Annotated in this window: 190 protein-coding genes (2 of these 190 running past the window's edge); 80 read left to right on the top strand and 110 right to left on the bottom strand. The window is 35.9% G+C overall.

Annotation, left to right across the window (positions count from 1 at the left end):
* From ABEG11_RS00880 to ABEG11_RS00950, 15 genes are all read right to left on the bottom strand, one after another.
* Nucleotides 1-2,210 carry the 5' portion of a glycoside hydrolase family 3 C-terminal domain-containing protein gene (locus ABEG11_RS00880; RefSeq protein WP_348822312.1) on the bottom strand. 100 nt of this gene lie to the left of the window's left edge, so 2,210 of the gene's 2,310 nt are visible here — the first part of the coding sequence; the start codon lies at nucleotides 2,208-2,210; its stop codon lies off the left edge, out of view.
* 50 nt (nucleotides 2,211-2,260) lie between these two features.
* Nucleotides 2,261-3,484 carry a sensor histidine kinase gene (locus tag ABEG11_RS00885; RefSeq protein WP_348822313.1) on the bottom strand — a complete coding sequence of 408 codons (1,224 nt, stop codon included), beginning with the start codon at nucleotides 3,482-3,484 and terminating at the stop codon, nucleotides 2,261-2,263.
* Between the two features lie 31 nt (nucleotides 3,485-3,515).
* Nucleotides 3,516-9,875 (bottom strand): HAMP domain-containing protein, encoded by a 6,360-nt coding sequence (locus ABEG11_RS00890; RefSeq protein ID WP_348822314.1) that lies wholly within the window; start codon nucleotides 9,873-9,875, stop codon nucleotides 3,516-3,518.
* Between the two features lie 83 nt (nucleotides 9,876-9,958).
* The gene (locus ABEG11_RS00895) at nucleotides 9,959-10,390 is read right to left on the bottom strand and encodes a response regulator (protein ID WP_348822315.1); all 432 of its coding nucleotides are present in this window, start codon (nucleotides 10,388-10,390) and stop codon (nucleotides 9,959-9,961) included.
* Between the two features lie 3 nt (nucleotides 10,391-10,393).
* On the bottom strand, nucleotides 10,394-11,836 hold the full coding sequence (locus ABEG11_RS00900; RefSeq protein ID WP_348822316.1) for an ATP-binding protein: 1,443 nt from the start codon (nucleotides 11,834-11,836) through the stop codon (nucleotides 10,394-10,396).
* Nucleotides 11,837-12,063: 227 nt separating this feature from the next.
* Nucleotides 12,064-13,659 carry a RagB/SusD family nutrient uptake outer membrane protein gene (locus tag ABEG11_RS00905; RefSeq protein ID WP_348822317.1) on the bottom strand — a complete coding sequence of 532 codons (1,596 nt, stop codon included), beginning with the start codon at nucleotides 13,657-13,659 and terminating at the stop codon, nucleotides 12,064-12,066.
* A gap of 10 nt (nucleotides 13,660-13,669) precedes the next feature.
* Nucleotides 13,670-16,660 carry a SusC/RagA family TonB-linked outer membrane protein gene (locus tag ABEG11_RS00910; RefSeq protein WP_348822318.1) on the bottom strand — a complete coding sequence of 997 codons (2,991 nt, stop codon included), beginning with the start codon at nucleotides 16,658-16,660 and terminating at the stop codon, nucleotides 13,670-13,672.
* Between the two features lie 688 nt (nucleotides 16,661-17,348).
* Complete coding sequence (locus ABEG11_RS00915; RefSeq protein ID WP_348822319.1) at nucleotides 17,349-18,926, bottom strand: M61 family metallopeptidase; 1,578 nt, start codon at nucleotides 18,924-18,926, stop codon at nucleotides 17,349-17,351.
* A 3-nt stretch (nucleotides 18,927-18,929) separates the two neighbouring features.
* Nucleotides 18,930-20,339, bottom strand: coding sequence for an APC family permease (locus ABEG11_RS00920; protein WP_348822320.1), 1,410 nt, complete (start codon nucleotides 20,337-20,339; stop codon nucleotides 18,930-18,932).
* 192 nt (nucleotides 20,340-20,531) lie between these two features.
* A complete protein-coding gene (locus tag ABEG11_RS00925; protein ID WP_348822321.1) occupies nucleotides 20,532-21,782 on the bottom strand; it encodes an NAD(P)/FAD-dependent oxidoreductase in 1,251 nt (416 codons plus the stop codon).
* Between the two features lie 24 nt (nucleotides 21,783-21,806).
* Nucleotides 21,807-23,597 (bottom strand): DUF885 family protein, encoded by a 1,791-nt coding sequence (locus tag ABEG11_RS00930; RefSeq protein WP_348822322.1) that lies wholly within the window; start codon nucleotides 23,595-23,597, stop codon nucleotides 21,807-21,809.
* Between the two features lie 56 nt (nucleotides 23,598-23,653).
* Nucleotides 23,654-25,945, bottom strand: coding sequence for a S9 family peptidase (locus tag ABEG11_RS00935; RefSeq protein ID WP_348822323.1), 2,292 nt, complete (start codon nucleotides 25,943-25,945; stop codon nucleotides 23,654-23,656).
* A 46-nt stretch (nucleotides 25,946-25,991) separates the two neighbouring features.
* Entirely contained in the window at nucleotides 25,992-27,002 is a 1,011-nt protein-coding gene (locus ABEG11_RS00940) for a 4-hydroxyproline epimerase (RefSeq protein ID WP_348822324.1), read from the bottom strand.
* A gap of 3 nt (nucleotides 27,003-27,005) precedes the next feature.
* The gene (locus ABEG11_RS00945) at nucleotides 27,006-28,589 is read right to left on the bottom strand and encodes an aldehyde dehydrogenase (NADP(+)) (protein WP_348822325.1); all 1,584 of its coding nucleotides are present in this window, start codon (nucleotides 28,587-28,589) and stop codon (nucleotides 27,006-27,008) included.
* 97 nt (nucleotides 28,590-28,686) lie between these two features.
* The gene (locus tag ABEG11_RS00950; RefSeq protein ID WP_348822326.1) at nucleotides 28,687-29,601 is read right to left on the bottom strand and encodes a dihydrodipicolinate synthase family protein; all 915 of its coding nucleotides are present in this window, start codon (nucleotides 29,599-29,601) and stop codon (nucleotides 28,687-28,689) included.
* A 180-nt stretch (nucleotides 29,602-29,781) separates the two neighbouring features.
* Between ABEG11_RS00950 and ABEG11_RS00955 the strand changes: the two genes are divergently transcribed.
* The 5 genes from ABEG11_RS00955 to ABEG11_RS00975 all read left to right on the top strand — a co-directional run bounded on the left by ABEG11_RS00955 (nucleotide 29,782) and on the right by ABEG11_RS00975 (nucleotide 39,262).
* Nucleotides 29,782-30,636 carry an AraC family transcriptional regulator gene (locus ABEG11_RS00955; RefSeq protein WP_348822327.1) on the top strand — a complete coding sequence of 285 codons (855 nt, stop codon included), beginning with the start codon at nucleotides 29,782-29,784 and terminating at the stop codon, nucleotides 30,634-30,636.
* A gap of 195 nt (nucleotides 30,637-30,831) precedes the next feature.
* Entirely contained in the window at nucleotides 30,832-32,505 is a 1,674-nt protein-coding gene (locus tag ABEG11_RS00960; protein ID WP_348822328.1) for a M1 family metallopeptidase, read from the top strand.
* Nucleotides 32,506-32,731: 226 nt separating this feature from the next.
* The gene (locus ABEG11_RS00965) at nucleotides 32,732-34,879 is read left to right on the top strand and encodes a S9 family peptidase (RefSeq protein ID WP_348822329.1); all 2,148 of its coding nucleotides are present in this window, start codon (nucleotides 32,732-32,734) and stop codon (nucleotides 34,877-34,879) included.
* A gap of 31 nt (nucleotides 34,880-34,910) precedes the next feature.
* Complete coding sequence (locus ABEG11_RS00970) at nucleotides 34,911-36,299, top strand: aminopeptidase P family protein (RefSeq protein ID WP_348822330.1); 1,389 nt, start codon at nucleotides 34,911-34,913, stop codon at nucleotides 36,297-36,299.
* 350 nt (nucleotides 36,300-36,649) lie between these two features.
* A complete protein-coding gene (locus ABEG11_RS00975) occupies nucleotides 36,650-39,262 on the top strand; it encodes a T9SS type A sorting domain-containing protein (protein WP_348822331.1) in 2,613 nt (870 codons plus the stop codon).
* A gap of 553 nt (nucleotides 39,263-39,815) precedes the next feature.
* On the opposite strand, the gene ABEG11_RS00980 is transcribed toward ABEG11_RS00975, so the two are convergent.
* The 12 genes from ABEG11_RS00980 to ABEG11_RS01035 form a co-directional block, all read right to left on the bottom strand.
* Nucleotides 39,816-41,126 carry a DUF6055 domain-containing protein gene (locus ABEG11_RS00980; RefSeq protein WP_348822332.1) on the bottom strand — a complete coding sequence of 437 codons (1,311 nt, stop codon included), beginning with the start codon at nucleotides 41,124-41,126 and terminating at the stop codon, nucleotides 39,816-39,818.
* Between the two features lie 3 nt (nucleotides 41,127-41,129).
* Entirely contained in the window at nucleotides 41,130-43,091 is a 1,962-nt protein-coding gene (locus ABEG11_RS00985) for a glycoside hydrolase family 97 protein (protein ID WP_348822333.1), read from the bottom strand.
* Between the two features lie 29 nt (nucleotides 43,092-43,120).
* Entirely contained in the window at nucleotides 43,121-45,280 is a 2,160-nt protein-coding gene (locus tag ABEG11_RS00990) for a family 43 glycosylhydrolase (protein WP_348822334.1), read from the bottom strand.
* 116 nt (nucleotides 45,281-45,396) lie between these two features.
* Nucleotides 45,397-48,090, bottom strand: coding sequence for a DUF5695 domain-containing protein (locus ABEG11_RS00995; protein WP_348822335.1), 2,694 nt, complete (start codon nucleotides 48,088-48,090; stop codon nucleotides 45,397-45,399).
* Between the two features lie 48 nt (nucleotides 48,091-48,138).
* Nucleotides 48,139-51,192, bottom strand: coding sequence for a beta-L-arabinofuranosidase domain-containing protein (locus ABEG11_RS01000; RefSeq protein ID WP_348822336.1), 3,054 nt, complete (start codon nucleotides 51,190-51,192; stop codon nucleotides 48,139-48,141).
* A 424-nt stretch (nucleotides 51,193-51,616) separates the two neighbouring features.
* A complete protein-coding gene (locus tag ABEG11_RS01005) occupies nucleotides 51,617-52,288 on the bottom strand; it encodes an SRPBCC family protein (protein WP_348822337.1) in 672 nt (223 codons plus the stop codon).
* Between the two features lie 58 nt (nucleotides 52,289-52,346).
* Nucleotides 52,347-52,724, bottom strand: a complete 378-nt coding sequence (locus ABEG11_RS01010) for a hypothetical protein (RefSeq protein ID WP_348822338.1) — start codon at nucleotides 52,722-52,724, stop codon at nucleotides 52,347-52,349.
* A 111-nt stretch (nucleotides 52,725-52,835) separates the two neighbouring features.
* Complete coding sequence (locus ABEG11_RS01015) at nucleotides 52,836-53,396, bottom strand: hypothetical protein (protein WP_348822339.1); 561 nt, start codon at nucleotides 53,394-53,396, stop codon at nucleotides 52,836-52,838.
* A gap of 220 nt (nucleotides 53,397-53,616) precedes the next feature.
* Nucleotides 53,617-54,441 carry a M48 family metallopeptidase gene (locus tag ABEG11_RS01020; protein ID WP_348822340.1) on the bottom strand — a complete coding sequence of 275 codons (825 nt, stop codon included), beginning with the start codon at nucleotides 54,439-54,441 and terminating at the stop codon, nucleotides 53,617-53,619.
* A 118-nt stretch (nucleotides 54,442-54,559) separates the two neighbouring features.
* Entirely contained in the window at nucleotides 54,560-56,590 is a 2,031-nt protein-coding gene (locus ABEG11_RS01025) for a DUF2264 domain-containing protein (protein ID WP_348822341.1), read from the bottom strand.
* Nucleotides 56,591-56,791: 201 nt separating this feature from the next.
* Nucleotides 56,792-58,876, bottom strand: coding sequence for a M56 family metallopeptidase (locus ABEG11_RS01030; protein ID WP_348822342.1), 2,085 nt, complete (start codon nucleotides 58,874-58,876; stop codon nucleotides 56,792-56,794).
* Complete coding sequence (locus tag ABEG11_RS01035) at nucleotides 58,873-59,235, bottom strand: BlaI/MecI/CopY family transcriptional regulator (protein WP_348822343.1); 363 nt, start codon at nucleotides 59,233-59,235, stop codon at nucleotides 58,873-58,875. Before ABEG11_RS01035 ends, ABEG11_RS01030 begins: the two co-directional genes overlap by 4 nt.
* Nucleotides 59,236-59,723: 488 nt before the next feature.
* Here ABEG11_RS01035 and ABEG11_RS01040 point away from each other — a divergent pair, with 488 nt between their 5' ends.
* From ABEG11_RS01040 to ABEG11_RS01075, 8 genes are all read left to right on the top strand, one after another.
* Nucleotides 59,724-60,314, top strand: a complete 591-nt coding sequence (locus ABEG11_RS01040; protein WP_348822344.1) for an HD domain-containing protein — start codon at nucleotides 59,724-59,726, stop codon at nucleotides 60,312-60,314.
* 246 nt (nucleotides 60,315-60,560) lie between these two features.
* Nucleotides 60,561-61,139, top strand: a complete 579-nt coding sequence (locus ABEG11_RS01045; RefSeq protein WP_348822345.1) for a TetR/AcrR family transcriptional regulator — start codon at nucleotides 60,561-60,563, stop codon at nucleotides 61,137-61,139.
* A 216-nt stretch (nucleotides 61,140-61,355) separates the two neighbouring features.
* A complete protein-coding gene (locus ABEG11_RS01050; RefSeq protein ID WP_348822346.1) occupies nucleotides 61,356-62,498 on the top strand; it encodes an efflux RND transporter periplasmic adaptor subunit in 1,143 nt (380 codons plus the stop codon).
* Between the two features lie 9 nt (nucleotides 62,499-62,507).
* Nucleotides 62,508-65,738 carry an efflux RND transporter permease subunit gene (locus ABEG11_RS01055; RefSeq protein WP_348822347.1) on the top strand — a complete coding sequence of 1,077 codons (3,231 nt, stop codon included), beginning with the start codon at nucleotides 62,508-62,510 and terminating at the stop codon, nucleotides 65,736-65,738.
* Nucleotides 65,739-65,934: 196 nt separating this feature from the next.
* A complete protein-coding gene (locus tag ABEG11_RS01060; protein WP_348822348.1) occupies nucleotides 65,935-67,353 on the top strand; it encodes a TolC family protein in 1,419 nt (472 codons plus the stop codon).
* A gap of 168 nt (nucleotides 67,354-67,521) precedes the next feature.
* Entirely contained in the window at nucleotides 67,522-68,628 is a 1,107-nt protein-coding gene (locus tag ABEG11_RS01065; RefSeq protein WP_348822349.1) for an NADH:flavin oxidoreductase, read from the top strand.
* 183 nt (nucleotides 68,629-68,811) lie between these two features.
* On the top strand, nucleotides 68,812-68,997 hold the full coding sequence (locus tag ABEG11_RS01070; RefSeq protein WP_348822350.1) for a Thivi_2564 family membrane protein: 186 nt from the start codon (nucleotides 68,812-68,814) through the stop codon (nucleotides 68,995-68,997).
* A gap of 5 nt (nucleotides 68,998-69,002) precedes the next feature.
* Nucleotides 69,003-69,437 carry a DUF6526 family protein gene (locus tag ABEG11_RS01075; protein ID WP_348822351.1) on the top strand — a complete coding sequence of 145 codons (435 nt, stop codon included), beginning with the start codon at nucleotides 69,003-69,005 and terminating at the stop codon, nucleotides 69,435-69,437.
* 8 nt (nucleotides 69,438-69,445) lie between these two features.
* Here the strand turns inward: ABEG11_RS01075 and ABEG11_RS01080 are convergent, their stop codons facing one another.
* Nucleotides 69,446-69,970, bottom strand: a complete 525-nt coding sequence (locus tag ABEG11_RS01080) for a lipocalin family protein (RefSeq protein ID WP_348822352.1) — start codon at nucleotides 69,968-69,970, stop codon at nucleotides 69,446-69,448.
* A 204-nt stretch (nucleotides 69,971-70,174) separates the two neighbouring features.
* On the opposite strand from ABEG11_RS01080, the gene ABEG11_RS01085 reads away from it, so the two are divergent.
* Nucleotides 70,175-70,561: a hypothetical protein gene (locus tag ABEG11_RS01085; RefSeq protein WP_348822353.1), complete on the top strand. Its 387-nt coding sequence runs from the start codon at nucleotides 70,175-70,177 to the stop codon at nucleotides 70,559-70,561.
* Nucleotides 70,562-70,633: 72 nt separating this feature from the next.
* Here the strand turns inward: ABEG11_RS01085 and ABEG11_RS01090 are convergent, their stop codons facing one another.
* Entirely contained in the window at nucleotides 70,634-71,203 is a 570-nt protein-coding gene (locus ABEG11_RS01090; protein ID WP_348822354.1) for a DUF4142 domain-containing protein, read from the bottom strand.
* Between the two features lie 195 nt (nucleotides 71,204-71,398).
* Here ABEG11_RS01090 and ABEG11_RS01095 point away from each other — a divergent pair, with 195 nt between their 5' ends.
* Both ABEG11_RS01095 and ABEG11_RS01100 read left to right on the top strand, forming a co-directional pair.
* Complete coding sequence (locus tag ABEG11_RS01095) at nucleotides 71,399-72,130, top strand: DNA-formamidopyrimidine glycosylase family protein (protein ID WP_348822355.1); 732 nt, start codon at nucleotides 71,399-71,401, stop codon at nucleotides 72,128-72,130.
* Between the two features lie 13 nt (nucleotides 72,131-72,143).
* Nucleotides 72,144-72,860, top strand: a complete 717-nt coding sequence (locus ABEG11_RS01100; protein ID WP_492764709.1) for a DUF72 domain-containing protein — start codon at nucleotides 72,144-72,146, stop codon at nucleotides 72,858-72,860.
* On the opposite strand, the gene ABEG11_RS01105 is transcribed toward ABEG11_RS01100, so the two are convergent.
* The 5 genes from ABEG11_RS01105 to ABEG11_RS01125 all read right to left on the bottom strand — a co-directional run bounded on the left by ABEG11_RS01105 (nucleotide 72,857) and on the right by ABEG11_RS01125 (nucleotide 77,806).
* Entirely contained in the window at nucleotides 72,857-73,711 is an 855-nt protein-coding gene (locus tag ABEG11_RS01105; RefSeq protein WP_348822356.1) for an SDR family oxidoreductase, read from the bottom strand. The genes ABEG11_RS01100 and ABEG11_RS01105 overlap by 4 nt on opposite strands.
* A gap of 119 nt (nucleotides 73,712-73,830) precedes the next feature.
* The gene (locus ABEG11_RS01110) at nucleotides 73,831-74,700 is read right to left on the bottom strand and encodes a hypothetical protein (protein WP_348822357.1); all 870 of its coding nucleotides are present in this window, start codon (nucleotides 74,698-74,700) and stop codon (nucleotides 73,831-73,833) included.
* 356 nt (nucleotides 74,701-75,056) lie between these two features.
* Nucleotides 75,057-75,239 carry a DUF2188 domain-containing protein gene (locus ABEG11_RS01115; RefSeq protein WP_348822358.1) on the bottom strand — a complete coding sequence of 61 codons (183 nt, stop codon included), beginning with the start codon at nucleotides 75,237-75,239 and terminating at the stop codon, nucleotides 75,057-75,059.
* A 35-nt stretch (nucleotides 75,240-75,274) separates the two neighbouring features.
* Nucleotides 75,275-75,697, bottom strand: a complete 423-nt coding sequence (locus tag ABEG11_RS01120; protein ID WP_348822359.1) for a DUF2541 family protein — start codon at nucleotides 75,695-75,697, stop codon at nucleotides 75,275-75,277.
* Nucleotides 75,698-75,880: 183 nt separating this feature from the next.
* Complete coding sequence (locus ABEG11_RS01125; protein ID WP_348822360.1) at nucleotides 75,881-77,806, bottom strand: LTA synthase family protein; 1,926 nt, start codon at nucleotides 77,804-77,806, stop codon at nucleotides 75,881-75,883.
* A gap of 156 nt (nucleotides 77,807-77,962) precedes the next feature.
* Between ABEG11_RS01125 and ABEG11_RS01130 the strand changes: the two genes are divergently transcribed.
* From ABEG11_RS01130 to ABEG11_RS01140, 3 genes are all read left to right on the top strand, one after another.
* Nucleotides 77,963-78,640 carry a response regulator transcription factor gene (locus ABEG11_RS01130; RefSeq protein WP_348822361.1) on the top strand — a complete coding sequence of 226 codons (678 nt, stop codon included), beginning with the start codon at nucleotides 77,963-77,965 and terminating at the stop codon, nucleotides 78,638-78,640.
* Nucleotides 78,633-79,907, top strand: coding sequence for a sensor histidine kinase (locus ABEG11_RS01135; protein ID WP_348822362.1), 1,275 nt, complete (start codon nucleotides 78,633-78,635; stop codon nucleotides 79,905-79,907). The genes ABEG11_RS01130 and ABEG11_RS01135 overlap by 8 nt, the downstream gene beginning before the upstream one ends.
* Nucleotides 79,908-80,161: 254 nt before the next feature.
* Nucleotides 80,162-82,573 carry a TonB-dependent receptor gene (locus ABEG11_RS01140; RefSeq protein ID WP_348822363.1) on the top strand — a complete coding sequence of 804 codons (2,412 nt, stop codon included), beginning with the start codon at nucleotides 80,162-80,164 and terminating at the stop codon, nucleotides 82,571-82,573.
* A gap of 134 nt (nucleotides 82,574-82,707) precedes the next feature.
* Here the strand turns inward: ABEG11_RS01140 and ABEG11_RS01145 are convergent, their stop codons facing one another.
* The 33 genes from ABEG11_RS01145 to flxA all read right to left on the bottom strand — a co-directional run bounded on the left by ABEG11_RS01145 (nucleotide 82,708) and on the right by flxA (nucleotide 114,973).
* Nucleotides 82,708-83,475 carry a phosphatase PAP2 family protein gene (locus ABEG11_RS01145; protein ID WP_348822364.1) on the bottom strand — a complete coding sequence of 256 codons (768 nt, stop codon included), beginning with the start codon at nucleotides 83,473-83,475 and terminating at the stop codon, nucleotides 82,708-82,710.
* 208 nt (nucleotides 83,476-83,683) lie between these two features.
* Nucleotides 83,684-84,982, bottom strand: coding sequence for a flexirubin biosynthesis putative acyl-CoA ligase FlxY (gene flxY, locus ABEG11_RS01150; protein ID WP_348822365.1), 1,299 nt, complete (start codon nucleotides 84,980-84,982; stop codon nucleotides 83,684-83,686).
* Nucleotides 84,982-86,649 carry a C45 family autoproteolytic acyltransferase/hydrolase gene (locus tag ABEG11_RS01155; protein ID WP_348822366.1) on the bottom strand — a complete coding sequence of 556 codons (1,668 nt, stop codon included), beginning with the start codon at nucleotides 86,647-86,649 and terminating at the stop codon, nucleotides 84,982-84,984. The genes flxY and ABEG11_RS01155 overlap by 1 nt, the downstream gene beginning before the upstream one ends.
* A 63-nt stretch (nucleotides 86,650-86,712) precedes the next feature.
* Nucleotides 86,713-88,227, bottom strand: coding sequence for a phytoene desaturase family protein (locus ABEG11_RS01160; protein ID WP_348822367.1), 1,515 nt, complete (start codon nucleotides 88,225-88,227; stop codon nucleotides 86,713-86,715).
* Nucleotides 88,224-91,910 (bottom strand): 1-acyl-sn-glycerol-3-phosphate acyltransferase, encoded by a 3,687-nt coding sequence (locus tag ABEG11_RS01165; protein ID WP_348822368.1) that lies wholly within the window; start codon nucleotides 91,908-91,910, stop codon nucleotides 88,224-88,226. The genes ABEG11_RS01160 and ABEG11_RS01165 overlap by 4 nt, the downstream gene beginning before the upstream one ends.
* On the bottom strand, nucleotides 91,900-93,096 hold the full coding sequence (locus ABEG11_RS01170) for a DUF2062 domain-containing protein (RefSeq protein ID WP_348822369.1): 1,197 nt from the start codon (nucleotides 93,094-93,096) through the stop codon (nucleotides 91,900-91,902). Before ABEG11_RS01170 ends, ABEG11_RS01165 begins: the two co-directional genes overlap by 11 nt.
* Nucleotides 93,097-93,111: 15 nt before the next feature.
* Complete coding sequence (locus tag ABEG11_RS01175; RefSeq protein ID WP_348822370.1) at nucleotides 93,112-93,591, bottom strand: hypothetical protein; 480 nt, start codon at nucleotides 93,589-93,591, stop codon at nucleotides 93,112-93,114.
* Between the two features lie 26 nt (nucleotides 93,592-93,617).
* Nucleotides 93,618-93,989, bottom strand: coding sequence for an ApeI family dehydratase (locus tag ABEG11_RS01180; RefSeq protein ID WP_348822371.1), 372 nt, complete (start codon nucleotides 93,987-93,989; stop codon nucleotides 93,618-93,620).
* A 4-nt stretch (nucleotides 93,990-93,993) separates the two neighbouring features.
* A complete protein-coding gene (locus tag ABEG11_RS01185) occupies nucleotides 93,994-94,644 on the bottom strand; it encodes a porin family protein (protein WP_348822372.1) in 651 nt (216 codons plus the stop codon).
* A 3-nt stretch (nucleotides 94,645-94,647) separates the two neighbouring features.
* Nucleotides 94,648-95,253 (bottom strand): outer membrane beta-barrel protein, encoded by a 606-nt coding sequence (locus ABEG11_RS01190; RefSeq protein WP_348822373.1) that lies wholly within the window; start codon nucleotides 95,251-95,253, stop codon nucleotides 94,648-94,650.
* Nucleotides 95,254-95,261: 8 nt separating this feature from the next.
* On the bottom strand, nucleotides 95,262-95,885 hold the full coding sequence (gene lolB2 / locus ABEG11_RS01195; RefSeq protein WP_348822374.1) for a flexirubin biosynthesis protein LolB2: 624 nt from the start codon (nucleotides 95,883-95,885) through the stop codon (nucleotides 95,262-95,264).
* Entirely contained in the window at nucleotides 95,863-96,498 is a 636-nt protein-coding gene (gene lolA2 / locus ABEG11_RS01200) for a flexirubin biosynthesis/transport protein LolA2 (protein WP_348822375.1), read from the bottom strand. Before lolA2 ends, lolB2 begins: the two co-directional genes overlap by 23 nt.
* A complete protein-coding gene (locus tag ABEG11_RS01205; protein WP_348822376.1) occupies nucleotides 96,488-97,261 on the bottom strand; it encodes a polysaccharide deacetylase family protein in 774 nt (257 codons plus the stop codon). Before ABEG11_RS01205 ends, lolA2 begins: the two co-directional genes overlap by 11 nt.
* Complete coding sequence (locus ABEG11_RS01210) at nucleotides 97,258-98,322, bottom strand: beta-ketoacyl synthase N-terminal-like domain-containing protein (RefSeq protein ID WP_348822377.1); 1,065 nt, start codon at nucleotides 98,320-98,322, stop codon at nucleotides 97,258-97,260. The genes ABEG11_RS01205 and ABEG11_RS01210 overlap by 4 nt, the downstream gene beginning before the upstream one ends.
* A 301-nt stretch (nucleotides 98,323-98,623) precedes the next feature.
* On the bottom strand, nucleotides 98,624-99,826 hold the full coding sequence (locus ABEG11_RS01215; RefSeq protein ID WP_348822378.1) for a beta-ketoacyl-[acyl-carrier-protein] synthase family protein: 1,203 nt from the start codon (nucleotides 99,824-99,826) through the stop codon (nucleotides 98,624-98,626).
* Nucleotides 99,827-99,931: 105 nt separating this feature from the next.
* On the bottom strand, nucleotides 99,932-100,189 hold the full coding sequence (locus tag ABEG11_RS01220) for a phosphopantetheine-binding protein (RefSeq protein WP_348822379.1): 258 nt from the start codon (nucleotides 100,187-100,189) through the stop codon (nucleotides 99,932-99,934).
* Between the two features lie 2 nt (nucleotides 100,190-100,191).
* The gene (locus ABEG11_RS01225; RefSeq protein WP_348822380.1) at nucleotides 100,192-100,809 is read right to left on the bottom strand and encodes a 3-oxoacyl-ACP synthase; all 618 of its coding nucleotides are present in this window, start codon (nucleotides 100,807-100,809) and stop codon (nucleotides 100,192-100,194) included.
* The gene (locus ABEG11_RS01230; protein ID WP_348822381.1) at nucleotides 100,809-101,942 is read right to left on the bottom strand and encodes a beta-ketoacyl-[acyl-carrier-protein] synthase family protein; all 1,134 of its coding nucleotides are present in this window, start codon (nucleotides 101,940-101,942) and stop codon (nucleotides 100,809-100,811) included. Before ABEG11_RS01230 ends, ABEG11_RS01225 begins: the two co-directional genes overlap by 1 nt.
* A 1-nt stretch (nucleotide 101,943) precedes the next feature.
* On the bottom strand, nucleotides 101,944-102,393 hold the full coding sequence (locus tag ABEG11_RS01235) for an acyl-CoA thioesterase (protein ID WP_348822382.1): 450 nt from the start codon (nucleotides 102,391-102,393) through the stop codon (nucleotides 101,944-101,946).
* On the bottom strand, nucleotides 102,368-103,651 hold the full coding sequence (locus ABEG11_RS01240; protein WP_348822383.1) for an ABC transporter permease: 1,284 nt from the start codon (nucleotides 103,649-103,651) through the stop codon (nucleotides 102,368-102,370). Before ABEG11_RS01240 ends, ABEG11_RS01235 begins: the two co-directional genes overlap by 26 nt.
* Complete coding sequence (locus ABEG11_RS01245) at nucleotides 103,641-104,393, bottom strand: ABC transporter ATP-binding protein (RefSeq protein ID WP_348822518.1); 753 nt, start codon at nucleotides 104,391-104,393, stop codon at nucleotides 103,641-103,643. Before ABEG11_RS01245 ends, ABEG11_RS01240 begins: the two co-directional genes overlap by 11 nt.
* Before the next feature lie 161 nt (nucleotides 104,394-104,554).
* The gene (gene darH / locus ABEG11_RS01250; protein WP_348822384.1) at nucleotides 104,555-105,553 is read right to left on the bottom strand and encodes a BtrH-related acyltransferase DarH; all 999 of its coding nucleotides are present in this window, start codon (nucleotides 105,551-105,553) and stop codon (nucleotides 104,555-104,557) included.
* Nucleotides 105,553-105,957, bottom strand: a complete 405-nt coding sequence (gene DarG, locus ABEG11_RS01255; protein WP_348822385.1) for a flexirubin biosynthesis protein DarG — start codon at nucleotides 105,955-105,957, stop codon at nucleotides 105,553-105,555. The genes darH and DarG overlap by 1 nt, the downstream gene beginning before the upstream one ends.
* 9 nt (nucleotides 105,958-105,966) lie before the next feature.
* The gene (locus ABEG11_RS01260) at nucleotides 105,967-106,437 is read right to left on the bottom strand and encodes a hotdog family protein (protein ID WP_348822386.1); all 471 of its coding nucleotides are present in this window, start codon (nucleotides 106,435-106,437) and stop codon (nucleotides 105,967-105,969) included.
* 9 nt (nucleotides 106,438-106,446) lie between these two features.
* Entirely contained in the window at nucleotides 106,447-106,887 is a 441-nt protein-coding gene (locus tag ABEG11_RS01265; protein ID WP_348822387.1) for a hotdog family protein, read from the bottom strand.
* On the bottom strand, nucleotides 106,887-108,020 hold the full coding sequence (darB, locus tag ABEG11_RS01270; RefSeq protein WP_348822388.1) for a dialkylresorcinol biosynthesis protein DarB: 1,134 nt from the start codon (nucleotides 108,018-108,020) through the stop codon (nucleotides 106,887-106,889). The genes ABEG11_RS01265 and darB overlap by 1 nt, the downstream gene beginning before the upstream one ends.
* A 5-nt stretch (nucleotides 108,021-108,025) precedes the next feature.
* The gene (locus tag ABEG11_RS01275) at nucleotides 108,026-108,931 is read right to left on the bottom strand and encodes an NADPH-dependent FMN reductase family protein (protein WP_348822389.1); all 906 of its coding nucleotides are present in this window, start codon (nucleotides 108,929-108,931) and stop codon (nucleotides 108,026-108,028) included.
* A 174-nt stretch (nucleotides 108,932-109,105) separates the two neighbouring features.
* Nucleotides 109,106-109,987, bottom strand: a complete 882-nt coding sequence (locus ABEG11_RS01280) for a lysophospholipid acyltransferase family protein (RefSeq protein ID WP_348822390.1) — start codon at nucleotides 109,985-109,987, stop codon at nucleotides 109,106-109,108.
* Nucleotides 109,988-109,991: 4 nt separating this feature from the next.
* Nucleotides 109,992-110,243 (bottom strand): phosphopantetheine-binding protein, encoded by a 252-nt coding sequence (locus tag ABEG11_RS01285; protein WP_348822391.1) that lies wholly within the window; start codon nucleotides 110,241-110,243, stop codon nucleotides 109,992-109,994.
* On the bottom strand, nucleotides 110,236-111,471 hold the full coding sequence (locus ABEG11_RS01290) for a beta-ketoacyl-[acyl-carrier-protein] synthase family protein (protein ID WP_348822392.1): 1,236 nt from the start codon (nucleotides 111,469-111,471) through the stop codon (nucleotides 110,236-110,238). The genes ABEG11_RS01285 and ABEG11_RS01290 overlap by 8 nt, the downstream gene beginning before the upstream one ends.
* Nucleotides 111,472-111,486: 15 nt before the next feature.
* Nucleotides 111,487-112,218 (bottom strand): flexirubin biosynthesis SDR family reductase FlxB, encoded by a 732-nt coding sequence (flxB, locus tag ABEG11_RS01295; RefSeq protein ID WP_348822393.1) that lies wholly within the window; start codon nucleotides 112,216-112,218, stop codon nucleotides 111,487-111,489.
* 84 nt (nucleotides 112,219-112,302) lie between these two features.
* Nucleotides 112,303-113,415: a WG repeat-containing protein gene (locus ABEG11_RS01300; protein ID WP_348822394.1), complete on the bottom strand. Its 1,113-nt coding sequence runs from the start codon at nucleotides 113,413-113,415 to the stop codon at nucleotides 112,303-112,305.
* Between the two features lie 37 nt (nucleotides 113,416-113,452).
* On the bottom strand, nucleotides 113,453-114,973 hold the full coding sequence (gene flxA / locus ABEG11_RS01305; RefSeq protein ID WP_348822395.1) for a flexirubin biosynthesis tyrosine ammonia-lyase FlxA: 1,521 nt from the start codon (nucleotides 114,971-114,973) through the stop codon (nucleotides 113,453-113,455).
* Nucleotides 114,974-115,174: 201 nt separating this feature from the next.
* Between flxA and ABEG11_RS01310 the strand changes: the two genes are divergently transcribed.
* The gene (locus tag ABEG11_RS01310; protein ID WP_348822396.1) at nucleotides 115,175-116,242 is read left to right on the top strand and encodes a methyltransferase; all 1,068 of its coding nucleotides are present in this window, start codon (nucleotides 115,175-115,177) and stop codon (nucleotides 116,240-116,242) included.
* Nucleotides 116,243-116,334: 92 nt separating this feature from the next.
* Nucleotides 116,335-117,588 carry an NAD(P)/FAD-dependent oxidoreductase gene (locus ABEG11_RS01315; protein WP_348822397.1) on the top strand — a complete coding sequence of 418 codons (1,254 nt, stop codon included), beginning with the start codon at nucleotides 116,335-116,337 and terminating at the stop codon, nucleotides 117,586-117,588.
* Between the two features lie 53 nt (nucleotides 117,589-117,641).
* Here ABEG11_RS01315 and ABEG11_RS01320 read toward each other — a convergent pair whose 3' ends face one another.
* The 10 genes from ABEG11_RS01320 to ABEG11_RS01365 all read right to left on the bottom strand — a co-directional run bounded on the left by ABEG11_RS01320 (nucleotide 117,642) and on the right by ABEG11_RS01365 (nucleotide 131,966).
* Nucleotides 117,642-118,250 carry a hypothetical protein gene (locus tag ABEG11_RS01320; protein WP_348822398.1) on the bottom strand — a complete coding sequence of 203 codons (609 nt, stop codon included), beginning with the start codon at nucleotides 118,248-118,250 and terminating at the stop codon, nucleotides 117,642-117,644.
* 371 nt (nucleotides 118,251-118,621) lie between these two features.
* Nucleotides 118,622-120,052, bottom strand: coding sequence for a TolC family protein (locus ABEG11_RS01325; RefSeq protein WP_348822399.1), 1,431 nt, complete (start codon nucleotides 120,050-120,052; stop codon nucleotides 118,622-118,624).
* Complete coding sequence (locus tag ABEG11_RS01330) at nucleotides 120,042-123,212, bottom strand: efflux RND transporter permease subunit (protein WP_348822400.1); 3,171 nt, start codon at nucleotides 123,210-123,212, stop codon at nucleotides 120,042-120,044. Before ABEG11_RS01330 ends, ABEG11_RS01325 begins: the two co-directional genes overlap by 11 nt.
* Before the next feature lie 242 nt (nucleotides 123,213-123,454).
* Nucleotides 123,455-124,537, bottom strand: a complete 1,083-nt coding sequence (locus ABEG11_RS01335) for an efflux RND transporter periplasmic adaptor subunit (protein ID WP_348822401.1) — start codon at nucleotides 124,535-124,537, stop codon at nucleotides 123,455-123,457.
* Between the two features lie 202 nt (nucleotides 124,538-124,739).
* Nucleotides 124,740-125,138 (bottom strand): hypothetical protein, encoded by a 399-nt coding sequence (locus ABEG11_RS01340; RefSeq protein ID WP_348822402.1) that lies wholly within the window; start codon nucleotides 125,136-125,138, stop codon nucleotides 124,740-124,742.
* 261 nt (nucleotides 125,139-125,399) lie between these two features.
* A complete protein-coding gene (locus ABEG11_RS01345) occupies nucleotides 125,400-125,984 on the bottom strand; it encodes a chemotaxis protein CheB (protein WP_348822403.1) in 585 nt (194 codons plus the stop codon).
* A complete protein-coding gene (locus tag ABEG11_RS01350) occupies nucleotides 125,966-126,775 on the bottom strand; it encodes a CheR family methyltransferase (RefSeq protein ID WP_348822404.1) in 810 nt (269 codons plus the stop codon). The genes ABEG11_RS01345 and ABEG11_RS01350 overlap by 19 nt, the downstream gene beginning before the upstream one ends.
* A 2-nt stretch (nucleotides 126,776-126,777) precedes the next feature.
* Nucleotides 126,778-127,143, bottom strand: a complete 366-nt coding sequence (locus ABEG11_RS01355; protein ID WP_348822405.1) for a response regulator — start codon at nucleotides 127,141-127,143, stop codon at nucleotides 126,778-126,780.
* A 12-nt stretch (nucleotides 127,144-127,155) separates the two neighbouring features.
* The gene (locus tag ABEG11_RS01360; RefSeq protein ID WP_348822406.1) at nucleotides 127,156-130,722 is read right to left on the bottom strand and encodes a response regulator; all 3,567 of its coding nucleotides are present in this window, start codon (nucleotides 130,720-130,722) and stop codon (nucleotides 127,156-127,158) included.
* A gap of 23 nt (nucleotides 130,723-130,745) precedes the next feature.
* The gene (locus tag ABEG11_RS01365; RefSeq protein WP_348822407.1) at nucleotides 130,746-131,966 is read right to left on the bottom strand and encodes a hybrid sensor histidine kinase/response regulator; all 1,221 of its coding nucleotides are present in this window, start codon (nucleotides 131,964-131,966) and stop codon (nucleotides 130,746-130,748) included.
* A gap of 227 nt (nucleotides 131,967-132,193) precedes the next feature.
* Between ABEG11_RS01365 and ABEG11_RS01370 the strand changes: the two genes are divergently transcribed.
* Nucleotides 132,194-132,763, top strand: a complete 570-nt coding sequence (locus ABEG11_RS01370; protein WP_348822408.1) for a pentapeptide repeat-containing protein — start codon at nucleotides 132,194-132,196, stop codon at nucleotides 132,761-132,763.
* A 91-nt stretch (nucleotides 132,764-132,854) separates the two neighbouring features.
* Here ABEG11_RS01370 and ABEG11_RS01375 read toward each other — a convergent pair whose 3' ends face one another.
* From ABEG11_RS01375 to glyA, 9 genes are all read right to left on the bottom strand, one after another.
* Nucleotides 132,855-133,340 carry a hypothetical protein gene (locus ABEG11_RS01375; protein ID WP_348822409.1) on the bottom strand — a complete coding sequence of 162 codons (486 nt, stop codon included), beginning with the start codon at nucleotides 133,338-133,340 and terminating at the stop codon, nucleotides 132,855-132,857.
* Nucleotides 133,341-133,499: 159 nt separating this feature from the next.
* Nucleotides 133,500-133,958, bottom strand: coding sequence for a VOC family protein (locus ABEG11_RS01380; RefSeq protein ID WP_348822410.1), 459 nt, complete (start codon nucleotides 133,956-133,958; stop codon nucleotides 133,500-133,502).
* 441 nt (nucleotides 133,959-134,399) lie between these two features.
* Nucleotides 134,400-135,146: a LytR/AlgR family response regulator transcription factor gene (locus ABEG11_RS01385; protein WP_348822411.1), complete on the bottom strand. Its 747-nt coding sequence runs from the start codon at nucleotides 135,144-135,146 to the stop codon at nucleotides 134,400-134,402.
* Entirely contained in the window at nucleotides 135,139-136,095 is a 957-nt protein-coding gene (locus ABEG11_RS01390; RefSeq protein WP_348822412.1) for a sensor histidine kinase, read from the bottom strand. The genes ABEG11_RS01385 and ABEG11_RS01390 overlap by 8 nt, the downstream gene beginning before the upstream one ends.
* A 305-nt stretch (nucleotides 136,096-136,400) precedes the next feature.
* Nucleotides 136,401-136,838: a hypothetical protein gene (locus ABEG11_RS01395; RefSeq protein WP_348822413.1), complete on the bottom strand. Its 438-nt coding sequence runs from the start codon at nucleotides 136,836-136,838 to the stop codon at nucleotides 136,401-136,403.
* Nucleotides 136,839-136,959: 121 nt separating this feature from the next.
* On the bottom strand, nucleotides 136,960-137,457 hold the full coding sequence (locus tag ABEG11_RS01400) for a GNAT family N-acetyltransferase (protein ID WP_348822414.1): 498 nt from the start codon (nucleotides 137,455-137,457) through the stop codon (nucleotides 136,960-136,962).
* A 70-nt stretch (nucleotides 137,458-137,527) separates the two neighbouring features.
* The gene (locus tag ABEG11_RS01405; protein WP_348822415.1) at nucleotides 137,528-138,568 is read right to left on the bottom strand and encodes a GMP reductase; all 1,041 of its coding nucleotides are present in this window, start codon (nucleotides 138,566-138,568) and stop codon (nucleotides 137,528-137,530) included.
* A 381-nt stretch (nucleotides 138,569-138,949) separates the two neighbouring features.
* Nucleotides 138,950-139,543 (bottom strand): MiaE family protein, encoded by a 594-nt coding sequence (locus tag ABEG11_RS01410; RefSeq protein ID WP_294779495.1) that lies wholly within the window; start codon nucleotides 139,541-139,543, stop codon nucleotides 138,950-138,952.
* 137 nt (nucleotides 139,544-139,680) lie between these two features.
* Nucleotides 139,681-140,955: a serine hydroxymethyltransferase gene (gene glyA, locus ABEG11_RS01415; RefSeq protein ID WP_281637827.1), complete on the bottom strand. Its 1,275-nt coding sequence runs from the start codon at nucleotides 140,953-140,955 to the stop codon at nucleotides 139,681-139,683.
* A 107-nt stretch (nucleotides 140,956-141,062) separates the two neighbouring features.
* Here glyA and fahA point away from each other — a divergent pair, with 107 nt between their 5' ends.
* Nucleotides 141,063-142,346 (top strand): fumarylacetoacetase, encoded by a 1,284-nt coding sequence (fahA, locus tag ABEG11_RS01420; RefSeq protein ID WP_348822416.1) that lies wholly within the window; start codon nucleotides 141,063-141,065, stop codon nucleotides 142,344-142,346.
* 164 nt (nucleotides 142,347-142,510) lie between these two features.
* Nucleotides 142,511-143,695: a hypothetical protein gene (locus ABEG11_RS01425; protein ID WP_348822417.1), complete on the top strand. Its 1,185-nt coding sequence runs from the start codon at nucleotides 142,511-142,513 to the stop codon at nucleotides 143,693-143,695.
* Nucleotides 143,696-143,785: 90 nt separating this feature from the next.
* Here ABEG11_RS01425 and ABEG11_RS01430 read toward each other — a convergent pair whose 3' ends face one another.
* The 4 genes from ABEG11_RS01430 to ABEG11_RS01445 all read right to left on the bottom strand — a co-directional run bounded on the left by ABEG11_RS01430 (nucleotide 143,786) and on the right by ABEG11_RS01445 (nucleotide 146,771).
* The gene (locus ABEG11_RS01430; protein ID WP_348822418.1) at nucleotides 143,786-144,958 is read right to left on the bottom strand and encodes a porin; all 1,173 of its coding nucleotides are present in this window, start codon (nucleotides 144,956-144,958) and stop codon (nucleotides 143,786-143,788) included.
* 15 nt (nucleotides 144,959-144,973) lie between these two features.
* The gene (locus ABEG11_RS01435; protein ID WP_348822419.1) at nucleotides 144,974-145,636 is read right to left on the bottom strand and encodes a carbonic anhydrase; all 663 of its coding nucleotides are present in this window, start codon (nucleotides 145,634-145,636) and stop codon (nucleotides 144,974-144,976) included.
* A gap of 271 nt (nucleotides 145,637-145,907) precedes the next feature.
* Nucleotides 145,908-146,339 carry a DUF8479 domain-containing protein gene (locus ABEG11_RS01440; RefSeq protein ID WP_348822420.1) on the bottom strand — a complete coding sequence of 144 codons (432 nt, stop codon included), beginning with the start codon at nucleotides 146,337-146,339 and terminating at the stop codon, nucleotides 145,908-145,910.
* Between the two features lie 285 nt (nucleotides 146,340-146,624).
* The gene (locus ABEG11_RS01445) at nucleotides 146,625-146,771 is read right to left on the bottom strand and encodes a hypothetical protein (RefSeq protein ID WP_348822421.1); all 147 of its coding nucleotides are present in this window, start codon (nucleotides 146,769-146,771) and stop codon (nucleotides 146,625-146,627) included.
* A 203-nt stretch (nucleotides 146,772-146,974) separates the two neighbouring features.
* Between ABEG11_RS01445 and ABEG11_RS01450 the strand changes: the two genes are divergently transcribed.
* The 12 genes from ABEG11_RS01450 to argH all read left to right on the top strand — a co-directional run bounded on the left by ABEG11_RS01450 (nucleotide 146,975) and on the right by argH (nucleotide 159,332).
* Entirely contained in the window at nucleotides 146,975-147,592 is a 618-nt protein-coding gene (locus ABEG11_RS01450) for a GNAT family N-acetyltransferase (protein ID WP_348822422.1), read from the top strand.
* A 128-nt stretch (nucleotides 147,593-147,720) separates the two neighbouring features.
* Nucleotides 147,721-148,914: an argininosuccinate synthase gene (locus ABEG11_RS01455; protein WP_348822423.1), complete on the top strand. Its 1,194-nt coding sequence runs from the start codon at nucleotides 147,721-147,723 to the stop codon at nucleotides 148,912-148,914.
* A gap of 114 nt (nucleotides 148,915-149,028) precedes the next feature.
* Nucleotides 149,029-150,006 carry an N-acetyl-gamma-glutamyl-phosphate reductase gene (gene argC / locus ABEG11_RS01460; RefSeq protein ID WP_348822424.1) on the top strand — a complete coding sequence of 326 codons (978 nt, stop codon included), beginning with the start codon at nucleotides 149,029-149,031 and terminating at the stop codon, nucleotides 150,004-150,006.
* A 109-nt stretch (nucleotides 150,007-150,115) separates the two neighbouring features.
* On the top strand, nucleotides 150,116-151,264 hold the full coding sequence (locus tag ABEG11_RS01465; protein WP_348822425.1) for an aspartate aminotransferase family protein: 1,149 nt from the start codon (nucleotides 150,116-150,118) through the stop codon (nucleotides 151,262-151,264).
* 104 nt (nucleotides 151,265-151,368) lie between these two features.
* Nucleotides 151,369-152,565 (top strand): glutamate-5-semialdehyde dehydrogenase, encoded by a 1,197-nt coding sequence (locus ABEG11_RS01470; protein WP_348822426.1) that lies wholly within the window; start codon nucleotides 151,369-151,371, stop codon nucleotides 152,563-152,565.
* Nucleotides 152,566-152,677: 112 nt separating this feature from the next.
* Complete coding sequence (gene proB / locus ABEG11_RS01475) at nucleotides 152,678-153,439, top strand: glutamate 5-kinase (protein ID WP_348822427.1); 762 nt, start codon at nucleotides 152,678-152,680, stop codon at nucleotides 153,437-153,439.
* A gap of 137 nt (nucleotides 153,440-153,576) precedes the next feature.
* On the top strand, nucleotides 153,577-154,221 hold the full coding sequence (locus tag ABEG11_RS01480) for a transcriptional regulator (RefSeq protein ID WP_348822428.1): 645 nt from the start codon (nucleotides 153,577-153,579) through the stop codon (nucleotides 154,219-154,221).
* Nucleotides 154,218-154,931 carry a DUF3307 domain-containing protein gene (locus ABEG11_RS01485; RefSeq protein ID WP_348822429.1) on the top strand — a complete coding sequence of 238 codons (714 nt, stop codon included), beginning with the start codon at nucleotides 154,218-154,220 and terminating at the stop codon, nucleotides 154,929-154,931. Before ABEG11_RS01480 ends, ABEG11_RS01485 begins: the two co-directional genes overlap by 4 nt.
* Nucleotides 154,932-155,005: 74 nt before the next feature.
* Entirely contained in the window at nucleotides 155,006-155,956 is a 951-nt protein-coding gene (locus ABEG11_RS01490) for an N-acetylornithine carbamoyltransferase (protein WP_348822430.1), read from the top strand.
* A 79-nt stretch (nucleotides 155,957-156,035) separates the two neighbouring features.
* A complete protein-coding gene (argB, locus tag ABEG11_RS01495; RefSeq protein WP_348822431.1) occupies nucleotides 156,036-156,812 on the top strand; it encodes an acetylglutamate kinase in 777 nt (258 codons plus the stop codon).
* A gap of 67 nt (nucleotides 156,813-156,879) precedes the next feature.
* Entirely contained in the window at nucleotides 156,880-157,956 is a 1,077-nt protein-coding gene (locus ABEG11_RS01500; protein ID WP_348822432.1) for a M20 family metallo-hydrolase, read from the top strand.
* Between the two features lie 95 nt (nucleotides 157,957-158,051).
* Entirely contained in the window at nucleotides 158,052-159,332 is a 1,281-nt protein-coding gene (gene argH / locus ABEG11_RS01505) for an argininosuccinate lyase (RefSeq protein ID WP_348822433.1), read from the top strand.
* A gap of 70 nt (nucleotides 159,333-159,402) precedes the next feature.
* On the opposite strand, the gene ABEG11_RS01510 is transcribed toward argH, so the two are convergent.
* Nucleotides 159,403-160,029 carry a hypothetical protein gene (locus ABEG11_RS01510; RefSeq protein WP_348822434.1) on the bottom strand — a complete coding sequence of 209 codons (627 nt, stop codon included), beginning with the start codon at nucleotides 160,027-160,029 and terminating at the stop codon, nucleotides 159,403-159,405.
* A 225-nt stretch (nucleotides 160,030-160,254) separates the two neighbouring features.
* On the opposite strand from ABEG11_RS01510, the gene ABEG11_RS01515 reads away from it, so the two are divergent.
* Both ABEG11_RS01515 and ABEG11_RS01520 read left to right on the top strand, forming a co-directional pair.
* Nucleotides 160,255-161,253 carry a DUF2157 domain-containing protein gene (locus ABEG11_RS01515; protein WP_348822435.1) on the top strand — a complete coding sequence of 333 codons (999 nt, stop codon included), beginning with the start codon at nucleotides 160,255-160,257 and terminating at the stop codon, nucleotides 161,251-161,253.
* Nucleotides 161,237-162,424 (top strand): hypothetical protein, encoded by a 1,188-nt coding sequence (locus ABEG11_RS01520; protein ID WP_348822436.1) that lies wholly within the window; start codon nucleotides 161,237-161,239, stop codon nucleotides 162,422-162,424. The genes ABEG11_RS01515 and ABEG11_RS01520 overlap by 17 nt, the downstream gene beginning before the upstream one ends.
* 115 nt (nucleotides 162,425-162,539) lie before the next feature.
* Here ABEG11_RS01520 and ytxJ read toward each other — a convergent pair whose 3' ends face one another.
* Nucleotides 162,540-162,929 carry a bacillithiol system redox-active protein YtxJ gene (ytxJ, locus tag ABEG11_RS01525; protein ID WP_348822437.1) on the bottom strand — a complete coding sequence of 130 codons (390 nt, stop codon included), beginning with the start codon at nucleotides 162,927-162,929 and terminating at the stop codon, nucleotides 162,540-162,542.
* A gap of 152 nt (nucleotides 162,930-163,081) precedes the next feature.
* Here ytxJ and clpB point away from each other — a divergent pair, with 152 nt between their 5' ends.
* From clpB to ABEG11_RS01575, 10 genes are all read left to right on the top strand, one after another.
* Nucleotides 163,082-165,688 carry an ATP-dependent chaperone ClpB gene (gene clpB / locus ABEG11_RS01530; protein WP_348822438.1) on the top strand — a complete coding sequence of 869 codons (2,607 nt, stop codon included), beginning with the start codon at nucleotides 163,082-163,084 and terminating at the stop codon, nucleotides 165,686-165,688.
* A gap of 575 nt (nucleotides 165,689-166,263) precedes the next feature.
* Nucleotides 166,264-166,473, top strand: coding sequence for a hypothetical protein (locus tag ABEG11_RS01535; RefSeq protein ID WP_348822439.1), 210 nt, complete (start codon nucleotides 166,264-166,266; stop codon nucleotides 166,471-166,473).
* A gap of 149 nt (nucleotides 166,474-166,622) precedes the next feature.
* Nucleotides 166,623-167,222: a nitroreductase family protein gene (locus ABEG11_RS01540; RefSeq protein ID WP_348822440.1), complete on the top strand. Its 600-nt coding sequence runs from the start codon at nucleotides 166,623-166,625 to the stop codon at nucleotides 167,220-167,222.
* A 68-nt stretch (nucleotides 167,223-167,290) separates the two neighbouring features.
* Nucleotides 167,291-167,851, top strand: a complete 561-nt coding sequence (locus ABEG11_RS01545; protein WP_348822441.1) for a helix-turn-helix domain-containing protein — start codon at nucleotides 167,291-167,293, stop codon at nucleotides 167,849-167,851.
* A gap of 80 nt (nucleotides 167,852-167,931) precedes the next feature.
* On the top strand, nucleotides 167,932-170,193 hold the full coding sequence (locus tag ABEG11_RS01550) for a heavy metal translocating P-type ATPase (protein ID WP_348822442.1): 2,262 nt from the start codon (nucleotides 167,932-167,934) through the stop codon (nucleotides 170,191-170,193).
* Between the two features lie 61 nt (nucleotides 170,194-170,254).
* Nucleotides 170,255-170,479 carry a heavy-metal-associated domain-containing protein gene (locus tag ABEG11_RS01555; protein ID WP_348822443.1) on the top strand — a complete coding sequence of 75 codons (225 nt, stop codon included), beginning with the start codon at nucleotides 170,255-170,257 and terminating at the stop codon, nucleotides 170,477-170,479.
* Between the two features lie 352 nt (nucleotides 170,480-170,831).
* Entirely contained in the window at nucleotides 170,832-171,116 is a 285-nt protein-coding gene (locus ABEG11_RS01560; RefSeq protein ID WP_348822444.1) for a YtxH domain-containing protein, read from the top strand.
* A gap of 16 nt (nucleotides 171,117-171,132) precedes the next feature.
* A complete protein-coding gene (locus tag ABEG11_RS01565) occupies nucleotides 171,133-171,495 on the top strand; it encodes a hypothetical protein (RefSeq protein WP_348822445.1) in 363 nt (120 codons plus the stop codon).
* A 54-nt stretch (nucleotides 171,496-171,549) separates the two neighbouring features.
* Nucleotides 171,550-171,930, top strand: coding sequence for a hypothetical protein (locus ABEG11_RS01570; protein ID WP_348822446.1), 381 nt, complete (start codon nucleotides 171,550-171,552; stop codon nucleotides 171,928-171,930).
* A 246-nt stretch (nucleotides 171,931-172,176) separates the two neighbouring features.
* Nucleotides 172,177-173,049, top strand: coding sequence for a DUF808 domain-containing protein (locus ABEG11_RS01575; RefSeq protein ID WP_348822447.1), 873 nt, complete (start codon nucleotides 172,177-172,179; stop codon nucleotides 173,047-173,049).
* Between the two features lie 100 nt (nucleotides 173,050-173,149).
* Here the strand turns inward: ABEG11_RS01575 and ABEG11_RS01580 are convergent, their stop codons facing one another.
* Entirely contained in the window at nucleotides 173,150-173,701 is a 552-nt protein-coding gene (locus tag ABEG11_RS01580; RefSeq protein ID WP_348822448.1) for a hypothetical protein, read from the bottom strand.
* A gap of 182 nt (nucleotides 173,702-173,883) precedes the next feature.
* Between ABEG11_RS01580 and ABEG11_RS01585 the strand changes: the two genes are divergently transcribed.
* Complete coding sequence (locus tag ABEG11_RS01585; protein ID WP_348822449.1) at nucleotides 173,884-174,564, top strand: HAD family hydrolase; 681 nt, start codon at nucleotides 173,884-173,886, stop codon at nucleotides 174,562-174,564.
* A gap of 136 nt (nucleotides 174,565-174,700) precedes the next feature.
* Nucleotides 174,701-175,354 carry an NADPH-dependent F420 reductase gene (locus tag ABEG11_RS01590; protein ID WP_348822450.1) on the top strand — a complete coding sequence of 218 codons (654 nt, stop codon included), beginning with the start codon at nucleotides 174,701-174,703 and terminating at the stop codon, nucleotides 175,352-175,354.
* 106 nt (nucleotides 175,355-175,460) lie between these two features.
* Here ABEG11_RS01590 and ABEG11_RS01595 read toward each other — a convergent pair whose 3' ends face one another.
* A complete protein-coding gene (locus ABEG11_RS01595; protein ID WP_348822451.1) occupies nucleotides 175,461-176,468 on the bottom strand; it encodes an LLM class flavin-dependent oxidoreductase in 1,008 nt (335 codons plus the stop codon).
* Between the two features lie 160 nt (nucleotides 176,469-176,628).
* Between ABEG11_RS01595 and ABEG11_RS01600 the strand changes: the two genes are divergently transcribed.
* Nucleotides 176,629-177,516, top strand: a complete 888-nt coding sequence (locus ABEG11_RS01600) for a carbon-nitrogen hydrolase (protein WP_348822452.1) — start codon at nucleotides 176,629-176,631, stop codon at nucleotides 177,514-177,516.
* A gap of 73 nt (nucleotides 177,517-177,589) precedes the next feature.
* On the opposite strand, the gene ABEG11_RS01605 is transcribed toward ABEG11_RS01600, so the two are convergent.
* Complete coding sequence (locus tag ABEG11_RS01605; RefSeq protein WP_348822453.1) at nucleotides 177,590-178,849, bottom strand: OmpA family protein; 1,260 nt, start codon at nucleotides 178,847-178,849, stop codon at nucleotides 177,590-177,592.
* A gap of 321 nt (nucleotides 178,850-179,170) precedes the next feature.
* On the opposite strand from ABEG11_RS01605, the gene ABEG11_RS01610 reads away from it, so the two are divergent.
* Complete coding sequence (locus ABEG11_RS01610) at nucleotides 179,171-180,211, top strand: agmatine deiminase family protein (protein ID WP_348822454.1); 1,041 nt, start codon at nucleotides 179,171-179,173, stop codon at nucleotides 180,209-180,211.
* Nucleotides 180,212-180,286: 75 nt separating this feature from the next.
* Here ABEG11_RS01610 and ABEG11_RS01615 read toward each other — a convergent pair whose 3' ends face one another.
* The gene (locus ABEG11_RS01615; protein WP_348822455.1) at nucleotides 180,287-182,557 is read right to left on the bottom strand and encodes a M1 family metallopeptidase; all 2,271 of its coding nucleotides are present in this window, start codon (nucleotides 182,555-182,557) and stop codon (nucleotides 180,287-180,289) included.
* A gap of 260 nt (nucleotides 182,558-182,817) precedes the next feature.
* On the opposite strand from ABEG11_RS01615, the gene ABEG11_RS01620 reads away from it, so the two are divergent.
* On the top strand, nucleotides 182,818-183,666 hold the full coding sequence (locus tag ABEG11_RS01620; protein WP_348822456.1) for an aldose 1-epimerase family protein: 849 nt from the start codon (nucleotides 182,818-182,820) through the stop codon (nucleotides 183,664-183,666).
* Nucleotides 183,667-183,694: 28 nt separating this feature from the next.
* A complete protein-coding gene (locus ABEG11_RS01625; RefSeq protein ID WP_348822457.1) occupies nucleotides 183,695-184,246 on the top strand; it encodes a GNAT family N-acetyltransferase in 552 nt (183 codons plus the stop codon).
* Between the two features lie 111 nt (nucleotides 184,247-184,357).
* Here ABEG11_RS01625 and ABEG11_RS01630 read toward each other — a convergent pair whose 3' ends face one another.
* Nucleotides 184,358-184,591: a VF530 family protein gene (locus tag ABEG11_RS01630; RefSeq protein WP_348822458.1), complete on the bottom strand. Its 234-nt coding sequence runs from the start codon at nucleotides 184,589-184,591 to the stop codon at nucleotides 184,358-184,360.
* 71 nt (nucleotides 184,592-184,662) lie between these two features.
* Here ABEG11_RS01630 and smpB point away from each other — a divergent pair, with 71 nt between their 5' ends.
* Both smpB and ABEG11_RS01640 read left to right on the top strand, forming a co-directional pair.
* The gene (gene smpB / locus ABEG11_RS01635; protein ID WP_315197221.1) at nucleotides 184,663-185,115 is read left to right on the top strand and encodes an SsrA-binding protein SmpB; all 453 of its coding nucleotides are present in this window, start codon (nucleotides 184,663-184,665) and stop codon (nucleotides 185,113-185,115) included.
* Nucleotides 185,116-185,205: 90 nt separating this feature from the next.
* Entirely contained in the window at nucleotides 185,206-185,877 is a 672-nt protein-coding gene (locus ABEG11_RS01640) for a DUF4136 domain-containing protein (RefSeq protein WP_348822459.1), read from the top strand.
* 424 nt (nucleotides 185,878-186,301) lie between these two features.
* Here the strand turns inward: ABEG11_RS01640 and ABEG11_RS01645 are convergent, their stop codons facing one another.
* Together ABEG11_RS01645 and ABEG11_RS01650 are read right to left on the bottom strand one after the other, a co-directional pair.
* Nucleotides 186,302-190,054, bottom strand: a complete 3,753-nt coding sequence (locus tag ABEG11_RS01645) for a transglutaminase domain-containing protein (protein ID WP_348822460.1) — start codon at nucleotides 190,052-190,054, stop codon at nucleotides 186,302-186,304.
* Nucleotides 190,055-190,078: 24 nt separating this feature from the next.
* Nucleotides 190,079-190,720: a protein-L-isoaspartate(D-aspartate) O-methyltransferase gene (locus ABEG11_RS01650; RefSeq protein ID WP_348822461.1), complete on the bottom strand. Its 642-nt coding sequence runs from the start codon at nucleotides 190,718-190,720 to the stop codon at nucleotides 190,079-190,081.
* A 166-nt stretch (nucleotides 190,721-190,886) separates the two neighbouring features.
* On the opposite strand from ABEG11_RS01650, the gene ABEG11_RS01655 reads away from it, so the two are divergent.
* The 8 genes from ABEG11_RS01655 (at nucleotide 190,887) to ABEG11_RS01690 (ending at nucleotide 198,178) form a co-directional block, all read left to right on the top strand.
* Nucleotides 190,887-191,852: a Gfo/Idh/MocA family protein gene (locus tag ABEG11_RS01655; RefSeq protein ID WP_348822462.1), complete on the top strand. Its 966-nt coding sequence runs from the start codon at nucleotides 190,887-190,889 to the stop codon at nucleotides 191,850-191,852.
* An 89-nt stretch (nucleotides 191,853-191,941) separates the two neighbouring features.
* Entirely contained in the window at nucleotides 191,942-192,829 is an 888-nt protein-coding gene (locus ABEG11_RS01660; RefSeq protein WP_348822463.1) for a 3-hydroxyacyl-CoA dehydrogenase family protein, read from the top strand.
* Nucleotides 192,830-192,848: 19 nt separating this feature from the next.
* Complete coding sequence (locus tag ABEG11_RS01665; RefSeq protein ID WP_348822464.1) at nucleotides 192,849-193,508, top strand: YggS family pyridoxal phosphate-dependent enzyme; 660 nt, start codon at nucleotides 192,849-192,851, stop codon at nucleotides 193,506-193,508.
* Between the two features lie 41 nt (nucleotides 193,509-193,549).
* Nucleotides 193,550-193,912, top strand: a complete 363-nt coding sequence (locus ABEG11_RS01670; RefSeq protein WP_348822465.1) for a four helix bundle protein — start codon at nucleotides 193,550-193,552, stop codon at nucleotides 193,910-193,912.
* A 107-nt stretch (nucleotides 193,913-194,019) separates the two neighbouring features.
* A complete protein-coding gene (locus ABEG11_RS01675) occupies nucleotides 194,020-195,381 on the top strand; it encodes an exonuclease domain-containing protein (protein WP_348822466.1) in 1,362 nt (453 codons plus the stop codon).
* Between the two features lie 9 nt (nucleotides 195,382-195,390).
* A complete protein-coding gene (locus tag ABEG11_RS01680) occupies nucleotides 195,391-196,236 on the top strand; it encodes an ion transporter (protein WP_348822467.1) in 846 nt (281 codons plus the stop codon).
* Between the two features lie 224 nt (nucleotides 196,237-196,460).
* The gene (miaA, locus tag ABEG11_RS01685; RefSeq protein WP_348822468.1) at nucleotides 196,461-197,387 is read left to right on the top strand and encodes a tRNA (adenosine(37)-N6)-dimethylallyltransferase MiaA; all 927 of its coding nucleotides are present in this window, start codon (nucleotides 196,461-196,463) and stop codon (nucleotides 197,385-197,387) included.
* A gap of 50 nt (nucleotides 197,388-197,437) precedes the next feature.
* Complete coding sequence (locus ABEG11_RS01690) at nucleotides 197,438-198,178, top strand: acyl-[acyl-carrier-protein] thioesterase (protein WP_348822469.1); 741 nt, start codon at nucleotides 197,438-197,440, stop codon at nucleotides 198,176-198,178.
* A 69-nt stretch (nucleotides 198,179-198,247) separates the two neighbouring features.
* On the opposite strand, the gene ABEG11_RS01695 is transcribed toward ABEG11_RS01690, so the two are convergent.
* The 3 genes from ABEG11_RS01695 to ABEG11_RS01705 all read right to left on the bottom strand — a co-directional run bounded on the left by ABEG11_RS01695 (nucleotide 198,248) and on the right by ABEG11_RS01705 (nucleotide 202,701).
* Nucleotides 198,248-199,195 carry a LamG domain-containing protein gene (locus ABEG11_RS01695; RefSeq protein ID WP_348822470.1) on the bottom strand — a complete coding sequence of 316 codons (948 nt, stop codon included), beginning with the start codon at nucleotides 199,193-199,195 and terminating at the stop codon, nucleotides 198,248-198,250.
* Nucleotides 199,196-199,526: 331 nt separating this feature from the next.
* Nucleotides 199,527-200,567, bottom strand: coding sequence for a cysteate synthase (gene capA, locus ABEG11_RS01700; protein ID WP_348822471.1), 1,041 nt, complete (start codon nucleotides 200,565-200,567; stop codon nucleotides 199,527-199,529).
* Nucleotides 200,568-200,640: 73 nt separating this feature from the next.
* Nucleotides 200,641-202,701 carry a S9 family peptidase gene (locus tag ABEG11_RS01705; protein WP_348822472.1) on the bottom strand — a complete coding sequence of 687 codons (2,061 nt, stop codon included), beginning with the start codon at nucleotides 202,699-202,701 and terminating at the stop codon, nucleotides 200,641-200,643.
* A 141-nt stretch (nucleotides 202,702-202,842) separates the two neighbouring features.
* On the opposite strand from ABEG11_RS01705, the gene ABEG11_RS01710 reads away from it, so the two are divergent.
* Nucleotides 202,843-203,163, top strand: coding sequence for a YbaB/EbfC family nucleoid-associated protein (locus ABEG11_RS01710; protein WP_348822519.1), 321 nt, complete (start codon nucleotides 202,843-202,845; stop codon nucleotides 203,161-203,163).
* 135 nt (nucleotides 203,164-203,298) lie between these two features.
* Here the strand turns inward: ABEG11_RS01710 and ABEG11_RS01715 are convergent, their stop codons facing one another.
* A complete protein-coding gene (locus ABEG11_RS01715; RefSeq protein WP_348822473.1) occupies nucleotides 203,299-204,324 on the bottom strand; it encodes a threonine aldolase family protein in 1,026 nt (341 codons plus the stop codon).
* Nucleotides 204,325-204,568: 244 nt separating this feature from the next.
* Between ABEG11_RS01715 and prfB the strand changes: the two genes are divergently transcribed.
* Nucleotides 204,569-205,667, top strand: a protein-coding gene (gene prfB / locus ABEG11_RS01720) for a peptide chain release factor 2 (RefSeq protein WP_348822474.1) whose coding sequence is annotated in 2 segments (ribosomal slippage) — nucleotides 204,569-204,631 and nucleotides 204,633-205,667 — 1,098 coding nt in all. Because the reading frame shifts where the segments join, the coding sequence is not laid out codon by codon here.
* Nucleotides 205,668-205,727: 60 nt separating this feature from the next.
* Here prfB and ABEG11_RS01725 read toward each other — a convergent pair.
* A complete protein-coding gene (locus ABEG11_RS01725) occupies nucleotides 205,728-206,630 on the bottom strand; it encodes a phospholipase A (RefSeq protein WP_348822475.1) in 903 nt (300 codons plus the stop codon).
* Between the two features lie 312 nt (nucleotides 206,631-206,942).
* On the opposite strand from ABEG11_RS01725, the gene ABEG11_RS01730 reads away from it, so the two are divergent.
* Together ABEG11_RS01730 and ABEG11_RS01735 are read left to right on the top strand one after the other, a co-directional pair.
* A complete protein-coding gene (locus tag ABEG11_RS01730) occupies nucleotides 206,943-208,571 on the top strand; it encodes an acyl-CoA carboxylase subunit beta (RefSeq protein ID WP_348822476.1) in 1,629 nt (542 codons plus the stop codon).
* Nucleotides 208,572-208,772: 201 nt separating this feature from the next.
* Nucleotides 208,773-209,204, top strand: a complete 432-nt coding sequence (locus ABEG11_RS01735) for a DoxX family protein (RefSeq protein ID WP_348822477.1) — start codon at nucleotides 208,773-208,775, stop codon at nucleotides 209,202-209,204.
* Nucleotides 209,205-209,298: 94 nt separating this feature from the next.
* On the opposite strand, the gene ABEG11_RS01740 is transcribed toward ABEG11_RS01735, so the two are convergent.
* Entirely contained in the window at nucleotides 209,299-210,348 is a 1,050-nt protein-coding gene (locus ABEG11_RS01740; RefSeq protein WP_348822478.1) for an AMP-binding protein, read from the bottom strand.
* Nucleotides 210,349-210,376: 28 nt separating this feature from the next.
* Nucleotides 210,377-211,285 (bottom strand): CPBP family intramembrane glutamic endopeptidase, encoded by a 909-nt coding sequence (locus tag ABEG11_RS01745; RefSeq protein ID WP_348822479.1) that lies wholly within the window; start codon nucleotides 211,283-211,285, stop codon nucleotides 210,377-210,379.
* 107 nt (nucleotides 211,286-211,392) lie between these two features.
* Between ABEG11_RS01745 and ABEG11_RS01750 the strand changes: the two genes are divergently transcribed.
* On the top strand, nucleotides 211,393-211,734 hold the full coding sequence (locus tag ABEG11_RS01750; RefSeq protein WP_348822480.1) for an ArsC/Spx/MgsR family protein: 342 nt from the start codon (nucleotides 211,393-211,395) through the stop codon (nucleotides 211,732-211,734).
* 81 nt (nucleotides 211,735-211,815) lie between these two features.
* Nucleotides 211,816-214,290 (top strand): TonB-dependent receptor, encoded by a 2,475-nt coding sequence (locus tag ABEG11_RS01755; RefSeq protein ID WP_348822481.1) that lies wholly within the window; start codon nucleotides 211,816-211,818, stop codon nucleotides 214,288-214,290.
* A gap of 71 nt (nucleotides 214,291-214,361) precedes the next feature.
* On the opposite strand, the gene ABEG11_RS01760 is transcribed toward ABEG11_RS01755, so the two are convergent.
* Nucleotides 214,362-214,529: a hypothetical protein gene (locus ABEG11_RS01760; protein WP_115810362.1), complete on the bottom strand. Its 168-nt coding sequence runs from the start codon at nucleotides 214,527-214,529 to the stop codon at nucleotides 214,362-214,364.
* A gap of 477 nt (nucleotides 214,530-215,006) precedes the next feature.
* Between ABEG11_RS01760 and ABEG11_RS01765 the strand changes: the two genes are divergently transcribed.
* The 8 genes from ABEG11_RS01765 (at nucleotide 215,007) to ypfJ (ending at nucleotide 226,068) form a co-directional block, all read left to right on the top strand.
* A complete protein-coding gene (locus tag ABEG11_RS01765) occupies nucleotides 215,007-216,434 on the top strand; it encodes an L-serine ammonia-lyase (RefSeq protein WP_348822482.1) in 1,428 nt (475 codons plus the stop codon).
* Between the two features lie 136 nt (nucleotides 216,435-216,570).
* Nucleotides 216,571-217,389, top strand: a complete 819-nt coding sequence (gene panB, locus ABEG11_RS01770) for a 3-methyl-2-oxobutanoate hydroxymethyltransferase (RefSeq protein WP_348822483.1) — start codon at nucleotides 216,571-216,573, stop codon at nucleotides 217,387-217,389.
* Nucleotides 217,390-217,570: 181 nt separating this feature from the next.
* Nucleotides 217,571-217,930, top strand: coding sequence for a four helix bundle protein (locus tag ABEG11_RS01775; RefSeq protein WP_348822484.1), 360 nt, complete (start codon nucleotides 217,571-217,573; stop codon nucleotides 217,928-217,930).
* Nucleotides 217,931-217,990: 60 nt separating this feature from the next.
* Nucleotides 217,991-218,686, top strand: a complete 696-nt coding sequence (locus ABEG11_RS01780; RefSeq protein ID WP_348822485.1) for an RluA family pseudouridine synthase — start codon at nucleotides 217,991-217,993, stop codon at nucleotides 218,684-218,686.
* A 72-nt stretch (nucleotides 218,687-218,758) separates the two neighbouring features.
* Nucleotides 218,759-220,087 (top strand): aldehyde dehydrogenase, encoded by a 1,329-nt coding sequence (locus ABEG11_RS01785; protein ID WP_348822486.1) that lies wholly within the window; start codon nucleotides 218,759-218,761, stop codon nucleotides 220,085-220,087.
* Nucleotides 220,088-220,251: 164 nt separating this feature from the next.
* The gene (locus tag ABEG11_RS01790) at nucleotides 220,252-221,040 is read left to right on the top strand and encodes a DUF2189 domain-containing protein (protein WP_348822487.1); all 789 of its coding nucleotides are present in this window, start codon (nucleotides 220,252-220,254) and stop codon (nucleotides 221,038-221,040) included.
* A 155-nt stretch (nucleotides 221,041-221,195) separates the two neighbouring features.
* Nucleotides 221,196-225,143, top strand: a complete 3,948-nt coding sequence (locus ABEG11_RS01795) for a PAS domain S-box protein (RefSeq protein ID WP_348822488.1) — start codon at nucleotides 221,196-221,198, stop codon at nucleotides 225,141-225,143.
* A gap of 64 nt (nucleotides 225,144-225,207) precedes the next feature.
* Nucleotides 225,208-226,068: a KPN_02809 family neutral zinc metallopeptidase gene (gene ypfJ, locus ABEG11_RS01800; RefSeq protein WP_348822489.1), complete on the top strand. Its 861-nt coding sequence runs from the start codon at nucleotides 225,208-225,210 to the stop codon at nucleotides 226,066-226,068.
* 80 nt (nucleotides 226,069-226,148) lie between these two features.
* Here the strand turns inward: ypfJ and ABEG11_RS01805 are convergent, their stop codons facing one another.
* The 3 genes from ABEG11_RS01805 to ABEG11_RS01815 form a co-directional block, all read right to left on the bottom strand.
* A complete protein-coding gene (locus tag ABEG11_RS01805; RefSeq protein ID WP_348822490.1) occupies nucleotides 226,149-226,700 on the bottom strand; it encodes a hypothetical protein in 552 nt (183 codons plus the stop codon).
* A gap of 57 nt (nucleotides 226,701-226,757) precedes the next feature.
* Nucleotides 226,758-228,293, bottom strand: a complete 1,536-nt coding sequence (locus tag ABEG11_RS01810) for a YifB family Mg chelatase-like AAA ATPase (protein WP_348822491.1) — start codon at nucleotides 228,291-228,293, stop codon at nucleotides 226,758-226,760.
* An 85-nt stretch (nucleotides 228,294-228,378) separates the two neighbouring features.
* Complete coding sequence (locus ABEG11_RS01815) at nucleotides 228,379-229,371, bottom strand: Gfo/Idh/MocA family protein (protein ID WP_348822492.1); 993 nt, start codon at nucleotides 229,369-229,371, stop codon at nucleotides 228,379-228,381.
* 445 nt (nucleotides 229,372-229,816) lie between these two features.
* Here ABEG11_RS01815 and ABEG11_RS01820 point away from each other — a divergent pair, with 445 nt between their 5' ends.
* Together ABEG11_RS01820 and ABEG11_RS01825 are read left to right on the top strand one after the other, a co-directional pair.
* The gene (locus tag ABEG11_RS01820; RefSeq protein ID WP_348822493.1) at nucleotides 229,817-230,194 is read left to right on the top strand and encodes a PH domain-containing protein; all 378 of its coding nucleotides are present in this window, start codon (nucleotides 229,817-229,819) and stop codon (nucleotides 230,192-230,194) included.
* Between the two features lie 147 nt (nucleotides 230,195-230,341).
* On the top strand, nucleotides 230,342-230,686 hold the beginning of the coding sequence (locus ABEG11_RS01825; protein WP_348822494.1) for a dipeptide epimerase. It continues 672 nt past the right edge of the window; only the first 345 of its 1,017 coding nucleotides appear in the window; its start codon is at nucleotides 230,342-230,344; the stop codon falls past the right edge of the window.

Consider the following 230,686-nt stretch of genomic DNA (forward strand, 5'->3'; position numbering starts at 1 on the left):
GTATAGATACCTTCATCAGTAACAAATGCCTGCTGGGATTCATCATACGAAGCTAAATCATAATTACTGAATGACATTGTAATTTTCTGGCTCTCTCCTGGCTGCAGTTCTTTTGTCTTTCCAAATGCTTTGAGTTCATAAGCAGGTTTTACCAGTTTGCCTTTAGGAGCTGAAACATACAGCTGAACAGCTTCTCTGCCTGTACGTTTTCCTGTGTTTTTTACAGTTATAGATGCAGTGTAGATTCCATCTTTTAATTTTATCTCTGCGCCACTGTATTCAAATTGTGTATAAGTCATTCCAAAGCCAAAAGGATATGCCGTTTTTTTTCCTTCGGTCTGGAAATAGCGGTAGCCAATGTTTAATCCCTCTTCGTACTTAGTTTCTCCTAAATTTGGCAGTTTATTGATCTGGTCTTTATTTCCAAAAATTTCATCCCTCCATGTAAATCCGTTAGGGAAATTTTTAGTTGAGGGAACATCGGCCAAAGCTTCCGGCCATGTCATGGTAAGCTTACCAGAAGGAGACGCTTTGCCTGTAAGAACGTCAGCAATACTGTTTCCTGCTTCCATACCTGGCTGCCATGCGAGCAGTACAGCATCCGAATATTTCTGAATAGGGCCTGTTTCAATTACACCTCCTACATTTAAAATTACAATAACTTTTTTCCCTTTATTATGAAAAGCTTCGTAAGTCTGTTTTAGCATATCCAGCTCGTCTGGATTAATAGTAAAGTCTTCAAAAGCCCGGTCGCCTCCTTCGCCGGAACTTCTTCCTACTGTAACAATAGCGAATTCATTCCTTTCGGCAGCATAGGTATAGGTAAAAACTCCCATCTGAGGTTCTTTTACCCTTGGACGTGGAAAATAACTCGATGATGTAAAGGGCCCCATTTCAGATTCTGCTTCGTTTAAAGCATAATCATGGTATTTTTTATAAACTGTATTTAGAGTATCATCAATTACGAGCCCGGCTTTTTTAAGACCTTCAACTAAATCCACGACATAAGGTTTATTTACATCCCCAGAACCAGAACCTCCAGCATAAAGACCGTAAGAAGTATGTCCAAAAAGTGCCACCTTTTTCTTTGAACTGTCCAGAGGCAGTACACCTCCTTCATTTTTCAGCAGAACCATTCCTTCTGGAGCCGCTTTGCGGATAATTTCGGCATGAGCTTTTAAATCTGGATTATTAGAAAATTTATATCCATTAAAACGTGGTGTTTTTACAATGTATTCCAGTACCCGCTTTACATTTCGATCAACATCCGCCATAGCTATAGAACCATTTTTTAAACCGTCTGTAATCTGTTTAATCTGTTCGGCATTACCAGGTGCCAGCAGGTCATTTCCTGCATGAACCTGCGCTGCTGTGTTTCGGGTATTGGTCCAGTCTGTAATCACAATATTTTTGAAACCCCACTCATCACGCAGAATAGTAGTCAATAAGTCTTTACTTTCCTGTGTGTAAACTCCATTTATGTAATTATAACTGCTCATAATAGTCCATGGCTGGCTCTTCTTTACCATGATTTCAAAACCTTTTAAATACAGTTCTCTCAGCGCACGCTGGCTCACAACAGCATTATTATATGTACGGTTTCCTTCTTGGTTATTCGCAGCAAAATGTTTTGCAGATACTCCTACTCCATTGCTTTGAATACCATTTATAACAGCTGCAGCAATTAACCCAGACACAAAAGGATCTTCGGAATAATATTCAAAGTTCCTTCCGCATAGCGGATTGCGCATAATATTCATTCCAGGTCCCAGCAGAGCATCGACACCATACTCTTTAGTCTCATTGCCCATTGCAGCTCCTACTTTGTAAACAAGATCCGTATCCCAGGTAGAAGCAAGCAGTGTTCCTATAGGAAATCCGGAACAGTAATATTTTTTTGAGTCATTTGGCCTTTCGGCATTAATATGTACTCCGGCTGGCCCATCGGCAAATACTGTATGAGGTATTCCAAACCGATCAATTTTAGCCGTATTTCCAGCGGCACCTAAAACAATAGCACCCGCATTTGGATCCGGATTGGTGGGCAGACCCCAGTATGATTTTCCAAAGGAATAACCAACGAGTATGTTTGCTTTTTCTTCAATAGTCATTTCCTTAATAACGGCATCAATATTTTTTGATGTAAGCTTTGTTTGTGCCGTAAGAACTGCTGACAATAGCATAACTGCCAGCATAATTGTGTTTTTCATTTTAATGGTTTTTAATTAGTATTTAGATTTTTTTTTACAAGACTGATTTTTCAACAAGGGATATAGATATTAAAAACAGCACCTTTCAGCGGTGCACCAGCTGCATCTATATAGCCATTATGATTTTCAACTATTTTTTTTACAATGGCAAGACCTATACCTGTTCCTTCATAGAGATCCCTGCTATGTAATTTTTGGAAAACTCCAAATATCTTTTCATTATGCTGCTGTTCAAATCCAATTCCATTGTCTGCAAAACTAATGTGGCAATAACTGATTTCCCTTGATAAATTTTCAATCTGCAGTTCCTGACCATTTACCACACGGCTTTTTATTGTAATCTTCAATGGGACATCCGGCTGTGAAAATTTTATCGCATTGTGGATTAAATTTTCCATTAACTGAACAAATTGAAAAGGAATAATCTTAACATTATCATGAAAATCAGTAATGATAACCGCCTGTTTTTCGCCCAGATTTTCATGCAAGGCTTCTTTTACATCATTGATTATCTTTTCGAGACTGGTAGACACAAAATTTTTCTCCGTAAGTGTGGCTCTCGAAAAAGTAAGCAGGCTGTTAATAAGCTCCCGCATTCTATTTGTGGCATACAGAATCCTGTCAAATTTAGTTTTGCCATCTTCTGATAAATTTGGATACTCATTAGAGAGAATCAAATTAGTAAAAGTCTGTATTTTGCGTAACGGTTCCTGAAGATCATGGCTCGATATATAGGTAAAAGCATCAAGTTCAGTATTTTTCTTTTTCAGCTCTTCGGCATGTTTTTCTATAGCAGCATATTGGGAAGCCAGCTCTTTATTGGTTTTTAAAATTATTTCATTAAGCCTGTTTGTTTCTTCTTCTTTAATACGTAATTCCTGATTTTTCCTGAACAAATCGGTAAATACCATTACTTTGGCCTGCAGAATTTCGGGCGATAATGGCTTAATCATATAATCTACTGCTCCAGACTGATAACCTTTGAATATATACTCGGTGGCATCCATATTGGCTGTCAGGAAAATAATTGGAACATTTTTCAGTTTTTCGCTCTGGCGGATTAATTCAGCCGTTTCAAAACCATCCATCAAAGGCATTTGAACATCCATAAGAATAATAGCAAAATCCTGATTCTTCAGGAGAATCCGCAATGCATCCTTACCCGAAACAGCTTCAACAAACTCATATCCACGATTGGCAAGAATAACCTGCAAGGAAAGCAGGTTTTCCTTTTTGTCATCTACAAGCAAGATTTTGATTGCCTTGTCTATCATGATATTTTTTTGAATTGGGATCTACAATTTATTATTTAAGCCAAACTCGCATCAAAGAAGATAATTGCTCTACATTGACAGGTTTTGTAATATAATCTGACGCACCAGATTCTATGCATCGCTGTCTGTCTCCCTTCATCGCTTTTGCAGTGACAGAAATGATAGTGAGTTCTTTATGCCTTGCATCTTTGCGAATACGTTTCATGGTTTCAAAACCATCCATTTCGGGCATCATAATATCCATCAGAACGATATCAATATCTTTGTCTTCATGGAGAATATCAATGGCTTCCTGTCCGCTTTCTGCACTGATTACATTCAGTCCATATCTTTCTAAAGCAGTGGTTAATGCAAAAAGGTTACGTACATCATCATCAACCAATAATACTTTTTTGCCCAGTAATACATCTTCTTTCATATAAAAAGATTCGATACGTTCCCTCATTGCATCGGGCAATTCTTTATGAACACGATGCATAAAAAGAGCCGTCTGATCGATAAGCTCGTCCATAGAATTGGCACTTTTAGTAATGATGCTATGTGCAAATCTATTTAATCTCGCTTTCTGTTTTTTGGTAACATCGCCTGCAGAATGTATAATGATGGCAGTTTCCTGACCAGCTAGATTATTTTCTAAATCTGTAATAATATCAAGCCCGTCAGCATCTGGCAGTTTTAAGTCCAGGATTATGCAGTCAAATGAATGATCTTGTATAAGTGCCACCGCCTCACTAGCCGTTTTTGCATAAAAAACCGTAATATCGTCTCCATCTACAGCATTCAGTATACGCTCCAATTCGGCTTGATTATCATCTACTACAAGAAGGTTTTTTACTTTTTTATTTTTAAAATCATGAATATCATTAAAAAGATATGTCAAGGAATCATTCTTAACCGGTTTAAGAAAAAAGTTTCTCGCACCACGTTTAAGACCTTTATTACGTTCGTCTTCGCCAGAAATAATATATACTGGAATATGCCGCAGATTGAAATCTGTTTTCAGCCTATCCAGAATCTTCCATCCGCTGGTATCCGGCATATTCAAATCCATTGTTATGGCATGCGGATGAAACTGATTGATAAAGTCAATAACATCGTTTCCTTTGGTAGTAACAATAGCTTTGATGCCATTAATATGCGCCTGTTCGAGCATTATTTTTGCAAAAGTCAAATTATCCTCAGCTATCAATAATACTTTGTCTTCGGGCTTTATATCAGTTCTGTCATCCCCTACCTCATCCACAAAAAACAAATCAATATCGGATCTGTTGAATTTTTCAGAAGGTAATGATTTGATACGTCCTTTCACATCAGTTTCCTCATTTACATCAATATTATCTATTTCAGAAACATGTATATATTTGAGCGGAAGAAATAATGTAAACTTGCTTCCAACGTTAGTCTCACTTTCTAATTCGATGCTTCCACCCAATAAATCAGAAAGCCCGCGACTGATGGATAATCCTAAACCGGTTCCTCCATACTTACGGCTGGTAGAACCCTCAGCCTGCTGGAAAGCTTCAAAAATCAAACCCTGCTTTTCTTTGGAGATACCAATCCCTGTATCCGAAATTTCGAAAGCTACTACTGCTTCTGCATTATCCAGGCTTGGATTTGCCGTTTTCCAATTATTATTGGCTTTATAAATTTTGAGCTGTACTTCGCCTTTCTCTGTAAACTTGAAAGAGTTGGATAAAAGATTTTTCAGAATCTGATTCAATCTTTGTGAATCGGTTTCTACAAATTCAGGAAGCTCTTCATCCATTGTAATTTTGAAACGGAGATGTTTGGCTTCTGAAATTGGATTAAAAGTAGATTTTACAAACTGGCTGATTGCTGCAAAACTGATCGGATTGTAATCGACCGAAATATATCCCGATTCAATTTTAGATAAATCGAGAATATCATTAATAAGCTGGATAAGATCATCACCACAGGAATTGATCGTTTTGGCAAACTGAATCTGTTTTTCCGAAAGATTTCCGTCCCTGTTGGCAATTAATTCATTCGCCAAAATCTGCAAACTATTCAGTGGAGTTCGAAGTTCGTGTGACATATTTGCCAAAAACTCCGACTTATATTTTGATGTCAAAGTCAGCTGATCGGCTTTTTCTTCCAAAGCTTTCCTGGCAACCTCAACCTCTTGATTTTTCAGCTCCACTTCTTCTTTTTGATTGGCCAGTAAGAATGCTTTTTCTTCCAGTTCCTCATTGGTATTTTTTAATACTTCCTGCTGGCTTTTTAATTCGCTTGCCAAAGATTGAGATTGTACCAAAAGCTCTTCAGTTCTTGAATTCGATTCAATGGTATTCAATACAATACCAATACTTTCTGTCAAACCTTCGAGAAAATCCAAGTGGGTCTGGCTGAAAGTATCCAGCGAAGCCAGCTCAATAACCGCTTTTAACTGACCTTCAAAAAGAACAGGCAGAATAATCACATCCTGAGGTTTTGCATCTCCCAAACCAGAATTGATTCTGATATAATCTTTAGGAACATTGCTCAGAATAATTCTTTCTTTCTCAATAGCAACCTGCCCTATCAGACCTTCGCCCATAGCATATTGTGTTGGAGAATTTTTTCTTTTGATATAAGCATAAGAAGCAATCAGATTCAATTTGGAATTTTCGAAATTTTCATCTTCCTGCAAAATATAGAAAAGCCCGTGCTGGGCAGTAACAACTGTTGCCAGCTCAGAAAGGATTTTCTTGGTAACCGAATTCAGCTCTTTTTGTCCCTGAAGCATTTGTGTAAACTTAGCCAGATTCGATTTGAGCCAGTCCTGCTCCTGATTTCTCAATGTGGTAGCTTTCAGGTTCGAAATCATCTGGTTGATGGTATCTTTCAAAGCTTCAACCTCACCTTTAGCTTCTACACCGATGGTCCGTGTTAAATCCCCTTGTGTTACCGCCGATGCCACCTCCGAAATCGCACGTACCTGTGTCGTCAGGTTTTCTGCGAGCTGGTTTACGTTTTCGGTTAAGTTTTTCCAGGTTCCCGAAGCACCTGGCACGTTCGCCTGACCTCCCAGTTTTCCTTCGGCACCCACCTCACGCGCCACCGTAGTTACCTGATCGGAGAAGGTTGCCAGCGTATCAATCATCTCATTGATGGTATCCGTTAATTGGGCAACTTCCCCTTTGGCATCAATCGATAGTTTTTGTTTTAGATTTCCTTTCGCAACTGATGTTACTACTTTTGCAATTCCACGAACCTGAGATGTTAAATTCGATGCCATTACGTTAACCGAATCCGTTAAATCCTTCCATGTTCCGGCAACCCCTTTTACTTCCGACTGCCCTCCCAGTTTACCTTCGGTACCTACCTCACGCGCCACACGGGTAACCTCGGAGGCAAAAGAGTTCAGCTGTTCCACCATCGTATTGAAGGTGTTTTTCAAATCCAGAATTTCTCCTTTTACGTCTACCGTAATTGGTTTGGAAAGGTCACCATTTGCAACTGCTTTGGTTACCTCTGCAATATTACGCACCTGATCCGTTAAGTTGGATGCCATCTGATTCACAGAATCAGTTAAATCTTTCCAGGTTCCGGCAACTCCGGGTACGAATGCCTGTCCTCCCAGTTTTCCATCGGTTCCCACCTCACGAGCCACACGCGTTACCTCGGATGCAAAGGCACGAAGCTGATCTACCATCGTGTTTACGGTTTCTTTCAGCTGAAGGATTTCTCCACGAACGTCAGCCGTAATTTTTTTGGACATATCGCCATTTGCCACGGCAATTGTTACCTCGGCAATATTGCGCACCTGAGTCGTTAAGTTCCCTGCCATCTGATTCACCGAATCGGTCAAATCCTTCCAGGTTCCAGCAACCCCTGGTACATTTGCCTGACCTCCCAGTTTTCCTTCGGTACCTACCTCACGTGCCACACGGGTTACCTCGGAAGCAAATTCACGAAGCTGATCCACCATCGTATTTAAGGTTTCTTTTAACTGAAGAATTTCTCCGCGAACGTCCACCGTAATCTTTCGGGACATATCACCATTTGCAACCGCAATCGCCACATCGGCAATGTTACGAACCTGTGCGGTGAGGTTACCTGCCATCTGGTTCACAGAATCGGTTAAATCTTTCCAGGTTCCTGCAACTCCCGGCACATTAGCCTGACCTCCCAGTTTACCTTCGGTTCCTACCTCTCTTGACACCCTTGTTACCTCCGAGGCAAAGCCTCGAAGCTGATCCACCATCGTATTAATGGTGTTTTTAAGTTCCAAAATTTCACCTTTTACGTCTACGGTAATCTGGAGCGATAAATCGCCTTTTGCCACCGCAGTAGTTACTTCGGCAATGTTACGTACCTGACCGGTTAAGTTAGAAGCCATCTGGTTTACCGAATCGGTTAAATCTTTCCATGTTCCGCCAACACCTTCCACCTGTGCCTGACCACCCAGTTTCCCTTCGGTTCCTACCTCACGCGCCACACGGGTTACCTCGGATGCAAACGAGTTCAGCTGTCCCACCATCGTATTAATGGTGTTCTTCAATTCCAGAATTTCTCCTTTGGTATCAACAGTAATCTGGCGTGATAAATCGCCTTTTGCTACCGCTGTGGTTACCTCGGCAATGTTACGCACTTGTCCTGTTAAGTTCGAAGCCATTTGATTCACGGAATCTGTTAAATCTTTCCACGTTCCGCCGACACCTTTTACTTTTGCCTGACCTCCCAGTTTTCCTTCGGTTCCTACCTCAAGTGCCACACGGGTTACCTCAGATGAAAAGGAATTCAGCTGATCCACCATCGTATTAATCGTTTTCTTAAGCTCCAGAATCTCTCCCTCAGCAACAGCTGTAATTTTTTTGGAAAGGTCACCATTTGCTACCGCAGTAGTTACCTCGGCAATGTTACGTACCTGACCAGTAAGGTTAGATGCCATCTGGTTTACCGAATCGGTTAAATCTTTCCAGGTACCGCCAACCCCTTTTACTTTGGCCTGTCCTCCCAGTTTTCCTTCTGAACCGACCTCTCGTGCCACACGGGTTACCTCGGCACCAAAAGAGTTCAGCTGATCCACCATCGTATTGATAGTATTTTTAAGTTCCAGAATTTCTCCGGCAACGTTTACTGTAATTTTTTTAGATAAATCCCCTTTTGCTACCGCCGTTGTTACCTCGGCAATATTACGTACCTGACCTGTTAAGTTCGATGCCATCTGGTTAACAGAATCAGTCAAATCTTTCCAAACCCCTCCAACTCCTCGCACTTTTGCCTGACCTCCCAATTTCCCTTCAGAACCTACTTCAACCGCCACACGGGTAACCTCAGAAGAGAAGGAATTCAGCTGATCCACCATCGTGTTAATGGTATTTTTAAGTTCCAGAATTTCTCCTTTTACGTCAACGGTGATTTTCTTCGAAAGATCCCCTTTTGCTACCGCTGTTGTTACATCGGCAATGTTACGTACCTGACCAGTTAAGTTACTTGCCATCTGGTTTACTGAGTCAGTCAAATCTTTCCAGGTTCCTCCAACACCTTTTACCTGCGCCTGGCCTCCCAGTTTTCCTTCGGTTCCTACCTCACGTGCCACACGGGTAACCTCAGATGAAAAAGAGTTCAGCTGATCCACCATCGTATTGATGGTATTTTTAAGTTCTAATATCTCTCCTTTAACGTCTACGGTAATCTTTTTAGATAAATCTCCCTTTGCTACCGCCGTGGTTACATCCGCAATATTACGTACCTGACCGGTTAAGTTACTCGCCATTTTGTTTACCGAATCGGTCAAATCTTTCCAAACACCACCAACTCCTCGCACCTTAGCCTGACCTCCCAATTTACCTTCTGTACCTACCTCACGCGCTACACGGGTAACCTCCATCGAGAAGAGATTCAGCTGTTTTACCATTCCGTTTACCTCTTTTGCAATTCTGAGGAATTCACCCTGAAGCGGGTTTCCTTCAATAGAAAGAGGCATTTCCTGTGACAGATTTCCTTTTGCCACCGAGGTAATTACGTGTGCAATTTCGATAGTTGGATGTACCAGATCTGAAATCAGCGTATTAACGGAATCCACACAGGAGCTCCAGGAACCTCTTGCGCCGTCAAGAACCACACGATTTGTTAGTTTTCCCTGTTTACCAATGCTTTTCCCTACCTTTTGAAATTCAAAAACCATACGTTCATTCAGGTCTATAATTTCGTTTAAGGTTTCACAGATCGATCTTTTGGTTCCATTTTGATCCGTTGGGAAACGCTGTGTAAAGTCACCGTTCTTAACTTTCATCAAAATTTTTAGAAACTCAGCATCTGTCAAAACAGATTCTTCAAAATCTTTTTTTGTTTTTGACCGATTAGGCTTTTCGGATGCAACGACGGGAAGTATGATAACAGCATCTGGAGATATTTCAATGTTATTCTCTTTTATTTTTTTCATATTCTCAATTCTTTTATAGAATAATTACAAAAACCTGATACAATGACAAACAGAACTAAACTCAAATTTACCTTAAAATATCTTTACATGCTTTCATCAAGCAAAATTTTCCTTAAATGAAATTGCACAAAAGCATCCATTGAATCTGATCTTTTGGTATTATCAGTATAATTGAGCGGTTTTATAATATAACCGGATATCCCTAATTTTTCAGCCTCTGATCGATCATTTGATTCTGATGAGGTTGTCATGATAAAAACTTTCAGATCGCTCAGGTTTTCATCTTCCCGAATAACTTTTAAAAATTCGATTCCGTTCATCCTGGGCATATTTATATCCAAAAGAATAACATCGGGGACAAGTTTTATGCTGGAATCTCTAAGAATTCTTAAGGCTTCTATTCCGTTAAAGGCAGTATAAAGCTCGAATTCGCTGTCTAATTTTTTGAGAGAACGCTCGACACTTATAATATCCAGCGCATCATCTTCGACGAGTAAAATTGTTGGTTTTTTCATAACTTAATTATTTCTCCAGCTAAATATAAATTCAGTTCCTTTTCCTAGCTCCGATTTTACAATAATATGTTCTTGACGGTCATCAATTATTTTTTTTACAATTGCCAGTCCCACTCCAGTGCTCTCCTCCTCATTCTGTTCACGAAGTGTCTGAAATATTTCAAATATTTTCTGATGATATTCCGGAGCAATTCCAATACCGTTATCTTTTACCGAAAACTCATAAAAATTTGTAAACGTTTCGCAGTTTATCATGATCGATCCATTTTCGTGCGGTGTATATTTAACAGCGTTGCTGATAAGATTTGTAAATACCTGTTCAAGCTTGATTCTTTCTGAAAATAAATTGGGCAAATTCCCTATCTGCAGCCTGAAATTTCGGGGAACAATCGAAGTGGCTATTTCATGAACCACTGCATTGGTATCAATGTTTTCTAATGGCACATTTACATTGAGACGGGCATAATCCAAAAGCCCGTTGATGAGTGCTTCCATACGCTTTGTCTTTTGCGGAATTATTCGCAAATATCTTTTTAGATCTGGCGATAATTCATTTTCCAAATCTTCTTCAATCCAGCTTACCACATTGTGAATACCGCGAATGGGAGCTTTCAGATCATGTGAAACAACATACGCAAACTTATTCAGCTCAGCATTCCTGTTTTTTAGTTCATGTATGTTTTTATCGAGTTTACTGGACATACTGTTTAATGACGTTGCCAAGGCAGTCAGCTCATCATTGCGTGTATCATTGACACTGGTAAATTCTCCCTTTGAAATATTTTCAGCCAGACTTACCATCGAAGTGATTCTTTGCCTAGTAATTAACATAATATAAAGCGTAGTAAATAGGCCCACGGTGATGGTCAGCATCAGGAAAACAATAGAAAAGTTACGTGCTTTCTTTAACGAATTAAGCAGCATTGCGGTATGATGCTTCCTTATTTTGTACTCGACTTTATCGAATTTTGCAAATTTTCCGGCAATATCATCGTTTATTTTTTTTCCAATCTGTTTTTTTATTGCAGTATTAAAAAGAGTGAGATATGATTGTGAAATTTTATTGCGGGATTGAATTAATTGAGAGGAATACTTTACCCAATTGCTGTGAAGGGTTGCAATAGAGTCCAGAATAGATCGCTGTTCATTGTTTATGCCTATATAACTTTGCTGTTTCTTGAGCAGGATTGGCACTGATTTTAACCCTTTGAAATATGAATCCAGAAACATTGGCTCATTGGTAAGCAGATACCCTCTAAATGAACTCTGCATTTCGATAATTACTTTGTGGGTCTTGTTGGAATTTCGGATAATTTCTTCAGATCTTGCCAGAAACTGCGAATTGCGCTGTACCTTTTTGGATAGCATGTAATTAGTATATGAGTCTGCCACGGATAGCAGAATCACCAAAGTGAATGCCAGAAGAATTTGATTTGATAATTTCATTCTATTCTATGATCTAGTCACTGTCAGCTTTATATTTCTACTAAAATAGGAAAAAAATCAGACTATTATCCTAAAAGTTTTATAACTAAACAATTATACCAGCGATTAGAGACATGAGCAAGTAAAATTTTATACAGATTATTTTTTTTAAAATACAAAAGGAGGCAGATACTGCCTCCTTTAAAAAACTAAAACTAACTCAAAACAATTTTATTTTCAAATATTAATTAATATCCAGGGTTTTGCTTCAAATTACTATTTTTATCCATTTCTGATTGTGGAATTGGTAATAAAGCTCTAAAATCACCATTTGGCTTATGTGAAAACCAAGATTTTTTAGTAAAGACTCCAAATCGAATTAAATCCTGTTTTCTATGAGCTTCACCAACAAATTCCCATGCCAGCTCATCCAAGAAACCGCCATATTGAATATCAGCTCCACCTTCGTAATTTGTAATTACTCCTGCCTCATAGGTTCCATATTTATAAACACTGCCTCCTAATAGTTTTGCCCCCGTAACAGTAGCTTTAGCAGGATTTGTGTTTTTAAAATCTCTTTGTCTTACTTGCGATACAATTACAGCAGCTTCGTCTGCTTTTCCAGTTCTCAATAAGCATTCTGCTTTAATCATCAATGCATCAGTATACCTATAAAATGGAACATCATTGCTGGTTTGTGCAATATCACCAGAACCAATTTCATATTTAACCATTCTAAATCCTTCATTAGGATCACAGCCATTAACATTGGTCAAAAAATTAATATATTCGAACTGTACACCATCTACCATAATTGGTTCACCTTTGCTTGTAAACTGCTTTCCACCCAACCAGGAATCTTTTAATCGCTGATCATCTGGATCATAAGTATCTATAAATTGAGGAATCCCTCCCGAACCGTTCCAAGGCCCTCCGCTCAATTCATAAGTTGCCTGGCTTTGAGCTGCCAAAGTTTTATATGGCCAATAACTTCCGCCCGTTTTAATCTGATCAAAAGGAATAGATAAAATCTCTTCCGAAGAGCCTTCATTTTTAATTTTGAAGTTGTCTAAATAGTTACTGGTCATACTAAACTTACCGCTGTTTATAATATCATTAACCTCAGCCAAAGCTTCATTCCATTTTGGTGTTCCTAAATAGACTCCAGCGTTCAGGTATAATTTTGCCAAAGTCATTTTGACTGCCCATTTAGTTACCTTACCGTAAGTTTCAGTATTATTCTCATCACTTAAGTAAGGTAAAGCTGTTTTTAATTCGGTTTCAACAAAATCATATACTTCTTTTCCGGAATTCTGAACTGGCAAATATCCTGGAGGATTTACATATGAAGTTACAATAGGAACATTTCTAAAATTATCCAAAAGCAAATAATAATAAATTGCTCTTAGAGCCCTTAATTCCTGAATTACGCTCTCTTTGTTTTCAATCCCTTGTATTTGTTCAATCTGATAAATAGCTCTGTTTACACTATTTACACCAGTATACAGATAATACCAATTCCCCTCAGCATGTGGCAGAGTAGATCCCCAAGTATGCTGATGCATTGTTATATAATAATCTCCCCAGCCAATACCATTTCTTTGAGGTGTCACAATCAAGTCAGAAGATTCTTCGTACAAGCAAAAAGCAGCGTCCCAGCCCCAAAAAATATCCCTGAATGAAGTATATGCAGGAGCTACAATACTTGTTAAATCTTCAGCAGTGAGTTCTGTACCTTCGGCAGTTATAGTATCATAAACTGTCTCATCTAAATTTGTACACCCTGTTCCTAAAAGAAGTAAGCCCGAAACAAGGATTTTATATACTATATTATGATTTTTCATCTTTATTTTTTTAAAAAGTTACATTTAGTCCTAAAGTAAGAGATGTCGTAGATGGATATTTATCTCTATTATCCATTCCTTGTGATAATGGATCCCCTCTTTGAATTTCCGGATCTAAACCTTTGTATTTTGTAAATGTGGCTAAATTATTTCCAGACATATACAATCGCATAGCGTTGATAATTTTAAACGGTTTAACATCGAAATTATAAGACAGTGTAATGTTATCAACCTTTACATAATCTCCTTTTTCAAGATAATAGCTTACATAAGTCTGATTATAGTTTAATACCGCTTTATCATATAACTTATCGAAAGCAGAAGACAGCATATTGTAATTAATTGTAGGATTTTCATAAAACATACGCTGTGAATTCAGTATTTGAAAATCAAAAGCACCTGTCAATACCACACTCAAATCAAACTTTTTGTATGTAAAAGTATTGGTCCAGCCAGCATAATATTTTGGAATTCCATTACCTAAATATTGTTTATTATCATCATTATACATAGCGGTAGTAAGTGTTTTTCTTGTACCGTCTGCAGTTTCAATGATCCATTTCCCATCATCAGTAATATCAACTGATTTTAATCCCCAGAAATTCCCTATTGACTGCCCAACTTCTAATCGGTGTGTAGAAAATGAAATTGGATCCCCTGTATTTCCAGTGTTAATATAGTTTTTATCAATAGTGTATAAATCATTAGAAAGGCTTGTCAGTTCATTCTCATTATGAGAAAAAGTCATTGATGAATTCCAGATAAAATTTTCACTTTTTACTGGGATTGCATTAAGAAGAATTTCAAATCCTTTGTTTTCCATTTTTCCGACATTGGCAGTAATGTTTGGATATAAATATGGAGGCGTTGGCACTGCATAATCCCAAAGCATATCACTTGTTTTTTTACTATACACATCAACACTACCGCTGATTCTGTTTTCTAAAAATCCAAAATCAATACCAATATTTATCTCAGCTGTTTTTTCCCAGCGCAGATCAGGATTAGGATTACTTGCTGGAACTAGTCCTTTCACCCATTTTCCATCATTGAAAAAATAGCCGTTATAATTGTAAAGTGTCTGAGACATATATGAATCATTAGGAATTACTCCTGTTACACCATAACCTGCTCTTAATTTTAAATTATCTACATAGGAAACATCTTTAAGAAATGACTCTTTGTGAATACTCCACCCTGCAGAAACTGCCGGAAAATTACCCCATTTATGATTTTCTCCAAACTTAGATGAACCCTCTCTTCTAATACTGAACAATACATCATATTTACTGTCAAAATTATAGTTGGCTCTGCCAAAGAAACCAATCAGCTTGTCATCATTTTTATAACTGCCCATCGAAGCTTTTCCGTCAGATAAGGCATTACCAGCCCCTAAGTTATTATAAGAAAAAGCATCTGTAGGAAAATCAAAATTATAAGCTGAAAATCCTTGATTAACGGTATACTGATAACTATAACCTCCTAATACTGTAAATTCATGTTTATCCAGTTTTTTATTGTATTTAGATGTGAATTCTAGAAAATCCCTATCGGTATCTCCCGTGTTTCTAGAAGCAACACCATTCCTGCCGTTTAAAGTATTTGAATAGTGCTTTTTGGTTTCAGAATATCCATTCAAACCTGAATTTTTATTTTTAGCAAGCATCAAACTTGTATCCCATCCAGGCAGTAAATCAACAGTTAAATTAGCCGTAAATCTTTGCCAGGTATTATCTCTATCCTCTATTGTTTCATTCATTATTGCAACAGGGTTATAATATTGAAACTTATTTATATCTTCATTATAAGTTCCGTCTGCATTATACACTGGCGCAGTAGGATTACGTATCATAGCCTGTCTGTAAGCATAGCCAGCTGTACCTTCAGAAAGTCCCATCTTTTGCGTCCCATTAAGTAAGTTCAGATTGATTTTTAATTTATCATTGAACATTTTATGATTCACATCAAATGAAAAACGGTACTCTTTATTAAATGTATTATTAAAAACCCCTGTTTGATCCATATAATTAAGATTCACTGAATAATTTGTTCTTCCAGTACCTCCTTTAATATCAAGGTTATGGCTTTGAGTGAATCCGCTTCCCGATATTTCATCCAGCCAATCAGTGCTGGCACTTCCATCGGTAAAAGGCATTTTTGTCCCTTGAGAAATTTGATTTCTAAATTCACCAGCATTCAAAAAGTCCGCTTTATTATAAAAATTAGATATTGAAGCAAAAGTCGCATAAGTAAGTGTTGGAGCCATTTCTTTATTAACCGTTTTTGTGGTAATAAGAATTACCCCGTTTGCTCCTCTAGTTCCGTAAATTGCAGCAGCCGATGCATCTTTTAACACATCTATAGAAGCAATTTCATTAGGAGAAACAGTATTTATACCTCCAGGAACTCCATTAATTAAAACCAATGGCGCATTTGATCCTTTTAAAGAAGATATACCGCGCAGTAGAATGGTAGGCTCTGCTGAAGGGTCCCCTGAACCATTATTAATGGTTAGACCTGCCACTTTACCTCTAATAAGATCTGAAGCATCGCGAATAGCCCCCTTTGTAAAATTTACCTCCTTAATACTGGCAATAGCACTGGTAACTCTAGCTTTTTTCTGAGTTCCATAACCTACAACAACTACCTCATTTAATTGTTCATTATTTTCTTTGAGAACTACATTTATCTGATCGCGGTTTGAAACATCTATCTCCTGTGTTAAAAATCCTAAATAACTAAAAACCAGTTTATCATCTGGGTTTTTAACTGTAATCTCATATTTACCATCAAAATCAGACAATACAGCATTAGATGCATTTTTTTCTGATACGGTCACTCCTGTTAGAGGGATTCCATTACTATCTTTAATGGAACCTTGGATCTTTTTTTGAGCAAAAGAGGTGAAAAAAGTCAAAAACAGAAAAAAGGTAAAGACCATTTTTCTCTTCCAAAATTTACCCTCAAAAATTTGCATTACTGAAAGGTTAATAAAATTCATAGCTTAAGTTTTTGGTTTAGTTAAAAATTAATACTCGTAGTTAAGTCATCATTATCTTAAATGTGTGATTTCAACACTTGTAAAATTAAACCATAATCAAAAGACCAATAGCCAACAATTTATCCTAATCCAATATTATATTATCCATTTATTGAGTTTTTTAGTGTAAAACTGATTAAATTTAACGCTAACTAAAAAAATAATGTTAATTATGTAGAAATACATTACCATAATCATCATTTACCTTAATATAATATACTTGAAAAACATTAAACAGGTATGCACAACAGCCAGACACATTAAGCACTAAACAACTGATTATAAAACCAATAATGATTAATAATATATTTCAATCTTATGGGAGTTCAGATAATGTTTCCTTTGTTTTTCTATAAAATAGTATGTTTTTCTGAAGCTTGAATCTTGTTATAACAAGACTGAATTAAACCACAGAGTGGCAGATTATTAAAAATTAATAAATATAAAATGTCACGCAGCTCTATAGGAGCGAAATATTTTGAGACAATTAATAATCGGGTTCTGGTTATAAGTTAGTTACATTAAAAAATAAAAAAAACCGTCTATCACATATTTACTTTGAAAAAGCTGTGATAGACAGTAGCTTATTTGTATTAATGCAGCAAAAAAGTATTGAATTTCAAGCTCAATAGTTTTTGTAAATTTTTAATCATTTACCCATCCAAGACTGCACCATCTTTTGCTGTGCATTATTAACTGGATCCAAAACCTGCAAAGAATATTTTTTAACTTTGGATTGTGGATCTAATTGTACTTTCATTTTTAAGCCTGCATAAAATAAATACTTATCGTAATCCATTTCTTTTGTAGTATAGACATATTCAAACACATCTGCCAACGAAATACCAGCAATGGTTTCGCAGGCATTCTGGAATTCTGCATCAGTAAAGCCACGATCTGATTTTTTATAATATTCCCAATACAAAAAGCGCATTACATCATCTAAAGATTTTTTGTTCTGTGTTGCCTGGCGAATAGCAAAATCCAGGAGAAGTCCAACAACAGGTCCTTTTTCATAATACGAAATAGCTTTATTGGCATCCTCGCCCTGTTTCCCAAAAGGACCATCGCTCCAAGTCTCATAACTCGCCTGAGTTAATGACTGATGAAATCTGCCTGGGCTGTTTTCAAAAGCATTGATACTGTTCTCAAAAAAACTAAATAAAGTCTGCTGATCAACAAGTCCCGCTCTTTTCACAATCAGGTATTCGTAATATACGGATAAGCCTTCGCTAACCCATAAAAGATTTGTTTTACTGCCTTTATCATAATCAAAAGGTCCTAATTCAAAAGGCCTGATTCTTTTCACATTATAATGATGAAAATATTCGTGAGCCAAAAAATTCATCATAGTATTCATAGCATCAGGATTGTCTAATCCGTTACCATCAAAACTTATAGTTGTATTATTCAAATGTTCAATACCGCCCTGACCAGGACCAATGCCTATAAACGTATATTGCTTATATGGAATATCGCCGATAATCGCTGCAGCAGATTCTACTACTTTCTTTAAATTATTCATGAAAGTAATTTTATCAAAACTGCCCAATTTATACCCAATAAAACGATGCTCAATTCCATTCACCTTGAATGAAGGCAATTCTTCTAAATCACCGATTAGTAAAGGACAATCATACAAAATATCAAAATCAGGCGCTGTAAATTCATTCTCTTTTCCTGCAGCCGGATCTAAACCTGTTGCTATTTTGAATCCTTTTTTAACTCCTGAAATTTTTACAGCAACAGGAATATTTATATGCTCATTTATATATAAAAACAAACTATTCGGAATGATATAAGCATGTGTTTCATCCAGATAGCTATTGGCTACAAACTGCTTATCGGCTTTTACATCATAACTCAATGTGAATGGTTTGCCTTTTTCAGTTTTAATCTGCCAAGTATTTTCATTTATGTTTTTTACATCCAGATTTTTATTATTGCTTATGGCTGCAAAATTCTCCACCATTTTACTGTAATTCATTATTTGATAATAACCTGGCATCCAATTTGGCATTTTGAAATCGGCAGTATCTTCTTTCCAGCCCGAACATCGCAGTTCTACATGAAAATAATGATTTTCAGGATTAGGCATTGAAACGGTATAACTCATCACTGGATTTACAGATTGTGCATATACAGCATGATGCATTATTGCATTCAATATCAGAATAAAAAGAAATATAATTTTACTTTTTTTATATGAATCCGATAAATTTCTCATAAATTATTTGTCTTTGTTTACAAAATAGTAATAGATTGGAATCCCAAGCAGAACAATTGCTAGACCTGGCAAAGAAGAACTGTATTTGTAAATTAACAGCATAATGCAGATACTGGAAGCTGCAGCAATATAAATTGATGGCAATACAGGATATCCAATTGCCTTGTAAGGTCTCTCCATATCTGGCCTTGTTTTTCGCAGCCTAAAAATTCCGGCAATAGTTAAGATGTAAAAGATTAAAACAACAAAAATTACATAATCCAGCAGTTCATTATATTTTCCGCTTAAACAAAGTACCGATGCCCAGATACATTGCATCCACAAGGCTTTTTCCGGAACACCATTCTTATTTAATTTTGCCAGTTTTTTAAAAAACAGACCGTCTTTTGCCATGCGATGGTACACTCTAGCACCCGAAAGTATCAATCCATTATTACAGCCAAAAGTAGAAATCATCAATAATACCGCAATAATATAAGTTCCTGAGCTTCCAAAAATATGCTGCGAAGCTGCAACACCAACACGATCATTTTCGGCATGAGCAATTTCATCTAAAGTAAGTACCGATAAATACATCATATTAGTTGCAACATAAATAATAGTCACGATGAGAGTGCCAAGAAAAAGGCTTCTGCCAATATTTTTGGAGGGATTTTTAATTTCTCGGGCAATAAAAGTTACATTATTCCATGAATCACTGCTAAACAAACTGCCTACAAGGCTTGCAGCAACAGCACCCATTATAGCAAATCCCGAATACCGAATAAGTGTATTTCCTTCCAGCTTATTTATCGAAAAACCTGAACTCCAATTGGCTTTCCAGATGTCTGCTTTTGCTGCCAGTATAAAACCGAAAATGATTAAACCAAACAAGGAAATCAGTTTTACAAGTGTAAAAACAGTCTGGATAATTTTCCCTTCTTTAACCCCTCTGGTATTAACATACGTAAGGAAAACAACAAGAATGATAGATGTTAACTGCGCTGCTGATATCTGTAAGAATCCTAAATTTAAAATTATATTATTTTCACTCAATGAAGGAAAAACATAAGCAGCAAATTTGCTGAAAGCCACTCCAACTGCAGCAATAGAACCGGTTTGAATGACTGCGAAAAAACTCCAGCCGTATAAAAATCCCGTAAGTGAATTAAACGATTCTCTTAAATAGACATATTGCCCGCCAGCTTTGGGAAACATACTGCTTAATTCTCCATAACTCAAAGCCGCTGCTATTGTAAGGAATCCTGTAAGCAGCCAAACCAGCAATAAAGCGCCAGCCGATCCTACATTGCGGACAATATCGGCACTTACTATAAAGATTCCTGACCCGATCATTGATCCGGCAACTATCATAGTTGCATCTAATAAGCCTAGTAACCGCTTAAAATTATTTTTCTTTGTTGATGATTTCATTTATTATGTTGGTTGGTTTTGTGGTTAATTGTTTTATTATCTTTTTTTCATATTACTGCTTAATAGATTGAAATTGTTTAAAAACAGATGTTAGGGTCTCTAAATCTTTTATTATGGAACAACGATGATGGTTAATAAATTAGCTATTAATTTAAACCAGAAAGGAAATCAGTATGAAAGGAACCACCCTTTTTAATTAAATCTTTCTACATCAAATGCTTTTGCATCAATACTGGCAGGTTCTCCATTAGTTAATTGAGATACTAATTTTCCCGTACCAGGACCAAGACTAAGCCCCATCATTGAATGTCCCGTAGCGATAACAACATTATTGTATTTTTTTATTTTGCCAATGTAAGGAAGTCCATCTGCAGAGCAAGGCCGGTAACCGTACCAGATATCTTCTTGCAATGGTTTCTCGATATCAAATTCCGGCAGAAAATCTTTTACTGCTTTCAGTATGCCTTCAATCCTGTGATACTGAGGCTTGGCTGTAGTGGGAACAACTTCCATTGTGCCGCCAAACCTTATTTTGTTGCCATCCATAGGCGTAATGGCTACTCTTCCTTCGGCAAGAATCATTGGATGATTAACTTTGTAAATAGAGTTTTCTAATGTTAAAGAATAGCCTCGTCCTGGCATCAGCGATATTTTGGCACCAACTAATGCTGCTATTTCTTTACTCCACGCTCCTGTCGCAATAACTACATCATCAACTATGTATGCTTCTTTATTTGTGATTACTTTAGTTACCGCTCCATTCTCTTTTTCGAATGAAACAACAGTTTCTCCATATTGAAAAGCAACGCCATTAGCCAGTAAATGCTCTTTTAAAACCTTCATCAGTTTGTCTGGATACACATGAGCATCACATTTAAACTGTAAAGCTCCTATTGCATTGATTTTTGCCTGTGGCTCTAATGCCTGCAATTCGCTGTAATCCAATAAACTTACATCCAATCCCAGCTGCTGTGCTTTTTCAACTGTATGATGAGCATGTTTTGCCACGGCTTCTGTCTGAAAAACCTCGAGCATACCTTTGTGTTCATAACCAAATTCAAAACCTGGAATTTTATTCCATTCTTCAAATTCGTGCTGGCTCAATAAGGAAATATCACGCAGCGGTATGGCTGATTTAATTACATTTGCCTGAGTAGCACTTTTGGCAAAATTCAATCCCCAATCTATCAAAGCTTTATTGAATGCCGGCTTTACATAAAAAGGGCTTTTTGGATTAAACATCCATTTGAAACCCTGCCATATAATTCCTGGGGCCGCCAGCGGTATAAAATGACTGGGGCACACGTATCCTGCATTTCCATACGAACAGTTATTTTCAAAATTATCTTTATCGATAACGGTGACTTTACAGCCACTCTGCTGCAAATAAAATGCTGAACTAAGTCCTATAATTCCTCCGCCAATAACTATAACATTTTTCATAACTAAATTCTTTATCTGGTTTTATTAAAATTTGTAAAATTTCCAATTGGTTTTAAAATCCCTCTGCAAAGGCTGATTGGTCAGCAATGCTCTCAATAACTCAATTGGCATTGCATTTTCGTGCAAAATAGCATCGTGATATTCCTTGTAACTCATTTTTCCGCTTACGACCAATTCATTTTTTAATGCCATAAACTGCAATCCGCCGATCATATAAGCAATCTGGTATAGAGGACTGTATCCGCCAACAAATGAACGGCGCACTTCACCTTCGGCATTGGCGCGTTCATGGCCTACTCTATCTACTAAAAAGTCAATACACTGCTGTGGTGTCCATTTTCCTAAATGATAATTCAGCGAAAAAATAATTCGGGCGCAGCGGTGCATACGCCAAAACAGCATGCCGATTTTGTCTTGTGGAGTTTGCGGAAATTTTAAATCCCATAACAGCATTTCCCAATATAATGAGTTTCCTTCGACCCAAAATGGTGTGTCAAAATGACGATACGCTTTGTATCTGTCTCTCATAAACTGTTGCAGATGATGACCTGCAATTAACTCATGATGAATGGTTGCTCTCGAAAAATTGGGATTATTGCCGCGCATGCTCATCATTTTTTCGCCATACGACATACTGCTAGTTGGATAAGAAACAATAAGAGATTCTCCTCCCAGAAAAAACGGATTTACTTTTTGCGCCTCAGGAGACATCATATACATTCTCCAGGTTTCTTCGGCAATTGGCGGAATCGTTAAGAGATTGTTTTTCTTTAAAAAATCTACAGACTGATTGTATAAATCCAGCATGGCCTGTGGCTGATCGCCAGGTGCTGCAAATGAATTTTTTACTTTTTCCTGAGCGGCTCTCCAGTTATCTCCAAAACCCATTTCGCGGGAAGCTTTTAGCAATTCTGCATTGCACCAGGCAAATTCTTTATTAGCGATAGCAACCAACTCTTCTGGCGAATACGGAATAAATTCTGTCTGTAATTGACGGATTATTTCTTCTCTCCCAATTGGATTCCCAATAATACCGCTGCCATCATCTTTTTGTGAACTGGTTTCTTTTCTTTTTGATTTTAATAAAACTGCATATTCTCCCAATACAGCATCAAGTTCCGTATATGTTTTGGGCACCCACCAGGAAAATAAAGGATCATAGCCGTTGTAGAAATCGTAATAATTTTTTAAAATATTCTGTAATCCTTTTGTGTGTGATACTGCAAAATCCGAAGCCGTTTTATCAAGTCTCTCAGCTTTACTTACAATTTTTATCTGCTCGGCAACTGCCTTGCGTAAATCTTCCATTTCTTTGGCAACTGCCTCGCCATCTGCTTTAATTCCTCTGCGGCGCGGTTTTTCTAAAGCGTATATTTTTTCTTCAAAAGGGAAATAAATTTTTATTCTTTCATATACTTTTTGCTGCTGCTGTAATTCATACTGCTCACTGTTTAAATTTCTGTTGAATAAAATATAATCAACTTTGCCATTGATGCTCATGGCATCAAAATTTAAACTCTCTAATTGTTTTTTATAATCTGCTATCAGCTGCTGCAGGCGTGCTCTTCGCTCTGGAGTATTGTAATTACCTGGATCATATTGAACTCCATAAGTATCAGCAGTACTATTTGTCGAATAAAAGCGCATGATACTTCCTTTGTCAGCATCATAATGAACCATCGTATTATTTACTTCACTGGTCTGCAGGTATAAATCACTATTGAAATTCTGAGCAAAAACAATCACAGGTGTCCCTGCCAATGCGAAAAACATTGTAAAAATCAAAGCGATATTATTTTTAAAGAATTTAATCATAAGTGTTTTTTATATTATAATTTGAAAAGCTCCTGTACAAAAAAATATTCCTTAAATTATTGATCTAACTCATTGCTGTTGCGGTCTGGAGGATCTACTCCCAATAAATGCTTTACAAAAAAATCACGTTTTTTCAGCCTTCCATAAGGTCCGCCATCACTGTGTCCCATTCCCGGAACAGGTAAAAATTCAAAAGTTTTTCCTGATTTAATCAATGCATCGGCTACACGATAAGTAGATTCTGGCGGTACATTTTCATCGGCTTCGCCAACAATCAATAATAAATCACCCGACAATTTACCAGCATTGGTAACATTCGATTGTTCTTCATAATGCTTGTCAACGGGATATCCCATCCATTGCTCATTCCACCATTGCTTGTCAACACGATTATCATGACATCCGCAAGCAGCAACACCTGCTTTGTAAAACTCAGGATGAAACAATAATCCGCCTAAAGCATTTTGTCCTCCTGCAGAAGTCCCATATAACCCTACTCTTGAATCATCAACATATTGATATTTTTTAGCCAAAGCTTTTATCCACAGGATTCGGTCTTCAAAACCTGCATCTTTCAAATTTTTCCAGCAGACATCATGAAAAGCTTTTGAACGGTTTGCAGTACCCATCCCGTCAATCTGTACAACGATAAATCCCAGCTGTGCTAAACTCTGCATTTCGACAGTATATCGATCCATAAAATTTTTGGGGACAAAAGAATCCTGAGGTCCTGCATAAATGCTCTCTATTATAGGATATTTTTTATTAGGATCAAAATCAGCAGGACGGCAGACTATACCCCAGATATCAGTAACTCCATCTCTGCCTTTTGCATGAAAGGGTTCTAGCAAAGACATTCCCGTTGCTAAATAATCTGCAGCATCGGATTTTTCAATATCCATTATTTTTTTTCCATCCAAAGTACGGTGAAGCTCAATAATGGTTGGAATATTAGGTTCTGAATAAGAATCCAGATAATATTGTTTATTTGGTGAAAAAGCTACGTTATGATTCCCTTTGGCCTGAGTAAGACTGGTTAATTTTTTTCCGTCAAAACCAATGCGGTAATTATGAATGTAATAAGGATCTTCGCCGGCATTCATTCCGCTTGCCGAAAACCATATTTCTTTTTTATTTTCATCAATACTGTCAACACTTCTTACCACCCACTCCCCTTTGGTAATCTGATTTTCTTTTCCATTCAGGCCATCAACCAAATACAAATGCCTCCAGCCATCTTTCTCCGAAGTCATTACAACTTCATTGCTTTTTTTCAGATAATGAGTAAACAATCGGGATTCGTAAATAAAAGTTTTAGCTTTTTCGTCGACTATCGAACGGGTTTCGGCAGTTTGGGCATTTACTTCTATAATTCGGAAACGCTGATGACCGCGATCTACTTTTTCATACATAAAGTAACCTGCATCTCCTCTTCTCCAATGCAATTCCGGCGCATCGAAAAAATCAATTACAGGAGTATTTACTTTTGAAACTTTTTGATTTTCAATATGAAACAAAAACATTTCATAACATGTAAACGGATCCCCCGGCTGTTTATACGGATTAGAACGCAACTGCCCGCGGGTAGTATTTGCTGCTGAAGTTAAAACATAATGAACTGGTAAATCAACTACAGGAGTTATGTTATACCCAACAATGTATTTACTGTCCGGCGACCATGCCAGAGAACCGTATGGCTTTTCTTTGGTGCCGTCTTTTGTAAACTGAACTGCTTCTCCTCCACTTACTGGTTTAACAAATACATTATTCTCTTTGATGAAAGCCAGCCATTTTTTATTGGGTGAAATTGTATCTGTTCTAAAAGATTCCCATCTTGCCCATTGATTATTAAAACCAGAATACTTTTTAAGATCTTTGGCTAATGACGCTGCTTTTTTAATACTGTAATTGGATAACAGCACTTCGTAATAGCTCTTATCATATTTTAAGGCGATTGAATTCGATTTAGAATCATAATTTAAACTGTCAATAACGAGGCTTTTTTGAGGAACTGATTTTCCTGTTATCCCACTCAGTGCTTTTTTTAGTTTAGCTTCATCAAAAAGCATTTTTTTTACGCCTTTTGAAGCATCAGCCAAGATATATTCCCTAATACTATCCTTTAAAATATTACAGTACCAGAATGTGTTTCCGTCCTTTTGCCAATGCGCATTTACTCTTGTTTTAAAAACTTTGTTTTTGACAGCTTCATCTAATTTCGACGCTTGTCTGTACCGCTCTAAAATTTCAGTTTTTGACGGTTTATATGGAACAATCTCTTTATTCTGAGCATAAAAATTACAACTTAAAAATACTAACAAAAAAGTAATGGGTAAATTATTTTTCATATTCACAGGATAAAGAGACGCTAATTATTCATTAATTCTAAACAGGCTATAATACTTGAAATCCATGTGCATAAGGATCATCCTCGTCATCAATTATTATGGTATTGTAACCGTAAACTTTTGCCCAGCCCTGAATACTTGGAACTATCGCCTTTATGTCACCAATATTTGTCTCCTCTTCAATACGCCCGATAAATTTGCTCCCTATATAACTTTCGTGAACAAATTCTTCACCCATTTTTAAAAGTCCTTTGGCATGCAATTGTGCTATTCTTGCCGAAGTTCCTGTACCGCATGGCGAACGGTCTATGGCTTTATCTCCGTAAAAAACTGCATTTCGGCCTGATGAAGCTGGATCTAATGGCGTGCCAGTCCATAACATATGGCTTACGTCCCGTATCGTATCATTTTCGGGATGAATGAATAGATCAGGATATTTTTGATTAATTCTTTTTCTGACCTCCTGACTGTACTGCACAATCTTGCTTGCTGTAAAATCCTGAACTCCTGAGAAATTTTTCTGAGGATCGACAATCGCATAATAGTTTCCTCCATAGGCAACATCAAAAACCAGCTCGCCTAATTCGGGGCAGTCTATTGTTAAACCTTCGGCAGCCAGATACGATTTTACATTCGTCAGTTTAACCCATTCTACTTTTTTGCCAACCTGTTTATATTCAATTTTTACCAAGCCAGCTGGAGCTTCCATATTAATTTTTCCGGCAGTTTTTGGCGTGATCAAACCTTCTTCAATAGCGATAGTTATGGTTCCTATCGTTCCGTGGCCACACATGGGCAAGCATCCAGAGGTTTCAATAAACAATATACCAAAATCATTATCAGGGTTGCTTGGCGGAAACAATATACTGCCGCTCATCATATCATGGCCTCTGGGCTCAAACATCAATCCTTTGCGGATCCAATCATATTCCTTTAAAAAATGCTGCCGTTTTTCGCTCATGTCTGCCCCAATTAAATTTGGACCTCCGCCAGCAACGACACGCACCGGGTTACCGCAAGTGTGTGCATCTACACAAAAAAATGTTTTTCTTGCCATTTTTTAAACAGGATTATTTGTTTGAACATTATTAACTAATCTGGAAATTCCAAGAGGATTTTCGTTTTGCAAAGCTTCTGGCAACTGAGCATCAGGCCAGTTTTGATAACTGAAAGGTCTCACCCATCTTTTGATAGAATTTATTCCAACCGCAGTAAATCTTGAATCCGATGAAGACGGATAAGGACCACCATGAACCATAGCAGGACATACTTCGACACCTGTTGGCATTCCGTTAAAAATTATTCGCCCAACACGATTTGATAACGCATCTACAACGGATCCGAAATTATCAATCTCATTATCCTCGGCTAAAATTGTTCCTGTAAGCTGTCCTTCCAGTTTATTTAGTATAGCAGTCAGTTCCGATTCATTTTCGCACTGTACTACAATAGAAAAAGGACCAAAAACCTCTTTGTGCAGCACAGGGTTCTTTAAAAAATCCTTTCCAGAAACCGTGAGTATTTTTTGCGAAGCGAAATTTGGATTTACATTCTCATCCCAGCTGGCAATTACCCGAACGCCATCCTGCGAACTTAACTCCTGATTGCCGGACTGATAATTTTTGTGAATCGATGGATTCAGCATACATACTGGTGCAATTTTCAGGATTTCATCTGCAAGCAAAACTGTAAAAGCATTTAAATCCTCATTTTTTACAGCTAGCATCAGTCCTGGATTTGTACAAAACTGACCAGCACCAAGTGTTACTGATCCTGCATAGGCATTTGCCCATTTCTCTGGATTCTGCTTTAGTGCTTGTGGCAGAATTACAACCGGGTTTATACTTCCCATTTCGGCAAATACAGGAATTGGCTCAGGACGTTTTGCCGCTAAGTCATACAATGCACGCCCTCCTTTTATACTTCCTGTAAATCCAACAGCTTTTACCAATGGGTCTTGGACTAACTGAACTCCAACTTCGATACCGCTGCTATTCAAGTTAGAAAAAACACCTTCGGGCATGTTTGTTTTTTGAGCCGCTTTGATTACTGCCGATGCGACCATTTCGCTGGTACCGGCATGCATTGGGTGGCTTTTTACAATTACTGGACAGCCGGCGGCTAATGCTGAGGCTGTATCACCGCCCGCTGTAGAATAAGCAAACGGAAAATTACTTGACCCAAAAACAACTACGGTTCCTAATGGACGCATCATTTTGCGGATATCCACTTTTGGCAATGGAACCCTGTCGGGAATCGCGGTATCAATTGCAGCTTCTACCCAGGAACCGTCGGCTACCAATGCTGCAAAAGCATTCAGCTGGCCAATAGTCCTTCCTCTTTCTCCTTCGGCTCTTCCTCTAGGCAATCCTGATTCTTGGCAGTATACATCCAAAAGAGCATCTCCCAAAGCCATAATTTCGTCGGCAATAGCTTTTAAAAAGATTGATTTTTCCTTGCCGGAACATTTCTGAAACGATAAAAAAGCCTTATCAGCAATTGCTGTTGCGAGTTTAATTTCATCAGAAGATGCTTCGGTAAACAGCCAAGGGTTTTCGGTATTCAGCTGTGGATTAAACGTTTTGAATATTTTATCTCCACTGGCCAGCAGCTGACTCCCTATATAATTTTTTCCAGTAATCATTTCCTAATTATTGTTTGATTAAGTTGAATATAATTTCAAAAATATAATGAATATTTTAACTTTTTTTGAAGCCTACTGAACAAATAAGCTGTTTTTTTTACAAGCTTTTATAATCAGGAAGAGCTGGTCTTGTTCTCAAGCCTTTATCAATAATAGCAAGAACTTTTTCTCTTTCTTTTCCAATCAATGGAATTCTAGGGGCACGGACATATTCTGTACCTAATCCTGCTCCAGCTTCTGCCAGTTTTATATTCTGGACAAGCTGCGCGTTAATATCTAATTCCAATAAAGGCAAGAACCATCTGTAGATAGTAAGTGCTTCCTGAATTCTGCCCGCTTTTGCCAGTTTATATACAGCAACTGTCTCCTCTGGAAAAGCATCTACAAGACCGCCAACCCATCCATCGGCACCCATTAATAGACTTTCCAGACCTAAAGTATCTACTCCGGTAAGTATTTTTAATCTGCTGCCAAAACGATTTATGATTCGGGTAACATTAGATATATCTCTTGTTGATTCTTTTACAGCTTGAATGTTATCCAGCTTTAAAAGCTCCTCGAACATGTCCAAAGTTACTTCGATCTTGTAATCGACTGGGTTGTTGTATATCATTATAGGCAAAGAAGTACTTTTGGCTACTTCAGAGAAATAAAGAACTGTTTCATGATCTGTAGCTTTGTAGCGCATTGGAGGCAGCATCATCAGACCTTTTGCACCGAAAGATTCTGCTTTTTGAGCAGCTTCGATTGCTCCTTTTGTAGTCTGCTCTGCTATATTCATTATAACAGGAACTTTTCCATCAACAATTCGAACCGTTTCTAGTACCAGTTCCTTTTTTTCTTCTTCTAATAGTGTACTGGCTTCTCCCAAAGTACCTCCTAAAATAACTCCTTCAACACCCGCATTTAATTGTGCTTTTAGATTGATTTCAAACATATTGAAATCTAAACGATCTTCTGATGTGAAGTTAGTGGTAACGGCCGGCATTACCCCTTTCCATTGAATACTCATATCTTTTTTTTTTTAATATTTATTTCAAAGGTAAAGGGTTGATGTAAATATTTTTATTAGGTTTGTTATCTACATTTGATACTATATTATCATTTTTAACCAACTTAAGTTAAAAATCGGCTAATTTTGTCCCTTAACTGATTTTTTAATTATAACTTAGTCCTAACAAACAAAAATCACATGAAAGTCTTTCCGTTTAAAATACCAAAATCTAATGAAGAAGCTTTCCTGTATCAAGAGGACAGGGAGCTCGTTTTTTATGACAAATACCATCAGCATGAAGAAATTCAGATCAGCTTAATAAAAAAAGGAGAAGGAACAGTTTTAGTTGGTGATACTATTACCGAATATGGAAAAGGAGACATCCTTATAATGGGAAGTAATCTGCCGCATGTTTTTAGATCTGAAGAAACAGAAAATCATACAATATCTGTTATGCTTACCATATTTTTTTCTAAAAATGCATTTGGAAAAGACTTTTTCGATCTGCCCGAATTAAAAAAAACCAATGGCTTTTTTACTGATATTAAAAATGGAATACTTATTAAAAATGCTCCCTCTTCTCTTAAAAGAAAGTTTGAAAAATTTAAAAAAGCCAATAGTTTTGACCGTTTTATTATTTTTTTCAACCTGTTAAAATTATTTGACCAGGCAGAAAAACAATCTTTATCTAATTCTGTATATGACAAACCTTTTACTGATGCCGAAGGCAAAAGAATGCAGATGGTTTTTGACTTTGTCATGACTAATTATCAAAAAAATATAACTCTTCAGGAAATCTCTGAAATTGCAAATATGACCAAAAATGCTTTCTGCAAATATTTTAAGGTCAGAACCAATAAAACCTTTTTTCAGTTTCTTATCGAAATACGTATCGAAAGAGCCGCCAAATTATTAATAAAAAGCAAGGAGCTTTCGGTCATTGAAATTGCAGAACTCTGTGGATTTAACAACATTTCGAACTTTAACAGGAAATTCAAAGAAATTAAAAAGAAGACACCTTTTGAATTTAAAAATTCACTTTCGAATCCATAAATCCAAAAAATGTTTTCTAAAATAATATCCTCATCTTTTTATTTTTTAAAAACAATAAGATAATATAGTATTGAATATTGATAATAAATCCTCTTGTACTCTACAAAAAACCCTATATTTTTGAAGAGCAGCGGTACTTTGAGCATCTTATATTGCTGATTCAGCTTAATAAAAACATTTCAAACTTAAAACAGCATGAACAAAAAGCACTTATTGGTTTTTATTTTTCTAGGTATGAATCTAATTTCTTTTGGACAAAACCCAAAAATATATACCCTTGCAGATACGCTGAGAGGAAGCATTACTGCAGAAAGACAATGGTGGGATGTATTGCGCTACGATATAACCGTAAAACCTGATTATGACAGTAAAACAATACAAGGAAGCAACTCTATAACCTACAAGGTAACTAAAGAGAAAAATAATACCAAAATGCAGATTGACTTGCAAAGTCCGTTGGTTATAGACAGTGTAATTCAGTCAGGCAAAAAGTTAAGCTTCAAAAAAGAAGGCAGTGTCTGGTACATAGAAACGCCAAAATCTAAAGCAGCAGCGATTCATAAAATAGACATTTTTTATCAGGGAAAAGTGCATGAAGCTATAAATGCTCCGTGGGATGGCGGATGGATCTGGACAAAAGATGCACAAGGAAATCCCTGGATGACCGTTGCCTGCCAAGGACTTGGAGCATCAGTTTGGTATCCATGCAAGGATCATCAAAGTGACGAACCCAACAAAGGAGCCAGCCTTACCATGATTGTACCAAATACTCTTACCGCTGTTGCAAATGGAAGATTAGAATTTAAAAAAGATAATAATGACGGGACTACAGCCTACAAATGGGCTGTGGTAAATCCTATCAGCAATTATTGCATTATCCCTTATATTGGCAGATATGTTAATTTTAAAGAAAATTATAAGGGCGAAAAAGGGAATCTGGATTTAAACTACTGGGTGCTGGATTATAATCTGGAAAAAGCCAAAAGCTATATGCCCACCGAAGTACACAATATGCTAAAAGCCTTTGAGTACTGGATGGGTCCTTACCCTTTTTATGAAGATGGTTATCAATTAATAGAAACTTCGCATACTGGAATGGAACACCAAAGTGCTGTTTCGTATGGCAATCATTACAAACCCGGCTACCGTGGCAACGATGGATCAGGAACGGGATGGGGAATGAAGTGGGATTTTATCATCATTCACGAAAGCGGTCACGAATGGTTTGGGAATAACATTACAACAAACGATTTGGCCGATATGTGGGTTCATGAAGGATTTACCAATTACAGCGAAACTCTATTTGTCGATTATATCTTTGGAGAACAAGCCGGAAATGAATACAATGCCGGTACCCGCAAAGGAATCCGAAATGACAAGCCTATAATACCCGTATACAATGTTAACGCTCAAGGAAGTGGCGATATGTACCCAAAAGCTGGCAATATGATTCATGCAATACGCCACGGAATTGATAACGACGAATTATTCCGAAAAGTAATCAGAGGCTTAGGAAAAGACTTTTATCACCAGACGGTTACTTCCAGACAAGTTGAAGATTACGTTTCAAAACACCTTAATTTTAATTACGGCAAAATATTTGACCAATACCTCAGAACAATTCAGATTCCAAATTTTGAGTTCTATTTTAATGCCGATAAAACAAAGGTTTTCTATCGTTATACAAATTGTGTAAAAGGATTTAACCTGCCTTTGACATTAAAAAACAATATTTCAAAAATCAAAATAATTCCTTCTGACAATTGGCAGAATACTGTATTAACGAAAGATCAGCAACCGTTATTTGATGCAGAATCTATTACAAAAATGTATTATATAAATCCAGTTTTGAAAACTGATATTAAATAAACCGCTATGAACTTAAAATCAATAGATTTAATTGGAAGCTGCAAAGTCTGGACTAGTAATTTTTACCGCAGATCCGCAAATTATTCTAACAATAAATGCTTTTAAATTTGCTAATCTGCGGTGTTTTTTTTTAGAATCTAAAACGATATGCAGTAAAAACATATAGTTTTAAACTCTATTTTTAATCGATAAAAAGCAATTCATCTAATTTATAATTTTTCTAAAAATGAAAAAATTAACCCTTCTCTTTTTCTGTATACTGTTCAATCTGTTTTTCATTAATGCCAATGCCCAGAAGATAAAATGGGCCAATAATAACAGCGGCTATTACACAGCCGAAAAAGGGGAAATCATCAAATATCAATTGCCAGATTTTGTCCGGACTAAAATAATTGAGACATCACAGCTTACTCCAGAAGGAGCTAAAAAAGCATTGAATATTAAAAATTTTGAATTCAGTCAAAATGAAAAATTAGTTTTAATCTATACCAATTCCAAAAAGGTATGGAGAGAAGAAACCAGAGGAGATTATTGGCTTTATAATACAGAAACCAAAACATTGCATCAGATAGGAAAAGACAAGCCGGAATCCTCGCTGATGTTTGCCAAATTATCACCAGACAATAATTCGGTAGCTTATGTGAGTAACCATAATCTGTATGTTGAAGATATTGCTTCGGGAAAAATAACGCCATTGACTACCGACGGAACTGACCGGTTAATCAACGGAACTTTTGACTGGGCTTATGAAGAAGAATTTAATTGCAGAGACGGTTTCCGCTGGAGTCCTGACGGAAAAAACATTGCATTCTGGCAAATTGACGCTACAAAAATCAAAAACTTTTTACTGATTAACAATACCGATTCCTTATACTCTTACACCATGCCCATTGAATATCCAAAAGTGGGTGAAGATCCTTCTGCATGCAAAGTTGGCGTGGTAAATATTGCTACGCAGCAAACAGCTTGGATGGCTGTACCAGGTGATTCAAAACAGCACTATATCCCGCTTATGCAATGGGTTCCTGACGGTTCTGCTATAATGCTGGAACAGCTTAATCGAAAACAAAACGAAGCAAAACTATTTGTATGCAATCCTAAAAATGGCGAAGCAAAACAAATTTACTCCGAAAAAAACAATTCATGGGTAGATGTACAGCCAACCGAAACCCAAGGCTGGAAATGGATAAATAACGGAAAAGATTTCTTATTTCTTTCAGAAAAAGATGGATGGCGTCACTTGTACCGCATTGACAAAACAGGCAAAGAAACTTTAATTACCAAAGGACAGTATGATATAATAAGCCTTGAAGCAATAGATGAAAAGACTGGTTTTGCTTATTTTCTGGCTTCTCCCGAAAATGCAACACAGCAGTATTTATACAAAACAGCACTTAACGGAAAAGGAAAATTACAAGAAGTATCTCCTAGTGATGAAATAGGTACTCATGAATATGATTTATCTGCTGATGCAAAATATGCGATCCACAGCTTTTCTAACCATAAAAACCAGCAGGTATCCGAATGGGTTAACCTTGCTGACAATAAAACAATTAAAGAAATCAGCAGTAATAAAACCCCTAGCGGCAATGTAGAAATGATTAAGATTACTACAAGCGACAACATAACTCTCGACGGATGGATGATTAAGCCCACTCCTTTTGACCCCGCAAAAAAATATCCTGTCGTATTTTATGTATACACAGAGCCTGCCGGTGCAACAGTAAAAGATGCTGCGGGTTATGCCAGTACCTTTTTATACAATGGAGATATTGCAGCAGACGGATACATCCAGATAAGTTTAGACGGACGGGGAACTCCTGTTCCAAAAGGTGCTGTATGGAGAAAATCTATTTACCAGAACATCGGAATTCTAAATATCAGGGATCAGGCGATGGCTGCGAAAGAAATACTGAAATGGTCTTTTGTAGATGCTGACCGAATTGCCGTTTGGGGATGGAGCGGCGGCGGATCGACAACTTTAAATTTAATGTTCCAATATCCTGAAATTTATAAAACAGGAATCGCTATAGCATCTGTGCCCAACCAGCTGCTGTATGACAACATCTATCAGGAACGATACATGGGCTTACCGCAGGAAAACAAAGAACCTTTTGTAAAAGGCTCACCAATTACTTATGCAAAAAATCTTCAAGGAAACCTATTGCTTATTCACGGTACCGGCGATGATAATGTGCATTACCAAGGTGCCGAAATGCTTATCAACGAACTAATAAAAAACGGAAAGTATTTTGAAATGATGAGCTATCCAAATCGTACTCACAGCATTAATGAAGGAGAAGGTACATCTGAGCATTTAGCGCAGTTATTCACTCAATATTTGAGAGAACATTGTCCAGGCGGAGGAAGATAAAACCATTTTACACACCAATAGCATAAAAAATATGTTTAGCAGAGAAACTTACATTCAAAGACGGCAGGTTCTAAAAAAAACTGTAGGCAATGGTCTTATTATATTTCCGGGAAATGAAGAAGTCGGAATGAATTACAGAGATAATATCTATCATTTTAGGCAGGACAGCAGTTTCTTGTACTATTCAGGGATCGGCCGTCCTTCCCTGTTTTTGTTAATTGATGTCGATGCAGATATTGAAATATTGTTTGGTGATGATTTAACAATTGAGCAGACTGTATGGACCGGGCCTCAAGAATCACTTGCTATTTCTGCAGAAAAATCTGGTATTGCAGCAGTACAGCCATACTCTTTTGCGGAAGCGATAATAAAAAACGCCCTGAAACAAAAAAGGGCTGTACATTTTCTGCCTCCTTACCGCTCTGCGATAACTTTAAAACTAAGCAGCTGGCTGGAAATCAATCCTTCTTTATTAGCTGCAAATGCATCTGTTGTATTATCAAAAGCTATCGTGGCGCAGCGTTCCTATAAGACTGATGAAGAAGTAGCTGAAATTGAAAAAGCAGTTGACATAACAGCTGCCATGCATCTAAAAGCAATACAAACTGCCCGCCCAGGAATGGCCGAATATGAAGTTGCTGCTCAGGTAGAAAGTACTGCCACTAGTCTTGGCGGTCATCTTGCTTTTCCAACAATTTTAACCGTAAACGGACAATATTTACACAATCATGCAGGAGCTAATATGCTGCAGGAAGGACAATTAGTTTTATGCGACAGCGGTGCCGAAAACAACATGCACTATGCAGGAGACATGACCAGAACATTTCCTGTTTCCAATACTTTTACAGCCCAGCAGAAAGAAATATACAATATCGTTCTGCAGGCCGAGGAAGCTGCAATAGCAACTCTAAAACCTGGAACTTTATTTAAAAATTCACATCTTACAGCCTGCAAGGAAATTTTAACTGGATTAAAATCGCTTGGTTTAGTCAAAGGAGATTTAGACGAAGCTGTAGCGGCCGGTGCCCATACCCTGTTCTTTCAATGCGGTTTAGGGCATATGATGGGAATGGATGTGCATGATATGGAAAATATTGGAGAAGAATATATTGGCTATACCGATACCTTAAAAAAGAGTACCGAATTTGGACTGAAATCATTGCGTCTTGGAAAAGAACTTGAAGAAGGATTTGTGCTGACAGTAGAACCCGGCATTTATTTTATTCCAGAATTAATAGACCAATGGCATGCCGAAAAAAAATACAGCGAATTTATCAATTATGATAAAGTTCAGACATATCGAAATTTTGGAGGAATCCGCATTGAAGAAGATTTCCTGATTACAAAAGATTCTTTCCGATTATTAGGAAAACCACTTGCCAAAACAGCTGAAGACATTGAGGCGTTGAGAAATTATTAGCAAATGCAATACTGCAAAATCGTAAATTTTCATTGAGGGGCAGTCTGCCCCTTATTTTTTTATCCCAAAAATTTAAATACTTTCTTCGTCTTCTGTACAGCGATGTCCAAATAATCCTATGAGGCAGTTTTCTAAAAAACTGCATAGTGGTTAACTTTTACTAATTTTTTGATAATTAAGTACACATTATGATTTCTAAATTACCCTTAACTTGCTATTATAAAGAAAGTTAATATTTTAAAATGTAAAGTATTTAAAATTTTTCTTATACCGCATCGAAAGATATTTACTTTATTAACATAGTACCAGCAATTTTTATTCAAAAAAAATTAACCACTAAAATTAACCAGATGAAAGAAAAAAAATTACTTCATTTTTTACCAATCCTATCTTTTAGCTTTTTGCTATTATGCATCGGAAAAGTAAATGCACAAATCAATTTAGCTCTGCTAAATTCAACAAAAGTCAAGACCTCGCATGTGTCTCCCTGGGAGAGCATTAATGCCGTAAATGATAATTTTACTCCGGCCAGCTCCGAGGACAAGACTAATCCTGTGTATGGAAACTGGGATGGAGATGCCGCTTACAACTCTTATAACTGGATAGAATATGAATGGGATTTCGCTCACACAATAACCGCAGTAAGCGTGTACTGGTTTACTGATTATGGAGGTATAGGACAGCCTACAGATGCCTACATAGAATATTGGGACGGAATCAGCTGGGTCAATGGCGGTGCTATCGGGCTGGCTTTAAACCAGTTCAATACACTCGAAAATTTAAGCTTTAAAACCCGAAAATTACGAATTTACATGAAAAGTGCAACTGCAACCGGTGTGATCGAATTTCAGGCTTTTGGAACTGAAACAACACAATGCAGTGCAAGTGAACTAACCTCTAGTATCATAGTGAATAACGGCCAGGAAAAAAACATCAACTATGCTGTTGTTTCTTCGGGGGAAAGCGTGCAGTTCAAAGCTGGTGTGCCAAGCAATGAAACTGGCGCTAAAATGAAATGGTCAGGACCGAATAATTTTGAATCCTTAGACCAAAATATCACATTATCGAATCTGCAGGAAGCCAGCTCCGGAACTTATACTTTTTTATACGTGAATAGTTGTGGTACCGAAAGCTCCATCGATTTTTACCTGACATTCAAAGGAAATGAGACCGATTTTACTTCCTGGCCTGCTTACGGCTCCACACTTCATTACGACTTCAAGAGCGACTATCCGGATTTTCCAAAACCAATCAAAAACCTGGAGGAAGACTATCCTGGATACGCTGGCTGTAATGGAGCATCGTTTAGAAATTATGGTTCTTGGACTTTTGTTAAGGGGCCTAATGCTAATCCTTTGGTTACGGATGCTGCTGTAGATGCATTGCTTAAACGCCTGGATGGGGATTTTACATACCTCAGAGATAATATGGGCTGGCCACCAGACAAATTATACAGAGCAGGATACCGCAGTTCGGTATATTTATATGGTTCAGGATTATGTACGGATACCGCATCGAATACAGAATTGGGAGGCTGGCAAAGCGGTGTTGGCACTCCTGATGGACAAAGCTGGCCAATGGTTCTATTATCCTATTACCCTGTAGCCAGTTTTGATCCTAACACTACTTTTCCTGATGCCCAATATCAAACGGGTGCCTGTACACACGAGGGCATTCACGCTATTTATGCATCATTGCCGGGATGCAGAAACTCTGCCTGGTTTCATGAAGGATCAAATGTATGGCTGCAGACTGTTTTGGATATTAAAAAAACAGGAGGCCAGGACTACAGCAATGTCGATTTGGGCTGGTTAAGTGCTGGTTCTGTTATTGCTCCTTTTATCCCTATAGAATGTTATGGCGGATGGTTTCAGGACGGAACTTTCGGAGGACCTTCTGCCGAAGGTATTGAATCTGGAGTTCAGAATTCGGAGGGAGTTACATTGAGATTAACCCGCGATATTATTGGCGGTGTACAGTATAGCTCGGTATTTCCAACCTTCTTGGGGGAAATTGTGGGTGAAAAAAGTTTACCATGGGTCTGGAATTACTGCGAAGGGCGAGTATTAGAAGGTCTTGCCAATGGCAACGGAACAGTTAATGGAATTGGAGATATTAAGATGCGCAAAATGGTTCAGGAATATAGAGCCAGACTGGCATTGGCCGATTTTAGAAAATTTGAACAGCCTATTTTAAGTTTATACCGCAATAATATGGGACGCGAATTAGGTCCTGAACAGCCTGCTCTTATCAATGTAGAAAAATGGAAAGCAACACCTTATGCAGCAACTGCAGCAGATGAGGATGACTATTTAATTCCAGAAGCAAAAACACTGCCTGGCTGGTCTGGAGCCAATTTTATCCCTATTCATACTGAGGGCAATCAGGCTGTGGTATTTTTTCAGCCTTTAGGAAAAAATATGTCTTTGCAGCTGTGCTACCGTACCAAAGAAGGGAAAACTGTTTATTCTCAGCCAGTGTACGCCGGAGATTGCACTATTTCTTTCGATCAGGGTGTACCGGCAAATGGTGTCGTTTTTGCAGTAATCTGCAATTCGGATTACATCTATCAAGGCGAATCTACTCGTACTGCCAAGTTTAATTACAAAATAAAACTGGGCGAAGGCGCTGTAAGAACTGCCAGCATAGATAAAAACTGGTGGGACTGGAAAGCGGCAATCTCAGATAATCTTTCTGTTGGTGATAATACAGGTTCGGCTTCAAAATTTACAATTTATCCAAACCCAACAAATATTTCTTCTTTAGTAAATATTGAAATATCTGATAAAAAATCAAGCATATTTAATTTAAAAATAACCAATATTCAAGGACAGGTCGTATTTCAAAAAGAAAATTATAATACCAAAGAACAATACTACACAGGAGGCTTAGCCAAAGGTATTTATTTGGTAACTATAGAGTCTGAAAACTTTAAACAGACAAAAAAGATCATTGTAAAATAACGATGATCTAAATAAAATTACTGAACAAGTATGCTAAAAATGCTGCTGCACTTTCCTAAAGAAGTACAGCAGCATTTTAGTTTAGAAGACTTTATTCTAACGGCCTTTCAATACGCAGACTTGCCATTCCTAAGAATGAGTAAGCTCCACAAGTAACTCTACAATCAAAGTCCTTAACGATACCGAATAGCAAATGAAGTTCCCCCGTTCCTAGGGATGAAAAGTTTGTGTGGCATTCTTTGTCTAATGCGCCCTTTTTGTCATTTTATCTCAACTTTTGGGACGATAGAGAAATGTCCTCAATTAAAATTCCCAATCCATGTCGAATTTCTAGCAAAGATTCCTCATTTTTCGTAATGACAGTATTGCGTAAAACAGGGTGCTTCTGCCGAATTCAGCTCTTTCGAATACTTATGAGGCTTAATCCTCAACAAATGACATTCAGCCAGATAAAAAAACCTGAACTGATTAATAACAATCCAGCTCAGGCTCGAGAGATTTTTTCAGGTAAAAATAACAGCTTTTGAAGATTCTTTTAGCTGCTCATAAAATCTTAAAGAGGCTTTGTATTTATAAATTTCACCTTATATGGAAAACTTCTATACACCTCTTTTTCATTGTCAAAAGAATGTTTTTCATGCTCCGTAGGCGCACCGCTGACAACGAGCCACAAATATTCGGTGTCTGCAGGAATAGTAAATTCCGTTTTGCCTTCAATACTTTTAGAAACTTCACTATAGACTCGGTTTCCGTTTTTAAGCGATGCGACAAAACCGTAACGCCAGCCGGCTTTATCTTTCAAAACAGAGGTATAACCATTGGCTCCCGCCAAACCGTTAAAACTTAATTTAATTTTTGTTCCTGCAGCCGGAACCGTAAGCTTAATGCCATTATACCCATAATCCTGAGGCGAATTAGAGGCATCTATCTGATACCATCCGTCTTTGGTCTGGTTCAGTTTGGCGGTATGCATATTTCGATAGGGTTTTGCCACATCGGCTGCCCTTTTCAAATCCCAAGTGATAAATTTGCGGGATGCATCAAACATTTCATCATTGAACTGCTCTTGTGAGAGGCTGTTTATCCTTTTGTAAGTCATCACTACATCTTCACCCGCCTGAGTCGATCTGCACAGGTTTCCCCAAAATTCGATACCGTGTTTTTGTGACCAGTACTCCAGTACATAAGGTGAGTGATACATATTTGCAGGATGCAGAAAAGCATAATGCGTACCTTTTAGAAAATCCTTCAGATGATAATTTTCAAAAGTCATCCACTCCGGATATACCTGCCAAAGCATATATTGTGCTGACATTTCCATAACTGGGCCGTCTGGTCCTGTTTTGCTGTCGGCCTGGCTTATGTACTGAAAGGAATGACCAATTTCATGTGCCAATGCTCCATACGGAATTTTATTTATTCGGGCAGCGGGAGTCCATAAAATCCCAACTTCTCCTTCACCACCTCCAAAAGCGGTGTTTTCAGAGCCTCCAAAAACATAAATCAGCAGTTTGTATTTATCACTTACCGAATTTCCTTTTTGCACCAGTTTTAAATCATTTACATAAAAATTATAAAAACGCTCACATTCGGCCATTGCCAGTTTGGGGTCAAAACGCTTTGCTATATCAGTATTTAACATTGGGTCGCTTCCGTATTCTTTGTGCCAGAACATCGCAATATTATCTGATTCCAGCATTCGGCTGTAATTGTAGTCACTCTCTGGAGAATCATAATTGTTATTTTCCGGCACATTCCAGACTTTAGCAGGAATGAATAATTTTTTTGAAGTTTTTTCCTGAGCATTGCTCACGCCAATAAATACTAAACAAATAAGAGTGATGCTTTTTATAAAGTTGTTCATTACTTATTGTTTTTTTGTAATAATTGCAGACCATCCGCCTCCAGATGCCATTTTTGCAGTTACTTTTGAGTTTTTATCTACTTTCAATATTTCTATTTTATAATCCTGTGCGTAGGTATCTACATTGCTGCCATCTGCGTATACTTCCATCGAAAAAGAACCCTCTCCAAGGAAAGAAAGATCTATAGGCAATTCTCTGGCATCTGAATCTGTCATGCCGCCAATAAACCATTTATCAGCCTTTTTGCGGGCAACTACAATATAATTCCCAACAGAACCATGAAGGACTTTGGTCTCGTCCCAGACAGTTGGAATCTTTGTTATAAAATCTACCGTTTCCTGTTCTTTATAATAAATCGAAGGTGACTCGCACATCATCTGCAGCGGTGCTTCATACACTACATACATCGCTACCTGATGCGCACGTGTGCCCAAAGTCATTGGACGGGTAAAACTGATGGAAAAATTTTTAGACTCTTTATTAATCATCGAACCCGGCGTAAAATCCATTGGTCCTGCAGCCATACGTATAAACGGAATAGTTACAGTATGCTCCGGCGTGATTTCGTCACTCCATTTATTGTTTTCATTCCCTCTTACGCCTTCGTAGTTCATTACATTAGGATACATACGCTCTAAGCCCGAAGGCTTGAAAGCTCCATGAAAATCGACCAGCATTTCAAGCTTGGCACATTCTCTGGCAATCTGCTCATAAGAGTTTACCATATACTGATCGTTTCGCTGCATGTAATCAATTTTAATACCTTTGGCACCCCAGCTTTTGTAGGTTTCAAGAATCGGCAGCAGGTTTGCATCCAATGGTTTCCAGAGTACCCAAAGAATTATTCCAACGCCTTTCTCTTTTCCATAACGAATCAGTTCTTTGACATCCATAGCCGGATTGAAGTCCAGAATATCAGTAGTCGATTTTGTCCAGCCTTCGTCAAGAATCACATATTCTATTTTATTTTTGGAAGCAAAATCAATAAAATACTTATAAGTTGCTGTGTTGAGGCCTGCTTTAAAGTCAACACCAAAAATATTATTGGCATTGTACCAATCCCAGGCAACTTTCCCTGGTTTTATCCAATCTGTATTTTTAAGAACATTTGGTTTTGCCAATTGATAGGTCAGATTGCTTTCTACAAATGTGCGGTCATCATCGCTTATCATAAATATACGCCAGGGATAAGCCCTTGTGCCAGATGTTTTTGCTATATAATCTGCTTCTTTTGCAATGGTCTGCACACGGTCTGATTTTCCGTTTTTATCAACAGCTTCCAGTACATATTTTGGAAAAATAGCGTCCAATGTGGTATTTCCATTCCCTTTCAGGAACAAGCCCGGATAATCATGAAGAGCGGTTTCTGTAAACAAAACCTTTGCTTTATCTGTAGTAAATAAAACAGGCAGACTGCAAAAATCCTTAGAAGCAATTTCTGGCAGCGCTTTGTCTATATACAAACGTTCATTATGGGAATACATCGATTCCTCCTGAGGAAACAGGGAACGTGATCCTGCTGGAAAAGTAAACGCAGCTTTTTCTGAAATTACCTCTCGTTTTACTTTGGCTTCATCTATGAACTGATAAGCAGCACCATCGTTGTAAACACGGAAGTTCAATTTGTAATTCCCTTCATAAGCTATAGAAAGCTCCGTATATTCATCTTTGATCTGAGCGTCTTTGCGGGCTATTACAGCATGAATATTTTCGGATACATTTTTAATTGTATGTTTTTTCACCTTTGGATTAATTCCAAAATCGGTACTGGCAGAAAAATCCATTCCAGCTTCTGCGTTTTCAATAATTAAGTTGCCATTTAATGAGGCCGACCATGAAATTTTTCCCGAATTATTTACTTTTACCTGAATGTGCCCATCTGGAGATTTAATCTCATACGTTTGAGCCGAAGCCTGATACATCGATAACAGTATACCGCAAACAATCAATACTCTTTTTTTCATTTTTTAAATTCTGTTACTTAAACATTATTCTATTTCTTTGAACCTTTGCCTTTTTTGGGTGCCGATGTTTTCATCAGGCTGGTTATCTCTTCTTTTGCAAGAGCATAATCATACATTTTTAAAGAAGCCATATAACCCGTGTAATTTTCACCAACATCCGAAGCACCAATTATAATTTTAGCCTTATCAATCGCCGATGACAGCATCATATTCTGCGAATTGTCCAGTACGCCGTCTACATAAATTTTCTCCACAACACCATCAAAAGTCAATACGATATGATGCCATTTATTAGCTTCAGGCACTTTGCTGTATTTCATATCAAAATGGCCATCCAGATGCGGTGCAGCACCGTAATGACCGCTATTATAAGCCAATGCATTGTATGAGTTGGCCAGATTGTATTTTTCCCTGTCACACCACGAGGCTAAAAACTCTCCCTCTTTATCTACTTCAGGATTTTTCACCCAAACCGCAACTGTGTACGATCCATTCCATACCAGGGTTTTTGGAACTGGTTTGTCCAATACCAGAGCACCATTAGTAAATTTGACAGCTTTTACTCCTTCATTATCTGTTTCTAAAGTTACATCGCCCTGTTTTGTAAAAGTGCCTCCAATAGAACCTTTGTTTGGCAATTTAACCAAAGATTTTGTCTCCTTTTCTCCAATAACATCAAGGTTAATCAGCATTTTATGAGTGCTTACAACTGCTGGTTCTATATTCGATTTTTTATTTTTTAATTGTAAAGGAATTTCAAATAAAGAACTATACACTTTTATGTTCCAGACTGCAGCGTAAAGCCCTGTTTTTTCGGTAGCCAGAACTGTCAGTTTTAAATAACGTCCCGAAACATCATTATCATCAATCATTGGACTGCCGGAAATCTGATTTTTTGATTTGTCGGCATACATTTTCCAGTTTTTGCCATCAGCTGAATATTGCAAAGTGTATTGATAGTAGTAGCTTGCAAATTCGAATTGGGTCATTACTCTTTTTATGCTTTTTACACTTCCTAAATCTATTGTCAAATCCTGTGGGAAGGCATTGCTGCCTGCTTTCCACATAGTTGCATTGTTATTGTCTGTCGCAAAATGAGGTTCGTATTTATAATCATATTCTAATGACTGCAAATGATAAAAAGATGATGCAGCAGCCTTAGCCTGTAATGCGATGTTTTCCGGCATATCTGCCTTTACAACATTCCCGATACCTATCGAAGCAGGCACAACCTTTTTGATTGTTGAATCATTTTCGAAAATCATTTTATCAATACAGACCTGTCTTGCAAGACCGCCACGGGTCATTGGATAATCATGCTTATGGTAAACAATATAATAATCATTGCCTTCTTCCAATACCGAATGATGACCTGGACCATGTGTGGTTTTATCATTGGTGGTGCTTAAGATTGGATTATTAGCCCCTTCGGTAAATGGACCGTAAGGCGTATCTGCATACGAATATCTGACATTATAAGTTTCGTCATGACAGGAATCTCCAGAATACATTAAAATATACTTTTTGCCTTTTTTCATCATGTATGCCGCTTCAAAAGGCTTAGGTGTCTGACTTAAAGGAATATTTTTTGAATTCATCATGTCTTTCATCGTCGCACTATTCAGCTCGCCCACGGCATATCCGCCATTGTAATGTACCCAAGTTCCCCAGTAGCTGTATATTTTACCATCAGTATCTCTAAAAAACTGTGCGTCTAATGATGGGAAATTTTCTCTCGGGTAACCATTGGAAATAACTGGCTTATCATTTTCGTCTAATTTTTTCCATGGGCCAATTGGTGTATCCGAGACATATCCGTATATGTTACAGCCAATTTCGCAATTTCCAAAATACAGATAATATTTGCCGTCATTGCCCACTACAATATCAGGTGCCCAAAAATTAGTTATTGGTTTTGATGTAAATGCAGGAATTTCCATCGTGTAATTGTACCAGTTTTTTAAATCCCTGCTGTACCAGACAGTTGGTGCTCCCGATGCCAGCATTTCATTATCGGTGGTAGCATAGATGTAATAAATATCTCCAAACTTTTTGATAGTGGGATCTGCAAAATAGCCTGGCAAAACCGGATTCCCTGCATTGGGCAAGTTAACATCTACTTTTTCCTGCCCGTAGATTCCTGCCGTAAAAAAAAGCAGGAAGTGTATAATTATAATGTTCTTTTTCATTGTTTAAAGCATTTTTAAGGGATGACTTTACCTTTTAGATTCAAATATTTAAAAACAACAAAAGCAATTTAAATTAAATTGCCTTTGTTTCAGTATAACCCTCAAACCACTAAGGATTATTTTTGCTGTAATTTTATTTGAATGCTTTTTTTCTGCAAAGGTATTTCATATGCTCCTCTTACCTTAGCATAAGGCAGCTGCATGTCTTTGTTGATTCTTAAATAAGCGTTTGGCGTAAACTCGTTAGCCGCATTCAAGGTTATTTCTATTTCATCCGTTTTAGTATTGTAAGTCACTTTTTCAAAAGTTCCTGCATCCAATGTTAACCACAATTGTTTTGGGCTAATGAACACTTTTGATTTTGCTGCAGTTGTTATTTTTACTTCGACTACATCACCTTTTGCAGTAACATTTCCGCCAAAGGCTAACCATCCTAAATCCTCTTCTTTTGTAATGTAGGAAGCCGTGTTAACAGCGTATCCGTAAAAACCAGAACCATAGTCACCAGATATATAATCAATTCGTAACTCGGTAGGATAAGAGTGAAATGCAGCTGGGCCAAAACCATCCTGAGTAATATTTGAAATACCTCCTAAAAGTCCTCCATAACCCACTTTCAGCAGATAAAGATCATCCGATTTTTTTCTGTACTGCTTCAATACCGGAATAGCATTCAGCGAAGACCCATAATGATGAATCTGACGTTCTACTCTTGACAGTTTTCCTCCATATAAGAAATCCCAGTATCTGCGGGCATTGCCATTATATGCCCAGTGTGGCATGGTAGGCATGTAAGCCAAAATTGCATTTAAGGTAACATCAGCCTTTTCTTCATATCCAAAATAATCAGACCACATATATACTTCTTCCTGACCTGTCGAATCCCAAGGCATTTCACTTCCAAAAGGATAATCAAGAGCTTTCCAGTGATTGGCTCTTTCTTTCATTTTTGATTCCAGATTGGCAGACATTTCGGTTAGATTTTCTGTCTTCAAATCCTCTAAAATCAATAAAAATATAGAACCTTCCATTTGACCAAACTGGGCATAATAAGGAGCCTGCTCAGTCATAGCTATCGATGTGTAATACGCCTGCTTTAAGTGCCATTCCCAAGATTTGCTCGTTACCAGTCCAGTGTTATATCTTGCTAATCGGTACAATGTCCAATAAGCGGCAGCTACATGCGGATAGTTATAAGACCTTCCTGGATCATTAGCATCTTTATGCTTCCAGGCAGCCCAGGTATTATAATCTATATCGCTGCTGTAAGTACCTTTTGGCAAGGAATCCGGCTCATAATAAAAAACACTTTTTTTCACTCCGTATTTGTTTTTGCCTTCACTGTACTGAATATTTCCCCAAAGCGTTTTATCTACAAACTGCTCTAATTTTTTAATTTCTTCTTTATCTGGCTGAATAAGCTGTTTCATAATAGCTGCTAACCATCCGCCTGCACCGCCCTCGTCACTCAAACCAGCAACCCAGGCACGGCTGTCTTGTGTTAATTGCTTTTTGGTTTCATAATCGTAGCTGATTACAGATGGGTTTCTTTTGAAAATTGGATCAGGCTGATCGAACCATTGGGCAGTGGTCAGGAAATGACCAAAATCTTTAATAACTTCAGGTTCCGACTTGATTACTTTATAGTTAATAGTCTGTTTTATGCCATTTTTATAATTGATTGTTAATCTTGCTCCTCCCCATTTTATTCCTTGAACACTATATTTTTTTAAGCCTTTTGCCGTTTTTCCATCTTCTTTTATTTGAAGTGCACCTTTAGGTTCAACCTCAAATGAGCTGACATCACTTTTATAGTTCAAAAACAATTGCGATTTGATATCAAGAGGAATTACATATCCAGGAATACTTGTTGCAACAGGAAGTTCCTTTTTTACAAGGGTATTTTGGATGTCCTCAATTCCTTCAGACAAAACCATTTTTAAGGCAAAACTTTTAGATTCGTTAGCTTTTAATATTAATGATGTTGGCTTGTTCCATTGCTCCACGCCTTTCCACTCATTCTCAGCATACGCTTTGCTATACACCATCCATTCATGAAATCCCTCAAAAACAATACTTCTTGGAGTTGGATCATCATTTAATGGGCGATACGCTTCGAAAGCCATATTTTCTTCCGGCATTACTACTAAAGCTGGTCCTTCGCCACTTAATCTTTTAACTTCAAGATATCCAGCATCCATCCCAATGTATGGGTCAAAAAATACATTTTGAGCATGTGTCTCATTCAGTGATTTCCCTTCCAGAATATTGTTGAATATCATTGGAATACCCAAAGCTCCTATTTCAATAGAATTAGCAGTTTTGTTGGTAATTACGAATCTCAAAATCAAATCATCACCATTAGTTTCATAATATCTTTTGATCGTAACCGGAATATCGGCAGGCAGTGTATTGGCTAAATCTGCAGCCGCTAAGACTTTTTGAGACGTTTCCAGCGGAGTAACTGCCCCACGTTTTGCAGCTGTCGAATAACTTTTCCAAGCTGTATTTCCTTCGCGGATTTTTAAATTAATATCGCCTAAATGATACAAGCCATCTTTGTCTCTAATTTCTAATCTGTCACTTGGCGTAAAATCAAAGTTCAGGTTTTTATTAGATCTAAGGCCTGCCACTGTTTGTGATGCTTTGACCAGTTTTAGCTGAAAAGCGGGAGTGCTGCATTTTTGATACACTTCGGCAATACCCAAAGTAGGCTCTTTCTTTTCAATTCTGCTCCAATAATCCTGAGCCTGAACACTTATGGTTCCCATTACAATTAATAATAAACTAAACTTTTTTGTGATTTGCATTTTCATCGTGTTTATATACTTTTTAGTTTTTTTGGTTAAAATCAGTGATTATTTTAGCGTAACATCCAGATAAACAGAATGGCGTCCATAGGTGTTATAGAAAGGCTTAAAAACAACTCCATCAATATCGAATTGCAGTTTCTTTGGATCTCCTTTTATTGATCTGCTGATATCTTTGGCATCAAATGTTACTTTTCTCCATTCTTTTAACGGTTCAGATTCCTGAGCTGCAAGCAGAATAGGCCCGTAAAATAAACTGGCAATGTTCTGCTGATCCATTACAGGATCCAGATGGAATTGAAATGGCATCTGCAGTTCTATTGTATCGCCATCTTTCCATTTGCGGCTAAGATTAAGATAACTTCCTGGAACCGCTTTAACTTTTTCTTCCTTGCCGTTTATTTTTACAAAAAATCCTTTGGTCGCCCAGCTTGGGACACGCACATTTACATCAAATTTCCCTTCGCCTTTTATTATCAAAAGTGTGTGGTCTTCATTTGGAAAATCTGTTTTTTGTATTATTGTTACCTTTTTTTCAGCCCATTTTAGAGTTGATGGCACATAAAGATTTACGTATAAAGCCTGATTGTCTATACTTTTGAAATAAATTGAATTCTGAAATTTAGTATTGCTTTCTATTGCCGTTCCGTTACAGCAGGTAAAACCGTTCATTCTGGCATTTCCAAACTGTTTTACTGAACCGGGACGCAATGGCACATGATACGTATTTGCAGGCGTATTCTCTGCCACCGATGCCAGAATATGATTGTACAATCCTCGCTCGTAATAATCCATATATTCGGCACGCTGCTCATAAAGAAACAGGCTGCTGGTCAATTTCAGCATATTATAAGTGGCACAAGTTTCGTTTTGTCCTCCTGCCGAGAAACCATTTTCGTAAATCGTAGCCGGCTGGCTTATAAAACATTCTGCATTTGCAGGATTGCTTGCTCCAGCCACTCCACCAATGCTGTACATATAATCACTTGTGGTTTTGTACCAAAAGTTATCTGCAATACGGTAATAATCGGGAGTTTTAGAATCCTGATACATTTCCAGTGCTCCCATAATCTGCGGAATATGCTGATTGGCATGCAGTCCGCGGAAAGTATCTACGTTTTTGGCCAGGCCGTGCGAATGCTTTGCGTCTCCATAAAATACTTTGATATTGTCAAATAACTGAGCTACTTCCAGATAGCGTGGTTCATTTGTTATTCTGTAAAGTCTTGCCATAGCTTCATTCATTCCTCCAAACTCTCCTGCTATGTATCTATTCCACATACTGATAAGCGTTTCGTTTGGCAATTGCTTCATTCTGGCATGAACCCAATCACCCATTCCTTTGGCTGTTTCAAGCGCTTTTTTGTTACCGCTCACTTCATAAATATCCATAAGACCCGCAAGAATTTTGTGCAAAGTATAGTAAGGTGCCCAAATCTGCGTTTTCTGTCCGCCATAAGTTGCGCCTTTTTCCAGCATTATAAATTGATCTGGCGGATAGGCACTAATATAACCTTTGCCCCAATTCCAGTAATCGGTACGAATACCCTCATTACTCAAATCCGAATCATAATCAGTTTTGCCTGCGCCTTTGGGAACAGCAGCAGGATCTGATACCGAAGCTCCTCCAGCAGTCTGTGGCTGTCCAGACATTTGTGCTAATTGGTAAAGCGTATTGACCATATACTCCATCTTGCCAGCAAAATCAGCGTGCAATTCTGTATCATATCCCGTACTGGCATACGCCTGAGCAATTGCTGTTAAATAGTGTCCTGTAGCATGACCCCGCAATTTGGTATCCTGAGTGTCCCATACACCTAGTGCATCTGCCCCTTCAGGCTGTTTTTGCCCAAAGGCATTCCGGAACATATACAGGAAAGAATCTGGATTTGTCTTGGCAAGAGTCTTTATGAACTTATCACGATTCTCTATAAATTTTGTATTGTGTCCATGAAGGTCTGCATCCAATGATACTTCATCCAGATTAAAAACTTTCAGCTTAAGATCGGGAGCTGGAGTTTCTTTGGCTGCTTTTACGGTCACAACTGCTTTTGGCTTTAAGTCAGTGCCAGCAATACTTCCTTCAACTGTATATTGCCCAGCTTTCAGCACTGATGAATTATCTTTTGGAGCTGGCCAGATTACTCTCACTTCTCCTCCTTCAATACCATTTCGATACACACCTTTTACAAATCTTGGCAGTCTTGGAAGGCTGCCAGCTGCTGTCTCTACTTTTACATCCGAAACACTGGCCAAATATTGATTGTATAATTGAGGTGCAGTTTTGGGGTATTTTGGCAAATCACCAGCTGCTGTTTCAGTTTCTTCCTCCTCTATTCCTTCTTCTTTTAATGCATTATGATAGATTTTTCCAATTTCTTTTTCAGTTAATGGAACTCGGTACAATCGTAAATCATGCAGTTTTGCATTTAGATAAGAATCCTCAGATAAAAATGATTTCCCTATATACAGCAGATTATTAGCAGCCAGATTGCTGTCAAATAACTGTTCTAATTTGAGTTTGACATTCTTAGCCGAACTTACAAGAACGCCATTTATATAAGTATTTAATGACTGTGATGGAATATCGATAACAATAGCCAGATGATTCCATTTATCAGCTGCTAAAACTGGTGAACTGGTTTGGTATTTATCTCCCGATGCAGCAATTCCGGCATGAAAGCCAGTATCGTTTTTAGTTCCTGCTGGAGCAGCAAAAAAATGTGATTTAGCGTTTTTTCCGAAGTCAAAAAAATACTGATTGCTTTGCGCTGAACGCAAATAAATCCATCCCGATATACTAAGCGATTCCTCACCTGCAAAAGCTTCTCCCGGAATTACAACAAAAGTTTTATTATCTGGCGAAAAAGACAGCACTTTCCCGAACAGTTCATCATTTATGAAATTTAGTTTCGCATCGGATCTGCCATGCAGATTGTTTCGTGACCAGTCTTTGGCATCGCCATCAAAAACATAACGGGCAATTAATCCGGTTTCGCCAATGCCATCTAAAATCTGGTCTCCGTCCTGTGCCCATAAAGCTGTTGTGTTTACCGAACCCAAACCTAAAAAGGCACATATAAAAAGTTTGTATAACTTCATAATTAATAAATTTCAATATTTAATGGACTCATTTATTTAACAAAGAAGAAAAACATTGCAGTACATATTAACAATTTTATTTTGTTTAATGCTTAAAGTTAAGCAAGCTTTTGTTAATATAGTCAAAGAATCCTCTTTTTAAATGTTTTATTTACATTTGTAAATTTAGAAGCATTTATTAAAATACTCCAACTATATTTTATCCTAACCAAATACTATATTATCATAAATAACGCATTTTTGCACTTTCTAATGAATAAATGAAATATCTGCTTTAAAAATATATGTATATATCAATGAGGCTTGACCTGATATTACAGTTGCTTTTTTAAGCAAAGCCAGCTGCAAAAGCAGTGGCTGGGATTCAAAAAAAAACCTGCAACAGTCAGTTTGTTGCAGGTTTAAAATAAAAAATTGAGTTGTTTTAATTGTGTCCAGATTCCAGATATTCCTTTAGACTGAGGATATCGTCATTTACAATTTTATGGAAATATGGATTTAAAAGCTTCGCTGCTCCCTCGCCCGCTATACCTAGCGGAGCGCGGTAGGAAATAGTCACGTCAATTTCTGTTGCTTTCCCTTTTGGCTTAAAAACAACTTTTCCAGCATTTTCAATTGATGATTCTGGCAAAGAATTCCAGCTTAAAAGTTTTTCTTTCTCGTCTCTCAATATTTCTGCTTTCCATGATAACCTGCCAATTCCAGCGGGACCTTTCGCAGTCCACTCTGATATTGTATGATTTATAGATTTAACTGATTGCAAGTGATTCATGAATTTAGGCAGATTTTCCAAGTTTCGCCAAAATGCATATACTTCACTAATGGGTTTATTAATTATGCTGCTTACCCTTATATTTACATTATGAGCCTTATCATTTTTTAGATGATCTACGGCATCATACAGTGGGCAATAACCGCTAAGGCCTCGCAGCAGCATAGCACCACCCACGCCGCTCTGGGTTATGCTTTTATCTTTTTGGCTTAAGGCATTGTATAAAACATAGGCTCCCGTAGTTATCATTAAGATACGTTCAAGAGCGGATACATTATTCTTTGTTTTCAAAAACTGTGACGGAAATTGTGTTATTGCTTCCATAATCATATTAATATTATTGTTATTGCTAAAATTTTACAAAAACTAAAAGCCCAAAAGACTATTTATCAGTCTTGTTGAAGCTATTATTCTTATTATCATTTTCTACTTGATTTTTATTGCTGCTTGGAATCTTGTCAATGATAATGTTTCCATTTTTTACAATCAGATCATCATCATTTTCAAATTCAGTTTCTATATCAGATTCGTTATTTGCCTGATCCTGATTGAACTTTTTTTCCAATAGTTTTTCGTTGTAACCAGTGCTGGAATTATTCTGGTCATCCGTATAATCATCCTCTGGAAGGTTATGATCGAATTCATTATTCCCTTCGGTCTGATTACGGCTTTCATCAGTATTATAACCACGCTGCAAATTATCTTGGCGTGTATCAATATCATTTTTTAGATTTTGATTTTCATCTCTTTCAGTATCCATTTTAATTTAGTTTACAGGTTGCTTTCTTCAATTAATTTCAAACCATTACAATTCAATTAAGATTACCTCTTTCTAAACTAAAACTAGAAAGAGGCGATCTATTTTTGATATTTAAATTTCACGATTTAACCAATCGTCATCAACATTCGATTTTTCATTTGCTGACTCTTCGGCTTCATCATCTTGATCCTCCTCAAGAAAATCATCATCATCATCATCATCATCATCATCATCATCATCATCATCATCATCATCATCAAACTCATCATCAAACTCATCATCAAACTCATCAAAATCTCTTTCATCATCGACTTCATCATCATCCTCTAAATCGTCGTCAAAATCTGATTCAAGATCCGTATCTCTTACTCCATTATTATCATTTTGAAAATCACCCGTTCTTGTGGAATTTAATCCGTCATCAATATCACGTTCTGAATTATTCCCAGGATTCCAATTTCCTTCATCTATATTTCGAGAATTTGAAACCCTTCCATTATTGCTGGAGCGATTGGGGTCATCATTGCTGAATTCTTCAAACTGTCCGGCATTTTCTTGATAAGCCTGATTGGGATCGTTATTCAGCTTGGATTTTTCAAAATCGGTAGTGCTTGGTGCATCTGTGTAATCACGATCCTGCTGATCATAATTGCGGTTTCTATTGTCTTCCATGATATTTATTTTTAATAGGTTAATAATCATATTGTTCCAAAAATAGATAGAAAGACATGTAACTTTTTACACAATTAAATATCGCAATTACATAATTAACAGCACTATATGCATTTTAAAAGATCAATAACCCGGGAAGTACTTAACCAATATTTGGAAATAAAAAAAGGAGATAATCCTCGGTAAGATTATCTCCTATTCTATTTATGATTTAAAAAAACTATTTTAAAACTACCCCAAATTTTAAGGCTTCGGCTTTAGCTTCTGGAATGAGTCTTTTTATATTTGCTATTCTGGTTGCGTCTGCAGGATGGGTGCTCATAAATTCTGGTGGCTTATTTCCTCCGCTATTGGCAGCCATTCTTTGCCAGAATGCCAAGGCATGTTCTGGATTGTAGCCTGCAAGTGCCATCAGTGTCAAGCCAATTTTATCAGCTTCGTTTTCATAGCTTCTGCTAAAAGGGAGCATTACACCTACCTGTGAACCTATACCATAATACTGCTGCCACATCTGCTGCTGCTGAGCACTTTTTCCTCCTGTTGCTACAGCAACGCCAACTGCTCCAAGCTCCTGCAATTGACTGGCACTCATTCTTTGAGCTCCATGATTGGCAAGCGCATGGGAAACTTCATGTCCCATTACGGTTGCTAAGCCTGCATCGTCTCTGGTTATTGGCAAAATCCCCGAATACACAACAATTTTCCCGCCAGGCATACACCATGCATTTACATCTTTGCCTTCTACGAGTTTATATTCCCATTGATATCCGTTTAAATATTCTGCATACCCATTAGCTCTCAGCCACCGCTCTGCGGCCGACTTGATCTGTACACCAACCCTTTCAACACGCTGGGCATCAGCAGTACCGGATATCACTTTATTCTCTTTGAGGAAAGTTCCGTACTGCTGAAATGAAGACGGAAATAATTGACTGTTGGATACAAAATTTAAATTCTTTTTTCCAGTAAATGGATTTTGCGCACACGAAAAAAACAATCCTATTAAGCATCCTATAACTCCTGACACTAATAAATACTTTTTCATAAAAAAAATTTTAGATGTTAACAAAAGTACACTGATATACCAATTTTAAATTTATAAAATAAAATAAAAAAGTATCAATATTTTTAGGCATTCATTTCATTGATAGAATTATATTTCCTTAGTTTTCAACTATTTTTGTTTCGCCATTCGAAAAGACTACCGAATATCGATGATCCTTTTCAGAATAGCTGATGTTTTTAACAGGCATCAATTCTTTGTCCGAAAACTTTTCTCCAGATTTTTTCCACAACATCAACACAGCATAAACAGCAGACTGAGATTTATTTGGTACAAAATTATCTGCAATAATAATCACTTTACTGTTAACTGCTTCCGGATGCAGGTTTTCTGCACCCATTACTTCAGTTTTATTCCAGCCATGTATCGGAATCATTGCCAGCTGGTATTTTCCATTGTCAATAATTGTGACATTATATCCTTTTACTTTTCTGCTTACAGTTTTAATTTCGTCATCTAATTGTGGCAGGGCATAGTGTCCTAACCGCATTTCAATTGCTTCTGTACTGCAATTTGTATCAATTCTTAATATTCCGTTTGGCAAAGGAATATCTGCCAGATTCATTTTGATGTTTTCATTGGTTTCAAGAACGGCATCCCGATAGTATATGCCATTTTCAAATTTTTTAAAAGTAAATAACCGCAATGGTTCCCATTCTCCAGCTTTATTTTTAAAAACATAATTCATAGCCACTTCGCCATTTTTACCATCTGCCTGCCATGTAAAAGCACTGTTGTAGGATAGGCGGTTGTAATTTTCTGTCGATCTGAATCCCTGCCAGTCATCTTTTTTCTTTTCATGACACCAGGCACGAACCTCGGAAGCACCTATTGCAGGATAATCTGTAATCAGGATCTGGGAAGCTTTCTGAAATTTATTATAAACCTGATCTTTCTTAAACTCCGTCTCCCATGCGCCTTCATTTTCTTTTGCTGTCCAGAAAGGGCTCTCATCTGGAACTAAAAGCCCCAAAAAAGCTTTTCCCATCCAATAAGCACTCCCCCTGCAGCTGTAATTTTGCACTGCTGGTTCAAAAGCACCATAAAAACCTAAGGCTGGCACATTATCTTTCATGAAATCAGGGTGCTGCAGGAACTGCTTAATAACTCCCGACGAGATTCTTCTCATCCATCCGTAATTTACTTTAGGATCATTTTCGAATCCCATCAGCGGAAAAGGAATTATTGATCCTATTCTGTAACTGATGCTTCTTCCCCACATAATCATTTTACCGTCCCGGCTAAAGAGATATGGATAATTGGCTTTTAAATCATTAAAATTAGATTTGAACTGCAAAGCCAGCTCAGGATAATATTTGTTCCCAAAATATTCAGACCATACGGCTCCATACATCTGGAAAGCCCACATACTGTAATAATCATAAGCAGGACTGTCATTGTACCAGCCCTCGCCTCTATAATGGCCTAATGATTTCTGCAGATATTCGACTAATAATTTTTCATTTACTGTGTAACCATGTTCCTTGAAAAAGCTTAGAATGAAAATATTAAAGAATTTCCAGTTAGAATCAACTGTTGGGCCGTCTCCATAACTTAGCATTGCTTTTGCTAATGCATCTTTCTGTTCTTGTGGCAATGGATTCCACAGTACTTCCGGATTGGTTAGCATCGAAACTGCCAATGCCCCAAACTCAACCAGGTTTTGGTTAGGGCCGCCGTCTTTTGTCCTTGGAACAATATAAGAAGGACTGCTCGGGTCAATTAATTTCGCTATTTGATACCGATAATAATCACCCACCTTGATATTATTTATTACCAGATCGGGATTTTCTTTTAAAAGCGGAGAAGCAATAAATAAGGTTCTGCAGAGTCCTTCCAGTTTTTCTGTTGGAACCCTTGATTCATCCTGCGGATAGCTCACGCCCGGCTGTTTCGGAAACTTCATAGGATCATCCAAGGTATGGATGTAACTAAAGGCTCCTTTTAATAAATATAATGCAGCATCTCTCCAATGCTGTTTGGTCATTCCTGTATAAGGACTTACAGTAAAATCAGGATTGCTGATTTCGAAAATGCCAGTTTCAGCAGTGCTGTTAAGTTTTTCCTTTTGCTGTGATGAGACTGTTAGGCAAATCAGGAGCAAAAAAGTTGATAATGATTTTTTTTTCATGTTATGTTAAGGAAATTAAGCCTATTTGCTTCTGTAAAAATAAAGCTTATCCCTGTGATTTAATATATTTTTTTTGCAGAATGCTTAATTATTAGCACATTTTTTACAAGAAAAAAGCCCAAACCGAAAATTCGGCTTAGGCTTGAGTGCTTACATTCAGTCTTACAACCTGATTGTTTTTTATAATAATAGAATCGGTTCTTAATTAACACCAACAACAGCTTTCAATTCCATATACTTTTCGAGAGTTTTAAAGTTATGCCCCTTTTCTTTCATTGACTTAATAAAAGCAGGCGAAACTCCCATAGCTTTAGCGCCTGTAATATTATCAATATTCAGGTCGCTAAGCCCAAAAGCCTTGTATTCATCAATTAAACCTGAGGTTATATTCTGTGATTTTAAGGCAAATAAATCGTCAAATTTAAGATTATCATAACCTGTCTTTTTAAATTCATCAATATATTTTGGAGTAATATCCATAGATTTTAAAGCAAATAAATCATCAGGTTTAATGTTTTTATAACCCACTTTTTCAAACTCCTGTACAAATGCTGGAGTAATATTTAATGACTTCAAAGCCATAAGATCATCATTGGAAAGATCGTTATACCCTAATTCTTTAAAAGAATCAATAAATTTTTTATCAATATTCAAAGACTTAAATGCGATAATATTATCCCCATTTTCGTCATCATCTTTACTATTTGTCGAATTATGAAAATCGGTAATGAATTTGCCGTTAATACCCTGAGATTTTAATGCAATAATATTATCGGCAGAAATGTTTTTATAACCAGCCTGACGTATCTCATCGATAAAAGCCTTATCTATTCCCATAGATTTAAAAGGAATTAAATCTTCCAGATCAAAATCAGGAATTCCAGCCTGTTTCATTGAAAAAACATAATTTTCATTTACATCTAATGATACCAGAGGGATCAATTGATCTTTATCAATATCCTTGTAACCGTTTTTCTTCAGCATTTTTACATACGAAGTTTTTACATTTACCATAAAGAAAATCATAAGATCACTTTCATCCGAAACGGTAACTCCTTCTTTTGCCAAATCTTTAGCAAAGTTTTTATCTGCCGTAAATTTATAAGTTCCCATTCCGTTGTTACCTTCAAATTTTCCTTCAAAATACATGGTACCCGCTTCACGCGTTAAGGTAAACTCTCCTTTCATGTCCTTTGTAAATCCTTTGAGTTCACTCAGCTGAAAAGCAGTCGAAGAATTATTATCCTCACCGCTTTTAAACTGAATGTTAACAGTATTGCCTTTAATAACTGCAAACCAGCTTCCTTCAGTATCCATTCCGTTTTGAATATTGGACTGCTCTTTTGGCTCGTCATTTAAATTTAGATTCTGACTCTGCGCTGCCGGCTGATTAAAAAGGCAGACAAACAAAATCAATAAAGGCAGCAGGAAAAAATATTTCCATGTCGTGTGCACGCTTGATTTTTTTGAATTCATCATAATGATTCGTTTTTTGATTAATGATTGATTATAGTTAGTTGTAAGACTCAACGGAAAATGGGGTGCCGCTACTTTGAGCAGGCTGAACTGATAACTCTCTTTCTCAACAGTATCCTGCTGCAGCATTTCGTTATCAGTCAAAAATTCCAGATTGCTCTCCAATGCCTTGCGCCATTGCCATGCAAAAGGATTAAACCACTGAAAAATAATAACTGTTTCGGCCAACAGTAAATCGATAGTATGCCTTTGCTCAATATGAATTTTTTCATGCTGCAGAATCTGGCTATAGGTTTCCCACTCGTATTTTTCGGGATTGATAAAAATATTATTGGCAAATGAACAAGGAGCTTTATCTCCGGTTATTTCGACAATACGGAATTTCCCATCCTGAATTGCCGATAACGAATAGACTCTATAGAGCAGTACACATGCCTGCATCAAAAAGTTAAGAGCAAAGATGATAACACCAAACCAATACAAATACACCAGCCATTGCAATAGCATATCAACATTAAATGTCTGTTCTGCCTGTTTGGCAAAAACTTCCTGCACTGGCGGTGCTTTCAGTTCGATAGCATTGTTTTTGACTGCAGCTGTTTTTACCAGCGGAATATGCTTTTCGGCTGTAACTTTTCGTAATGATAATTGCTGTGGCACAGGAACCAATGGCAGCATAAATGCCAAAATCATACATCCAAGAAGAACATATCTGTTCAGATGGAAAAAAGTTTCATTTTGCAAAAGCAGCTTATAAAACACATAACAAGCCGAAAGAATAAGGGCAGTGTACAGAATATATGGTATCATGCTTTATCGTTTTTAATGATGTTAACTATCTCATCCAATTCATTTTCGGTTAGCTTTTGTTCTTTTGCAAAAAATGCCAGCATTCTCGGGTACGAATTATCAAAATACTGGCTCACGATATCCTTCAGCGCAAACTGCTGATATTCTTCCCTGCTGATTACTGGAAAAAAACAATGCATATTCCCAGTAGTTTCATGATTCAAGAATCCTTTTTCTTCAAGAATTTTCACAATTGTCGCCACACTGTTATAATGCGGTTTCGGATCTGGAAGCAGCGGAATCACATCCCTAATAAAGGCTTTATTCAAATCCCAAAAAACCTGCATAATCTGCTCTTCCCGTTTAGCTAATTTTATCATAATAAAAAATCTTTTGACAAATATAACTACTAATTAATTAGTAGCAAAACTAATTGATTAATATTTTTACTAATTTTTTAGTGAAGATACTAATTCTTTAATAATGCCGCCAGAAAGTCAAGTTTAGAATCTAGCTGCCTAAACAGGCTATCCACTGCAAGTCCGCAGTCATCGCCCAAAAAAACATAAACCCAAAACGAGCTTCCTCCGGTCGCTGTTTTGGGTTTTGTTTTTTAAGGGCTCTTCCTTTGCGGGCTTTCCGCTGCTATCCTTGGCAGAAACTGCAATCATCAAAATTTATAATGCAAAAGCAACATAAATCATGCTCAGAATAGAAAACTTCAAAACAATAGCTTTAAATTTGAAAGCAACTTTAGCTATTTAAAATTATATCGGGATTTATATGAAAAAATTTTATCTAATCAATTTTGCAAGCCAATTTAGCAGTCGTGTAAGCCATATAAAGAACAAATATTAGAATAAAAAAAATGAAATCAGACAATCTATTACAGCAGATCAATTTTATCAAGGAAATAGACAAGATCAAATACATTCAGCGCAGAACAAAACTATTTAACAGCGACAGAAACGAAAATGACGCAGAACATAGCTGGCATTTAGCTATGATGGCCATTGTCCTGGCAGAACATTCGGATGCTCCTATTGACATTTTAAAAGTTATAAAAATGGTTTTGATTCATGATATTGTAGAGATTGATGCCGGCGACACTTTTATTTATGACACTGCAAAAAACCATTCCAATACCGACGAAGAAAGAGCAGCTGCCAATCGGATTTTTGGAATACTGCCTAAAGGACAGGCTGAAGAATTCATATCGATTTGGGAAGAATTTGAGATTGGGCAAACCAACGAAGCCAAATTTGCCAAATCAATGGACAGATTGGAACCATTACTCCAAAACACTTCAAATAATGGAGGGACATGGGCTGAATTTAATGTCAAATACGATAAAGTGTATGAAAAAAAGAAAGTCATAAAGGAAGGATCAAGTTCAATTTGGAATTATGCAGAAAACCTGATAAACGAAAGCGTCGAAAAAGGCATCTTAAAAAAATAAACTTTCTGTATTATTAACTTGCGTATCACAATCACTGAAATTACTTTGTTAAACAACAATATAATGTAAGCGAAAGAAGAATGTTATTCCTATTTTTGCTTTAACACATATCCATACAAAACAATACAAATCAACAAGTTACGCACAGCCATCTTTACTCTTTTGAAAAAAAATCCAAAAAAATATTGATTCTGGAACGCTTGTTTCAAAAATAGTTTTACATTTGCAAAGTGAAAATTAAATCTTATGGCTCGCTGTGTAGAATTTAACGAGGTCGAAAAAATAGAAAAAGCAATGAATGTCTTTTGGGAAAAAGGATATAATGCTACTTCTATGCAGGATCTTGTGGATGCCATGCAGATTAACCGAAGCAGTTTATACAATACTATTGGCGACAAGCATCAGTTATTTATGAAATGCATTGGCAATTATTTTGATAATGCCATGTGTGAACTAAAACAAAAAGTTGCCAAGGAATCATCGGCCAAAAAAGCATTGCTGAAAGTTATTACAGATAAAGCAGATTGGATTGTATCCTGCGACAAAGGCTGTCTGGGAATGAAAACGATTTTCGAAATTGCTCCGGATGACAGCATAGTACGAAATGTAATGAGTAAGCAAAATGATATTTTCATTGAATTTATGGCTACAATAGTTCAAAAAGCTATGGATGATGGTGAAATGGACAATTCAGAAGATGCATCATTAATGGCTGAGTATATTGCAACCTCCTTTACAGGCTGGAAACAATCTTACATCGTTAATCAAAATCCAATCAAAATCAAAAAAATGTCAGAATTCCTGATTAAAAACATATTTAAATAGCTTTCTTTTTTTTTATCTAATTCTGGAACGTTTATTTCAGATAATAATTCCCAATACGCATACGAATTTTTAAATTACAGCTTTGATTCTGAAACGTTTATTTCAGAATTAACAATTCACAGAAATAGTAATCTTTAACTAAAAAACAGCATGAATTCTGAAACGATTATTCCAAAAAACATAATACCTAACATTCAATTAAATTCAATTCCAATCATGAGAAAGATTACATTTCTAAGCCTTATAACAGCCTTTTTAATCAGCTGTGCCGATAAACAGCAGGCACCCGCTGCTGCACCCGCCCCACTCCTGCCTGTTATGGCAGTAACTACTGAGAACACCACAACTGACTCTGAATATCCTGCAGCCATACAGGGAACGGTAGATGTGGAAATCCGTCCGCAGGTAAGCGGGAATCTAGACCGCGTTTTGGTCGATGAAGGTGCTTATGTAACTAAAGGCCAGTCTTTATTCAAAATCAACGAACGCCCTTTCCGTGAGCAGTTAAACAATGCGCTGGCCAGTCTTCACGCTGCCGAAGCGGCTTACATCAACGCCCAGCTTGAAGTGGATAAGCTAACACCGCTGGTTCAAAATAAAGTCGTTTCGGATTATCAATTAAAAACCGCCAAAGCTTCTCAAAAAATTGCTGCTGCCAATATCGAACAGGCCAAAGCAATTGTGGCATCTGCTAAAATCAATCTGGGTTATACCAATATTACTGCACCAGTTAGCGGCTACATTGGAAGACTGCCTAAAAAACAAGGAAGTTTAGTTTCTGCCAATGATATCGAAGCTTTGACAACGCTTTCGGATGTTAACGAAGTGTATGCGTATTTCTCTTTGGGCGAAACTGATTTTATCCAATTCAAATCAAAATATGCAGGAAACAGCATTGGCGACAAAATCAAAAACCTGCCTCCGGTTACATTACTATTGGCTGATAACAGCGCTTATCCGCAAAAAGGAAAAATCGATATGGTCGATGGTCAGTTCGATAAAACCACAGGAGCCATTACCGTTAGAGCGAAATTCTCCAATCCGTACAAAACCTTGCGTTCCGGAAATACAGGAAAAATCCGCTTAGGAATGGAACATGAAGATGCTATTTTGGTGCCGCAATCGGCTACGGTAGAAATGCAGGACAAAGTTTTTGTTTTCACAGTAAACAAAGAAAACAAAGTCACTAAAACCCCTATCACTATTGTCGGCAAAAGCGGTGCTAACTATCTTATCAAAGACGGTGTGAAAACCGGCGACCAGATTGTATTAAGCGGTATCGACAAACTTCAGGAAGGACAGCTGATCCAGCCTGAAAAATCCGCTGCTAAAATTGCGCAAATCACTAACAACAAATAATTTTTACATATGTTCAAAATATTTATACAAAGACCCGTACTGGCCACCGTTATTTCCATTTTACTGGTCATTTTAGGAGTGCTGGGACTTACCAAACTGCCGCTGCAACAGTTTCCTGATATTGCACCGCCATCGGTTTTGGTTACCGCAGTTTATCCGGGAGCGAATGCCGAAACGGTTTTACGTTCGGTGGCGCCATCGCTGGAAGAATCAATAAATGGTGTGGAGAACATGACTTATATGAGCTCTACTGCCAGTAATGACGGAACTTTAGCCATTACCGTTTTCTTTAAACTAGGAACAGATGCCGATCAGGCTGCGGTGAACGTTCAGAACCGTGTGGCTCAGGCTACAAGCCAATTGCCATCGGAAGTTGTGCAGCAGGGAATTATCACTGCCAAACAGCAGAATAGCTTTATCATGGCCATCGGTATGTACACCGACGATGAGTCCAAATACGACCAGACATTTGTTGCCAATTATGCACAGATCAATATTATTCCTGAAATCAAACGTATTCCGGGAGTGGGTTCTGCCAGTATTTTTGGCGGTGTAAAAGACTATTCGATGAGAGTGTGGCTGAACCCAACGCAGATGTCCACGCACAATGTAACGCCAAATGAAGTTATGGCTGCGATTCAGGACAAAAGTCTGGAAGCTGCTCCGGGTAAATTTGGCGAAAGAAGCAACGAAGTTTTCGAATACGTTATCAAATACAAAGGAAAATTAACCAAACCCGAAGATTATCAAAACATTGCCATCCGTTCCAATGCCGATGGTTCCATCCTTCGATTGAAAGATGTGGCAAGAGTGGAACTCGGTGCTTACTCCTACAACAGTTTAACACGTTTGAATGGTAAAAAGGGAGTTGTTATTGGTGTGATTCAGCTGGCGGGTTCCAACTCGAATGACATTCAGATTGCGATTAACAAACTGATGGTTAAGGCTTCGAAAGATTTCCCTAAAGGAATAAAACACAATATATTCTACAGCACCAAAGTGTCGCTGGATCAGTCAATTGAACAGGTAGAACATACCTTATTGGAAGCTTTTATTCTGGTATTTATCGTGGTGTTTCTGTTTCTTCAGGATTTTAGATCGACGCTGATTCCGGCCATTGCGGTTCCGGTTGCGATTTTGGGAACGTTCTTCTTCATGCAGTTATTCGGATTTTCGATTAACTTATTGACTCTTTTCGCCTTAATTCTAGCCATTGGTATCGTGGTCGATGATGCGATTGTGGTTGTCGAAGCAGTGCATGCCAAAATGGAACACAAACGTCTGTCTCCAAAAATAGCTACTCACGAAGCAATGCACGAAATTACCGGAGCGATTATTTCGATTACGCTGGTCATGGCTGCAGTATTCCTGCCAGTTGGTTTTATGGAAGGTTCTACGGGAGTTTTCTATCGTCAGTTTGCTTTTACGATGGCCATTGCAATTGTTATTTCAGCTGTTAATGCCTTGACATTGAGCCCTGCCCTAGCCGCTTTATTTTTAAAAGACAATCACGGAGCGCAGGATCATAATGCGCCTGCCGAGCAAAAAGGATTCAAAGAGAAATTCTTTACCGCTTTCAACAGCAGTTTTGAATCACTGACCAACCGTTATGTGGGCGGACTGAAATTCTTAATCCGCAACAAATGGGTAAGTTTAGGAGGTCTGGCATTAATTACTGTTGCCACTATTGTAATGGTAAAAACGACTCCGGCTGGATTTATTCCAACCGAAGATCAGGGATTTATTGCCATTGCAGTAAACACGCCATCCGGAACTTCGTTGGACGGAACTCAAAAAGTAATGACCAAAGCAGAGAATACTTTGAGAGGTTTGGAATCTTCCCGATTTGTAACTGCTATTTCAGGTTTCAACTTATTGACAAATTCTACCAGCCCTTCATCGGCAGTGGTTTTCGTACTGCTGAAACCCAATGAAGAACGCGGGAAAATCAAAAATATTGATGAAATAATGGCCGATGTTCAGGGAAAATTAGGCACCATTTCAGAAGGAAGCTTCTTTGTATTCAGTTTCCCAACAGTTCCCGGATTTAGTAATGTGGAAGCTTTGGATTTGGTACTGCAGGACAAAACAGGCGGGAAATTGGATAAGTTCAGCGATATTTCACAGCAGTTCATTGGAGAATTAATGAAACGTCCTGAAATTGCTGTCGCTTTTACCAGTTTCAAAGCCGATTATCCGCAATTGCAATTGGATATCAATGATGCCAAAGCCGATCAATTGGGTGTAAAAGTCAAAGACATACTGCAGACGATGCAGGCCTATTTTGGAAGTGCGCAGGCATCCGACTTCAACCGATTTGGAAAATATTATCGAGTGGTTGTTCAGGCAGATATTGCCGACAGAGCCGATCCGACAGCGATTGACCGTGTATTTGTAAAAAACAAAAACGGCGAAATGGTGCCAATAAATACGCTGGTAAAACTATCCCGTATTTATGGTTCTGAAACCGCTTCGAGATATAATCTGTTCAATTCTATTTCGGTAAATGCGATTCCGAAGCCCGGATTTAGTTCGGGAGATGCGATTAAAGCCATTGAGGAAGTTGCTGCACAGCAATTGCCATCAGGGTACAGTTATGAATTCTCAGGACAAACCCGCGAGGAGATTTCTTCGGGAGGACAATCGGCGACTATATTCCTGCTGTGTCTGATATTTGTTTACTTCCTGCTTGCCGCACAATACGAAAGCTACATTCTGCCATTAGCAGTAATCCTGTCCATTCCAGCCGGAATCTTTGGGGTATTTGTGGCCATTGGATTAACTGGAATTGAAAACAACATTTATGTGCAGGTGGCATTGGTAATGCTCATCGGACTGCTCGCCAAGAATGCGATTCTGATTGTTGAGTTTGCCGTCCAGAAACGAAAATCGGGCCAGGCATTGGTCAAAGCTTCGATAGATGCAGCGAAACTGCGTCTGCGTCCAATTATCATGACTTCGCTGGCTTTCGTAGTTGGATTGATTCCGATGATGAGTGCCAAAGGTCCATCGGCTCAGGGTAACCACTCCATCAGTATTGGTGCCGCCGGAGGAATGGTTTCGGGAGTAATTCTAGGGCTGTTAATCATCCCGGTTTTGTTCATCGTATTCCAATATTTACAAGAAAAAGTTACTGGAAAGCCAGTGGCTGTAATTCATAATCACGAAAATAAAAATGGAAAATTATATCACAACAATTCTGATGGCCATCATCATCAGCCTAACGTACATAGCGTATAAAGTGTCAAAAGATCTTGACAGTGAAAAAGATAATTGTACAGAAATTTAATAAAAACAAAATGACTATCTGTAACTAATAAAATTCGCCACAGATTAAAGGATTTTCACAGATTCTCTCAAATGTTTATAAAAAAATCTGTGCCAATCTGTGTTAATCTGTGACTAATAAAATTGCACTAAAATATGAACTTATAATATGAAAAAATATATAACTAAAACCGTGATGACCGTCATTCTGATCAGCACAATACTATCCTGTTCGGTTTCGAAGGATATTGAAACTCCAAAAGATGCTTTTCCTGCCAATTTCAGGAATGCATCGGTTTCAAAAGACACCGCCAGTATTGGTGATCTGGAGTGGAAAAATTTCTTTAAGGAGAAAGATATTGTCCAATTAATTGACAGCGCCGTTGCCAGAAATAACGACCTGCAGATTGCCACAAAAAACATTGAAATTGCGCAATATAGATTCACACAGTCGAAATGGGGCAATGTTCCGCAGGTGAATTTATTGGTAACTGCCAATACCAATAATCCGTCAGATAATAGTTTTACGGGACGAACGCTGGATCAGGCATTGGGTATGAAACACATTGAAGATTATTCTGCGGGGGCTTCACTTTCATGGGAAGCGGATATCTGGGGAAAAATCAAAAACCAGAAAAAAGGTGCTTATGCCAATTACCTGCAATCTGAAGAAGTAAAAAAAGCACTGCAGACGACTATTGTTGCCAATGTTTCTAAGGGATATTACAATCTTTTGATGCTGGATGCCCAGCTGGAAATTGCCAGACAAAACCTGAAACTGAATGACAGTACGACCAAAATCATCAAATTAAAATACGATGCAGGACAAGTCACTTCGTTAGCCATTCAGCAGTCGGAGGCGCAGCAGCTGAATTCGGCACAATTGATTCCTTCATTGGAACAAAACATTGCGATTCAGGAAAATGCACTGAGTGTTCTGACAGGATCTTTTCCGAATGCTAAAGAAAGAACGATTCGTCTGAGCGCTATTGAAGTAAAAAACAATGCATCGATTGGAATTCCGTCTTCATTGGTAAGCCGAAGACCGGATGTGAAATCTGCTGAACTGGCTCTGAAATCTGCGAATGCAAATGTCGGCATCACCAAAGCCGATTTGTATCCAGCCTTAAGAATCACAGCCCAAGGCGGCTTAAATTCGTTTGAATCCAGCAGCTGGTTCAATGTTCCTGCTTCGTTATTCGGAACAGTTGCGGGAGGTTTGACACAGCCATTGCTGAATAACAAAAAGCTGAAAACGCAATATAATATCGCTGTCGCGGAAAGAGAAAAAGCCGTTTTAAATTTCAGGCAGTCGGTTTTAACAGCGGTCAGCGAAGTATCGGATGCTTTGGTGAAAGTAGAAAAACTGGAACAGCAGGAAAATTTCCTTCGGGAGAAAGTAAAAACATTACAGAAAGCCATCAAAAATGCCAACTTATTATTCAAAAACGGTATGGCCGAATATCTGGAGGTTTTGACTGCTCAGGCCAATTTACTGCAGAGCGAACTGGAACTGGCCGATATTAAAAGACAACAGCTTACCGCCAACACGGAATTGTACCGTTCGCTGGGTGGCGGCTGGAGATAATACCCGATTTTAGTCCTGCTTTGTCATTGCGAGGAACGAAGCAATCACATCCAGAGAGCAACGCACCGTGCAGATTCAGCAAATGAGATTGCTTAGTTCCTCCAATGACAAAAAAAACGTATGATTACTCAATAGTTACGAACAAACTAATCTAAAATTATAACAAATATGAGCACAAATAATTTATTTACACCTTTCAGCCTGAAGTCGCTGCATCTTAAAAACAGAATCGTAATGGCGCCTATGACGCGTTCCTTTTCTCCCAACGGAATTCCGACTGATGCCGTTGCTGCTTACTATCAAAAAAGAGCCGAGGGCGAAGTGGGATTGATATTGTCTGAAGGGACAGTTATTGACCGTCCTTCGTCATCGAATGATGCTAATGTTCCTCATTTTTATGGCAGTGAAGCATTAAACGGATGGAAAAAAGTGATTGACGGAGTCCACACAGCAGGCGGTCAGATGGGACCGCAGATCTGGCACATGGGGATTATGGACAACCACCATTCGGGCTGGGTACCGCCGGTTCCTTTTGAAGGGCCGTCAGGATTGAACCGTCCTGGTTTCAATAACGGAAATACGATGTCTGAGGCGGCCATTGAAAATACTATAATTGCTTTTGGAAAAGCGGCGGCCGATGCCAAAAGATTGGGTTTTGACACTATCGAAATTCACGGCGCGCATGGCTACTTAATTGACCAGTTCTTTAATCCTGAAACCAACTTACGCACCGATATTTACGGCGGCAAAACGATAAAAGAACGCAATCGATTTGCTATTGAAGTGGTAAAAGAAGTCAGAAAACAAGTTGGTAATGATTTTGCTGTGATTATGCGTTTCTCTCAATTCAAGCCTTCGGATTACAATTACAAACTGGCCAAAACACCTCAGGAATTAGATGCCTGGCTTACGCCTCTTGTGGATGCCGGAGTGGATATTCTGCATTGTTCACAGCGCCGTTTCTGGGAGCCGGAGTTTGAAAGATCGGATCTGAATTTTGCTGGCTGGGCCAAAAAAGTAACCGGTGCGGCAACTATTACGGTTGGTTCTATCGGACTTTCCAGTGATTTCTTTGGCGCCTTTGCAGGCGAAAGTTCTGAGCCGGCTTCCTTGGACGAATTGAACAGACGTTTCGACAGAGGCGATTTTGATTTGGCCGCCGTTGGAAGACCGCTGCTTTCTGACCCTAACTGGACTGCCAAAATAAAATCAGGAAAAACCAATGAACTTGTAGGATTCAGCAAAGAAGCTTTAGCCGAACTGATATTGGAGTAAATTTTCAGCAGTTTAAAAATACCCTTTTTTTATTATTTAATTTGATTACGCTGCAGACTTTGGTTTTGCAGCGTTTTTCATTTATTAGATAATACTGAATTATATAACGCTTTCAAATAATTATGTAAAGTGTTTTAACAAGAAGTGAAATACATTTGAATATAACTTATAAAACATTTTATTATGCCATTAGTTACTGTATTGCTAGTATTAATTGTTGTAGGGGTGCTTCTTTGGTTAATAAACACTTATATCCCTATGGATCCCAAAATCAAAAACATTTTTAATATTGTTGTCGTAATCCTTGTGGTTGTCTGGCTATTAAAAGTTTTTGGTCTTTTCAATGAAATTATGGGTGTACATGTATAAAAATCATGAAAAAACAGTCTTTTGAAAATCATATCCGTTATTATACACCCCATCATTTTGTCTACTATCCTGTAATACTCTTTTTGCTGAGTTTTAGCGTATATTTTGCAATTACAACTACAGATAAATTGATCTGGTCTTTTATAGGCGGTATATTTATTGTGCTGTTTGGCTTGGGTTTTATGCTCAGACAGCATTATGCATTAATGCTTCAAAACCGAATTGTCCGTTTGGAACTCCGCTATCGTTATTTTTCTCTAACTGGACGAAGAATGGAGCATTTTGAGCATCGATTAAAAGAAGAACAGCTATTTGCATTACGATTTGCGTCAGATGATGAGCTGGAGGAACTGATTAAAAAAACACTATCTGAAAATCTTTCTGGAATTGAGATCAAAAAAGCAATCAAGCGCTGGAAAGGTGATTATGCAAGGGTTTAGATGTAAAGTTATTTTTTGTCGTGCTGTACCCAAGTAAGATTCGAAGTTGGAAAACCTGCTTCTTCTGCAATTTTTAGATATTTATTTTTCACTTCTTCAGGAATAGTCTGCTCCCGCGATAAAATCCATAAATACTTTAAGCTTTCACCGGCAACTAACGAATATTTATAATCTGGATCAATGGCAATTACATTATAGCCAGAATAAAAAGGGGCAAAAAATGTGACTTTTAACATGCCTATTTTATCACTATCTACAAACTTTGCCTTTCCTGCAGCCTGTTCCCATTTTTTGCTTTTAACGTTATAACCACGGTTTAAAACTTTTATTGTACCATCTTCATTCAATAAATATTCTGCAGTTGTATTGTTTAAATCTTTTTCATATTTAAAGTCTAATCGTGCAATTTCATACCATTTCCCTAGATATTTTTCTTTCGCAAATGGAGCAACTGCAGTAACCCCTTCGGGAATTGTTGTACAAGAAACAATTGCAAGGATAATAAGAGCTGGCATTATATTCTGGAGTCTCATAATAAAAATTTTACATCCTTCAAATCTAAAGCCTATTATCTGAAATTTTTTACAGAATTAACCAGAACTTTTATAAAATTAAAGGCTGTTAATTTTTGAGATGTGAGGATCTGATGTGAAAAATCTGAAACACATACAAGGAATTGTATAATAATTTATGTGTTATAAATTTTACTTTAGCAGATAGACAATTAATAACTTACGATGAATATTAGCCTGCAACTGATATGGCTTTTTGTATTGGCTGTGCCTATTGCCTGCATCAGCTGGACGGTAACTCATGAAGAAATTTTTCGTGAACCCAGAGACTGGTGCATCAGGCGTTCTCAAAATAGACGCACAGTAATGGAACGGAAATTCTTTTATCTTTTCACCTGCGAATACTGCTTCAGTCATTATACTTCTATTTTTTTTCTCGTTATTTCTGACTATAAATTACTGCTGCCAGGCTGGAAAGGTTTTGTAATTGCAGGTTTTGCCTTGGTATTTGTTGCTAATATTTATATGAGCTTAATGGCGCTGCTAAGGCAAGCCATCAAAAAAGAAAAAGCAGAGATTGCTGAAATCGAAAAAAAACAGTCAGCTGATTGATTTTATTGTATATCATATAACAAAAATGATTGCCTTATAAACTTTCAGGCAATCATTCTCATTATAAGGAAATTAAATCTTTTCTTTAAGCTTTTTGGCTTCTTCAAAATGATTTAAGAAAGCGCTGGTTTGACGTGAAGCCCAAAGCTTAAAATCTTCATTTGTTGCTTTTTGAGAAATCTGAGTCATTTTATCAACTGCTTTCTCATGACCTTCGACCATCATATCGATGAATTTTTTATCAAATTCATTTCCAGACTTATTCAATTCGTTATATTTTTCACGATCCACATCAGAAATGGCAGCAGGAAGCGTAATTGTATTTTGGCTTGCCAGCATTTGTAATTCATCTAATGATCTGGTATGATCATCAATAAGCATCTGAGCATAATCCTTGATATCCTTACGTAAACTTTTTTGCAGGGCAAGTTTTCCCACTTCCACCTCCATAAGGTTTATTGATGCTGCCTCGGTCAAAAATGCTGAATCATCTGCTATGTCTTTGGTTTCAAACTTTGTCTCATTCTCTTTGTCAGGAGTCTGAACCGGATCTTCGTGTTTTGGTTCATTTTTACACGAATTGAGCACTAATAAAAAAACTGCGCCTAATATTATTCTGTTTACATGGATTATCTTTTTCATGATGTTTTAAATTTAAAGTGAATATTCAAAACTATTTTATTTATCAATTAAAAATTTACAGATTTTCGTCAAAATCTTACATGATTCATAATTAACATTATTGAACTGCAAATCATATAATGTTCTTTATAAATGATATAAGTGGAATGATTTCATTGACATTAATTTTGATTAATTCCAAAATGATGAAATAATATGCCAGAAGGTCCTTCCATAGTGATTTTAAAAGAAGCCGTGCAGCAATTTGCCGGCCGTGAAGTAATATCTGTTTCGGGAAACAGCAGTATTGATATAAACCGATTGAGAAATAAAACGGTTATTGCTTTCAAAAGCTGGGGAAAACATTTCTTAATCTGTTTTGAAGATTTTACTTTGAAAGTCCATCTGCTGATGTTTGGAACTTATAGAATCAATGAGCGGAAGGATAGCACTCCCCGATTAAGCCTTGTTTTTCCTAATGGTGAACTCAATCTATATACTTGTTCCATAAAATTCCTGGAAGGCAATGTTAATTTACATTATGACTGGTCGGCAGATGTAATGAATGAGGAGTGGAATCCACAATCGGCAAAGAAAAAACTCCAAGAAGCCTCTGGACAATTGATCTGCGATGTCATATTAGATCAGGATATTTTTTCGGGCGTTGGAAATATAATCAAAAACGAGGTGCTTTACAGAACCTTTGTTCATCCCGAATCTTTAACGGGCAAAATTCCTCCTGATTTATTGGATGAAATTATAAATCAATGCTCCATATACAGTTTTGAATTTCTGGAATGGAAGAAAATTTACCAGCTCCGAAACCATTGGCTGGCCTACACCAAGAAAATCTGCCACAGATGCAATACACCCATTCAATATAAAAAAACAGGACTGAAGAAGCGCAGAAGTTTTTTTTGTCCTGATTGCCAAACATTGTACTTATGAAAAAAAACTTTACATAGGCTGTTCCAGTTTTTATAATTCCTACTGGAAAAAAATATTTTGCCCCGAGGACATTCCTTCGTCCAAATGGTTCGAATATTACTGCACGCAATTTGACACCTACGAAATGAACGGTACATTTTATAAATTTCCAACCATGAAAATTATGGACAACTGGTACAAAAAAGCACCAGATGATTTTTTGTTTTCAGTTAAAGCGCCAAAGGAAATTACACATTATAGAAAATTTATCGGCTGCGAAGCTTTGATGAAAGATTTTTATACTATCTGCGATAATGGATTAAAAGACAAGCTGGGTCCCATTTTATTTCAACTCCCTCCCAGTTACCAATATTCGAAAGAAAAATTGCTTTTCATTATCGATCAGCTGGATTTAAATTTTGACAACATCATTGAATTCCGTCATGAAAGCTGGTGGATTCCAGAAGTCTGGTCTGAATTGAATAAAAATAACATCACTTTTTGCAGTGTAAGCCACCCGCAATTGCCCGAAACTGTTTTTACTGAATTTCCATTTATTTATATCCGGCTCCATGGGCGGGAAAAAATGTTTTATTCTGAATATTCAACCGAAGAGTTAAAAACAATAAATAATATCATCACTCGAAATAAAACAAAACCCGGCTTTGTGTATTTCAACAATACTGCAGGAACGGCCGGAATTTTGAATGCTGTTGAATTACAAAAAATAAACCATCAAAAAATTGCCTAGCCACCCACCATTTCGCCACCGTTTACATGAATGAACTGTCCAGTAACATAACTGCTGTCTTCGGAAGCCAGATATACATAAGCAGGCCCTACTTCTGATGGCTGTCCAGCCCGGCCCATAGGTGTATTCTGCCCAAAAACAGTAACATGATCTTTATCAAAACTTGCAGGTATAAGCGGTGTCCAGATAGGACCAGGAGCAACACCATTGACACGGATTTTTTTATCAGCAAGTGCAGCCGACAGCGATCTTGTAAAGCTGACAATTGCGCCTTTGGTACTGGCATAATCTACCAGATGCTCGCTTCCTCTATAGGCAGTGACAGAACTTGTATTGATAATACAATCACCTTCTTTTAAATGTGGCAAAGCAAATCTGGTAACATAAAAATAGGGATAAATATTGGTTTCAAAAGTGGTATGCAATTGTATGGGAGTTATTTTTTCCAATGTCTCATTTGGAAATTGCACCGCCGCATTATTTACAATTATATTCAATGATCCAAAAGCTTTAACACATTTCTTTACAACATTCTCACAGAATTTAATATTCTTCAGATCACCACTGATAATGAGACATTGTTTTCCCTCTTCCTCTACCAATTGTTTTGTTTTTATAGCATCTTTATCTTCTTTAAAGTAAACAATAGCCAAATCTGCGCCTTCTCTTGCAAAATGAACTGCCACACTACGGCCAATACCGCTATCACCGCCAGTAATTAATGCTACTTTGCCTTTTAGCTTATCGCTGCCTTTGTAATTCTCCCGGATAATTTCTGGTTCTGGATTCATTTTATATTCATATCCAGGAAGTGCCTGCTCTTGTTTCGGGAATGCTTTTTTCTTTTCCATGACTTAATTATTTTTGAGATGACATTGGGTGGTTTTTATAAAATATCTAAAAGCAAGAAAACAGCTGGTTTAAAGCTGTTTTCTATATATATTGCGTGCTGTTTCAGCTAACTCGAATCTTAAATCCCTCTTTCAATCCTAATATAAACTAGAAAATCGTGCACTGATCTGGCAAATAGCAGCTTAAATTCTTTTTGCATTTTATGTATCAGCTTCCAAAATCTTTGTGCTATAAAATCAGTAGTAAATAATTCCAAAGAAAGATTTAAAATATAATCTGTGACTTTATTTATTTCATCCATCTGCTGTAATATGAAAGAATTAATCTTTTCTCCCACCTCAGATACTACATCTGTATGCTGCTGTATTTCCAGTTCCAGAATGTTTTCCAGCAGCCTATTAATAAATATATTCCGAACCATACCTGTGTGTGGCAATGCATTGATCTTCTCGATTTTCTCAGCTATTTTAAAATTCTGATCGTTTATATCCAGATAGTTTTCTTTGGTTTTAAAAAAAACTTTTCTTATTTTTTTGATTAAAACATCATACGGATCATTATCAGAAATATTACCTGTGCCAATGTTAATTATATAAAACTTTATTGGCACGTTCTTTTCAAAATGCAGTATACTATTAACGCTGAAATTGCTTTTTAAAACCCCCATCTGTTGTCTTTTGATAGACTTTTTCTCGCCCCGCTCTCCAAAACTATGCCGAAGATTGCCTTGTGTACAATACACAAAGAAAATCGGGGAGTTTCCAAGCGATTCCATGCTTAGCCTTAGATGGTCGTGAAAAATGACATCGAACTGTATATAAGTTACTTTATCTGAAAATACATTTCCTTTAATGCTGCCTCTAGCTAAAACTGATGCAAATTCCAAATTGAATTCATCGTTATCGGCTATTAATGTCCCTCCAAAACTATCTTTAAGATCATTAAAAACATCTTTTGTTTTTGCTGCATTTAAGTAAATATTTTTCATTTTAAGCTGGTTTTAGATTCCTTTTCATAACTACTCAAATTTCGTAATCTCCTCATCAATAGAGTTATAGAATTTCGCTATAAAGTTTCATAATTTTATTTTAACTCGATATAACACACTGAAAAGCAAAATATTAAACCCTAAAAACAAGAAAAAGGGTTAGAATATTCATCTAACCCTTTTTGACTTGTACTACTCAAGTCTAAATTGCCATCTTTAATCTGAGCCATACCTACCTGACTCATATTATCGATGGACTTCAGCTCATTCAATTTTTTGTAAAAACCTAGGCGAAGTAATAATCATAGATACCCCCATATACTATAATCGGTGCCAGGATTTACTTTGAATCAGCTTTATTTTTTGGCATTATCATTTACCGCTTCTTTGGCTTTGCTGATGCTTGTTGCGATAATTCTGCCTTCATCGTCCATTTTACCCTCTTCCAAGATTGCATTAGCAATTTCAATTGCTTTGCTGCGCACTTTAACTGGCAGGTTTTTCATTGCTGCAGGATAATCTTTTTTTGTCCAAGGCATAATCGTACATTTAGCAATAACAACTTTAAACTATACTATTTGTTAGGATTTGTTTTTAATCCCCAAAGCTCCACATGCGCCTTTTTATCTTTATTGTCAGCTATAGTGTGATAGTAGAATTCTACCTTTTTGATATTTTTTTCACCACCAAGATCTACCACTGAAGTTTCGCCCTCATGTTTAATTTCCTGGCCTATCTTAACATTTTTCTGCTGGTCATTATCATAAAAAATATCAAATGATTCTAAACGGATAGGCGCCTCAGTGACTTTAATCTTTACGGCAGCAAAACGATTGGCGCCTATAATCATAATTTTATCCGTTTCTTTATCTAAACTCACAACGGTTTCACCTATTTTGTGCCATCCGTCTTTATCGCTTACAACTACTTTAGGTGTCTGTGCCCATATACTGGACGAACTTACTGCAAGAAGCAGCATTAATACAAACTTTTTCATCTTTCTTAATTTATTAGTTATAAATATTGAATTCACTATTTTATTGATTTTCCAAATTTATAGTAATGGGCATGCTGTAATTTTACAACACTTTGTCAATTGCTTACATAATTTTCATCCAGAACAACAAAAAAGGCCCTAAGCATAAAAACGCTTAGGGCTCAAAATCTTAAAATTATTATGTTATTGCAGCTTATACTTTTGCTGATTGTATAAATAAAATGCAGTTATAATATGTGCCAATGCATCTTTGGCTAAATCATTATTCAGCTTTTCTGGAGTGAAGACTGTATCTTTTTCAACATGAAACTGCAAAGGCGTTTTATGAGGCTGCATAATGATAACTTCATTTCCAACCCGAAAGGCATTAATGTCATTAAACTGCATGATGGCGCGTCCCTGTGCTGCGTCTGGTAACTTAAATAGATTTCTTCCTGGCATCGGCGTTTTTACATCCATTCCTGTTTTTCCCAGCAATGTTGGCTGTATATCAATCTGGCTGCATAGTTTGTCATATTTAGCACCTTTTTCAACATCAGGAGCAATTAACAGCGCAGGAATATGAAATTTATTGATCGGAACAAGATGATTTCCATAAGTTCTGGTATTATGGTCTGCAATGATAAGGAAAATGGTGTTTTTATAATACGATTCTTTTTTGGCCATTTTAAAGAATTGCCCAATGGAATAATCGGCATACTTCATTGCATTATCCACAGTATTCTTTGCTTTATCATAAGGCTTGATTCTTCCTTCGGGATATTCGAAAGGCTCATGATTAGAAGAAGAAAATACTAAAGACACAAAGGGTTTGCTGCCAAGTCCTTTATAATAATTATTGGCTTTTGCCATAACATCTTCGTCAGACCAGCCCCAAGTTCCGTGAAAAGCACTTTTGCCTGAATCATAATCATCTTCATCAATAATAGTATCAAATCCATTGCCATTGAAAAACGAACCCATATTATCAAAATTAGCTTTTCCGCCATAAATAAAACTGGTATCATATCCTTTTTGTTTCAATAGCGATGCAATTGTGTAAAAATCTTTTTGTGAATTATTCAATTTTACAACACTTTCAGACGGAGATGGCAGAAAACCGGTTACAACTGCTTCAATCCCCCGCACACTTCTGGTACCAGTTGAATATAAGTTTGTGAATAAGGTTCCTTCTTTTGTCAGCTTGTCAAATTCTGGTGTCAATGGCAGACCTCCCAGCGAACCCACGTATTCAGCTCCCAAGCTTTCTTCGAGAATAATAACAACATTGTATGGTCTTGTAATAATACTGTCGGCTTTTTGAGTATGCAATAACGGAATGGAATCATTGGAAAAATCTTCCGGTTTTACATTCATATATTTTTTTACCCTCGAAATTGCTTCGGCATAATCCATTTTTCCGTACATTTTCTCTGCATTTTTTTCGTTTTTCATCGAATACAATGCAAAACCGACGGTGTAAAATGAATTTAATCCCAGAGAATTGGTAAGATGGTCTGTAGAAAAAACTGCATCGCTTGCATTTATTGGCCTTTTGGAAGTTAAACTGGATCTCGCACCAAAAAACACAAAGAATGCTACAATTGGAAATAGAAATAATTTAGTTTTATAAACTGTTGGCTGGATTCCAAAAAGCGGTTTTCGGTATCGGATTAACGCGTATATAAAACCCGCTAAAACAATCATGGTAATGAGTATCGATGCCAAATAACTTTTGACTAAAGTCCCTACAACCTCTTGCGGGTAAATCAAATAATCAATAAATAAATTATTGGGCCTTGTGTCATACTCCTTAATAAAATCAAGGGTTGACATCTCCATAAACAAAAGAATACTTAAAAATAAAATGAAATAAACCGTAAAAAAACCTTGAATCCTCTTTAGGAATGAATCTGGAAGCAAAATAATCAAAGCTACGGGGAGAAAAAGAAGATAACACAAAACAATAAGATCCATTCGCAGTCCAATGGGAAAAATATATCCGTAATTTTGAGTTTCGACAACACGGCTCCTAAAGAACAAAAACAATAAAAAACGGCTAATACTGAGGATTGACAAGCCAATTAATACAAAATTAATTAGTGGTTTTAAGAACTGGATTTTTTTCATTTTTAGAATAGAATGGCCTGCAGGGCGTATTTTTTTTAAAGCAAAATTATCTGCCAATTCTGAATTCTTTTTGAATTTTATTCTTTGATAACTTTAAATATTTTTCCTCATTGAGGAAATATTCTTTTACGTCAAAATTGATTTGTAAATTGCAGTATGAAAATTTTAATTATAGAAGACGAACTGGCAATTGCCCAAAGCATTGCTGATTATTTCAAGACCAACGGCATTCAATGTGAAACTGCTTCCAATACTGCATTGGCCCTTAACAAAATCGATAATTACGACTACGATTGTATATTATTGGATTTAATGCTGCCTGATGGCGACGGGTTTACTATTTTAAAAGAATTAAAAAACACAAATAAAACCGAAGGTGTCATTATTATTTCTGCCAAAGAAAATTTGGACACCCGCATCGAAGGCTTCAATCTTGGTGCTGATGATTACCTTACCAAGCCGTTTCATCTTTCTGAATTATTAGTCCGTATGCAGGCGCTTATCCGACGCAAGAATTTTCAGGGAAACAACAATGTCGTTTTCAACGAAATCAGTATTGATATTTTCTCCAAAACGGTAACTGTCAACGGCCAAAAACTGGATCTGACCAAAAAGGAAATAGACCTACTGCTGTTTTTAATTGGCAACAATAAAAAAGTTTTGTCAAAAGGAGCCATTGCCGAGCATCTTTCGGGCGATATGGCCGATATGCTCGACAACCACGATTTTATTTACGCCCACATAAAAAATCTAAAAAAGAAACTGAATGCAGCCGGAAGCGGTGATTACATCAAAACAATTTATGGCTTAGGCTACAAATGGGAAAATGAGTAAAAAACTATTACATAAAACCACCAGCAGTTTTCTTGCTTTTGCCATTATCATATTGTTAGTGTCCGCTCCTGTATTTTATTACATCAGCCAGTGGCTTTATATCTATGAAACAGATGAAGTGCTCCATTTTCATAAAGGTGCATTTGTAAAAGAAAGCTATAAAAACTTCACGGAAGACGATATCAAAGCCTGGAACAAATACAATCATAATGTCATGATTGTTCCTGATATGGGAAAAACAAAAGATTCTATTTTTGGCAAAATGATGTATGATTCTATTGCGAAAGAAGAAGAACCTTTCCGCGTTATTTATGCACCCGTTACTATAAACGGCAAAAAATATACGTATACTGAAAAAATTAATCTTGTAGAAATGGAAGGAATGGTAGTAAATATTGCCATCATGTTCCTTTGCATTATAATTATCCTACTTATCGGAATTATCTGGATATCAAAAAGATCTGCGGCAAAAATCTGGAAGCCTTTTTACAATACACTCCATCAGATACATGATTTTGAAATTGATAAAAATAAATCTCCGAACTTCGCTCCTACTGATATTGATGAATTTAATCAGCTCAACAGCAGCCTTGAACAGCTTGTTGAAAAAAATACGGCCATTTATAAAAACCAAAGGGAATTTATAGAAAATGCTGCACATGAACTGCAGACACCGCTGGCTTTGTTTCAGACCAAAATTGATTCTTTATTACAATTGGAACTCAATGAAGAACAATCCTCTATTATAAGTTCTTTAAACAATGATGTTTCAAGACTTAACCGATTGAACAAAAACCTTTTGTTGCTTTCCAAAATTGATAATGAAAGCTATCTTGAAAAAAGTACTATCATTTTAAATGATTATATCGAAAAACATCTGGACTTTTTCATCGAACAGGCCGAAGCCAAAAAGGTCAGCATTACAACTGAATTTAAGACTGCCCTTTCTATCAATGGAAATCCGGCGTTGACCGAAGTTTTAATCAATAATTTATTTTTGAATGCCATTCGTCATAACGAGAAAAACGGCAAAATAATCATCTGTATTCAGGACAATCAATTGATATTTTCCAATACAGGAAAGGCTCCGCTAGCAATTGATAAGTTATTTAATCGTTTTTCCAAAATAAATCCTTCCTCTCAGGGAAATGGCCTTGGTCTGGCCATTATCAAAAAAATAACCAAACTCAATAATTGGGAAATCAAATACGCTTTTGAGAATCAATTACACAGTTTCAGCGTTAGATTCCACAGCATTCGCATTTAAAAAAAGATAAACACGAATTTCACCAATTAACACTAATTCATATCAAAATTGAAACCGAATTTTACAAATTTTTACAGTTTTGAATATTTTGTGTAATTAAATAGCATCATTAATTCGTGCAAATTAGTGTAATTCGTGTCAGAAACTTTTAAAAGCGAATGCCGTGATTAAATTCTAAAAATTCAGACTTACTACAGAATCGATTTTGACCTTTGTACTATTCTTTTAACAAATTAAAATAGTAACTAAATAAAATGAGATTCAAAATAATTTTACTGCTGTCTTTTATATTAACTACTCTTTTTGATATAACAGCTCAAAACACCACTACCACCATTTACGGATTAATTAAAGATAAAACATCCAAAAATCCTGTTGCTTATGCCAATATTGTTTTAAAATCGGCCAAAGACCAAAAGAGCCTTTTTGGAACGGTAAGCAATGAAGAAGGAAGGTTTAATTTCACAAATGTGCCATCTGGTAATTATTCGTTGGAAATCAATACAATTGGTTACAAAACAATAACGCAAAAAGTATTTGTTGGAAACTTGTCTAATTTTCTTGACCTAAACACTATCAGTCTTGAAGAAGACAGCACTACTTTATCTGAAGTAGTTGTAAATTCTAAAACACAGGAAGTGAGTGCCAAAATGGACAAAAAAGTTTTCTCTGTCGCTGATAATATTGCTCAAAGCGGCGGATCGGTTTTGCAGTCGATGCAGAATTTACCCGGAGTTACCGTTCACGATGGTAAAGTTCAGCTGCGCGGCAACGAAAAAGTAATGGTTTTGATTGACGGCAAACAAACTACTTTGACTGGTTTTGGCAATCAATCCGGTTTGGACAACATTCCGGCATCTGTCATTGAAAAAATCGAAATCATCAACAATCCATCGGCCAAATTTGATGCCAACGGAAACGCCGGAATCATCAATATTATCTACAAAAAAAACAAACAGGAAGGATTTAATGGAAAGGTCGGAATCGCTTCCGGTTTTGGCGCGCTTTGGGTACGTAAAGAAAACCTGCCAACTATTACACCACAGTATCAGGTAACTCCAAAAATAAATCCTTCGCTGTCACTGAATTATCGCAAAGATAAAATAAACACCTATTTACAAGCCGATTATCTTTATACCGAAACACTTAATAAAAATGAATTCGTAACACGGACTTATGATGATGGAACCGTAATCAATCAGCAGACCAAACGAAACCGCGATACTCATTTTACAACGATAAAAACGGGAATTGACTGGAATTATAACGACCAGAACACCTTTGCTTTTTCAGGTCTCTTTGGAAGTGAAAAAATTATCGATCACGGGGAAGAACCTTTCTTTAATGAAGATTATTCGCAGCGTCTACGTCTTTGGCAGTTTTTGGAAGACGAATTGAAAACAACTGTTATGGCAAGTGTTTCCTATGAACACAAATTCAAAGAAGCAGGGCATAAACTGAATGCCGGAATTAATTATACGTATCATAGAGAAGATGAAAAATACTTCTTTACTAATATCATGCCGACGTTTACAGGACAAGATGCTTTCAAACTGCTATCGGATGAAAAAGTAGTTGATGTAAATCTGGATTATGTTCAGCCCTTGAAATACGGTCGTTTTGAAACGGGGTTTAAATTTAGACACAGAGAAATCCCAACTAACATGCAGTTTTTCCCTGGAGAAAATTCTCCTATTGATGCAAATGCAGGAGGCTGGGCAACTTATAAAGAAATCATTCCGGCATTATATTCCAATTATATTTATGAAACCAATAAAATCGAAGCAGAACTGGGACTTCGTCTCGAATATGTAGATTTAAAATATGATGTAAATCCCAATCATCCTACTTACAAAAGTGACGGATACAACTACACAGAACCCTTTCCAAACCTGCGATTGGGTTATAAAATAGACGACCAGAATAAAATAACGGCTTTTTACAACCGCCGAGTGGACAGGCCTAATGAAGTCGATATTCGTATTTTTCCAAAATATGATGATGCCGAAATCATAAAAGTTGGGAATCCGGCGCTTCGACCGCAATTTACCAGTGCTTATGAAGTGGGATATAAAAAAAGTATGGAGAAAGGCTATTTCACTTCTTCCATTTATTACCGAATCGTAAATGGAACCATCACGCGAATTGCTACCACCGCTCCTGACAGCAACATCATTTATAATGTGTTTCAAAACGCCGACAAAAGCACTTCAGCGGGAATTGAAGCGGTATATTCCAAAGAAATAAACTCTTGGTATTCGTTTAATGTCAACGGAAATCTGTATCAAAATACGATAGATGCTTTTACGGTAACTAATTTATATCCAGTTCCAAGTACTTATTATGGCGAACGTCAGAAAATGATGTCCGGAAACTTAAAATGGAACAGTACATTGCAGTTTGATAAAACCTTAAAAGGTCAGGTATCGATGATTTATCTTGCACCAGATATTATTCCGCAGGGAAAAGTGGATTCCAGATTTTCTGTCGATGCAGGAATTAAAAAAACAATCCAAAAAGGAAAAGGAGAAATTTTTATGAATATAACCGATCTGTTTAATACATTGGTAATCCAGAAAGAAATTCAGGACAATGGATTTAGCTATAACAGCAAAGATTATTATGAAACTCAGGTGGTGCGGTTTGGGTATAGCTATAAGTTTTAGAAGATAATGATGAAATCCCCTGTAATAAATTTATATGTTTTGATGTTCAAATAGTAATTCGTTTTGTCTTAACCATACTTTTACAGGAATGACAATATTGCGTAAAAAATCTACTGGAATATATGTAGTTTCAATCAAAACTGCATCACCAATCCGCAGCCCAATTGCTTTCCGTTGTAATAAGGCAGTACTATTGAAGACACTTTTTTTTCTTTGGCTTTGGAACTGAAAATTTTTCTATTTACATACGGATAAATCCAATAGGCTGCTTTAGTGCTTAGAATCCCAATTCCTGCTCCTGCAGCTACATCTGTAAGCCAGTGACGGTTGTTGACAATTCTAAACGCACCTGTACTAGCCGCAACCAAGTAACCGCTGATTCCGTACCAGATAGATTTGTCCTTGTATTCCTGCCAAAGAAACTCTGCTCCTGCAAATGCAGTGGCGGTATGCCCCGAAGGAAAAGAGTTATTCGAGGAACCATCGGGTCTTTCTATGTGTGTGATGTTTTTTAAAGAAAGAACCGCAACACTCATCATAAGATATGAACCTGCCAATATAATGGAGCGATCCTTCAAGTTATTTTTTCCTTCTACACCGCAGGCATTTAAAGCATAAACCGAAGCCGCAGGTGCGTATTGCATAAAATCATCAATGGAAAACTTCTGGTCAATATTTTCAGTCACTTCATCCTGAACTTCAAGATTATAGCCCTTGAGCTGATCGCTATTCAATCCAATAAAACCATAACCGATTAATACACTTGGAATGATTAATTGTTTATAGTTAAACTTTAAATTTTTGACCGTGTCATTTTTTACAACAAGTGTATCTGTAGCAGTATTTTGCGCTGCTAAACTGTAAGTAAAAAAAAATGCTGTCAGGAAGCTAATACATTTCATTGTTAACTATTTAAAAATCAATACAAAATACAAAATCAATTCTGAATGAATTCTGAATTTTGTGCAAATTAATTATGCCACAAAAAAAGCCCCAAACACTTTGACATGTTTAGGGCTGTGAGTTATAAAACTGTTGTGAAAGCGATGATTCTTATCTTTTTTTATTATAAATTATCCAAATTAAGAATATCGTATGAACGTTTTTTGTTTAAAGTGCGTTTTTTCTATTATCAAAAAAACGAATAGGCTTTCTGCTGTTTGGATTAAAAATTAATGGAATCAAAATTTCATTTGCAGTAAATTCAATTTTGGGAGTTACCCGTAATTTGGATCTAAAATGATCTTTCAATTCCTGTAGAAAAACTGGAGAAGGATCCTGAACTGCAATTTTTATCAAAATCTCATCTGTTCCCAAATCATTGGATGAAATTTCGATAATATAGTTGTCAATATTCCCAAAATTATTCAGAACATCATTCATTGCCGGAGGATACAAAGTAGTTCCCTTGTATTTAATCATGTGCTGTTTTCTGCCAATTACAGGACCTACACGCAATGTATTGCGCCCACACGAACACGAATCCGTATGTAATTGCACAATATCGCCTGTTTTAAAACGAATAAGCGGCATGGCTTCAATCCCCAAAGTGGTAAACGTTAGTTCTCCTGATCCGCCATTTGAAACTGGCTTATTGTTTTCATCCAATACTTCTACAATGATTAATTCTGGATGATGATGCCCTCCTGCTCCATGACTGCATTCTGTAAATGCTGTACTCATCTCGGTCGAAGCATAGGTCGAATACAGCTTGATTTTCCATTTATCCGTTATCTTTTGGCACAATGTATTACTTGTAAAATCTTGATTCCGAATAGGTTCTCCAATACAAATGGCACCTTTTACACTGGAATTATTAATATCAATATTGTGCTGTTCAGCATATTCGATCATTTTTAGCAAAAAAGAAGGAACAGTAATTAAGTAAGTAGGTTTGTATTTTAAAATAGAATCCCATTGCAGCTCTGGAAGTCCGGCACCAACTCGGATTACCCCGACTTTCATTTTCCGAAGACCTAAAAAATAAGCCAATCCCGCCATAAAACGACGATCAATTGTCGTCATCAGCTGTACCAGATCACCTTCCTTTATTCCGGCGCAGTCGAATGAAATGGCCTCATTGTAAGCCAAACGATCCAAATCCTCATCGGTCAACCCAAAAGTTACCGGATCGCCCAAAGTACCTGATGTAGTGGCATAATCAATAATTTTATTCTTTGGAACACATAAAAAATCATCATTATACTTTTGCAAATCTTCCTTAGATGTAACAGGCAATAAAGCTAAATCTTCAATTGTTTTTATACTGGCAACATCAATATTGTTTTTGGCAAAGATAGAGCTATAAAAAGGCGAATTTGCATTTGCATACCGCAGTACTTCCTGCAGTTTTTGCTCTTGAAACGCTTTTATATCGGCTTTGGAAGCTAATTCTATTTTTGGAATCATTATCTTTTTCTTTTTGCTTTTTTTAAATAACTGCTAATCTTTTCTCTTTCAACACGTGAAGTAACTTCTTTTGTCAATGCTTTCTCGAATTGTTCCTGAGCCAAGTCATATTTTTTATTTTGATAAAAATACAATCCCGCTTTATAATAAACAACCCAATAATCAGGATTTAAGGATTGATAATAATCCAGATATTGACCCGAAGCCAAATCGGATTTTTTTGTCAAAAAAGAATCCATTTTTTTGTCTTCGATACGAAATTGAATATAGTTTTGATAAGCTTCTGTTTTCAAGAATGGATCTGGAGGAATATTCATTGCTGAATTTTCCAATGAAACAATAGCGGCAGTATTCTCTTTTTTGTTTTTGAAAATTGTATTCAAATCATAACAGACAAATTCCCCTAATTGATATGGACTTGCAGACACCCAAACCAACCGCTGAGCTGGCTTAAAAACAATTCCGTGGTGTGCCAATAGCTGATTAATGGCTTTTTCATTGCCAAACCCCAATGGAACATTATCTATTCCTTCTTTATTTCTGAGGATATTGGCAGCAATTTGTGGTGTTATTTTTTGATTCTCATTCAGTAATTGAGTCATTCGGTCAAAACGGTATTGGGAATGACTATCTTTTATTTGATTTAAATTTCTTTTATTATCTTTTAAAGCATCGCTTTGAAAATGATTGGAACAAATTATTTCATTGCCATCAGGAGCTTCAAAAACACCTAAATTATCAGGAGCAATTTCAATTAAAACAGCCTTATTATCATTGGCACTGCCAACCATAATAGACTCGGAAACAAATACTTTCCTTTTTTTGGCAATAGCAACAGCTTCATCAATGGTTTTAGCGTATTGCAAAATTTCACGGGTCACAATAGAAATAGGTGTTTTGGCTATTAATGGAATCTTGGATTTACCCGCATTTATGGTTACGGTCAATCCTTCGGCATTCATTCCGGAACAGGCACCTATCATTCCGGGCCAAGTTACCATCATAAATGGATACCCCTCTTTTGGATTAATAAAGGCTGCAATTTTTTCTTTTGCAAAATCATCTCCTGCATAAAAATCAAAATTTCTGCCCAAAATCAAACTCCCATCATCCGATTTATTCCCCCATGCTGCAAATGATGTACAGCCTACCATTGCCAAATCCTGAACTGCATGACCTATATCGTGAGCGCCATGCAGATACAAATCTCTTAAAAAAGAGGGCGCAATATGGTTTAAATCTTTAGGCGCATATTGGGAAACCCCATAAATTTCAGTTTGAAATTCATTATCAACATTGAGATATAGTTTTCGATTATACCATTTTAGGAAATTTCGAAGCAATGATTTTTTAAAATCCGAAGGAATCAATTCATTTATCTTATCAAAAAAGACATGTTCCTGCTTTTTTAACAAAGAGTCCGTTAAACTGCCAATAGCCAACCCTCTTTGCAATGGATCACCTTCGACATAAAGCTCCCATAAATGCTGTTTGTTTTTGAGCAAAAAATTATTTCCAGTATAAAAAATGGTATCAGATTGTTTTTTAACAACAGGTATTGTATTATTATACGCCGCTATCTCCGGCCGATGACGCATCGACTTTGAAGTACCGCAAGAAACAAGGAATAAGGCAAGGAAAAAAATATATGCTGCAAGTTTTTTCATATTCAACTATTCTTGGCTCTCGATTGATTTATAAAACATTATGACAATGTTCCGTTTATTTCACTATACTTCCTGATTAATTTTGTTTACCAGATAATCTTTCCCTAAAATCTCGGAACATGTAACAACCGCGCCAATGGTAACACCCAAAACGCCATGCATATTGATACTTTGTCCCGTTAGATATAAATTGTCCAACTTTGTTTTTGACGGAATAAATGTCTTCATTGGATTTTCACAATCTTTCTCATAGCCATACATATTTCCGTTATATCCTCCAATATAATCCCTGTATGACAATGGTGTAGAAGTATGCACTGATTTTATACAGTCTTTTATTCCGGGAAATTTTTTCTCTATTTCCTTTAGGAAACGATTCGTTTTACGAGTTTTAAAATCGTCATAGCTTTCGCCTCTATTATTTACATCGGCTACGGTATTGAAGGTATCTTTCCATGACTCCAAATCGGAATATTTCATATAGGTAATAAAAGTCATTCCCTCTGCCCAGCCATCATCTTTTTTGGAAGCATTCATCGAAGCCATAAAAGCTTTTGGCCAATTTTCCTCATTATAATCTTGAGCATCCCAGACTTCACTGCTGTTTTTACAATGGTAATAATTCTTATTCAGGTACTTAAATGTTTTTGGTTTAAAAACAACATATAAGCTAAAAGCCGAAATACTGCCTTCCAAACTCGAAATCCTATTGACAAAGGCTTTCCTAAAATGATTTTCTCCTGCTAATTTCAAGGTAACCTTGGGATCTATATTCGATATAAAATATTTTCCAGTCACACTCGTACCATCTTTCATTTTCGCTGTGGTAATAGCATTGTCTTCGACAACCAACTGATTGACATCTTTATACTTAAAGACATCACCTCCATATTTTTTAAGCTGTTTTATCAACTGTTTTGTAATCTGGCTCCCACCGTTTATACAGCGCCATGAACTCTGCATATAGGTATTAACCGTGAGTGCGTGTACATAAAAAGGGGATTTTTCACCGCATCCTGCATATAAAAAATTACTTCCCGCAAAAACAGCCTGCAGCATTTTATTATCAGTGAGACTTGCAATAAAATCCTTTGCATTTACAGAAAGGATGTCATTGTCATAGCGTCCTTCAGCACTTAAATTATAAAGGGGAAATGTATCGCAGGTGCTAATAATTGCTTCACAATATTTTTTTATTGCTTCCCTTTCCTCAGGAAAAAACTTAACCAGCTGATTCGTGAAATTCTCATACCCTTGAGCGTGAGGAAACTCCATATTTACATCTTCAAAAGAAATTATATCGTATCCGTCTTCGTCCATTTTTTTGAGATTCAGACTATCCATAATTCCAATGTATTTGAAATATCGATATAAATTCTGCCCTTCGCTTAATCCGCCAATGTAATGGATTCCAGTGTCGAAAATCGTTTTATCACGAACAAACGTCTGCAAATTACCTCCAAACTGATTGTTTTTTTCCAGCACACAAACACTATAGCCTTCCTTGGCTAAAATTATGGACGAAACAAGTCCGCCTAATCCGCTTCCGATTATAACAACATCATAATGCTTTTTCATTCTATCACTTTCTTTAATACAATCATTTCTTCTGTCTCATGCTCGGTTTGAAAACCAAATGACACTATTTTTTCTTTTAAGTTTTTATTTCCCAAAACGATTATTCTGTTTGCCAAATTACATACTTCAAACAAATTGGACACTGATTCTTCATTCGAAATCAATACTAAATCATACTTTTTCAGAGCATTCAATTTATCTTTATCCAAATAATGAATCGTTCTTTTCTTTAGTATATAATTAGTTTTGGCAATCGCTTTATTCTCTTCTGAAAATATAACCGAATCAATCTTTCTTTGAGGTTCCTGTAATGCCAAAAGTATATCCAATTGCCCATAATCATTTCCAAAATGAAGTATTTTAGCTTTAGAATCAATCCATTTATTTAAATCAAAATATAACCGTAAATTTTGATTAACATCATCTTTTATCGTTTTTACTATCTGAATTTCCTTGAAAGCATAACTATTCATTAATTTGGCCTTAAAATAATCCAAACCTTCCAATTCCAAACGCAGTTTTTTATAGTGCTGTTTAAAGAAACTGCTTATTTTTTTAGTTCTCTCTGCAGGATTTGTGCCAAAAGAAGTATCGCCAAACTTAATTCTATCCAAAATAGTCACTGTTGTTTTCCCACCATTGATAACAAAATCACCTTTGGGCAAAACTTCAGAATATCCGTGAATGATTACTGGAACTATATCCAATTCTAATTGTTCTGCCAAATAAAAAGCACCTTTATGGAATCGCTTAATCGCATTATCCTCAGATCGTGTACCCTCAGGAAAAACCATTATTGAAAAGCCTTCCTGCACTTTGGAACGCAAATGTTCTACGCCATTATCCACTCCATTTGACACGGGATAAAATCCAGCCAAACGAACCCCTTTCCCAAAAACCGGCGAATTATAAACCCAATCACTTACCAAGAAAATGATCTTTGGACTCAACATACCAACAGCCAAAATATCGAGAAACGAACTATGATTGGCAATAATTACGGCAGGTTTATCAAAGGTTTCTTTTGAAGTATTAACTATTTTTCTTTTTATCGAAGGATAACTTGCCAAAACCGAATGCATGAATTTCGACATCAGAAAATGAAATCCTCTTAATTTTGATTTTCTTGAGAAAGGCAAAATTGCCATCATAACGACACTTCCCAATGACAATACCACGCATCCTAATCCAAAATAGGTAAATGACAGAGCGGAATGTACCAATCGCTTAATTTCATACGGAGCTTTTCCTTTTTTTACTCTATTGGTTATAAAAAAATGAAAAATCAACGGCTGAATAATAAATGTAATCATCAGCGCCGAAAATATTCCGATAATGGCAATCAATGAAATCGATTTTAATGCGGGATGTTTGGCAAAAACAAGTACTCCCATTCCCAAAATCGTGGTTGCTACCGAAAGTAAAATTGAGGTTCTATAACTTGGCAATTCGATTTTCCCGAATGTAAATTCCTTTTGTAACGCCGTAGTCATAAAAATGCTGTAATCTACTCCTATTCCAAAAACCAACGTACAAACGATGATGTTAACAACATTAAACTGCAACCCAAAAAGTCCCATAAGTCCAGTTGTAAAAATCCAGCTTGTAAAAATTGGAATGATGCTGATTATAGCCAATTCAATTCTTCTAAAAGCTATTATGAGAACTAAAAATACTGCAATGAAGGAATAATCAACGAGATTTTCGAAATTCATTTTTAAAGTTCCTAAAAATGTTTCGTTAGTTTCCTGCCTGTCAATTACAACCAAATTTTGCTGTTTTTTAATTTGATTTACAAAAACATCTCTTTTTTCATTGGTTACTTTCACTAAGGTGGAAATAGTAAAAAATCCATTTTTTTGTGCCACAAATTCATCCAGAAAAAAAGATTTCACTCTAAGATATTCATCAATAGTGACTGGCTTAAAGCTTTTGTCAAGCAAATCAAAAAAAACTGAAAAAGCATCAGCTTTAAAGCCATAATGACTTCCTTCGCTAATTAATGCCTGATTCAAATCTGCTTTTTTCTGTGAATCCCAAAAAGAATTCCATTCGTTGATTTTTTGCTTTTGAACATCGGCAGAAAAAACAATTCCACCAATAGAACTGAAATTCAGGATATCTTTCCCAGCCTTATCCTTTTCCAATACCTTGAAGAGAGCATTGTTCTTGGCTATAACTTCGTCATAACTTTTACCGTAAGTAGCCAGATAAATAGATTTGGAATCATTGTTATTGGCAATTTTATCCAGTTTTCTTTCATTCAGTTTCAGCTCGGGAGTCATGAAATTCAAATCCGAAAGATCATTATTAAACGTAACTTTTGAATACGTAAAAAGCGAAACAATTAGCAATACCAGCATTGAACCTATCAGAAACTTGCTTTTATGATACGAAAATGCACCTAAACTGTCAATCAAATTTGGTTTTTGGATAAACTTTTTGGAATCAAATTTGTATAAAACCGGAATCAGGATTATTGAAAAAACAGTAGTGGCAACAACGCTCAATCCAGCGAAAATACCCAAATCCTGCAACGCTTCCGATTTGATGAAAAACAAACATAAAAATGTAATTGACGTAGTAATTCCGCAAAGCAATAACGGTCTTGTAATATCCTTGAATACCAATTTCACATTCCTGTTGTTTCTCAGATGGGTTAAAACATATATCGAATAATCCGTGGTTTCTCCCAGTAAAATAGAGCTTATACCCAAAGAAATAGCAGATATGCTTCCTTTACAGACATACAAAACCGCCAAGGCAAACAAAGCTCCGAGCAACGAAGGAATAAAAATAATTATTGGAGTGGTAACGCTTCTGTAAAAAAAAGCAAGTATCAAAATCAAGGTAACACCCGCAAATATAGATGTATTTTGAACATCTGACTTAATTTGCGTAGCATTGGCAACGGCTACAGGTGTCGCACCAAAGTAACTCATCTCTGCCTTGCCTCTAAACTGCCGATTTAAATTTGCCTTGATTTTATCCAGATTACTGATAAAAAACGTGTTTTGATCCGTTTCATTCGTTGCTAATTTGGGCGTAATAAAAAGCAATAAATTTTTCCTATCCTTGGTTAAAACAAATCCGTTTTGGATAGCAAAGTCATCACCTACACTTAATTGCTCCATTTTTTTTAAGGCAATAAAGGAAATGCCCAGCGGGTCTTTCAGAATAAAATCCTTAGACACCAATCCGGCAGGAGAAATTATCGATTTATAGTCGGCAGCGACAGTATTGGCAATGCTGTCTTTGTGCAGTTTTTCCTGAATATGTTCATAATCCTTCTGATCCAGAAAAAGTGGCAGATTATCGTATACAAAATCAAAAGTTTCCTGAATATTTTCTTCTTCAATCTTGCCTTGAACTTTGGATATATAAGGTTTACAAGGTTCCAGACTGTCCAAAAAGACATTGGCATACTCAGTAAGATACTCCGATGAACCATTTTCCTTGGTCGAAATTATGATTGTAATCTTATCGGCAAAATTAACCTGATCCAATACTTTTGAGGTTATTCCGGACTGATCATTCGAAGGAATCAATTGATTTATATTTTCCTGAAAAGAAATTCTAAATGCCAAAAATCCCAAAACAAATACAATCGAAATTGCTATACCAAACGAAAGTAATTTCTTGGAATTTATGAATGTATATAAATCGAATAACTTATTTTGCATGCAGTTGTTTTTTGTGTTTTAGATTACCAGCCAAAGTCAATAACAAATAACTTGTAAGACCAAAAAGGACGGCCATAAAAGTCGCTAAAATAAAACTTCCAACAAGATATTGAGCAATATTTTTTTGGATATCATCAAATGTCATATTCATGTTCAATACCAATGGTTTACTGCTGCTAATAAAATAACTTCCAATCTTGAGCGAACCATAAATAATAAAAGGAATGAAAGGAGGAAAACTTATATTGGAAAATGCGAAAGCAATAGCTTTATTAAGCTTTAGCAAAACAGCCAAGAACAATACCAAAATAGTTTGAAATCCCCAAAAAGGACAGATTCCAATAAAAACGCCTAACGCAATTGAAGCCGATTTTCGGGTATTCGAATCATTGCTTTCGAGTACATTCTCTAGAAAAAATTGTTTAAGTCCTTTTTTTTTTAGTTTTCTAAAAAAATCTCTAGGCTTAATGTACACTAAAGCGATAACAACCAAAACTGTATTTAAAATACTAATTCGGGTAAAATCCTTGAATGGTCTAAAATGGGAAACTCGTTCCTTGGGATCGTACAAAACCTGAACAGGGATGTTCTTTACCGGAATACCTTTCCAAGCCGAACGAACAATAACCTCGATTTCAAACTCAAATTTATTAGTAAAATAATGAACCGGAATTTTTCGTAAAGGATATAATCTAAAACCCGATTGTGTGTCTTCCAATTTATTTCCGGTTTCGAACCAAAACCAAAAATTTGAAAATTTATTTCCGAAACTGCTCTTTTTAGGCACATTTTCCTGAACCATATTACGGCTTCCAATTAAAAGCGAATCTGGATTTGTTTCCAGATTATTTAAAAAAATCGGAATATCAGATGCAAAATGCTGACCGTCGGAATCAATTGTGATGGCGTAATTGTACTCCAATGCCAAAGCTTTCTTAAAGCCATTTCGAAGAGCCAATCCTTTTCCTGAATTTTTAGGATGGTGAATTTGAACCAAACTTGAATACTCCTTCAGAATTTCAACAGTACTATCTGTAGAACCATCGTTTACAATAATAATAGCAGAAGTATACTGTAAAACCGAATCAATAACCCGTTTTAAGGTTTTATGATTATTATACGTTGGGATAATAACACAAACCTTATGCTGATCCATGCGTTTTGCTTCTGAAAAACTAGTATTCATTTTTTAATTCTTAAGCTATTCAATCAATTGTTTTTCAATAGCGGTAAAACTATTGGACTGTGAAATAAATTCACCAACATACGCTTTTAAGACTCCTGTCTGTTCTTTATAATGATCCAATAAAAACTTTTTATCTTCTTTTTTATTCCCTCTGTAATTGACTATTTTGGGCACATTTTCCTGAATGCTCAAACGAATCATTCGTATCTCAATGGCATTGGGTTCGGCTGTAGCGGCATATTCCAGCAAGGCCGCTCCTTCCTTGAATTTTTTAGATTTGTCGACTACTTTTTTTTCTAATTTGGAAAGTATGATTATTGATGCGCCCTTATAGGCAACCAAGACTTTGTTATCCTCTTTGGTAACATCTGTCAGTTTTGCTGCCATATCTTTTGCAACGCTTTCCGTGGCAGCGGCAGTCTTATATAACTTCCTGATTTCGGTAACCGAAGGATTTGCGAAAAAAAGGAAAATAAAAAGAAAAGTAGTCTTCATGACACCAAAATTAGGTACGGTATTTATTACACTTTCTTATAAACACAACTTAATTTCAAGGCAACCGTTTGGTCAAAATAACTGACATTTTTAACCTTAACCAAATTATCATCCGTTGTATTTATATCCAGCTCCAAAAGCAGATCCGGGTTTACAAATGGATTAATCAAGGCCATAAACTTAACATTACTCAAAGATTCCATAAATAATGAGCATGTGGTAATTTGTTCTGTCAACTCTTTTATAATCTGCATCATGCACACACCAGGCATAATAGGATTTCCAGGAAAATGTCCTTGAAAAACTTCATGCCTTTCATTGATTGTGATTTGTGCCTTATACTTGGAATCAACAGTATTTTCCAACACTTTTATTGTATAGAAATCTTTTAATAGCATACTTTTATTTTATATCAAATGAATAGGACAAACCAAGCTGAAATGACTGATTCAAAACAACTTCATCATAATTACCATTATTATTGCTGTCTATATTCGTATTATAGTTATTACCGTAAATATCAACTAATCCCTGTTTAAAACGGGCATCAAGAGATAAACCATTGGAAAATGAAAATCCAAATCCTCCAACGATGGCAAAATCAAATCCAATTGGGGAATCGCTAGAAGTATAAAGTTTTTCAAAACTATCATTAACCTTAAAGTCCAATGAAGGTCCAACAATAAAATGGAAACCGGTTCCAAAGGAAAACTTGTTTATGGCACTCAACGAAAGATAATCAATTGAAAGTTTTTCTGTCTGATATTCTAATCGAATATTTGGATTGTATGGATCTATACCTACTCCATTATAGTATTCAACATTTGCTCCTTGTTGCGAAAAGACCAGTTCAGGCTGTAAAGTATAGACTTTGTTGAATTTTATGGCTAATTGACCTCCCAGATAAAAACCGGTTTTAAAATCCGAATCAAAATTTGTTAGTCTGGAAAAAACGACACCTCCTTTTATTCCTGGTTCAAAAGTCACCTGCGCATTTGATTGTACAATTCCCATTAATACAAAACAAATAATAGTAATTAATCTTCTTTTCATGGCTTATTTTGTATCAAATGTATAAGTAGCACCTACAGAAAACACAACATTTGTATGATTTGAATCGCTAAAATCAATTACTGGTACAATTCCTTTTTTCACCCTTAATTCAACTCCCAAATTACGAGTAAAGTTAACACCAGCACCTAGTACAAAAGCCAAATCAACATCAGCATCTACATCGAAGTTTTTATCGACAACAAATTCAAGGGTTGGTCCAACATGTAAGTTAAATTTATCGGTAAATGTAAATTTATTCATCATCTGAAGACACAAATAATCAACTTTCAAGTTTCTGTTACCTGCAACTGAACTATAATCAGAGCCTTGGGCTGAATAATTAATCTCTGGCTGTAATGTATAATATTTTGTCAATTTTAAACCTGCATAAAAACCAAGGTAAAAATTTGTTATTGAGGAGTAATTATCATCACGTCTGGTATCCGAAGAATCATCATAATAGTAGTAATCTCCCTTTGTAAAATGAGAAAAATTGGCTCCGCCTCTAAAACCAGGCTGAAAACGCACCTGAGATTGAGCATTATACATTCCAAAAAAGACAAGAAACAAAACCAGTATACCTTTGTTTAATTGATTTTTCTTATTCATAATTTCAGTTATTGGTTAAAATAATTTAGTTCGATTTTTAATTTTATATTTTTATGTTCGATGATAATATTATCGGCAAAAATATCATTTTTAGAAGTATAATAGAGGTTAATTTTTGCTTTTCTTTTAGTAGCGTGTACAATTTTACTTAACTTATTTGTCCCTTTCGAAACGTATAAATAATTCATTTTATTTTTGTCCAAAGTCTCATAAACGCTTTCCTCACCGTTATCAAATTGATTGCTTGCGGTATAATGACTTCGCAAAAGCAATCTAAAATCCGTTACCAAAGTGTTTATCAATAACTTTCTGTCCAATTCTTCCAGAATAAAATTGACTTTATAATCTGATTCGGAAATTTCAAAATCGAGCAGCTTATTACCAAATTCGGTAGTAAAAGCAATTCTATGCGTGGTATCGTTTATTTTTTTTGCAATAAAAATCCCCGTCAGCTCATTTCCATAGACTGAAATATTGGCTTTATACACATAATCTATTTCCTGATTTGAAAAATAGGGAACATCAAAAACGGCTGTTTCCAAAGGCACGGGTTTGTAATCCTTAACAACATTATTACCGGCACATGATGCCAATAAAAAGGCTATGATACTAATTCGAAAAAGATGCTTCATCGACTTTGGCATTGATTACTTTGTTTTTCAAGACAATTCGGGTATAATCTGCAGAGGATTCCAATAATTTAACCTGAATCACAGTCGCATCTTCCTTGTCAAAAGTTAAATCGATTTGTTTGATATATTTTTTAAGAGTCGCATCTTTGGGAATAAACTTAGCGATGTTTTGATCTTTATTTTTAAAATACGAAATAGAGAATTCCTTGTCATCAAATAAATCTCCGCTCACGCTTCCAACAATCAGTTTGTTGATTTTTCCAAACAATTTACTGCTTCCAATATCTACGGCGCTTTTCTTTCCTTCGTCATTGATAAGTATCTTGCCGTTCTTGAAAACGATTGAATAATTGTATGGTTTTTTATATTGCCAAAGCAAGGAATAAGGTTCCTTGAAAATCATTTTTCCCGAAGTTTCAATATCTTTTGATAGAAAATCCAAATGCTTGTACTGTACAAAATCAGTACTCAAAGTCTTTATTTTTTTAGACACTATAGCCACTGATTGCTTAAATGCTGTAACTTCACCGTCACTCATCTTTTGCTCTTGCGCCCAAGACTTAAATTGACAAACATTCAAAAAAAATACTACTATAAAAATTTTAGTTTTCATACGCTTTTATATTCAGGAGTTCTTCCAAAGGGACAACTCTGTAATTGTTTTTTTCCAAAAAAAAGAGCAACTGCTCTAACACATCAACCGTTTCGATAGAGGTGTCGTGCAAAAGTACAATTCCTCCTGGTTTAATTCTTTTAATTATTCTGTCCAATAAAAACTTTCTGTTTTTAACAACTCCATCCAATGACCGAATATTCCATCCAATGGTTTTGTGTTTGGTCACAGCCAATGCCTTGCGGATGGAAGGATTGGTAACACCATAAGGCGGTCTAAACAAGGTAGTTTTCCTTCCTAAAACTGCTTCAATTAAAGCATCCGTTTTCTCTATTTCTGCAATGACTTTTGTTTTATTGTAAAAATCAAAAAAAGGAGAATGACTGTACGAATGGTTTCCTATTGTGTGCCCTTGCTTAATAGTTTCCCTTAAAATTTTGGGATTCGATTCAATATTTTTTCCAATACAAAAAAATGTGGCCTTGGCGTTATACTTTTTTAAAACTTCCAAAACAGCAACTGTCATTTCATTTGGACCGTCATCAAATGTTATTGCTATTTTTTTCTCGGTTATTAAAGGATTACTGCAAAAGGTTTTTACATGGTAATTTGAACCAATAAAGGAAGAACCAATAAACACAATGGAAAACCATAAAACGCTAACAAATACAAAATATTTGACCTCGATTACTACATAAAAACTTGCCAAAGCGAGCAGCAAAAGCAGTAAAATAAAAAACACATTTGTCAGGATATGCTTCAACAGCTTGAAATTAAAGTAAAACTATGATCTATTCCGTTGCGCTGATTGTACAACAAAATTGTTTTATACGTTTCTTTATCTATTGTATTTACTTTTACAATATAGGGAATACTTTGAGTCTGAAGAATTTTGGTTCCAACCCACAGCCCAAATGCCGAGGCAGTATCGTATTCGCCACTCAAATGTTTGTAATAAACCTGTGGTATATTTGCAAAGGTTACTTTCGAAAGTTTTTTATAATACAAATCGGAATCTACATCGCCATTATAACCCAAAACTACAGCATCAATATCGGTAAGTTCCAAATTATTGGAAGCCAAAAAAGAGCTGATTTTATTTTCAATTTTATCAATTTCTAATGTATTCAGAATTTCAACATCCAAAACAGCAGCTATTGATGTTGTTTTCTTTTCTTTTTCAACTACAAAAAAAGCGGCTCCTTCGCCAAGAACAACTCCATTTGTTGTACTTTTTAAAAATGAATCAAGTCCTTGGTTTTCATTCTTTATAAAACCTGACAGTCTGAAAAGTGACATTGTATAATCGGCAGTTTCATCAATTCCGCCAACCAATACGGAGGAAGCATCATTTTCTTCCACCATCATTTTGGCATCAAAAAGAGCCGATTCAAAAGAGATGGAACCATTTACATACGTTAAATTATAGGCTTTACATTGCAGTCCCAAAGCAATTTGGCCACCAACGGTATTATGTGTAGACTGAATAAAAGAGGTAGGTGTTAAAAACTCTTCGTTATTATCCAAAATGGCTTTCAAAAATTTCTCCGAATCTTCGATACAGCCCATTCCTGTTCCGGTGATAATCGCATCAACAGTTTCCAATTGGGCTTCCCTCAAAGCGAGAGTCGAGGCAACTATGCCGTTTTTAACTCCTTTTCCCATTCTTCTGCTGGCGGCCGGAGATATAAAATCCTTATAAACTGGCTGATGAATAGGTAAAATAGTATCCACTTCATTTACTGCCGCTTCTTCAAGGAAAAGAGTATCAAAAGTCTTTTGAGTCGAAATGCAGCCTAATCCATTTATATAAATCTTATTCATTTTTAAATAATTATCTATCAAAAAAGTTAACCCTAATTGCACTAATTTACACTAATTCAAAAACTTAAAATAATTTCTAAAATTAATTTTCACATCCCTGTTCCTGCTCAATATCATTAAGTTAAGAATCTCTTGCTTGGGTTTTATCTAAATATTGTTCTCGCAAAAACGCGAAGTCGCAAAGAAAATCGGTTCCAAACTTTGCGTCTTTGCGTGTCTGCGAGAAAAACAAAGCTTAACTCAATAACTTTGAGTTCGTGCAAATTAGTGCAATTCGTGTTTATTTTTTAAACTCAAAATTTTATTCGCTTTTAGAAAATATCAGAGTCGAACAATTTCCTCCAAACCCAAAAGAATTAGAAAGTACATGTTCTATATTTTTATGTTTTAAAGTCGTTTGTGGTACCAAATTAAACTCGGCCATTGGCGTCTCAAAATTCAAATTAGGAAAAACGACATTATTTTGAATTGCCAACACACTATACACCGCTTCAATAGCAGCCGCCGCGGCCAATGTATGTCCCGTAAAAGGCTTGGTAGAACTGAAATCGGGAACCTTATTTTCGCCAAACAGCCGAACCATTGCCCGACCTTCGGATAAATCATTATTTGGAGTTGCAGTTCCGTGAACATTGACATAATCAATCTGCTCCGTTTTCAATTGGGCTACCTTAAATGCTTTTTCCATTGCCAGAAAAGCACCATCTCCATTTTCTGAAGAAGCAGTTTGATGAAAAGCATCATTTGCATTGGCATATCCCGAAACTCTTGCTAACACTTTTTTGTTTTCTTTTTTAACCAATTCCTCTGATTCCAAAACCAGAAAGGCAGCGGCTTCTCCCAGATTTAAACCTTTTCGGTTGTTATCAAATGGTTTATTATAACCATCCGATAAAATCATTAATGTTTTAAATCCATTGATAGTAAACTTTGACATTGCATCTGTTCCGCCCACAATAACACGATCCAATTTACCGGATTTTATCATTCTGGCTCCCAGCATTATGGCATTTGCAGCCGAAGAACAGGCAGTACTGATGGTAGTTACAAAACCCTCCAAACCCAATTCCTTTGCAATTTTATCAGTATTGTCGCCTGCATTATGACTGCTGATGTATTTTACAACATCTGGATTTTCAAAATATTCGTGGTAATAGCGTTCGGTCATATCCATTCCGCCCACACTCGTTGCCGAGATTAATCCCGTTTTATATTTGTTAATAGAAGTAATTCCGGCATCTTTTACAGCTTGTTTGGCCGCAATGGTGCCGAGCATGGCAGTTCGGGAAAAATTATTGTCTTTTCCTAAACCCAGCTCATCCATTAATTCCTGATTGGTCTTTTTAATTTCACCCACCTTGATGACATCGGCATGAACGGTCGCAATATTTCCGATCGCTGTAATTCCTGCCTGGCTATTCAGCAATGCGTGATAATTCTCCTCAACTGAATTTCCAATTGAAGAAATAATACCCATTCCGGTAATGGCGACACCTTTATTCATTATTATATTTTAGAATTGAAAATTTAGATTTTAGATTGTGGAATACTTAATCTGCATTAACCTTTTTAATGAACTTGAAAAATGCTTAGTTTAATTTAAAATCAGTTACTTAACCCTATTTTTAGCAATATAATCCGCCATAACTTCGATAGACTTAAAAATAGTCTTTCCTTCTTTTGGATCTACTAATTTAATACCGTAATCTTTATCAAGCATCACAATAAGTTCCAACGCATCAATAGAATCAAGCCCCAAACCGTCTCCAAACAAAGCATCGTCATCATTAATATCAGCAACTGCAATATCTTCTAGGTTTAAAACTTCTATTATCTTACTTTTTAATTCCTGCTTTAATGCTTCCATAATTATTGATTGTATAGTTTTTTTAATTGTTCGTGATTATGTTCTATTTCACCTTTTTTATCTACCAGATAAAGAAAGGCTTTGTACTCTTCATTATAATATTCTACCCATCCGCATAAAACTCTGTCCGCTTTTTGGGTTTCCAAAAGTATATTGCAGTAGTTTTCCATAAATACTGGGTCATAGTCCGCAAATATAAAGAAAGAATTTTCGCTTTTCAATTGATGTTTAATACTTATTTCTCCTAAACAGATATTAGGCAATGTATAAACAAAAACTGCCGGACTTGGGTAATAATTCTCCGAATCTGAAATCGAATTCTGATACTTGACATCGGTATCCAAACTCGATGATTTATTGGCAAATACTAATGCCGTATTGTTTTCTGCTGAATTTTCTTTGGCAGTTGCCAAAAGTAATTCGGCTCCTAAAAAAGCCAATTTACTCAGATTATCCATTTTAAAAAACTTTGGATAATTGATTTCAAAATGCTGATAGGCTTTCTTTGAAAAACCGGCAAATGAATCCTCTTCGGTACTAAAAATGGCCTCTCCATTCAAAAAAACAGTATTTTTCTGAATGGTACAAAAAGAGTGTATATAATTTTTATTTACTGTCATTAGTTTACTTTTTCAAATAAAACAGCTGTATTGCATCCTCCAAAACCTGAAGCAGTTTTTAGAAAATAACGAATGTCCGCATCCGTTTTTTTTTCAATAACCTTAATCGGCTGGGTTACTCCAATGGTATCAAATCCTAATGAAGCAAACAATGTATTTTTAGTAACCGATTCTATTCCGATAACTGTTTCCAGCAATCCCGAAGCACCTAATGTATGTCCGTAATACCCTTTGAAACTATTTACCGGTACATTTTCGAGTTCTAACCTGTTTAACGCAATAGCTTCCATCTCGTCATTATAAGGTGTTGCCGTACCATGAGCTGAAATATAATCAATTCGATTACTGCCTATTTTGGCTTCCGCCAAAGCATTTTGAATACTTCGGTAAAGCCCTTCTCCTGTTCTGGAAGGTCCCGAAATATGGTTGGCATCGTTGATGGAACCATCTCCAATAATTTTTATTTTGGCGTTTTCTTTATTTGAAGAAAGCAAAACAGCGGCTGCAGCTTCTCCCAGACTTACTCCTGTTCTGTTAACCGAATATGGTTTGCAGGGCAAATTGCTCATCGCCTGAAAGGAGTTGAATCCTGATAAAACAAATTTTGAAACTTCATCACCAGCGACAACAAATACATTGTCATATAAATTCGCCTGAATTAACCTTTTGGCAACTGAAATTGCCAAAATTCCTGAAACACAAGCATTGGAAACGATAATAGGTTCGTTTTTGAATCCAAAAAAAGCAGTAATTTTTTTAGCCAATACATCTAAATATGCGGATTCAATATTACTTGAATTTTCCAAAGCGTTTACATTTCCCTTGGTTGTCGAAAGTATAAAGCCAGTACGCTCGTCTGATACTACTTTTACATTTTTAATGATGGGTTCCAATGCCAAAATCATCATTTTCTCCAACCTCGAATACCCCTCTGCAGAAGTCACTTTAGCAAAAGCCAAATCCAATTCAGCATCATTAATAACTGCCGCATAAAAAGGTGTATTCAGTAACTTTGGGTTATCCTGCAATTGAATACCGGAAACGCCATTACCAATGTTTTTTATATTAGAAGCAACATCAAACCCAATGGGTGTAATGCAGTTCGTTTCGGTTATATAGACTTCTCTCATCATACTATTTTACCAAACCAACTTTTCTTTTCCATTCCGTATAAAATGGAGGATTTGTCAACATTAATTCACCGTTTTTATCCAAAAAAACCTGAACGGTTTCGCCTGTACAGACCACTTCATTTTTATCGTTAAAAATGGTAAATCGATAAATCATTTTGGCGGCAGGCGTATCCACAATAGTAGTTTCTATTCGGGCAACATCGCCATAACGCAATGATAATTTATGCTCCAGAGTTGTTTTTACAATGGGAGTCGTAAACTCATTGGCAAAAACATCCAGATAGCCAAGACCATGCTTGCGCCCAAAGGCTTCTCTTCCATCCTCAAAATAAGTAATATAATGACCATGCCACACTATTCCAAGCGAATCTGCTTCGTTAAATCGAACACGAATTTCCTGTGAAACGGTCAAATCAGTCGCTTCCTTATACAGCTCTTTTCTTCTTGTCATACAGCAATGCTAAAGTTGTGGTAACTATAAAAAATATAAACAATAAAAATAATTCTGGCAGCAGATCCAATAGAGATCCGTTGCGCAAAAGTACATCATAAAAGGCTTCCAGACCCCAATTCATTGGTGAGGATTGTGCTATAACCTGCATCACTTTGGGCATGGCAAACACCGGAACCCAAACACCGCCAATAGCGGCCAAAATTATCACAGACGTAGCACCAAACGGAGCCGATTGTTCTTGGGTCTTCGCAATAGTTCCCAATAATATTCCGAAACCAATCGCAGCCAAACCTGAAAACAGTGCTACGATACTCATCAAAATTAAATTTCCTTGAACGTTTAAAGGTGGTAACCTCAAATGCGGAAAAAGAAATATTGCCACAGCAATCATCATATAAAACTGTATCAGACAAATAATTAAATACATAACCGTTTTGCCCGCCAAAACAATTCTATTGGAAACAGGATTGGTGCGCAATCGCACAAAAGTTCCTTGATTTTTTTCCTTTACCATATTGATTGATAACGGAATTACTATAAAAAACACCGCAAAAAGTGTCCAAGCCGGAACATTATGCTGCACCGAATTTGGAAGGATTTCCTTGTCGTTTATTCTTGGAATTATCTCTTTGAATGTAATAAAACTTTTTTGTTCAAATTGGGCGTTCTCACCCCCAAGTTCATCCTGAAAAGAAGTATAAATTGATTTGGTTTCTATTTGGGCAATCATTTTATCGATGCCACTCATTACCCCTCTTCTAAAACTCAATTGAACCGCTGGATCAAAATAAAGTTTGACCTCTTTTTGATCGACAATTTTTGCAACTGGCTTTGTGGCCAACGAATCTGAAAAACCCAGACTGCTTACAATTTTTTGAACATTCTGATCAATTTTGGCCTGCAGATCGCTGCTCAAATGCGATGGAATAATAATTGCCATTTGATATTTTCCGCTAAAAACAGCTTCCTTGGCTTCTGCTTCAGTAATTTTTTTGTCATCAAAAGTAGTAATGACACTAAAAACCTCGCTCTTTTTTAAATTATCAAAAAGCGTTTTGGAAACCTTTCCATTATCATAATCAACCAAAAGTATTGGAATTTTAGTCTCTTGACCTTTTTTATAAGAACTATCCTGAATGAGAGTTACCGCAATAATTAACACCAACGGCATTAAAAAAAGAGTCACCACTCCCCCTATATCCCGTTTTAACAACAAGAATTCCTTGTAAACAGACATCCAAAGTTTATATAGCATCTCTCAGTTCTTTTCCAGTTAATGAAATGAAAACATCTTCAAGATTTCTGGCATTGGCTGTAGCCGAAATTAAATCCTTAGGTGTCCCCTGAGTGTAAATTACTCCTCTATCCACTATGGCAATATGAGTACAAAAATCCTGCGCTTCGGATAAATGATGAGAGGTATAAATTATGGTTGTACCTTTTTTATTAAGTTCTTTGAGATAGTCAATAATTACATTTTTTGAATGTACATCTACTCCTACTGTAGGTTCGTCAAGAAAAAGCACTTTTGGATTATGCAGTATTCCGGCAATCAAATTAACACGGCGTTTCATCCCGCCGGAGAAAGTCTCGATACGTTTGTCTGCAAATTTCAGTAATCCCAAAAGATCAAGACTGTCAATCACTTTTTCTTTTAGAACGTCACCTTTTAAGCCATACATACTTCCAAAATACAAAAGGTTTTCTCTAGCGGTCAATGTTGGATATAAAGCGTATTCCTGAGGGACAACGCCAATTCTATTCTTGATTTCATTGGCATTAGCCGAGTAATTTAATCCATCAATCGTAAAAGATCCAGAAGTAGGTTTTACCAAACCGCAAAGAATCGAAATCAATGTTGTTTTTCCTGCTCCGTTTGGACCAAGCAGCCCAAAAATATCTCCTTCGTTTATATCCATGGAAAAATCATTCAACGAATACATTTCGGCATCATTGTATAATTTAGACAAGTGGGATATTTTTATAATCGCTTTCATTTTTTTTACCATATAAGTCATATAAGTTTTAGCTTCATTTGAAGTTACACTTAACTTAAGTAATAATAAGACCATTTAAGATTTAAACTTATATGACTTATATGACTTATATGACTTATATGACTTATATGACTTATATGACTTATATGTTTAATTTATTTTTAACTTATTGCTTTTTTCAATTTCTTGAAAAATACTTCTTCTTTATCGGCAATACTTAAAAGCTGGTTGGATAGTAAATTATAGACATCCACTTTGGTACTTCTATTTTTATAAACCCTTGAGGCTTCGACAGCAAAATCTCTCCATAAATCACCTATAGCAGTCATTTCCAGCGACAATTTTTGCAATTCGTCGTTATTCAAAATGACTGCCGCTTCCTGTAAAAAAGCCGCATATATAAACCTGAAACCTCCGCCACCAGTTCCGATTTCTTCCTGCATTCTGACAATTTGAGCCAAATAATGATTGGCTTTTTTAGTTCCTTCCTTAACCGGCCATTTTTTAATAAGCCTTGCGACAAGCCGAATTCCGCGAACGCCAATGATTGGCATTGGTGCCAGCATATCACGGCAGGTATTTTTGATTCCTTTTATAATTGCTCCTTTCAAATCTACAGTTGCGGGAACCTGAATCGGATAATATATTTGACCTCTTGGTGCAAAAGCTCCTTTGGCAAAACGTACTTTATTTAATTCATCGTGAGTGAGTGTAGTTACATTTTCCATAACAGGATCACTAATTAAATAATCCGTTTCTGTTTTTCCATAAACTACGAGATTGTGTGCGTTGAAATGAAAACGGTACTCATCAGGAAAATATGTCAGGTTGTATACACCCACCTGCAATCCCGAAGGAATATTATTTTTTAAATTTTCGTCCAATGTCTTAACGGCATTGGCTTGGCTAGAAAACTTTTGCCTTTTGATTTTCAAACCCAATCGTTTCGCCAGTCTATTGAAAATTTGTCCCGGCATAGGTCTATAACTTATCGCAGGAGCATAATTTACTTTTAGAAATGGAAGATAAACGAAGAATAGTCCCGAACCAATTCCAAAAACCATTGGTTCGCTAATATTCAATCCATTATGTTTTAACAAATTGGAAGCCACTCCATTCTCACAGTGAGCAGATTGATAATGTGTAAAATCGGTTTTCATTAATTAGTCTTAAAATTTTTCAATTCCTCTACGGTTATATTAAAAGAGTCGGCATATTTTTTTAGAATACTGTCACTTAATCCCGCAAAAACTTTAGGCTTAAAATGTCTTTTAACACGCCATTGCCACATTCCCACATAACTGGAAAGTACGCCGATATCCATTCTGCATAACTCCATATAGTAACTAATAGGGCTTACCTCGTTGTTTTCTACCTGAGTCTTGGCAATAGCAATTCGTTCGCTAATTTCTTCAATCGAGTTAGAAAGAGCAATACTTTTTGGTTCCCAGCCTGAACTTAAGGCAGTTGTATAATTGCCATTTTCATCTGTCGCATACACCAACTCTTTCATATTTGATTTGGAAAGATTTCCTTTGTCTTGAGGTACTTCTTCTTTTTTCATCTTCTTTCTCTAGGAATTATTATTTTGAATAAACAACGTAATTTCTCCTTCCAACAGCATTTCTTCTTCCTTATACGTTTTGCATTGTATAGTACACAAACTATATGAGTCCGAAATAAACTTAGAAATTAATACAGCTTTGGTAACAAGCGTTGAATTAACTTCTGGCAGCGAATATATTTTTAAGGCTTTAATTCCGCTAATAAAACCAATCACATCTGCTCCCACTTTGGCATTATTATTTTCATCAATAAAATAATCCTTGGCGACAATCATCGAACAGGTTTGCGCCATATTTTCGACCAGACCCGATTCAGTGAATAAATTATTCTTCAGAAATATATTTCCTGTTTTAATTTCAAAAATAGTGTCAACTTTTTCATCATCAATCTCTAAAATAAAATCCACCATCAACATGGGAGCACGATGAGGCAGATAATGGTTACTATTTACAAGTTTTGATGTTTCTTTCCTATTCACTGTTTTTAATTATTTAGCCAAAACAGTTTTCATCTGTCCTTTGGCTATTTCTACATTGTTCAATTTACTAACAATATCTACCAAAGTAACTCCTCCAAATTCCTGTATAACAGTAACTGTTGTCCTTATTTCGTCATAAAGTTTGGGAAGCACTTTTATTTCCAATTTATTTATGGAACCAATATAACCGGTGGGGGCCTGTTCATTTCTCAAATAAAACTGGTATCCTGTATGCAATGCTACAGACTGAGCCATGTGTTCTATAATTCCGGATTCTACAAAGGAATTATCCTTAAAAAAAACAGCATCATTCTGAATGGTAAACCCAGATACCAACTCGGTTTCAGAATAGCAATACAAAGTATCGACCATTACAAACGGTTTTTTTTGAGGAATTAAAGTCTCCACAAAATCTTTGTTACCTATTGGATTATTAGCTGTCATCGTCATTAACACACTGTTAAATAAGCATAAGCATACGAAAAACGACCGCTTTCCGGCACGGATAAAAGAACTTTGTTTCCTTTTACCAATTTACCGGAATTCATTAATTCTTCCAAAGCCAGATAAATTGAAGCCGAACCTACATTACCAACATACGCCAAATTCATAAACCATTTTTCCATTGGTATCACCATTCCTTTTTCTGCCAAAGATTCTCTCAAACCATCCACAAAATAATGCGAAGAAACGTGTGGCAAAAAGTAATCAATTTGATCAGCGGTAATATTGTTTTTATCCAATGCTTCTTTCATACTTTCGGCACCTTTAACCAAAATATGTTCATCAAGCACTTTTATATCCTGTTTAACTGCAAATATAGATTCGCTAAGCCATTCATTTGGATCAAAATCATTCCATGGTTTAATTTCACCATTCTCCAATTTATCTCCGCCAGCATACATACACGTTTCTATTTCATGCGCATAAGAATAGGCTTCCATCCATTCTATTTTTAAGGAAATAGCTCCATTTGGTTTGTTTTCCAATAAAAAAGCCCCTGCTCCGTCAGACAACATCCATCTAAGAAAATCTTTTCTAAAAGCAATTATGGGCTGCTCTTCCAATTTTTTCAGATTAACAATTTCATTTTCAAATCTATTGGCAGACAGCCACGAAGAAACTTTTTCTGAACCAGTGCAAACTGCATTTTTTGTATTTCCGGATTTCACCGAAAGAAAACCAAATTTCAAGGCATTCATCCCCGAGCAACAAACCCCTGAAGATGAATTAAGTTCCAGATTTTTATTTTTTAACAGACCATGAACCATTGCAGCGTGAGATGGGACAAGAACATCTGGAGTAGTAGTTCCACAAGATAACAATTCCATGTCTTGATCCGTAAATTGATTATCAAATAATCCTTGAATGGCAATATGAGTTAATTCAGCATTATTATGAGTGCTATTTCCATTTTTATCTCGTGCATAATAACGGCTTACAATCTTGTTATTTCTTAGTATTAACCTTCTGCCTTTGGATGCTGTTTCATTTATTAAACCTAAATAGTTCTCCATTTCATCATTCGAAACAGCCTCATTTGGCAAATACTTAGCCGCTTTTGTAATATATACATCAAACATATAATCTAATTTACTCCTTTATAATATTCTAATTCTTGCCTTATTTTTTTTGCTTTTAACGGATATGTCAGAATGTGTAATATATAAACTATTGGCGAAACTAGCCATATCGCTACTATTAAATACATTTTAAATATTTTTGTCCAAAATTTTCTGGACTCACCTTTGTTTATAATAAAATTAGACCATTTTGAAAAAATCTTATTGGCTGTTTTATCCACTTTAATCAAATAGGAACTGACTTTTATCGCATCAATTTTTAGTAATCTTGATTGCAAGTTATCCAAGTCATTTCCTTCAAAACCAGAAAGAATCGCCGTACCAAATTTTGTGGATTCATTTATGTCCTTATCAGAAACACCGGGTAATGGAAAAATCCCAAGATACCTTTTTTTCACTCCAGAAAACATCCACTCCACGATTGTTATAACACTTATTAGATTTCCCACTCTATCAACCAGTGCAACATTCCCTTTTAACAAGGCATTATTCTGTTTCAACAGAACCTTGATTTTTTCCTGCGCCATAAACCACATATTTCGGGAACCATTTATGGTTACAACCGGCGTATCCTTGAATAAAATTTTGGCTTCCGGACTTTTCAAAAAAGAATTTACGGGAATCGAAGGTGTTAAATACCAAACTTGATAATTCAAAAGAATCAAATCAAAATTCATTTCCATTATCTCATTTGGAACGGGTTTAATAGGGGCAGGAATCTGCAAAAAAGATTCTGGAAAAGCGTTAAAAAAAGCATCATTATTCCAAGGAAATGGAAATGGCTGTTCCATTTTGATTTCATGAAACACAACATTTATGTTTTCCGAATCTAAGAACGGTTTTGCAATATTTCTGGCAATAGTTTCTAATTGTCCCGATTGAGAATAATAGATTACTAGGACATTTTTCATTGAAGTTTTTTTTAGAGAAAACGAATTTAAACCAAAATTCTAATTAAAACCAATTGTCTCATACTTCTTTCCAAAAAAAAAGCAACTTGTGCTTTTAAATTTTTAACAAAATATTAATAATCAACAACTTAAGAAATAAGTGTTTTTTTATTATCTAATTTCTAAATCTACTCATTATTTATCAAGCCGATTCCAAAAATCGAAATAATTAAACCATTGCAGTGGATACTTTTTTATCATACCTTCAACGCTTTGGGTATATTCTTTTAGCAATGCTTTTTCATCACGATGTTTCACTTTGGCTTCCCTAGTGTACAGGTGATAATGCAGATTTGGCTCTTTCATTACGTAAACAAAAAGAACGGGAACCTTTAATCGGGATGCAATAAGAAATGGTCCTGCTGGAAAAAGTGCTTCCTGATCAAGTAATTTTTCATTCAACGATTTTACACCCTCAAAATAACGATCGCCTGTAAAACAAACCAATTCATTTCTGGCGAGTGCAGAATTAATTTCGAAAATATGAGACAAATCGTCACCTATTAATATAAAATTGATTCTTGGTTTTTGAGTAATGCTTTCAAGATATTTTTTTATTGCAGAATGCTCTAAATCGGTAGTAACCAAATTTATTTGCAGGTTAAAATCAACTTCACTAAAAAAATGTTCGGCTATCTCAAAATTCCCAATGTGTGCACTAATTAATACGCCACCTTTTTTTTCTTTTAACAATTTGATAATAAACTCCTTGCCATCATGATCATAAGTAAACTTATCCTTTAGACCGGCACCAATTGCAATTTTATCGATAATGGTTTGTCCAAAAGTATAATAACTTCTAAAAACCATCATTTTTGATTTTAAATACGAATACCCCAATCTTTTTCTAAAATAATAAAAGATTGAGGCATTGCTTTTTTTTAGGAAAATAAAATAATACGCAGCTACAAAATAAAGTACAAAATAGGCTGATCTTACTCCAATTTTATTAATGAAGAAAACAAAAATTTTGTATCCAAGAACAGTGCCTTTGGATTTTCCATCCCATTGACTCATTACATTAAGCCTTTGATTTTATTTTATTCTCTATAAGATCGTAAAAACTTTGAAAAGTGTCTATTCCTACAAAATCACCTTCGACAAGCTTTACACCAAAATTTGATTCAATGGACACAACAAGATCTACATAGTCTAAACTATCCAGTCCCAAAGTCTCTTTTAAATTTGCTTCAAACTGGATATCATCACCATCCACCTCAAATTCATCAATTAAAAACCCGTTTACTCTCTCGATAATTTCTTCTTTATTCATTACTTATTTTATACTTTTTAACTACTAATGCGGAATTTGTACCTCCAAAACCGAAGGAATTCGACAAAAATATATCAATTTTTTTATTTAAAGTAGTTTTCACCAAATTTAATTTTGCGGCATCAGCATCTGGGGTCACCAGATTAATATTTGGCGCTATAAAATCATTCTGCATCATCAAAATAGAATAAATTACCTCACTCGCTCCAGCCATCCAGCATTCGTGTCCAGTCATTGATTTTGTTGAACTGACATAAGGATTACTCTCTCCAAAAACTTCAAAAATAGCCTTTGCTTCATTATCGTCACCTACCGGAGTCGATGTGGCATGCGCATTAATATAATCAACTTCGCTTGGCTTTATTCCTGCTTCATCCAAGGCTCTTTGCATCGCCGTAGATGGTCCTTCAACATTTGGAGTTGAGATATGGCCTCCATTGGATGAAAATCCATATCCGATTACTTCTGCCAAGATAGTAGCCCCTCTTTTTATTGCCGAATCATAAGACTCCAAAATCAAAGTGGCAGCACCACCGCTTGGAATTAATCCATCGCGGTTGGCATCAAAAGGTCTTGAGGCTTTGGCCGGCTCATCTTCTCTTGCAGAAAAAACGCCCAAACCATCAAAACTACTCATCGCATATTTATTAATCTCCTGAGCTCCTCCACAGATAACTATCTCCTGAAAACCACTTTTAATTAAAAAATATGCCATGCCAATAGAATGAGAACCGCTCGCACAGGCAGCACTAATTGTCAAATTTATCCCCCTTAGCTTAAAAATTGTCGAAAGATTCATGGTAACAGTCGAATTCATGGACTTGAAAATAGCCCCCGAACCTATTAAAGCAGTATCTTTTTTCTCTCGAATAATGTCCGTAGCCTCAATAATAGCTTTAGATACACTATCATTACCATACATAATACCGACTTCGTTTTTTTCAAAAAAAGCTTCATCAATATTCGCATTTTTCAAGGCCTCTATAGTTGCCATATATGCATATTCCGTTTCCTCACCAAGACTTATTCTTTGTCTTCTGGAAAGTAATTTTTTTAAATCCGGCTTGGGAACGGTACCCGTCAAAGCTGATCTGAAACCAAATTCCTTGCGCTCTGGATCGAATACAATTCCGGACTTTCCTTCAAACAAGGAATCTTTTACTTCATCCAACGATGTTCCAATACAGGAATAAATTCCCATTCCTGTTATGACTACTCTATTATTCATTGACAACTTTTATTTTTATGAATAAATTCCACCATTAATATTAATCACTTCACCGGTAATGTAACTAGCTTTCTTCGAAACAAGAAAACTAACCAGATCCGCAACTTCATCAGCTTCGCCAAAACGATTTAATGGCACCATTTTTATCAATTCAGCTTCATCAAGTTCACTGGTCATATCTGTTTTTATAAACCCAGGAGCAACGGCATTTACAGTAATGTTTCTTTTGGCTATTTCTTGGGCCAAAGCTTTGGTCGCACCTATTATTGCCCCCTTGGCAGCCGAATAATTGGTTTGACCTGCCGTTCCTTTTACTCCTGATAAAGACACCATATTCACAATACGGCCATATTTATTACGAAGCATTTTTTGCATAAAAAAATTAGTCACATTAAAAAAACCATTCAAGCTGGTATTTATAACACTAGACCAATCCTCTTGGCTCATCCACATGAACAAACCATCTTTTGTAATTCCTGCATTGTTTACAATCACTTCGACAACCGCTTTTGGATTTGCTTCTTGCCATTGCGTCAACACCGATTGAACTTCGGTAAAATTAGCAACATCAAATTGCAGAATTTCTCCGGTAGCTCCTTTTGCCATAACGGCTTCCAAGGTTTCCTCAGCAGCTTTTTTATTGGAATGGTAATTAATTAAAATATGATAGTCACTATCCTGCGCCAATTTTTCGCAGATAGCACTGCCAATTCCTCTTGAACCTCCTGTTACCAATGCACACTTCATATATAAATTTTAAATTGTAGATTTTAGATTGCTGCGTCAATTAAACCTTTAGTTTCAAAGTAATTTTTCAATCTAAAATTATAATTACTTTTGAAAAAGTTCTGCGTTTTCAAACCATTGATTACCTAAAACAGAACCATCTGGTTTTAAAAACCCCCATTTATTTTCGTTCTTAACTCTTGCTACCCCCTTCACGAATCCTTTTTGATCATCTTTAAAAATCGAAAAAATACCTCCAGCTGTAATACCATACTGCGTTGGAATTACCAATTTTCCGGTTGTATTTATAAAACCCCAATTTTTATCTTTAACCGGTGCCAAACCGTCCGCACTGAACATTTCTGCATCATTATAAACAGGATCAATAACTAAAGTTCCTTTCATATCAATATACCCCCATTTTTTGCCAACTAATACTGGGGCTAGATTTTTATTAAAAGCTTTGGCTTTATCAAATTTAGGTTCAATAACCCAATTTCCTTTTAAGTCAATAAATCCTATCTTGTCATTTTTTTTAGCATAGGTAATGTCTTGAGCCAAAAAATCCCAAATTTTATCTACTCCATCAATTGCTTTGAATTTCCCTGATACTACTAAACCAAAAGCTGTACCATTTTTTGCCCAAGTAACATTTTTAAAATAATTTCCAATTTCGTCATAAATTATTTCTACAACAATTTTACCGGTATTGTCAATTATTCCCCAACGGTCATTGTTTTTAACTCTTGCATAACCGTTTTCAAATGATTTAATCATATCGTATTTTGGTTCAAGAACAATTGCCATCTTATTGTTTATCAAGCCAATTTTATTTCCTTGTCTGATGAATGCAACACCATCTTCAAAATCATATAATTTTTCTGTAATTGGAGGTGTTTGAACTTCTCCCTTTTTATTAATAAATACCCATTTTTTATCTTTGGATACTATACAAATTCCACTATTAAAGTATTTGGCATCGTCAAATGCTGCTGGTATTATTATTTCTCCTTTAGTATTTATAAAACCCCATTTTCCATTATCTTGAAAAGCGGCTAAACCATCTGAAAAGTTTTTAGCTGTTTTATATTTTGGCTGAATACTAATTTCCCCCGTTTTTGAAATATAACCAAACTTATCGTCTTTTCTCACTAAAGCCAATTCTTGAGCACTTATAAATTGATAAAATAGAATAATAAACAATGCTGATTTTTTCATGTTTTATAATTTTAAAATATTAAAAACAACCAAATTACTAATTATTAATCAAATAGTCTTTTACCTTTTGTACAAAAGGATACATAACCTGATCCTTTTCGAACCTTGGAATTATTAATCTAACATCATCGTATATTTTTCTAGTTACAGATGAAATAAGATCTTTCTGCTCCAGACAATCAATGGCCTGAACAATTGTTATCAGTTCGATTGCCAAAACCTCAAAGGCATTCTCTATAACCTTGGAGGTAATCACCGCTGCATTTGTACCCATACTTACAATATCCTGATTGTCATTGTTGTTTGGAATACTGTGAACATACATCGGATTCGATAGCATTTGATTTTCGGCAGTGGTTGAAGTCGCCGTAAATTGAACTCCCTGCATTCCAAAATTAAAGCCTAAGGTTCCCAAATTGACAAATGGAGGCAAAAGTTCATTAATTTTTGAATTTAATAAATAATTCAGCTGTCTTTCGGCAAGCATTGTTAATTTGGTAATAACAATTTTTAATTTATCCATTTCCAGCGAAATATAGTCTCCATGAAAATTCCCGCCATGATATACATGCTGATTTTTTACATCTATAATAGGATTGTCATTTGCAGAATTAAATTCCTCTTCGAGAATGGAAGCCACATTATTTATCGTTTCCAATATTGGTCCCAAAATTTGAGGAACACAGCGCAACGAATAATATTCCTGCACTTTTTCCTTGAAAACATCTTCGGTATTTTCGCCAGAATATAAATGATCTTCCCTTTTTCTAATCAAGGCACTATCGGCAAGATTCGAACGCATTCTGGAAGCTACTTCCCGTTGTCCCTGATGACGTTTTGTATTGTTTAATTCCTCGGAAAAATGATCATCATACGCTTGTACAACTTCATTAATAGCACCCGAAAATTTTATTGACCAATCTATTAATTTATTAGCATTGTGCACATTTACGACTCCTATTCCAGTCATTACCGAAGTTCCGTTCATTAACGCCAAACCTTCTCTGATTTCTACCTGAATAGGTTCTAGTTTTTCTATTTCAAAAACTTCTGCCGTAGCTCTTCTTTCTCCTTTATAAAAAACCTCTCCTTCACCAATAAGAACCAAGGCCAAATGCGCCAATTGCACTAAATCGCCACTAGCTCCTACTCCACCATGTTCGAATATTAAAGGGCTAATATCTTTGTTAATGAGTTCTTTCATCAAATGAATTACTGACGGATGAACCCCAGAATTACCTAAGGAAAGTGTATTTAATCGTGCCAATATTGCCGCTTTTACACAAGCAGCGTTCAATGGTTTCCCTGTACCGGAAGCGTGGCTGCGAATCAAATTATATTGTAGCTGTATGCGGTCTTCATCTTTTATACGGTATTGAGCCATAGGACCAAAACCAGTATTTACACCATAAATAATTTTGTTGATTGAAAATTCTTTTAAAAAAATAAAACTTTCATTAACTCTATCTAAAACATCCTGACTGATATCTATTTTATTATTATCAAAAATTACAGATTCGAACTCTTTTAGGCTTAAATATTCCTTTATAGTATTCATTAACTTGTATATGTTTTTTTTTACATTAAATATATTAATATTTTGTTTTTAATTAGAATTTAATGTGGTTAATTTGAATGAGCAAATGTAGCATAATATCGCTAAAATCTGCAAAACGATGTTTTATTTTACAATTATCGTTCCAACAATATCTAACTACAACAAAAACAAACACATATACTCAATTTTAAATCAAAATAAATGAAAGATTTTGGTTCGGATAAAAAAACCGTTATTCAAGCTAACTTAGATGCCCAAAAAATTGCCTTTGCCCCAATAATGTTTCAGGCTGCGAAATCACTTCGAAATCTAGGAATTTTAGACTATTTGTTTCATCACACAAAAGCAAATATTGAAACCATTGCAAAATCATTAAACTTATCTGTTTACGGAGTAAAGGTACTGCTCGAAGCCGGTCTAAGCTTAGAACTGGTTTATCTCAGGAACAACGAATTTATATTAACAAAAACAGGCTACTTCATCCTAAGAGACAAAGCAACCAATATTAATATGGATTTCACGCAGGATGTTAATTATTTTGCAATGAATCATCTCGAGGAATCTATAGTACAGGGTAAGCCAAAAGGGCTAAAAGAGTTAGGAAATTGGGATACAGTCTACATAGGATTATCAGAATTGCCGGAAAAAGCCAAGAAAAGCTGGTTCGATTTTGATCATTTTTACTCAGATTATACTTTTCCAGATGTTCTGCCTATTCTATTCAATTCCAATCCCAAAACCATTATGGATGTGGGGGGCAACACTGGTAAATTTGCTATGCTATGTGCGAAATACAATCCAACTGTAAAAATTACTATTCTCGATTTACCTGGGCAGACCAAAATGGCTCAAAAAAATATCGCCGAAAACAATCTGGAAGATAGAATTTTCACTAAAAACATTAATCTTCTTGACCCTTCCAGTGTTTTACCAAAAGATTTTGATGCCATTTGGATGAGTCAGTTCATTGATTGTTTTTCATTGGAAGAAATAGAAAAAATTTTCAGCAAAGCTCATGCTGCCATGTCTGATAACACCCGTTTTTATATCTTGGAAACCTTTTGGGATTTACAAAGATTCCAATCTTCCACATACAGCCTGCACGCAACTTCACTATATTTTACAGCTGTTGCCAACGGAAACAGTCAGATGTTTCATTCGAAAGACATATTAAAAATCATCGAAAAAGTAGGTTTTGTGGTAGACGAAATTCATGAAATCATCGGAATGAGCCACACCTTGATTAAATGTAAAAAAAGAATCGTATAGAGTTATAAATATTTAAATTTGCACAATTCAAAGACGCTATTAGTAAAAAATAGTGTCTTTTATTTTTAGAAATTTTAATTCCAAAATAATAAATGTTACAAGAATTCGTAGATGTTTTAATCATTGGAGCCGGACCATCCGGATGTGTTTCTGCTTCTTATCTTCATAAAAAAGGAATCAAGATCAAGGTTGTCGAAAAAACAAAATTTCCTAGAATTGTTGTAGGCGAAAGCCTTATTCCCAGAGTAATGGATCATTTTGACGAAGCTGAATTATTTGAAAGTCTCGATGCCATGAACTTCGAAAAAAAGCTAGGTGCCCGATTTATTAGAGGGGAGGAAATTTGTGTTTTCGATTTTAGCAATAAATTTTCAGAAGGCTGGGATTGGACTTGGCAAGTACCCAGAGCCGATTTTGACAACACAATGGCTCAAGAAGTAATTCGAAAAGGCATTGATCTGGAATTTGAGTCAGAAGTAATTTCGGTTACTTTTGAAGGAAAAAATTCAACGACCGTTGTTAAGGACAAAAATGGAGTTTTAAAAGAAATCCATGCCAAATTCATTATCGATTCCAGTGGCTATGGAAGAGTATTACCGAGATTATTAGACTTGGACACTCCTTCAAAACTCGACCCGCATTCCTCTATTTTCACCCATGTTGTCGACAAAAACCGTCCAGAGGGCGAAGAAGGAACAATGATTTCATTTGATATACTTGAAACTCAGGTCTGGTTATGGGTTATTCCTTTTTCCAACGGAAATACCAGTTTGGGAGTTGTAGGTCCAACTGATTTTATCAATTCGCTTTCTACCAATAAAGACAACGCCGAAGCCTTGAAAAATGCCATTCAGCTTTCCGACTATTACATTAAACGTTTTGCGGGTGTCGACTTTCTATTCGAACCAATTAAATTGGAGAATTACTCCCGCTCAGTCAAAAAAATGTATGGAGATGGTTTCGCCTTAACTGGAAACAGCTCAGAGTTTTTGGATCCTGTATTTTCATCTGGGGTTGCTTTTGCAACGGAGTCAGGTATGCTTGCCGCCAAATTATTTCTAAAAGAATCACAAGGCATAGCAGTGGATTGGGAAGAAGAATTTACGGCTTACATGAAACGCGGAATTGCGGTATTTACCACTTATGTAAAAGAATGGTACACTGGAAACCTTCAGACCTTGTTTTTTCATCAGCCCGAAAATCCCGATGTAAAAAGAAAAATATGTGCTGTACTGGCAGGTTATGTTTGGGACGAAGAAAATCCTTTTGTAAAAAAGCATGACAATCTGATCAAAAACATGGCCCATATACTCGAAATGGAAAGTAAAAAAACAAAAAAAACCTAGTTTAAAACTAGGTTTTTTTATGTCTCACATATTTATAAATAACTCACTTTTAATTACTTATAAACTTTTTTCAAAAGCAATTTCGCTAGTGATTTGGCTGTTTTTGCAAAACCTTCTCCAATTCTGGATTCATTGCTAAAATTATTACCCCATTGATCTCCTGGCGCCTCTTCACTTGATATTTCAAGCAAAACATTAGATTTATTAGCCGTTTCAACAAACTTCAAATTAGTAGTTACTTTTGCAGGCTGTTTCATTATTCCTGCATCCCAACCTGGATATATCCAAATCGCTTCAACAATCAAAGTATATTTTGCAGCCGTTAATCCCTCTTGAAAAGTAACATCTTTGCTTTCTTTATTAAAAATAACATTCATTAATTCCAAGAATTTTGGATTCCAGATCTGTTCTTTAGCGGCAACCCATTTCTTTTTCCAAATGTCTCCAGTATTTTTTGACTTATCATTTAATTCCTTCGTTCTATTAGAAACATACTTTTCCTCAGTAAGTTTCTCTTTTAACAAAGTTAATTTAGAATAATCAAATTCGACATTTACCTCTTTTTGATCTTTTAAGAATCCAAAATCCCCTTTTACAACATTCATGTCTTGAGCGGTCATAATTGAAGATACAAACAATAATGCAAAAACAATTTTTTTCATTTAATAATTTGTGTTAATATTAATAATCAATAAGCTTCAAATGTAAGAAATTTTGTTTTCGTTTTCATGAACTGCAAAAAAAATATATAAATAAAAACAGTTAATTCTCTAATCCGGAATTTTTCTTTTTTAGACCAATAAATTCAATTATTGTCTTGTAATTTTTATCGGTATTACTTCACTGTATAAGAAAATTGATTTATTCAATAACTCTCTGAAAGGATAAAATAGCCAGCCCTTGACTGATAATTTTTTGCTATTTGCTAGACAGGTACAATCACAAAAAAAGCCCCAAACACTTTGACATGTTTGGAGCTTTTAGCAACTAAAAAAATGGTATTATAAAGTTGTACTGCAATATTACTGAAGGATTATTTCCATCCTCCGCCTAAGTCTCTATACACATATACAGAAGCATTAAGCTGTTCTTTTTTGGTTTCTATCAGTTCCAGTTTAGATTCCAGCGCATCGCGCTGTGTCATTAAAACTTCAAAGTAATCGACTCTGGCCGATTTGAATAAATCGCCTGCTACATCAATCGAACGGTTCAAAGCATCAACCTGCTGTGATTTTAAATCATAGCTTTTTTCTAAATTATTAATCTTAGAAAGCTGATTGGCAACTTCGATATAGGCATTCAGAATTGTACGTTCATAATTATACAAAGCCTGAATCTGTCTTGCATTGGCAGAGCTGTACTCGGCTTTCAGAGCATTTCTGTTAATCAGAGGAGCTGCAATATCTCCTGCTAATGAATACAATAACGACTCTGGAAGCGTAAACAGATATGATGGTTTGAAAGCATTAAATCCTATTCCTGCTGTAATATCTAGCGATGGATAAAACTCGGCACGGGCAGTTTTTACATCCAGTTTTGCTGCTTCAAGCTCCAATTCGGCTTGTTTGATATCAGGACGGTTGGCCAGTAATTGTGACGGAATCCCTGAATTAACAGCTGACGGTAATAAAGCAGCAAAATTTGTCTTGTCCCTTTTTATTTCCTGCGGATACTGCCCTAACAGGAAATTAATTTTATTCTCCGTCTCTTTTATGTTCTGAAGAATGTCAAACTCCATGCTTTTTGAAGCCATCACCTCAGCTTGAAATTTCTGAACCGCTAATTCTGTTGCTCTCGAAGCTTCTTTCTGGATTTTAACAATTTCCAAAGCATTGGTCTGCAAAGTGATATTCTGTTTTACAATCTCCAATTGATTGTCTAAGGCCAATAATTCGTAATATGAATCGGCAACCTCGGCAATAAGATTAGTGATTACAAAATTTTTCCCTTCCACAGTTGATAAATAACGGCTAACTGCTGCTTTCTTGGAATTGCGAAGTTTTTTCCAGATATCTACCTCCCAGTTTGCATAAGCACCAATTTTAAGATCTCCTAATGGATCCGGCATTTCTTTTCCTGGCATGATTTCGGTCGAAGCGTCACCAGCACCCTGGCTCGTGTAACGTCCTACTTTTTCAATTCCTGCTCCTGCTGCTAAACCAACCTGCGGTAACAGCAGTCCTTTTTTTACACGGATATCATTTTTGGCAATTTCAATTTCCTGCAGAGTGATTTGTAACTCCTGATTATTTTTCAGAGCAGTATCAATCAGATTTACCAAGTTTGGATCTTTAAAATAAGTTCTCCACGGTGTGGCTGCAATAGTTGTAGTATCGGTACTTTTATCGAAAGACTGCGGCACGGCTTTTTTCTCTGCCAAAGGCGCGAGAACCGGTGTACAGCTTGCCACCGCCAGGCAGATACCCAGCGGGACAATATATTTAAATGACTTATTATACTGCATGATGATCATCAAATTCTTCAGTTAATGGATTTTCTTTTTGATTTTTAACATAGGTAAATCTTTCAGCTATTCGGCCGAAAACATAATACAGTCCAGGAATTATGAATACACCGCAGATTGTACCTACAAGCATTCCTCCTGCCGCTGCAGTACCAATGGTTCTGTTACCAATTTTACCTGGACCAGTCGCAAAAGCTAACGGAAGTAATCCGGCAATAAACGCAAATGATGTCATCAAGATAGGACGGAACCTCGCTTTTGAACCTTCCATGGCAGCTTCCAGCACCGATTTTCCTGCAGCATGTTTCTGAATGGCAAATTCTACAATCAAAACGGCATTTTTACCCAGTAAACCAATAAGCATTACCATGGCAACCTGAGCATAAATATTATTCTCCAATCCAGTAAATTTCAGTAAAAGGAATGCACCAAATATACCAGCCGGCAATGATAAAATTACAGACAATGGCAATATAAAACTCTCATACTGAGCTGCCAAAACCAAATAAACAAAACCTAAACAGATAAGAAAAACCCAGATTGCCTGATTCCCCTGTGCCACCTCATCGGCGGAAATACCTGCCCAGTCAATATCATATCCTCTTGGCAGTTTTTCGGCTGCCACTTCCTGTATAACTTTAATAGCTGTTCCAGAGCTGTATCCCGGAGCTGCTGCACCGCTGATTTCTGTAGAAGTATACATGTTATGTCTGGTAATTTCCGACAGACCGTATACTTTTTCCAGTTTCATAAAAGCAGAAAACGGCACCATTTCATCCTTATTATTTTTCACATAAAGCTTTAGAATATCCTCTGGCAAAGCACGGTATTCCGGAGCTGCCTGAACAATAACTTTATAATTAATTCCGTATTTGATGAAACTGATTTCGTAGTTACTTCCCACCAGCGTAGATAAGGTATTCATCGCATTTTCGATAGATACTCCTTTTTGCTGTGCCAAATCATTGTCTACTTTCATCATGTACTGAGGGAAACTGGCACTGTAGAAACTGAAAACATTCGATAATTCAGGACGTTTGTTAAGTTCTTTAACAAAATCACTGTTTATCTTTTCCATTTTCTTATAATCGCCGGAACCCGTTTTGTCTAATAAACGAAGCTCAAATCCTCCCGCAGCTCCATAACCTGGCACTGCTGGCGGCTGGAAAAATTCGATATTAGCACCTGGAATGTCTTTCGACTTTTCTTCCAGTTCTGTCATAACTTCCTGTACAGAATGCTTTCTGTCTTTCCAGTCTTTAAGATTGATCAGACAGGTTCCTGCATTCGATCCTGTACCTTCAGTCAAAATTTCATAACCTGCCAATGAAGAAACAGATTGTACTCCTTCTACAGTTTCGGCTATTTTTTGAAGTTTCACCGAAATATCATTTGTTCTTTCCAATGATGAACCCGGAGGTGTCTGAATAATAGCATAAAACATTCCCTGATCCTCATTTGGAATAAATCCTGAAGGAACTGTACTGCTCACAAACCAAGTTCCTGCGCAGAATCCTAAAAGCACAACAATTGTAACTGCTCTTCTGTTTACTATTTTCCCAAGTACATTTTGATACTTCGTCTGCGTAAGGTTAAACATATTGTTGAAACCATCTACAAATCGGTTAATAGGTGTTTTCTTTTTCGGAACTCCATGATTATTGGTCAGCATCATCGCGCAGAGTGCCGGTGTTAATGTTAATGCTACTACTCCCGAAAGAACAATCGCTGTTACCATTGTAATAGAGAACTGTCTGTAAAACATTCCAACAGGACCTGCCATAAACGTAACAGGAATAAATACGGCCACCATCAGGAATGTAATCGCAATAATAGCTCCCGAAATCTCGTGCATTGCTTCTTTAGTTGCCTTCAAGGCTGAAAGATGTTTTTCTTCCATCTTGGCATGGACGGCTTCAATAACTACAATGGCATCGTCGACGACAATTCCAATTGCCAAAACCAAGGCAAACAAAGTAATTAAATTCAGTGAAATATCAAAAAACTGCATGAACGCAAAAGTTCCGATTAACGAAACCGGTACTGCAATCGCAGGAATAACCGTAGAACGCCAGTCTCCTAAGAAAAGGAACACAACCAATCCTACCAAAATAAACGCTTCAATCAGAGTGTGAATTACTTTTTCGATAGAAGCATCAAGGAATTTAGAAACGTCATACGAAATTTCATAATCCATTCCTTTTGGGAATTTTTTCTTGATGGTTTCCAATTTAGCCTTCAAATCTTCGATAACCTGATTGGCATTACTTCCAAAAGACTGTTTCAGTACGATCGCAGCTGATGGTCTTCCGTTCAGATTCGAATAAATATCATACATTGAACTTCCAAATTCAATATTAGCAACGTCTTTCAAACGCAGAATTTCTCCGTTTGGACTGGATCTCAATATCACATTGCCATACTGCTCTTTGGTGGTAAACCTTCCAGAATATTTCAATACATACTCAAATGCCTGAGAACGTTTTCCTGAAGCTTCCCCAGTTTTTCCCGGCGAAGCTTCCAGACTCTGACTGGATAATGCTTCCATTACCTCTTCAGCCGAAATTTTATAAGCAAGCATGCGGTCCGGTTTCAGCCAGATACGCATTGCATACTCACGTGTTCCCAAAATATCTCCGGAACCAATACCGTTTACCCTTTTCAATTCGGACAAAACATTGATATCGGCATAATTGTACAGGAATTTTTGGTCAGTATTTTTATCGGTACTAAAAAGATTCACGTACATCAACATACTTGGAACCTCACGGGTGATTTTCACACCTTCCCTTACTACCAATGGAGGCAGTTTATTGGTAACCGAAGCTACACGGTTCTGAACGTTAATTGCTGCCTGATTAGGATCGGTTCCTAGGTTAAATACAACCTGAATACTAGCTTCACCGTCATTCCCCGCATCAGAAGTCATGTATTTCATTCCCGGAACACCGTTTAGCGCTCTTTCTAACGGAATAACAACCGATTTAATCATCAATTCTCCATTGGAACCCGGATAATCAGCGGTAATGTTCACCATTGGCGGTGATATGGATGGAAATTGGGTGATTGGCAGATTCATCACTGACAGCACCCCCAAAAAGACAATTATAAGCGATATCACTATCGACATAACTGGTCTTTGTATAAATTTATCAAACATTTGTTTCTATTTTTTTATGATTAAATCAAATTCGTGTTTAGCGGCATTTCATTTTTTAAACATATAAGTCATATAAGTTTTTTACTTTGCTACTTGACTTTTTTTCTAACCATATAAGTCATTGAAGATCATTTAAATTTTCTTTTTTGTCCTTATATGAACTTACATTTCCTATATGGGATATTTATTTTACTTTTTTTCTGCTTATATGAAACTTATATGCCTTATGTGTTTAAAAATGTCTACTCCGCTTTTAATCGCAAATGAGCAATAACCTCTTTAGGTGCTGTATATTTATAATGAATTTTATCATTATCCTTAACTTTCTGAACACCTTCAAGCAGGATTTTATCATTTACAGTAATCCCGCTGTCAATCATATACAAATCAGGAATTTCTCCTTTGATAGTAATCTCTTTTGAAGTCACAACATCATTTTTATCCACAACAAAAACATATTTTTTGTCCTGAATTTCATAAGTCGCTTTCTGCGGAATCACAATCACATTATGAAGAGGCGCTTCCATCAGTATTTTTCCGGTTTCTCCATGTTTCAGCAGTTTACCCGGATTAGAAAATCGAGCACGGAAAGCAATATTTCCAGTTTCATTATCAAATTCACTTTCGATAACTTCTACATTTCCTTTTTCTTTAAATGTGGTACCATTAGCCAATAGCAGACCTACTCTGCTTTGGGCTCTGCCTTTAATATTGGTTTCATAATCCAAGTATTCAGGTTCAGAAACATTGAAATAAGCAAACATCTGGCTGTTGTCGGAAAGGCTGGTAAGCAATTCGCCCTCATCGATAAGACTTCCTAGTTTCTTTGGGATTCTGTCAATAGTTCCGTCAAACGGAGCTCTGATTTCGGTAAATGACAAATGAACTTTAGCAAGAGCAACTTCGGCTTTGGCCTGATCTAATTTTGCCTGGGCAACTGCCTGCTCATTTTTTGAAACTATATTTTTATCTGCTAATGTTTTAGCATTTTTTAATTCGATTTCGGCCGCTTTTTCTTCTGCCTGTGCGCCTAATAATTCTGCTTCATAGACTTTTGGCATAATGCGGAACAATACCTGTCCGGCTTTTACAAACTGGCCTTCATCAACATAAATATGCTGCAGAAATCCTTTTTCCTGAGCTCTGATTTCAATGTTTCGGACAGAACGTATCTGCGAAACATACTGCTTCGTAAACGAAGTGTCAATCATTACAGGATTAGTAACTTCAAAAATTTCGGCTTCTTCTTTTTCTTCTTTCTTGCTTGTACAGCTGGCAAGGGACAACACGGCAAAAATGCCAGTGAACATGATAATTCTCTTCATAGTATAAAAAATTGGTAATTAAGCGGATGAAAATTTTAGGAATACAGGAATTCCTAAGGTCAGAAAAGACCATCAGTTACCAAGGTGAAACTAAGTTGTCCAGGATGAAAAATACTTAATAAACCAACATTAACATATAAAGATTATATACAAACATTGGACATCTATAAGTCACACCTAAAGTAATTGATGTGATATAGAATCAAATTCTGAAAACTCCTATTTCGAGATAAATAGGATTATAATGGCCGTAATATGGCGCAAAAAAATTAAATTTCTTGGAATTATCCTTATACAGCAAGTGACTTGAGAATGTCACATACCAGTTTGGCAATACATTTTTATTAGCTGCCAGAGCTTTATTAAAACTGCCCTTGTTTAAATTATCAGTATGAAGCTCTTCGTCCAGATCGGTATCAGCTTCTTCTATCAAAACACTGCCTGTTTCGCCTTTTTTGACTTTTATCTGATGTTTTTTTATTAAATCAAAAGAAGGAGAGTGAACTATAATAGTATTAGAAGAAGTTTCTGCACGCAAATATTGCCCTCCGCCTAACAGCAGAGAAAATATACACACAAGATATAAAATAGCTCCTCTCATAATGACCCCAAAATTAATAAAAGATTAAAATAAAAAAACTATTATTTAAGGCTTAGTTATGAAAAATAAAAACGAAAACGTTTTCTTTAATACATAATTAGCAATAGTGCTTATTTCTTTAACATTTATTTACTAAATATTAGTATAAAAAAAACTACAAAATATTTAAGAGCTGGCAGTATAATTGCAAAACATATCAGTAATTCTATTTTTTTCCTATAAAAAAGAATTAGAAAATACATAAAAAACCAATAACGGTTTTTATGTATTTGCAGTCTGAAGCAGTTTTGCAATTCCATCCGCATCCAGAATAAAATCCGGGATGGTATTTAGAATAGCATAATTGGGCATAAAAGGCATTTCGGCACTCAGTGGATTCTGTACAATAATTTTGCCGCCAAGTTTTTGTACCTCTTTAAGCCCTAAGGTGCCATCTGAGTTGCTTCCAGACAGCAGGATTGCTGCTAATGAAGTTGTGTAAACCTCTGCCGCCGATTCGAAAGATACATCAATACTAGGCCGGCTATGATTGATTTTTTCGGAAATATCCAATGACAGTAATCCATTTTTTTCAAATAATAAATGATAATCTGATGGAGCTATATAAATAAAACCAGGCTCAAGCAACGTTTTATCTTCTATTTCTTTGACAGGCAAAACTGTTTTTAAAGCAATTAACTGCTCTAGGATAGAATCAGTAGTATTTTTTCGATGAAGAATAATAACAATAGCAAAAGCAGGAATAACAGACAATTGTGGCAAAATCTGCAACAGCACTTTAAGGCTGCCGGCTGAGCCTCCAATAAGAACCACCTTACATCCTGATATTATATCATCTTTCTCCATATCTTTTCTTTCTCAAATTGGCTATACTTGCTTTGCAGCCTGGAGTATTTGATAGTTTCTTTGGCTCCCAAAACCAAAAAACCTGATGCTGGAAGGCTGTCATCAAACAACTGTAAAGCTCTTTCCTGAAGATCTTTATCAAAATAAATCAGCACATTGCGGCATAAGATTAAATCGAATTCATTAAACGAACTATCCGAAACCAGATTGTGCTGCGAAAACACCATTCTATCCGATAATTCTTCGTTGAATTTTGCAATTCCATAATTAGCCGAATAATAAGCTGAAAAATCTTTTTTCCCTTCGGATGCCAGATAATTTTCAGAATACTGTTTCATCATCCTTAATGGAAAAACGCCTTTTTTTGCTGTATTTAAAACCTGATCATTAATATCAGTAGCATAAATCAATGACTTATGCAGCAGGTTTTCCTCTTTTAGCATAACTGCCATAGAATACACCTCTTCGCCAGTAGAACAGCCTGCGTGCCAAATCCGGATAAAGGGTTTTGCAGCTAATACAGGAAAGATTTCCCGCCTGAGTACTGCATAAAACTGTGGATCCCTAAACATTTCTGTCACGTTGACCGTGATTTCTTCTACCATTCTTTTGTAGTAATCCGAGTCAAATCTCACTTTTGTTAAAAAATCATGAAAATGGCTAAATCCATCCAATTGATAAAGCCTGTTGACGCGGCGTTTTAACGAAGCTTTGGAATAGCCTCCAAAATCGAAACCATAGTATTCATATACAAGGTTAATCAGTGTTTCGAGTTCTACATCTTCAATCATGCTTAAATACTGCTTAAAATGCTCAATAATTTATCTACATCAATAGGTTTTGATATGTAATCGTCGGCTCCAGCCTGCAGGCACTTTTCCTTATCCCCAACCATAGCCTGCGCCGTAACCGAAACTATAACTGCTGTAATTGGCGTCGGTATTTTTTTTATCAAGGGAATTGCTTCGTAGCCATCCATATCAGGCATCATCATATCAATGAGTATCGCATCAAAATGTTCATTATTTCGCAGGATTGCTAAAGCTTCTTCGGCACTTAGACACGATACGCAATCAAATGATTTTGCATTCAATGTTGCTGATAATGCAAAAATATTTCGTTTATCATCATCAATAATCAAAACTCTTTTTTTATCCATACTGCTATAATTTTAATTTTTGTCATACAGCCAAACTCGCAATAAAGATAAAAGCTGGTCAATATCTATTGGTTTTGTAATATAATCTGAGGCGCCGGCAGTAATGCATTTTTCCCTATCGCCTGTCATAGCCTTGGCTGTTACTGCAATCACTGGCAGTTTTTTAAGCTTAGGATTTTTTCTTATGCGCTGCACGGTTTCATACCCATCCATATTAGGCATCATCATATCCAGTAAAATCACATCGGTATTGGGCTGTTCCTCTAAAGCTTTTAAAGCTTCTTTGCCGTCTATCGCTGTAATAACATTCATTTTGAATGCTTCTAAAGCTTTGGTTAATGAATAAATATTTCTTACATCATCATCGACCACCAAAACTGTTTTATCTGCGAGCACATTATTGAGCAGGCTCAGCTTTTTAAAGGCGTCATTTTTGCCCGCAGGGTTTTTATTTTCTTCTACCAAATGAAGAAACAGCGAAACTTCGTCCAGCATCCGCTGAAATGAATGTGCCGTTTTTACCACAATAGAATCAGCATATTTCTTAATTTTTAATTCCTCCTTAATAGATAAGCTTTTGCCTGTAAATACAATTACTGGAAGGTTTTCCAGCTCTGGATTTTTCTTGAAGACATCTAAAATCTCGTAAGCATTCTTGTTTGGAATACCCATATCAAGAATTACGCAATCAAGATTATTTTTAGTCAATGCTTCAATGCTCTGGTCAATATCGCTTTTTATTTCGGAAACGATATTATTTGTTTCCAGAAAATAGGCTAATGCTTTGGCATGCTTGGTATTATCCTCTATAATGAGAACTTTTTGGGATTCTTTGTTAATGATATCTTCAATTCTTTTAAAAACTTCGGGCATTTTTTCAAAAGCGACTGGTTTTTCCAAAAAGTTTACAGCTCCTTTTAATAAGCTCTCCTGTTTTAACTTATGTGATGACATAATGTGTATGGGAATATGCTTGGTCCGGCTATTGCCTTTGAACTCCTCCAAAACCTGCCAGCCGTTTAAAACCGGGAGTTCGATATCTAGCAGAATCCCATGTGGCTTATATAATAATGCAAAATTCAAAGCATAATCGCCTCGAACAGCCACAATCCCCTTATAACCTTTTTTCCTGCTGAAAGTGAGTAATGATTTGGCAAAATTTATGTCATCTTCAACAATCAATATCACTTTATCACTGGGCAGAATAGAATTTCTGTCATCTTCTATTTCCTCAGGAATACTTAAGCTTATAAATTTATTTTCCTTTTCATCCTCAGCTGTCTGCTGTACAGCCAATGTTTCTATTTCGGGCAAAACTCCTGCATTGCCGTTATCTTTGATATAACCAATTACAGGCAAGCACAAAGTAAACTCACTTCCCTCGCCTGCTGTACTCTTAAGAGAAATGTCCCCATGCAGAAGTTTGGCCAATTCTCTGCTTATTGATAATCCTAAGCCAGTTCCGCCATATTTTCGTTTGGTAGAACCGTCTGCTTGCTGAAAAGCTTCAAAAATCAGGGGCTGTTTCTCATACGGTATTCCAATTCCTGTGTCTTTTACAATAAAACAGATAATGTTTTCGTCAGAATCTGCCATCTTAATTTCGACAGTTACACTTCCTGCTGCTGTGAATTTTATAGCATTTGAAATAAGATTTTTAAGAATCTGCTCTAGCCTCATTTTATCAGTTTTAATAATTGAGGGCGCATCTTTATCAATAATATCAAACTGGATATTTTTTTCTTTGGCAACATGAACAAAAAGATTTTTCAGGCTGTCTGTGATTTCTTTTGTAGAAACATCAAGCAGTTCTAAGTCCATTTTTCCAGCCTCGATTTTAGAAAGATCCAAAATTTCGTCAATAAGTGCCAGTAAACCATTTCCAGAACTTTGAATAACCCTGGCAAATTCTATCTGTTCCTCATTCATATTGGTATCATTGTTTTCGGCAAGGAGACGGCTTAGCAGTAAAATTGAATTTAAGGGCGTTCTTAGTTCATGCGACATATTTGCCAAGAACTCTGATTTATATCGGGTACTCAATTCCAAATCCTCTGATTTTTTCTGGATTTCGATATTTTTTTCTTCTAATAAAACACTGCGTTCCGATAGTTCCTCATTGATCTGCTGCAATTCTTCCTGCTGTACTCTTAATTCTTCTTCTGAAGCCTGCAATTTTTCAGTCTGTGTTTCCAATTCAGAATTGATTGCCTCCATTTCTCTGTGCTGGATTCTCAGTTCTTCGGACTGGCTTTGGGTTTCTTCCAGCAATTCATTCAATCGCAATCGGTTTTTAGTAGATCTTAATGTGATTCCAATATTATTAGCAACACTGGTTAAATACTCCAAATCCATTTCGGAATACTCGTTAAGGCTGACCAATTCCAATACACCTCCAATTGTAGAATCATATAGAGGAACTGCTATTATGTGATTGGGCTTTATTTCACCTAAAGCATAAGTTACCATAATATTATCTGGCGAAAAAGATTTCAGCTCCAATATTTTTCCTGAAACAATTGCCTGGCCTGCCAAACCTTCCCCTTTTTTGATACGCTCTCTGTCTTTATTTGGAATATAACTGTAACTAGCCGTCAATTGGAGTTCATCACCATCCAATATATAAAAAGCGCCTGCACTGCTGCTGGTATAGATACATAAAAATTCAATAATATCTTTTGTAAGTTCAACCATTGGTTTTTCGCCCAGCATAGCATTATTGAGCTGGGCAATTCCTGTTTGAAACCATTCCTTGTCGGCCAATAAATGAAACGATTTTTTTAATGACAATCCCATCGTGTTTAACGATTCACCCAGACTGCCCAGAGCGTCACTCTGCAGATCTTCTGCTTTAATTTCATAATTTCCTTTGGAGATACTAGCAGCAATATCACTTATAACATTAATTCTTTGTGCAGTTTCTTCATCTTTCCTCATCAGCTCTTTCTGCAATAAGGTCCGTTCATTATAATCCGTGAGGACTCTCACAAAAAATACAATTGTAATAATCAGAGAAATTACAAATGCCACTATAATCAAGACAACTGTATAAAGACCATAGTTTTTAGAAGTTAATATACGCTCTTGTAAAAGCTTATTCTCGTAATTCTCTATACTATTGGTTATTTGGCTAATATCATTCATCAGCTCTTTTCCAAAGGTCAGGTCATATTGTGCCGTTTGATTGTATCTTTTTTGAGCAATACGCTTTTTAATATAAGCAAAAAATTTGGCACGGACCGGTTTTAAGCGAATAAGGCTGCGCTGCTGATGATCATTATCAGAAGTAAGCAATTCTAATTTATCAAAATAGCTATTGGATTCTTTTTCAGTCTGGGAAATATCATCTATGAATGCTTCGTCTCCGGTAATCAGAAACCCGCGCATTGCAGACTGTGCTTCAAATAAAAGCGCATTGCCTTTATGCAGATTAGAAATTACTTCCTGTGCATGATTTCCCCATGAGTTGCTCGTTAATAAGTTTTGAATGCTTAAAAAAGATGCTACAGAACTTAGCATTAAAATTATCAATGAGATTGAGGAACTCACTAATAGATTTCTCTTGAAATTATCTTTCATAAAATTTGAAATATAGTATAGGTTTATTTTAATTGGCTCTCGATAGGCAGAATAATGATAAAGCTTGCTCCTGCACCTTCTGAGCTTTTGGCTGTTATCAAGCCATTATGCTTTTCTATTATTTTTTTGGTAATAGCTAGTCCAATTCCTGTACCCTGATATGTCTGGCGGTCATGGAGGCTTTGAAATATCATAAAAATCCTTTCGAGATGGATTTCGTCAAAACCAATCCCGTTGTCCTTGACTATTATTCGAATAAAATTTCCTGTTGGAGATACAGGACTGTTAAAATCCTTATTTGCAATTTTTTCAGCCGTTATTTCTATTACAGGAGTAACCTCTTTTCGTAAAAATTTAAGAGAATTTCCAATCAGGTTTTGAAACACTTGCCTAAGCTGACTCGGAATAGCTATTATTGCTGGAAGAGGATCCACTTTAATAACCGCTTTGTTTTGTTCGATTAAATAGTCAAAATCGGCTATTACTTCTTCCAGAACAGTATTGAGATCTGTTTGTTCTGGAACAACTTTCGAAGAAAGTCTCGAATATTCGAGCAAATCAGTAATAAGATCCTGCATTCTTTCAACTGAACGAATGGTACGCGCAATGTAATCAGCAGCCGCATCATTTTTGACAAGATACCGTTCAGCAATAATATTTATAAACATCTGAACTTTCCGGGCTGGCTCTTTTAAGTCGTGCGATACTACCCAGGAAAATTGCTGTAATTCGTGATTTCTAAGTTCGAGTTCTTCATTTTTAGAAACTAATTGCATGGTTCTTTCGGCAACTTTTTCTTCAAGATTATCCTGCGCCTGTTTCCTGATCTCAATTTCTTTAGACAGCAAATCTCTGACCGTTTTCAGCTCGTTCTGCTGATGGTAAATTTTTAAGAATGTTTTTACTTTTAAAATCAGCAGGTCAGAATCAACGGGTTTGGTAATATAGTCTACCCCACCCGTTTCATATCCTTTAAATATGAATTTTTTCTGCTTGTTTACTGCAGATAAAAAAATTACAGGAATATCTTTTGTACGCTTGCTGCCTGCCAGAATTTCGGCTACTTCAAAGCCATCCATTCCTGGCATCTGAACGTCCATTATTATCAAGCCATATTCCTTTTTTAGAATTTTTTTCAATGCTTCCTCACCAGATGAGGCAGTATCAACATCTAAATTATGAAGTTCCAGAATCTTTTTTAAGGCAACAATGTTAGCCCTTATATCATCAACAATTAATATCATAGTTTTTTTCGGGGCTGCTTTTATTTATAAAAAATAAAAATACATTTACCTATTCATACATTTTATTAGCATATTTTTTTTGGGACTATGTTCCAAAATTAAAGAAATTGAACACAAATGGTTTACATATTTTTGCTTATAATTTATAAAATATCAATGTATGCATAATCAGCAGCTGTATTTTTAGTTACTTTGTTATTTGTTCAAAACCATATTAAATTCCTTTCATGCCAGAATATTTTTTCGACTTAGAATACAACAATGATGTTTATAATGTGGAAGAATTGAATTTTAAGGAATTCGAACAATGCACGTTTAACAATTGTACTTTTTCTGCCTGCAGTTTTATAGATGTTACTTTTATCGATTGTGTATTCAATGACTGCAATTTTGATGGAGCGAGAATAAATCATGTCGGTTTCAGAACCGTAACATTCAATCGATGCACCATTAAGGAAGTTAATTTTGCCATGTGCAGCAAGCTGATTTTTGAGGTACGGTTTTACGATTGCATTCTAGATTTTTCAAAATTTTATACGCTGAAGATAAAAGGGACACCTTTTGTAAACTGCAGCTTAATAGCCGTCGATTTTATGGCTGCGGATCTGACCGAAGTGCTTTTTGAAAATTGTGATTTATACCGCGCCGAATTTGCAAAAGCCATTGCAAACAGAGCCAATTTCAAGACCAGCAGACATTATACAATTGATCCAAAAACGACCAAATTAAAGAAAGCCATTTTCTCATTGGAAGGACTAAAAGGACTGCTTTATAAACATGACATAATAGTAAACTGATTCTGAAAAAAAAAATTCCCTTAACAGCCAAAAATCAAAGCTGTTAAGGAAACTCATTAGATTATTTCAGTTTTTAAATAATATAAAAAAATTAAGCGATCATCTCCAGATGATTTCCGTCTGTATGCAAAATGTGTTTTGCTCTTTCAATTTCTTCTTGGGCTCCTTTTACGATTACCATAAATTTTCCCTCTTTTAGATGTTCCTGGCATTTGACTAACTCTTCTTCTTTAAGTCCTGTAAAAGACAAAAGCGAAATCGCGCCTCCGGCAATCAGGCCTAAATCAAGACCAGCAATAATCCCAACAAGTGCGCCAGCTCCATACAGAAACCCAAAGCCGGGAATTGCAAATACACCTACCCCGGAAAGCAGACCAAGAAGCGTACCCGCTCCCATCCCAATGACAGCCGGAGCCTTTTTTATAGTATCAAGTGACTTAACTTGAATATGATCTTCAATCACTTCAGCTTTGCCCAGCAGTGAAACATGATCCATAGAAAAGTTCTCCTGACTCAATCGTTTTATAGCACTGACTGCTTTGTCGTGGGTGTCATAAACTGCAATTTGTGATTTCATAATATATATTTTTAAGTTACTTATAACGTTTTATTTATATTATACTATCCTTAGTAAAGTTACTATTAAATGCTGTAAATACAGCGGTAATTAACTTTACAAATACACAAAAATTCTTTCTTTTTAACTCATTTTCAAAACATTAAACCAACCCATATCTCATTGAAACATTTCATCAAAACGTTTCTGCATCTCTTGAAAACTTACGTCTTCCTTATGAGTGGCTATCATCCATTTGTAACCGAAAGGATCTTCAACCTGTCCAGTGCGGTCTCCATAAAACTCATCTTTGAGCTCCATTTTTACCGTTGCGCCGGCATCAACTGCTTTCTGAAATACGGCATCCACATCTTTAACATACAAACCAAAAGTTAAGGGATTACCGCCAATCGTTTTTGGACTTATATTTCCCCAATCGCTGTTCTCTTCAGAAAGCATCAATAATGAACCTTCAATTGTGATTTCTGCATGAGCGACTTTTCCGTCCGGATGCAGTAATCTTCCTCGTTCTATTGCGCCAAAAGCTTTTTTGTAAAACTCTATAGCTTCACTGCATCCTTTTACTGCTATATAAGCATTCAATGAATAAGCGCCCGGATAAATGTGTGATGTTCCCATAAGATTTAAAAATTTTCAACTTAATACTATTTGATAATCAACACATTAAAATTACTCCTTTCTAAATTACAATACACAGTAACATGTAAATTATGTAACAGAAGACATTTATAATACAAATTCTAAATACCTATTAACCTGAGTTCAATTATTATTTAAAATATAAAATATTGATTGTGAAGTATTTAAACCAAAATCAATTGCGTCTGGCTTTAGCCAGATGTTAAAATTTACAAAATGAATAAGGCTTTAGCCGAAACCTACTTAAAATTTGGCTAAAGCCTATTTATATCTTCCTTTTTTAAAATGGGCTAAAGCCCATTCCTATTCATTTTTTTACTAAAACAATAATCGAACTCAGGTTATTACTGAAGTTTTAAGACAATTTTCAATAAAAAACCGAAGCTTTGGGCTTCGGTTTTAAAATTAATTTTGATAAAATCAGACTAGGGCTTTTTTGACCAAATCTTTCTTATTGCGGGAAACGGGAATCCGAATCTGGTCATAAAGCAGCAAAGTATAATTATCTTCTTTAAGCAGGCTTTTTACATGCTTTTTATTTACTAAATGGGACTGATGACAGCGAATAAACCCATAAACACTGAGCATTTCATCGTATTCATAAAGAGGCACTGTAGAAATTATCGTTTCACCATCATCGGTATAAAATAATGTATAACTGTTTTCGCTTTCGCAGCGGATTATATTTTTAACATAGACAAAACGGGTTTCTTTAAGCGATGAAATAGCAATGCGATGATCGGGGCTATTATTGTTTTCTTTTAGATGATAAAGCAAATTCTGAAGCTGCAGATTTTGATTTTTATGTTTCAGCTTTTCGCTTGTTTTTGCAACTGCTTTTTTTAACTCTTCAATATCGATTGGTTTCAAAAGATAATCAATCGCCGAAAATTTAATCGCCTGGATTCCATACTGGCTGAAAGCGGTCACAAATATGACTTCAAAATCATACGAATTAAGTTCCTGCAGAACCTGAAAACCATTCTTGTCCGGCATTTGAATATCCAGAAAAACCAGATCAGGATGGCTGTTTTTAATTAGTTTTATTCCTTCGTCAGCATCCAATGACGAACCTGCAATAGTAACCTCCAGGCAGTATTTTTCCAGCAGTCGCTGCAGATTGATAATATTGTTTTGTTCGTCGTCGATGATGATTGCTTTAATCATTTTTAAGCCAGTTTTTATAAAAAACAGAAACTTGGGTTCCTGATAAATCACTCTGTATTTTCATCTCAATTTTCGTCTTTTTTGAAGATTGATTAAATAACTCTATTCTTTCTCTAACGAGTTTTAAACCAAAACCTTTCTGCTCTGCTAATGTATCAAATCCTTTTCCGTTATCAGTTAATTCAAATAGTAAATCATCAGCTATTTTTGAAATAGTAATTGTTATTTCTGCTTTTTCCTTATTTGAAATTCCATGTTTTATCGCATTTTCTATCAAAGGCTGTATTAAAAGAGGAAGCGTTTGGGTTTCATATACATTAATTTTTTCATCAATCGTTAAACGAAACGAAAAAGGACTTCGCAGCTGTTCTAATTCAATATAATTTTTGATAGTTTTTATTTCGGTTTCAAGGCTTTGTGTTTCCTTTTCACTGGAAGTAAGCGTGCTTCTGAGGAGAGAACCAAAACCAGCCAGATATTGATTGGCTTTTTCTATCTGATTATCATTAAGCAGGCCCTGAATAGAACCTAAAGCATTGAATACAAAATGCGGATTAAGCTGCGCATACAGCATTTTGTTTTTTGATTTTTGTTCCAATTGTTTTCTTTCAGTCATTCTTCTCATCCAAATGATGTAAACAACTGAAAAAATTAATAGAAAAAACATTCCAATGACAATCTTAAACCATAATGTCTGGTACCAATCGGATTCAGTATTAAAACTATAAACGGCAACATATTTCGGATCGTCCTTATAACGGACTTCAAGTTTATACTCGGCACCAGATTCATTCAAATCCAGAAAAATAATACCGTTAGAATTTGTCCATTCACCAATTTTTGAATTTATGCTTTTACGATATTGAAAACTATCGTAAGTTCTTTTTTTACCATTTGGTTTCCTAAAAGCCAAACAATATTTTTCACCTTTGAAATGCCTGCCTGCCATTGTTTGAGCAAAATCTTCAGGCCAAGAATCATGAAAATTTGATTTGTCTAAAAACCTGTTTTTATGTAATTTATCTATAGATTTCTGAATAAATTTTCAAAGCTTACCGTTTTATTTAAATTATTGGAATTTGACATTATAATAAAAGGTTTTCTGGCACCTTCTTTCTTCTCAAAATGCAGCTTCAAAAAACTTTCTTTTCCTTTTTGTCTAAATAAAATTAACAGTTTATCTCCGTTAACTAATGAATCTGTGTAAGGAAAATAACCGTTTTCAAAACGCTTTTTCCCTTCAATAAGATTAGTTTAAGTATACTTTTTTGTTTGTGTAACTAAAATCCAATTTTTTACGATTTTATTATTTTTTACAATCTGAATTTCCAGATCTGTAATTCGATATAAATCTTTATTTATTTTGAGAGTATCAATACCTCTGACACCTATCATAAATAAATTATCAAACACTTTTGGATCTGTTATTTTAAGATTGATTTTCTCTCCTAAAACTATAAAATGATACTCTTTATTTGATAAATTATTAAATATTGCAGAATTATAATATGGCTCTTTACCTTCATTAGACGAAATATATTTATTACGAATAAAATTATTTTCAACTCGAACTGTTGTTCTGTTTAAAACAAAATAAGCATTAGCTGCTGGCTTCTCAATTGTCTCTTTTGATTGAGCCATACTCAGAGAAGAAACAAAAACAAACACTAATAAGTAAAGGAAATTCTTCATGGTTTTGATTTTTTAGTGAATAATACATTTTTATAAAGCAAATGTAAATGCACTATTGCTAAGAAATCCGGGGTTCTTGAATTGGGTTGGATTAGTCTTGAATCAGGCAAAAAACTGCTGATTACAGCTTTTTAATCATCACATAATCTTCCATCAGATAACCATTCCCGATTTCGATATTGATTTCATCAAAAACTTCAAAACCAATTTTCTGGTAGAAATGCAATGCTTTATTGAATCGGTTTACGTTCAGTAAAAGTGAATCAGAATTGTTTTCTAAAGCCAGTTTCTCGACAGCTTCAACAGCAATTCTTCCTATTCCTCTGCCTTGGGTTTCGGGCAGAATATAAATCTTATGGATTTTCGTCTTATTCTCGTTCTGATAATGATGTTCAATCCCGATAAATCCTAAAACAGTTTCTTCTTCGGTAATTAAATAAAACAGCTGTTGTTTTTCATCAAACTGAGCTTTTAATGCTTCGTCAGAATAAAACAAATCCAGCATATATTTCAATTGTTCATCGGATAGAATTTCACCATACGTTATGGGCCAGGTTTTATAAACAATATCCTGAATTGTTTTTATATCGCTGTTTACAGCTTCTGAAATTGTAATCATATTTAATAAATCGAAAGTTTAAATGTTGTAAAGTTCAAAAGTATCCAACCAGAAAAAATCCTTAAAATAATTAATCGGTAAAAACCTGATTTTCCTGCTCGCTTACCCTTATAAATGTAGTTCGTTTAGTGAGTTCCTTTAGTCTTGAAGCGCCTACATAGGTACAGGTACTGCGCAATCCGCCTAAAATATCCAGCAGTGTATTTATAACCTTGCCTTTAAAAGGCACCTGAACTGTTTTTCCTTCGCTTGCTCTGTATTCGGCAACACCGCCAACGTGTTTATCCATTGCGGTTGCAGAACTCATACCGTAAAATTGTTTGAATTTTTGTCCGCTGATTTCAATTAGTTCGCCTCCGCTTTCTTCATGACCAGCGAGCATACCGCCCAGCATCACAAAATCAGAGCCTGCACCAAAAGCTTTAGCCACATCGCCTGGAATTGCACAGCCTCCATCGCTTATGATATGTCCGCCCAAACCGTGCGCTGCATCGGCACATTCGATAATTGCCGAAAGCTGCGGATATCCAACACCGGTTTTTACACGAGTGGTACAGACTGAGCCGGGACCAATTCCGACTTTTACGATATCAGCACCCGCAAGCAATAGTTCTTCAACCATTTCTCCAGTGACCACATTGCCGGCAATAATAACTTTATCGGGATATTGTTTTCGGGTTTGTTTTAAAAACTGAACAAAGTGTTCCGAATAACCATTTGCAACATCGATGCAGATAAATCGAAGCAGCGGATTTGCTTTTATAATTGTATTAATTTTTACAGAATCTTCTTTTCCGGTTCCTGTGCTTATTGCAATATAATTATAAAAATCCGGAGAAACTTTCTGCAGAAAATCGTTCCATTCCTGCGGAGAATAATGTTTATGAATGGCCGTAAACAGCTTTTCTTTGGCTAAAACTGCTGCCATTTCGAAAGTCCCGACAGTATCCATATTGGCTGCCATAATCGGAATTCCTGTCCATGTGCCTGTACTGTGCAGAAAATTAAAATTCCGTTCCAACGAGACTTCGGATCTGCTTTTCAAAGTAGACCTTTTTGGTCTGATCATGACGTCTTTAAATCCTAATTTTAAGTCGGTTTCTATTCTCATGGCTATAGCTTTTGGTTACTCTCAAATATAGCCATTTTGAAAGCTGACCCGTAAAAAACAGGCAAAAACTAATAATCCTTTTATCAACAATCAGAGGTTTAAAACAAAATTACAAACACGAATTGCGCGAATTTTAAAACTAAAAAATCAACTACAACTCAAAAGTAATTTGCGGAAATTTACTTTTTCAATCTGCTATTACACAATGTCATTAAGTTAACGTTTTCTTACTAAAGTCTATTCAAATATAATTCTCGCAAAGTCGCTAAGACGCAAAGAAATCTGATCTAAACTTTGCGACTTCGCGTCTCTGCGAGAATAAATTAAAACTTAACTTATTATCACTCCTGTGAGCAATTAATAACTAAAAAACATTGAAAATTATCCGTGAATGGTCTCGCCCTTACCATAATTAGTTATGATAGATTCTTCAAATTCCAGCCATTCTCTCCAGCGTTTTTCTACATCAATTCCAACGCCGTATTTTCGGGCGTAGGTTATAAATGTTGTATAATGTCCTGCCTCGCTTTCCATCAGTTCCCTGTAAAAAACAGCCAACTCTTCGTCTTTAATATTTTCGGACAAAACCTTGAAACGCTCACAGCTTCTGGCTTCAATCATAGCCGAAAACAGTAATCGCTCTACAAGTCCCGAAACCCGGCTTCCGTCACCGCTCTTTTTCATATAGAGATACAATTCATTTACATAATCATCTTTGCGTTCACGGCCTAATTTCAGTCCGCGCTTGATAATGATATTGTGTACCTGCTCAAAATGATCGATTTCTTCTTTGGCCAAAGCCAATAAATCCTTTACCAGATCCTGATGTTCCGAATTATTGGTGATAATCGTAATAGCATTGGTAGCTGCTTTCTGCTCGCACCAAGCATGATCGGTAAGTATTTCTTCTATATTTTTCTCTACTATATTGACCCATCTTGGATCAGTTGGCAGCTGTAATCGTAGTACGCCCATTTTTAAACTTTTAGATTTTAGAATGCAGATTTTAGAATTCAGACTTAATCAATAAAACTGAAAAAGTTTAAAGTTTTGGAATGCTTTTGGCAAACACAAAACCTTAAACTTTTAAACTTTAAACTCGTAAACTAAATTTAGAATACAAAGATTGCTCTTTCGCTCATCATTTCGTCAACTTCATTAGCAACAGCTTCGATAACATCTTCGTTTGTATGGTCAGATAAAACTCTGTCGATCAAATCAACGATAGTTTCCATATCTTCTTCAACAAGACCGCGGGTAGTAACTGCTGCAGTTCCAACACGGATACCTGAAGTTACAAATGGTGATTTATCATCAAATGGAACCATGTTTTTATTTACAGTGATTTCTGCTTTTACCAATGCATTTTCAGCATCTTTTCCAGAAATTCCTTTATTTCTAAGGTCGATCAGCATCATATGATTGTCTGTTCCTCCAGAAATGATATTGTATCCTCTTTTTACAAAAGCATCAGCCATTGCGTTTGCATTTTTTTGCAATTGCATAGCATACGTAAAGAACTCATCTTGCAATGCCTCTCCAAAAGCTACTGCTTTTGCTGCAATGATATGCATTAAAGGACCTCCTTGGTTTCCAGGGAAAACAGCTAAATCTAATAAAGAAGACATCATTCTGATTTCACCTTTTGGAGTTTTCAATCCCCATGGGTTTTCAAAATCTTTACCCATCAAAATAAGACCTCCTCTTGGTCCGCGTAATGTTTTGTGAGTTGTTGTTGTAACTATATGACAGTGAGGAATCGGGTCATTCATTAAACCTTTTGCGATAAGCCCCGCTGGGTGAGAAATATCAGCCATCAAAATTGCTCCAACGCTGTCAGCGATTACTCTAAAACGCTCAAAATCCATATCACGTGAATATGCCGAAGCACCCGCAACGATTATTTTTGGCTGTTCTTTAGTCGCTATTTCCTGAATTTTATCATAATCTAATCGTCCGGTTTCTTTATCTACACCGTAAAATACCGGATTGTAAACACGCCCTGAAAAGTTTACAGGAGAACCGTGAGTCAAGTGCCCGCCGTGAGACAAATCGAATCCTAATATTTTATCACCTGGCTGTAAACAAGCATGGTAAACAGAAGCATTTGCCTGAGATCCAGAGTGTGGCTGTACGTTTGCATAGGCAGCACCAAACAATTCTTTAGCTCTGTCAATAGCAATCTGCTCAATAACATCCACAACTTCACATCCTCCGTAATATCTTTTGCCAGGATAGCCTTCAGCATATTTGTTTGTTAAAATAGAACCAGCTGCTTCTATTACTTCATCACTTACAAAATTCTCTGAAGCAATAAGCTCCAGTCCATGAATCTGTCTGTCTTGTTCTTCTAAAATAAGGTCAAAAATTTGTTTGTCGCGTTGCATTTCTTTGATTTTCGTTAATTTGACGCAAAAATACAAAAAAACGTTTGGTAAACAATTAGATTATAATATATTTGACAAGTAATTTTCAACAAAACAACACCATTATCATGCCAATAACAGCCAACGATACCACAAGAAAATCATGGTTAGAAGTACCTTCTGACAGTGATTTTCCTATTCAAAACATCCCGTTTGGAGTTTTCCTTACCAAAGAAAATATCGTGACGGTAGGAAGCCGAATTGGTGATTTTGCAATCGACTTGGGTGCATTGCAGCAACTGAATTACTTCGAAGGAATTGAATTGACAGATGATATGTTCATGCAGGATACTTTGAATGATTTCATTTCCGACGGACAAAAAACATGGCGTTTAGTCCGAAACAGAATTGCAGAAATTTTTGATGCCACAAATCCTGAATTAAGAGATAATACCAAGCATAGAGACATTGTTATTTTCAAGATGGAAGATGTAGAAATGCAGCTTCCAGTACTGATAGGCGACTATACCGATTTTTATTCGAGCAGAGAACATGCGACCAATGTAGGCAAGATGTTTCGTGATCCCGAAAATGCTTTACTGCCAAACTGGCTTCACGTTCCTGTAGGATACCACGGAAGAAGTTCTTCTATTATCCCCTCTGGAATTCCGGTACACAGACCCATGGGACAGATTCTGCCAAACGGTGAAACTTCTCCTGTTTTTGGCCCGTCACGATCAGTAGATTTCGAATTGGAAACGGCTTTCATCACTACCGACTGCAATATTATGGGAGAAACTATTCCCATTGCTGAAACCGAAGATTATATTTTCGGAATGGTCTTAATGAATGACTGGAGTGCTCGCGATATTCAAAAATGGGAATACGTACCGCTGGGACCATTCTTGGCAAAAAACTTTGCTACTTCTATCTCTCCTTGGATTATCACTATGGATGCTTTGGAACCTTTTAGAACCAAAGGACCAAAACAGGAACCTACACCTTTCCCCTATTTACAGCAGAAAGGAAAACATACCTTTGATATTAATCTCGAAGTGGCTATTGCTCCCGAAAATGCAGAACCTACTGTTGTTTCCAGAACCAATTTTAAATATATGTACTGGACCATGAGCCAGCAGTTAGCACATCACACCTCTAACGGATGCCGTGTAAATTCTGGCGATATGATGGGATCAGGAACAATTTCAGGACCAACACCAGACAGTTATGGTTCCATGCTGGAATTATCTTGGGGAGGAAAAAATCCAATTACTTTAAATGATGGAAGTGAACGTAAATTTATAAACGACGGCGACACGGTTATCATGAAAGGATACAGTCAAAATGGGCAGGTCCGCATAGGTTTTGGCGAATGTTCCAGCCAATTGCTCCCTCCATTTGTACGACAATAAAAAAAATATTTCTTCCCTAAAGTCCGGCATTTTTTATAATCTGCCGGTTTTTTTTGGCATTATTTTTGAATAAACAGTTCTAAAAACCAGTTCATCATTTCAAAATTATTGTAAATTCGCAAACATCTTTTTGACCCCTATTGACCTAACAACTACCTCATAAAATGAAAAAAATTACTATTCTAATTGCATTTTTCACCTTACTTGCGTCATGTGGCGTGAAACAGACCCAAAACAATTTAGCATCAGGAAATTATGATGCTGCTATCGATATTGCACTTTCCAATCTGCGTTCTAACAAAGACAAGAAAGGAAAACAGGATTATATCTATCTGCTTGAAGAAGCTTTCGCAAAAGCCAAAGAACGCGATCTAAACAATGCTGATTTTTTAACAAAAGAAAACAAGCCTGCCAATCTAGAGAAAATATACAATACATATTTAACTTTAAATGACAGACAAGAAAAAATCAAGCCTTTGCTTCCGCTAAAATTAATTAAAGAAGGGCGAGATGCCATTTTTCCATTTGATAATTATAATGACAGAATTATAAGCAGTAAGAATGCATTGTCCAATTATTTATACACTAATGCGAAAGCTTTGCTTCTCACAAAAAACAAAATGAATTGCCGCAAGGCTTATGATGATCTGGTTTATCTGGAAAAAATAAATCCAAATTACAAAGATGCAGGTAAAATCATTGATGAGGCTCAATTTAGAGGAACAGATTTTGTTATTGTGACTACTCAAAACGAAACCAATATGGTTATTCCTGCTCAATTGCAGAATGATTTATTGGACTTCAAAAGCTATAAAATGAATGACAAATGGACAATTTACCATAATGCAAAACAAAAAGATATTCATTACGATTATGGAATGCTTATCAGTTTTAGATCCATTTCAATCTCTCCTGAACAGATAAAAGAGCGGGAGTTCGTTAAAGAACGACAAATAGTTGATGGACAGAAAAAACAAATTGACTCTAACGGAAAAGTTGTTGTCGACAGACAAGGAAAGCCTGTAATGATAGACAACATGATAAAAGCAACGGTGAGAATTTATGAGGTTAGACAATTTAAATCATGCCAAATCACTGCCAAAGTAGATTATTTTGACAAAAACACCAATCAGCCACTAGAATCTTTTCCTATTGCAAGCGAATTTGTATTCGAAAATATTTATTCGACTTACAAAGGAGACCGTCGTGCGGCAGATGATAATTATTATGCTTATTTTGACAAGAAAATTGTTCCGTTTCCTACAAGTGAACAAATGGTTTATGACACTGGCGAAGATCTAAAAGCAAAGATAAATGCAGTAATTACCAGTAATCAGTTTAGAAAATAGATTTCATAAAATAAATTAACCGCAGGATTCACTAGAATTACGTTTGTCCGTAATATTGTGAATCTTGCGGTTATATTCAGCAGCAGTTAATTACAAAATCAATAACGGTGCAATTATTCCAAAACTAATTTGCCCTGAAGTACCATCAATTGCATTGAATGCTTGTTGAGCATAAGCAGAATAATTGTTTTTCTTTGCAACATAACCCGCAAAAAGCTTCAGATTTAAATCAGAAAAAGGAGAATATTCAATTGTTGGAATAATTCCATAAGAAGTCATTAACCTGTCGCTTTTATTAGGATCCGGATTTCCCTTCCAATAAGCATTACTGTTCATCACTGTAAGCAGAAGATTTATTTTTGGTGCAATCATATATTCGGCTCTTATCCAGTTTTCCATATAATTTACATCTTCAGCAATGTATCCATATTTATTCTTGACAATATTGGTAACAATGCCTTTTCTATCCAGATCCTCCTTGCTGTACTGAAAATCATAATACAGTACTAATTTATCTGCTTTAAGCTTATTTCCAAGCGAAACATAATTTCCCTTAGCATCTTTTGTATCATTAAAAAAACTATAACTATAAGTAGTTTCCAATTTATTATCGAACAGATGCCCTTTCCAATTGCCGACCGCCACAAGCGGCATTGCTGCTGAAGTAATTTCAGGAGGCAGTGCAGTACCATATTGTGCATCTAATGTTTTAGTTCTGGAATTGAGTACTTGAAGATTAAAACTGTTTTTACGATCCTCTAACGTATGCGAAATTGATGCCCCGACCAAAAAATTATCAGCCTTATCATTTATACTATTGTACGATAAAATTTCAATAGGATTTGTAAGCAGCTCGTAACCTCCCCAATCTCCAATCATTTTACCAGCACTAAGTTTAGTTCCAGGAGCAATATCAATGGAAATATAAGCCAAATCAACAGCACGGCTGACATTGTCTACAGTATTGGGATCGGCAATTTTTGTGTAGCGGTTTCGGAACCTGAAAAAAACTTTCTCGTGAATTTTTCCTTTCACTTCCAAACGAAATTGATTCATTGAAAATAGAGAATTAATATGTTCTCCATCAACAAAATAATTATCAAAAGCCATACGGGTATTAAAAATCACATCCACATCTTTAAGCAAAGACAGCTTTGAAGCTGAAATCAATGGCAGCTGTCCTATATTTTCGTCATGCTTTTCTATTTGCCCAAAAGTTAAAACAGGTAAAAAAACAAGCATCCAAAATAAATATTTTTTCATCAGTACAGTATTATGCTATTTTAGGTTTTTAAAAGTCACTTTACCTGATTCAATATCATATATAGCACCTATAATTGCAATTTTATTTTGTTTATAATGTTCATTCAAAATTGGCTTAGCCGTTTTTAAAAAAGCAACACCATGCTGCACATTGGCATTTATAGCATTATCAACAGACAATTTATCTTCCTTGGCAAGATCACTTTCTTCTTTCTCATTTTCGATATATTCAACAATTTTTTTGATATGATCTTCATGATTATAATGTCCCTTTGAATCAATAAATGCTTTTATTGCGCCACAGCTTTTGTGTCCCATGACAACAATCAATTTACAATCTAAGTGCTCAACAGCATATTCAATACTCCCCAATTCATAGTCTCCAATGACATTACCAGCAGTACGAATGGAAAATATATCCCCTAAACCCTGATCAAAAACAAGTTCGGCCGGCACTCTGGAATCTGAACAGCTTACAACAACAGCAAATGGATGCTGTCCTTTTTTAAGCTCTCTCAATCTTTCGAGTGTTTCATCAGGATGCATGGGTTTACCAGAAGCAAATCTTTTATTTCCCTCTTCGAGTTTCTGGAGTGGCGTAAGATTAGAATTTTCTGAATGATTACAAGCAGATAATGCGCTTATAAATAATAGATAAAGGAGTCCTTTTTTAATCATGATAGTTCTTAAATTTTGACAAATCTAAGTCCTCCGAAAAAATATAGTCAAACCTATCTTTGTCTGTGAAGTGACAAAGTTAGAATCATAAAACTGTGTAAATATTGACATTTATCATATTTACAGAATTAATTATTGTGACAGACAAGAAAAAAAATAAACAAATATCAAGAAGAACCAAACACAACAAAAAAACTGACTTAAGACTAAAGCGATGTTTCTTTAAGGATACATAAAAAATTACATGCCTATTTTATTTTGAAGACTTTTATTAATATTGCTCAGGAGTCAATACAACTTTAAACAGTAATTTTTGATTATTATCCCTATAAACATAAACCACTGTCGTACTATTGCTCCTAAAAGCTTCGAGGCTCGGATTTGTCTTTGAAGCAGTCAAAATTTCCTTTTCAACAGACTTTTTCAAAGCATTAACATCAATATTTTCCTTGATGACCCGTACCAGAGTAAAATCATATTGAACCGTATTTTCGGGCAATGAATTGATACTTTCCATTCGGATATCATCACTTATCATCATGGGACAAGCACTGTTATAATGATTTACTAATGGAGAAATTTCATCACCTATCATTTTATTTCTGATATAAAAATGCTGTATCAAAAATATTAAAACAAAAACAAAAACGATTTTAATTACTTTTCTAATAAGTATTTTATTTCTTCTTCTTTTATCGTCCATAATTATATTCTGCCACTATAAAAAATTAATGAAATGCAAGTTGCAAGCTCGCTTTCAAATATAAAGTATAACCAATAAAACAAATCTGCATTTTTGCTTTTTTTTTTGCAATTTAAAAAACACATAGCTATTTATTTTAGAAATCATTTTAAATTAAATCTTAGACTGGTATAAAAAAAGAAAATCATCTTTTAAAAACAGCTATTTAAATCAAAATTTTCTTTTTATTACAAAAACAACTCATTTTGTTAAAAATTTGACTTTTACAAAAAAATCAATCTCCTGTTAAAAAATTAATTGTACTTTTGCACCAATGAAAAAAATAAAAACATATAAAACAGTTATCTCCCGGATAATGACACTTAGGACTTCTCCCGAAGTACGGATGCTATAGTTATAGCCTCCATTGTGTAATCGTATTATATTATTCATTTTTATTTTTATCGTTTTGAAATTATTTCCATTTTTATTTGGATTAATAAATCCAGAAAAAATCACCAGACAAATTTTATCTATCTGTAATTCAATTATTTGGATTGCCATTTATTGTATTTGCCTTATATTTGGCATTGCAGAAAATGAGCAGTACAAACTCTGTTACAGCACATTTTTTAACCTAAAATATAACTCTTGAAATGAACATTTCTATTGTAGTAACTCAGGAAGAACATTATAAGTATGCGCAGGAAATATGCGACACGATAGAATCTTCTGCCCTGCTGAGAGGTACTGGAATTGCCAAAAGAACACCGGAATACATCATAAAAAAGATGGAAAAAGGTGATGCTGTCATTGCGCTTAACAACGGAATTTTTGCCGGTTTCTGCTATATCGAAAGCTGGCAGCACGGTCAGTTTGTAGCTCATTCCGGTTTAATCGTACATCCGGATTATAGAAATTTGGGACTGGCAAAAAAAATCAAATCTTTTGTTTTTGACTATTCGTTAAAAAAATACCCTGAAGCTAAAGTTTTCGGAATCACAACTGGTCTTGCGGTGATGAAAATCAATTCCGATTTAGGATATAAACCGGTTCCGTTTTCAGAATTGACGAACGATCCTAGTTTTTGGAAAGGCTGTCAAACCTGTACCAATTTTGAAATCCTAAAAAGCAAAGATTATAAAATGTGCCTGTGTACCGGAATGCTTTATGATCCAAAGGAAAAACCGAAAGATCCGCCAAAGCATCCTTTTAATGTAAGGATTTGGAATCGTCTTAAAGAAATTAAACAAGCACTTTTTTTAAAAAAATAACAAACCCCTCCCCAACCCTCCCCGAAGGAGAGGGAGTCGAGGAATAAATATAAAAAAATAAATATAAACGCAATCAGCTTCCACAAAACCTCCTCGGGAGGGGCTGAGGAGGTAAAAAACATAACAAAATGAAAAAAGTAGTATTAGCATATAGCGGAGGATTGGACACATCATATTGTCTTAAATATTTGAAAAATGAAAAAGGATATGAAGTTCATACTGTATTAATTAACACAGGCGGTTTTGACGATGCTGAATTAAAAGCAATCGAAGACAGAGCTTATGAACTAGGAAGTGCAAAACACGCTAACTTGACTATCCTTGATAAATATTACGACAAAGCCATCAAATATTTGATTTACGGAAACGTATTAAAAAACAATACTTACCCGCTATCTGTAAGCGCTGAACGTGTTTTCCAGGCAATCGAAGCTATAAAATATGCTAAATCTGTAGGTGCTGAAGCTATCGCACATGGAAGCACAGGCGCTGGAAATGACCAGATTCGTTTTGATTTAATTTTCCAAACCATCGCTCCTGAAATCGAAATCATCACTCCTATCAGAGACTTAAAACTTTCAAGACAAGAAGAAGTTGCTTATCTACAAGCAAACGGAGTAGAATATTCTTGGGAAAAAGCACAATATTCTATCAACAAAGGATTGTGGGGAACAAGTGTTGGAGGAAAAGAAACTTTAACTTCTGGACAGCCATTACCAAGTGAAGCATATCCATCTCAATTGCAAAAAGAAGGCGAAGAGAAAGTGACTTTAGAATTCAAAAAAGGGGAACTAGTTGCTGTAAATGGTGTAGCTGACAAACCTTCAAACAACATTGTTACTTTAGAAAAACTAGCCAATGCTTACGCAATTGGAAGGGATATCCACGTTGGCGACACGATTATCGGAATCAAAGGAAGAGTTGGTTTTGAAGCCGCTGCACCGCTAATCATTATCAAAGCACACCATTTACTAGAAAAACATACGCTTGGAAAATGGCAGCAATACTGGAAAGAACAGCTAGGAAACTGGTACGGAATGTTATTCCACGAAGGTCAGTTCTTGGATCCGGTAATGCGTAACATCGAGACTTTCCTTGAAGATACTCAAACTACCGTAAATGGAACTGTGACGGTTTCGCTTAAACCATACCATTTTTCATTAGACGGAATTGAATCTAAAAATGATTTGATGAACACAGGTTTTGGTCAATACGGAGAAATGAACAACGCCTGGACATCAGACGATGCGAAAGGATTTATCAAAATTATGGGTAATGCCCAAAAAATATATTCATCTGTAAACGCCGAATCTTACGAGTAAATAATTTTGTATTATACAGACGGCTTTCAACCACAAAGTACAGATGGGCTTCAAACATAATGTACAGACGGGTTTGAAACCCGTCTCTACCAACCAAAATAAATATAAAAAATTATGATTAATGTTGGAATCATAGGCGGTTCCGGTTATACGGCCGGAGAACTCATCAGAATACTGATGTTTCATCCCAACGCCAAACTAGATTTTGTGTACAGCACAACCAATGCCGGAAAACCGCTTTCGGTAGCGCACCACGATTTGTTGGGCGATATCGAAATGAATTTTACCGACAAAGTAAACCCTGACGTAAATGTGGTTTTCTTGTGTTTAGGACATGGAAAATCGAAAACATTTTTGACTGAAAACCAATTTGCAAGCCATACCAAAATCATTGATTTAGGAAATGATTACAGATTGAACAAAGACGAAGTTTTTGACGGTAAAAAATTCATTTACGGTTTACCGGAATTGAACAAAACTGCGATAAAAAATGCTCAATTTATAGCTAATCCTGGTTGTTTTGCCACCGCAATTCAATTGGCTTTATTGCCATTGGCGGAAGCCAAATTATTAAACGACGATGTTCACATCAACGCTACAACTGGAAGTACAGGAGCCGGAGTAAGTCTTTCGGAAACTTCTCATTTCAGCTGGAGAAACAACAATATGTCGCATTACAAAGCTTTCGAGCACCAGCATTTAGGTGAAATTTCAGAAAGTTTACACCAATTGCAGGCTGATTATAAAAACGAATTGCTTTTCATTCCGAACAGAGGGGATTTCCCAAGAGGAATTTTTGCTACTTTATACACGGCTTGCAACGAAAGTCTGGAAGACATTGTTGCCAAATACGAAGCATTTTATAAAAACCAGCCATTCGTAACTGTTACCACAACTGGTATCAATATGAAACAGGTGGTTCAAACCAATAAATGTATTATTAGTTTAGTAAAAAAAGGGAACCGGATTTTGATCACCTCGGTGATCGATAATTTAGTCAAAGGCGCCTCTGGGCAAGCCATCCAAAACATGAATTTAATGTTCGGACTGGATGAAACCACAGGACTGCATTTGAAACCATCTGGATTCTAAAAAAAAGTTTATGGTTTGTTGTTTGCAGTTTGTGGTTGCTGGACGATATAAACTACAAACCAAGCAACAAACTATAAACCAAAAACAATAAACTATAAACAGTAAAAACATGAACTTATTTGACGTTTACCCATTATACAACATCACTCCTGTAAAAGCATTAGACTGCACAATTACTGACGAAAACGGAGTAGAATATTTAGACTTATACAGTGGCCACGGAGTAATCTCTATTGGACACACACAACCGGATTATGTAGCCAAATTGAAAAACCAATTGGATAATCTGGGATTTTATTCAAATGCTATTCAAAATCCACTTCAAGTGGAATTGGCCGAAAAACTTGGAAAACTTTCAGGATGCGAGGAATACAGCTTATTCTTGTGCAGTTCTGGTGCCGAAGCCAATGAAAATGCATTAAAGCTAGCTTCTTTCCACAACGGAAAATCAAGAGTAATCGCTTTTGACAACTCTTTCCACGGAAGAACTTCTGCAGCAGTTGCTGTTACTGACAACAAGAAAATTGTTGCTCCAATCAATGCGCAACAAGTGGTTACTTTCTTGTCTTTAAACAACCTTGAAGCTGTTGAAGCAGAATTCAAAAAAGGGGATGTTACTGCTGTCATCATTGAAGGAATTCAGGGTGTTGGAGGATTGGACGAAGGAACTACCGAATTTTTCCAAGGATTAGAAAAACTTTGCAAACAATACGAAGCGGTTTTGATTTTGGATGAAGTACAATCAGGTTACGGAAGAAGCGGGAAGTTTTTCGCTTTCCAGCACCACAATATCAAACCGGACATTATCACACTTGCCAAAGGAATGGGGAACGGATTCCCAATCGGCGGTATTTTGATTTCACCAATATTCAAAGCTAGCCACGGATTGCTAGGAACTACTTTTGGAGGAAGTCACCTTGCCTGCGCTGCCGGAATTGCAGTATTGGATGTAATCGAAAAGCAAAAACTAATCGACAACGTAAATGAAGTTTATGCTTATTTCCTTGAAGCGATTAAACAAGTTCCTGAAATCGTTAAGGTAAAAGGAAAAGGATTGATGCTGGGAGTAGAATTTGATTTTGAAGTTGGTCCGCTACGCAAAAAACTGATTGTCGAAAAATTGATTTTCACAGGAAGTGCCAACAATAAAAATCTGTTGAGAATCCTTCCGCCTTTGACAATCAAAAAAGAAGCAATTGATGCATTCGTAGTCGCTTTGAAAGAAAGCTTAGCTGAATTGAAAGCTGTTGAAGCTTAATTTTAAAAACATATAAGTCATTTAAGTTTTGATGCTAAAAATTATAAAAACTTATATGATTTATATGTTTAAATAATATTTTATTCTTTTTAACCAAAAAACCAATGAGCCTTTTATTACCGATACAAAAAAGAAATGCAGTTCTGAATCGCATGGCTGTGCTTTTAGAACAAGAAAGAGCCAACATAAAAGCGATTAATCAGCAGGATTTAAATAATTATTCTGGAGAAGATTTGGCTATGGAAAAACGTTTGCTGGTTGATGATGCCAAAATTAACGGAATGATTTTATCCATGCAGCAATTGGCAAGCCAAGAAGATCCTGTGGGGCAGATTCGTTTTACTTTCACGCATGAAAACGGTATGAAAGTAACCAACAAAACGGCAGCTTTCGGAACGATTATGATTATTTACGAATCCCGACCTGACGTAACTGTCGAAGCGGGAGGAATTGCATTCAAATCAGGAAATAAAATCTTATTGAAAGGCGGAAAAGAATCTTTGCTGTCCAATTTGAAAATTGTTTCGCTTTGGCACCATGCCTTGGAAGAAAATGAAATTGACACGAATTGGGTTGAATATCTAAATTACAACCGAGCTGAAACTCAGGCTTTTTTAGAAAACCCAACTCAAAAAGTCGATTTGATTGTCCCTCGAGGCGGAGAACAACTAATCGAATTTACCAAAAAACATGCGACTTGTCCTGTAATTGTCAGCGGCCGCGGAAATAACTTTCTTTACATAAATCAAGAAGCCGATCTGAAAAAAGCACTTGACATTATCATCAACGGAAAAACAACTAATATTGGTGTCTGCAATGCTTTGGACAAAGTTTTGATTGATACTAAATTACCAAATTGGCAGGTTTTCGCAGCCGAATTGGTGGGAGAATTAAAGAAATATAATGTTGAAATTTTAGGTGATGACGCTTTCGCAAAAGCTGCTCAGGTACCTGCAATTGAAAACGAGGAAATCTGGTACGAAGAATTTTTGAATTATAAAATTGTTGTCGGAATCGTTAATTCTGATGAAGAAGCAATTGAAAAAATAAACAAATATTGCGGTGGCCATTCGGCAACAATCATCACTCAAAATGATACTGCTGCCCAAGAATTCATGGAAAATGTAGATACAGCAGCAGTTTACCAAAATGCCTCTACCCGATTCACTGACGGCGGTCAGTTTGGTTTAGGAGGAGAATTAGCAATAAGCACTGACAAACTGCATCAGCGCGGACCAATTGGTTTACAGCATTTGGTAACCAATAAATGGTACGTTTACGGAGAAGGACAGGTAAGATAGTCTGCAGTTGGCAGGCTTCAGTAATCAGTTAGCTCGGTATCAATTAAAACACAGTTGATATCAACTAGATTTAAGAAAACTTAGAAACTTAGCATCTTAGAGACTTTAAAAAATGGCTAAAAAAAGAATACTATTAAAGTTAGGCAGTAACACCTTAACTAAGGAAACCAATCATATTTCGAGAGGAAAGATTGAGGACATTGGGGTGCAGATTGCTGCTTTGCAGGACGAATATGAATTCATTATTGTGAGTTCGGGTGCAATTGCTGCAGCTAAACAATTTGTAAAACTGGATAATCACGATAAAGATGTTTTCGTAAAACAAGCATTGGCATCGATTGGCCAACCTCATTTAATGCGGATTTACAACGAGAATTTCCGTGATTTGGGTTTATTCACCTCACAATGTCTCCTTTCCTATTCTGATTTTGAAAAAAAACAGACTAAAGAAAATATCGTAAACACCATCAATGTATTGGTAAAAAATCATTATATCCCCATCATCAATGAAAATGACACTGTTGCGTCAGATGAGATTAAATTTGGAGATAATGATAAATTAGCAGCTTTAACGGCTGTTTTATTAAACGTTGACATTCTGATTATTGCTACGAATACCAATGGCATTTACACAAAAGCATCAATCAACGACGAAGTGCCGGAAACGATAGAATTAGTTACTGATTTATCGCTTTTGCAAAAAGAAATTGGGGACAAAAAATCGTCTCATGGAACCGGAGGCATGCAGTCTAAAATTGATTCGGCAGCGATTGCCAAAGCAGGAAATATCGAAACATGGATTGTGAACGGACTGGAAGACAATTTTATGCTGAAGGCTTTGGATAATAAAATTGCGTTTACAAAGATTATATAATATGCTGTACGGTGGTATTTAAAATTATCACTTTTTTAAACGATATTTTAAAATATCGCGTATTTAAACGATATTTTAAAATATCATGTATTTAGACGATATTTTGAAATATCATTAATTAATGCGATATTTGAATTATGACAGCAATTATTACAGCCGATATTATCAATTCAAGAAAATTGATAAATCAAGAAATATGGATTTCGCCATTAAAGAAATTATTGAGTTCGTATGGCTCGACACCCGAAAAATGGGAGATTTTTAGAGGTGATTATTTTCAAATTGAAATTGAAGATCCAAAAGAAGCACTTTTTGTATGCTTAAAAATAAAAGCATTGATAAAGAGTGTTTTTATAAATGAAAAACAAAAAAAAACAGCTCCAATTGATGTTCGATTATCAATTGGTTTAGGGACAAAAGAATATACAGCTGGCAGAATTTCGGAAAGCAATGGTACGGCATTCATCAATTCGGGAGAGAAATTTGAAAAACTGAAGAAGGAAAAAACAACATTGGCAATTCAGTCTTCATTTCCAGATTTTGATTATGAAATGAATTTATACCTGAAATTTGCAGTTATACAAATGGACGCATGGACAGTAAATTCGGCAGTATTATTTACTACGATTTTTGAAGATCCGGAAAAGAAACAGGCAGAAATAGGGACGATTCTGGGTATTGGACAAAATTCAGTAAGCGGCAGATTCAAACGTGCTCATGTTGATGAAATTTTGGAATTGGATAAAATGTACCGCCACAAGCTAAAAACATTGGTGCAATGATAATTATAGCAAAATTAATATTGGCACACCTACTGGGCGATTTTTTGCTGCAGCCTAATAGCTGGGTAAAAGCAAAAGAAGAAAAAAAAGCATTGGCGTGGCAGTTATATGCCCATACAATGATTCACGGTCTGCTGTCATTATTGATTTTATTTGACATTACTGATTGGAAATTGGTAACGATGATAACATTCAGTCATTTAATCATAGATTACGCCAAATTAAAATTTCAAAAAGAAAGCACGAAGATTACTTGGTTCATTGCTGACCAAATAGCGCATCTGGCAATAATTCTGATTTTGGGATTTTTTTGGATAAATAAAGAAAAAGAACTTTTAGAATTATTGTTTTCTAATTCGTTTCTAATACTCACGACAGCTGTTGTTTTTTTGACACAGCCCGTTTCGATAATAATGAGTGTGCTTATAAAACCTTGGTCGGATGTAATCCCCAATGAAAAAGAGCAGTCTCTAAAGAATGCAGGCAAATACATTGGAATACTAGAACGGTTATTAGTATTTCTTTTTATCTGCACAAATCATTTTGAAGCTGTTGGCTTTTTATTGGCAACAAAATCAGTTTTCAGGTTTGGGGATCTAAAAGAATCCAAAGAGCGGAAACTGACAGAATACATACTAATAGGAACATTATTGAGCTTTGGAATTGCCTTGCTGGTGGGACTATTAACTCAATATTTATTAAAATTATAATTATAAAAAGTTGAATTATTTAATTGATAATTCGGTTAAACAAATCAACGATTAACCGATTAAACTATAAAAAAATGAACTACACCTCAATAAAAGAAATAGATTCACTCCAAAAATGGGTGAAAGAAGCGTTAAAAATCAAAAAAAATCCGCTTAAAAATAAAAAACTAGGAAAAAACAAAACCTTGGTAATGTTATTTTTCAATTCGAGTCTGAGAACCCGTTTGAGTACCCAAAAAGCAGCTATAAATTTAGGGATGAACGTTATGGTGATGAATTTTGGCAGCGAAGGCTGGACACTGGAATACGAAGACGGGACAGTCATGAACCAAGGTGCTTCGGAACATATCAAGGAAGCTGCAGAAGTAGTTTCTCAATATGCGGACATTATTGCCATCAGAGCATTTGCCGGATTAGTCGACAAAGAAAAAGACAATGCCGAAACGGTAATGAACGGCTTCGTAAAACACGCCACTGTACCAATTCTAAATATGGAAAGCGCAACAGGACACCCATTGCAGTCACTTGCAGATGCAATTACAATGGAAGAAAACAAAACCAAACACAGACCAAAAGTTGTTTTAAGCTGGGCACCGCACCCGAGAGCATTACCTCAGGCTGTTCCCAATTCATTTGTGGAAATGATGCAGTTACAGACCGAAATGGATTTTGTAATTACGCACCCAGAAGGCTACGAATTAAATCCTGAAATCACTAAAGATTCTAAAATTGAACACGATCAGGACAAAGCTTTTGCAAATGCCGATTTTATCTACGCCAAAAACTGGAGCAATTATAAAGAATATGGTAAAATCACTAATACTGACCCTAACTGGACTATTACTGCCGAGAAAATGAAACTGACTAACAATGCTAAATTCATGCACTGTCTGCCGGTAAGACGTAATGTAATTGTTACTGACGAAGTAATCGACAGCGAAAATTCAATTGTAATTGAGCAGGCGAATAACAGAACGTATTCAGCTCAATTAGTGCTGCAGAAAATATTGAAAAAAAGTCGCTAAGTTACTAAGATTCTAAGTTGCAAAGTTTTTAGCTTGTGACTTAGAATCTTAGAAACTTAGAATCTCAGAAACTACAAAAATGACAAAATTATCTATCATAAAAATTGGCGGTAACATTATCGACAATACTACAGAATTAGCACAATTTTTGACTGATTTTTCAAAAATTGAAGGCAATAAAATACTCGTTCACGGAGGCGGAAAATCGGCTACTAAAATGGCACAGAGCATTGGTCTGGTTCCGCAGATGATTGACGGACGAAGAATTACAGACAAACCAATGCTTGACGTAGTTGTAATGATTTATGCCGGCGAAATCAATAAAAATGTGGTTGCTCAATTGCAGGCTAACAACACCAATGCCATAGGATTTTCGGGTGCTGATGGAAATTTGATTCAATCCACCAAAAGAAACCATCCAACAATTGATTATGGTTTTGTTGGTGATGTGCAAAAAGTGAACACTCCATTATTAGAAATCTTAATCAATAGCGGAATTGTTCCTGTTTTTTGTGCCATTACTCACGATAAAAACGGACAATTATTGAACACCAACGCCGATACCATTGCCAGTGAATTGGCTATTGCTGCCTCCGAAGTTTTTGATGTTACTCTAACCTATTGTTTCGAAAAAGCAGGAGTTTTAACCGATGTAGAGGATGAAAATTCAGTAATCCAGCAAATAAATTCAGCTCTTTATTCAAAATTAAAAGAAGAAGGCGCCATTCATTCCGGTATGATTCCTAAATTGGATAATTGTTTTAACAGCTTATCGAAAGGCGTTCAAAAAATACGGATTGGTCATCACAGAATGTTACAAAACACAAACGCAATTTGTACAACAATCGAATTGTAAAAATTAAACACTAATTTCACTAATTTGCACAAATTAATTCGTGAAATTTGCGTTGAAAACAAAATAAATGAAAAACATAGAAACCCTCATACAAGAAGCCATTTCTCTATTAAAGTCGCTGATTGCAACTCCTTCTTTTTCGAGCGAAGAAGATCAGACGGCGCTTTTGATCGAAAATTGGTTTACACAAAACAACATTCCTTTTGAAAGAGAAAACAACAATATCTGGGCTTACAATCAGCATTTTGACAAATCCAAACCTACACTTTTACTCAATTCGCATCACGATACTGTAAAACCCAACCAAGGCTATACCAACGACCCGTTTGAAGCGATTGTAAAAGACGGAAAACTATATGGTTTAGGAAGCAACGATGCCGGCGGATGTTTGGTTTCACTAATAGCCACATTCACTCATTTTTATTCTAAAGAAAACCTGCCTTACAATATTGTGATCGTAGCTTCGGCAGAAGAAGAAAGCAGTGGAAAAAACGGTTTGAACAGTGTTTTGAAACATTTACCAGAGTTGGAATGTGCTATCGTTGGCGAGCCTACTTTGATGCAATTGGCTGTAGCCGAAAAAGGATTATTAGTTTTGGATGTTGTTGTAAAAGGAACTGCAAGTCACGCCGCTCACAACAACCCTGACAATCCGATTTATAATGCAATGTCCGTGATCGACTGGTTCAAAACCTATCAATTCGAAAAAATATCGGAGGTTTTAGGTCCCGTAAAAATGACCGTAACCCAAATAACAGCTGGAAAACAGCACAATGTAGTTCCAGCCGAATGCCATTTGGTAGTCGATATCCGGGTAAATGACTGTTACAACAATACCGAAATTCTAGAAACTGTAAGAGCGAATGTCAATGCCGAAGTTACACCTCGCTCAATGCATCTAAATGCATCATCAATCCCTGTTTCGCACGGATTGGTACAGGCAGGTATCGCTTTGGGAAGAACCACTTATGGCTCTCCTACCCTTTCGGATCAATCTGTTTTGTATTGCAAGTCATTAAAACTAGGACCGGGAGAAAGCTTGCGGTCACATTCGGCAGATGAATTTATATATGTAAACGAAATCGAAGAAGGAATCCAATTGTATATAAAAATACTTGGAGACTTCTTTGCTCAGACTACATAGACAACTTAGACCGTTAGATTATTAGACTTCCTAAAAAGGCCTGACAATCTAACGAGTCTAATACTCTATCAGTCTAAATATCTAAAAATCTTATTATGAAACTTTGGGAAAAAGGAATACCAACAGATAAACAAATCGAACATTTTACGGTAGGAAATGACAGGGAATTAGATTTGGTTTTGGCCAAATATGATGCTTTAGGTTCCATTGCTCATGCAAAAATGCTAAGCCAGATTGGTTTATTAACTTCTGAAGAAACTGCTTCTTTAGTGCTCGCTTTAGAAGATATTATTGCTGATATAGCGAAAGGCAATTTCGAAATCGAAGACAGTTTTGAGGACGTACACTCCAAAATCGAATATTTACTGACGATAAAACTTGGCGATGCCGGAAAAAAAATCCACACGGCTCGTTCCCGTAACGATCAGGTTTTAGTCGATGTGAATTTATATCTGAAAGATGCTGTCAAAGAATTGAAAGAGCAGGTAAAAACACTTTTCGATTTAATGATGGAATCGGCAGAGAAGCATCAAAATGTATTACTTCCGGGTTACACGCACCTTCAGATTGCGATGCCATCCTCTTTCGGGATGTGGTTTTCTGCTTATGCCGAAACCCTGATTGACGATATTACAATGCTTAATGCAGCGTTGAAAGTTGTAGATCAAAATCCGTTAGGTTCTGCTGCAGGTTACGGGAGCTCCTTCCCTATCAACAGAACTTTCACAACCAAGGAACTCGGTTTTGAAACCTTAAAATACAATTCGGTTGCGGCACAAATGAGCCGTGGAAAATCGGAGAAAACAGTTGCTTTTGCGATGAGCAGTGTTGCGGCAACTTTGGCAAAATTCTCAATGGATGTTTGTTTGTACATGAGCCAGAACTTTGATTTTATTGGCTTGCCATCTCATTTAACGACTGGTTCGAGCATTATGCCACACAAGAAAAACCCTGATGTTTTCGAGTTGATCCGTGGTAAATGCAACAAAATTCAAGCCCTGCCGTATGAAATCACTTTGATTACTAATAATCTGCCTAGCGGTTATCACAGGGATTTTCAATTGTTGAAAGAAGGATTGTTCCCAGCGATTCAAAACCTTAAAGCCTGTTTAGACATTGCCATTTTCTCTATCAAAGACATTAAGGTAAAAGATAATATTCTTGCCGATAAAAAATATGATTATCTGTTTACAGTAGATACTTTAAACGAAATGGTTGTTGCAGGAATGCCTTTCAGAGATGCTTACAAGGCCGTTGCTGAACAATTAGAAGCCGGCACTTATAAATCTCCAAAAGAAACAAAACATACCCACGAAGGAAGCATCAATAATCTTTGTCTGGCAGAGATTAAAAACAAAATGAAAGATTCTTATTAACAGATAGATAAAAATTATTACATAAACAAAAAGGCATTGGAATTCAATTTCTGATGCCTTTTTTATTACATTAATTCAAACTTGGAGCTTCGGGTATTTTGACTTTGATCTTATTTTTCTTAGCCATTAATAAAAAAGTAGTAATCCCCGTTAAAATGACCAGCAAGGCGATTTCGAGTTCTCCCAAACTATTATTTCCATTATGTATTGCTGTCGCATGGTCTAATTTGGATTTTCCTTCCTTGATTTGCAGATTAGATAATTCACCTAATGTTTGCAACGCATTATTGCTCAGGTTTGTAATTTGATTCCAGTTTTTATTTCGATTTTGTTCAGTAATCGAAGTACAGGCAGATAAAAATGAGTTAAAAAATAATTTCTCATTCGAAGTCAAAACCGTTTTTAAGTATAGTTTATCAATATTTTGAATATTACCTAATGCTAATGCTATCGCTTCTATTTTTTGAGTATCATTTAATTGTGCTTGTATTGCACTTGCCTTTATTGAATGAATTTCGTTTGCATATTGAAAAATATAATGCTCAACAACCAATCGATCGTTAAAAATAGCATTTATATCTTCATTTGTTTTTTTTGAATTATGCAAAGTCCTGAAATTATTCAATAGAATAAGAACCATAACGATCAGCAGAATAAAAGCCGCTTTTGTTTTGTTTGTATATTTCAAATCACTCATCTGACAGGTTTTATGTTTTTGCAATATACATTATTGTGCTGGGTAATGCAATTTTATTTCAACAATTTGACTCTCTCCTCAAATTGAAAAATAATAAACATTAAAGCTTTTCATAAGCAAAAAAAAATATGCTGGGATAATTTCTTGATATTTTAAAAACAAATATCCTTTCATAATTAATTGCAAAAATTCTATATATTTGAGAAATATCTTAATTAAATTAATATGACAAATTTTGAAGATCAGGCAACTCAAAAGCTATTTGATCAAAATCATATTACTGAAGAACAACTTGAAGCTGTACGTGCTTATCGTGGTTTAAAGCTGTTTTCAGTACACAATGAATTGAAACTGTTACTGTACTTATCCATGATATTGTTTACCTCTGGAATTGGGATTTTAATCTATCAGAACATTGATACCATTGGACATACTGTACTTCTTGGACTGTTACTTTTGGTGACTTTGACCTGTTTTTATTTTTGTTTTAAAAAACATCCTGGTTTTACAAGGGAAGAAGCTCCATTTCCTAATCCGCTTTATGATTATCTGGTGCTTACGGCCGTAATATTGAGCTGTACCTTTGTGGGTTATCTGCAATTTCAATATCAGACTTTTGGAACTCATTATGGATTAGCAACGCTAGTTCCCACAATCATCAGTCTTTTTTGCGCCTATTATTTTGACAGCAAGAGTGTATTATCCATTGGGATAACTGGAATGGCAGCTTATTTAGGGCTTTCGGTAGATCCCAAGCATTATTTTGAAAACGAGATGTTTAATAATACAGCCTTGAGCTACATTGGTCTTGCATTTGGATTGACTTTGTTGCTTTGGTCTTTGTATGCAATCAAAATCAATTTAAAAAAACATTTTAATCTAGTGTATTTAACATTTTCACTACACTTAATTGGTATTGCCTGTATCGTTAATCTATGTGATGATTATTGGTTTCCTTTTGGTTTAGTTTTAGGAATTGCTGTTTATTATTTTTACAATTTAAGTTTCCAGATCAGATCCATTTCGCTATTTATTTTTACTGTTTTATACGGCTTTGCCGGAATGAATATCTTTTTTGCAAGACTCCTAGATAGCATTCACTTTGATGATTTTTTCTTTGTTTTCATTTTTACAACCCCTTTTTATTTCATTGGTGCTATAATTGGATTCATAAAACTGATTAAACATTTTAACAAAAAAACTAACGATGACAGCATACGATAAAGACCTTTTAAATAATTTCTATTTAGATAAAGAAGCCCATCGCTTGAAGCAATCGGGTTTCATTAGCCCAGAGCAATACAAGTCATTCAACAGGCAATTATTGAAGCTCAAAAGCCAAAACAACCTTTTTATCAGAATTGGTTTTTTCATTCTGGGCTGTTTGCTATACGCATCCATTTGTGGATTTATATCACTGCTGTTACTAGCCACGAATGGCAATGAATATATTTATTTTATCTATTTTTTTTCGATAATCGGTTTTGGAGCCAAAGAATTTATGTCCCGAGAAATGAAATATTTTGGTTTTGGCTTAGACGATGCTTTTATTTTGGGAGGAATATTAAACCTGCTGATTGCCGTTGGACTCACGTTTGACATAAACTACGACCCCAATTATCTTGCAGTTATTATTATAATGGCAATTGCATCGAGTGGAGCTTATTTGCGTTATCTGAATCTCTCATTGGCACTGCTTGCCTGTATCGGGATAACAGGAACTATAGCTTATCTGACGTTTGAATATCTTATCATTGGCAAAGCCATATTGCCTTTTGTGATGCTGTTATTCTCGGGTATAGGCTATTTTATTTCTAAAAAAACATTGAAAAACTTATCTTTTCCTTATTATCATAACGGATTAAAATTAGCCAAAGGCTTTTGCCTGATTTTATTTTATCTCGCTGGGAATTATTATGTGGCCAGAGAATTGAATTTCAATTTGTCTGAAGAATATTATTTTAATGGTGTAAGTCCCGAAATTCCATTTTCATTATTCTTTTGGATATTTACTTTTTCAGTTCCTGTCCTTTATTTATATTTTTCTTTGAAAAACAGAGATCGAATGATGCTCTGGATTGGTTTTCTGACTCTCGGGTTCAGTTTTTTTACTTTCAGAATGTACCATCATGTTTTACCTCCAGAAGCCGCTTTGACTATTGGCGGATTGGTTTTATTTGCCTTTACTTATTTTGCCATAAAAAAAACAAAACACAACGAAACCGGAATCACTTTCAAGGCCGATCGTTTTACAGATCCCAATGCTTTTGCTAATATTCAGGTTCTTGTATCTGCTTCTCAATTTGGAATTAAACCTGAAGCAAAAATTGAAGAATCGCCAATGGAATTTGGCGGTGGCGGGTTTAGCGGTGGCGGTTCTTCGGGAGAATTTTAGAATATTTCCATTTATTCCCGCAAAAAACAGAAAAGCACAAAGTTAAAAAATGATTTACTTTGCGCTTTTCTTTTTTTTGCGGGCTATATAAACTCAATTTAACGTGGTACTAATCCTAAAGCTTCTCAGCCAATTTACCCGCATCAATATCACTATGTGAAACATCATAAACCGATTTTCCTTCTTTGATTAAAAGCAATTGAGGCGATTGATGATGAACATTGAAACGGGATGCAATTTCATTGGAGATATCCCTGTACTCCAATAAATCCAGATAATAAGCATCGACTTTATCATCTAGATCAAATTCTTTTTCGAATTGTTTCAATGCAAAACGGCTTATACTGCAACGGGTACTGTGTTTAAAAATCACTGCAGGTGCCTGATCGGATAAAGCAGTAATTTCATCCAGCTGCCCCATATGCTGCAACGGAATCCAGTTGATTTTACTTTGTGTTTCTTTCTTCTCTCCTGAACTTCCGAATAGTGAATTGAATAGGCTCATTTTGTCGTATTTTATGTCGTTTTGTCTTTATAAAGTGATAAAAATCATTCGTAAAGCGTCAAATTGTCTTTAAATTTAGACTGGAATACCGTTTGATATTTATTTTGCAAAGTTAGTTATTAAACATATAAAAAAACATAAAACCTTTAATCATGAACATTAATAAATTCACTATTAAATCGCAAGAAGCCATTCAGCTTTCACAGCAATTGGTTCAGAGTTTGGGTCAGCAGCAAATAGAAAACGAACACATTTTCAAAGCTGTTTTTGAAGTTGACGAAAATGTGGCACCATTTATTCTGAAAAAACTCAATGTAAACGTACCGCTGTTTCTTCAGATTCTAGATGCAGCAATTCAGAGTTTTCCAAAAGTATCAGGAGGTGAAATCCAGCTTTCGAGATCAGCCAATACCGCATTGAACGAAGCCGAAATTATCGCCAAAAAAATGAATGACGAATACGTTTCGATTGAACATTTGATTCTGGCTATATATGACTCGAAAAGCAAAGTTTCCCAGATACTGAAAGATCAGGGAGTAACCGGAAAAGGACTGAAAGCAGCCATAGAAGAATTGCGCAAAGGCGAAAGAGTAACCTCAGCATCAGCCGAGGATACTTACAATTCATTGAACAAATACGCCAAAAACCTCAACGAACTGGCTCGAACTGGCAAACTTGATCCTGTAATTGGCCGTGACGAAGAAATTCGACGCGTACTGCAGATCCTGACTCGAAGAACCAAAAACAATCCGATGCTAGTTGGTGAACCGGGTGTTGGTAAAACTGCTATTGCCGAAGGACTCGCACACCGTATTGTTGATGGTGACGTACCTGATAATTTGAAAGAAAAAATCGTATTCTCATTGGATATGGGAGCTTTGATTGCAGGCGCCAAATACAAAGGAGAATTTGAAGAACGATTGAAATCAGTCGTGAAGGAGGTTACCGCAGCCGAAGGGGATATTGTTCTTTTCATTGACGAAATCCATACGCTCGTGGGTGCTGGCGGTGGCGAAGGCGCAATGGATGCTGCAAACATCCTGAAACCAGCATTGGCTCGTGGAGAACTGCGTGCTATCGGTGCAACGACTTTGGATGAATACCAGAAATATTTCGAAAAAGACAAGGCATTGGAACGCCGTTTTCAAAAAATTATGATTGAAGAACCCGATACCGAAAGTGCCATTTCGATTCTTAGGGGAATCAAGGAAAAATATGAAACGCATCATAAAGTACAGATAAAAGACGACGCAATTATTGCTGCAGTAACGCTTTCGCAACGCTACATTACCAACCGTTTTCTTCCCGATAAGGCTATTGACTTAATGGACGAAGCGGCCTCTAAACTGCGCATGGAAATCAACTCCAAACCAGAGGAATTAGACGTTTTGGATCGAAAAATAATGCAGCTGGAAATCGAAATTGAAGCCATTAAACGTGAAAAAGACGAAAGCAAACTTAAAATATTAGGCTTGGAATTGGCTAATCTGAAAGAAGAGCGAAACGTAATTTACGCCAAATGGAAATCGGAAAAAGATGTTGTTGATAATATCCAGGCCGTAAAAACTGAAATTGAAGATCTAAAACACGAAGCTGAACGCGCCGAACGTGAAGGAGATTATGGAAAAGTAGCCGAAATCCGTTATGGAAAAATCAAACAAGCCCAGGAACGATTGGATGCTTTTACGATACAATTACAGGAAAACCAATCGGGAACTTCATTGATTAAGGAAGAAGTAACCCGCGAGGATATCGCCGAAGTAGTTGCCAAATGGACCGGAATTCCTGTAGCAAAAATGCTTCAGGGCGAAAGAGAAAAACTGCTGCATCTGGAAGAGGAATTACACAGACGTGTTGTGGGGCAGGAAGAAGCAATCGAAGCCGTGAGTGATGCCGTGCGACGCAGCCGCGCAGGCTTGCAGGATATGAAAAAACCTGTAGGTACTTTTCTTTTCCTTGGAACAACTGGTGTTGGTAAAACCGAATTAGCAAAAGCATTGGCCGAATATCTTTTTGACGATGAAAACGCCATGACCCGAATCGATATGAGCGAATATCAGGAGCGCCACAGCGTGAGTCGATTAGTTGGAGCACCTCCTGGATATGTAGGCTATGACGAAGGCGGGCAATTGACCGAAGCCGTCCGCAGAAAACCATATTCAGTAATATTGCTGGATGAGATCGAAAAGGCCCATCCCGATACTTTCAATATCCTGTTGCAGGTTTTGGACGAAGGCCGTTTAACGGACAACAAAGGGCGTCTGGCCGATTTCAGAAACACGATTATCATCATGACTTCCAATATGGGAAGCCAGATTATACAGGAAAAATTTGAAAACCTGAAAGGAAGCGTCGAAGCAGCCACCGAAATCGCCAAAGTAGAAGTTCTTGGATTACTAAAACAAACCGTGCGTCCAGAGTTCATCAACCGTATTGACGAAATCGTAATGTTTACACCATTAACCAATGCCAATATTACTCAGATTGTCGGGTTACAATTAAAAAGTATCACCAAAATGCTGGCACTGCAAGGAATCACAATGGATGCAACGCCTCAGGCCATCGAGTACTTGTCTGAGAAAGGATATGATCCTCAATTTGGTGCACGACCAGTAAAACGTGTCATCCAGAGAGATGTCTTAAATAAATTATCCAAAGAAATCCTCGCTGGCAACATCAAAACGGACAGTATTATTTTACTGGATTCCTTTGATAGCGAATTGGTTTTCAGAAATCAAAGTGAACTCGTACACGAATAAAAAACAAATTTAAAATCTTAAAAACTGCATTGTGGCAACACTCTGCAGTTTTTTATTTTCAGGAACAGAAAGATTTCGTTTTTTATCAGCTTCACTCCCACTATTCGTTGCAATCTTGTAATCCGAACCCCGGATTACAAGGATTTTCACTGCTATTGGGGCTAAGGGAGGAATTTTGGTTTTACAATAGGATGATGGCAAACTTTAAAGATAATTGTATTGCCGAAATAGCTGAACTTTAACAATCTTCCAAACATTTACAATATCCAATCCATACCTGCAAAAACAAATTGCAAGCTGGTTTCATTTCAAAAAAAGCCAAAAACAATTTTACATTAATAAACCGAATACCAAAGTATTAGCGTAAAATATTTTATCTGTCGGTATTCAAAAATATGTTTTTTCTTATTCTAAAATAAAATAAATGTATTTTGTCGGATATTTAATAAATTTTAACTATATTTATAACAGTTACTAAATGCACAATAACCATTTGTTTTTTTAATTGAAACAAATAAAGTGGCGTAGTTGTACACGGAGTAACTGTATTATTTAAAACTAAAAAAATATAGCCAATGAACATCTTAATCAACTTTTTCGCGTCACTTTATGATTTGGTAATTTTATTTTTTGCATCACTTTATGATGCCGTTTATAACTTCATCATCTTTTTGGGAGAATATATAAAATGGGCAACAACTATTGAGCCATCAAATACTGCTGACTTTAGCAAACATACTAAACAGACAATACCTGTCCGAAATGATGATTCAAGAATAGGTTAAATATTCTGAGTTATAAGCTTTCTTGTAAATGCTTATAATTTTATCTTCACACAAAAAACTTCCACCTGCATTCCAATCTAATGCTATATACTATTATTAGCTTAACTTTGTATTTGTACATCACATTATAAATACAAAAAAGTACCGTTATGAATATTTTAGAATTAATAGAAAAAAGATACAGTACCAAGAAATACAACGCTGACAAACAGATACCACAGGAAAAAATTGAAGAACTAAAGGAGATATTACGCCTCTCTCCTTCGTCCATAAATATCCAGCCTTGGAAATTTACATTTGTCCAAAATCCTGAGATAAAAGCCAAATTAGCTTCAGCCTCACTGCACAATACTGAGAAAGTAAATCAGGCGCCACTATTGGTCGTATTTAGTGCAGCAGATGATCTGGATGCTTTTCAAGAAGTGGTTAACAATGAATTGCCCCCAGCCAGAAGAGACTGGTACAATCAGATTAGAGCAAATACTCCAGAATCGGATTTAAAAATATGGCTGGCTAAACAAGTCTATATTGCACTGGGTGTTGGCTTGACAGCAAGTGCCGCATTAGGTTTAGACTCAACTCCTATGGAAGGCATAGAATCTGATAAATACAAGGCTATTCTTGACATGAAAACTTATAAGCCATTATTTGCTATGGCTGTGGGCTATGCCTCGGAAGATGACTTTAACAGGCTTGAGGCAACTCCAAAATCAAGAAGGCTTGCTGCTAATGTGATTGAAACCCTCTAATTAATGCTTGCAAGACTTAAAGATTCGTAAAAAAGCTGCTTAGGACAATCATCAAGAATGAAATTTACATGAATATTTATATAAAAAACATGGTTTGTAACCGCTGCATAATGGCGGTAAAAAATGAATTGGAAAAACTCGGCCATCTGCCTTTGAATATAACTTTGGGCGAAGTACAGTTGACCAATGAAATGAACAATGAGGAGATCCAGCTATTTGGCCAACGGATGAAAACATTAGGATTCGAGATTATCGATGACAAAAAAAGTCGTGTAATAACTCAGATCAAATCTTCTATCATAGAGATTGTGCATCATCAGGACAGCGATTTAAAATCGAATCTTTCAGATTATTTAAGCCAAAAACTGCATCACGACTACACATATCTCTCTAATCTTTTCTCGGAAGCAGAAGGTACCACAATTGAAAAATACTACATTGCCCAGAAAATTGAAAAGGTCAAGGAACTGCTGGTTTATGATGAACTTTCGCTGAGTGAGATAGCGGGCAAAATGAATTACTCAAGCGTTGCTTATTTAAGCAATCAATTTAAAAAAGTTACTGGCCTTACTCCTACTTATTTTAAAAACATAAAGGAGCAAAAAAGAAAACCTCTAGACAATCTGTAAAAGTTACAAATAGTATCTATAATCAAGTAACATAAAAAACGTGGAGTGCTGCGAACTTTGCCTTGTAACAATACAACAACATGGCAACAAAATCAAACACTACAAAAGTCTTTCTGCCTCAAAAAGGCATTGATAACAAAACTACGATAAAAAAAAATTTTCCCGTATTGGATCTCAGCTGTGCTTCGTGTGCAATAAGTGCCGAAAACATTTTAAAATCCCAGCAAGGGGTTGTAAATGCAGAAGTCAACTTTGCCACTGCCACTGCATCAGTTGAATATATTCCTGATGCAGTGCAACCCATTTCCCTTAAAAATGCAATACAGGCAGGCGGCTATGATTTATTGATTGACGAAAACAAAAATGACGCCGATACTCTAGAAAACCTCCAAGAGGCAAAATTGGCACAGCTTAAAAAGAAAACGTATTGGGCACTTGCACTATCAATTCCATTGGCAATTATTGGCATGTTTTTCATGGAGATGCCTTATGCTAACCAAATCATGTGGTTATTGAGTACCCCCGTGGTTTTGTGGCTAGGACGTGATTTTTTTAAAAATGCATGGAAACAAGCTCAGCACCGTACTGCAAATATGGATACACTAGTAGCTCTAAGTACTGGGGTTTCATACATATTTAGTGTTTTCAACACTTTATTTCCTGAATTTTGGCATCAAAGAGGCTTGCATGCACATGCCTATTTTGAAACCGCCGCCGTTGTAATCGCCTTCATTTTATTGGGCAGGCTACTGGAAGAAAAAGCCAAAGGAAATACCTCAACAGCTATCAGGAAACTGATAGGCTTGCAGCCAAAAACAGTGACTATTGTGAACGAAAACGGGCTTGAAAAGGAAATCCCTATTGAACATGTGCAAATAGGAAATATAATCTTAGTAAAACCAGGAGAAAAAATTGCTGTCGATGGAACTGTAATTGATGGCAATTCATATGTAGACGAAAGCATGCTCAGCGGTGAGCCCATTCCTGTACTGAAAAAAGAACATGAAAAAGTCTTTTCGGGGACGATCAATCAAAAAGGAAGTTTTCAATTCCGCGCCGAAAAAATAGGCAGTGATACGATGCTCGCTCATATCATCAAGATGGTCCAAAATGCTCAAGGAAGCAAAGCCCCAGTCCAGAAATCAGTTGATAAAATTGCTGGAATATTTGTACCAGCAGTGATGGGAATTGCTATAGCTTCATGTATTGCCTGGACAATTCTGGGCGGAGAGAATGGTTTTACACATGGCTTAATGGCCATGGTCACGGTCTTGGTTATAGCATGCCCCTGTGCTTTGGGCCTCGCCACTCCAACAGCTATCATGGTGGGAGTTGGCAAAGGTGCCGAAATGGGAATTTTAATAAAAGATGCTGAAAGCCTAGAACAGTCCAAACGGATAAATGCAATTGTGCTTGACAAAACAGGAACAATAACAGAAGGAAAACCAGTTGTTACTGATGAATTCTGGCAGAAACAAAACCCTCAGCTGCAGCAAATTTTATATAGTATAGAAAAGCAGTCAGAGCATCCGCTGGCAGAGGCAATTGTAAAGCACATCCATTCGGAAACCAAAATACCGCTTTCTGATTTTGAAAGCATCACTGGAAAGGGTGCAAAAGCAGTCTTCGAGAGTGAAACGTATTTCGTGGGCAATCCAGCTTTAATGGAGCAAAATAATATTACTCTTGAAAATTCTCTATTGGAAAAAACAGCACAATGGAGCAAAGAAGCTAAAACTGTTATTTGGTTTTCTAACAGCAAAAATGCATTGGCCGTTTTTGCAATCGCTGACCAGATTAAACCAAATTCGAAAACAGCAATTGCCGAACTGCAAAAAAACGGAATTGAAGTTTATATGCTCACAGGTGATAATGAAACTACCGCTAATACAATTGCCAAAAAAGCAGGCATTAATCATTACAAAGCGGGAGTTCTCCCAGACCAGAAAGCGCAATTTATAAAAGAACTCCAGTCAGATGGAAAAATTACTGCAATGGCTGGCGATGGCATTAATGACAGTACAGCACTGGCTCAGGCAGATGTAAGCATTGCGATGGGAAAAGGAAGCGATATTGCTATTGATGTTGCAAAAATGACAATCATCTCATCGGATTTAAAAAAAATTCCCCAAGCCATCAGCTTATCAAAAGCTACTGTGGCCACCATCAGGCAAAACCTTTTTTGGGCTTTTATTTACAACCTTATTGGAATCCCCATTGCTGCTGGTATACTTTTTCCTATTAACGGATTTTTATTGAACCCAATGCTTGCTGGTGCCGCCATGGCATTGAGCAGCGTAAGCGTGGTAAGCAATAGCTTGCGCCTGAAATGGATGAAATAGAAATGAAATTACACATATCAATATTCTAAAACACAACAATAAATTTTTAAAAACAAAAAATATGAAAACTGAAAATAATGCTTTAAGATTCAAAACCAATATCAATTGTGAAGGGTGCGTTGCCAAAGTGACTCCGTTTCTTAATTCCAGTGACATAAAGCAATGGGAAGTGGATACTGCCAGCAGAGATAAAATTCTTACCGTTCAAGCTGATAAAACATTAGAAAGACATATCATCCAAAAGGTTCAGGAAGCAGGATTTAAAATCGAGCCAACTGATTATTAACTGCTAATGAAAAACAAAGAGATTCCTTTGTTTTCCTGCTGATATGAAAATTTTGTAACTTTTTTATGAAGTAATATAAAGATTTCGGGCGTATAAAATTGAACTTTACAACTGTTGTAATAAACCAATTAATCAGGCTTGAAAACTAAAAAATAACTTTATAAAAAAAGAACCATGAACAATATATTTAGAGGGCTGCTAGCTGGCTATGGAGCAAAAAAATTAGGTGGAGGCTGCTTTAGTACGATTTTAGTTTTTGTAATTATCTGGTTTCTTTTAGGACAATGCAGTTAAATTTAAATTCATATAATATATAAATTCATTCATTCATTAACATTCAAAATTAAATATCATGAGTACAGGTAAAGTAGTATTAGGAACAGTAGCAGGACTAGCTGTAGGTGGAATATTAGGAATCTTATTTGCACCTGAAAAAGGTTCAGTAACACGCCAGCAGATTATCGATAAAGGAAATGATTATGCAGATGAGCTAAAATCAAAATACAGCGGTATTGCAGAAACCTTAAAAGAGAAAATTCAAGCTACAAAAAAAGAAGCAAAAGATCTGGCTGATGTTGGGCTGGATAAATTTGAAAAAGTACAAGGCGACTTTAATGATGAAGCAAAAAATTTTTAATCCTAAATAATATATTATGACTGACGATACAACACCAATCGCAACGCTTTTTGAGCGTGCTGAAGATTATGCTAAAACGACCATAAAATTGGTTAAGCTAAACGCTGTAGATAAATCTGCCGAAATAGTTTCATCCCTATTTTCACTGCTTGTTGTCAGCATGACTGTTGTATTGTCAATCATAATTATAAGCATTGGCGTAGCGTTATGGCTCGGCAAATTATTAGGTGACACGTTTTACGGCTTCTTCATCATAGGAGCATTTTATTTGCTGATAGCGGTCTTATTCCGAATTTTCAGAGAAGAATGGCTCAAATATCCGGTAAGCAATTCTATAATCAAACAAATGATGAAGCAAAAAAAATCACAATCGAATTGATACAGCTACAGATGCTTGTTAAAATGATTTTGCATACAAATAAAAATAATCCTTATGAAAAAGCTGAACGAAACCGATGCGCTAAACGAAATGATAATCAATGTACAGCAGCAATATCAAACTGATTTATTCCTGCTGAAGGAACAGGCACATATTGCATATGAAAGTATAAAGCCGGTTAATCTTATCAAGAATCTCGTTCACGATGTGACATCGTCACCCCAAATTCAAGAAGATGTTTTTGGCAATGTACTTGGGCTGGTCACTGGATTTATATCTCGTAAACTTATGATTCATGAGGATAGCAGCATGTTCAAGAAAGTGCTGGCAACAGTTGCTCAATTTGCTATTGCAAATGTAGTGTCAAAACATTCAATCGATATTAAAGCTGCTGGAACGGCAATTTTTAATAATTTCCTGAGGAAAAAACACTAAGCACAATTTAGATTGCTAAAGCGCACTAGCTGGGAGGCTGGTGTTTTTTTTTTATAAAAACAATTGACAATTAATAAGTTGCATCCCTGTATAAAAATTTGACGTACATAAGCATTTCAAAATAACTGGTCTTCTTTAGAGATTCCAGCAAAAATTAGTAGATTCGTATCCATAAATAACCATGGCTAAAAAAGAAATATGGTAAAAAATACCAAATTCGGCTTAGCTTAAAAAAACAATAAAATAATGGCTTCAGGCTTTTTTGTACTATTAGATGATATCGCAGCAATTATGGATGATGTTGCTGTAATGAGTAAAGTTGCAGCAAAAAAAACAGCGGGTATTCTGGGTGATGACTTGGCGGTAAATGCAGAAAAAGCTTCCGGGTTTATTTCTTCAAGAGAACTCCCTGTATTGTGGGCTATTGGAAAAGGCTCTCTCATCAATAAAATAATTATTTTGCCAATTGCCTTTTTGCTGAGTGCTTTTTTTCCTGTGGCAGTTATTGCAGTTTTAATACTGGGCGGTCTTTATTTAGCTTACGAAGGTGCCGAAAAAATATACGAATATTTTTTTCACAGAGAACACGCTGTTACCGAAACGTTAAGTCAAGAATTTTCGGAAGAGGAAATTCTGGCACATGAAAAAGTCAAAATAAAATCAGCAATTGTAACAGACTTTATTTTATCGGTAGAGATTGTCATAATTGCATTAGGCACAGTAATAGAAAAGCCTTTGTTATCGCAAATAATTGTTGTTTCGTTTATAGCAGTTCTGGCTACTGTAGGAGTTTATGGAATTGTAGCTATAATTGTGCGAATGGATGAATTGGGATATAAACTCATTAAGCACAGTACAAAAGATCGCAGTATTTCAAAATTTATAGGAAACCTGCTGGTTCAGGCTTTGCCAAAAGTCATTAAAAGCTTAGCCGTAATTGGCACAATCGCCTTGCTTCTTGTAGCTGGCGGCATTTTTGCACACAATATTGATTTTCTTCATCATTTATTCCCCGAATGGCCTCCAATTGTAAAAGAATTCAGTTTTGGGCTTGCTATTGGTTTTATTGTTTTAGCAATAGTAAACATCTTTAAAAAAATAATTAAAAAAAAGAAATAAAGGATCAGATTTTTAAATAAAAAGCAGCCTTCAGTATATCATCTGCAAGGCTGCTTTTTTATTATCCGCTTTTATCAAAACATTATTTCGAAACCTAGATTTATCTGTAAACGTTTTGTCCACTTGACTTCCAGTTCTGTTCCAGATAATCAGCATCATCATCGTTTTTAGGATGAACACCCAAAACAACGTGTCCATTCTTTATTCCTGATTCATAAATTTTTGCACGATCTTCTGGAATTCCTGAGCCAACAAGTGCTCCAATAAGACCGCCTGCAATTCCGCCTGCTCCTGCTCCTGCAAGTCCCGCAGCCAATGGTCCAGCAATAATCAATCCTAATCCAGGTATCACTACACTAGTCCCTAGTGCCGCTACGACACCTGCTATAGCACCAATTGTCCCGCCAATGGCAGATCCTGTACCTGCTGTTTCAGCAGCTTTGGTACCTAGCTCAGAGTTGTCATTTTCGTTTGAATAATGCTTTTTGCGCGTTTCATCCGACATCAGCAGATTGATATCATCTTTTGAATATCCACGCTCATGAAGTGCATTATATGCATTTTCTGTACTTTCGCGATCAGCGAACATTCCTGTCAGTATTGGACGTTTCCCAGTACTGCCAGTATTTCCATTGTTTAGGTCGTTTTCCATGATATTAAAATTTTAAAAATGAATTATTTTTTCACTTTTGTAAAATTGGAAATAATACCATTGGAATGTTTTACACAATTTTATTCAATTATTGCAAAATATTGCCAGAACTGTTTCAAAACAATATGCCTATCTTTGGGTTATCACCGAAATAAACTTTCGACATATTAAAAAAAAGAAAAATGAAATTTAAAGGAGTAATTTTTGATTTAGACGGTACATTAGTAAACTCACTAGAGGACATTGCCGATGCTATGAATAAGGTTCTCACGAGTCTTGACTATCCTATTCATACTTATGAAACCTATCAATACTTCATTGGCAGCGGTCTTCGGAATCTAGTAACCAGATCTTTGCCAGAGACTAATAACAGTACAAAAAATATAGATTATTGCTATCAATTAATGATTGAAGAATATAGCAGCAATTGTACGCATAAAACCAAAGCATACCCTGGAATTACTGAATTATTAGATAACTTGTTTTCTCATAACATCAGATTAAGCGTATTTTCGAATAAATCGGATGAGCTTACCAAGAAAATCACTTCTCATTTATTTCCTGGTATTTTTGACCCAATAGCTGGCTTGCGTATAGAAGCTTTAAAAAAACCAAATCCTTCTGAAGCAATTATGATCAGCAGAAAAATGGGTTTAAACACTGAAGAAATAATTTTTGCTGGAGATTCAGATATTGATATACAGACTGCTATAAATGCTAATATGACTCCTGCTGGCGTAACATGGGGGTACAGGCCAGAGGAAGAATTAATTGCAGCTGGAGCTAAATATATACTAAATAAGCCTTCAGATTTTATGGAAATTTTACATCCAGCCGATCCAGTCATGTTTAATAAAAAGTGACATCAATACTATCAGTCAAAAACTGCCTTAAAAAAACCCGTTCCAGCATAATAAATTGATTTATATTTTTAAAAAATGTATTTCACATATATATTTTTTTAATTTTATATTTCAATAAATTATTAAAAGAAAAATAATGAAAATAGGAGTTTTAGGAACCGGAACAGTTGGTACAGCAATTGCTTCCAAATTAATCGAATTGGGTCATCAGGTAATGATAGGCTCCAGAAACAATACAAATGAAAAGGCAATTCAGTTTGTGGATAAATTTGATTCAAATGCCAGCTGTGGCTCCTTTGAAGAGGCGGCTGCTTTTGGTGAAATTATCTTTAACTGCATCAAAGGCGAATTTGCATTGGCAATATTAAAATCAGTAAAAGACAGCATTCAAAACAAAATCCTTATTGACATCAGTATTCCGGTAGATACCAGCAAAGGAGCTCCATTGAGCTTATTACCTGAACTTTGCAATACCAATTCGCTTGGGGAAGAAATCCAGAAAGCCCTTCCTGATACCAAAGTCGTAAAAACACTAAACACCATGTGGAGCACTCTTATGACCGCTCCTGCAACCCTAAATAATGGAGATCATACCAATTTTATATGTGGTAATGATATCGAAGCTAAAACCGCCGTGAAAAGCCTGCTTAATGAAATTGGATGGAAAGAGGAAAGCATCTTAGATTTAGGCGACATCCTCGGCTCCAGAGCTACTGAAGCTACAGTTCTGCTTTGGCTGCGAATCTGGGGAGCTACAATAGGCACTTTTAGCCTCAAAGTAGTTAATTAAAACCTATGTGAAATACAAAAGACTGCATCGTGCCAAAAACACTTTGCAGTTTTTTTTTATGAGATAATGTGTGATAAGGAATTATTTTCTGGTTTAAAATAACAGATTAAGATTGAATATTATCCACGACCTCCTTGAGCATCTGCAAGCTTTTCATTTTATCCTGATGGTTATAAATAGGACTGCTGATCATTAGTTCATCGATACGGGAATACTGAATAAATTTCTTTAATTCCTTACTCAAAGTTTCCTTGCTGCCTATAAAAGAACCTGCAGTCATCTGGTTTACATGAAAACGCACCTCTTCACTCATATCATTCATCAGATTGGTCAAAGAAGCAACTGGAGGCTGTAACGGTTTTCTAGTATTTTGAACTAAATTCTGAAACATCAGATATAGGCTAGTAGAAAGAACTTCGGCTTCATCATCTGTATCAGCGACTATTGCATTGACGCAGGCCATTGTTTTAGGCTCCTGAAGATATTCCGAAGGCTTAAAATTTTCTCTATAAAATTCAAATGCCTGAATCATCTGCCTTGGTGCAAAATGTCCTGCAAAAGCATACGGCAATCCGTAAGCAGCCGCTAATGTGGCACTGTCCATGCTTGATCCCAAAATCCAAATAGGCACATTTGTTCCTTCGGCCGGAAAGGCGCGGACGCTTGCTTTTGCATTTTCTACAGAAAAATAATCCTGCAATGCTGAAACATTTTTTGGGAAACGCTGTGATTCTTCAAAAAAATCTTTGCGAATAGCTTGTGCAGTCTGCGAATCGGTTCCAGGTGCTCTTCCTAAGCCAAGGTCAATACGGTCCGGATATAACGTTGCCAATGTTCCAAACTGTTCGGCGACAATCAATGGTGAGTGATTCGGCAGCATTATTCCCCCAGATCCTACTCGTATATTTTGTGTCATACTTGCCACATATCCAATCAAAACTACTGTAGCTGTACTGGCAACATGTGCCATATTGTGATGCTCAGCCAGCCAGAATCGCTTATAACCCAAAACATCGACAAGCTGTGCCAGCTCTTTGGTCTTCTGCATCGTTTCGGCAGTATTGCTGCCTTCTGTAATTATTGCTAACTCTAATAAAGATATTGGGATTTTCATATTAGCTTTTGATTTGTACAAATTTAGCCATTAAAATTTAACCTCTTTAGCCATGAATGTTAATTCAATTATAATTTTTAAAGGATGGTTTCACATTCCAATTTCGAAGATTGCCACTCTTCATAAAAAATAACTATTTTTGCATTCTAATTTTTTTATCATGTCAAAGAAAAGATACAAAATAGCAGTTATCCAATTAAACCTGAACGATGTTGCCGAAAACAACCTGAAAAAATGCTTAAGCTGGGTTCGTGATGCAGCAAGTCAAGGAGCCGAAGTAATTTCGCTGCCAGAATTATATAGCAGTCATTATTTTTGTCAAAGTGAAGATGTAGATAATTTTGCATTGGCTGAACCATTATACAGCACATCTTTTACAGCTTTTAGTGCATTGGCAAAAGAGTTAGGAGTGGTAATAATTGTTCCTTTCTTCGAAAAAAGAATGGCAGGAATATACCATAACAGTGCATACATCATAAATACTGATGGATCTGAAGCTGGTTTGTACCGCAAAATGCATATTCCAGATGATCCTCATTTTTATGAAAAATTCTATTTCACGCCTGGTGATTTAGGTTTTAAAGCTTTCCCGACCGAAAAAGGCAAAATTGGTACTCTAATCTGCTGGGATCAATGGTACCCGGAAGCGGCACGATTAACCGCTTTGCAAGGTGCTGATGTATTGTTTTACCCAACAGCAATTGGATGGCATCCTCTTGAAAAAGAACAATATGGTGAAAATCAGCATGGAGCATGGATGAATGTCATGAAAGGACATGCTGTTGCAAATGGTGTATATGTAGCTGCTGCTAACCGAATTGGCTTGGAGCAGTATATTGAAGGAACAGCTGGAATTCAATTTTGGGGATCCTCTTTTATTGCTGGCCCTCAAGGAGAAATTCTTGCTCAGGCATCACATGACAAAGAAGAAATCTTAATTGCAGAAGTTGACTTGGATTTACAGGAAAATGTTCGTCAAAACTGGCCTTTCTTTAGAGATAGAAGAATTGACGCCTTTGGCGATATTACAAAAAGAGCCATTGAGTAGTTTTATTTCACGCTATAAAGAAAGCCGTTTCAAAAAAAATGAAACGGCTTTCTTTTTTTTTTTTGCAAAATGCTTATTTCACTTGAAAAGAAACTCTTCTTACAATTTGACGGGCCTCTTTAGAATTTTTATTTACTGAAGTATCTTCACCGTTAGCAATTACATTCAATCTAGAGGCATCGATTCCAGCATTAGCAGCTATTTTCTTCACGGCTTCAGCTCTTTTTCTGGATAATTCAGTGTTGTAGGCTGAATTTCCAATTTCGTCAGCATAACCAATAATATCGGCATTTTTAGATGGATTATCTTTTAAATATTTCACTAAGAAACCAATACCTTGTAAAGAAGCATTTGTAGGTTTTGCCGAATTAAAATCAAAATAAACATTAACATATCCTTTGTTTATTAAATCCTCTACACTGCTATTGCTGGTTACTGCACTATTATTCTGTCCATAAGTCTTACTCAAGTAGCTTTCTAATTCATCTGGCACACCATTTTGATTGGTATCTATAGACTGTCCTTTTGTATTGACAGCAACTCCTGTAATAGAATTTGGTTCTAAATCATACAAATCTGCAACACCGTCCTTATCTGTATCCAAAAGACCATCTTCAATTAATTGTACTCTTTTTTCCAGACCATCGTATTTATCAGATTCGCCAACCCAATCAGCATGTTTTGTGTTTTTTCCTAAATAAAAAGTCAAACCCACCGATGCATTTAATAATAAACCATCAAATGAACCTGTACTTGTTGGGCTCATGCCATCAAAATTATAATTCTGTCTCCCATTGATTATTCCGGTAAGGTCTCCTGTCAAAACTGCCCTATCACTTAATTTGATTTGACCTGTCATACCTAAAATTCCATTAGCAGCATAATCTTCGCCATCAAAACTATCTGCAGTAAGCTGTGAAACTCCAAATCCTCCATGAACCAGCAAACCTAAAGTACTAGTCCAGTTTTCAAAATTTAAGGCTCTTCCCACATTAATCACTCCTTGCAGGCTGGTTCTTAGCTGTGTGCTTTCAAACGCAGGGGTGTCGTTACGCTCCTGAAATTTATCATAACCAAAATCCCATTTTAGACCAAATTTAGGATCAAACATATATCTAACCCCAAAGTCAGCATGGAAAAGATTAAGAGTCGATGTGCTATAGCCTGCAGACATAGCTCTAGTAGGTTTATTCCATCCTCCATTAAATTCGATTGACCACTTATTGTAAGCAAGGCTATCGATTGAAGAAGTTATCGTGGTTGTTGCAGCATCTTGTGCAACGGCAGCAAGCGAAAAGAGTAAAAGCGTTACTGAGAATAGTTTATTTTTCATAATATTTAAATTAGAATTATGCTTCATGTTTTTAAAATCCCCCAAAAATTATGGTTTGACTTTTAGATAATGTTACACACTGCGTTACATAATTACCATGTTTTCCATTAAATCATTATAAACAATGAAATAAAAATTATTATTTGATATTAAAAAATCAAAAAACAACAATTTTACTATTGCCTATTCTGGATTTGTTTTACACTTTGCTAATTCCACAATTACAAAACATATATGAACATGTAAAAACTCTCCCTTTTTGACACTTTTATTAATCCCCTTGTTTCCTTATCTTTGCCCGCATTTCAATTAGCATCTATCATGACTACAGTTACAAGACGTTTTCCTGCAGAATGGGAAAAACAACAAGGGATTTTATTGTGCTTTCCTCATAACGGCAAAGATTGGCCCGGAAAATACGAAGCCGTACAATGGGCATTTGTTGAATTCATCAAAAAGGCCGCTGGCTATGAACAAGTATTTCTAGTAGTTTCTGATGAGAATCAAAAAAACAAGGTGACTGAAATGTTAGAAACAGCTCATGTAAAAATGAGCAGTATCTCCTTCATTATACATAAAACCAATCGGAGCTGGATGCGGGATTCTGGACCAATCATTGTAAAAAATGGTACTGCAAGAGAAGCACTGAATTTTAACTTTAATGGCTGGGCCAAATACAAGAATATAAACCTTGACAAACATGTTCCTGCCAAAGTCGCAGAGCATTTAAATATTCCTGTTACCCAAGTCATGTATAAAGGGAAACCAGTTATTGTTGAGGGCGGAGCTATTGATGTGAATGGACGTGGCACATTGCTGACCTCAGAGGAATGTTTGATGCATCCTTCGATTCAGGTTCGGAATGCTGGGTTTACAAAAGCAGATTACGAAGCAGTTTTTAAAGAATATTTAGGCGTAACCAATGTAATCTGGCTAGGTGACGGAATTGAAGGCGATGATACACACGGTCACATAGACGATTTATGCCGGTTTGTAAATGAAGACACTATTGTAACTATTGTTGAAACCGATAAAAATGATCCAAATTACAAACCTTTGCAGGATAATTTGAAACGTTTACAGAATGCGAAACTGGAAAATGGAAAATCTCCCGTAATTGTAGCTCTGCCAATGCCAAAACGTATAGACTTTGAAGATTTAAGATTACCTGCCAGTTATGCTAATTTTTTGATTTTGAACAATTGTGTACTTGTCCCGACGTTTAACGACAGTAATGACAGAATAGCTTTAAATATTTTGGCAGAATGTTTTCCAGATCGTGAAGTAATAGGAATAAGCTGCATCGATTTTATATGGGGATTTGGTACTTTGCACTGCTTGAGCCAGCAGATTCCAGAATAATTTCAAAATATACTTTACAAAAAAAGACTTGCAGCTAAATTAATTTCTGCAAGTCTTTTTTTATTATTCAAATTTTTAATCTCTTTTAAAAACCAATTTCTGATTGGAACTGATAATCATATCAAAACCATTTTTAGCTTCGTTAAACTCAAAAATAACGCCTGCTTCTTTCGATTCAAATTTATCCTTGCCAATTGGAGTAAGTGAAAATTTTGGATAATCGGTGATTTCGGCAAAAAGGACGCTGTTTTTCTCAGTCATTTCAATTTTAAGAGGAGCATCTTTAGTAGAAAATCTGCCCAAATAAGCATCTAAGATTATATCTTTCTCAACTAAGCCTTTTTCGGACTTCCAGATATTATTATTTACATTCACATCAGGAAAAACATGACCTGGATCAATAACAATACTCTCGATTTCTTCGGAAGTGTCTACTTTAAAAGACCAGTCCGAATTGCGCTGCCAGATTTCAACCGGCAGATTGACACGGGTTACTTTTCCGCTTTTGGTTTTTACATCCAAAATCACAGGCATAGCCATTTTTTCGAAATTTTCAATAGTAATCACAGCACCTTTTGCAGGATCATTTTTTACATATTTAACTGAATTTACTCCTTGATCCAAACGCCAGTTATTAATAAACCAGCCTTTCCAGAACCAGCTTAAATCCTCTCCTGCCACATTTTCCATCGTCCTGAAAAAATCGTCTGGAGCTGGATGCTTGAAAGCCCAGCGTTCAATATAAGTCCTGAAAGCCAGATCAAATCGTTCTGTTCCTAATATTTGCTCTCTTAGCATTACTAAACCTGCACTTGGCTTAAAATAACACAAAAGTCCAATATTTTTTTCCTTCATATTATCTGGAGAACTCATGACAGGTTCAGTACTCGGATTAGTAAAATAATCAGCATTTTTCTGCATGTCAGTTACTTTGCTTTTGTATTCACCTTTATTAAAATCAACTGAGCTTAATGAATTGATAAAAGTGTTGAATCCTTCATCCATCCAGCCAAATAAACGTTCATTAGACCCTACAATCATTGGAAACCATCCATGACCAAATTCATGATCTGTAACCCCCCATAAATCTTCACCTTTTGACTCCCAGCTGCAGAAAACAATTCCTGGATATTCCATTCCTCCTTCATTTCCAGCTACATTAGTTGCAGCAGGATACGGATATTCGAACCATCTATTAGAATAGTTTTCGATAGAGGCTTTAGTATATTCTGTAGAACGTCCCCAAGCTTCGCTTCCTGCACTTTCTACTGGATAAGCGGATAACGCAAGTGATTTTTGGCCACTTGGCAAATTAATTCTGGCTCCGTCTAAAATAAATGCTGATGAAGATGCCCATGAAAGATCTCTTGCGTTCTTGATTTTAAAATGCCATGTTTTTTCGGCTGTAACTGCTTTAGATGCATTTGATGCCACTTCTTCGGCAGTGCGGATCATTACCGTTTTTTCACTCTGCTTAGCGGCAGCAAGCCTTTTTTGTTCAGTGGCGGTATACACAGAAGCTGGATTTAGCAATTCTCCTGAACTAACCACAATATGATTGGACGGTACAGTAATATTTACATCAAAATCTCCATATTCCAGATAAAACTCAGATGCTCCAAGATATGGATTGGTGTTCCATCCCCTCAAATCATCATAGACACACATACGAGGATACCATTGGGCTATAGTGAAAATTTTTCCGTTTTTAGTATCCAAAACTCCCATTCTATCAGAGCCTTCTTTAGGAGAAATAAAAGAAAAATCGATTTTGATTTTTACAACTCCCCCTTTTGGATTCAAATCGTCTGGAAGAAAAACCTGCATTCTAGTATCAGTAATAATGAACTTTGCCTCTTTTTCTATAGATTTTCCTTTTGAAACAGACACGATTTTAACCGATTTGATTTTATGTCCACCATCAAAAACTTCTCCTCTGGCACCATTACGGCTGCCGCTTAGCGGGATTAGTGAATTGCCTCGTGAATCGGCCTTAAATAGATTCTGATCCAGATGCATCCAGACAAATGACAATTTATCGGGGCTGTTATTGGTGTAGGTTACAATGCCAGAACCAGTAATTTCGTTGGTTTTCTCGTTTAGTTTTGCAGTCAGTTTATAGTCTGCCCTATTTTGCCAATAGGCATAACCAGGCGCACCGCTTGCAGAACGAGTTGGAGTAGCATCTTTGGTATAAAAAATGGGACCAAAAGCATCATTATAATTATAATTTGAAACGGGTTTAGCACTGGGGGCTGCTCCAGGAGGAGTTTCCTGACTCCATGAACTGCTAAATACAATTAATAAAGCCATTTGCATTAAGGCTCCAAAACGGTTGTTTTTCATATGTAGATATTTATTATTTTTTAATGAAGAGACTATGATTATACCAATATGATGCAAGATATTCTATAGACTATATTATGGTTATTTCATCTTTTTAATCATTCTAAAAACAAATTACAGCAAAAAAAATCAATTTTAAAGTTAAAATTAAGAATTTGATTGATTTTCGCTTCAAATAAATTTTAAATTTACTTTCTTCGAAATAAGAATTATAAATATCTTTACAAAAGCATTTTCTAAACAACAAAACCACTACTATTTTGATTACTACTATTTCTAACTCTATTGTAACTGCTGTTATAAAACATACTGGAGCCGAATTGTGCTCTTTAAAAGATATTGATAATAAAGAATACATCTGGAATGGCAATCCCAACTTTTGGGGAAAGCATTCTCCCGTTTTGTTTCCAATTGTTGGTTCCTTGAAAAACAATCGTTATCTGCATGACAATAAAGAATATCAATTATCACGTCATGGGTTTGCACGCGAAATGGAGTTCCAATTAATAGACAAGCAGGAAAACAGCGCTGTTTTTTCCTTAGTTTCCTCACAGGAAACTGCAGAGAAATACCCTTTTGATTTTGATCTGCAACTGATATATACATTAGACAACAAGTCATTGAAGATTGAATATAAGGTTTTCAATAATGGAGAATCAAAAATGCCATTTTCAATTGGTGCGCATCCTGCATTTGATTTGCCTGGCGCTTTTGATAACTATAGTCTTTCTTTTGATAAAGATCCTCTGCAATATTATTTATTGGATGAAGGACTGATTTCGAATACTGCAAATACATTATCATTAAATCAAAATGAATTGCATCTGAATTATAAATTATTCGAAAAAGATGCTCTCGTTTTTAAAAACATACCTTCAAAAACAATAACTATTCTAGAAAAATCCAAACCTTTCCTGAAAGTAAGTTATTCAGATTTTCCAGACTTAGGCATCTGGACTCCTCCAAATGCGCCTTTCATATGTATTGAACCATGGTTTGGCTATTCAGACACCGTTGATAAATCTGGTGAGCTTTTATGCAAAGAGGGGATTCAGATTTTAAATAAAAATGAATTTTTCCACTCTGCTTTCACCATTGAAATTTTATAAACTAAGACAACTTTAGACTCAAAAAAGCATGCTAAAAATCAATTTCTTACCTTTTCCAGTATTAAAGACTGACAGATTGCTTTTGAGGCAAGTAACTCCTAATGATGCTGATACAATTTTGTCCTTGCGCTCCAATGATGAAGTCATGAAATATATTCCGAGACCGTACCTTAGAAACAAGGAAGAAGCCTTGGAACTTATTGCCATATTTGATGATAAAATCGAAAACGGGATTGGTATTAACTGGGGTATTGCTTTCCTGGATGAGCCCGAAAAAATCATTGGAATCATTGGCCATTACCGCTTAAAACCCGAACATTACAGAGCCGAAGTAGGCTACATGCTTTTTCCTGAATATAATGGAAGAGGAATTGTTTCGGAAGCACTGCAAAAAGTGGTAGATTATGGTTTTAATGACATGAAATTACACTCGATAGAAGCAATTTTGGATCCTGCAAATACAGCATCTGAAAGAGTTTTATTGAAAAACGGTTTTGTAAAAGAAGGTCATTTTATTGAAAATGAATTTTATGAAGGACGTTTTCTGGATAGTGTGATTTATTCTAAATTGAATAAATAATAACACATTCATTTTTATGAAAACGAATGCCCTAGCCCAGATGGGAACGGCATCCTGTTGTCCTGGGGTTCAGGACAACAGATATAGTGGACAGCTGGATTAAGCTCCTAATTATCTGGATTGTATTTTTGGAAGCGTTTTTATGTACAGATTCTCTACCTGTTTTCTAGCCCAATCTGTTTTTCGCAAAAAAGTCAGGCTAGATTTTATGCTTGGGTTATCATTGAAACATTTTATTTTGATCAGTTCACCCAAGGTATCAAAACCATAATATTCTACTAATGTCTCCACTATTTTTTGAAGCGTAATCCCGTGAAGAGGATCTTTTGACTGCTGTTTTTCCATAACTGCAAATTTATAGCATTTTGCTAAAAACAATTGTCCATTCATTAATTAGTTCCTAAATTTGCCCTACTATGCAAAAAAATGTAAACATACTCAATAAAAGAGCCCGATTCGATTATGAAATTCTGGAAACTTATACTGCCGGAATTGTTTTGGCCGGTACCGAAATCAAATCTATCCGATTAGGAAAGGCCAATATTACCGAAAGTTTTTGTGAATTCAGTAACAATGAACTTTTTGCAATCAACACTTATATTGAAGAATATAGCTTTGGAAACCAATTTAATCATAAGGCCCGGAGTGAACGAAAACTGCTCTTGAATAAAAGAGAATTGAAAGGTCTGGCTCGAAGCGTTCAGGCCAAAGGTCTGACAATAGTACCTTTGAAATTGTTTACCAATGAAAAAGGGATGGCCAAATTACAGATTGGACTTTGCCGAGGCAAAAAAACATACGACAAGAGAGAATCATTGAAAGAGCAGGATACCAAGAGAGATTTGGATAGAATCAAAAAAGCTTATTAAATAAAAATCTCGTTAAAGTTTTTGTTTATTTTATATTATTTTTATCAAAAATAATTACTTTTACTTAAGTAAAAACAAACAAAACAAACCATGAGAAAAATTTTAATTACCTTAATCTGCGTATTATTAGCTAGTTGTGGAAGCAATACATCAATTGTGTCCAGCTGGAGAGACCCAAATGCAACACTATCTAAAGAACAATTCAAAAAAGTATTAATTGTTGCTTTAGCAAAAGACGAAAGCACGAGAAGAGCTACCGAAAATAGAATTGCTTCTATTAACCCAAAAGTCTTAAACCCTTCCTATAATTATTTGAATCAGCAAAATTTAAACCTTACTCAGGAACAGAAAATCAGTATTGTTCAATCTGAGGGTTTTGATGGAGCAATTACCTTACGTTTCATCAGAGCAGATAAACAAACAGAATATGTTCCTGGAACTGCAAACTACTATGGCGGTATGGGATATCCTGGAATGGGATATGGCTATGTAGGCGGTTATGGTATGGGATATGGTGCAGGTTTTGGCGGATGGTACGGAGCTTATGCTCCTGCATACTACACACCAGGATACTATCAGGAAAATGTTTATTATTATATAGAAACCAATATTTTTGACTTGAAAAACAATAAACTGGTTTGGAGTGCTACTACAAAATCACTTGATGTATCTGACATTAATACAACAGTTGATGAAATCATGGAAGCTTGCGTACAGCAGATGAGAGCTGACGGATATATGGATCCTAAAGCTAAAAAATAAACCTTGATTCCTTTGTAAAAAGATTTCATGAAAAAGCAATACTGAAAAGTGTTGCTTTTTTTTATGAAAGTTTTTGTCTTGAAAATCATAACCAAAAGAACTTTGCCTTATATGGCTTGGCAGTCAATATAACAGAGGATAGTATAAACATGAACTCGATATTAATTGTCATTAAAATATTTCGCTCTTATAGCTATAGCAACCTTAAATACTTGCTGATTTCTATAAATATTTTGCCACTCTGGAGCTTATCTCAGTTTGTTTTTGACAATATTCAACCTCCGCAGAAACAATATTATAGAAAACAAATTGTTGTGTTTATCTAATCCATAGGAGCAAAATATATCATTAATCGGGTTCAGGTTATAAGCAGAAAGCCATTCAATTACTGAATGGCTTTTACAAATATAATTAGGCTGCGTAATTATTTAAAACCTACAATTTGTTCCTCGGCAGCGATTACTTCTTCAACGAATTTTTTGTATTCCAGATAATCGTTTGGTTTGATATTGTCCCAAAGAATTGTTACCTCTCTTTTTACTTTCAGTGAATTATTTTTTAGGAGTTCAAAGTGGAGTGTGTAGTTTTGATTTTTAAATGAAAAAGTTTTGCTTTCAGGTATTTCTGAAAACTTCTTCCCTTCGGGAATGTTCAAAATAACTTCCGATTCGTATTTGTTATTGGTTTCATAGTTGAAATAATTGATGTCAAATTTTCTATTATCTGCAGCAATTATATCTCTAGTATACACTTTATCGATAAAAGGGATTTCGGTTATCTTGAGTGCGCCAACCTTTTGGAGATTTTCGTTGATAGAAAATTTAGTCTCATAAGTAAGTTTTTTATCAAAGATTTCATTTGAAATTAATTTGACCGATTGCAAGCTTACTATTTTTTGAAGCTGTTTGTTATATCCCTTTTCGATTTCTTTGTCTCTAATATCTTTTGTTGTTGCATCCGAAAACAATTCATTGTAGTAAGATTTTGTAGCCCCCTCAACAGTATGGGTGTTTACAAATACTTTTGATTTATCATCTAATGTAATCACTGATGATGTTTTCATAATATTCTGAACAGCCTCATCAAAAGGAATATTGATCAGTTTAGAAGTTTCATTTTCTTTTTTATCAAACGATATCACTAAAGCATTTGCTTTATACAATGAAGCTGGCAGCATTCTGTAAGGCAGATATCTATCTGTGAGCTCTAAAAAAACAGCTTTATTATCAATCTTAGTCTGAACAATGCAATGATTAAAATCCCTAGAAGGCAATCTCATCGAATTAAATCCATTATCATTTGTCGATACTAAAACCAAATTAGATTTTAAGCCGGCACATTCAGACAATGCTACAAACAAGGTCGAAACATCTTTGCAATCGCCCAGTTTCGTAGTAATTGTTTTAGAAGGTTTTTGAGGAACATAGCCACTTTGCCTAAAATCCAAAGAACTATAAGTAATATTTTTCTCTATATACGAATAAATTGCCTTAGCTTTTTCATCATCACTTAAATTTGCAGTTCCTTTTGGAAAAATAGTATTGAAAGTATCTTTGGTAATTTTATCCAATTTTAAATTTTTCTTTACCAGATCCGAATACCAATTCGAAATATCGCTCCATGATTTTATAGTTCCTACTTCAATCGTATTTGTTAAATCAGCCGATATTGGCGCATAATCTTCTTTAAGTGACAGCGCTGGAATATTTGCCCTTTTCCAGATACTGCAGTTTTTGCCATTTATTTTTTTGTTGATTGCCTCTACATTCCCATTGATAAAATCAGTGTAATATTTGCAGTCTTGTGGGCTTATCAGAGCAAAAATGGCTTCTGTCGATGGATATTCACTATCAAAATAGCACGACAGATTAAAGTCTTTGTAAAAACGGCCTGTACCGTTTTCTATTCGCTCATATTCTATATAAATTACATCTCCAACCTTTAAGTTAGCAAATACCAATAAATCATCACCTTGTTCAGCAGGAACTATCGTGCCATCTGTTTTGATAATTTCAGACTTGATAACTGTGTTGCTATTGAGGCTTATCGAATATTCTTTCATCTTTTCGATGCCGGTTTCGGATGTTATTTCATATAAATAAGAAACTCGCGATTTTCTGCCTCCTTCGGGAAAAACATTTACGATGTATTCGTCAAGCAACAGCACAACTCCGTAATCACTTTTTAGTTTTGAGTTTCTTCTGGATTTTACTAATTTGTAGATATCCTTTGTCGCTACCTCATCAATCTCATCCGGGGTTTTAGAAATATCATACAGCTGTTTTCTGAGTTTTCCATTACCTGAATTGTGAGTTAAAGATTGACGAATATATTTTTCGGCTTCTTTGTTATTCTTCATCAGATTATAGATCATGGCTTTCTTTTCCATATTTGTAAATGAATATGGAAAATTGCTCAGATTATCATCAATTACTGCTAGGGCTTCTTCATATTTGTTTTCATTGGCCAAAATAGAAATGTAATCGTTCCTGAATAAATTGATGTTGCTAAACTCTTTTATCCGTCTTTTTACAATCTTTTCGACAGCTGCTTTATCATTTAGCTCATTATAATATCCCATCAGTAAATTATCCACCTCTGTAATGATTTTATCTTTCGAAATTTCTTCCAGGAGAGCAATAGTTTTTGCTTTGTCATTTTTCAGTTTTAAATATAATGTAGCCGATGCAATCTTGAATTTTTCATTGCCGTGAGTATCTTTATCGATATCATCCAGCAGCCTGAACATCTCTGCTACATCTTCTTTTTTGGATGCAATGATAAAATCAAACATTAATTCACAAAAACGCTGTTTGTATTTTTTGGAACGGTTTTTATAAATTTCCAATTCTGCAATAGAAGCATTCTGAATCCATTTGCCATCAATTATTTTGGAGAAGGTAACGTAATAATAGTCAATATCATTTTTTTCTATATTTTTTATAATTTCCTGTTTTTTCTGTTCTTCATCGCCCACTATATCATAATAGCGAAGAAAATAGCTTGCTATAAATGAACTATTTGGATATTTTTCGTCCAGGCCTTCAAGAGCATCATAAGCGCTGACATACTTGCAATTAGACTCGTATGCTGTATACTGGAACAGCTTGTACAGCAAATTATCTGGATACTTTTTGACTAAATTATCAAAATACGTTTCGTAGTCTAGTTTTACGATTTCGGCCTCAGCGGTATCGCCTTTTGCAATTATATATGGCTGATAAGTATTGCTGAATTTTAAATCAGCAGCAACAGAATAATCTATATTTTTTACCTGTGCCGAAAAATAATCTCCTCCTCCGTAAGTTGATAATTTAAACAGTAATCTGTTAACACCTTTTTCTAAATCTATTTTTAAAGTGTATGCATCCAGATTTGTTCTTTTAATATCTTGATTAAAATAAATTTCCTTATCATTCAAAAACACTTTTAAGCCTTGGCTTGCTCCAAAACGCAATAAAAAACTTTTCTTTTCAGGCGAATCAATAAAAGTCTGGGCATATATAATGCCACTGCCGTATTCTCCTTCATTTGTAAAAAATTGGTAAGCATCATTTTCAACATCTTTGGGATTGTACCAGCCTATTTTGCCATTACTGTTAGCATCAAAAAGCTTATCATTCTTGGCATAGGTTTCAGGTTCATATTCAATTCCTAAACCACTGCCGTTCAGATTTTCAAAAACACCGCAAAACTGCCATTGAGTTATAGTACCAATGTCCGCAAATGATTTTTGAGCTTCTTCAAATTTCATCCTTTTGCGCTCAAATATTGCTTTTCTGTATTTTACAATCGGTAAATCCTTAAATTTAGGAGATGACGCTAAATAGTCAATTTTATTATAAGTTAAATCATTACAGGCATCTGTCGAAATATCACTGAGTATAATATCCCTATTGATAAAGGGAGCTATGTAATACTGGGAATTAGGAAGTTTTTCCAGATTTTTCAGCATCGTTTCATCAAAACTTATCCTTCCAGACTGTTCATCTATGAAAGCATCCAAAAACAACAGATCTATATTCGTCGTTTTGCTTTTTCCAAACTGTTTATCAAATAAGGCTCTTGCTTCATCCCTTTTATTATTAATAAGCAGATTCAAGACATTGGTATAATCTGCCTGCGAATAAATAAAATTTGAAACAAACAGTAAAAACAAAATGGTAATTTTCTTCATAGTTTTGGTTAGTTAAATAGCTTCTTAATTTTTATCTTCTAATAGAGGAACAAAACGAAATTCACCAAACTCATGTTTTTCGAATTGCGTTTCATTAATACGAATAAGCATTGTCATAATCTGGACATCTTCGCCCAATGGAATTACGAGTCTTCCTCCAACTTTGAGCTGTGCCATTAAAGGCTGAGGAATAACAGGAGCGCCTGCTGTAACAATTATACTATCAAAAGGAGCGTGATTTGGCAGACCTTTATAACCATCGCCAAAAGAAAGATGCTTTGGACGGATACCCAGTTTAGGCAGTAAAACAGAAGTCTGCTTAAAAAGCTCGTTTTGTCTTTCTACAGAAAAAACCTGAGCCCCCATTAAGCACAAAACAGCAGTCTGATATCCTGAACCTGTACCTATTTCCAGTACTTTATGCCCTTTTTGTATTTCTAACAGCTGCGATTGAAAAGCTACGGTATATGGCTGCGAAATAGTCTGCCCGGCAGCAATAGGAAACGCCTTATCCTGATAAGCATAATCTTCAAAACTGGAATTTAAGAATAAATGACGAGGAATTTTTTTAATAGCTTCCAGAACATTTTTATCTGTAATTCCTTTTTGCTTTAAAACATTTACTAATTGATTGCGAAGTCCCTGATGCTTGGCTGTATCTTTCAAAATTTAAGGTTTTTATTATAGAACAAAAATAGAAAACTAAATCAATTTCCTATTCAAAATAAAATCAAATTGTCACCTTTAAATAATAAAAAATATGCACACAATTTAGAATTTTATAAATTGGAATTTCTTATTTTATTACTATTTTTGTGGAAACATCATTATTATGCTGAAAATTGGAGTATTGGGTGCTGGGCATCTTGGAAAAATACATTTGCGTTTATTACAACAATCTAAAAAGTATGAATTAGTTGGTTTTTATGACGAAAATCAAGAAAACGCTGAAAAAATAAGCAAAGAATTTGGATATAAAAGTTTCAATACCATTGCAACATTAATTCATGCGGTAGACGTAATTGATATTGTTACCCCAACTCTTTCCCACTACAGATGTGCCAAAGTAGCCATCAAATCCGGTAAGCATGTATTTATTGAAAAACCGATTTCAAATACCATTGAGGAAGCCGAAGAAATTATTGCATTGGCAAAAGAATACAATGTAAAAGGCCAGGTTGGTCATGTAGAAAGATTCAATCCTGCTTTTATTGCTACCAAAAATACAATTGAAAATCCAATGTTTATCGAAACACATCGATTGGCAGAATTCAATCCCCGCGGAACTGACGTTCCTGTAGTTTTGGATTTGATGATACATGATATTGATGCCATTTTGAGCGTTGTAAAATCTGAAGTAAAAAGTATCAATGCCAGCGGCGTTTCTGTAATCAGTGAGACACCAGATATTGCAAATGCCAGAATTGAATTCGAAAACGGCTGTGTGGCCAATTTAACAGCCAGCCGGATTTCTCTGAAAAACATGCGTAAATCCCGTTTTTTTCAAAAAGATGCCTACATCTCGGTAGATTTTCTAGAGAAAAAATGCGAAGTTGTCAAAATGAAAGATGCGCCGGAAACTCCTGGTGATTTTGACATGATTTTACAAAATGCTGAAGGCGTAAAAAGACAAATCTATTTTGAAAATCCAGATGTAGAAAGCAATAATGCTATTCTGGACGAATTAGAAACATTTGCAGATGCGATTAATAATGACACAACACCAATTGTAACATTGGAACAAGCCACTGACGCCTTGAGAGTTGCCTATCAGATTATTGATTGTTTTAATAAATAAAAACTAAAAATTTCATTAAAGTTTAAGGTTTAAAGTCTATTACGTAGATTTTAAATTTTAAACTTTTTTAACTTATAAATATTAAAAAAATGAAAATCATTGCTGTAATCGGAGCTGGAACTATGGGTAACGGAATTGCCCATACTTTTGCACAAAGCGGTTTTACCGTAAAACTCATTGATGTTTCCGAAAAATCATTAGATAAAGGAATGGCAACTATCTTTGCCAATTTGGACCGAATGGTTTCCAAAGGAACCATAAACGAAGAAGACAAAATCAAAACCATTTCCAATATTATCACTTATACCGATATCAAAGACGGTGTGGTAGGAGCTGATTTAGTTGTCGAAGCAGCAACTGAAAATGTAGAATTAAAATTGAATATTTTCAAGCAATTAAACGAAGCCTGCTCACATAACACTATTCTGGCAACAAATACTTCATCTATTTCCATTACTCAGATTGGAGCCGAAGTAGCACATCCGGAACGTGTAATTGGAATGCACTTCATGAATCCGGTGCCGATTATGAAACTGGTAGAAATAATCCGCGGTTACAACACCAGCGATGAAGTGACGAACATCATCATGAAATTATCCGAAAAACTCGGTAAGACTCCAGTAGAGGTAAACGATTATCCAGGTTTTGTAGCCAATAGAATTTTAACGCCAATGATTAACGAAGCCATCGAAACCTTATACAACAAAGTTGCCGGCGTTTATGAAATTGACACTGTTATGAAACTGGGAATGGGGCACCCAATGGGACCTTTACAGCTAGCAGATTTTATTGGTCTTGACGTATGTCTTGCGATATTGAATGTAATGTACGATGGTTTCAAAAACCCAAAATATGCACCTTGCCCTTTATTGGTAAATATGGTAAGAGCTGGAAAGTTGGGTGTAAAATCTGGTGAAGGTTTTTATGATTATAGCGAAAGTAAAAAGGCTGAAAAAGTTTCGAAGCAGTTTGTTTAATTTTTAATTTTTCAAAGTCATGTCCATTCAACAAAACCTTTTAGAAATAAAATCAACTCTTCCTGAGCACGTTACTTTGGTAGCAGTTTCCAAAACCAAACCCGTTCCAGATTTAATGGAAGCCTATAATGCTGGTCAGCGTATTTTTGGTGAAAATAAAATTCAGGAAATGGTCGATAAATGGGAACAAATGCCCAAAGACATCGAATGGCACATGATTGGACACGTACAGACGAATAAAGTCAAATACATGGCTCCTTTCGTAAGTTTGATTCACGGTGTGGACAGTTTGAAATTATTGGAAGAAATAAATAAACAAGCCAAGAAAAACAATCGAATTATTGATTGTTTACTTCAAATATACATAGCCGAAGAAGAATCTAAATTTGGATTGGACGAAGAAGAATTATCAACCCTTCTCGCCTCACCTGCTTTCAATGAGATGAAAAACATCCGAATTGTCGGTTTAATGGGAATGGCAACTTTTACTGACAATCAAAATCAAATCAAAAAGGAATTCACACATTTGAAATCAATTTTTGATGGATTACAATCACTGCAAACTGCAAACTGCAAACTGAAATCTCTTTCCATGGGAATGTCAGGTGATTACCAATTGGCAATTTCATGCGGAAGCACAATGGTTCGGATTGGAAGTAGTATATTTGGAGGAAGATAAATTTCAATAGCAATAACAATTTCAAAAATCAATACTCTTAAATGGAAAAAATATTCAATTTTGAAGACAGATTAGTTCGCTTCGCAGGTGAATGTATTTTCTTTACAAGACAATTAGAAAAGATATTTGAAAACGAATATTATAAAAATCAATTAATAAGATCATCCGGAAGCGCCTCTCTAAATTTTGGAGAAGCACAAGGCACAATAACTGATAAAGATTTTGTTTTTAAACTTTCATTAGTTGTAAAAGAGTTGAAAGAATCAAGAAATTCTTTAAAAATTCTGGATTATATTAAAGAAGGTGATGATGCAAAAAGAAACATACTTTTAACAGAGATTGAGCAACTAATTGCTATTTCATCAAAAATGATAATTAATAAAAAACAAGTCACTGACAATTAGAAATTCAATGATAACAGCAATCCCAATTTACATTTTTTAAAAAATTGAAATTGACTTTTGCCATTGATATTGATTTTTGTTATTGATTTTTGCCATTGATATTGAAAATGTACGCAATACTCGACATAGAGACCACAGGAGGACAATTTAACGAAGAAGGAATCACGGAGATTGCCATCTATAAATACGATGGGCATGAAATCGTGGATCAATTCATCAGCTTGATTAATCCCGAAATTCCGATTCAGCCGTTTGTTGTCAAGCTTACGGGTATCAATAACGAAATGCTTCGTGGCGCACCAAAGTTTTTCGAAGTAGCCAAACGCATTATCGAGATAACAAACGACTGCGTACTTGTAGCCCACAACGCTTCGTTTGATTACAGAATCCTACGCACCGAATTTCGTCGCCTCGGATATGATTTCAATATCAAAACCCTTTGCACCGTAGAATTGTCCCAGCGTTTAATGCCGGAACAGCCTTCGCACAGTCTGGGAAAACTGGTAAGAGCACTGGGAATCCCCATGGCCGACAGACACAGGGCCAGTGGTGATGCCATGGCGACAGTCAAACTTTTCAAAATGCTTTTGGACAAGGATTTAGAAAAAACCATCACAAAAGAACTCATCAAATTTGAAGTTATCAAAGGGGTTTCTCCAAGATTGTTGGACATAATCGAAAGTCTTCCGTCCAAAACCGGAATTTATTACATTCACAGGGAAGACGGCAGTATTATATTTATTGGCCAAAGCAAAAACATCAAAAAAAGAGTCAATCAGCATTTTACAGGCATAACTAGCAGTGCCAAGAAAATCCAAGCCGAAGTATTCACGGTAACCTACGAAGAAACTGGAAGCGAATTGATTGCACTATTAAAAGCATCCGAAGAAATAAAGAAAAACAGTCCGATTTACAATAGAATGTCACGCAAAAAAACGCTGAATTGGGCAATCTATACCGAAAAAGACAGCGATGGATATTTGAATTTAAAACTTCAGAAAGCGGACGGACGCAAAAAAGAAATAACCACTTTTTCCAGCCAGCAGGAAGCAAAATCAGCACTAAGCCGTATTACGGCAAGCTATCAATTGTGTCCAAAACTGACAGGCCTTTCGGATTCGAAAACGCCTTGTCCGCAAAACGAAAACAGCCCATGTGACGGCGCCTGTTCAAAAAAAATAACTCCAGAAAAATACAATGCCAGAGTTCAGGTTTTTATCGACAAAAACCTTTTCGACAACAAAAACATGATTATCATCGACCGTGGCCGAAAAACCGGCGAACACAGCGCAATATTAATAGAAAACGGAATCTACAAAGGCTATGCTTTTTATGATTTGAATTATCAGATTAACACTCCTGATATTTTAAAAAACATCCTGATTCCAACACCCAACAACAAAAACACCCGAAATTATATTCAGGAATATTTAAGAAAAAACAGGGTTCAGAAAATTATTAATTTTTAATACTGTCAATTGGGAAAAATCAAATCAAAATATGATCTTTTCAGGCAACAAACCCGAATCATAATCCACGGCACAGATACAAAAGCCGGCCGATTATTCGATTTGATACTTTTGGGTATTATCCTGCTGAGCCTATTTTTGATTATCATGGAAACTGTCGAAGGTTTCAATGCCAAATACCACAGCCAACTCGTTTTTTTAGAATGGGCAATTACAATTTTCTTCACAATCGAATATATTTTGCGGATAATTTCGATTGACAAACCAGTAAAATACATTTTCAGCTTCTACGGAATCATAGATTTAATTGCAACTTTACCCATGTATTTGTCTTTCTTTTTTCCGCGGACAAGCATATTGATTGTCGTTCGGGCCTTGCGGTTACTGCGATTGTTTAAAATAATAAATCATCCTCATTTCACCCGTCAATCCACACAATTAAAGGAAGCAGTCAACGCCAGCAGAGGAAAAATCATTGTATTTATTTATTTTGTCCTCATCTGCACAATTATTATTGGATCAACAATGTACATCATCGAAGGCAAGGAAAGTGGATTTACAAGTATCCCAGTGAGCATATACTGGACAATAGTAACCTTAACCACAGTAGGTTACGGTGACATTGCCCCGCAAACACCACTAGGACAAATCGTAGCATCATTAGTCATGATTTTAGGCTACGGAATCATCGCAGTTCCTACCGGAATCATCACAGCCGAATTTGCAAAAAGAAACATAAATACAAACTCAGACTCGTTCAAAACCCAATGTAGCTCTTGCGGTACAGCCATTCAAAACAGTGAAGCGCTATATTGCCATCATTGTGGTACAAAATTAGACGAAACTGTCAGTTAGGAGCTGATTCAGCTGCACACTGCATCTCCTTGTTATTCCAGCAGTTTTTCCAAGGCATAAAAGGAGCATTTGAGCAGCCCTCTCTTTTGGAGAGGGGCTGGGGGTGAGGAGTCGCTCTTTTATACCAGGAAAAACAAACTGCAATAACTGCGGGGTTTCCGTTACCATCTGGGCTAATGGAGCAGTAGTTAAAAGAAGAAAATGCAAACATTGCAACAAAACGAATGAAATATTTAATCACCATAGTCGGACCAACAGCCATAGGGAAAACAGCCTTGAGCATCAAATTGGCTAATCATTTTAACTGTGACATCATTTCCTGCGACAGCCGTCAGTTTTTCAGGGAAATGACCATTGGAACCGCAGTACCAAGTCCCGAGGAACTGGCTTCGGCAACACACCATTTCATTCAAAATAAATCCATTTTTGACAATTATACCGTAGGCGATTTCGAAAAAGAAGCCCTAATAAAAATCGAAGAGCTATTTCAAACCAATGATTACGCAGTCCTCGTTGGAGGTTCTGGATTATATGTAGATGCCATTTTAAAAGGCTTTGATGAATTTCCAGCCATAGACTCCGCCATTCGTGAAAATGTAAATTTAAATTATGAAAACCTCGGAATCGAATATTTACAACAACAGTTAGAAGTACTCGACCCCGAATATTTTCAAAAAATAACTTCCGAAAATCCGCAGACCTTACAAAATCCTCAGCGAATGATGCGTTTTGTAGAAGTCTGTCTTGGAACAGGAAAACCATATTCCTCCTTTTTGGACCAAAAGAAAAATAACCGTAATTTCAAACCAATCATCATCGGCCTCGAAGCCGACAGAAATGTCATATACGACCGAATCAACCAGCGCGTGGATATTATGATCAATGAAGGCCTTTTGGCGGAAGCCGAAACTTTATATCCAAACAAGGAATTAAACGCATTGCAAACGGTAGGTTATAGAGAATTATTCAGTTACTTTGACGGAGATTTTACACTGCCATTTGCCATTGAAGAAATCAAGAAAAACACCCGCCGATTTTCGAAACGCCAGCTCACTTGGTTCAAACGCAAAGAAAACACCCAATGGTTTGATTATTTGACAGATCAAAATAAAATCATCAGCTATATAAAAGAACAAATTCATAATTCATAATTCATAATTCATAATTCATAATTCATAATTCATAATTCATAATTATTTCCATGCCAATAAGTCCAGATTTCACCTCAATATTAAGCAAAGACTGGGAAATTAACTTTACCCAATGTACTCCTAATGGTTATTTAAAATATACTGATTTATGTAATCTGCTTCAATTAACTGCAGCGTCACATTCTGAAGCAGGAGGTATCAGTTTTACCGATATGCAGGAATTCGACCAAGCGTGGGTACTCAGCAGAATGCGCGTAGAAATCACAGAATTACCCAGATGGCGAGATGTGGTTACAGTAAAAACATGGATCAATTCATTAGAAAACTCGCGTTCTGTGAGAGCACTCGAAATGCATGTCAACGGAAAAAAAATAATAGGTTCTGAAACCTTTTGGGCCGTTTTTAACACCAAAGCCCGAAGACCGGAACCTTTGGCTCTGCCTTATGAACATTTTGAATTATTTCCCGATAAAAAAGCAACCGAAGAAGGTTTTTCCAAAATCAGCATCAACCCTGAGAAAGAATCCGTTTTCGAAAAAACCGTTTATCTTTCAGATTTAGATATAGTAAATCACGCTAATAACGTCAAATATCTGGAATGGTGTCTCGATCATGTTGACGCAAAAAGAATTTTAAAACAAGAAGTCAAAAGCTTCGAAATGAATTTCCTAAAGGAACTCTCTCTCAAGGATAAAGTAATAATTCATGAATGCGTCAATGATTCTGACATTGTTTTTAGTATTACAAAAGAGGACAAAAACTGTTTTGCATTACAGCTCAATTGGAAATAAACCAATTGCGGTCGAAAAAAAGATTGAGTTTCCATAAGCTCAATCTTTTTTCTATTTAAAAGCTTCAGACTAATTAGCAGTCAGTTTATTGCCAGCACCATCTTGTGAGTTAATCACTTTTAGCAGATATGTTCCTTCTGGAAGTGCAGTGATATCGATTCTGCTTTTGTCTCCACTCAATACTTTCAGGCCTTCAGAAGAATAAATTTCAGACATTTTAGTATTCATTGTCTCCATAGGAGCCGTAAGAACAATATTAGAATTGGTAACTGTTGATTTCATAAGTGCTTTAACACCAGCTTTCTTTGGCATCTCCTTATTCGAGGCAATAACTGTGGCATCTTTATTGACAGTAATCATAACATCATTATTATACATTGCTGCTACTTCTTTAGCTGATAAAGCAACATTATAAATTTTTAAATCATCAATATCTGCATTCATGCTGACTGCTGGACCCATTTTTCCAATTCCAAAAACCACAGCTGAAGTTAATTTCCTTGGACTTACAGACGATTTAATCAATTCGCCATCTCTATAAATTTTTGAAGTGAGCCCATCATAAGTTACTGTATAATTATACCATATTCCAGTCACTATTGTCGTTGTCACAATAACATCGTTGGCAGGTCCCCATCCGGCCAGATTCAAATCAGACTTTGAATCTGTGGCATTTTGCTGTAAAAGTCCAAAATATTGAGCATTGGTCAATGATCCATAACCCCATATATAATTTGCTTTTGTAACATCATTATATTTTACCCAGATAGAAACCGTTCTTTGTGAATTAGACAAAGGCAGATCAGGTATAGCTGCCTCAATAATATTGTTAGAAATCCGCAAGGCACTATGATTAACCCCAGACCTGTCTTTTACATATTCAGCATCACCCAAAAAAGAAATAGTATTGGATGTATTGCTAAGTGAGCCATTAAAATTGAATTCTTGAATCGCATTTTGAGCATTAACTAAAACAGAAAATACTAACACTGCCGGAAGGAGTATAATTTTTTTCATATGTTGTAGGTTTTAAATTTGCTGAATAAATAGGTGCTATTTATCTATATCAAATTTATAACTACTTCATAATAAGAACCTAAATATTCCGACCAACTGTCAAAATACTCGTTTAATCCACTAAAAATTAATTTTGAAATACAAAATATTCAATAAAAACACTGATTACATTAATTTTACTAAACTATTCCAATCCATTTCCTCTTATCATTATTAATTACAATTAAAAAACCACATGAACCTTAAAATACTATAACTGCTTTAAACAAACCATAAAAAAAGCTCCAGATGTTATCTAGAGCTTTGATATCTGCAGAATTTACTGTTTTGTTTATTTTATAAATTCAATTTTTTGAGCTTCTTCCTCATTAATGCTATCAAAAAATCCTTGATCATTCATCCAGTCATCACTAAATACTTTACTCATATAACGCGAACCATGATCTGGAAATATTGCCACTACATTGCTATTTTCATCAAATTCACCTTCTTCGGCATATTGCTTGATAGCCTGCATTACCGCTCCAGAGGTATAACCAACAAACATACCTTCTTTCTTCGTTACTTCTCTTGCTGAATGAGCGCTTTCTTCATCAGATACTTTTATGAATTTATCTATTATATCAAAGTCAGTTGCTGATGGGATTAAATTTTTACCTAAGCCTTCAATTCTATATGGGTAAATTTCATCATTATCAAACTCTTTAGTTTCGTGATATTTTTTTAGAACAGATCCAAAAGCGTCAACTCCAAGTATTCTCACATTAGGATTCTGCTCTTTAAGATATTTTGCAGTTCCTGAAATAGTCCCTCCTGTTCCGCTGCAAGCGACAAGATGTGTTATTTTGCCATTTGTCTGTTTCCAGATTTCCGGACCAGTTGTTTTATAATGAGCATCAATATTTAATTGATTAAAATATTGATTGATATATATAGAACCTTTTGTCTCTTCATGCAGTCTCTTTGCAACATTGTAATATGAGCGGTCATCATCTGCTGAAACGTGAGCAGGGCAGACATATACTTTTGCACCCAGGCTCCTTAACATATCAATTTTATCTTTTGATGATTTTGAGCTCACCGCAAGAATACAATTGTATCCTTTTATGATGCTTACCATTGCTAAACTAAATCCTGTATTGCCAGAAGTTGTTTCGATGATGGTATCACCTGGAGACAAAATACCTCTTTTTTCTGCTTCTTCGATGATGTATAAAGCTATTCTATCTTTAGATGAGTGTCCGGGATTAAAAGATTCTACTTTTGCATAGAAATTGCCTTTTAAATTCTCGGTTACACTATTTAGCTTAACAAGTGGAGTATTACCTATTAACTCTAAAATATTATTATAAGCATTTATTTCTTCTTTCATAAAAAAATAGTTTATCTGAGAGCATTTTTTTGATAGACCCCGATATGATGCAAATCTAACAAAAAAAATCTAATTAGTTTTCAATTTTCTCTAAATCTAATAAAAAACTATACTCTTTTGCCAATTCCTTAAGAGCTTCAAAGCGCCCAGAGGCTCCTCCATGTCCTGCGTCCATATTTGTATCCAAAAATAAAAGATTTTCATCTGTCTTGAGTGCTCGCAATTTCGCCACCCATTTAGCTGGTTCCCAATATTGTACCTGTGAATCATGCAGACCAGTAGACACATACATATTTGGATATTTTTGAGCCAAAACATTATCATATGGTGAATATGACAGCATATAATCATAATATTCCTTAATGTTCGGATTACCCCATTCATCATACTCTCCCGTTGTAAGAGGAATACTATCATCCAGCATCGTGGTAATTACATCCACAAAAGCAACTTGGGCAATAATACCATTGTATAATTCAGGAGCGGTATTTGCAACAACTCCCATTAATAAACCACCAGCTGATCCACCTTCGGCATACAAATGTTCTGGAGAAGTATATTTTTCAGCGATTAAAAATCTGGAACAATCTATAAAATCAGTAAATGTATTTTTCTTTTTCAAAAGCTTTCCGTCCTCATACCATTGCCTTCCTAAATCTTCTCCTCCGCGAATGTGTGCAATTGCAAAAATAAAACCTCTATCCAGCAGGCTGAGCCTTGTCGAAGAAAATGAAGCATCCATGGAATGCCCATAAGAACCATAAGCATACTGAAGCAATGGATTACTGCCATCTTTCTTCAAACCTTTCCTGTACACCATGGAAATAGGTATTTTAATACCATCACCAGCTGTAGCCCAAACACGTTCTTCGACATAATTATTTTTATCAAACTTTCCTCCTAAGACTTCCTGCTCTTTTAAAATTTCTTTTGTTCTGGTAACCATATTGAAATCAATAATCGAAGAAGGAGTTGTCATGGACTGGTAGCCATAACGCAAAACATCAGTATCAAAATCAACATTTCCAGTTGTATATGCCGTATAAGTTTCGCTTTCAAAAGGAAGATAATACTCCCCTTCCCCATTCCAAGGCATAATCCGGATTTTATTCAAGCCATTTTCGCGTTCTTCAAGGACCAAAAAACCTTTGAATATCTCAATATCTTCCAGCAAAACATCATCTCTATGAGGAATCACTTCTTCCCAATTAGTTTTTGAAGTCTTGTTTACCGAGGTTTTCATCAATTTAAAGTTCTCCGCCTTGTCCTTATTGGTCAAAATATAAAAGCTGTCACCATAATGATTGATACTATATTCCAGCCCTCGAACTCTTTTCTGAAAAATCTTAAATTCACCATCAGGAGTATCGGCATCCAAGATCTGATACTCTGTGGTCAATGTACTTCCTGATTCTATGGCCAAATATTTTCTAGATTTGGATTTAAGAATTTCCACATTAAAAGTTTCGTCTTTTTCAAAATAAACCAAAACATCATCTACTTGTCTTGTTCCTAGTTTATGCTTAAAAATTTTATCCGAACGCAACGTAACATCATCTTGATCCGAGTAAAATATGGTTTTATTATCATTGGCCCAAACTGCGTTTCCGGTAACGTTTTCAATTTTATCATCTAAAATTTCGTTGGTTTCCAAGTTTTTGACCTGAATGGTGTAAATCCTTCTTCCAACAATATCATAACTAAAAAGAGCCAGCTTATTATCAGGGCTGATACTTAAGGCACCCAATTGAAAATAAGGCTTATCCTTGGCCATTTCGTTGCAATTGAAGAGTATTTCTTCTTTTGCCGAAAGGCTTTCTTTTTTTCGGGAATAAATTGGGTAATTCTGCCCTTTTTCATAGCGGGTGATATAATAATAGCCATTGAAAAAATAAGGAACTGACTGATCATCTTCCTTGATTCGGCTTTTCATTTCTTCAAAAAGAGCTTTCTGAAAATCTTTGGTATGTGCCGTTTTTTCTTGGTAATAGGCATTTTCCTGATTCAGATAATCAATAACTTCAGGATTTTCCCGGTCATTTAACCAAAAATAATTATCAATTCTAACTTCACCAAACTTTTTTAACTTCTTAGGGATTACTTTAGCTGCAGGAGCTGTACTATTTTCTGGCATTGTTTGCGAGTTGATTTAGTATTATTACGATTGCAAAAATAACACAAAGCGATTTCAAAACGAATTCGATTTTTATCTTATTTAACATAACTAAATTTCAAATTGCGTAATTTTGTTTTCAATAATTTAAAAATCACCAAAATGGATTTAATGGGAATGATGGGTAAACTTAGAGAAACCCAGCAAAAAATCGAAGATACTAAAAAACGTTTGGATACCGTACTTATTGACGAACAAAGTAACGACAGCCTACTGAAAGTTACCCTAACCGCCAATACCAAAATTAAATCAATCACCATCGATGATTCTTTATTGGAAGACAAGGAGCAACTGGAAGATTACTTGATTTTGGTACTAAACAAAGCAATTGAAAAAGCGGCCAAAATCAACCAAGCTGAGTTGGATGCCGTTGCCAAGATGGATATGCCGATGATTCCTGGAATGGATAATCTTTTTAAATAATTTTAGTGATTAGTACTTAGTGATTTAGTCCTTAACAACTTAGTCCTTATCGTATTTTAGACAAAATTCAAAAAGCGAATGAAACTTAACATTAAGCTTCATTCGCTTTTCGAACCAAGGACTAATTACTAAGCGCTAAAGAACTATTTTTTGCAACGTTTCCAAAACATATGTATGCATAACTTCTTTATAATCAAGATGTGTTACAATTCTAAGTTTACCATGTCCCAGAGAACTTATTAAAATATTTTTCTCTTTTAGTTTTTCAATAAGCAATCGCTCGCTCAAACCTTCACGTACCGAAAAAATTAAAATATTGGTTTCTACAGGTTCTATTTTTCCAATCCATGGCTGTCTTGACAAAACTGCAGCAATTTCTCTGGCTCTTCTATGATCATCAACCAGTTTGGCGATATTGTTATCTAACGCAAAATTTCCCGCTGCAGCTAAATATCCCACTTGACGCATTCCTCCTCCCAAAATTTTACGAACGCGTAATGCTCTGTGAATAGTTTCTTTATTCCCCAAAAGCACCGACCCAATTGGAGCGCCCAGCCCTTTGGACAAACAGACCGAGATTGTATCAAACAAAGTTCCAAATTCTCTAGGATGCTGTTTTTTGGCAACAACAGCATTCCATATCCGTGCGCCATCCAAATGAAATTTCAGATTATTAGCAACACAAACTGCTTTTATTTTTTTTAATTCATTCAAATCATAACACGCGCCCCCTCCTTTATTTGTTGTATTTTCTACACAAACCAAACTCGTAAGCGGGCTATGATAAAATTCAGGATCATTTATCGCTTCAGCCACTTGTTCGGCTGTAATCATGCCTCGGTTTCCATCCAGCAAACAGCAGGAAACCCCACTATTAAATGAAACTCCTCCTCCTTCATAATGATATAAGTGAGCATATTTATCAGCAATTAATTGTTCACCAGGCTGTGTATGGAGCTTAATCGCCGTTTGATTTGCCATAGTTCCCGAGGGGAAAAAAAGTCCCGCCTCCATACCAAACATCCCAGCCAATCTCGCTTCGAGCGCAATAACCGTAGGATCCTGCTTGTACACATCATCACCCACTTGGGCATTAAACATGTATTGCAGCATCTCAACCGATGGTTTGGTAATCGTATCGCTAATCAAATTTATTTCCATAATCTAAAAACTAAATCCTATTTTTGTAAACTCAAAACCAGTAAAATTATTATTAGAAGCTAATCCTGCTATTCGTTACAATCTTTTTTCAAAACGGCATTTTTTGCAAAAAGAAAAAAGAGCTTCCTTTGGTCGCTTTTTTTCTTTAACAAAAAAAAGCCCTTTTCAAAAAAAAGGATTTCCACTGCTATCAGGGCTAAAACTGCTGATCCAATAATTTTCGACACAAAATTACTATAAATTTATGACAACTACCGAACAAATAAAAGGTATTGTAGAACGCCTTGGTGCGTTGAGGAGGTATCTTTGACGTTGATGCCAAACTTATCGAAATCGCCAACGAAGAAGAAAAAACTTTTGCTCCCGACTTTTGGAATAACCCCAAAGATGCCGAAATCCTTGTAAAAAATCTTCGAAGCAAAAAAAAATGGATCGAAGATTACAACAAAGCTGTAGACATGACCGATGAACTGCAGCTGGCCTATGATTTTTACAAAGAAGGAGAACTGACTACCGAAGAGCTGGATCATCAATACGAATTGACCCAGACGCACATTGAAGCGATAGAATTCAAAAACATGCTTTCGGAAGAAGGTGATTCATTGAGTGCTGTACTTCAAATTACTGCCGGAGCCGGTGGAACCGAAAGCTGTGATTGGGCTTCGATGCTGATGCGGATGTACATGATGTGGGCCGAAAAATCCGGATACAAAATCAGGGAACTGAATTATCAGGAAGGCGATGTCGCTGGTATCAAAACCGTAACCATTGAAATAGAAGGAGATTTTGCTTTTGGATATCTAAAAGGTGAAAATGGTGTTCATCGTCTGGTGCGCATTTCCCCTTTTGACAGTAATGCCAAGAGACATACTTCATTTGTTTCGGTGTACGTATATCCGTTGGTTGATGATACTATTGAAATTGAAATTAACCCCGCCGATATAGAAATCGTAACTGCGCGATCCAGTGGTGCAGGAGGTCAAAACGTAAATAAGGTAGAAACCAAAGTACAATTGACTCACAAGCCAACAGGAATTCAGATTCAATGTTCCGAAACCCGTTCACAGCACGATAACAGAACTCGTGCCATGCAAATGCTGCGTTCTCAATTGTATGAAATTGAACTCAAAAAACAGCAGGAACAGCGATCTGACATTGAAGCAGGAAAAATGAAGATAGAATGGGGATCACAAATACGCAATTACGTAATGCAGCCTTATAAGCTGGTTAAAGATGTCAGGACAGGACAGGAAACCAGCGATGTAGACAGTGTTATGAATGGAAACATTGACGGATTCCTTAAAGCCTATCTCATGATGATGGGACAGCGCGAGGAGGAATAAACCTCATCATTCTTTTGAATATTAAAACCCGATAATAAAAATATCGGGTTTTTTAATTAATTACAGCCACTCAATTAATGATATCCCAACTCCAACCGTAGTTTGAAGATGATTATAATCTATCAGTGACTCTCCATAACCATGCGAAATCTGGAAATAAGCTTTCAAATTATTCTTAATCGGATAGGACCACGAAAGTTCTGCGTAACCCCGGGGTGCTGAATTAAAATTCATATTATAACCTCCAAGGAATGAAACAATGTGGCCTTTTTTCTCATAAATAACATTCAGGTCGGCACGTCCTGTATAGTCTGAAATATCTGGATTATCTCCGCTATTATCTGATAATCCATACCACGACCTCAAATAAACTGTCCAATTTTTACGTTCCATTCCTGCGTGAAGAATAAACCTGTTCAAACTTCTTGAAAAAGGATCGCTTTTTCCGTTAGATAAATGATTAAATGCTATTCCAACCATTCGGGTATTAAAACCAAAAACCTTGAATCTTACTGGAAAGTTCAAAATTATTTCGGGTTCATAATTTATTTCTCTGAAAGGACGCGAAAGATCATGATTATAAACCTGCCAAAATGATTTTTGGGTATAAGCCACCCATAAATCGGCACTTCCCCATAAAAAGCTCTGCAAAACTTTTGTCTTAAAACTCAATTGAAATTTAAACTCGATATTATCATAGGGCAGCTCTTCTGGCACTATATATTCAGGATTATTATTCTCAGAATGAGGCTGATCATTTGGATTGCTTGAATATTTGCCCAATAGGAAATAAATAGGCTTATAAGGAGTTAATAAAAACGTACTTCTAACAGCCGTGGTATCTAATTCCCAGCGCTGCGTCATATTTTTAGGCTTGACTTTAATATCATTCAGAGCTTGAATTTGGGCATTTGCTGTTATTGAATATAACAATAGAATAAAGCTTTTTATATACAAGTTCATATATCTGATAGTGTGTTTTTTTCCGTATCAAATGTATTATTCACGAAATAGAAAAAATTATAATTTTAAGGATATTATTTATATAATTTGCATTTCTGCACCAATATCAATCCAAAAAGAAACCTTCTTTTAAAATTTCAGCCAGCTTTATCATAGCATCGGATGCTAACAAAATTGTTAAAATAAATAAGTTTTTATTTTTATATAATCTGAAAGTGAATTAAATTGCTAAAAATCTAAATTTATACCCAAAAAGAATTAAATTTCAAACGTTTTCGTAAATTAGCGAAATACAAAAAAACATATTAACACATGGATTTAAACTTCAATAAAAACGAAGATCATAATAAACTTTTATTGTCTGAACTCAGGCAGAAATTTGCCAAAGTCAAACTTGGAGGTGGCGAAAAACGAATCGAAAAACTGCATGCCGAGGGAAAAATGACTGCTCGGGAACGTATAGATTATCTATTGGATGAAAACGCAAAATCCTTAGAGATTGGCGCTTTTGCCGGCAAAAAAATGTATGCAGAACACGGTGGATGCCCATCGGGTGGTGTAATTGTAAAAATTGGCTATATCAAAGGAAAGCAATGCATAGTTGTTGCTAATGACGCTACTGTAAAAGCTGGAGCATGGTTTCCAATTACGGCTAAGAAAAACTTAAGAGCCCAGGAAATTGCTATAGAAAACCGCTTGCCAATTATTTATTTAGTTGACAGTGCTGGAGTTTATCTGCCACTGCAAGATGAAATTTTCCCCGACAAAGAACATTTCGGACGCATTTTTAGAAACAATGCCATAATGAGCAGTATGGGAATTACACAAATAGCTGCCGTTATGGGCAGCTGCGTTGCTGGAGGAGCATATCTTCCTATTATGAGTGACGAGGCTTTGATTGTAGATAAAACAGGAAGTATTTTTTTAGCGGGAAGCTATCTGGTGAAAGCCGCAATTGGCGAGACTATAGACAATGAAACCTTGGGAGGAGCAGCAACACATTGCGAGATTTCTGGCGTGACAGACTACAAAGCCAAAAACGACAAAGACGCTTTGGATAAAATAAAAAATATAATAGACAAAATAGGTGATTTTGACAAAGCAGGATTTAACCGTATTAAAGCAGAAAAACCAGCTTTGGATGAAAACGAAATCTACGGTATTTTGCCGAAAGCAAGAAATGAGCAATATGACATGATGGAAATCATTAATAGGCTGGTAGATAATTCTGAATTTGAAGCCTATAAAGAAGGCTATGGACAATCCCTTATTACAGGTTATGCCAGAATTGACGGCTGGGCAGTGGGAATAGTAGCCAATCAAAGAAAAGTTGTAAAAACTACCAAAGGCGAAATGCAGTTTGGCGGTGTAATTTACTCAGATTCTGCTGATAAGGCAACCCGATTTATTGCCAATTGCAACCAAAAGAAAATTCCTTTGATTTTTGTTCAAGATGTAACTGGCTTTATGGTAGGATCAAAATCTGAGCACGGCGGCATCATAAAAGACGGAGCCAAGATGGTAAACGCAGTATCTAATTCGGTTGTACCCAAATTCACTGTTATAGTAGGAAATTCCTATGGTGCCGGGAATTATGCTATGTGTGGAAAAGCATTCGATCCCCGTTTAATATTTGCGTGGCCAAGTGCCGAATTAGCCGTAATGGGTGGAACGCAAGCAGCCAAAGTATTAGCTCAAATTGAAGCTTCATCACTAAAAAACAAAGGAGAAATCATTGATGAAGTTAAGGAAGCCGAATTATTTTCTACCATCAAAGCTCGTTATGACGAGCAGGTTTCGCCTTATTATGCGGCAGCACGATTGTGGACAGATGCCATTGTTGATCCATTAGAAACCAGAACCTGGATATCTATGGGAATCGAAGCGGCTAACCACGCCCCTATCGAAAAACAGTTTAATCTAGGCGTTATCCAGGTGTGATTGTTATTTTGAAAAACCAATCATGTTTTTTGTGCTGAATATTAAAAAATTGGCAAATTTTATAAACATTTTAAGTATTAAAAATTAAACTATCAAAATAATTGTATTAAAAAACATAATTATTAATTAATCTCGCAACAAACAAATCATATCTCATTAATAATTAATACCTTAGTGTAATTAATTTAAATCCTGAAAGATATGAACAATGTAAAAAGCTTAAATAAGTGGGCCAATGCACACACTTATCTGCCTGTAGATTTACTCAGAATGGCTCTTGGTATATTTTTATTTATGAAAGGAGTTTATTTTTTTTCGAACACTCAGTATCTCGTAGATTTATTAGCACCTATTGACAGGTTCGACAAATTTGGCGGTGGCATGTTTTTAATTCATTATATCGCCCCAGCTCATCTCGTAGGAGGAATTTTAATTTTCTTTGGTTTATTGACACGCTGGGCAATCATAGCGCAGCTGCCTATCCTAATTTGTGCCGTAATCATTAACTTTTTGGGACATATGCACGAGCAGAACTTATTATTAGCCGTGCTGACCCTCGGAGTATGCAGTTTTTTTGCAATTTATGGAGGCGGTAAAAATTCTGCCGATTATTATTTTAAAATGCAAAAATAATCTAGATAAAAAAAAACAAATATGTCCATAAAAAAGAGAGAGAACATTCTGGAACATTCTCTCTCTTTTTTTTTAGGCTGTAAATCTTTAGATATTACACAGGTATTTTCCTGCTTTCTTCTCTCATAATTTTTCCAGTGGCAGTTTCTTTAAACTTCGGAATAAATATGATTTCTTTTGGTTTTTCAAATCTATCTAAAACATCAAACACAGAACTTTTAATGTCCATAGCCTCTCCTTCTACATAAAGAACTACTTTTTCTCCTAAATTATCATCCTGTTCACCATTTACAAAATAACGTCTTGGAATCAATGTAGAAAGCTTGCCCTCCACCTGCTCTGGCATAATTTTAATACCTCCGCTATTAATTACATTATCATAACGGCCTAACCAGATAAACTGTGTATCGGAAATTAATTTCACTATATCATTAGTCACAATTTTTTCGTCTTTTATATTTTTTGCAACAATTTCCAGACATTGGTTTTCATTTACCGAAACAGTAACATTTGGCAATGTGGTAAAAGCCTCCACTCCAACTTTTTTAGCTGCAATGTGTGTAATTGTTTCTGTCATGCCATAGGTTTCATAAATCTCAATAGGCAGCTTAATCAATTCATCCTCCAATGATTTATGAATTTTTACTCCGCCGATAATTATCTTTTTGATATTAGTCAATTGCTTAATTGAGTTCTTGGCCTGAAGCGGTACCATCGCAGCAAAATCATATTTTTGATCGTTATATTCTAATGGATGTGAACTTGGCGCAACAAAATCCATATCTAAGCCCAAAATAAAAGAACGGATAAACATCATTTTTCCAGCAACATATTTAGCAGGCAAACAATGCAGTACTTTATTCCCTGGATGCAATCCAAAAAAATCGCCGGTTGCAATTGCTGATTTAACCATAGCGTCCTTTTCAATTCGTATAGTTTTTGGTTCACCTGTTGTGCCAGAAGTGTACATATCTATGTAAGATTTATCATCAAACCAGTCTAACAAAAAATCTCCCACGGCCTGCTCAAAATCTGCTCCTTCTTTAATAAAACTATAAGCGATCCTGCATAAATCTTCTCTTGTTAAGTGATGTCCATTTATTTTAAATTGATTATGGACATTTTTGTAAGTTACTTTATTCATAATAATATTGAAATTTTGTGTTATTTACTTATATATCAGACAATTTTTTCATCCAGTCTGACCACTTGTATTTATACCCAAATATAATTAAAAGCAGAGGATAAATCACTATAACTGGAAAGATAATATCAAATCCAGCCTCAGGTTCTGACACATCTTTGAAAATAGAATAAGTTTGAAAAGCAGTCCAGTCTGAGGTTACCAATAATGCCCCCACCAAATTATTAGCAGCATGGAATCCTAAAGCCAGTTCCATCCCATCATCCATAAGAGTCATTATACCCAATAACAGTCCTGTTCCTATATAATACACCATAATTATATTCCCCAGCTTCGAAACTTCAGGATTAGACAAATGTAGCAGTCCAAAAATAGCTGATGTCATCAATAACGGAACCCATTTATTTTTTGATAGATTAGCAAATCCCTGCATAAGATAGCCCCGGAAAACTAATTCCTCTACACTAGTCTGTATTGGAATCAATAAAACAGCAATTAAAAACAAAATTAAAAATGGCAAGGGCTGAAAATTGATTTCAAAATCAGCTGGATTTAAATAGTACGTCACTAACGTTGAAACAACAGTAAATACAGTCCATACCGCAAAAGAAAACAGCACTCGTTTCCAATCGATATTTTTTCGGCCAGTAACAATAGACTTAAAGCTTTGATAATGCAAAAAACGAACGGTAAAATAAACTCCGCCCAGTGCTGCAACATACGAAAGAAGCAAAAGAAACAAGTTTAAATTAGGTTCAAAAAAATGAAACAATTCATTATCAGTGGCAGGATATGATTTTCCTTTAAAATAAATTTGATATACAATCGCCACTAACATTGGTATCTGCCCCACAAACGATGCAACAGTAATTATCAGCAATCCTAAAAGATACTTCCAGAATTTATTTTTTTCATCTATTCCCTGTTCTATAAACATAGTGTTATTTTTTTTATAATTATAACTTTAATTATCTTCCAAGCCTTATTTTTGCGAAAACTAAAATAGGCATTTTATTTTAGGACAACCCAAATTTTACCCAGAAAATGATACAAATTTACCACAATCAGCGTTGCGGAAAATCAAGAAGCTGTCTGCTGTTTTTAGAAGAATCGGATAAAGAAATTGAAATTATTAATTATTTAAAAACACCTCCAACAGTTTCAGAATTAACTTTATTGCTAAAAAAACTTAAATTCCAGCCTATTGATCTGGTCCGTCAGAAAGAAACAATATGGATAGAGAATTACAAAGGAAAAACAATGACTGATGCTCAAATCATTCAGGCAATGGCAGAGAACCCAATTCTTATTGAAAGACCGATTGTTGTAAAAGATGATGAAGCAATTGTTGGGAGAGATATAGAAAAGGTGAGTTCCTTCATCTAAACATTAACATAAGTTTAAGATTCCTGTTTTAAACTATTATAACATTCCCGCGTCTTATCCGGAAATCTTATTTACTGCTAAATGAAAAATTTAAAATTTACAATAGCCATAATATTTCTATTTTTTGGGCTATCCAATTTTGCTCAGCAAGGTCCTCCAGCATTTGCCAAAGTTAAAGTTACTGGAAAAATTGTAGACAAAAAAAGTAATCAGCCATTAGAATATGCTACTATTACTTTAAAGAATCAAAAAAATCCAAAAGCCATTTCTGGCGGAATAACCAATAACAAAGGCGAATATGAAGCTGATGTTATTCCTGGAGTTTACGATATAACAATCGAATTTATTTCGTTTAAAAATGTCGAAATAAAGGGCAGAAACATCACCGAGAAAACCTCTCTGGGTACAGTCGCACTCGAAGATGATGCAGCACAACTGAACGAAGTTGTTGTACGTGCCGAAAAATCATCTGTCGAAATCAAGCTTGACAAAAAAGTATATAATGTAGGTCAGGATATGATGGTAAAAGGAGGAACAGTAAGTGATGTCCTTGACAACGTCCCTTCTGTTTCAGTTGATACCGAAGGAAATGTAAGCTTAAGAGGAAGTGATAATATCCGGATTTTGATTGACGGAAGGCCCTCTTATGCAGTAAATATTGCCGAAGCCCTTAGACAGCTTCCTGCAGATGCCATTGACAAGGTCGAAGTTATTACTAATCCATCTGCCCGTTATGATGCCGAAGGAGGCTCAGGTATAATCAATATTATTCTTAAAAAAGGTAAAAATCAAGGTTTTAACGGGACTATAATAGCTTCAACAGGAATTCCCGAAACGTATGGTCTAAGTGCCAATGTAAATTATAAAACCGAAAAATTAAATTACTTTACTACTGCGGGTTACAATCACAGAACCAATGAAGGTGGTGGAAAAACCAATTCCGAGTATTTCAATAAGGATGGTTCTATAAAAAACTTTTTAGATGAAGACCGAGAAACAGAGAGAGTCAGAGACGGCTTTAATGGAAGAGCAGGTGTCGAATGGACAGTTGCACCAAATACATATTGGACAAACGCCATAAACTATGAAAAAAATACTGGTGAAGACAATGATTTAATTAACTACAGCAGCTATGATGCATCTCATGCATTCACTGGTACTACTTACCGCTTGAATACAGGAGATACCGGCAGCGAAAATACTTCATTTACTTCAAACTTAATTAAAAACTTCAACGACAAAGGACACAAACTTACCGTTGATGCTTCTCTTTCGAGAAATACTGATGACAATCAAAGTATAATTACTGGTTCTGATAATTATAATAACACATTAAACAACCAGATTCAGAAACAAGGTCAGTTACAAGCCGATTATGTATTGCCTCTAGGTGAAAATAGTCAGTTTGAAGCTGGATATAAAGGAAATTTTGCTGATTTAAACAATGAATATTATGTTCTTGACCAGAATGGCATGAAGATCCAGAATTTGTCCAATAATCTGGAATACAAAGAAAATATTAATGCTCTTTATACACAGTATGGCTTCAAAAAAAATAAATTCTCCTATTTATTTGGACTGCGCTGGGAAGACACTGATATAGAAGTAAACTTATTAGAAGATCCAAAAGATTTCAACAATAAAAAATACAATAACTTTTTTCCGAGTGCTTTTATCAGTTATGAAATATCTGACCAAAGCAACATTACAACAAGTTACAGCAAACGTCTTTCCAGACCGAGAGGACGTTTTATGAACCCAGCGGTAAATTATTCCAGTAACGTTAATATTTTTCAGGGAAATCCCGACTTAGATCCATCATTAACAAACAAATTTGACGTTGGTTATATCAAAAGATGGGAAAAAGTAACTTTTAATACTTCGGCTTATTTTGAAGATACTAAAGATGTTTTCAGCTTTGTAAGATCTCCAACTGGTGATGAAGTAAATGGAGTCCCCGTTATTAAAAGCCAGCCAATAAACCTAGGAAAAGAACAAAAATTTGGTTTTGAGTTTACTTTAAATTATACCCCATTCAAGATATGGAGGATAAACAGTAATTTCAATTTATACAATGTAAAAACAACAGGAGAACACAGCTACACAGATACGACAGGAAAACTTGTAGTGCAAGATCTGGATAATCAAGCCAACAACTGGTTTGCAAGAGTAAACTCGAAACTAACATTGCCATACAAAATCGACTGGCAATTGAATGCTACTTACAATGGTGAACAAAAAACTGCTCAAGGCAGAAACTTGGACCAATTTGGGATGAATACTTCTTTTAGCAAAGATATACTGAAAGAAAAAGCAACAATTGCTTTCAATGTTAGCGACATTTTCAATACGAGAATTATGAGATCTTATACTTATTTTACGGACGAAGTAACGAATCTTCCAACTCAAACATCATATGGGGAAATGCAATTTCGCAAACGCCAGTTCAATTTATCTTTCACCTACCGTTTCAATAAAGCCAAAAATGAGAGAGAGAAAAATGCGCCTAGAAATGAAGGTGGCGGAGATGGCGGCGGCGGAGATTTCCCAGGATAATCTTCAACCTGATACAATAAAAAAAGGATTCGTAATAACGAATCCTTTTTTATTTTAAAGCAAAAAAAAGATTAAGCTTCTTCTTCTTTTTGTTTTGCTTTCTTTTCTTTATAAGCCTCCCAAGTTGCTCCACCTACCCAGTAAGATACGAAACCAACTAAGAAAAACATTAACCAGAATCCCATGGTAAGGATGGTTAAGAAAAGTAAAAAGCCTAAATACTGCTGAAATTCAAACATGTTTTCCGGAATTTTTGAATGTAGCGACAAATGTATGATTTAAATCTTTGCAGACCAATAAAATCAATAAAAACTGCAATTTTTTATTAAATTCTTTTTGTCTTTGGCAACGAAGGAATGAATAGCAGGCTTTTTATCTGCCTTGATTAGTGTTATCAGGCTTTCAATCCCGCTTGATTTCTATTTTCTTAGACCATAGATTCACAGATTTTAAAGTATGACAATCGGCAAATACAACAAATCATTTTTTGCTGCAGATTCACAGATTTTAATAGATTTCTTAGTACGATCTTGTCATTCCGCAGGAGTCAACATCGGACTCATTTGAGATTCGTACCAACATCAAAACACTGTCAATTTCTTAAAACAATAATCTTTTTTTATACAAAAATTATCAAATTATCATTTTAAAACACAAATCACACCGTTATAATTTAATTTATAATTATATTTGTGTTATCCAACAAGACTGACTTTATGGAACAATGCATCTCCGTTTTTGATATGTTAAAAATTGGCGTAGGCCCCTCGAGTTCCCATACTCTAGGACCTTGGCGTGCTGCCGAACGTTTTTTAGGTGAACTGAGGAACGATTACAACATCAATAGTGTTATCAGGGTAAAAGCGGATTTATACGGCTCGCTTTCCTTAACCGGCAAAGGACATGCCACCGATTTGGCTGTAATGCTCGGACTGAGCGGTCAGGATCCGGAATATATTCCAGTTCAAAACATTGACGGAATCATCAAATCGATTCAAGATAAAAATGAAATACTTCTGGGAAACCAGAATTCAATTCCCTTTTATATTCTTCAGGACATTGTTTTCAACAAAGACTTCCTTCCTTTTCATGCTAATGGACTAACGTTTACAGCATATTTTAATAACGAGACCGAATACAGTTCTACGTTTTATTCCATAGGAGGCGGGTTTGTGGTCAAAGAAGAATTGGAAAACACCCAAAATAAAGTTGCCATAAAATGTGCTTTCCCCTTCCCTATTGATAAAGCTTCAGAACTTTTGGAATATTGCATAAAAGAGAACAAATCCATTTCGGAAATTGTATATGAAAACGAAAAATCGATGCGGCCCGAAGCAGAAGTTCATCACGAACTGATGCGTATCTGGAACACGATGCTCGAATGCATGTATATCGGCTGTCATTCCGAAGGCATGCTTCCCGGCGGTTTACATGTACGGAGACGCGCTTTTGATATGCATCAGAATTTAATTGGATTGTCCAATTATTCCACACCTCAGGAATGGCTCGAAGAAATCAGGAAAACTGAGGTTAAATTCAGGCAGATTCTAAAATGGGTCAGCTGTTTTGCATTGGCTGTAAACGAAGTAAATGCAGCTTTAGGACGAGTTGTCACCGCTCCTACCAACGGAAGCGCCGGGGTAATTCCTGCCGTTTTAATGTATTATTTAGTCATTGAAAACCATCAGGCAGGCGAAAATGAAATCAAAAAATTCTTAATGGTTGCCGGCGAAATAGGAAGTATTTTCAAAAAAAGCTCTACCATTTCTGCCGCTATGGGAGGATGCCAGGCCGAAATTGGTGTTTCAAGCGCTATGGCTGCAGGAGCACTCTGCGAATTATTAGGAGGAAGCCCAGAACAAGTTTTAATGGCTGCCGAAATTGCGATGGAGCACCATTTAGGCTTAACCTGTGATCCTATTGGCGGTTTAGTGCAGATTCCGTGTATTGAAAGAAATACCATGGGAGCTGTAAAAGCAATCAATGCCGCTGAACTTGCCTTGGCCAGCGATGCCAAAAATGCCAAAGTTTCTCTTGACAAAGTAATTGATACCATGTGGCAGACGGCCAAAGACATGAACTCAAAATACAAAGAAACTTCCGAAGGCGGACTTGCAATTGCTGTGAATATGGCAGATTGTTAATGCAAAACAAACTTGTACAATAATGTTTTCGCCATGACATTCCCAGTGAAAATTCAGATTTAAAAAATTCAATTTAGTACTTTTACACTCTCAAAACAAAATTCCTCCGAACATTCGGAATTAAATAATATAAACGATGTCTGCAATAAAAAAAGATTACAAAAAAGTTACCACCAAGTCATTAATTGACATGAAATCTAATGGCGAAAAAATCTCCATGCTTACGGCTTATGACTATACCATGGCCAAAATTGTGGACACTGCAGGAGTTGATGTAATTCTTGTTGGGGATTCAGCTTCAAATGTAATGGCGGGTCACGAAACGACTTTACCAATTACTTTAGATCAGATGATTTATCATGCTTCATCTGTAGTCAGGGCTGTAGATCGGGCTTTAGTTGTTGTCGATTTGCCTTTTGGAAGCTATCAATCTGATTCAAAGGAGGCTCTTCGCTCTTCTATCAGAATCATGAAGGAAAGCGGTGCTCATGCTGTAAAATTAGAAGGAGGCAAAGAAATCAAAGAATCTATCAAAAAAATCCTGAATGCCGGAATTCCGGTTATGGGACACTTGGGATTAACACCGCAGTCTATTTATAAATTTGGAACGTATACCGTTCGTGCCAAAGAAGATGAAGAAGCCGAAAAACTGATTGAAGATGCTATTTTGCTAGAACAATTGGGCTGTTTTGCTTTGGTACTTGAAAAAATTCCTGCTCATTTGGCCGAAAAAGTAGCAAAAAGCATTTCCATTCCAGTAATCGGAATTGGAGCCGGTGGTGGAGTTGACGGACAGGTATTGGTGATCCACGACATGCTGGGAATGAATAATGAATTCAGCCCTCGTTTTTTGAGACGCTACATGAATTTATACGAAGGAATGACTACAGCTATCAGCCAATATGTTGAAGATGTAAAATCACAGGATTTTCCAAACGAGAAAGAACAGTATTAAGTTAGACTGCTTAGATTGCTGGACATTTTAGATTATTAGATTTCTTAGAATTTGAAACTTTTTGATTTTTAGAGGAATTTTCTTTCTGCATTCTTATTTTTCATTATAAATTGTATTTAATTTGAACATCAAAACAAGCTTTTGATAAAAAAGATTATACAACCTTTAAAAATAAATAAAAATGCATCAATTTAAAGAATTAGAAATCTGGAAAAAAAGCAGAATCTTTTGTGTTAAAGTATATTCGGCTACATCCGCTTTTCCAAGTGAAGAAAGATTCGGACTTACACATCAATTAAGAAGAGCTGCGGTATCGATCCCTTCTAATATTGCAGAAGGATCCTCTAGGCAGTCGAATAAAGATTTTGCAAGATTCTTAGAAATCTCCATTGGTTCAGCTTATGAAATTGAAACACAGCTGTTAATCGCATCTGATTTAGGTTTTGTCAACCTAGACAAAGCCAATGAATTAATAAATATACTTGATGAAATTGTAAAAATGACATCAAAATTCAGGTCAAACTTAATACAGAATCAATAAAAAATTATCATATTAGACTGCCTCATCGTTCTAAAAGTCTAAAAAGTCTAAAAATCTAAGATGTCAAATAAAATAATTTCAAATAAATCCAATCTCCAAATCCTTCACGAAGACAACCACCTGATTGTTGTCAACAAACGTGTTGGCGACATTGTTCAGGGCGACAAAACAGGTGACAAGCCATTGAGCGAGATTGTAAAAGAATATATAAAAGACAAATACAATAAACCCGGTGAAGTTTTTCTTGGAGTCGTGCATCGACTGGACAGACCTACTACCGGAATTGTAGTTTTTGCCCGCACCAGCAAAGCGCTTACACGCATGAACGAATTATTCAGCAGCAGGGAAACCCAAAAAACCTATTGGGCGGTAGTCAAAAACAGGCCTTCAAAAAATGAAGACACGCTTGTTCATTATATTAAAAGGAACGAGAAAAACAATACTTCGAAGGCACATCTCAAAGAAGTCCCTGACAGCAAAAAAGCCAGTTTAGAATACAAAATCATCAGGGAACTGGATAATTATTTCGGACTTGAAATTCAGCTGCATACAGGCAGGCATCATCAGATACGGGCGCAATTATCAGCTATCGGATCGCCAATAAAAGGCGATTTAAAATACGGTTTTGACCGGAGTAATCCTGACGGAGGCATTCATCTGCATGCCCGAAAACTGATGTTTATCCATCCCGTTTCGAAAGAGGAAATCACAATTATTGCACCAGTACCCGAAGAGGTTATTTGGAAAGCTATTTAATTTTAGACTGAAAAAGGATTTTATCTTCAAATTTAAATTTAACTTGCATAATGATTTAAATCTTTTTTCGCTATGAGTTACAAATTAGACGTTACTGCCAGAAAAGAAGCTTTAATAAAATTATTGGATAAAATCATTAAACACGAAAATGAGGTCATCCAGGCATTGTATGAGGATTTTAAAAAACCTCCTTTTGAGTCTATCGCAACCGAGACCAGCTATATCATTTCGGACTTAAAATACACTATCAAGAATATTGAAAAATGGGCCAGAATTGAAAAAGCAGTCCCTTCCCTACTCAATTTTCCTTCAACAGATTATATTGTAAAAGAACCTTATGGGAAAGTTTTGATTATTGCCCCATGGAATTACCCGTTTCAGTTAGCTATGGCTCCACTAATTGCTGCTGTTGCTGCTGGAAATCAGATTACATTAAAACCATCTGAGTTAACTCCAAAAACATCAGTAGTAATTTTAAAGATTATAGAAAAAGTTTTCCCGCATCAGCATGTAAAAGTAATTGAAGGAGGGATTGAAACTACTCAAAAATTATTAAAACAACGATGGGATTATATTTTTTTTACAGGAAGTGTTACCGTTGGGAAAATTGTTGCCAAAGCAGCTGCAGAACATCTGACTCCCGTAACACTTGAATTGGGTGGAAAAAACCCTTGCATTATAGATGAAACAGCCAATTTAAAACTTGCTGCCAAAAGAATAGTTTGGGGAAAATTCTTGAATGCCGGTCAAACCTGCATTGCTCCAGATTACATTTTGATTCAAGAGCAGATGAAAAGCCATTTTATTGATTTTATGAAAATTGAAATCATAAAAGCTTATGGTGAAAACCCTAAAAATTCATCTGATCTTGCCCGAATTGTAAATGAAAAAAACTGGCATCGGCTAGTGAGTATGATTGAAACTGAAAAAGTAGTTTTTGGCGGAGAGACCGATATAGAGGATTTCTACATTTCTCCAACACTAATAGACGAAAACGATCTTGATAGCGAATTAATGCAAGAAGAAATTTTCGGTCCATTGCTGCCTATAATTACTTATAAAGATGAAAAAGAAATCGACAAGGTAATCTTAAAATATGAAAAGCCGCTTGCTTTATATGTTTTTACTGATGACAAAAAATTTGCCCAAAAAACAATTTTGAACTATGCTTTTGGCGGAGGCTGTATAAACGATACGGTTGTCCATTTTGCAAACAAAAGACTTCCTTTTGGCGGGGTTGGACAAAGCGGTATCGGTGCATATCATGGGAAAAAAAGTTTTGAGATCTTTTCACATCATAAAGCAATTGTAAAAAAAGCGAATTGGCTGGATTTGAATTTTAGATACGCTCCCTATGCCGATAAAATTAATTCGATAAGGAAACTATTAAACTGGCTATAATAAAAGTAAATTATTATTAAAACCTAAAGACATGTTTGAAAAAATAACATCCTATTTAAAAATAAAAAAATAGTAAATTTGCCTATTGATATAGAAATCATTACAGTAAAATGCAATGATACAATTATAAAACTCCCGCCAACCAATAATAAACCAAATAACAAATGAACCAAACTTTAGAAAGATTACACGATATTGAAAAAAACGGATATCAGATTGATTTTGGAGATGTATTCAATCATGCGTTTGAGAATTACAAAAGAATTGCACTCTATGCGGGATCAGTATTGGTAATTTTTATCGTTTTGTTTCTTATTTTAACTTCTGTTTCATTAGTTTCGGTTTTAGGCGTCAATGAAATTAAAGAACTTACTCCCGAGAAATTTAAAATAGAAAATTTATCTCAGTCAGCACAAATGGCTTTGGGAATATTTTCCATATTTACCTCTTGCCTGCTTAGCCCATTTTTTGCCTCCTTTTTAAAAATGGCCGATCGTGGGGAAAAGGATCTGGAATTCCCTGTCTCGTCTTTATTCAGTTATTATAAATTTCCTTATTTAAAAGAAATTTTAGTTTCAACATTCATTATTTCGGTAATCAGTTTTGCACAATCAACTTTGTTTGTTTACCTAAAGCTTGAAATTCTTGGCTCACTCATCAATTATTTTATCTCCTTTATAACACTGCTTACAGTTCCCTTGATTATTTTTGGAAACCTGCAGGCTATCGATGCCATTAGATACAGCATCAAAATTGTTTTCCAGGAACCTGTCGTTATATTAGGTCTAGCAGTTGTAGCACTAATTGGTGTGTTTGTAGGCATTATGGGCTGCTGTGTTGGAATATTTTTTACAATGCCTTTTATCTATTCCATGCATTATGCCATTTACAGCGCTATTGTAGGAATAGATGATACAACAAAAATGAATACAAATAATTACAGTAATACATAAAGATTATACCCGAAAAGAAATTTATTAAATAGTTCCCCCCGCTGAAAACTATGCTTTTATGTTATAAAATTTTACTATTTTTTAACTTCAACTTCTCTTTATCGAGTTCGGTCTATCTTTTTATGCCATTAGGTCAGATACAAAAAAATTTCCTAATGATTACAAATCGAAATAGCATTTTGCTGGCTTTGCTTCTCATTATTGCAATAGCAATTGTCTATTCTAACCACAAAATCAATTCGATATTAAAAAACATCGATAATCTTGCACTAAAAGAATCTGATAAAAGAGAGTATCAGCTTTATTTATTGTACCTGGGGTTAGTTCTTCCTTTTATAGAAATACTATTCGAATTATTTAAAGTCAGACCCAAAAGTTTATTGATTTACAATTTTATTATTGCTTTTATATTTTTGCTTACCTTTTTAACAAGTGAAAAATCAAAATATTTATACAATAGGCTTCCTGCCGTCTTTACTTTTTTATTTTATGTTTACATTTCAATAACAGCATATAATATTGTCGTTTTACATAATGACCCCATTCCTACTTATACATTTAACTTAGCGTTTTTCTTTTCCTATATTATTATCAAGCCCATAAAAAAGTATTGGATTTTCTGCGGCTTTGTTTTTTCATATCTGATACTGATATTAATTTTGGATTTAGTCCCTATCGGTAAAGCTGCTATTCTAATAGGATTTGCTGTAATGGTGTTTATGATAAATCACATCCGATATATCTCGATATATAAAGTCCAAGAAAAAATTCATTTTGCAAACGAAATCGTAAACAAAGGAAACTCGCTTACAATAGCAACAAACAAAAAAGGAGAAGTTACCTTCTGCAGTGACACTATAACAAGAATTTTAGGTTATACTCCAAAAGAAGTTATGGGTTACGGTTTCTGGAAACTTACTGAAGACCCTGAATTTGAAAGTGCTAATTATCATGAAAAATTCATTGATAACCAATTATATATCCGAAAATTAAAATGTAAAAATGGCGAATACAAATTTATCCAATGGATTGATAAAAAATTTAATGAAGATTCAATTATCGGAATTGGCCAAGACATTACCAATGAAATAAAAATAAGAAAACAATACGAGACTCTAATCCAGACAGCTGTTGACATTATCTTTGAAGCAGATGCAAGAGGCAACTTTACTTTTGTCAATGATTATGCAATAAAAGCTTTAGGCTATTCTAAAGAAGAACTCCTTTCAAAAGACTTTTCTTCATTAATCAGAAAGGATTATATTACCAATACCATGAGTTTTTATCAAAACATTCTTGATATTGAAGAAAATTTCACAACCCTTGAATTTCCTATCATTAAAAAAGATGGAGGCGAAATATGGATATCTCAAAATGTTTTTGTCAGAAGAAACAGTTTTGGAGAAATAGATGGTTACTCTGGAATCGCGAGAGACATTACACTATTAAAAAGCATAGAGGACGAAAAATCAAAAAGACAGTATAAAATAGAGAAATACAGTAAAACCCTCAAAGATTTAACGGTACTCAACCATTCCAATACTGATAATTTTGATCAAACTATCACTAATATCCTGAAAATCACTTCAGATGCATTGGGTGTAGACAGGTCAAGCTACTGGGTTTATGACACAGACAAGATTGTTTGCAACAAACTCTATAATTCCCACAAAGGCATGTTAGAAAGTGAAATCCAGTTTTACAGAAATGAAAATCTTGGTTATTTTGAAAAAATTGAAAACAAACTCCAAGTTGTTCAATCTGACATTCGTTCTTATGCCGTAAACAACAAAATAAAAAGCAATTATGTTACTGCCAATAACGTATTTTCAACATTGGACACTCCAGTTTTTGTTGACGGTGAGATAAAAGGAATTCTCTCATTCGAATCGACGGATCAAATAAAAAATTGGGATAATGAGGATATCAATTTTACAAAATCAATCTCAGATTTAATTGTAATCGCTCTGGCCTCCCAGATGCGCTTAGAAATCGAACAGAAACTGGCTTACAAAAGTGAATTGCTTCTAGTAATCAATAAAAATACTAATCAATTTTTATTAGAAAAAAGTACCAGTAAACTCATCATGGGCATTATCAATGAGCTAGGAAAAGTTACTAACTCAGACCGTATTTCCTATTTTAAGAAAAACCCAAAAACTGATTTCTTTGACCAAAAATGCATGTGGACAAATGAATTAAAAGATTTTGATACTGTTCTTCCAATTTTGCAAAATCTTGAATTTACTCAATTTGATCCAAATCTAAAAGATTTTTCTCCAATTGAATTCTTTGACAGTATAAAAGCCAATGTGCAAAATGAAATAGTAAAATCAGGCTTAATGCGCTTAAATCCTGATACTATGTTATTTTTTCCCGTTTTCATAAAAAATGAATTTGATGGTTTTTTTGCATTTGATAATTCAGCCAAAGAACGCATATGGAACCGTGACGAAATATCAATTTTACAATTATTAGTAAAAAATATATCCTCCTCGATAGAACGTAACATCAACGAATCTATCATAGAAGAAAGCGAAGAACGATTCCGCCTATTGGCAAACAACATACCTGGTACTGTCTATTTATCGAATTACGATGAAAAGTACACAAAAATTTATCTCAATGATGAAATTGAAAAACTGACAGGTTATCCTAAATCAGACTTTCTTGAAAATAAAATATTTTTTATTGACCTGATACACCCAGATGACATCGAAAATGTGCTGCAAAAAAACAAAGAAGCTCTGGAACAGAAAAAAGCAGTTCATGTTGTCTATCGGATTATACATAAAAATGGTTCAATAGTCTGGGTGGAAGAATTTGGTGATTCAATTTTAAAGAATGGCGAAATTGCATTCATGGAAGGAATATTTATCGATATTACCGAAAAGAAAAAAAACGAATCAATTGTCAAGGAAAAAGAATTAGCCGAAGCTGCAAATAAAGCCAAATCCGAATTTTTAGCCAACATGAGCCACGAAATCCGGACACCGCTAAATGGAATTATAGGTTACACTGATCTGCTGATGAGTTCCAAACTCGAAACTACTCAAAAGCAATACATGAAAACCATTAATCAATCGGCTAATATTTTACTGGAAGTGGTTAATGATATACTCGATTTTTCTAAAATTGAATCTGGTAAACTGGATCTTAATATTGAAAAATACTGTATAGAAGATATTATTCTTCAAATAAAAGAATTGGTTCATTACCAAGCGATTTCCAAAAATCTGGAGATAAATTACATTATCAATGAAGGTGTTCCAAAATACATCTGGGTTGATTACATCCGCCTGAAACAAGTGCTTATCAATTTATTGACAAATGCTATTAAGTTCACCCACATTGGCAGTATAAACCTATCTATATCAGTATTAGAAGTTCAAAAAAATCATTCCTTTCTGCGGTTTTCAGTAAAAGATACTGGAATCGGTATTCGAAAAAGCAACCAAAAAATCATTTTTCAGGCCTTTTCACAAGAAGACAGCTCAACAACCAAAAAATTTGGAGGCACAGGATTAGGATTAACAATTTCCAATCAGTTGTTAAGCTTAATGAACAGCAAACTACAGATTAATAGCCAATACAACTCAGGAAGTACTTTTTTCTTTGATATAAAATTAAAAAGCAGCAACAAAATAAAACAAGATAAATCATTAGACCCCAAAAAAGCAGTCACAGAAAATCGTATCTTGGAATTTGAAAATGAGGAGCCTAAAATACTGATAGTAGAAGACAATAAAATCAATATGCTGCTGACTAAAACACTAATCAAGCAGATTATTCCAAAATGCATCATTCATGAATCGACTGATGGTGAAAAAGCACTCGAGATAGTATCACAGATTAATCCAGACATCATTTTTATGGATATTCAAATGCCATTGATTAACGGATATGAAGCCACAAAACAGATTCGCAAAATAGAACAACTGGAAGACACAGTTATTATTGCGCTCACCGCTGGAACTATTAAGGGCGAAAAAGAAAAATGCATTGAAGCCGGTATGAATGACTATGTTTCAAAACCAATAGTAAAGAAAACCCTCGAAGATATTTTAGAAAAATGGCTAAAAGTAAAAACAACCGTATTATAAGCCTATCTTTATATTATAAAATCTGCCATTAATGTTCAATAACAAACCCTAAATTATTAAAGCTATGAAGTGGATTGGAAGAAGACAAAGCGAAAATGTTGAAGACCGCAGAGGAATGTCTGGAGGAGGAAAAACCATCCTGGGTGGCGGAATAATTGGTGTCATTATTTTACTTGTCAATGTTTTTGGAGGTGAAAATGCCCAGATGATTACTCCAATATTGGAACAGCTAAATCAACAAAAAACTACACAAACTGAATCAAGACCTTTAACGGAAGCCGAAAAAACAGAAGGTGAATTTGTCAAAACTCTTATGGCCGACAATGAAGATGTTTGGAAAAAAATATTCGAGGAAAACAATTTAACTTTTGAAGCTCCAAAACTAGTCCTATTTAGCGGTCAGGTTGAAACTGCGTGTGGAGGAGCAAGTTCGGCATCTGGTCCTTTCTATTGCCCTGTTGACAGAACCATCTATATGGACATGAGATTTTTTGATGAACTGAGAACCAAATTTGGTGCTGAAGGCGGAGATTTTGCAGTTGCCTATGTAATGGCGCACGAATTCGGACATCACATTCAAACCTTATTGGGAACTTCGGGAAAAGTGCGTGAACTGCAGGAAAGCAGGAGTGAAACCGCAGGAAATAAACTTTCTGTTGCATTAGAATTACAAGCCGATTTTTATGCTGGCCTTTGGACACATTACAATGAAAAGCAAAATCACATGCTTGAAGCTGGAGATATTGAAGAAGCATTAAGTGCGGCAAATGCAGTTGGCGATGATGCTATTCAGAAAAAAATGCAGGGTCAGGTTGTACCGGATTCCTTTACCCACGGAACTTCCGAACAGAGAATGTATTGGTTTAATCGCGGTTTTGAAAGTGGAGATATCAAAAAAGGAGATACTTTTTCAGAAGTAAACTAACCTATACAAAAGTTTTAATTTAAATCTACGAAACACTAAAACTCCACTATATCAGCAAAATATAGTGGAGTTTAAAAAAATTATCTTCTTTTTAAAACATCAGGAGCAACAGATCCATAGGTATATAATCTTAAAATGTCTTGGTTTTCTTCGTCCATTTTGTCAATATCTACCATAAAACAATAGTCATCTCCAATTACTGTTTTGTTTTTTAAACGGACATAAAAAAATGTATTAGATTGCTCTTTCTTTTCACAGCCTTCTTGCGAAATTGCATATTCATATACAGTCACGTTGCTAGGATCATCTGGATCACTTCTCTCTTCGCAAATATGATCATTTTTAAAAACCCAAAATACCCCACTTGGTTTTTCCTGATCACCATCATTTTCTTCGCTGAGATCATATTCAATCAGTTCCCATTTTCCATCTATTTTTTCTTCTAAACTTAAGATAGTTTCTATTTCTTCTTTTGAATTTTCTTTAGCAACTGTATCTAAATGCTTTTTTGTTATTGTAGCTTCCAACGCTTTACTACTTTCTGTTTTTGTTGCAACAATTTTGCTGTTTTCTTCCTTTTTATTACAAGATAGCATTAGGAAAAAAGTTGAAACGTAAATTATTTTCTTCATATTATTATTAAAATTTAAGATGTATTCAAATAGTATATTGTTCTGTCATTTTCTAAACTATCCCAGCCAGCCATCACGATCCAAGCTTCTATATTGAATGGCTTCGGCAATATGGGAAGAACCAACCACTTCTGCCCCTTCCAAATCGGCTATTGTTCTGGAAACTTTCAGGATCCTATCAAAAGCTCGGGCAGAAAGATTCAATCTTTCCATAGCGGTTTTTAAGAGCTGCAGTGAAACATCATCAAGTGCGCAATGTTCGCGGATTTGTTTGGAACCCATTTGTGCATTGTAATGTATATTTTCAAAATGCTGAAATCTGGCAGTTTGAATTTCGCGGGCAGCAGTCACTCGCTTTCGGATTTCTACGCTGCTTTCTCCATTTCTTTTATCGGTTAACTTATCGAAAGGAACGGGTGTCACTTCAATATGTATATCGATTCTATCCAATAATGGCCCTGAAATTTTACTCAAATAGCGGGTCATTTCATGCGGTGATGATGTATTGGGAGAGTCAGGATCATTGAAGAATCCGCTTGGGCTTGGATTCATGCTTGCCACCAGCATGAATGATGATGGATAGGTCAGTGTAAATTTGGCTCTCGAAATAGTCACTTCCCTATCTTCCAAAGGCTGTCGCATTACTTCCAGTACTTCCCGCTTGAATTCGGGCAATTCATCCAAAAATAAAACCCCATTATGTGCCAATGAAATTTCGCCAGGCTGCGGATAGCTCCCTCCACCCACAAGAGCCACGGACGAAGCCGTATGATGCGGGCTCCGGAAAGGACGCTGATTCATTAATCCCACATCTTTTACTTTTCCGGCAACACTGTGAATTTTTGTGGTTTCCAAAGCTTCTTTCAAAGTCATTGGCGGTAAAATACTCGGCAACCGTTTGGCAATCATCGTTTTTCCGGAACCTGGAGGACCAATCAATATAATATTATGGCCACCGGCAGCCGCAATTTCCATACATCTTTTTATGGATTCCTGTCCTCGCACTTCCGAAAAATCAAACTCGGGAAAATCCAAGGTTTTATAAAATTCATCCCTCGTATTTATAACTGTAGGAGCTATTGTTCCTTTTCCTTCAAAAAAATCAATAACTTCCAATACATTCTCAACTCCATAAACATCAAGACCAGAAACAATTGCTGCTTCTTTCACGTTTTCTTTAGGAAGAAAAAAACCTTTAAAACCTTCTTCCTTGGCTTTAATGGCAATAGGAAGAACTCCCTTTATAGGCTGTAAGCTTCCGTCAAGCGAAAGTTCACCCATAATGATATATTTATCAACCTCTTCTGATTTGATTTGTCCCGAAGCGGCGAGAATCCCTATGGCAAGTGTCAAGTCGTAGGCAGAACCCTCTTTCCGTAAATCGGCAGGAGCCATATTGATGGTTATTTTTTTTACAGGAAGACTGTAACCGTTATTCTTTAAGGCAGCTGCAATCCTGTAACTGCTTTCTTTTATAGCAATATCTGGCAAGCCAACCAAGTGATAACCCACACCTTTATCAATATTGACTTCTACAGTAACGGAGGTTGCTTCTACTCCAAAAACGGCACTCCCATAAACTTTGACTAACATAATTAAATAGATTTGGCTAAATGTAAATATTATTTTACTTACAAACAAAAACTATTTAACTAAATTCTTACTAATAACGAGAAAATCAAGAGTAAATTAAACCAATCTGATTTTTAACCTCCTCAATTATGTTAGCGAGTTCCAGACTATTTTGATGTGACCAGAGTTCGCTTTCTGTTTTATTGGCTCTAAGACAGGCATGGCATTCTTCGATTTCATAAGTGTAGCCTTTGCCTAATGTTGGTCTTTCAAATTTTGATTTTTGCTCACCCTCAACCAAAGTGCCATGAGTTAAAGAATAGGATTCGGTCATGAACCAAAGCGGATCTAGATTAATGCGACCTTTTGTACCGCTTATTGTGGCTTCGACATTGCAGGTGTATAAAAAACTGCAATGCAATACAGCTTGCGCATTTTCATACTGGAGAATAATAGAAGTCTGCGTATCGGCACCTGTGGAATAAAAATTAGATTTTGCTACAATTTCTTTAGGTTTTCCCAATATCAAATAAGCCAAAAACAAAGGATAAACACCAATATCCATCAGTGCTCCTCCTCCAAGTTTCATATCTGTCATTCGGGTATTATCTGGATTTTCGAATTTAATGGAAAAATCGGCATTTACGTATTTTACTTCTCCTATTGAACCGTTTTGAATGTGTTCCAAAGTTTCACGAATCGAAGGATTGAAACGGGTCCAGAATGCTTCCATGAAAAATTTATTGCTTTTTTGGGCAGTGGCAATCATTTGTTCTACATCGGAATAATGCAGGGCTAATGGTTTTTCACACAGCACATTTTTATTGTTTTCCAATGCTTTGATGGTTAACTCGGCATGTGAATTATGTGGTGTTGCGATATAGAGAATGTCGATATTTTCGTCTTGAAAAAGTTCGTCATAGGAACCGTAAGCTTTCGGACATTGGAACTGACTGGCAAAATCTTGTGCTTTGTCAATATTTCTGGATGCTACAGCACAAAGTTCGGCTGAATCAATCAGCTGTAATTCACTTGCAAACTGCCTAGCAATATTTCCCAAACCAACAATTCCCCATTTTATTTTTGAAGTATTTTCCATTGATTTTAAATTCCTTTTTTTCAAATGTATTAAATATTTTTTCAAAATTGAAAATGCTGATTTTTCAGCAAGACATTAAAGTTAAACACTAATTACACTAATTTTCACTAATTCTAATCGAAATTAAAATTGATAGAAAGACTGAACTTCTCGTTGAATGTGTAAGGGATAGAAGCCAATATCATTAAGTTAAGCTTTATTTCTCTCTCGCAAAGACGCTGAGACGCAAAGTTAAGATCGGATTCCTTTGCGTCTCAGCGTCTTTGCGAGAATTATATCTTGGACAAACTTTAATAAGAAATCCTTAACTTCAATGACATTGGAATAGAAGCAATCCTCAGCAGAGGAGCCCGACCGCAAATGATTTTTATGATTTTGCACTAAATTATAATGCTGTGACAAGTAAAATCTTTAAATTTGATTTTCACAATTTAAAGAGAATCTCATGGGACTATTTAATGCCATTCTGGGCAATGCATCTGAAGTAAATCTTGAAAATCTTTCGAAGGAATTTGAACCTTTACTGATTGAAGGCGAAAGAATCGAAAAAGGATATAAAGTAATTAAGGACATGTTTGTTTTCACCAATAAAAGACTGATTTTGGTCGAAAAACAATTGGTGGGAAGCAAAGTGGATTATCTTTCGATTCCGTATTCGTCCATTAAAAAATTCTCTAAAGAAAGTGCCGGAATCATAGACATGGATGCCGAATTGAAGATTTGGCTCTCCGGTGAAGATGCTCCTATTTCCAAACAATTTGGCAAAGGCGGAAATAATATCAACGAAGTGTATCAGATCTTGAGCCAGCATATTTTAAAGTAGTATTAAGTATCGAGAATTAAGTATTAAGATATTAGAAAAAAGAGTATAGAATATAGATTTTTTGGGTTGCGAAATAGTAACCTTGCTCTTTATTCTATTTTCTTTTTTCTATATTCTCTGCTCACTTTTCTAAAAAAACCTACGTACATGAAAATAATCATCCGCACATTCAAGCTTCAATTAAAGCATACTTTTACGATTTCGAGAGAGTCACACGATGTACAGCCTACACTTATTGTAGAACTGCAGAGTGATGGATTCTCGGGCTTTGGTGAGGCAACTTCAAATCCGTATTATAATATTACTGTCGATAGTATGAGAGCCAATCTGGAAGCAATTATTCCATTTATAGAATCTCATAACGATGAAACTCCTGAGGAATTTTGGGACAGTGCTTCGGTTTTATTAAAGGATGATATGTTTGCTTTATGTGCCTTGGATATGGCTTACAATGACTTATTTGCTAAGAAAAAAGGTAAAAAGCTATATGAG

Origin of the sequence: Flavobacterium aestuarii (assembly GCF_040049115.1) — a bacterium.
In the GTDB taxonomy this organism is placed as follows: Bacteria; Bacteroidota; Bacteroidia; order Flavobacteriales; family Flavobacteriaceae; genus Flavobacterium; species Flavobacterium aestuarii.

Coding starts and splice junctions, on each gene's coding strand:
- ABEG11_RS00885 (WP_348822313.1), bottom strand. CDS start 3,484: ATGATAGACAAGGCAATCAAAATCTTGCTTGTAGATGACAAAAAGGAA.
- ABEG11_RS00890 (WP_348822314.1), bottom strand. CDS start 9,875: ATGAAAAAAATAAAAGAGAATAACATTGAAATATCTCCAGATGCTGTT.
- ABEG11_RS00895 (WP_348822315.1), bottom strand. CDS start 10,390: ATGAAAAAACCAACAATTTTACTCGTCGAAGATGATGCGCTGGATATT.
- ABEG11_RS00900 (WP_348822316.1), bottom strand. CDS start 11,836: ATGAAATTATCAAATCAAATTCTTCTGGCATTCACTTTGGTGATTCTG.
- ABEG11_RS00905 (WP_348822317.1), bottom strand. CDS start 13,659: ATGAAAAATCATAATATAGTATATAAAATCCTTGTTTCGGGCTTACTT.
- ABEG11_RS00910 (WP_348822318.1), bottom strand. CDS start 16,660: ATGAATTTTATTAACCTTTCAGTAATGCAAATTTTTGAGGGTAAATTT.
- ABEG11_RS00915 (WP_348822319.1), bottom strand. CDS start 18,926: ATGAGAAATTTATCGGATTCATATAAAAAAAGTAAAATTATATTTCTT.
- ABEG11_RS00920 (WP_348822320.1), bottom strand. CDS start 20,339: ATGAAATCATCAACAAAGAAAAATAATTTTAAGCGGTTACTAGGCTTA.
- ABEG11_RS00925 (WP_348822321.1), bottom strand. CDS start 21,782: ATGAAAAATGTTATAGTTATTGGCGGAGGAATTATAGGACTTAGTTCA.
- ABEG11_RS00930 (WP_348822322.1), bottom strand. CDS start 23,597: ATGATTAAATTCTTTAAAAATAATATCGCTTTGATTTTTACAATGTTT.
- ABEG11_RS00935 (WP_348822323.1), bottom strand. CDS start 25,945: ATGAAAAATAATTTACCCATTACTTTTTTGTTAGTATTTTTAAGTTGT.
- ABEG11_RS00940 (WP_348822324.1), bottom strand. CDS start 27,002: ATGGCAAGAAAAACATTTTTTTGTGTAGATGCACACACTTGCGGTAAC.
- ABEG11_RS00945 (WP_348822325.1), bottom strand. CDS start 28,589: ATGATTACTGGAAAAAATTATATAGGGAGTCAGCTGCTGGCCAGTGGA.
- ABEG11_RS00950 (WP_348822326.1), bottom strand. CDS start 29,601: ATGAGTATTCAATGGAAAGGGGTAATGCCGGCCGTTACCACTAACTTC.
- ABEG11_RS00955 (WP_348822327.1), top strand. CDS start 29,782: ATGAAAGTCTTTCCGTTTAAAATACCAAAATCTAATGAAGAAGCTTTC.
- ABEG11_RS00960 (WP_348822328.1), top strand. CDS start 30,832: ATGAACAAAAAGCACTTATTGGTTTTTATTTTTCTAGGTATGAATCTA.
- ABEG11_RS00965 (WP_348822329.1), top strand. CDS start 32,732: ATGAAAAAATTAACCCTTCTCTTTTTCTGTATACTGTTCAATCTGTTT.
- ABEG11_RS00970 (WP_348822330.1), top strand. CDS start 34,911: ATGTTTAGCAGAGAAACTTACATTCAAAGACGGCAGGTTCTAAAAAAA.
- ABEG11_RS00975 (WP_348822331.1), top strand. CDS start 36,650: ATGAAAGAAAAAAAATTACTTCATTTTTTACCAATCCTATCTTTTAGC.
- ABEG11_RS00980 (WP_348822332.1), bottom strand. CDS start 41,126: ATGAACAACTTTATAAAAAGCATCACTCTTATTTGTTTAGTATTTATT.
- ABEG11_RS00985 (WP_348822333.1), bottom strand. CDS start 43,091: ATGAAAAAAAGAGTATTGATTGTTTGCGGTATACTGTTATCGATGTAT.
- ABEG11_RS00990 (WP_348822334.1), bottom strand. CDS start 45,280: ATGAAAAAGAACATTATAATTATACACTTCCTGCTTTTTTTTACGGCA.
- ABEG11_RS00995 (WP_348822335.1), bottom strand. CDS start 48,090: ATGCAAATCACAAAAAAGTTTAGTTTATTATTAATTGTAATGGGAACC.
- ABEG11_RS01000 (WP_348822336.1), bottom strand. CDS start 51,192: ATGAAGTTATACAAACTTTTTATATGTGCCTTTTTAGGTTTGGGTTCG.
- ABEG11_RS01005 (WP_348822337.1), bottom strand. CDS start 52,288: ATGGAAGCAATAACACAATTTCCGTCACAGTTTTTGAAAACAAAGAAT.
- ABEG11_RS01010 (WP_348822338.1), bottom strand. CDS start 52,724: ATGGATACTGAAAGAGATGAAAATCAAAATCTAAAAAATGATATTGAT.
- ABEG11_RS01015 (WP_348822339.1), bottom strand. CDS start 53,396: ATGGAAGACAATAGAAACCGCAATTATGATCAGCAGGATCGTGATTAC.
- ABEG11_RS01020 (WP_348822340.1), bottom strand. CDS start 54,441: ATGAAAAAGTATTTATTAGTGTCAGGAGTTATAGGATGCTTAATAGGA.
- ABEG11_RS01025 (WP_348822341.1), bottom strand. CDS start 56,590: ATGAAAAAAAAATCATTATCAACTTTTTTGCTCCTGATTTGCCTAACA.
- ABEG11_RS01030 (WP_348822342.1), bottom strand. CDS start 58,876: ATGATACCATATATTCTGTACACTGCCCTTATTCTTTCGGCTTGTTAT.
- ABEG11_RS01035 (WP_348822343.1), bottom strand. CDS start 59,235: ATGATAAAATTAGCTAAACGGGAAGAGCAGATTATGCAGGTTTTTTGG.
- ABEG11_RS01040 (WP_348822344.1), top strand. CDS start 59,724: ATGAAATCAGACAATCTATTACAGCAGATCAATTTTATCAAGGAAATA.
- ABEG11_RS01045 (WP_348822345.1), top strand. CDS start 60,561: ATGGCTCGCTGTGTAGAATTTAACGAGGTCGAAAAAATAGAAAAAGCA.
- ABEG11_RS01050 (WP_348822346.1), top strand. CDS start 61,356: ATGAGAAAGATTACATTTCTAAGCCTTATAACAGCCTTTTTAATCAGC.
- ABEG11_RS01055 (WP_348822347.1), top strand. CDS start 62,508: ATGTTCAAAATATTTATACAAAGACCCGTACTGGCCACCGTTATTTCC.
- ABEG11_RS01060 (WP_348822348.1), top strand. CDS start 65,935: ATGAAAAAATATATAACTAAAACCGTGATGACCGTCATTCTGATCAGC.
- ABEG11_RS01065 (WP_348822349.1), top strand. CDS start 67,522: ATGAGCACAAATAATTTATTTACACCTTTCAGCCTGAAGTCGCTGCAT.
- ABEG11_RS01070 (WP_348822350.1), top strand. CDS start 68,812: ATGCCATTAGTTACTGTATTGCTAGTATTAATTGTTGTAGGGGTGCTT.
- ABEG11_RS01075 (WP_348822351.1), top strand. CDS start 69,003: ATGAAAAAACAGTCTTTTGAAAATCATATCCGTTATTATACACCCCAT.
- ABEG11_RS01080 (WP_348822352.1), bottom strand. CDS start 69,970: ATGAGACTCCAGAATATAATGCCAGCTCTTATTATCCTTGCAATTGTT.
- ABEG11_RS01085 (WP_348822353.1), top strand. CDS start 70,175: ATGAATATTAGCCTGCAACTGATATGGCTTTTTGTATTGGCTGTGCCT.
- ABEG11_RS01090 (WP_348822354.1), bottom strand. CDS start 71,203: ATGAAAAAGATAATCCATGTAAACAGAATAATATTAGGCGCAGTTTTT.
- ABEG11_RS01095 (WP_348822355.1), top strand. CDS start 71,399: ATGCCAGAAGGTCCTTCCATAGTGATTTTAAAAGAAGCCGTGCAGCAA.
- ABEG11_RS01105 (WP_348822356.1), bottom strand. CDS start 73,711: ATGGAAAAGAAAAAAGCATTCCCGAAACAAGAGCAGGCACTTCCTGGA.
- ABEG11_RS01110 (WP_348822357.1), bottom strand. CDS start 74,700: ATGAAAAATATTTACTTAAATGCAGCAAAAACAAAAGATGTTTTTAAT.
- ABEG11_RS01115 (WP_348822358.1), bottom strand. CDS start 75,239: ATGCCTTGGACAAAAAAAGATTATCCTGCAGCAATGAAAAACCTGCCA.
- ABEG11_RS01120 (WP_348822359.1), bottom strand. CDS start 75,697: ATGAAAAAGTTTGTATTAATGCTGCTTCTTGCAGTAAGTTCGTCCAGT.
- ABEG11_RS01125 (WP_348822360.1), bottom strand. CDS start 77,806: ATGAAAAAAATCCAGTTCTTAAAACCACTAATTAATTTTGTATTAATT.
- ABEG11_RS01130 (WP_348822361.1), top strand. CDS start 77,963: ATGAAAATTTTAATTATAGAAGACGAACTGGCAATTGCCCAAAGCATT.
- ABEG11_RS01135 (WP_348822362.1), top strand. CDS start 78,633: ATGAGTAAAAAACTATTACATAAAACCACCAGCAGTTTTCTTGCTTTT.
- ABEG11_RS01140 (WP_348822363.1), top strand. CDS start 80,162: ATGAGATTCAAAATAATTTTACTGCTGTCTTTTATATTAACTACTCTT.
- ABEG11_RS01145 (WP_348822364.1), bottom strand. CDS start 83,475: ATGAAATGTATTAGCTTCCTGACAGCATTTTTTTTTACTTACAGTTTA.
- flxY (WP_348822365.1), bottom strand. CDS start 84,982: ATGATTCCAAAAATAGAATTAGCTTCCAAAGCCGATATAAAAGCGTTT.
- ABEG11_RS01155 (WP_348822366.1), bottom strand. CDS start 86,649: ATGAAAAAACTTGCAGCATATATTTTTTTCCTTGCCTTATTCCTTGTT.
- ABEG11_RS01160 (WP_348822367.1), bottom strand. CDS start 88,227: ATGAAAAAGCATTATGATGTTGTTATAATCGGAAGCGGATTAGGCGGA.
- ABEG11_RS01165 (WP_348822368.1), bottom strand. CDS start 91,910: ATGCAAAATAAGTTATTCGATTTATATACATTCATAAATTCCAAGAAA.
- ABEG11_RS01170 (WP_348822369.1), bottom strand. CDS start 93,096: ATGAATACTAGTTTTTCAGAAGCAAAACGCATGGATCAGCATAAGGTT.
- ABEG11_RS01175 (WP_348822370.1), bottom strand. CDS start 93,591: ATGAAGACTACTTTTCTTTTTATTTTCCTTTTTTTCGCAAATCCTTCG.
- ABEG11_RS01180 (WP_348822371.1), bottom strand. CDS start 93,989: ATGCTATTAAAAGATTTCTATACAATAAAAGTGTTGGAAAATACTGTT.
- ABEG11_RS01185 (WP_348822372.1), bottom strand. CDS start 94,644: ATGAAAAGAAGATTAATTACTATTATTTGTTTTGTATTAATGGGAATT.
- ABEG11_RS01190 (WP_348822373.1), bottom strand. CDS start 95,253: ATGAATAAGAAAAATCAATTAAACAAAGGTATACTGGTTTTGTTTCTT.
- lolB2 (WP_348822374.1), bottom strand. CDS start 95,885: ATGAAGCATCTTTTTCGAATTAGTATCATAGCCTTTTTATTGGCATCA.
- lolA2 (WP_348822375.1), bottom strand. CDS start 96,498: ATGAAAACTAAAATTTTTATAGTAGTATTTTTTTTGAATGTTTGTCAA.
- ABEG11_RS01210 (WP_348822377.1), bottom strand. CDS start 98,322: ATGAATAAGATTTATATAAATGGATTAGGCTGCATTTCGACTCAAAAG.
- ABEG11_RS01215 (WP_348822378.1), bottom strand. CDS start 99,826: ATGAATAAAGGTGTCGCCATTACCGGAATGGGTATTATTTCTTCAATT.
- ABEG11_RS01220 (WP_348822379.1), bottom strand. CDS start 100,189: ATGGAAGCATTAAAGCAGGAATTAAAAAGTAAGATAATAGAAGTTTTA.
- ABEG11_RS01225 (WP_348822380.1), bottom strand. CDS start 100,809: ATGACAGTAAATAAAAATTATATACACTCTTTTTGTACCATTCAGAAA.
- ABEG11_RS01230 (WP_348822381.1), bottom strand. CDS start 101,942: ATGATGAGAGAAGTCTATATAACCGAAACGAACTGCATTACACCCATT.
- ABEG11_RS01235 (WP_348822382.1), bottom strand. CDS start 102,393: ATGACAAGAAGAAAAGAGCTGTATAAGGAAGCGACTGATTTGACCGTT.
- ABEG11_RS01240 (WP_348822383.1), bottom strand. CDS start 103,651: ATGCTATATAAACTTTGGATGTCTGTTTACAAGGAATTCTTGTTGTTA.
- ABEG11_RS01245 (WP_348822518.1), bottom strand. CDS start 104,393: ATGAAAGCGATTATAAAAATATCCCACTTGTCTAAATTATACAATGAT.
- darH (WP_348822384.1), bottom strand. CDS start 105,553: ATGAAAACCGATTTTACACATTATCAATCTGCTCACTGTGAGAATGGA.
- DarG (WP_348822385.1), bottom strand. CDS start 105,957: ATGAAAAAAGAAGAAGTACCTCAAGACAAAGGAAATCTTTCCAAATCA.
- ABEG11_RS01265 (WP_348822387.1), bottom strand. CDS start 106,887: ATGACGATGACAGCTAATAATCCAATAGGTAACAAAGATTTTGTGGAG.
- darB (WP_348822388.1), bottom strand. CDS start 108,020: ATGTTTGATGTATATATTACAAAAGCGGCTAAGTATTTGCCAAATGAG.
- ABEG11_RS01275 (WP_348822389.1), bottom strand. CDS start 108,931: ATGAAAAATGTCCTAGTAATCTATTATTCTCAATCGGGACAATTAGAA.
- ABEG11_RS01280 (WP_348822390.1), bottom strand. CDS start 109,987: ATGAGTCAATGGGATGGAAAATCCAAAGGCACTGTTCTTGGATACAAA.
- ABEG11_RS01285 (WP_348822391.1), bottom strand. CDS start 110,243: ATGAATAAAGAAGAAATTATCGAGAGAGTAAACGGGTTTTTAATTGAT.
- ABEG11_RS01290 (WP_348822392.1), bottom strand. CDS start 111,471: ATGAATAATAGAGTAGTCATAACAGGAATGGGAATTTATTCCTGTATT.
- flxB (WP_348822393.1), bottom strand. CDS start 112,218: ATGAAGTGTGCATTGGTAACAGGAGGTTCAAGAGGAATTGGCAGTGCT.
- ABEG11_RS01300 (WP_348822394.1), bottom strand. CDS start 113,415: ATGAAAAAATCAGCATTGTTTATTATTCTATTTTATCAATTTATAAGT.
- flxA (WP_348822395.1), bottom strand. CDS start 114,973: ATGAATACTATAAAGGAATATTTAAGCCTAAAAGAGTTCGAATCTGTA.
- ABEG11_RS01310 (WP_348822396.1), top strand. CDS start 115,175: ATGAAAGATTTTGGTTCGGATAAAAAAACCGTTATTCAAGCTAACTTA.
- ABEG11_RS01315 (WP_348822397.1), top strand. CDS start 116,335: ATGTTACAAGAATTCGTAGATGTTTTAATCATTGGAGCCGGACCATCC.
- ABEG11_RS01320 (WP_348822398.1), bottom strand. CDS start 118,250: ATGAAAAAAATTGTTTTTGCATTATTGTTTGTATCTTCAATTATGACC.
- ABEG11_RS01325 (WP_348822399.1), bottom strand. CDS start 120,052: ATGCAGTATAATAAGTCATTTAAATATATTGTCCCGCTGGGTATCTGC.
- ABEG11_RS01330 (WP_348822400.1), bottom strand. CDS start 123,212: ATGTTTGATAAATTTATACAAAGACCAGTTATGTCGATAGTGATATCG.
- ABEG11_RS01335 (WP_348822401.1), bottom strand. CDS start 124,537: ATGAAGAGAATTATCATGTTCACTGGCATTTTTGCCGTGTTGTCCCTT.
- ABEG11_RS01340 (WP_348822402.1), bottom strand. CDS start 125,138: ATGAGAGGAGCTATTTTATATCTTGTGTGTATATTTTCTCTGCTGTTA.
- ABEG11_RS01345 (WP_348822403.1), bottom strand. CDS start 125,984: ATGGAGAAAGATGATATAATATCAGGATGTAAGGTGGTTCTTATTGGA.
- ABEG11_RS01350 (WP_348822404.1), bottom strand. CDS start 126,775: ATGATTGAAGATGTAGAACTCGAAACACTGATTAACCTTGTATATGAA.
- ABEG11_RS01355 (WP_348822405.1), bottom strand. CDS start 127,143: ATGGATAAAAAAAGAGTTTTGATTATTGATGATGATAAACGAAATATT.
- ABEG11_RS01360 (WP_348822406.1), bottom strand. CDS start 130,722: ATGAAAGATAATTTCAAGAGAAATCTATTAGTGAGTTCCTCAATCTCA.
- ABEG11_RS01365 (WP_348822407.1), bottom strand. CDS start 131,966: ATGATATTAATTGTTGATGATATAAGGGCTAACATTGTTGCCTTAAAA.
- ABEG11_RS01370 (WP_348822408.1), top strand. CDS start 132,194: ATGCCAGAATATTTTTTCGACTTAGAATACAACAATGATGTTTATAAT.
- ABEG11_RS01375 (WP_348822409.1), bottom strand. CDS start 133,340: ATGAAATCACAAATTGCAGTTTATGACACCCACGACAAAGCAGTCAGT.
- ABEG11_RS01380 (WP_348822410.1), bottom strand. CDS start 133,958: ATGGGAACATCACACATTTATCCGGGCGCTTATTCATTGAATGCTTAT.
- ABEG11_RS01385 (WP_348822411.1), bottom strand. CDS start 135,146: ATGATTAAAGCAATCATCATCGACGACGAACAAAACAATATTATCAAT.
- ABEG11_RS01390 (WP_348822412.1), bottom strand. CDS start 136,095: ATGGCAGGCAGGCATTTCAAAGGTGAAAAATATTGTTTGGCTTTTAGG.
- ABEG11_RS01395 (WP_348822413.1), bottom strand. CDS start 136,838: ATGAAGAATTTCCTTTACTTATTAGTGTTTGTTTTTGTTTCTTCTCTG.
- ABEG11_RS01400 (WP_348822414.1), bottom strand. CDS start 137,457: ATGATTACAATTTCAGAAGCTGTAAACAGCGATATAAAAACAATTCAG.
- ABEG11_RS01405 (WP_348822415.1), bottom strand. CDS start 138,568: ATGAGAATAGAAACCGACTTAAAATTAGGATTTAAAGACGTCATGATC.
- ABEG11_RS01410 (WP_294779495.1), bottom strand. CDS start 139,543: ATGGGCGTACTACGATTACAGCTGCCAACTGATCCAAGATGGGTCAAT.
- glyA (WP_281637827.1), bottom strand. CDS start 140,955: ATGCAACGCGACAAACAAATTTTTGACCTTATTTTAGAAGAACAAGAC.
- fahA (WP_348822416.1), top strand. CDS start 141,063: ATGCCAATAACAGCCAACGATACCACAAGAAAATCATGGTTAGAAGTA.
- ABEG11_RS01425 (WP_348822417.1), top strand. CDS start 142,511: ATGAAAAAAATTACTATTCTAATTGCATTTTTCACCTTACTTGCGTCA.
- ABEG11_RS01430 (WP_348822418.1), bottom strand. CDS start 144,958: ATGAAAAAATATTTATTTTGGATGCTTGTTTTTTTACCTGTTTTAACT.
- ABEG11_RS01435 (WP_348822419.1), bottom strand. CDS start 145,636: ATGATTAAAAAAGGACTCCTTTATCTATTATTTATAAGCGCATTATCT.
- ABEG11_RS01440 (WP_348822420.1), bottom strand. CDS start 146,339: ATGGACGATAAAAGAAGAAGAAATAAAATACTTATTAGAAAAGTAATT.
- ABEG11_RS01445 (WP_348822421.1), bottom strand. CDS start 146,771: ATGAATAATATAATACGATTACACAATGGAGGCTATAACTATAGCATC.
- ABEG11_RS01450 (WP_348822422.1), top strand. CDS start 146,975: ATGAACATTTCTATTGTAGTAACTCAGGAAGAACATTATAAGTATGCG.
- ABEG11_RS01455 (WP_348822423.1), top strand. CDS start 147,721: ATGAAAAAAGTAGTATTAGCATATAGCGGAGGATTGGACACATCATAT.
- argC (WP_348822424.1), top strand. CDS start 149,029: ATGATTAATGTTGGAATCATAGGCGGTTCCGGTTATACGGCCGGAGAA.
- ABEG11_RS01465 (WP_348822425.1), top strand. CDS start 150,116: ATGAACTTATTTGACGTTTACCCATTATACAACATCACTCCTGTAAAA.
- ABEG11_RS01470 (WP_348822426.1), top strand. CDS start 151,369: ATGAGCCTTTTATTACCGATACAAAAAAGAAATGCAGTTCTGAATCGC.
- proB (WP_348822427.1), top strand. CDS start 152,678: ATGGCTAAAAAAAGAATACTATTAAAGTTAGGCAGTAACACCTTAACT.
- ABEG11_RS01480 (WP_348822428.1), top strand. CDS start 153,577: ATGACAGCAATTATTACAGCCGATATTATCAATTCAAGAAAATTGATA.
- ABEG11_RS01485 (WP_348822429.1), top strand. CDS start 154,218: ATGATAATTATAGCAAAATTAATATTGGCACACCTACTGGGCGATTTT.
- ABEG11_RS01490 (WP_348822430.1), top strand. CDS start 155,006: ATGAACTACACCTCAATAAAAGAAATAGATTCACTCCAAAAATGGGTG.
- argB (WP_348822431.1), top strand. CDS start 156,036: ATGACAAAATTATCTATCATAAAAATTGGCGGTAACATTATCGACAAT.
- ABEG11_RS01500 (WP_348822432.1), top strand. CDS start 156,880: ATGAAAAACATAGAAACCCTCATACAAGAAGCCATTTCTCTATTAAAG.
- argH (WP_348822433.1), top strand. CDS start 158,052: ATGAAACTTTGGGAAAAAGGAATACCAACAGATAAACAAATCGAACAT.
- ABEG11_RS01510 (WP_348822434.1), bottom strand. CDS start 160,029: ATGAGTGATTTGAAATATACAAACAAAACAAAAGCGGCTTTTATTCTG.
- ABEG11_RS01515 (WP_348822435.1), top strand. CDS start 160,255: ATGACAAATTTTGAAGATCAGGCAACTCAAAAGCTATTTGATCAAAAT.
- ABEG11_RS01520 (WP_348822436.1), top strand. CDS start 161,237: ATGACAGCATACGATAAAGACCTTTTAAATAATTTCTATTTAGATAAA.
- ytxJ (WP_348822437.1), bottom strand. CDS start 162,929: ATGAGCCTATTCAATTCACTATTCGGAAGTTCAGGAGAGAAGAAAGAA.
- clpB (WP_348822438.1), top strand. CDS start 163,082: ATGAACATTAATAAATTCACTATTAAATCGCAAGAAGCCATTCAGCTT.
- ABEG11_RS01535 (WP_348822439.1), top strand. CDS start 166,264: ATGAACATCTTAATCAACTTTTTCGCGTCACTTTATGATTTGGTAATT.
- ABEG11_RS01540 (WP_348822440.1), top strand. CDS start 166,623: ATGAATATTTTAGAATTAATAGAAAAAAGATACAGTACCAAGAAATAC.
- ABEG11_RS01545 (WP_348822441.1), top strand. CDS start 167,291: ATGAATATTTATATAAAAAACATGGTTTGTAACCGCTGCATAATGGCG.
- ABEG11_RS01550 (WP_348822442.1), top strand. CDS start 167,932: ATGGCAACAAAATCAAACACTACAAAAGTCTTTCTGCCTCAAAAAGGC.
- ABEG11_RS01555 (WP_348822443.1), top strand. CDS start 170,255: ATGAAAACTGAAAATAATGCTTTAAGATTCAAAACCAATATCAATTGT.
- ABEG11_RS01560 (WP_348822444.1), top strand. CDS start 170,832: ATGAGTACAGGTAAAGTAGTATTAGGAACAGTAGCAGGACTAGCTGTA.
- ABEG11_RS01565 (WP_348822445.1), top strand. CDS start 171,133: ATGACTGACGATACAACACCAATCGCAACGCTTTTTGAGCGTGCTGAA.
- ABEG11_RS01570 (WP_348822446.1), top strand. CDS start 171,550: ATGAAAAAGCTGAACGAAACCGATGCGCTAAACGAAATGATAATCAAT.
- ABEG11_RS01575 (WP_348822447.1), top strand. CDS start 172,177: ATGGCTTCAGGCTTTTTTGTACTATTAGATGATATCGCAGCAATTATG.
- ABEG11_RS01580 (WP_348822448.1), bottom strand. CDS start 173,701: ATGGAAAACGACCTAAACAATGGAAATACTGGCAGTACTGGGAAACGT.
- ABEG11_RS01585 (WP_348822449.1), top strand. CDS start 173,884: ATGAAATTTAAAGGAGTAATTTTTGATTTAGACGGTACATTAGTAAAC.
- ABEG11_RS01590 (WP_348822450.1), top strand. CDS start 174,701: ATGAAAATAGGAGTTTTAGGAACCGGAACAGTTGGTACAGCAATTGCT.
- ABEG11_RS01595 (WP_348822451.1), bottom strand. CDS start 176,468: ATGAAAATCCCAATATCTTTATTAGAGTTAGCAATAATTACAGAAGGC.
- ABEG11_RS01600 (WP_348822452.1), top strand. CDS start 176,629: ATGTCAAAGAAAAGATACAAAATAGCAGTTATCCAATTAAACCTGAAC.
- ABEG11_RS01605 (WP_348822453.1), bottom strand. CDS start 178,849: ATGAAAAATAAACTATTCTCAGTAACGCTTTTACTCTTTTCGCTTGCT.
- ABEG11_RS01610 (WP_348822454.1), top strand. CDS start 179,171: ATGACTACAGTTACAAGACGTTTTCCTGCAGAATGGGAAAAACAACAA.
- ABEG11_RS01615 (WP_348822455.1), bottom strand. CDS start 182,557: ATGAAAAACAACCGTTTTGGAGCCTTAATGCAAATGGCTTTATTAATT.
- ABEG11_RS01625 (WP_348822457.1), top strand. CDS start 183,695: ATGCTAAAAATCAATTTCTTACCTTTTCCAGTATTAAAGACTGACAGA.
- ABEG11_RS01630 (WP_348822458.1), bottom strand. CDS start 184,591: ATGGAAAAACAGCAGTCAAAAGATCCTCTTCACGGGATTACGCTTCAA.
- smpB (WP_315197221.1), top strand. CDS start 184,663: ATGCAAAAAAATGTAAACATACTCAATAAAAGAGCCCGATTCGATTAT.
- ABEG11_RS01640 (WP_348822459.1), top strand. CDS start 185,206: ATGAGAAAAATTTTAATTACCTTAATCTGCGTATTATTAGCTAGTTGT.
- ABEG11_RS01645 (WP_348822460.1), bottom strand. CDS start 190,054: ATGAAGAAAATTACCATTTTGTTTTTACTGTTTGTTTCAAATTTTATT.
- ABEG11_RS01655 (WP_348822462.1), top strand. CDS start 190,887: ATGCTGAAAATTGGAGTATTGGGTGCTGGGCATCTTGGAAAAATACAT.
- ABEG11_RS01660 (WP_348822463.1), top strand. CDS start 191,942: ATGAAAATCATTGCTGTAATCGGAGCTGGAACTATGGGTAACGGAATT.
- ABEG11_RS01665 (WP_348822464.1), top strand. CDS start 192,849: ATGTCCATTCAACAAAACCTTTTAGAAATAAAATCAACTCTTCCTGAG.
- ABEG11_RS01670 (WP_348822465.1), top strand. CDS start 193,550: ATGGAAAAAATATTCAATTTTGAAGACAGATTAGTTCGCTTCGCAGGT.
- ABEG11_RS01675 (WP_348822466.1), top strand. CDS start 194,020: ATGTACGCAATACTCGACATAGAGACCACAGGAGGACAATTTAACGAA.
- miaA (WP_348822468.1), top strand. CDS start 196,461: ATGAAATATTTAATCACCATAGTCGGACCAACAGCCATAGGGAAAACA.
- ABEG11_RS01690 (WP_348822469.1), top strand. CDS start 197,438: ATGCCAATAAGTCCAGATTTCACCTCAATATTAAGCAAAGACTGGGAA.
- ABEG11_RS01695 (WP_348822470.1), bottom strand. CDS start 199,195: ATGAAAAAAATTATACTCCTTCCGGCAGTGTTAGTATTTTCTGTTTTA.
- capA (WP_348822471.1), bottom strand. CDS start 200,567: ATGAAAGAAGAAATAAATGCTTATAATAATATTTTAGAGTTAATAGGT.
- ABEG11_RS01705 (WP_348822472.1), bottom strand. CDS start 202,701: ATGCCAGAAAATAGTACAGCTCCTGCAGCTAAAGTAATCCCTAAGAAG.
- ABEG11_RS01710 (WP_348822519.1), top strand. CDS start 202,843: ATGGATTTAATGGGAATGATGGGTAAACTTAGAGAAACCCAGCAAAAA.
- ABEG11_RS01715 (WP_348822473.1), bottom strand. CDS start 204,324: ATGGAAATAAATTTGATTAGCGATACGATTACCAAACCATCGGTTGAG.
- ABEG11_RS01725 (WP_348822475.1), bottom strand. CDS start 206,630: ATGAACTTGTATATAAAAAGCTTTATTCTATTGTTATATTCAATAACA.
- ABEG11_RS01730 (WP_348822476.1), top strand. CDS start 206,943: ATGGATTTAAACTTCAATAAAAACGAAGATCATAATAAACTTTTATTG.
- ABEG11_RS01735 (WP_348822477.1), top strand. CDS start 208,773: ATGAACAATGTAAAAAGCTTAAATAAGTGGGCCAATGCACACACTTAT.
- ABEG11_RS01740 (WP_348822478.1), bottom strand. CDS start 210,348: ATGAATAAAGTAACTTACAAAAATGTCCATAATCAATTTAAAATAAAT.
- ABEG11_RS01745 (WP_348822479.1), bottom strand. CDS start 211,285: ATGTTTATAGAACAGGGAATAGATGAAAAAAATAAATTCTGGAAGTAT.
- ABEG11_RS01750 (WP_348822480.1), top strand. CDS start 211,393: ATGATACAAATTTACCACAATCAGCGTTGCGGAAAATCAAGAAGCTGT.
- ABEG11_RS01755 (WP_348822481.1), top strand. CDS start 211,816: ATGAAAAATTTAAAATTTACAATAGCCATAATATTTCTATTTTTTGGG.
- ABEG11_RS01760 (WP_115810362.1), bottom strand. CDS start 214,529: ATGTTTGAATTTCAGCAGTATTTAGGCTTTTTACTTTTCTTAACCATC.
- ABEG11_RS01765 (WP_348822482.1), top strand. CDS start 215,007: ATGGAACAATGCATCTCCGTTTTTGATATGTTAAAAATTGGCGTAGGC.
- panB (WP_348822483.1), top strand. CDS start 216,571: ATGTCTGCAATAAAAAAAGATTACAAAAAAGTTACCACCAAGTCATTA.
- ABEG11_RS01775 (WP_348822484.1), top strand. CDS start 217,571: ATGCATCAATTTAAAGAATTAGAAATCTGGAAAAAAAGCAGAATCTTT.
- ABEG11_RS01780 (WP_348822485.1), top strand. CDS start 217,991: ATGTCAAATAAAATAATTTCAAATAAATCCAATCTCCAAATCCTTCAC.
- ABEG11_RS01785 (WP_348822486.1), top strand. CDS start 218,759: ATGAGTTACAAATTAGACGTTACTGCCAGAAAAGAAGCTTTAATAAAA.
- ABEG11_RS01790 (WP_348822487.1), top strand. CDS start 220,252: ATGAACCAAACTTTAGAAAGATTACACGATATTGAAAAAAACGGATAT.
- ABEG11_RS01795 (WP_348822488.1), top strand. CDS start 221,196: ATGATTACAAATCGAAATAGCATTTTGCTGGCTTTGCTTCTCATTATT.
- ypfJ (WP_348822489.1), top strand. CDS start 225,208: ATGAAGTGGATTGGAAGAAGACAAAGCGAAAATGTTGAAGACCGCAGA.
- ABEG11_RS01805 (WP_348822490.1), bottom strand. CDS start 226,700: ATGAAGAAAATAATTTACGTTTCAACTTTTTTCCTAATGCTATCTTGT.
- ABEG11_RS01810 (WP_348822491.1), bottom strand. CDS start 228,293: ATGTTAGTCAAAGTTTATGGGAGTGCCGTTTTTGGAGTAGAAGCAACC.
- ABEG11_RS01815 (WP_348822492.1), bottom strand. CDS start 229,371: ATGGAAAATACTTCAAAAATAAAATGGGGAATTGTTGGTTTGGGAAAT.
- ABEG11_RS01820 (WP_348822493.1), top strand. CDS start 229,817: ATGGGACTATTTAATGCCATTCTGGGCAATGCATCTGAAGTAAATCTT.